The organism is Variovorax sp. YR634, from assembly GCF_900106655.1.
GTDB lineage: Bacteria > Pseudomonadota > Gammaproteobacteria > Burkholderiales > Burkholderiaceae_C > Variovorax.
On the sequence record NZ_FNOL01000005.1, the window covers coordinates 1 to 221127 of the forward strand.

The following is a 221127-nucleotide window of genomic DNA, read 5'->3' on the forward strand; positions in this document are numbered from 1 at the left end:
CCAGGAACGGCATTGAAGCCCGCTTCGAGCACCGCATCGGTCATCCCGCCGAAGAGATAGCTTCGTTCGCGCAGAAGGGGCAGTTCGACCTCGTGATGATGGGTTCGCGGGGCCATGGCACCTTGACCAACCTGGTACTGGGGTCGGTAGCCACCAAAGTGCTGGCTGCGTGCACGGTGCCGGTCTTGCTGGTGCGTTGAATGAGTGCCGCAACCCTGGCACGGGGCGCGATCGTGGCCGCCTTCGGTGCATTCGCACTAGCGGGCGGAACGAGCGTCTGGTCACGGCCGAGACCGCGCTCGCCCAGGCGATGCAGGCCGCCTCCCCCGCCGGCCCAGCGCGACCTTCCAGCCCACCTCCCGAGGAGCTGTGGCTCGTCGAAGGCATCTTCGATGCCATCGCCCTTGCGCACCACGGCATTGCGGCCGTAGCGCTGCTCAGCTGCAACAACTACCCCGAGAAGGCGCTGGCCGAACTGAAGGCCATCGTCGACGGGCAGAACGGCGCGGTAGAGACGCCTCGGCTCGTGTGGGCCTTCGATGCCGACAAGGCCGGGCAGGACTTCACGCTGAAGTACGTCAAGCGGGCACGCGAGGCCGGCTGGATCTGCTCGGCGGCGCAGATCCCGCAGCGCGGCAAGGCAAAGATCGACTGGAACGATCTGCACCAACGCGGCCGACTTGAGGAGAAGCACCTCGACGACTACCGCTACTACGGCGCGCTGCTGCTGGCCGCTACGCCGCAGGACAAGGCTCTGCTGATCTACAACCGCACCAGCAAAACGAGCTTCGACTTCGATCACGGCAGCGCAGCCTCATCACAGGCGAGATAGCAGGAGCGCGCAACCGCAAGTTTCGCCGACCAGTGGCGTCGAATCTCGTCCCTCTTTTGTCGCCGCTGCTGCAGCAGCGGAATGGCAATTGCCACGGCAATTGCCAAGACGGAGCCAACCGCTTGTACCCAAGCTGGGGCGTCAAGGCGAGCGAGCACTATTGCGCAGGTGACAAAAAACCACCGAATTGCAGGCACGCCAGGAAAGATCGCCAACGCGTACACCTACGATGGCGCCTCTACGGCGTGGACGCGCGCACGGGAACGGGCCAAGGTCAAGAACGCTCACTTCCATGACCTGCGAGCCAAAGCCCTCACTGATATCGATGGCGTGATCGACCGCGGCATAGGCCAGGCCCAGACCATGGGCGGGCACAGCACGCAGACGCAAACCGCCGACTACGTGCGCCACAAACGGGCAAAAAAGACCAGCGCAACACGCTAAAATCGTCTAACGGCGGTTTCGCCTCAGAGGGAGAAACAGCCCCGAAGGCCGACTTCTGCGTTAGAAAAAATGACGCTAAGTTATTGATTTTTATGGATTCTCTGTCTGTTTTGGGACCAGAGGGTCGAAGGTTCGAATCCTTTCGCCCCGACCATAAAAATGAAATGCACACAGTCACCAGCGGGCTGTGTGCATTTTTCGTTTTGGATCGTGGAGTGCAGCGAGCCAAGGTGTGGAACTCGGTAGAATCCGCCGCTGCTGCTTAAGAGAAAAAGCTCCTAAGTCATTGATTTTTTTGGCTTCTCTCCAGCCTGAAATCTGCCCGTAGCTCAGTTGGATAGAGCACCTGCCTTCTAAGCAGGTTGTCGGGGGTTCGATCCCCTCCGGGCAGGCCAATTTCCAGCCCTCATAGCCGCACAAGGACTTTGCCCCCGAAGTTTCGACGTCGTCCTGCGACCGCCGCGTCCAGGCTACCGAGACCGAAAATCCATTCCGCTCGCAGAGCAAGCCCGCCCGGCTGCTGCATAAATTTCCTCACGGCTCCATCAAACGGAAGACCCCCGCTGTCGATACCCGTTCGAGGCTTTCTCGGTGTTCGGCATGCCGAACACCGAGAGAAAGCTACGGACAGAGAGGTGAATTCGGCACGTAGCGAATTCGGGTGGGGACTATCGAATGGGCACCTGCGTCTCCTCGCTGCACGGCAGTGCCCCCAAGAACAGCCTACTCTCGCAGCGTGAATACCACCGACAGGTAAGAGACCGGCTGGGTCTGAATGGCCTCGATCCCATGCAGTGCAGTCGCATCGAACAGCATCGAGTCCCCCGCCCTCACCTCCACAGTCCTGCCGCCATAGCGGTAGCTGACCTCCCCGGACAGAAAATACAGAAACTTCAGGCCCGGATGCTGGAAGGTCACATAGGGATCGGCACCGGGCAGCAATGTGACCAGGTAGGGCTCCACGAACAGGTTGCCCGACAGCAGATGGCCCAACAGCTCATAGCGGTAGTCCGCCACCGCGCCGATGCGATCGACCAAGACACCATGCCCTGCACGCACATGGCAAAAGTCAGTGCGCCGCGCCTGATCACTGAAGAAACGTGAGGTCGGCACATGCAGGCCCTGCGCGAGGCGCTCCAAGGTCTCCACCGAAGGCGAGACCAATCCGCGCTCGATGCGCGAAAGCATTGAGGCAGAAATCCCCGAGGTCTTGGCCAACTCGCCGCCAGACACCTCTGCCGTCATGCGCAGCGCCCTGACCTGCGCACCGATGCGAGCCGCAGACAGGCTGCGCACGACAGGTGCAGATTGCCTCGGGCGGACACGCGTCACCGAGACCGGCAGCCGCAGAGGTCGGGCCGTTGGCAGAGGTGAGGCGACTTGTCGACGCGTCATTGGATTCGTTGGCAGCGGTAAGAGCTTTGAATCTCGGCAACAGAGGTAACCCGCAGCAGGAGCGATCCATTGCGGAATTAGAAACGCAGATGCGCAACCAATTATGTACCATACAAGCGGGTGCATAAAGAGGTCCATGCAGCGAGATTCGTTGCATGCGATCAACGCAGGATCCCGCACTACTGAAAGCCTTTGCGGCCGAGCTGAAGGCTCGGCGGGCAGTGCGCGGGTTCAATCAGGAAGAGCTCGGTTTTGCGTCGGGCCTCAATCGCACATTCATTGCCAAACTGGAGACGGCCACTACCAGCCCTTCATTGACCAGTCTCGTCTTCTTGTGCAATGGGCTCGAGGTGGAGCCGTCGGAACTCATGAGTTCCTTGATGAAGCGCTACAAGAAAGAGCTGCGGACTAAGTCGGCGGCCGAGTAGGAGATCTCGCCGATCATCCAGAGCAATCGCTCCTCTGATTGAGGCCATCTCTGTAGATGCCGCTGACCGGCTCCGAAGTCAGAGCGCGTCGGCGTTCTGCCCCAAGACGCGCTCAGCAGGCAAGGCGCAAAAGGGACAAGACTTTTCAGGCGCTGCAGATCACCCGACCACCCGCCGGAACGACGCTCGATAGTCGATGGGCTCCAGATGAATCTGGTCTTCCAGGCTGCCCTTGAGGATGCAGAGCCTCGGCCGTTCGCGGAACTGAAACACGATAGAGATGAAACGCCTCCTCCGCATCTGCGGCGAAGTCCAACTCGTTGCGACTGATGATGAAGGAGGAGGCATGGCCACCTTTCGTGGTCTTGACCTCGATGAAGCGAGGCTCGCCGGGCCGCTCATGCGAAAGGATGTCGTAGCCGATCCCGTCACCGAGGCGACCGGATTCAGCAGCCCGCGTTTGCCCGGGCGCATCGCCACGTGCCAGGTCGGGCCCACGGCCTCCGATCGTTTGCGCACGCCCTGATAGCCTGAGTCATCCGAAAGATCACCGAACGCTACAACGTGGCGTTCATCGGCATCGACACCACGGGCCTCGGCCAGGGCGTCTACCAGTTGGTGAGCAAGTTCTTCCCCGCCGCCAAGGCCATCAACTACTCGCTCGAGGTGAAGACGCGGCTCGTGCTGAAGGCCAAGAGCGTGATCAGCAAGGGACGACTCGAGTTCGACGCCGGCTGGGTCGATCTCGCACACGCGTTCCTTGCTATCCGCAAGACCCTCACGGCCAGCGGCCGAAACATCACGTTCGAGGCGGGGCGCACCGAGGACACCGGCCACGCCGACCTCGCGTGGGCCTGCATGCACGCCCTCGACAACGAACCGCTCGAAGGCATCACTTCCGCGAACAGCGGCTTCATGGAGATTTCGTAATGGAACAAGCAGCGCTTGCCGACAACTCGGCCCGCATGGAGGCATTCACCTTCGGCGACCCAACGCCGGTGATGGACCGGCGCGAGATCCTCGACTACATCGAATGCTGGATGAATGGCCGGTGGTACGAGCCGCCGGTGAGCTGGGACGGCCTGGCGAAGTCCTTCCGCGCGAGCACGCACCACAGCAGCTCGATTTTCTTCAAGCGCAACATCCTGCTGAGCACCTTCGTGCCGCACAAGCTGATGGACCGCGCGACCTTCAGCGCCTATGCGCTGGACTACCTCACCTTCGGCAACTCCTATGTCGAGCGACGGGACTCGCTCACGCGCCGGCCGGTGGGGTTGACGCACGCGCTCGCGAAATACGTGCGCCGCGGCGCCGACCTTGAAAGCTATTTCTTCGTGCGCGGCTGGAAGGACGAACACGAGTTCAAGGCCGGAAGCATCTTCCACATGCGCGAGGCCGACATCAATCAGGAGGTGTATGGCCTGCCCGAATACCTGAGCGCGCTGCAGTCGGCCTGGCTCAACGAGTCGGCCACGCTGTTCCGCCGGCGCTACTACAACAACGGCAGCCACGCGGGCTTCATCCTGTACATCAGCGACCCGGCCCAGCAGCAGGAAGACGTGGACGCGATGCGCACCGCGCTGAAGGAAAGCAAGGGCCCGGGCAACTTCCGCAACTTGTTCCTCTACTCGCCCAACGGCAAGAAGGATGGCGTGCAGCTGATCCCGGTGAGCGAAGTGGCCGCGAAAGACGACTTCTTCAACATCAAGAACGTCAGCCGCGATGACGTGCTCGCCGCGCATCGCATCCCGCCCCAGCTGCTGGGCATCGTGCCGAGTAACACCGGTGGCTTCGGCGCCGTGTTGCCGGCCGCCCAGGTCTTTGCGCGCAACGAGATCAAGCCGCTGCAGGACCGGTTCAAGGAGATCAACGCGTGGATCGGCGACGAGGTCGTGCGGTTCACCGACTACGAGGTGCCTACGGGCGAGGCGACGGCCGCGCCCTGAATCACAAAAAAGACGGGCGACCTGTTCAGGTGTTGGAGCACCTGTTCAAGCCCCGAAGTGCAGATCGAGCCTGCAAGCCGGCGAGGCCCGCCACCCTGTACAGAGTGGGCCAAGCCTATCAGTAATTTTTAGTGTCAAAGGCTTGCACAATGGAAATTTCAGCGAAACCTCTGGTGCCGTGGATCGGCGGTAAGCGCCGCCTCGCGAAGCACATCCTTCCCCTGTTCCCCGAGCACACCTGCTACGTCGAGCCCTTCGCGGGCGCGGCGGCTCTCTTCTTCATGAAGGAGCCGGCGAAGGTCGAGGTGCTCAACGACGTGAACAGCGACCTCGTGAACCTGTACCGCGTGGTGCAGCACCACCTCGACGAGTTCATGCGGCACTTCCGGTGGGCGCTCACGAGCCGCGAGATTTTCGGTTGGCTCAAGGAGACGCCGCCGGCGACGCTCACCGACATTCAGCGGGCGGCACGGTTCTTCTACCTGCAGAAGCACTCGTTCGGGGGCAAGGTCGAGGGGCGCACGTTCGGCACTGCGACCGCGTCGCCGGGGCGGATGAACCTATTACGCATGGAGGAGGATCTCAGCGCGGTGCATCTGCGTCTGCACCAGGTCACTATCGAGCGGCTAGATTGGGCCGCGTGCGTGGAGCGCTACGACCGTAGCCACACACTGTTTTACCTCGATCCGCCCTACTGGGGCACCGAAGGCTATGACGTGCCGTTCGCGCTCGAGCAGTACGGCCGCATGGCCGAGCTGCTGAAGACGATGAAGGGGAAGGCCGTCGTCAGCGTGAACGACATTCCCGAGATGCGCCAGGCCTTCGCCGGACTGAAGCAGCGCCCCCTGTCGATCACCTACTCGATCGGCTCGGCCGAGAACCGCTCGCAGTCGCGAGAGTTGCTCGTTGCGAACTTCTAATTGGAAAAAGGGGCTGACATAGCCCCCTGTCGTTGGAGCGCAAAGAGGGCAGCGTCAGCAGGTTTGCCAAAGTCAGCAAATGTCCTTATTGCGATTCATCGACATTCATTGCGTTCGGATTATGCGATGACGATGCTACTGTGCTTGCTTCGACTTGAATATGGGTATACGCCTCCTTCTTGCCCTTTCTGGTGTTGCATTGCTTGCAGAGAGGGGCGAGATTTACTACGGAATTTCGACAGGCGTTGACGAATTTGAATTTGAGATCGCCTTTGCTGTACATGAGACTCAGTAGCACGTTGCCAGAGTCTACCGTTGTGTGGCGAAGGTATTTGCCGGTGTATGGCGCAATTGGTGCTGGTGCGAGCTCATACGAGCGTAGATATCCGAGCTGCCCCTTTGGTTTGTGGAGCCGTAGATTGTCGGGAATTTCAGAGGACTCAAATCCTTCATTCTTCTGTCGAAGAATGGCCTGCCCCATTGGACCCTTGGGTCCATACACTGTCATTGCCATTGCTCGCAGCATTTTGAGCACAGGAGCATCATCAATGCCTGCTGTTGGATGGTCATGATCAATTTCAATTAATGAGATTGGTAGGCAGATGCCACAGATGGCGCAAGGCGCGCTTTCAAACGGATGTGTCGATTCGGTGAGACTCTTGGCGTCGCGTTGCAATAGCTGCCTTTGCTGGATGCCAAATAATTTTTTCCATAAAGGATTATTTAATATATTTCGGTGCGCTTGTGTATCTGAAGCAAATGTAGTTGTGTTTGCATCGATGAAGGACGCATGGTCAATCGCATCATCTTTAGAGAGAAGTTGATCTTTGCTGAAATAAGGGTAAATTCCGTCTTGCAATACCCTGTATTGTTTTTGGGTTTTTATTACGAACCCGCCCTTTGCGGTGTAAGCGTCTATATGTTTTGGGATGAGGGGCTGATTCGCAACTTCTTCAAAAATACTTCGTATCGCCATTGCTAGCATTTTTCGCTCCTTGAAGGCTGCGGCCTAGGTTTTCTTGTGGCAGAAAATTTGCGCCTGACTGGGGGGCACAAAAAAGCAGCATCACATAGCGAAAATGCGCTGGCAATCCCCAGAATTGGCTATGCCGGCAATTAAAAAGGCGAGTTGACGAGGCAATTAGTTCTCGTTAAATGGCGGCTCGTGTCGCCGTTCAGCACTTTGCCCACAGTCAATCACCAGCTGGGGTGGCACAGCAAACCGTCTCGTGGGCTGCCCACCAGTAATTTCTGACCGTGCGTGTGGCCCAGTCGATGAAGAGGAGGGCAGTAGTCAGCGTGAGCGACATGCCGGAGATGCGCGGGGCGTTCGCCGGCCTGGAGCAGCGGCCGCTGGCCGCAAGCGCCATTACCCGATGGCGCGCGGACTTGACCCCGCCACGCCTGCCCGCTAAATAGGTCTCTTTCGTCGGGCCGGTCGAAGCGGCTTGTGGGCCAGCGCTGTGCCGCGTGGCGGCCCGCCGCCGCCTCAGCGGCGGCGTGATGAGCGCTACCGCTTCAAATTCCTGCGATGTTCAGGCTGTCGTTCAAGGGAAAGTCTAGATTCCATCTGGTCTCGATTAATGAATGGGTAACGGTCAATGCTGTTCGGGCCTGATCCAAAGTGGCTTTGGTTCCCTGCACGTGGGCAAGATCGTTTCTGATCTTTCGCGTTGAGTCAATTAACGAGAAGGTCTTCCAGTCGATCAAGTCAGCCAGTTCAAGTTGCTGTGACACGATGCTTGCCGTGTAGTTGTTTCCCGTGAGTAATTTAAGGCGATCAGCGTTGATGCGTTTCTTGTTGGGAGGGATTTCTTTGTTTATTGAATTTAGATATTCTTTCCAGCGCATGTTCATGTGAGATTCAATCAAGAACCAAGACAGCACCAGCGAGGTTTCGAAATTTCCATCTTTGAATTCAGTTAGGCTTTTTGCAAATGAAGAAAGTATTTCGATTAAGCCGGGTTGAGCTACTGCTTTTTTAAATCGTGACACTGCGTGCTCGATAACATCGTTTTTTATTACGTTTCGATGTGCTAAATTGGGATTCACGCTCAGTGGCAGCTCAGGGTTATGATTCCCTAGATGCCTGTCATTTAAATGAAGCGCTGCATAACTTTGCTGAGGTATGCTCCAGCCATTTGCATCTCCATTGTTGTCGAGGGTTACCGTAAATGCATCGCGCAGAGTTATTTCGTGTAGATTGAAATGTAAAGCTTTTGAGCACATCATGGTCGCCGTGTCAAGCAACAAATAGAAGGCGTTAATGTGCTCCAAGTATTTCCTCCACTTTTCCATTGGAGTTTCAATGCTCAATATTGTTGCCGTGGGGAACGCTGAATTGATCGCCGGGACGCACAACATAATTGCGCTATCTCTGGCGATTTTCAATGAAAATTCAGCGCTAGTATATTCGTAGCGAATTTCCTTCATCATGTGAAACCATCGCTCCGGTTTGCTCTGACTCAAATCAATCGCTTCATCGGTCCAAAATGGTCGCGAAGCATAAAAGGCAATAAATTTTTGGTCAGGCATTGGGATCGCCTCTTGAAGAGGGCTAATGTGCGGACTAGACATTGTCCTCTTGCACCTCGAGGCCCGCGCACTGTGCGTTGAGTCCAGGTCTTCCTGAGGCCGGTGTGGCTGCCAAACGAAGCTCGCGTACTCCCGGGCTGCATTGATGCAAGGCCGCTAGGCGCACCGTCGCACCCGGTCATTGGCGTGTCCTTCCCCATTCTTGATCTTGTCTCCCCGGCCCCATTAAGGCGCTGCGTGACCCCTTCGTAGCCGCCGGGGCGAGGGGGCGGGGCTGCGGGCGACATTGCCTCGTGGCGCGCGGTCTTGACCCCGCCACGCCTGCCCGCTAAATGACTCTCTTTCGACGGGACCGCCGAAATGCCGCCGGCCCAAGCGTAGCGCGGCCCCATGGCGCACTCGACGACCCCTGCAGGGCGACGAGTTTTGACGCCTTTGGCGGCTGTTTCCGGGGCGTTTCGAGGCCGGGGGAGGACCAACCCTCCGGGGACCAAATCCGGTTTGGGTTCGGGGAAAACCTAATTTCCTAATCTGGAGTGAAAAACCGGCCGAAAACCCGCATGGCGCCTAGCGCTGAGCAGGTTAGGCCTCGCCCTAATTTGACCTAACCTGAAAGCTAATTTTCCCGTAAGTTGTTGATTCATATGGCTTTTGTTTTTCTCGAAGGTTAGGTCTAGGTTAGGAAAAAATTAGGTTTGTCTGGAACGTTGAAACCCGCATGGATAAAGGCTTTGCGGCATGTTTCTGATCGGCGATTAGGAGAGTTAGACTTTCCCCGAACCCTCCCCGGAATAACGGAGACGGCAGGCGGGCGGGGCACATCGACTGGATCTCACTCGCGAACTCTTTGGCGAAAAAAAACCCGCCGAGGCGGGTTGATGCGAAAAGGCAAGGGGTCGCATGTCTGTATGGCTGAAATGGACCGTTGCTGTCCTTTCCCGAGTCTTCCCGAACTTCCGCTTCGCAATGGAAAGAGACGACCGGCTTGTCAATCGAAATCTATCCATGGTCATGGGTTGCTCAGGGTTCGATCGTCGGGATACTCTTGCTGCTCGATGCAACAAACAAAACGTCATCACTTCGTTCCCAAGGCCTATCTCAATGCATTCTGCGACCAGGCGGGGCGGCTCCTTGTTTATCGCAAGGATGGCCCGCCTGGACCTCTTCACGTTACTCCCAACGCCACGCAATTCCGTCGCTACTACTACTCCCAGCCGACCCCGGGAGGCGGTCAAGACAACAACACGCTGGAGGAACTTTTCTCGACCATCGAAAGCAACTGGCCAGAGACGGTTGCGAAACTTCACCGGCGCGAGGACGTGAACGACAGATTGGAGAACATTTTTCAGTTCATCGCGCTGCAACGTGTGCGTGTTCCGGCAAGCCGAGACGTGGCAGAGGCCATGCTGGCGCAGACGGTCAAAGACACCCTGAAGGTCATGCTCGCGAACGGCGAGCTTCCACCGCCCCCGTTGGGGTTTGAAGACCTGCCGAATCAGGTCCAGATGACCATCGACCCGCACAGGAGCATCCATGCGATGGCGGCGATGATGCAAGGGATGGGGCGGCTGTACTCAATGCTCGGGATTGCGGCTGTTCACAACGCGACGATGCGACCATTTCTGACCAGCGACAATCCTGTGCTGTGGTTCGACCCATCGCTACCTTTCGATTCACAGCGGCCGTACACCATCAATCCAGATAGTGGCCCAGTGCTGCTCGTCTTTCCCGTGAGCCCGAAACTGGCGCTTGTCGGTTCGACTGAATACAAGGATGTCTTCGGCCGACACGGTCTACTGCACAGCGACGCGCCCGATGAGACCTGGGTTGACGTGATAAACGCACAAGTCTGTCGGTTTGCGTACGAGGCTGTGATCGCTCAGAGCGCCGGCCAAGAGGATGTGATCGCGAAATATGCTGGCATTTCACCGGTGCACGAAGCGGTCGCGCTGCCAGTCGGCAAAGGTATGGCAACTATTCACCGGCAGGTGTTCGGGCCGCGAGTGGCCAAGCCCAAGTGGCGAGATGAGTAAGTGATCATCCGCAATCCGGACGATTCTCCGCGTCTGCATCGAGGTTCGACCTAATAGCAAGCCACAGCTCTCACAGGCGCTTCGAGTTGCGGGATCGTTGAGAAGAATACGGCGCCGGACTTGGTGGCGTAGGCAAGTTGATTCCCGATTGGGCCACTGTTCGGACCTTCTCCTGAAATTCTTTTCGCTGTTCAGGCGACATCGGTCGTAACCAGCCCAAGTAAATCCACTGCGAGTCAGCAGTCCAGACGCTGCCGAATGGCCCCGTGGGCAACTTTGCGTACCAGAAGCAGATTTCCAGGAAGGAGAAATAAATTGACCAAGCGTACGACCGCTCATCTTGGACACTGGCATTAGCCGGCCAAAAGTTCATTTTGCCAATGCCCAAGGGGCATCTCTTAGCACCGCCCAAAACAAGCATGTCTTCATTGACCGCGAAAGTGATGCGGAGCCTAGTCTTGAACTGCTTCTTGTCGAGTAGATCTTTTAGATCTTGCGGGACAGGGAGGCCGTGACTGCTCAAGTCGCAGCCAAATACCTTTACGAAATACTTGTAGAGGTTCGTTTGATCTTCTGCAAAGGAGTTGCCGTAGACATCTGAAAAGTCGATGACCCGGCGCTCGACGATCTCAGATTCGTGATCGATGACAAACTTGAAGAACTTGTCGTACGCTAGATCAAACGGTTGAGACTTGTTGTTGTTGCACGCGCTACACAGGCATTTCTCATACTTGATAAGGTCTGATCCCGGACCTTGGAGCTTACGCTCCTTCCCCTCCTTCACATGCAACATCGCGTTGGCGCCCTTGTAGGAGCCGCTTCCATGCAGTTCCACTAAGAGCGATTTTTTAATTTTGTGTTCGCCGGTATCGGCATCGTCATTGCACATCCAGCATTTCATAACGTCGCCCTCGTGATCTGGTCGTTAAAAAATCTGTTGTGACTCATGTCGCGTGTGGCCGCGGTCAAACTGGCCGTACGTCGAAGTACGCCTCGTCTGTGTCGCTAAGGTCCCGAAATCCTGCAGTCCTGCCCGAACATGAGAACCAAAGCCGAAGCTGAATCCGAAGGTTTCACCGTGGATGCCGCCGGTGCTGGGCGGCCGTGGGCGACGAGAGGCAAGATCCCAACAATGCAGATTGTTCCAGTCATGACTGGCCCGGAAGAAGCGTTCGTCGAGGCGCTTCGCGCCGCGCTTATTGTCCTCCGGGGACCTACTACGCCGCAAATGGTCGAAAGCGTCACGACCACAATCGCCAACGTCCTCGCGGGCGTCGACGCAGGCAAGAAATGGGTGCCGTGAAATGACCACAAACTTGGTTTTGTGCCAGCAAAGTTGATCCTGACCTGGGCACACATCTAGCGCGCGGGAACGAGCCTTGCCCTGCTATTGAGGCCCTATCCGAGCGGGGTTCGCAGGACCAGAAGCTGGAGGAGGAGGATCAGCCCATAAATTGACGTGCCGAAGCCTAAGAAGCAGAGGAACTGCATCAATCCGATGACCGCTGGTGGCAAGGCGCGCACCCAACGTATATCCATTCGCTGTCCAACGCATTGATCGCAACGAACGGTCAGGAGTGCAGGGAGCGGCTTGTTGACATTCATAACCTCGATCCGCAGTTCTTCTTTCGGGGCGAACGAATCGAACTTGATGATGTATCGGCGGCTGTTGTCGATGCTCTCTTCAAAGGCTCTGATCGGCCACATGTTGAGCAGATCGGGCTTCCAGTTGAAGACCACTTCCACTTTTTTTGCCGGTTCGCGCCCGAGGTTCATTAGACGAACAGATGCGGTGAAAACGTTTGTCACTGGCTGTTGCGCAGGTTGAGCCTGAGCCTGCGGCGTCTGTGCCGGCGTGGGCACTGGCTGCGCAAGTGCTGGTTGAGCAGGCACTTGCTGAGGAGGCGCTGGCGGAGCAGATTGGGTCTGAACTGGTTGCGCAGGCGTCGGCTGTGGCTGCTGGAAGGCACTTGATTGCTGCCCCTGCTCTTGCGAGGGGTCCGCGACCAAGAAAGTAAATTCGTTCGGCACCGACCACACGAGTCTGACTTTCGCCTTCATGCCAACGTTGAGAAACCAGGTCAAGAGGGGCACGAACAGCGCAACAAGCTCTTTACCGTATGCAGCGATGAAATTCGACATCTAGATTTCCCAATGTGATTGGGGCAATTGTTACATTGAGATCCATGACCGAACAGCGCACTCGACCGGGAGAAATCAGCACGCAAAGCGCCGACTATCTGACGACCGACCTCTTCAATAGACTCCGTTTCCTCTTGGCCTGTGGGATGGCCCGTAGGGGAAAGACGAACTCGCGAAGTTTCCCGTTAGAAGAATCGCAAACGGTTAGAAGTCGGCGTGGAAAGAAAAATGCCTGCAATAACGTAAGTCATTGCAGGCATTCACTTTTTTGGTCGGGGCGAAAGGATTCGAACCTTCGACCCTCTGGTCCCAAACCAGATGCGCTACCAGGCTGCGCTACACCCCGACAAGCCTTCTATTCTAGCCCGGATATTGGCCGATCCCCGAAGTTTCTCAGTCAGCGTTTCTCGTACTGCGTCTTGCCGAAGAGAATCTCGCGTTCTTTATCGCCGGTGATCGGCTTGCGCAGGTCAGCCAGCACCTTCACGCCGCGCTGCACGGCTGGACGCGCTGCGATGCCATCGAACCATTCCTTCAGGTGCGGGAAGTCGGTGAGGGTGATGCCCTGGTTTTCCCAACTGCGCAGCCACGGGAAGATGGCAATGTCGGCAATCGAATAGCTCTTGCCCGCGATGAACTTGTTCTTCGACAACTGCTTGTCGATCACGCCGTAGAGGCGCTTGGCCTCGTTGCTGTAGCGGTCGATCGCATAGGCGACCTTCTCGGGCGCGTACAGGCGGAAGTGGTGCGCCTGGCCGAGCATCGGGCCGACGCCCCCCATCTGGAACATGAGCCACTGCAGCACGTCGTAGCGTTCACGGTCGCCGGTAGGCAGAAACTTGCCGGTCTTGCCCGCGAGGTAGACGAGGATGGCGCCCGATTCGAAGAGCGAGATCGGCTTGCCGTCCGGACCGTCGGGGTCGGTGATGGCGGGGATCTTGTTGTTCGGGCTGATCTGCAGGAAGTCGGGCGCAAACTGGTCACCCTTGCCGATGTTCACGGGGTGCGCATGGTAGGGCAGGCCGCACTCCTCAAGCATGATGTGAATCTTGTGGCCGTTCGGCGTGGGCCACGAATAGACCTCGATGGGCGATGCAGGCATGTTGTCTGGCACTCCGGTGGATTTGATGCGAGCCCGGCAGCTTATACGTGCGAGTTCAAACGCGTGCAGGCGCGGGAATTCATTCGCAATCTGCCAGACGGGATCTCAGCCGACCTGTTTCTCGTGCGCGTTGCACCACATCCAGTCTTCGCCGGGTTCGAGCGACTGGATGACGGGGTGGCCTTCAGCGTGCGAATGCCTTGTTGCGTGACGGTTCTTCGACGAATCGCAGCAGCCCACATGGCCGCAGTGCACGCACAGGCGAAGGTGGACCCAGGTGTCGCCGGTCTTCAGGCAGTCTTCGCAGCCGCGTTGGCCGTGCTGGATATGAGGCTGCGCGATCTCGGCGGGCATGTGGTCGCAGGGTTTGATGGGCAACGTCGGGCTCCTTTGTCTTGACGATGGATTGATTGGGGGCGCGCTTCAGGCGACGGCCGAGGCCTGCGACAGGTGCTGGTGAATCAGCGCGACCGCGGCCGCGCCCTCACCGATGGCGCCGCCCACACGCTTGACCGAGCCCGAGCGCACGTCGCCTACGGCGAACACGCCCGATACGCTCGATTCGAGCGCCGTGGACGGCCGCGCCGGAAAGCCGCTGCTGGCGGCGGCACCTGTCAGCACGAAGCCGTGCTTGTCGACCGCCACGCCGCAGCCGTCGAGCCACGAAGTCTCAGGCTCTGCGCCGACGAACAGGAAGATGTTGCGTGCCGCGCAGTCATGTTCGTTGCCCGAGGTGTGACAACGCCATGTCGCGCCAGTGAGGCCTTCGTCGGAGCCGCCATGCAGGCGTACGAGCTCGGTGTGCGGCTGCAGCGAGATGTTCGGCGTGGCCTCGATGCGGTCGATCAGGTAGCGCGACATGCTGGCCGCCAGCGACGGCCCGCGCACCAGCACGTTGACCTTGGCCGCGTGGCGCGACAGGAACACCGCAGCTTGGCCGGCCGAGTTGCCGCCGCCGACCAGCGCCACTTCTTGCTGAGAGCAGATCTTTGCCTCGATGGCCGAGGCCCAGTACCAGACGCCGCGGCCTTCGAATTCGGCGAGGCGAGGAACATCGGGGCGGCGGTAGCGTGCGCCGCTGGCGATGACCACCGTGCGCGCATGGATCGTGCGGCCGTCGGCCAGCGCAATGGCAAGGCTTTCAAGCGGGTTGTCGCGCGAGCAGTCGAGCGACACGACCTTGGCCGGAATCAGCATCTCGACACCGAACTTCTGCGCCTGCACGAACGCGCGCCCCGCCAGCGCCTGCCCCGAGATACCGGTGGGAAAGCCCAGGTAGTTCTCGATGCGCGCGCTGGCGCCGGCCTGGCCGCCGAAGGCGCGGCAGTCGAGCACGATCACGCGCAGGCCTTCCGAGGCCGCGTAAACAGCGGTCGCCAGGCCGGCCGGCCCGGCGCCGACAACGGCCACGTCGAACAACTCGTTGCGCTCGGCGGTGTCGACCATGCCGAGGCAGCGCGCCAGCGCCTCGTCGGCCGGGTTGACCAGCACCGAGCCGTCAGGGCACACGGCCAGCAGTTTGCTGGCGCCGTACTGCGCGAGCAGCGCGGCCGCGTCGGGGTCTTCGGCGGCGTCGACCAGGTGATATGGATAGCCGTTGCGGCGAAGGAAGTTTTCCAGCCGTGCCATGTCGGGCGACTGCGGCTGGCCGATCAGCACCGGGCCGCTGGCGCCGGACTCGATCAGCGCCACACGCCGCAGGATCAGCGCGCGGGTGATGCGCTCGCCCAAGTCGGCTTCGGCCACCAGCAGCGCACGCAGTTGCGCGGGCGATACGAGCAGCGCTTCGACGTCTTCGTCGGCATGGCCGTCGACCAGGGCAGGGCGGCCGCTCAGCTGGCCGACTTCGGCCAGGAATTCACCTGGCCCTTGCCGCACGATCGGCACTACATGACCAAGGCCGTCGCGTTGCGTGACGGCGACAACGCCTTTCAGCAGCACGAACATGCCGGGGCCGGTTTCGCCTGCTGTAAATAGTCTGGTGCCGCGTGCGAATTGCTGAACACTGCCAAAGCGTGCAATGCGCGCAATCTCAGTGTCACTGAGCACGGGGAAAGTCTGGTGAAGGCGGCTGCTGTCGGTGCCGGTTGCGTTGGTGGTGGCCATAGGTGGAGCTCCATTTCGCGAATCCACCGCATTAGACGACGAAGCGGCGCCAAGCGGTTTGCAGGCGTTTCACAGGCGGCTTTGGGCTGTAACAACGTCACGTGCCTGCAATGTTCCTGACATGCCCGCTTCATCGCAGGTGCGGAGACTCCCTCGGCAGAAAGGGTTCCCCATGAAAGAACTGCCCAACCCGACGTTTCCGCTTTCGCAGATCGGGCTGCGCGCGGCCTTGTGGCCCGCTCCTGCAACCGGTGTGTCTACCGTTGTTGCTGCTGCCCGCACATCGGTGCCCCAGGCGCCCGCTGTCATCCTGCCGCCGGCCGTCGAGTCCAAGCAAGGCATCACCGTGGGCTGGGCCCGCCACCTTGACGACGTGCGCGCTGCCCAACGCCTTCGCTACGACGTGTTCGTCGGCGAAATGGGCGCCCGGGTTTCGTCGCCGCTGGCCGGCCACGACATCGACCTGTTCGACGACTTCTGCGAACACCTGCTGGTGCGCGACGAACTGACCCGGCAGGTCATCGGCACCTATCGCGTGCTCACACCCGCCCAGGCCCGCCGCGTCGGTAGCACCTACAGCGATACTGAATTCGACCTCACCCGCCTGCGCGACCTGCGCGAGCGTATGGTCGAGCTGGGCCGCAGCTGCGTGCATCCCGACCACCGCCAGGGCGGCGTGATCCTCGCACTCTGGGGCGCGCTGGCTGGCTTCATGCACCGCAACAAACTGGACACGATGATTGGTTGCGCGAGCATTCCGATGTCACACAACGGTGTCACGAACGGTGACGCCGCGGCCAGCATCTGGCGCCAGGTGTCGGCCAAGCACATGGCACCGATCCAGTATCAGGTGCAGCCCCGCCTGCCGTTGCCGGTCGAGCGGCTCGACAGCACGCTCGACGTGGAGCCGCCGGCGCTCATCAAGGGCTACCTGCGCCTGGGTGCGAAGGTGCTCGGCGCGCCCGCCTGGGATCCGGATTTCAACGCCGCCGACCTGCCGATGCTGATGCGCATCGACGATCTGCCGGCGCGCTACCGCAAGCACTTCCTGGGCGCATGAAGCCAGCGGCCGACCGGCCCGAAACTGGGCCGCCCGCTTCTTCGCTTGGCGCTGCCAGCCAGCATGCAGTTGGTTCAGAGGCGTCACGGGATAGTCATGGAACTGTCACAAGAGGGGCTGACACTGTCATATTTCAGCCTACGTGTTCTCCTGTGCCGCTTGCTCCAGAATCAGTGCCCATGTCACCCGCCTCCGCAGATCCGTCGCTTGACGTTGCGGCACCCACGTTCACATTGCTGGACCGCGACCACAGCATTCTTTCGTTCAACGAGCGTGTGCTCGACTGGGCGCATCGCAAAGAGGTGCCGCTGATCGAGCGGCTGCGCTATCTGTGCATCGTTTCGTCGAACCTCGATGAATTCTTCGAGGTCCGCGCCGCGCCGCACCTGATCGCGGGCAGCGCTGGGGACCACAAGGGCACTTACACGGTCGAGTCGTTCGAACGGCTGGCCGAGGCGGCTCACAAGCTCGTGGCGCGCCAGTACGCGCTGTACAACGACGAGCTGATGCCGACGTTCGCGACGCACGGCATCCACATCATTTCGCATGGCGAGCGCAACCCGGCGCAGCGCAAGTGGGTCAGCGAGTATTTCGAGCGCGAAGTGCGCCCGTTGCTGATTCCGGTCGGCCTCGACCCGGCGCACCCGTTCCCGCAGGTGGCCAACAAGTCGCTCAACTTCATCGTGAGGCTGGGTGGCAAGGATGCTTTCGGGCGCGAAAACCCGATCCAGATCGTCAAGCTGCCGCGAGTTCTGCCACGCCTGATCAAGATGCCGGCCAAGGTGTCGGATGGCAAGACGCTGTTCGTGGCACTGTCTAGCGTGGTGCGCGCGCATCTCGCGAGCATGTTCCCCGGGCGCGAGGTGGGCGATTTCTCGCAGTTCCGCGTTACCCGGCATTCCGACCTTGCGGTGGACGAGGAAGACGTCAAGAATCTGCGCACCGCGTTGCGCCAGGGGCTGCAGCACAGGCACTATGGCCAGGCCGTGCGGCTGGAAGTGTCGGCGAGCTGCGCCGAGTCTCTCGCGAGTTTCCTGCTGGCGCAGTTCAACCTGCCGCCCGAGGCGCTGTATCGCGTGCATGGCCCGGTCAACCTGGCCCGGCTCACGCAACTGGCCGACCTGCTCGACGAGCCGCAACTGCGCTTTCCGCCGTATCCGGCTTCCTACCCCGTTGCGCTGTCGCCCGGGCAGTCGTTCTTCGAGCGGCTGCAGCGCGGCGATGTGCTGATTCACCAGCCCTTCGAAAGCTTCGAGGGCGTGCTGGCCTTCCTGCGCGAAGCGGTGCTCGACCCGCAGGTGCTGGCGATCAAGCAGACCATCTACCGCACGGGCGCCGATTCGGAAATGATGGATCTGCTGCGCGAAGCCGTTCGTCGCGGCAAGGAAGTCACGGTAGTGGTGGAGCTGAAGGCGCGCTTCGACGAAGAGGCCAACATCAACTGGGCTGAAATGCTCGAATCGATCGGCGCGCAGGTGGTGTACGGCGTGGTCGGCCTGAAGACCCACGCCAAGATGCTGCTGGTGACGCGGCGCGAGGGCAAGCAATTGCGCCGCTACGGCCATCTGTCCACGGGCAACTACAACCCGCGCACTGCCAGGCTCTACACCGACATCAGCCACCTCACGGCCGATCCGATGCTGACGGCCGACATGGAAGCCGTGTTCGTGCATCTGGCGAGCCAGAGCCGCTTGCCCAAGCTCAACCGCATGTGGCTGGCGCCGTTCGACCTGCACAAGAACATCGTGGCGCAGATCGATGCGCTGGGCCTGGCCGCAGCGGCCGGCCAGTCGACGCGCATCGTCGCCAAGATGAACGCGCTGACCGACGACGAGATCATCGCCTCGCTGGTCCGTGCGGGGCAGAAGGGCGTGAAGATCGATCTGATCGTGCGCGGCGCATGCACGCTGCCCGCGCAGGTGCCGGGGCTCACCGACAACATCCGCGTGCGCTCGGTGATCGGTCGCTTCCTGGAGCATTCGCGGGTCTTCTATTTCCGCAATGGCGAGGATGAATCGCTGTACCTGTCGAGCGCCGACTGGATGAACCGGAACATGATGCGGCGCATCGAGCTGGCGTGGCCCGTAACGGACCCGGGACTGCGCCAGCGGCTGATCGACGAGTGCCTGGTGGCCTACCTGCACGACGGGCGCGACGCCTGGGATCTGGGCGCGGACGGCATCTACACGCGCGTCGATCACGATACGCATTCGGGCGAAGCTGGCGCATCGCCCGTCGTCGAGGCCCACGGTGCGCAGGCCGCGCTCATGAACCGCTACGCATCCAGAGGGCATCTCAGAGATGCATCTAGCAACTGAAGATCGAAAGACGATGACCATGGACTTGATCTTCTGGCGTCACGCCGAAGCCGAGGACTGGACCGAGGGTTGCGACGACATGCAGCGCTCCCTCACCGCACGCGGCGAAAAGCAGGCCAAGCGGATGGCCACTTGGCTGGACCGTCAGTTGCCGGATGGCACGCGCATCATCTGCAGCCCCGCGCGGCGCTGCGAACAGACTGCGCTGGCGTTGGGTCGCAAATACAAGCTGCGTTCAGAACTCGCGCCCGACACAACGGCAGAGGCGCTGCTTGGTGCAGCTGGCTGGCCCAACGGCAAGTCGGTGGTGCTGATGATCGGCCACCAGCCATCGGTGGGGCAGGCTATCTCCCTGCTGCTGGGCCTCAAGCAGGACAGCTGCCCGGTGCGCAAGGGTGCGCTGTGGTGGATTCGCACGCGCGAGCGCGACGGCGACGTGCAGACCGTCGTTGTGACGGTGCAGTCGCCGGAACTGCTCTAACTAACTAATGGGGCGGCTGGCTCAGCAGCCGCTGAGCTCGACGCGCCAACTGCTGATCTTCTGCCAGGCCAGCACTTCTTCGCGCAGGAGGTGCGCCGATTGCGGAAACGCCTCGGCCCAGTCCGGGGCACAAACAATGGTGAAGGCCCGTGCGCCCAGCGCCGCGAGGTGCAGCGCCTGCGGATCAGGGTCGCGGCGCGCGTGGCACAGAATCACCGCGAGCCGAAGTGACAGCAACTGCATCACGAAGGTCTCATCGTCCAGCGATGCTTCGAGCTTGCGCAGCTTGCCGCGCTGGCCCAGCACCAACTGGCCGAGCGCGTGCATCTCGTTCACCGCAAAGCCGGGCGCGTCGGTGTTGTCGAGGATGTAGGCGCCGTGCTTGTGATAGTCGCTATGTGAGATCAGCGTGCCGATCTCGTGCAACTGCGCCGCCCAGCCCAGCTTGCGCAGGGCCCGGCCAGCCCGGCTTGATGTACTGCCGCCGCGCGCGGCGGGGGAGAGCTGCACGAACAGCGCAGCGGCCGTTTCGCCCACGCGCTTGGCCTGTGCCGTGTCGACGGTGAAGCGATTGGCCAGCCGCGCCACCGTGGCGGTGCGCATGTCGGCCACGCTTTCGTCGCGTTCCAGCAATTCATAGAGCACGCCGTGGCGCAGGGCGCCCTGGGCGACTTTCATTTCCTGGATGCCGAGCAGGTCGAACACCGCACGTAGCACGCTCACACCGCCGCCGATGACGGCCTTGCGGTCTTCCCGCATGCCGTCGATGCGCAGCTTGTCGGCGCTGCCGGCCTTGAGCAGGCGGTCGAGCAGCCAGTCGAGGCCTTCGCGCGTGACGAGGCCGGGCTCGCCACCCGCCGCGGCCAGCACGTCGCCGACGGCGCCGATGGTGCCGGACGCGCCGTAGGCCACGTCCCACTGGTCGCGGGTGTAAGTGGCGAGGGCGTCGTCGAGCACGGCCTTGGCAGCCACTTCGGCCGCGCGAAAGGCGCTGGCGGTAAACAGGCCTTCGCCAAAGTGCTTCATCGACCAGGCGACGCTGCCGACCCGGTACGACTCCATGCGGTCGGCCTCGAGGGCGTGGCCGATGATCATTTCGGTTGAGCGCCCACCGATGTCGACCACCAGCCGGCGCTCGCTGTCGGAGGCGTCGGTGTGCGGCAGCATGTGCGCCACGCCCTGATATATGAGGCGGGCCTCTTCCCGGCCCGGGATCACGTCGATGCCGAAGCCCAGAATGGTGCGTGCGCGCAACAGGAATTCTTCGCGGTTGCGCGCTTCGCGCAGCGTTTGCGTGGCCACGGCCCGAACCTGCGAACGCTTGAAGCCGGCCAGGCGTTCGCCGAAACGCGCGAGCGCGTCCCAGCCTCGCTGCATTGCCTCGGCCGTGAGGTTGCGCGCGCTGTCCAGGCCGTTGCCCTGGCGAACCGTCTCCTTGAGATATTCGGTGCGGTGGATCTGGCCGTGGTCGACCTGTCCGATTTCGAGCCTGAAGCTGTTCGAGCCCAGGTCGACTGCTGCGAGGCGGGTGCCGTTTTGCATGTGGTTCTGAAGAAGAAGGCGGTGTCTTTGTGTTTGATCGTAGCGCCGTGACAGGGCGCGCCACCTCTCGGATCGCGCAATGGCGAGGTTTGGAAGGCTAGGCGCGGTGCATGACGGTTATGTGACAGCGTCACACGAACCACCGGGGGAATAAAGGCATTTTCCCTCGACAGAGGGGTGTCACACCGATGTCACACAAGCTTTCTAGAGTCCGTCCAAGCCCGAAAAAGGGACTACTTCTTACTTCTAAAGGAAGCTTCATGAAAACGACGTTCAAATTTGCAACAGCCGGCCTGGTGGCTGCGGTGTTCTCCATTCCCGCCTTCGCACAAGACGTGACCGGCGCTGGCGCCAGCTTCCCGGCACCGCTGTACGCCAAGTGGGCCTCTGACTTCAACAAGGCCACCGGCGTCAAGATCAACTACCAGTCGGTCGGCTCGGGCGCCGGCATCAAGCAGATCGAAGCCAAGACCGTCGACTTCGGCGCTTCGGACGCTCCCCTGAAGGACGACGAACTGCAGGCCAAGGGCCTGATGCAGTTCCCCACCGTCATCGGTGGCGTGATCCCCGTGGTCAACATCCAGGGCATCAAGCCCGGCGAGCTGAAGCTCAACGGCCAGGTTCTGGGCGACATCTACCTCGGCAAGATCACCAAGTGGAACGACCCCGCCATCAAGGCGCTGAACGGTTCGCTGGCTCTGCCTGACGCCGCCATCGCCCCGGTTCGCCGTGCCGACGGTTCGGGCACCAGCTTCCTGTTCACCAACTACCTGAGCAAGGTCAACGCCGAGTGGAAGACCAAGGTCGGCGAAGGCACGGCCGTGAACTGGCCCACCGGCGCGGGTGGCAAGGGCAATGAAGGCGTCGCCGCTTTCGTGAACCGCCTGCCCAACTCGATCGGCTACGTCGAGTACGCCTACGTGAAGCAGAACAAGATGACGTACGCCCAGCTGCAGAACGCCGCCGGCACCTTCGTGTCGCCCGACGACTCGGCATTCAAGGCCGCCGCCGCTGGTGCTGAATGGAGCAAGAGCTTCTACCAGGTGCTGACCAACCAGGCCGGCAAGGACGCATGGCCCATCACCGGCGCCACCTTCATCCTGATGCACAAGGTGCAGGACAAGCCCGCCAACGCGACCACCGTGCTCAAGTTCTTCGACTGGGCCTACAAGAGCGGCGACAAGACGGCCGACGATCTCGACTACGTGCCGATGCCTGACGCCGTGAAGGCCACCATCGCCAAGGCATGGGGTGATGTGAAGGATGCGTCGGGCAAGGCCGTCGCGTTCAAGTAACTCTACCCATCAGTCCAGGACGGCGCGCCCATGAGCAATTCCTCGCTCCAGGACGCGCCGCTTTCGTCTTTGCCGGAGCGACCCGTGTCATCCACCTTTCCCGCCGCCACCACCTCTCTCGACCTCGCGGCCGAGCGCGGTCGTGCTACTGCACCCCCGCCGCCCGTGAAGGCTCCGCGCTCCGGCCCGATGGCTGACCGGCTGTTCGGCTGGGCCGCCAAGGGCGCCGCGCTGCTGACGCTCGCGATGCTCATCGGCATCCTGTTGTCGCTGGTCGTCGGCGCCTGGCCCGCCATTTCGAAGTACGGCCTCGGCTTTCTCACGAGCAGCGTGTGGGATCCGGTCAAGGAGGAGTACGGCGGCCTGGTCATGATCTACGGCACGCTGGCCACTTCGATCATCGCGCTGGTGATCGCGGTGCCGGTGAGCTTCGGTATTGCGCTCTTCCTGACGGAACTCTCGCCCAACTGGCTCAAGCGCCCGCTGGGCACGGCCATTGAATTGCTGGCAGCGGTGCCTTCCATCGTCTACGGCATGTGGGGCCTGCTGGTGTTCGGCCCGATCCTTTCCACCTGGGTGCAGCAGCCGCTGCAGAAGCTGCTCAGCGGCGTGCCGTACCTCGGTGCGCTGGTGTCCGGCCCACCAGTGGGTATCGGTATCCTGTCGGCCGGCATCATCCTCGCGATCATGATCATTCCGTTCATCGCTTCGGTGATGCGCGACGTGTTCGAAGTGACGCCGCCGCTGCTGAAAGAGTCGGCCTACGGCCTCGGCTCCACCACCTGGGAAGTCGTTTCCAAGGTCGTGCTGCCTTACACCAAGGCCGGCGTGATCGGCGGCATCATGCTCGGCCTCGGCCGGGCGCTGGGTGAAACGATGGCGGTCACGTTCGTGATCGGCAACATGAACCAGCTCAACTCCCTTTCCGTGTTCGAGGCTGCCAACAGCATCACCTCGGCACTCGCCAACGAATTCGCCGAAGCCGGCGCGGGCCTGCATCAGGCCGCGCTGATGTACCTCGGCCTCGTGCTGTTCTTCATCACCTTCGTCGTGCTGTCGCTCTCCAAGATGCTGCTGGCCAAGATGAAGAAGAGCGAAGGAACCAAATCGTGAGCACCGCCCAGAATCTTCTCGCGGCCAAGGCATTGGCCGAAACGCGCCAGGCCAAGTTTGCCTCGCGCAACCGCGTCAACAAGATCGCGCTCACGCTGTCGCTCGCCGCGATGGCCTTCGGCGTGTTCTGGCTGGTCTGGATCCTTTGGGAAACGTTGCGTCAGGGCGTGGGCGGCCTCGCCCTCGCCACCTTCACCGAAATGACGCCGCCGCCAAACGAGGCGGGCGGTATCGCGAATGCGATCTTCGGCTCGTTCGTGATGGTGATGCTGGCCACCTGCGTGGGTACGCCCATCGGCATCATGGCCGGCATCTATCTGGCCGAATACAACCCCAAGGGCTGGCTCGCCTCGGTCACGCGCTTCGTCAACGACATCCTGTTGTCGGCGCCGTCGATCGTGATCGGCCTGTTCGTGTATGCCGTGGTGGTGGCCTATTTCAAGACCTTCTCGGGTCTGGCCGGTGCGATTGCACTGGCGCTGATCGTGATTCCGGTCGTGATCCGCACCACCGAGAACATGCTGCAGCTGGTGCCGCCTGGCCTGCGCGAAGCGGCCTACGCGCTCGGCACGCCGAAGTGGAAGGTCATCCTCAGCATCACGCTGCGCGCTGCCCGCGCCGGCGTGGTCACCGGTGTGCTGCTGGCCGTGGCTCGCATCGCCGGCGAGACCGCGCCGCTGCTCTTCACCGCGCTGAACAATCAGTTCTGGACCGCTGACGTGAGCCAGCCAATGGCCAGCCTGCCGGTCACGATCTTCAAGTTCGCGATGAGCCCGTACGAGAACTGGCAACAGCTGGCATGGGCCGGCGTGTTCCTGATCACCATCGCCGTGCTCGCCCTCAACATCCTGGCGCGGGTCCTGACGCGCAACAAACACTGAACCCATCAGAAGAAGACAACATGCCAAATACCGTTGCACAACCGTCGCGCTCGAAGATCTCGGTCAAGGACCTGAATTTCTACTACGGCAAGTTCCACGCGCTCAAGGGCATCAACCTCGAGATTCCCGAGAACAAGGTCACGGCCTTCATCGGCCCGTCGGGCTGCGGCAAGTCGACCCTGCTGCGCACCTTCAACCGCATGTTCGAGCTTTATCCGGAGCAGCGCGCCGAAGGCACCATCGCCCTCGATGGCGAGAACCTGCTCACCTCGAAGCAAGACGTGGCACTGATTCGCGCCAAGGTCGGCATGGTGTTCCAGAAGCCCACGCCGTTCCCGATGTCGATCTACGACAACATCGCCTTTGGCGTGAAGCTGTTCGAGAACCTCTCGGCCAGTGAAATGGACGACCGCGTTGAATGGGCCCTGAAGAAGGCCGCGCTGTGGACCGAAGTGCGCGACAAGCTGCAGCAAAGCGGCTCGGGCCTCTCCGGCGGCCAGCAGCAGCGCCTGTGCATTGCGCGCGGCATCGCGATCAAGCCCGAAGTGCTGCTGCTCGACGAACCCTGCTCGGCGCTCGACCCGATCTCGACCGCGAAGATCGAGGAGCTGATCGCCGAACTCAAGAATGAGTACACGGTGGTCATCGTGACGCATAACATGCAGCAGGCCGCCCGCTGCAGCGACTACACCGCCTACATGTACCTCGGCGATCTGATCGAGTTCGGCGCCACCGAGCAGATGTTCTTCAAGCCGCAGCGCAAGGAGACCGAGGACTACATCACCGGCCGCTTCGGTTGAAGTCAAAGGAGACAACATGACCGAGAAACACCTTTCCAGCCAGTTCGACAGCGAACTCAACGGCGTCTCGTCGCGCGTGATGGAGCTCGGCGGTATGGTCGAGTCGCAGATTCACCAGGCCGTGTACGCGCTGCTGCAGTTCGACGTCGAAGCGGCCGACCGCGTGATGGAGACCGAGCAGCGCGTCAACGCGATGGAAATCGACATCGACCGCGAGCTGTCTTCGATCATTGCGCGCCGCCAGCCCACGGCACGCGACCTGCGCCTGCTGATCGCCATCAGCAAGACCACCGCCAACCTCGAGCGCGTGGGTGACGAGGCCAACAAGATTGCGCGCATGGTCAAGTCGATCATCGAGAGCGGTTCGGCCCGGCAATTGCCCACGACCGAGCTGCGTATCGCGGCCGACCTGGCCTCGGGCCTGCTGCGCAAGGCGCTCGACGCATTCGCGCGGCTCGACACCTCCGCAGCGTTGTCCATCCTCAAGGACGACGACCTGATCGACAAGGAGTTTGACGGTTTCGTGCGCAAGCTGGTCACCTACATGATGGAAGACCCGCGCACGATCTCCGCCAGCCTGGACCTGCTGTTCCTGGCGAAGGCCATCGAACGCATTGGCGACCACGCCAAGAACATCGCCGAATTCATCATCTACATCGTCAAGGGCGCCGATGTGCGGCACACTTCGATGCAGGAAATCGAGTCCGCGCTGCAGTAACAACAGCGGCAAGACTCCCAAGAAAGCATGAAGAAACCCCGTGTCCTTATCGTCGAAGACGAGTCCTCGATCGCCGAGCTGATCGCCGTCAACCTGCGCCACAACGGCTTCGAGCCGATCTGGTCGGAAGATGGTGCTGCGGCCCAGCGTGAGATCGACGCCTTCCTGCCGGATCTGATCCTGCTCGACTGGATGCTGCCCGGCCAAAGTGGCCTGCAGCTCGCGCGCCAGTGGCGCAAGGACCCGCGCACCAAGGCCATCCCGATCCTGATGCTGACCGCGCGCGGCGACGAACCCGACAAGGTCGCCGGCCTCGATGCTGGTGCCGACGACTACATCACCAAGCCGTTCTCGACCCAGGAAATGCTGGCCCGCATCCGTGCGGTGCTGCGCCGCCGGGCACCGGAAGTGGTCACGGAGCGCGTCGAGATCGGCGAGCTCGCACTCGACACCTCCACGCACCGCGTGACCTGGCAGGGCGGTGCCCTGAAGGTCGGGCCGACCGAGTTCAAGCTGCTGGCCTATCTGATGCAGCATGCCGAGCGTGTGCACAGCCGTGCTCAACTGCTCGACAAGGTCTGGGGCGACCACGTCTACATCGAAGAGCGCACGGTCGACGTGCACGTCAAGCGCCTGCGCGAATCGCTGGGTGCGGCTGCGCCGATGGTCGAAACCGTCCGCGGAGCGGGCTACCGCCTGACCGCCCAAGTCACGGTTTGACCGCCGTGGCACCCTTTGGCCGCGGGCGCGGATAATCGCCCGCCATGCCTTTCCGAATTGCTACATTTTTAATAGCGTCCCTCTTAATAGGAGCGGGCGCTATCGTCATTTTTGGATGGAAGTTCGGGTGGCTGGGCGCCTGGCTGGGTGCGGTACTCTGGCTGGGGCTCGATGCCTGGCGCGCCGAGCGGCTGATGCGGGTGTTGCGCAACGATGCCGCCGGCCTGCCGTCGCGCGGGTCCGGCGTGTGGGGTGAGTTGTCCGAGCGCATCCGCAAGCTGCTGCGCGACCGCGAGCAGCAGACCCGGCAGGCCGAAGACCGGCTGCAGGAATTCCTGGCCGCCATCCAGGCGTCGCCCAATGGCGTGGTGCTGCTCGACGAGCAGGGCCGCATCGAATGGTGCAACCAGACGGCGGCCAGCCAGTTCGGTATCGACGCGGAACGCGATCTGGCGCAGCACCTCGCCAACCTCGTGCGCGATCCCGCCTTCGTGGCCTACCTCGCGTCCTGGAACTACAGCCGCGACGTGGTCATCGACGCCTCCGGACTCGGCCATGGGCATCAGCGCGGTCATCCGGTGCGGTTGTCGGTGCAGGTGCATCCCTATGCCGGCAATCGCCGCATGCTGCTGACGCGTGACATCACGGCGCTGGAGCAGGCCGAGGCGATGCGGCGCGATTTCGTGGCCAACGTGTCGCATGAAATCCGCACGCCGCTGACGGTACTTGCGGGTTTCGTCGAGACACTGCAGAACCTGCCGCTCGATGCGGAGGAGCGCACGCGCTATCTGTCGCTGATGGGGCAGCAATCGCACCGCATGGAGACGCTGGTGAACGACCTGCTGACGCTGTCGCGGCTGGAGGGCAGCGCGGCACCTTCGGGCAACCAGTGGATCCGCACTCGTGCGTTGCTCGCACAGTGCGAAGACGAGGGGCGAGGGCTGTCGGGGCGTCTGACGCCACAGGGGCATCGACTGTCGTTCACGGTCGACGCGGAGTCTGAGCTGTCGGGCGCGCCAACCGAGCTGCAGAGCGCGATGTCGAACCTGCTGAGCAACGCCATCCGCTACACGCCCGGCGGCGGCGAGGTGGCCGTGAGCTGGCGGACACTGCCCGACGGGCGCGGCGAATACGCCGTGAAGGACACCGGCCCCGGCATCGCCGCCGAGCACATTCCGCGGCTGACCGAGCGCTTCTACCGCATCGACCGCAGCCGCTCGCGCGAGACTGGCGGCACGGGACTGGGACTGGCGATCGTCAAGCACATCGCCCAGCGGCACGGTGCCGAACTGCGTATCGAAAGCACGGTGGGCAAGGGCTCCCGCTTTGCTCTGTTGTTTCCGGCAGCGCGCGTGCGGGAAGCGCGCGTGCTGGCCAAGTAGACGCGGCTTATCTTGCGCGCTGGCGCATCGTCCAACGCAGCAGTGCGCCGAACAGAAGGGCCGTCAGGGCCAGCGCGGCGGCGCTCATGATCCAGAACGCCAGCGGCGACTGCATGGCTGCCCAGGGGCCCAGACCGTGGTACGCGAGCAGATAGCTTCCGCCAAGGCCCAGTCCCCACAGCATCGCGCAATAGATCACCAGCGGTGCCAGCGTGACCCGGTAGCACCGCAGCACGAACACGCAGAAGGTCTGCACAGCATCCGCGAGGTGATACACCGCCACGGCCAGCAGCAGTGCGCCGGCCATCGCGATCACGGCCGGGTTGTCGGAATACACGTTGGCGAGCTCGTAGCGCAGCACGGCCATGGCAGTGGCATAGAACAGTGCGCACAGCGCCGTCAGTTCGAAGCCCAGCCGGCAAGCATGGCGAGCCTTGGCTGAGTCCCCGGCGCCGAGCCAGAAGCTTACGCGCGCGCTGGTCGCGATGGCCAGCGACAGTGGGGTCATGTAGGCCACGGCCAGCAGGTTCGACGCGATCTGGTGCGCCGCCGCAGCTGCGGTGCCGAGGCGTGCGATGAACAAGGCCATCAGCGTGAACGAGGTCACTTCGACCAGTACCGCCAGGCCGCCTGGCACGCCGAGCCGCGCGAACTTGCGGATCTGCTGCCAGTCGGGCGCCTCGAGGCGCTTCCAGAGCCCATAGTCGCGGTAGAACGGACGGTTGCGCAGCAGCCAGATGGCGCAGCCGAGCATCGCCCAGTTCACGCACAGCGTGGCCCAGCCGCAGCCCACGAGGCCCATGGCCGGCAGGCCCGCGCCGCCGAAAGTGAACCAGATCGACAAGGGCAGCTTCACGACCAGCGAGCCCAACTGCAGCCACGTCACGAGCTGAGGCCTGCCCAGGCTCTGGTTGAGCGTGCTGAACAGGCGGAAGAGCAGAGCCGGCGCCAGCGCAAAGGCCAGCACCGCGAGATAGGCTTCGACTTCGCCGCGCATTTCCGGCGGCACCTGGGTCCATCGCAGGGCTGCGCCCGGTAGCAGCAGGATCGTCATGCCGACCACAACGGCAATCGCGGCGAGGTATAGCGATTGCCGCACCGAGCGGCCCACCTCACTGCCGCGGCCGCCGCCATGTAGTTCGGCCCAGACCGGCAGCAGAGCTTGCAGCACGCCCATCAGCGAGACATACACGCTGACGAAGATGGCGGCGCCGACCGAGAGGGCGGCCAGCGCGTGCTCGGAGTAGCGGCCCGCGATGATGGTGTCGGTCACGCCGAAGGCCATCACGGCCAGCTGGCCCACGAGCACCGTGCCCGCGTGCCGCGCGATCAGAGCCCGTTCGCTCCTCACTACGGCGTGATCTTCTGGTAGAGCAAGAGGTCGTCGGCCGCGCTGCTGGGGCGGCGCAGCGTGCCGGCAAAGCGCCACTGGTCGAAGGGAATGATGGTGTGCAGGCGCTCGATGGTTTCGGGGCTTGCGAGCAGCCACGGGCAGTCAGTGCCCAGCAGCAGCGGCTGCACGTTGAAGTTGCCGTGGTGGCGCAGCGCCGCAATGTGCGGACGGCTCAGCGCGAGCTCGGCGATGCAACGCGGCTGCCCGACGCGTTCAGCCACGGCGCGCACTTGCGGGGCGAAGCTGCGTGCGTAGTCGATGGGCGGAAGCCACAACGTCATCAGCAGCATCCAGCACAGCGCCGTGCCGCCGGCTGGCAGCACCAGAGTCTTCCAGAGCGCAGCGCGGTGCCGCCCCGTGCGCCAGCGCACCAGCCAGCACCAGGCGATGGTTGCAGCCACGGCGAGCGCCACGGCAATGGGAGAGAGCTCGGGCACGAAGCCGGGCACCAGTCGCGTGACGCTGGCAGCCGGCTTGGGTGGAACGCCAGTCTGCATGGCGATCCAGTAGATCCAGCCCAGCACGGCGAGGCCGCTGAAGAACAGCACGTTGAACCAGTCGATCAGCGCCGCGGCGCTGCGCCGGAAGGTGGGCAGGGCGAATGCGGCGAGCGTGGCGAAGGCGGGCAGCGCCAGCAGCAGCGAACGGTCGGAGTAGTCGGTGGTCCAGGTGGCGGCCAGCGGCACCAGCGCGAACCAGAAGGGCAGTGCGACGTGGCGCGACGTGAGCTGGCGTCGCCAGCGCCACAGCGTCCAGATGGCGAGCGGCCAGACCGGCCAGGTGAACCACAGCAGCAGCTTTGCCTGGCTGCGCACGTCGCCGATCAGCGAACCGCCGACCACGGTGATCTTCCATGTCGGCAGCTTCAGGCTGAACACGAGCACCGCCGCCAGCACCGTGATGCCGATCATCGTGAGGAGTGCACCTCGTGTGTAGCCGGGGCCGTTGTCTTCGTTGTTGTCGGCGTTTTCGCGTTCGGACTGCGCGGCAAGCCGGCGTTCGTACGCGATGTACAGCGCGCTGCCGATGGCCAGCGCGAGCCCGACGGTGGGCGCGCCGCTCAGCGTAATGCCGATGGAGCCCACGGTCAGCGCGATGACCGGGCCGGTGCGGCGGTAGGGCAGTGCGGCCACGCCATAGAACAGGTGCGAGGCGAAGAACAGCTGCGCCAGTGCGGGCGTGGTCTCGTGGCCGAGCTGGGCCAGGCCGAGGCAGGCGATCAGCGCCAGCAGGCCGCCGTCGGCGATGGCGCGTGCGTAGTCGGTCGGCCGGGCCTCGCCGCCGAAGGCAAAAGCCACGGGCTGGGCGCGCGCCGTGCGGGCCAGGTAGTACACGGCGTACCAGGTGGCGGTGAAGGCGCCCCAGAGCAGGAACGCGAACGCAACGCGCACGGCCAGGTCGGGGTTCAGCCACGACGGGGCGATCTTGATGGCCAGGGCGCCGATCCAGTACGGGATCAAGGCGGGGGTTTCGGGGCGCAGGCCCAGCAGCATGGGATCAAACCAGCGTGCGATGCCTTCGGTGCTGCGAGCCAGTTCGGACATGTAGCCGAAGGCCGTGATGTCGGCGCTCTTCCAGGGGCCCCGGCCAACCAGGCCCGGCAGCAGGTAGGCCGCGCACAGCAGAAGCAATGCGATGCGCGGCAGCCGGCGCACGGCGCTCTGGGCAACGATCGCGGGAGTGGGCAGGTTCAAGTGGCGGAAAAAGGCAGGATTCAGAAAGAAAAAGGGCAGCGCGGTAAACCGGGCTGCCCTCGACGCAAAAGCGCGTGCCTTACTTCGAAGCAGCGCCGGTGGTCTTGCCGAAGCGGTTGCGGAACTTCTCGACGCGGCCGCCCATGTTGTCGACCGACTTCTGCGTGCCGGTGTAGAACGGGTGCGATTCGCTCGTGGTGTCGAGCTTGAACAGCGGCAGTTCGCGACCGTCGTCGGTCTTGCCCATTTCCTTGGTGTTCGCGCACGAACGGGTCACGAACTTGAAGCCGTTCGACATGTCGACGAACAGAACTTCGCGGTAATTCGGGTGGATGCCTTCTTTTGCCATGGTCTTTCCTTTTGCGCTGTTGGAATCAATGCGCGGTCGATGCGAGAGCCACGTGCCGGACGAAGCTGCCCAGCCGCACTTTTCGCGGAGCCCATGATTATCGCATACTGCCCCATTTCCGAGCAAACCGGGCCTCCCCCCATGACCTCTGCGCTTCTTCGTGTCGGCCTCGTTGGCTATGGTTTTGCCGGCCAGACCTTCCACGCGCCAGTGCTTTCGGCCGTTCCGGGGCTCGAATTGGCGGCTGTGGCTAGTTCGCAGCCGCACAGGGTGCACGCCGACTGGCCCGGTGTTGCCGTGGTGCCGGACGTAGCGGCGCTCGTGGCCCGCTCCGACATCGACCTGGTTGTGGTGGCCACGCCCAACGCCCAGCACTATCCGGTCGCCAGAGCAGCGCTGGAGGTCGGCAAGCACGTGGTAGTGGACAAGCCTTTCACGCTCGATGTGGCCGAGGCGAGGGCGCTTGAATTGTTGTCTAAGCGCAACAATCGTGTCCTGGCGGTCTACCAGAACCGGCGTTTCGATGCCGATTTCCTGACCCTCAAGGATGTTCTGGCGTCCGGTGAGCTGGGCCGCCCGGTGTACCTGGAGTCGCATTTCGACCGCTTCCGGCCCGAGGTGAAGGAGCGCTGGCGCGAGCAGGCCGTGCCGGGTTCGGGCCTTTGGGTGGACCTTGGTGCTCATCTGGTCGACCAGGTGGTGCAACTGTTCGGCCGGCCTGACACGGTTCAGCTCGATACTGCGGTCCTGCGCGATGGCGCCGTGGTCGAGGACTACTTTCACGCCGTGCTGCGGTACGACGGTGGGCTGCACGCGCCGCTGCGCGTGGTGCTGCATTCGACGACGTTGGCAGCGCATGCGGCACCGCGCTACATCGTCCACGGCACGCGCGGCAGCTACGTCAAGCACGGCGTCGATACGCAGGAAGATGCGCTGCGCGCCGGGCAGCGGCCGCCGTCCGAAGGGTGGGGCGCAGATCCGCTCGATGGCGAACTTACGCTGGCGGGCCCTGCCGGGACTTTCACCAGGAGCAGCGTTCCCACGCGGCCCGGCAATTACGTGAACTACTACGCCGCTGTGCGCGACGCCATCCTGGGCCGTGGCCCTAACCCCGTGCCGCCCGAGCAGGCCGTCGCATTGATGGAGTTGCTCGACCTCGGCCGCCAGAGCGCCCTCGAAGGCCGCGCCCTGCATGCAGGGCGCCCATGAAAAAAGCGCGTTGACCCGTTAGGGCCAACGCGCTTTTGCGGGAGAGCGTGATGCTCAGCCGCCGCGACGCATCATGTCGAAGAACTCGACATTGGTCTTGGTCGCCTTCATGTTCTTGAGCATCAGCTCCATCGACTCGATCTCGTCCATGTTGTACATGAGCTGACGCAGGATGCGGGTCTTCTGCAGGATCTCGGGAGCCAGCAGCAGTTCTTCGCGGCGCGTGCCGCTGCGGTTGAGCTGGATCGAGGGGAACACGCGCTTTTCGTACAGGCGGCGGTCGAGGTGGATTTCGGAGTTGCCGGTGCCCTTGAACTCTTCGAAGATCACTTCGTCCATGCGGCTGCCGGTATCGATCAGCGCGGTGCCGATGATGGTCAGCGAGCCGCCTTCTTCCACGTTCCGCGCGGCGCCCAGGAAGCGCTTGGGGCGCTGCAGCGCGTTGGAATCGACACCGCCCGTCAGCACCTTGCCCGACGAGGGCACGACGTTGTTGTAGGCGCGGGCCAGGCGGGTGATCGAGTCGAGCAGGATCACCACGTCCTTCTTGAGTTCGACCAGGCGCTTGGCGCGCTCGATCACCATTTCGGCGACGTGCACGTGGCGCGCTGCGGGCTCGTCGAAGGTCGAAGCAATGACTTCACCCTTCACCGTGCGCTGCATTTCGGTCACTTCTTCAGGGCGCTCGTCGACGAGCAGCACCATCATGTGAACGTCGGGGTAGTTGGCGCTGATCGCGTGGGCGATGTGCTGCATCATCACCGTCTTGCCGCTCTTGGGCGGCGCCACGAGCAGGGCGCGCTGGCCTTTGCCGATGGGGGCGATGATGTCGATGATGCGGCCCGTGATGTTCTCTTCGCCCTTGACGCCGTCGCGTTCCAGCTTCATCTGCTCCTTGGGGAACAGCGGCGTCAGGTTTTCGAACATCACCTTGTGCTTGTTCTGCTCCGGCGGACCGTCGTTGACCTTGTCGAGCTTGGTCAGTGCGAAGTAGCGCTCGCCATCCTTGGGCGTGCGCACTTCGCCTTCGATCATGTCGCCGGTGTGCAGGTTGAAGCGACGCACCTGGCTGGGCGAGATGTAGATGTCGTCCGTGCTGGCCGTGAAGCTGGTGTCGGGGCTGCGCAGGAAGCCGAAGCCGTCGGGCAGTATTTCGAGCACACCGTCGGCGAAGACCTGCTCGCCGGCTTTTGCGCGCTTCTTGATGATCGCGAACATCAGCTCCTGCTTGCGCATGCGGCCGACGTTTTCGATCTCAAGCGCTTCAGCCTGCTTGAGGACTTCAGACACGTGGAGTGCCTTGAGTTCGTTTAAGTGCATGGAATGACCCCTCGCGGGGCAATCGAACGGAAAACGGGGGGAGGTTGGGTGTGAAGCGAGAACTGCCTCACCAACCGGGGAACTCGAACCGGTTGCCTGAATGAAAGGGCCGGTGATCTGTGGGAGATTATGACAGGAAAAACGCGCCGGCCAACGCATTGCGCGCTGGCCGGTTGAAATGTCGCTTAAGCGAGTTGCTGGTCGATGAAGGCCGTGAGTTGCGCCTTGCTCATGGCGCCGACCTTGGTGGCGGCCAGCTGGCCGTCCTTGAACAGCATCAGCGTGGGGATGCCGCGAATGCCGAACTTGGCGGGGATGTCGCGGTTCTCGTCCACGTTCAGCTTGGCGATCTGCAGCTTGCCTTCGTAGGTGGCCGACACTTCGTCCAGGATGGGGGCGATCATCTTGCAGGGGCCGCACCATTCGGCCCAGTAGTCGACCAGCACGGGCTGGCTGGACTTGAGCACGTCGGCCTCGAAGGAGGAATCGGAGATGTGTTTGATGAGTTCGCTGGCCATGTGATGGATCCTTGTGCGCAGAGAGTTTCGGTGCAGCTAAAGTGCTGGTCATTGTGACAGAAACCAAGGGGTGGCGTGCCTTGCAGGGCCGCTATGGCGGCGATAGCCAAAGCCCTTGCGTGTCACGTCCACGCGCTCTCCAACCCCTCGATAGAACATGAACGAAGGCCACCCCGTCCAGGCCCTGTGGTGCGATCCCGCCGACGGCGTCGTCGCGCGGATCGTCCGCGCGCTCGCCGAGCGCCAGCTGCATGCCGCCCGCACCGTGGTGCTGGTGCCCTATGCGCAGCTGATGGGCGTGGCGCGCGCCATGTGGGCGCGATGCGGCAGCCCCGGCTTCGTGCCGCGCTTCGAAACCACCTACAACTGGGCCCGCAGTGCGGGCGGTTTCGTGCCGACCGGCTACGACATCGCGCACGACATGGCGCGCGATCTCGTCACGGCGCAGGCACTGCTGTCGCAGGCCGGTTTCAACGCCGAGCGCTTCGCCTTGGCCGGCCGCGTCGTCGAGCTGGCGTATCAACTGGCGCCCCTCGCCGCTGCCGTGACGCCCGAGGAGCGGGGCGGCGAATGGGCGCAGCACGCGGCGAGCGTGGCCGAGGCGGGCAGCGAATCGGAGTGGTTCCGCATAGAAAGCGCGCTGATCCGCATCGCCGTCGCGTGGACCTCGACCTCGGGCTACGCAACCGACGTGCTCCGGCGCGACAGCACCCGCGCGCAGGTCGATGCGCTGATCGTGCTCGAGGGCTTCCAGACCGATCCGCTCACGCAATCTCTCTGCAAGCTGTGGGGCGACCATGCCCTTCATCTCTCGCTCGTGCCCTCCGGTGTGCTGGCGCAACCCTGTGCCTCGCATATCGCCCTCGACCCTGAAGACGAGGCCGAACTCGCCGCCGCCTGCGTGCTGCGCCACCTCGCCGAAGACCGCGCACCGGTCGCCCTGGTCGCGACCGACCGTGCCCTCACGCGCCGTATCAGCGCCCAGTTGAGCGCGCAAGGCGTCGTCACGCACGACGAAACCGGCTGGAAGCTCTCGACCACGCGCGCCGCCGCCACGCTGATGAGCGCGCTGCGCGCCTGCGCCCACGACGCCGCCAGCGACCAGGTGCTCGAATGGCTCAAGAGCGGCGTCGACGGTGACGCACCGACCGTACAGCTGCTCGAAGCACGTCTGCGCCGTGAAGGCCAGCGCGACTGGTCGGCGTGGTGTGCATTCATGGCACGCAGCGAGAAACCACAAGACGCCACGCTGCTGTCCTTCACCGAGGCCATTGAAGAGCGCCGAGCGCCCATGACCCGCTCGCGCCCCTTGGCCGAATGGCTGCACGCGCTGCGCGAACTGCTGGAGGCCAGCGGCCAATGGGCGTTGCTCGACGAAGACCTTGCCGGCGGCAAAGTGATCGGCGCCCTGTGGCTCGATGCCGGCGCGCACGGCGACGACGACGAATTCCCCGGTGGCCGTCACACGCTGGCCGAATTCACCGCCTGGGTCCGCGACGTGCTGGAAGACGCGAGCTTCGTGCCCCCCGCTGGCGACCAGGCGCCGAAGGTCGTGGTGCTGCCGCTATACCAACTGCTGGGCCGCGCGTTCGGCGCGGTGGTCATTCCCGGCTGCGACGACCGCCGCCTACCCGCATCGCCCGAGCCGCCCGGCAACTGGAGCGCGGCGCAGCGCCTCGAGCTGGGCCTGCCGTCGCGCGAAACGCTCGAAGCTGCACAGCGTGCGGCCTGGGCTGCGGCCTTGCACAACCCGTCGTGCGAGTTGATCTGGCGCCAATCTGATGCCAGCGGCGAGCCGGTGCGGCCCAGCCCGCTCGTACAGGCGCTGCAGCTCGACCACGCGCTGCAGCCCTCGGCCGACCCGCGCACACCGCGCGAGGTGGCAGTGCAGCCAACAAAGTATCCGACCCCCTCGGGCGCGCTCCTGCCGCTGGAGAACATCTCCACCAGCGTGTACGAAGACCTGCGGCGCTGCCCCTACCGTTTTTTCGCGCTGCGGCAACTGGGCCTGCGCAGCGCAGACGAACTCGACGCCGAGATCGACAAGCGCGACTTCGGCAACTGGTTGCATGCCGTGCTCGGCCACTTCCACGAGGCGCTGGCCGCAACCCCGACGCAGGATGCGCAGGAACGCACCGCCCTCATCGAAGAGGCGGCCCGGCGGTCGATGCACGAGCTCAGCCTCTCCGAGGCGGAGTTCCTGCCTTTCGCTGCGGCATGGCCCGCGGTGCGCGACGGCTATCTCGGCTGGCTCACCGGGCACGAGGCGGCCGGAGCCGTCTTCGCCGAAGCCGAGCCGTGGAAAGACCAGCCGCTGGGCAACCTGCGGTTGATCGGCCGGCTCGACCGCATCGACCGTATGCCCGGCGGCCAAGCCTTCGTGATCGACTACAAGACCGAGTCGGCAGCCGTCAGCAAGGAGCGCGTGAAAGACCCGACCGAAGACACGCAGCTGGCCTTCTACGCCGCGCTGGTGGCCGACGACACCTTGCGCGCGGCCTACGTCAACGTGGGCGAAAAATCCTCCGGCACGCAGACCGTCGAGCAGCCTGCCGTCGTGGAAGCCAGGGACGCACTGGTGGCCGGCATCATCCATGACTTCACGCGCATCGCGCAGGGTGCGGCGCTACCGCCACTGGGGGAGGGCGCTGTCTGCGACTACTGCGCGGCCCGCGGCCTCTGCCGCAAGGACTTCTGGGAGGCGTCGAAATGAACGGCGCAGCCTACGAGCACAACGGCCGGCACGTCACGCGCGAGGCCTTCTACACCGTCGCATGCGATCCGCGACGCTCGGTTGCCGTCGAGGCCTGCGCCGGTGCCGGAAAGACCTGGATGCTGGTGTCGCGCATCCTGCGTGCGTTGCTCGAAGAGGGCGAATCCGCCTGCGAGCCGCACGAGATCCTGGCCATCACCTTCACGAAGAAGGCGGCCGGCGAAATGCGCGAGCGGCTCGACCAGTGGCTCGAAGACTTCGCCGAACGAACACCGGAAGAGCTGGTCAGCCAGCTCGTGATGCGCGGCGTCGAGCCTGCAGCCGCGCTGGCGGCCGTGCCGCGTCTGAAGGGCCTCTACCGACGCCTGCTCGAAGGCGGCCGGCCGGTGCAGTTCCGCACCTTCCACGCTTGGTTCGCGGGCCTGCTGCGCAATGCGCCGCTCGCGGTGCTGCGTGAACTGGGCCTGCCCTCGAACTACGAACTGCTCGAAGACGACGCCGAGGCGCGCGGGCACACGTGGCGGCCATTCTTCGAGGCCGTGACCGCCGACAGGAACGCGCTGGCCGACTACTACGCCGTCGTCGCCACGCACGGCCGCTCGCAGACGGCCAAGGCCTTGAGCGAGGCGCTGTCGAAGCGTGTCGAGTTCTCTCTGGCCGACGCGGAGAACGCCGTGCTGCATTTCAGCGTGTTCTATCCGTCGCTCGAGGGGCTGGCTGACCCCACCGAGGCCTTGCGGGGCGAGCAGGTTCGCCAGCGTTGGCTCGACCGCGCCGCTGCGCTCGGCCGCGAGAGCAACAAGACGCCGCAGAAGGCGGCCGAAGCCATCATCGACGTGTTCGGCACGGGCGAACCCGCCGGCGATTCGCTGGCTGCCGCGCTCGCGCACCTGCGCAAGAACTTCTTCGTGGCGACCGAGGACCGCCTCAACAAGAACCTGCAGAAATTCCCTGCCGCACAAGAGGCCGAGGTCGAGCTGCAGGTGCTGTGCGGCGCACAGGCCCAGCACGCCGCATGGCTCTACCAGCAGCGCATGACGCGGCTCACGCGCATCCTGATCGCGGCCTTTGCCGATGTGAAGCGCGCCCACGGCTGGGTCGACATGAACGACGTCGAGCAGGCCGCGCAACTGCTGCTCGGCCAGTCGGCCCTGTCGGGATGGGTGCAGGAGCGGCTCGACGCGCGCATCGCGCACCTGCTGATCGACGAGTTCCAGGACACCAACCCGCTGCAATGGCAAGCGCTCTACGGCTGGCTCAGTGCGTACACGGGTGCGCAGGGCCGTGCGCCGCGCGTGTTCATCGTGGGCGACCCGAAGCAGAGCATCTACCGCTTCCGTCGGGCCGAGCCGCAGGTGTTTATCGCTGCCAAGAAGTTCGTGCGCGAAGGGCTTGACGGCGAACTGCTGAACTGTGACCACACCCACCGCAATGCGCGTTCCGTGGTCGGACTGGTCAACGCAGCGATGCTGGCCGCGCAGGAGGCCGGCGAGTTCGACGGCTACCGTGCCCACACCACCGAGCGCGGCGACAACGGCGAACTGCTCAAGCTGCCGGCTATCGACCGTGATGCGCTCGGCGATACGGCCGAAGCAGCGCCGGCCGACGACGGCATGCTGCACTGGCGTGACAGCCTCGTCACGCCGCGCGTGCTGCCCGAAGAGCAATTGCTGCAGAAAGAATGCGAACAGGCCGCGCAATGGGTGGCGCAGCGCATCGCCGACGGCACGCCACCGCGGCAGATCATGGTGCTGGCGCGCAGGCGCAGCCGGCTCTCGGCCATGCAGGACGCGCTGCGCCAGCGCCACATCCCCGTGCAGCAGCCCGAGAAAAACGACCTGCACGACGCGCCCGAAGTGCAGGACGTGGTTGCGCTGATCGACGCGCTGGTGTCGCCCGCGCACGATCTTTCGCTGGCGCGGGCGCTGAAGTCGCCGGTGTTCGTCATCGACGACGAGGCGCTGGTGCAGCTCGCGCTGCGCCAGCGCGAGCGCGGCGCAGTGAGCTGGTTCGCGTTGATCCAGAAGGACGAGAGCCTGCCGCCAGCGTTGATCGAGGCGGGCCCGAAGCTCAAGAAATGGCAGCGCTGGCTGATGACGCTGCCGCCCCACGATGCGCTCGACGCGATCTTTCACGACGGCGACCTGCTCGCGAAATTCGGCGCCGCGGTTCCGGCCGCGATGCGCCAGAGCGCGCTGGCCAATCTGCGCGGCGTGTTGTCCGCGTCGCTCGACATCGATGGCGCGCGTTTCGCCACGCCGTATGCACTGGTGCGCGCGCTGCGTGCGGGCGGCGTTCGCGCCCCGACAGTAGCAGCGCCCGATGCGGTGCAATTGCTGACCGTGCACGGCGCGAAGGGGCTGGAAGCCGACACCGTGCTCATGCTTGATTGCGACGCGCCGCCACCGCGCGCCCAGACCATGGGCGTGCTCGTCGAATGGAAGGGCAGCGACAGCGCACCAACGCGCTTCGTGTTCCTCGCAAGCGAGAAGACGCCGCCGGCCTGCGCCGCAACGCTGCTCGAAGAAGAGCAACGCGCGCGCCACCGCGAAGAACTCAATGGCCTTTATGTGGCCACCACGCGGGCGCGCGAGCGGCTGGTGCTGTCGTCGGTGCGTCCGGCGCGTGCCAACGAAGGCAGCTGGTGGACGCGCCTGGAGCCCCTGTGCGAGCCCACAGAGGCTGACGAGCCGCTGGTCGCGCTTCCAACCGAGACCGGCGCGGCCAGCTTCTCGATGAAGCACATGCCGGTAGCGCCTGCACCCACCGAACAACCGTCTGCAAAGAAGGCTGCCAACACCACGAGCGATGCGCGAGCCGCCGCTTTCGGCCAGGCCATGCACCGGCTGCTCGAATGGGCGGTGCCGGGCGAGCCGCTGCCAGCGGCCCACGTGCGCGCCGCAGCCCGCGAATTCATGCTCGATGCCCAGCAGGCACGCGGTGCCGCCGCGCTGGCCCAGCGCATCCGCGCGGGCGAAGGGGCGTGGGTGTGGGACGATCGCAGGGTCGACTGGCATGGCAACGAAGTCACGCTGGTGCATGAAGGCGAAACCTTGCGCATCGATCGTCTGGTGCGCGAGCGCGACGGCGGCGTCTGGTGGATCCTCGACTACAAATCCGCGGCGCGCCCCGAACGGGACGCCGCGCTGATCGCACAGATGCAGCGCTACCGCGCGGCAGTGCAACATGCCTATCCCGGTGCCACGGTGCGCGTCGCGTTCCTCACCGGGCAGGGCGAACTGGTAAATCTCGAATGACTGTTTCCCCTACCGTCGCCGTCATCGGCGGCGGACCTGCCGGCCTGATGGCGGCTGAAGTCTTGAGCGCCTCCGGTGCGCAAGTGCATGTCTATGACGCGATGCCTTCGGTGGGCCGCAAGTTTTTGCTGGCCGGCCGCGGCGGGCTGAATCTCACGCATTCGGAGCCCTTCGATGTGTTCATGAGCCGTTTTGGTGAGCGCCGCGCGCAGCTGGAGCCGATGCTTGCGCAGTTCGGGCCGCAGCAGGTGCGCGAATGGGCGACCGGCCTTGGAATCGAGACCTTTGTCGGCACGTCGGGGCGTGTGTTTCCGACCGACATGAAGGCCGCGCCGTTGCTGCGTGCGTGGCTGCATCGGCTGCGTGCGGCGGGTGTGCAGTTTCATATGCGGCATCGCTGGGTGGGCGACGGATCATTCGATGCGGCGGCATTGCGATTCTCGACACCCGCTGGCGACGTCACTGCAAAGGCCGATGCCGTGGTGCTGGCACTGGGCGGCGCAAGCTGGGCGCGCCTCGGCTCTGACGGCGCGTGGGTGCCATGGCTGCAGGCGCAGGGCGTGGAGGTGGCGCCGCTGGTGCCCGCCAACTCCGGCTTCGACGGTGCGGGCTGGAGCGAGCATTTCTCCAGCCGCTTTGCGGGGCAGCCCTTCAAGTCGGTCGCGATTTCCTTCACTGACAGCCAGGGACGGCACTTTGCACGCAAGGGCGAGTTCGTTGCGACGGCCACGGGTATCGAAGGCAGCCTGATCTATGCGGCATCGGCGCTGCTGCGCGACGAGATCGCTGCAAAAGGAAGTGCGACGCTGCTGCTGGACCTGCTGCCCGACCGCAGCGCCGAGCAGGTCCTGGCCGCGGTCACGCATCCGCGCGGCGCTCGCTCGCTCAGCAGCCACCTCAAGAGCCGGCTCGGGCTAGAAGGCATCAAGGCCGGCGTGTTGCACGAAGCATTGAGCCGCGAAGCGATGCAGGATGCGGCGCAACTGGCGGCGACGATCAAGGCCGTGCCTTTGAAGCTCGTCGCGACGCGGCCGATCGACGAGGCGATCAGCACGGCTGGCGGCGTGCGCTTCGACGCGCTGGATGCGCAGTTGATGGCGAACGCACTGCCCGGCGTGTTCGCGGCAGGGGAGATGCTCGATTGGGAAGCGCCGACTGGTGGCTACTTGCTGACGGCGTCGATGGCCAGTGGCGCTGCGGCAGCACGCGGCGCGATCCAGCGGCTGGGCCTGTGAAGGCCTCGCGCCGTTGGAATTTCTGTCGCTGAGAGTTTTTGCAAGCCTCGTTTCATTTCGCACGGAATGAAACGAAGCCGCTGAAGAGGTTGACGAGCCTTACCCCTGGCACTGACTACGCAGTTAGGGCTGCTTGGTTCCCCACCTGACCCGGTTGGCCACTTCACCATGCAGGGAGGCCCGTCAGCACGCATTGTAACCCCCCAGGATGCGCGCACTTCGTGTCGCTTCTCCTTCCCCCTGCCGGGGGCGACACCTGAGGCCCCGGCGAAGCCGGTTCCTCGGTGTCCCACGAAAAGGCAGGCTTTTTTGATTGCGGGGTAGGGCTGAGGGCCGGCGCCGTGCCTTTTAGAATGCCCGCAATGTCTTATCTCGTGCTCGCTCGCAAGTTCCGTCCGAAAACCTTCGGTGAGATGGTCGGTCAGGGGCATGTGGTTCAGGCGCTCGAGAACGCGTTGACCACGCAGCGCCTGCATCACGCCTATCTTTTCACCGGCACCCGGGGTGTCGGCAAGACCACGGTCTCGCGGATTCTGGCGAAGTCGCTCAACTGCCAGGGGCCGGACGGGCAGGGCGGCATCACGGCCACGCCGTGTGGCGTGTGCCAGGCCTGCCGCGACATCGACTCGGGTCGCTTCGTGGACTACACCGAGCTCGACGCGGCCTCGAACCGCGGCGTGGACGAGGTGCAGTCGTTGCTCGAACAGGCCGTCTACAAGCCGGTGCAGGGGCGCTTCAAGGTCTTCATGATCGACGAAGTGCACATGCTCACGAACACCGCGTTCAACGCGATGCTGAAGACGCTCGAGGAGCCGCCCGAGTACCTCAAGTTCGTGCTGGCCACGACCGATCCGCAGAAGGTGCCGGTCACGGTGCTGTCGCGCTGCCTGCAGTTCAACCTGCGGCCGATGGCGCCCGAGACGGTGCTCGAGCACCTCACCAGCGTGCTGCAGACCGAGAACGTCCCAGCCGAGCCGCAGGCGCTGCGCCTGCTGGCGCGCGCGGCGCGCGGCTCGATGCGCGACGCGCTGTCGCTCACCGACCAGGCCATCGCATTCGGCAACGGCGAGCTGGTCGAGGCCGGCGTGCGTCAGATGCTCGGCAGCGTCGATCGCGGCCATGTGTTCCGCCTGATCGAGGCGCTGGCGCAGGGCGATGGCAGGACGGTGGTCGAGACATCGGAGGCGCTGCGCGTCGACGGCATGTCCGCCGCCTCCACGCTCGAGGAAATGACGGCAGTGCTGCAGGCCATGGCCGTGCTGCAGGCCGTGCCCTCGCGGGCGGAGTCGGCCGATTCCGCCACCGACCCCGACGCCGCAGACACCGCGCGCCTTGCCGCGCTGATGCCGGCCGACGAAACGCAGCTGCTGTACAGCCTGTGCCTGCATGGCCGCGGCGAGCTGGGCCTGGCCCCCGACGAGTACGCCGCCCTGACCATGGTGCTGTTGCGGCTATTGGCCTTCAAACCTTCCAGCGCGGCTGCTTCGACGGCCTCCCCGGAAAAAAAAACTCTGAATGAAGCTGCGGCCGTGGCGCCGGTAGCTCCGGCGCGCACCGTGCCACCTGCTCCGGCGCGCACCGTGCCACCTGCTCCGGCCCCAGCCCCCGCGCCGGTGGCTCGCCCCCCGGTCGAATCGCCTGCTGCACCCGCGCCAGCGCCTGCCTACGCTGCCTCGGTTCCCGCCGGCCATCGCCTCGCCGTGGTCGACGAACCCCGGCAGGCCGAACCCCGCCCCGGCGCTGCCGCCGAAGCACCCGCCCGGGTTGTCGGCGTGCCCATCCGCGTGCAGCCTCCGCCCAGTGCCCGCGACACGCCACGCGCCGACGAGCCGCGCAGCACATTCACCCCCATTCCGACCAGCGAAGACGGCGATTTCTGGTACGCCACGGTCTCCCAACTGATCGCGGCCGAGGCCATCACCGCCTTGGCGCGCGAACTGGCGCTGCAATCGCAGCTGGTGGGCCGCGACACCGACCAGTGGCTGCTGCGCATCGAGCGCGAAACGCTCAACCAGCCGTCCAGCCGCGAAAAGCTGACGGCTGCGCTGGGCAGCCTGGGCCACGACGTCAAGCTCGCCATCGAGATCGGCAGCGTGGTCGACAGCCCCGCGCGCCGCAACAAACAGGCCGCGGACGAGCGACAGCGCGTGGCCGAAGAGGCCATCCTCAGCGACCCTGAAGTGCAGGCACTGATGCGCGACTTCGATGCGAAGATCGTCCCTGGCACGCTGAAACCAGCCTGAGCTTCCGTCTCTCTTATCCTTCACCCACTTTCCAACCAGACACAGGACCAACGATGTTCAACAAAGGACAACTGGCCGGCCTCATGAAGCAGGCGCAGGCAATGCAGGACAACCTCAAGAAGGCCCAGGAAGAGCTGGCCCACATCGAGGTCGAAGGCGAATCCGGCGCCGGCCTCGTCAAGGTCGTCATGACCTGCAAGCACGACGTCAAGCGCATCACCATCGACCCCAGCCTGCTGGCGGACGACAAGGACATGCTCGAAGACCTCGTGGCTGCCGCCTTCAACGCTGCCGTGCGCAAGGCCGAGGAAACCAGCGAGCAGAAGATGGGCAAGCTGACGGCCGGTATGCCAGGTCTCCCGCCCGGCATGAAGCTGCCGTTCTGAGCGAGCGGTCGCAATAAATGGCAGACGCCAGTTCGCTCGACGCCTTGGTCGATGCGCTGCGCCGCCTGCCCGGTGTCGGCGTCAAGTCGGCTTCGCGCATGGCATTCCACCTGCTGCAGCACGACCGCGAGGGCGCACAGCTGCTCGCACGCGCACTGCAGCAGGCCGCAGGCCACGTGCGGCATTGCGAGCGCTGCAACACCTTTACCGAGGCGCCGGTCTGCAACGTCTGCCTCGACACGCGGCGCGATGCGAGCAAGCTCTGCGTGGTCGAGACGCCGGCCGACCAGGCCGCGCTCGAACGCACCGGCGCGTTCCGCGGCTATTACTTCGTGCTGATGGGCAAGCTCAGTCCGCTCGACGGCATAGGGCCGAAGGACATCGGCCTGCAGAAGCTCTTCGACCGCGCGCGCGACGGCACGGTGAGCGAGGTCATCCTCGCCACGAACTTCACCGCTGAGGGCGAGGCCACCGCGCACGTGATCGGCGAGGCTCTGAAGCAGCATGGCCTGACCGTAACGCGCCTTGCACGCGGCGTGCCGGCCGGCAGCGAGCTCGAGTACGTCGATCTCGGCACCATCGCCCATGCCCTGGTAGACCGCAGGTAGCGCGCACGGCGCTGCCTGCGCACTCGCGTTTCCACTCGATATCGCAATACTTTTTCCGGCGCGATGATGCCTTGGCGAAGGCTTCTCGGAGAGGCCTTCGTGCTTACGTGAAAACCCGCACGGGATCACCCCGATGCAGCCGTGTGGTGCGGCCCCTAAGCTCGATTCAGTTCTTACGAGTCACAGAGCCAACGGGCAACGTTTCATGCTTCATCGCCGCACTCTCATTTCAGCTACTGCCGCCATCGCCGCTGCAACCATCGCGTTGCCGCGCGTCTTTGCGCAGCAGGCGAAGCTGGAGAAGACGAAGATCTCCATCGCGGTCGGCGGCAAGGCGGCGTTCTACTACCTGCCGCTCACCATCTCGGAGCAGCTCGGCTACTTCAAGGCCGAAGGGCTCGATGTGGAGATTTCCGATTTCGCCGGCGGCGCACGTGCGCTGCAGGCGGTGGTCGGCGGTTCGGCCGATGTCTGCTCGGGCGCCTACGAACACACCATCAACCTGCAGGCCAAGAACCAGTTCTTCCAGGCCTTCGTGTTGCAGGGCCGTGCACCGCAGATCGCGGTGGGCGTGTCGACCAAGAACATGGCCGGCTACACCGGCATCCAGGATCTCAAGGGGAAGAAGATCGGCGTCTCCGCGCCGGGCTCGTCGACCAACATGGTGGCCAACCTCGTGCTCTCGCGCGGCGGGCTCAAGGCCAGTGACGTGAGCTTCATCGGCGTGGGCGTGGCGGCCGGTGCGCTCACCGCGCTGCGCTCGGGCCAGATCGACGCCATCAGCAACACCGACCCGGTGATGACGATGCTGGAGCAGAAGGGTGACGTGAAGATCATCAGCGACACGCGCACGCTCAAGGGCACGCTGCAGGTGTTCGGCGGCACGATGCCGGCCGCCTGCCTGTATGCGTCGAGCGAGTTCATCCAGAAGAATCCCAACACCTGCCAGGCGCTGGCGAATGCCATCGTGCACGGCCTGAAGTGGCTGCAGACGGCGGGGCCCGGCGACATCATCAAGACGGTGCCCGAGACTTATCTGCTCGGCGACCGCGCGCTGTATCTCGCGTCGTTCGACAAGGTGCGCGAATCGATCGCCACCGACGGCCTCGTGCCGGTCGACGGCCCCAAGACGGCGCTCACTGCGATCGCAAGCTTCGATACCACCGTGAAGGCCGACAAGATCGACCTCGCGAAAACCTACACCAACGATTTTGCTAGGCGCGCGAAAGACAGGTTCAAAGCCTGATTCCGAACGTCCCCGCGACCCGGCCTCGGCCGGGTTTTTTACGCCATGTCCGACTACGCACTCGAACTTCTCTCCATCAGCTGCACCTTCCATTCGAAGGACGATCCGGGCCAGCGCTACACGGCGGTGGCCGACACCACGCTGCGCATCAGGGCAGGGGAGTTCGTCTCGGTGGTCGGACCCACAGGCTGCGGCAAGTCGACGCTGCTGAACGTGGGCGCGGGCCTGCTCGAGCCCTCTTCGGGCACCGTGAAGGTCTTCGGCCAGACGCTCGAGGGCATCAACACGCGCGCCGGCTACATGTTCCAGACCGAGGCACTGATGCCCTGGCGCAGTGCCGTCGACAACGTGATGGTGGGCCTGCAATACCGCGGTGTGCCCGATGCCGAGGCGCGCGAGCAGGCCGAGGCCTGGCTCTCGCGCGTGGGGCTCTCGGGCTTCGGCGACCGCTATCCGCACCAGCTTTCCGGTGGCATGCGAAAGCGCGTGGCGCTGGCGCAGACGCTGGTGCTCGACCCCGACATCATCCTCATGGACGAACCCTTCAGTGCGCTCGACGTCCAGACGCGCCAGTTGATGGAGAACGAGGTGCTCGACCTCTGGAGCGCGAAGAAGAAGGCGGTGCTGTTCATCACGCACGACCTCGACGAGGCCATTGCGATGAGCGACCGCGTGGTGGTGCTGTCGGCCGGCCCTGCGACGCACCCCATCGGCGAGTTCGCCATCGACCTTGCAAGGCCGCGCGACGTGGCCGAGGTGCGCACGCAGCCGCGCTTCGTCGAGCTGCACACCCAGATCTGGGAGGTGCTGCGCGACGAGGTGCTCAAGGGCTATGCGCAGCAGCTGAGGAAGGCCGCCTGATGCCTCGCCTCGGACTCAATGAACGCAACGCGCGCTTCTGGCAGCTGGCACTGCTGGTGGTGATCCTGGTGGCGTGGCACATCGCCTCGCGCAACCAGCAGTTCGCCTTCTTCCTCGGCGAGCCGATCCAGGTGGCGGGCCGCATCTGGAGCTGGTTCCTGCCTTTTGAACTGCCGGCTAATGCGCTCTTTCCCGAAGGGCTGAAGGGCAACGCCGACATCTACCAGCACCTGGGCACCACGCTGCTGGAGACAGTGCTGGCCTTCGTCATCGGCACAGTGCTGGGCCTGGCCTGCGGGCTGTGGCTGGCGCTCGCGCCCACGGCGAGCCTGATCCTCGACCCCTACATCAAGGCCGCCAATTCGATGCCGCGCGTGATCCTCGCGCCCATCTTCGCGCTGTGGTTCGGGCTGGGCATCTGGAGCAAGGTGGCGCTGGCGGTCACGCTGGTGTTTTTCATCGTGTTCTTCAACGTCTACCAGGGCGTGCGCGAGGTGAGCCCGGTGGTGCTGGCCAACGCGAAGATGCTGGGCGCCAACCAGCGGCAGCTGCTGCGCACGGTGTACCTGCCGAGCGCGACCAGCTGGGTGTTTTCCAGCCTGCACACTTCGGTCGGCCTGGCCTTTGTTGGTGCGGTGGTGGGCGAGTACCTGGGCTCGGCGCGGGGCGTGGGTTATCTGATCCTGCAGGCTGAGGGCACCTTCGACGTCAACACGGTGTTCGCCGGCATTGTGGTGCTCACGGCCTTTGCGCTGGCGCTCGACGGGATCGTAGGGCTCATCGAAAAGCGCCTGATGAAGTGGCAGCCGAAGACCGGCGAGACCGAAAAGCTCTAGAGCCCTCATGCGATGATCCTGCGCGGCGCTGAGGAGTGCCGCAACGATCCACGGGGGTAAACGAACAATGAGCCACGACCACAAGCGGGCCACGACCTTGCGCTCGCGCGACCAGGCCGCCAAGGTTTCGAACGAAGAGCTGTTCTTCGACCTGGTCTACGCGTTTTCAGTCACGCAGCTTTCCCACTACCTGCTGGACCACCTCACGCTATTGGGTGCGCTCCAGACAATGGTCATGTGGTTCGCTGTCTGGCTGGGCTGGCAGTACACGGCCTGGACCACCAACTGGTTCAACCCCAGCGCGCTGCGCATCCGCGGCGTACTGTTCGCAATCATGCTGCTGGCGATGGTGATGGCCTCGGCGCTGCCAGGGGCCTTTGCCGAGCGGGGACTGGCGTTCGCGCTGTGCTTTGTGGGCATCCAGGCGGGGCGCACGCTCTGCATGCTGATCGCCATCGGCCCGAACGATCCGCTCACACCCAACTTCCGGCGCTTGCTGGCGTGGAATTGCGTGGCCGGCGTGTTCTGGATCGCCGGCGGACTGGCCGATGGGCCGGCGCGCCTCGCGCTCTGGTTCGGCGGCGTTTTGTGCGAGTACATCGCACCGATGATCGGCTTGCGCTTTCCGGGCCTGGGCCGTTCGCTGACCAGCGACTGGACCATCGACGGCGGCCACCTCGCCGAGCGCTGCCAGCTGTTCGTGATTGTTGCGCTGGGCGAGTCGGTGCTGGCGACCGGCATCGCCTTCGGGCACCACCCCGAATGGCATGGGAGCGATCTGTTCGCGCTGCTCGTGGGCTTCGCGGGCAGCCTGGCGATGTGGTGGATGTACTTCGACACCAGCGCCAAGGAGGCGACCCATGTCATCGAGCATGCCGCGGACCCGGGCGGCGTCGGCGCCAAGTTCCACTACACGCACGTCATTCTGGTGGCGGGCATCATCGTCTGCGCTGTGGCGGACGAGCTGACGATCGGAGAGGGCTCGCACCATGCCGAGCTCAAGTACCTCGGTGCGCTGATCGGCGGACCGGCGCTCTATCTGTTCGGCAATGCGCTGTTCAAGCGCGTGGTGCGCGGTTTCCTGCCGCAATCGCATCTCTATGGGCTGGGCCTGCTGGCGGTGCTTGCGGTCTTCGCGTCGCACATGACGGTGATGGTGGTGGGCACGCTCACCACGGTCATCATGATCGCCGTGGCTGCGCTGGAGGCGGTGGTACGCCGCAGGGCGTGGGCCGCCAAGGCCCACTGAAGCGCGGCCAGCCTTAGCGCTTCTTCTTTGCCGGCGTGCCGCCGCGCTTCTCGCGCACGACCTGCTGCTTGCTGCTGGCAGGCACCTTGGCCACATTGGAGCCCCGCGGCGCGGCAGCCTTCGAGGACGCACCGCCACGGCGTGCGGGAGCGGCCGCGACGTGCGACGTCTGCACGGGCCGGATGCCGGTGCCCGCGCGGGTCGCAACCGTCGCGCGAACGGGCAGATACACCACCACGCTGTAGCCACGCTTGAACGCGTGATTGGGCTTCACGTCGTTCCACTCGGCCACATTGGCCGGCTTGAGGTTGTAGCGGCGCGCGATGCTGGCAACGCTGTCGGCGCGCCCGGCCTTGACGGTCGTGCGGCGCGTGACGATCTCGGGCTGGAAGCTCAGGTGGCCGCCGTCGGCCACCACGGCCGCCACGTCTTCCTTCACGCGGGCGCCGCGCGGCACGATCAGCGTCGAGCCGGCCTTGATGAGCATGCGCGGCGGCACGTTGTTCATGGCGCGCAGGTCGGCTTCGCTCATGCCCGAGCGCTGGGCCGCATCAGCCACCGTCATGGTGTTGGGCACGACCCAGGCGGTCCAGCTGGCGTACTGGCCCTGCGAATAGGCGTCGAAGTTGCGCTGGAACACGGCCGCGTTGTCCCACGGCAGCAGGATCTGCGGCGTGCCGGCGGCGATCAGCACCGGCTTGTGCGCTGCGGGGTTGAGCGCGCGGAAGTCGTCGAGCCGAACGTCGGCCAGCTTGGCGGCGAGCTCCACGTCGAGGTCGCGCGTGAGCGTGACGGTCTGGAAGTACGGGTGGTTGGCGATCAGCGGCAGTTCGGTGTTGAAGGCCTGCGGGTTCGCCACGATGTTCTTCACGGCCTGCAGCTTGGGCACGTACATGCGCGTTTCGGCGGGCATGGTGAGGTCGCTATAGGTGGTGGGCAGGCCCAGGCGCTGGTTCTTGGCGATGGCGCGGCTCACGCTGCCTTCACCCCAGTTGTAGGCGGCCAGGGCCAGTTGCCAGTCGCCGAACATGCCGTAGAGCTTCTGCAGGTAGTCGAGCGCGGCGCGGGTGGAGGCCACCACGTCGCGGCGGTCGTCACGGAAGATGTTCTGCTTCAGGTCGAAATCGGTACCGGTGGCCGGCATGAACTGCCACATGCCCGCGGCGCGCGCGCTGGAGATAGCCTGAGGGTTGAACGCGCTCTCGATGTAGGGCAGCAGCGCGAGTTCGGTCGGCATGTTGCGCCGCTCGAGTTCCTCGACGATGTGGAAGATGTACTTGTTCGAGCGCTCCGTCATGCGCTGGATGTAGTCGGGCCGGCTGGCGTACCACTGCTCGCGGTCGCGCACCAGGTCGCTGTCGAGGTTGGGCATCTTGAAGCCGCGGCGGATGCGGTCCCACATGTCGACCGGCGGCGCGAGCGTGACCACGCTCTGCGAATGGGCCTGGCCGCTGGGGAGGGGGGAGAGCGAGTCGCGCGGGTAGATGGGGGCCGCGCTGCCGGCGACCTTGGAGCCGGTGCCGCCGGCCTGGGGTGACGATGAAGAAGAGGGGGAAGAGCTGTTGTTGTTCGTGCCCGCGCAGCCCGCGAGCACCAGTGAACCTGCAAGGCAGGTGGCAGCGATAAATTTCATCGGAAGTCGTTTTTCCATTGGCGCAGTGCGGCAAACACGTCGGCTTCGGCTGCATCGGCAGCAAGCTCGGCGTGGGCACGCACCGCTCTAAGGACAGTGGCTTCGCGGCTGCGAAGAAAGGGGTTGACCTGGCGTTCGATCGCCAGTTGTGACGGCAGCGTGGGCTGCCCCTTCGCGCGCAGGCTTTCGCAGCGCGCGTTGTAGTGACTCAGTTCGGCGTTGGCCGGTTCCACCGCCTGGGCGAAACGCAGGTTAGAAAGTGTGTACTCGTGAGCGCAGCAGACGCGCGTGTCGCCGGGCAAAGCGGCGAGCGCATCGAGCGAGGCCAGCATTTGCGCAGGCGTGCCCTCGAACAGCCGTCCGCAGCCACCGGAGAACAGCGTGTCGCCACAGAACAGCAGCGGTGCGTCGTTGAGCGCGGTTTGCGCGGCGGGGAGGAAGTAGGCGATATGGCCGGCCGTATGGCCCGGCACGTCGATGACCTCGAAGCGCAGGCCGAGCACTTCCGCGATGTCGCCCTGCGCCAGCGGCGTGTACGGCTCGGGAATGCGCTCGCGTGCGGGCCCCCAGACCGGGGCGCCGGTGGCTGTATGCAGCGCGGCCACGCCCCCCGTGTGATCGGGGTGGTGGTGCGTGACTAGAATCGCGGCCAGCTGCAGCTTGTGGCGCGCCAGCGCGTCGAACACCGGTTGGGCATCGCCCGGATCCACCACGATGGCGTGGGACCCGTCGTGCAGCATCCAGATGTAGTTGTCAGCGAAGGCGGGCAGCGGAACAAGGGTCATGAGCGGTCAAATTATAGGTTTGCAGGATTGGTTCGCGACCCCCCCGGGGCGCTACCTTCTGGCTTGGGAGCAGGCCCAGTTCGATCAGGCGGTGGCCGATGTGTTCGGCTATCACGCGCTGCAGCTGGGCGCGGCAGAGGTCGACGGGCTGCGCGCCAACCGCATGCCGCACCGCTGGCTGGCGCTGGACGACCCCGCCCGCGCCAGCAAGGCAACGCTCCTGACCGACTTCGCGGCGCTGCCTTTTGCAGCCAACAGCCTCGACCTGGTGGTGATGCCGCACGCGCTCGAACTGAGCCCCGACCCGCACGCCACCCTGCGCGAGGTCGAGCGGGTGCTGGTGCCCGAAGGCCGCGTGGTGATCTGCGGACTCAACCCCGCCAGCCTCTGGGGCATGCGGCAGCGCCGCGCGCACATCTACCGCCGGCTGGGCATCGGCGATCTTTACCTGCCCGAAGGCGGAGAGTTCATCGGCTACTGGCGCATGCGCGACTGGCTGCGCCTGCTGAGCTTCGAGGTGGAGTCGGGCCGCTTCGGCATCTACCGGCCGGCGGTGCGCAGCGAGGCCTGGCTGGAGCGCTCGCGCTGGATGGACGCCGCCGGCGAGCGCTGGTGGCCGATCTTCGGTGCGGCCTACTTCCTGGTCGCGGTGAAGCGGGTGCGCGGCATGCGCCTGCTGAGCGCCGACTGGCGGCGCGCAGGCGCCCGCGCCACCGCGCCCGTGCCCATTGCCGGCAAGGTGCATCGCAGCGAGCCGAACAAGAATTGAAATGATCGAAATCGAATGAAGAGGATCGAATGAAAGAGAAGGAAAAGTCAGTTTGAACGAAGTCGTGATCTACACCGATGGTGCGTGCAAGGGCAATCCCGGCCCCGGTGGCTGGGGCGCGTGGCTCAAGTCGGGCGCCACCGAAAAAGACCTGTTCGGCGGTGAACTCAACACCACCAACAACCGCATGGAGCTGACCGCCGTCATCGAGGGCCTGGCCGCGCTCAAGCGGCCCTGCAAGGTGCTGCTGTATCTCGACAGCCAGTACGTGCGCAAGGGCATCACCGAATGGATCCGCGGCTGGAAGGCCAAGGGCTGGCTCACCGCGAGCAAGCAGCCGGTAAAGAACGTCGAGCTCTGGCAGCGGCTCGACAAGCTGGTGAGCGAAGGCGGCCACCAGATCGAATGGCGCTGGGTCAAGGGCCACTCGGGCGATCCGGGCAACGAGCGCGCCGACATGCTGGCCAACAAGGGCGTGGACAAGGCGCTGGGGCGCCTCTGAGCCGGGCGGCCGCGGGCCGCTCTTTCTTTTACTGGCGGCTAGATCACGCCGTCGAACATCATCACGTCGACTTCGTCGCCTGCTGCCACGCTGCCTTGATCGTGGTGCAGCACCACGAGCCCGTTGGCCTCGACCATCGAGCTGAGCACCCCGGAGCCCTGGTGGCTCGCAACGCACACTTCGGGCAACGCGCCCCGCACGTTCTTCACGAAGCCGCGCTGGTATTCGGTGCGGCCCGGCTTCTTGCGGATCGGGCTTGTGCTGCGCGCGCGCAGCAGCGGTGGCGGCGCGGCGGCTGCTTCATGGCAGCCCATCATGCGCAGCAGCGCCGGCCGCACGAAGGCCAGGAAGGTGACCATCACCGCCACCGGATTGCCCGGCAGGCCGAACAGCACGGCCGGCTGCGGTGACGCCTCGCGCGGAATCAACCCCACAGCGAGTGGACGGCCCGGGCGCATGGCCACGCGCCAGAACGCCATGTCGCCCAGCTGCTGCATCACGTCGCGCGTGTGGTCGGCTGCGCCCGCGCTGACGCCACCACTGGTGACGATGGCATCGGCCTCGCGCGCGGCGCGCTGCAGCGTGGCGGCGAGCGTGGCCGGGTCGTCGCGCACCAGGCCGAGGTCGATCACCTCGCAGCCCAGCCGCGTGAGCAGGCCGATCACGGTGTAGCGGTTGCTGTCGTACACGGCGCCTTCGCGCGGCGCGTCGCCGAGGCTCAGGATCTCGTCGCCGGTCGAAAAACAGGCCACCCGCAGCCGCCGCAGCGCGGGCACGCCCGGCAGGCCGAGGCTCGCGACCATGCCGAGCGCGGCCGGCGAGAGGCGTTCGCCCTTGTGCAGCGCGGGCTGGCCCTTCATCAGGTCTTCGCCCGCGAAGCGGCGGTTGTCCCCGCGGCGCAGCACTTTGGCCGGGAAGCACACGCGGTCGCCGTCGACTTTGCAGAACTCCTGCGGAATGACGGTGTCGAGGCCCGCCGGCATCATCGCGCCGGTCATGATGCGCACCGCATCTCCCGCGCCCAGCGCGCCGCGCCAGGCCGCGCCGGCCAGTGCCGTGCCCGCCACGCGCAGCGTGATGGAGGCGTCGATGGGGGCGTCCTTGGGCAGCACCGAGCCGTCGAAGGCGTAGCCGTCCATGGCGGAGTTGTCGTGCGGCGGCACGCTGATGGGCGAGACGATGTCTTCGGCCAGCACGCGGCCGAGGGCGTCGAGCAACGAAACGCTTTCGCGCTGCGTGACGGCGGCCGTGGCCGTCAGTTGCGAAAGGAAGGCGTGGACGGCCTCGACGCTCAGGTCGGCGGCGTCGTCATAGCCCGTGAGGGTGGAAGCGATGTCTGCGATGCGGCTCATCGGTTTTCGAGGGCGTGCAGTTCGGCCTGGGTGTTGGCGTTGAAAAAGGCGTCGGGCGCGTCGCCGGGGCGGTCGAAGGGCACGTGCACCGTGCGGTGCTGCGCGGTCCATGCGTGGACTTTGCGGCCGCCGGCTTCGGTGTAGCGCTGCAGGCTGCCGCGCAGGTCGGCGCGCAGCAGGCAGAAGACGGGTTGGGGGCGCAGCACCACGTCGCCCTCGGCGGCTTCGGGCGCGGTGGCGATGGCGATTTCCGCATTGCCGGCAACGACCGCTTCGGCGAGCCGGGCGGCCAGGTCGTTCGGGAACAGGGGGGTGTCGCAAGGCACGGTCAGCAGCCAGGGCGTGGTGCAGTGCTCCAGCCCGGCCAGAAAGCCCGCGAGCGGCCCCGCATAGTCCGCGAGGCTGTCGGGCCGCACCGGCACGCCGAAGGCTTCGTAGTCGGCGAGGTTGCGGTTGGCATTGACTATCAGCCGGCCGACCTGCGGCCCCAGCCGCCGTATTGCATGCAGCGCCAGCGGTTCGCCGTTGAAAGGCTGCAGCCCCTTGTCGACACCGCCCATGCGCGAGCCGCGTCCGCCGGCCAGCAGCAGCCCCGTGATGTCGGCGGTTGCGATGGTGGCGTGCGCGGGCATGGCGGCCGCCTGCGTCATCCGCCGATGTAGCTCATCTCGACGCGGCGCGGGGCCTTGTCGCCGGCATCGCCACTGTCGTCGTCCGGACCGTGCAGGGCCCGCAACTCGGAGTAGCGGTCGGCGCGGCCCTGCCAGATGTGGCCGATGGCCGAGGAGATGTCGTCGTCACTGGCGGTGCCGCGCAGCAGTGGGCGCAGGTCGTGGCCGGCGCTGGCGAAGAGGCAGAGGTAGAGCTTGCCTTCGGTCGACAGGCGCGCGCGGCTGCAGTCGTGGCAGAAGGCCTGGGTGACGCTGCTGATCACGCCGATTTCGCCGGTGCCGTCGGCATAGGCCCAGCGCTGGGCGGTTTCGCCGGGCGTGGCGGCTTCGAGCGGCACCAGCGGAAATTCGGCATGGATGCGCGCGATGACGTCGGCCGAGGGCAGCACTTCGTCCATGCGCCAGCCGTTGGTGGCGCCCACGTCCATGTACTCGATGAAGCGCAGCACCACTTTGCCGCCGTGGTGCGTACGGAAGTAGCGGGCCATCGGCAGGATCTCTTGCTCGTTGGCGCCGCGCTTGACCACCATGTTGACCTTGATGGGGCCGAGGCCAGCGGCGATTGCCGCATCGATGCCGGCGAGCACGTCGGCCACAGGAAAGTCGACGTCGTTCATGTGGCGGAACACGGCGTCGTCGAGGCTGTCGAGGCTCACCGTCACGCGCTGCAGGCCGGCAGCCTTGAGCGCGGCGGCCTTGCGCGCGAGCAGCGAGCCGTTGGTGGTGAGCGTCAGCGCCAGCGGCTCGCCGGCGGGTGTGCGGATTTCGGCGAGCTGTTCGATGAGCCCTTCGATGTTCTTGCGCAGCAGCGGCTCGCCGCCGGTCAGGCGGATCTTGCGCACGCCGTGGGCGGCGAACAGGCGGGCCAGCCGCGTCATTTCCTCGAAGCTCAGCAGCGCGCTGTGCGGCAGGTACTTGTAGTCCTTGTCGAACACGTCCTTCGGCATGCAGTAGCTGCAGCGGAAGTTACAGCGGTCAGTCACGCTGATGCGCAGGTCGGTCATGGGCCGGCCCAGGCGGTCGAGCAGCAACCCCGTGGCGGGCACGGCAATCTCCGGTACGGCCACGGCGGGGCGTGCGCGGCTGATCGTGGAGATCGGGATGACGGTGCTGCTGCTGTTCTTCATGGCTTCGTGGAAGGGGGTTCCGATTTTGCGCCAGGCCCCAAGGGCCTGTGAATCGGAGGCTACTTGATCACCGCCGCATAAATCATGTCCCGGGTCAATGTTCTGTAATGTGTTCTGTACTTTGGCGACTGCAGCATGAGCAAGACGAACATCTCGTTTTTCGGGTCGACCCACATGTAGGTGCCGCCCGCGCCGCCCCAGTTGTATTCACCGCCGGCCGACGGGTAGGGCGCCTCGCCGTCGTTGCGGCGCACGGCAAAGCCCAGGCCGAAGCCGTAGCCCGGGCCCGGCAGGTAGAGCGGGCCGGGCACGATGCCGGCGCCCGCGTTGGAGTGGTCGGCGGTCATCAGCGCGATGGTGCGCGGGCCGAGGTAGCGCTTGCCGTCGAGCGAGCCGCCATTGAGCAGCATCTGCAGGAAGCGCGCGTAGTCGTTCGCTGTCGACACCAGTCCGCCGCCGCCCGACTCGTACTTGCGCACGACGCGCGGGTCGTTGAACTCGGCGCCCACGCCGAAGCTGCGGTCGCTGGCCAGCGGCTCGGCAATGCGCGGCTGGCGCGCCGGCTCGGGCACGTAGTAGCTGGTGTCCTTCATGCCCAGCGGGTCGAGCAGCCGGGTTTTCTCGAACTGGTAGAGCGACTGGCCTGACACCACCTCGATCACGCGGCCGAGGATGTCGGTCGACTGGCTGTACTCCCAGGTCGTGCCGGGCTGGTAGGCCAGCGGCAGCTTGGCAAGGCGCTGGGAGAACTCGGCCAGCGTCGGGTCGCCGGCGCCCAGGTCGGCGGCGTTGTAGGCCTGCTTCACGAGGCCCGGGCCGAAGAAGCCGTAGGTCAGGCCCGATGTGTGGCGCATCAGGTCCTGCACGGTGATCGGGCGACGCGCGGGCACGGTGTCGAGCACCGGCTTGCCGTCGGCGCCGGGCTTCTCGACGCCCACCGTCATGGTGGCGAACTCGGGCAGGTAGGTCGAGATCGGGTCGTCGAGCTTCAGCCGGCCGTCTTCCACCAGCATCATCGCGGCCACCGTGGTGATGGGCTTGCTCATCGAGTAGATGCGGAAGATACCGTCGCGCGGCATTGGAGTGCCGGCCACAGGGTCGAGCTTGCCGACCGGTTCGAACCACGCGACCTTGCCCTGGCGCGCCACCAGCAGCACCGCGCCCGGAATCTTGCCGGCGGCCACGTCGGCCTTGAGCACGTCGGTGAGCATCTGCAGGCGCCCGGTCGAGAGGCCGACCTGTTCAGGCCTGGCTGTCGGCAGCGATTGCGCCGCCGCCAGCAGGGGAAGGGCCAGGCCGAGCACGGCCGCGCGCAGGCTGCGCTTCAGGAATCTCATGGTGTTGTCTCCGTCTTGCTGTGAATGGAAAACCTGTGCCGCCTCTCGTGGGCGGCTGCGGGCTATCCGCGGCAGAGCTTCAGGTTCGTGCGGGTGGCGCGGACCACGGGCAGGAAGATCTCGGCGTCGGCCGGCGGGTAGTTGTCCTTGATGCCGTCGTCGGTGCGGTCGGCGTCCTCGGCCAGCGGCTGCAGGGTCTTGAGGCAGGCGGCGCGGTCGTTGAGCTTGAACTGGGTGAGCGCGAGGTCGTTGCGCAGCCAGGCCTTGGTGATCCAGTCGAGGGTCTTGTCGCAGTCCGACAGCACGGGCGCGAGGGTGGTCTGCGCGGCAGCGTAGTCCTTTGCGTCGTACTGGCGCTTGAAGGTCTTGCGCGAGTTGGCCACGGCCTTGTCGGTGCAGGCGGGGATGGGGCGGGTGTAGGTGCCCTCGAAGCCGGCGCGCGCGCCGCAGTTGTCGCGGCATTGATCCGCGCCGTTGGTCGTAACCTGCACCTTGTCGGCGTTGACCGCGAAGTTCACCACGCACGCCGAGTCGTCGAGCTTGGCCTTGCCGCGCACGATGGTGCCGTCGAGTGCGCAGGTGTGTGCGTTGGCGCCGATTGTGGTGATGTCGAAGTGCCCGTCGGGCTTGACGCGCAGCGAGCCGCTGCCCCGTTCGTAGATGTAGTCGCCGGCCGGCGGCGTGGCGGTCTGCGCGGCGGCGAGGCCGGCGCAGGCGAGCAGGGCGAAGGGAAGGATGCTCTTGAGCTTCATCGTTGGAAATCTCCCAGGAAACGTGCCGCAGCGCAGTGTATCTATCGTTGCCGAAAGCTTCCTGAAATGGCCGGTTTGCGCCATCTCTGCCGCAGATGTCTTGACGTGGACAATGAGAATTCCTATCATTTAGGCGCCTGAGTACGCAACACGTCGACAACGCAAAGGGCTCTTCCAACCAAGGAGCTTTTCGACCGTGCCGTACACCCTGCCAGCCTTGCCCTATGCCTTCGATGCGCTCGAACCGCACATCGACGCGCAGACGATGGAAATCCACCACGGCAAGCACCACCAGACCTATGTGAACAACCTCAATGCGGCCCTGAAAGACACGCTGCACGAGGGAACGCCGGTCGAAGAACTGATCGCCAACGTCGAGCAGCTGCCCGAGGCGCTGCGCGCGCCGGTGCGCAACAACGGCGGCGGGCACGCCAACCACAGCCTGTTCTGGACCGTGATGGCGCCAGTCGGGCAGGGCGGTGGTGGCACGCCTACGGGGGCGCTCGCGGAAGCCATCGACACCGACCTGGGCGGTTTCGACGCCTTCAAGGAGGCCTTCACCAAGGCCGCCCTCACGCGCTTCGGCAGTGGCTGGGCGTGGCTGTCGGCAGGCCCCGGCGGCAAGCTCGCCGTGGAGAGCAGCGGCAACCAGGACAGCCCGCTGATGCGCGGTATCGGCTCTGGCAACACGCCGATCCTCGGACTCGACGTATGGGAGCACGCCTACTACCTCAAGTACCAGAACCGCCGTCCCGAATACATCGCGGCCTTCTACAACGTCGTGAACTGGGCCGAGGTGGCCCGGCGTCACGCCGCCGCGACCGGCGGCTGAGGAGCAGGCCCATGAACGAGCCGCAGCAGGGCACGATGGCAGGACGGCAACCCAGGCAGGCCCGCCCGATGCGCGAGTGGGTCGGCTTCGCCATCGTCGCGGCCGGCGTGCTGGTGGGCGTGTTGCAGTTCTGGCAGTTCGTGCGCGGCGATCCGCTGGTATGGAATGCCTTGCTAGGCGGCTCGGTCGCCGCGCTGGCGACCGCGCTCGGCACGCTGCCGGTGCTGTTCTCGCAGAGGCTCCCGGAGCGGCTGCAGGACACGCTGTTCGGCTTCGGCGCCGGCGTGATGCTAGCGGCCAGCGCCTTCTCGCTGATCATCCCGGGCCTGGAGGCCGCAAAGAATGTGGGCGTGTTCGGCGGCGGCAACTGGGCGGCGGGCGGGGTGATCGGCTCCGCCATCCTGCTCGGCGGCATCGTGCTGATGCTGATGGACCGCGTGCTGCCGCACGAACACTTCATCAAGGGCCGCGAAGGCCAGGCCGCCAGGCAGCTGCGCCGCACCTGGCTCTTCGTGTTTGCGATCGCGCTGCACAACGTGCCCGAAGGCCTGGCCATTGGCGTGGGCTATGCGGCCAACAACGGGCTGCGCGCCGACGCGCTGGCCACCGGCATCGCAATCCAGGACGTGCCCGAGGGCCTGGTGGTCGCGGTGGCGCTGCTGGCCGCCGGCTACAGCCGCATGTTCGCGGTGCTGATCGGCATGGCCTCGGGGCTGGTGGAGCCGCTGGGTGCGGTGCTGGGCGCGGCCGTGGTCGGCCATTCGGCGATGCTGCTGCCCTGGGGACTTGGCTTTGCAGCAGGCGCGATGCTGTTCGTGATCAGCCACGAGATCATTCCCGAGTCGCACCGCAAGGGGCACGAAGCCTTTGCCACGAGCGGGCTGATGATCGGCTTCGTGCTGATGATGCTGCTGGACACCGCGCTGGGTTGACCAGCCCCGCGCGGTCAGCCGTGCTTGACGGCGACGGTTTTCAGCGTGGTGAAACCGTACAGCGCCTCGAAGCCCTTCTCACGTCCGTAGCCTGAAGACTTCACGCCGCCGAAGGGCAGCTCGACACCGCCACCCGCGCCGTAGTTGTTGATGAACACCTGGCCGCTGCGCACGCGCTTGGCCATGCGGAACTGGCGCGAACCGTCGGCGGTCCACACGCCCGCCACCAAGCCGAACTGCGTGGCATTGGCGAGCGCGACCGCTTCGTCTTCGTCGGTGAAGGACATCGCGGCCAGCACCGGGCCGAACACTTCTTCCTGCGCCAGTCGATGCCCGACCGGCACGTCGCGCAGCAGGGTGGGCGCCTGGTAGAAGCCGGTCTCGGGCGCTTCCTCGACCACGATGCCCTGCGCCACCATCGGGATGCCGGCATGCTGCGCGTCGCTCAGGAAGTCCCACACGCGCTGCTGCTGCGTCTGGCGGATCAGCGGGCCCACGTCGAGGTCCATGGCCGCGGGGCCGACGCGCAGGGCTTCGAAGGCGTGGCCCAGGCGTTCGAGCAGCGGCTCGTAGATGCCGCGCTGGATCAGCACCCGCGAGCCGGCCGAGCAGGTCTGGCCGGCGTTCTGCACGATCGCGTTGATGACAACGGGAATGGCCGCGTCGAGGTCGGCGTCCGCAAAGATGATCTGCGGGCTCTTGCCGCCCAGCTCCAGCGTGACCGGGCAATGCCGCTCGGCTGCCACCTGCTGGATCAGCGTGCCGATCTTCGGGCTGCCGGTGAAGCTGATGTGGTCGATGCCTTCGTGCCGCGCGAGCGCGTCGCCCACTTCATGGCCGTAGCCCGTCACGATGTTGAGCGCGCCGGCCGGAAAGCCGACCTCGGCTGCCAGCTGCGCTACGCGGATCAGCGAGAGGCAGGCGTCTTCGGCCGGCTTCACCACGCACACGTTGCCCGCCGCCAGGGCGCCGCCCACGCTGCGCCCGAAGATCTGCATCGGGTAGTTCCACGGAATGATGTGGCCGGTAACGCCGTGCGGCTCGCGCCAGGTGAAGACGCTGTAGCCGTCCTGGTAGGGGATGGTCTCGCCGTGCAGCTTGTCGCAGGCGCCGGCATAGAACTCGAAGTAGCGCACCAGCGCCACCGCGTCGGCACGCGCCTGCTTGACGGGCTTGCCGCAGTCGCGCTGCTCGATGAGCGCCAGTTCGTCGATGTGCTCGGCGATTTTTTGCGAGAGCTTGTAGAGCAGGCGGCTGCGGTCGGCAGCGCTGACCTTGTGCCAGACACCCTCGAAGCAGTCGCGCGCGGCGCGCACGGCGGAGTCGATGTCGGCGGCATTGCTGCGCTGGATTTCGTCGAAAGCCTGGCCGTCGGAAGGATCGATGACCGGCAGGGTGCGGCCGGAGGAGGACGGGACGTCCGCGTTGGCGATGTAGTTGAGCTGCATGGGGCTGGATTTTGCGCGAAGCACGCGCAATCCGTGGCCGGGCGGCCCGGCGTCCCTCTGCTCGTGTCTACTTGGCGGCGGTGGCCTTCGGCAGCGCCTTCACGGCATTCAACATGCGCTCCACGTGCTTGTCCGGATTCAGGTTCTGGTAGTAGTAGGCGACCTTGCCGTCCGGCGAAATCACGTACGACAGGCGGTTGGCGAAGTCCGGCCGCGTCTGCATCAGCGCGTCGAAACCCTGGATCACGGTCTTGTTCTCGTCCGATGCCACCGGAAATCGGCTCTGGCAGGACTTGACCGAGAACTTCGACAGGGTACCTATGTCGTCCGCCGAGACGCCGATCACGGTGGCGCCCAGCGCGGCGAACTGGTCGACGGCTTCGGCGAAGGCGTGGGCCTCGATCGAGCAGTCGTTGGAATCTGCCGCAGGAAAGAAGTACAACACCACCGGTCCCTTGGCGAGCGCATCAGCCAGCGAGTAGCGGAAGGTCTTGCCGCCCAGGGCGGCGTTGGCGGTGAACTTGGGCACGGGGTCGCCGATGTCCAGGGCGGCCCAGGCAGGGTGGGCAAGGGCTGCAAAAATCGTCATCCATGCGATGCGATGGAGGTGCGAACGAGCCATGATGTAACTCCGAGCGATGTGGAGCGAATTCTAGGCTTGAGCATCCCCTGAATGGGCCTTTGAAACCGGCGCGGGCTGGCCGGCGTATTGAACACAACAACCGAAAAACGGCGGGAAGCACCAAGCAATGGGCGAACCATCATGAACACCTGGCTCTCGTTTCTGCGCATCGCGCTCGCGGGCGTCCTGATAGCGGCACTCGGCGCCTGCGGCTCGCTGCCGCCGGCGCGGGAGCGGCCCGCCGAGTTCGCCGCCTCGGCCGACCCATCGACCACGCTGGCGAAGATCGCCGCCGCCTCCACGCCGCCCGACGAGCACTCGGGCTTCCGGCTGATGCCACTGGGCGTGTACTCGCTCGATGCGCGCATCCAGCTGGCCCAGCGGGCCCAGCGCTCGCTGGTGGTGCAGTACTACCAGCTCGAGAACGATGCCGTCGGCCGCCTGCTGTTGCGCACGCTGCGCGAGGCCGCGGGCCGGGGCGTGAAGGTGAGGGTGCTGGTGGACGACCTGTACACAGTGAAGAGCCAGCAACTGCTGCTGGCGCTGTCCGAGACGCCCAATGTCGACGTGCGCCTGTTCAACCCGTTCTGCTGCGGGCGCAACGGTTTCCTCTCGCGCTTTGCGGCGTCGCCGTGGGAGATTCCGCGGCTCAACCACCGCATGCACAACAAGCTCTTCATTGCGGACGGCGTGATGGCTGTAGTGGGCGGGCGCAACATTGCCGACGAGTATTTCGTGCTGAGCGAGGCGCAGAACTTCATCGACATGGACGCGCTGGTGGTCGGCAAGGTGGTGCCGCAGCTCGAGTCGATCTTCGACGCCTACTGGAACAGCGAACAGGTCTGGCCCATTGCCGACATCGTGACGGGCGAGGGCGGCCGCAAGCCGACCGGCACCGACTTCGACGGCTGGGTGGGCATGGCCGCGCCGCCGCCGAAGATCGTGCTGCCGCCCTCCGACATCCTCGGCTACGGCCCCATTGCCGAAGAGCTCGACGGCGGCCGCATGGGCCTGCTGTGGGGCGAGGCCCGTGCCATCGCCGACCCGCCCACCAAGCCCGCGACCATGACAGCCGACGAGGCGATCTCCACCAGCGTGACGATGAAGGTCTGGGCGCTGCTGCTCGACGCCAAGACCGAGGTCGACATGACCTCGCCGTACCTGGTGCCGGGCGAGCGCGGCATGGAGGCCTTCGAGGACCTGACTCGGCGCAAAGTCAAGCTCACGTTGCTGACCAATTCGCTGGCCGCCAACGACGAGCCGCTGGTGCACACCGGCTACGCGCGCTATCGCGAGCGGCTGTTGCAAGGCGGGGCCGACCTGTACGAGCTGAGCCCGCAGCGCACCAGCGCAGGCGAGCGCTTCGGCATGTTCGGCAAGTCGCTCGGGCGGCTGCATGCCAAGACCGCGGCCATCGACAAGACACGCATCTTCATCGGCTCGATGAACCTCGACCCGCGCTCGGCCAGCCAGAACACCGAGATGGGGCTGGTGGTCGACAGCCCGCAGCTGGCGCGCGAGATGATGCGCGTCATCAACATCAGCAAGCTGCAGAACTCCTACCGGCTGCGGCTGGCCAAGGACACCGGCACGCTGCAATGGCTGACGAACGACGGCGAGAAAGAAGTGATCCTGACCTCGGAGCCGGAGTCGAGCTTCTTCCAGCGCTTCTACAACATGCTCATAGCGCCGATCGTTCCCGAGATGCTGTTGTAGCCTCGGGGGATGGCGCAGACTTTCACTTCGTTGTCCGCCCCGCAGGTCATGCTGTGGGGCGTGCTTTTTTTCGGCGGTATCTATCTCGGCTTCGGCGGCATCACGTGGCTGCTGACGAAGCGGGTGCTGCCGGCGCTGGGCATCGGGCGCGAACTCGATCCGCGGCCGCTGCAGCCGGGGCAACTGCGGCGCGAGCTGGGGCAGTCGGGCGTGTCGGTGCTGATCTTCGGGCTGGGCATGGTGTTTCCGTGGGGGCTGCTTCAGCTTGGCTGGGCGCGGCTCGACGGCGATGCGGGGTGGCGGCAGATCGCGGTCGAGATCCTCGGGCTCGCGTTCTGGAACGACGTGCATTTCTGGATCAACCACCGATTGCTGCACACACGCTGGCTGCGGCGCTTTCACGGGCCGCATCACCGTTCGTTCGTGACCACGCCGTGGGCGACCTACAGCTTCCATCCCGTCGAGGCGCTGATGCTCGGCAACGTGATCCTGCTGCCGATGGTGGTGCACGACTTCAGCTTCTGGTCGCTGGCGGCGGTGCCGGTGTTCAGCCTGTTCTTCAACTGCATCGGGCATTCGAACTACGACTTCTTCACGGGCGTGTCGTACAGCCACTGGTTTGCGGCAAGCCGCCGCCACCACCTGCACCATGCCGTGCACAACGGCAACTACGGTTTCCAGTTCACGTTCATGGACCGGCTCTTCAGGACGCGCATTGCGGCCGATGCAGCCGAGCCGGTGCTTCAGGCTTTCCGAAAGAAGCATGGCGCGACCGCGGCCTGACGCGAGCCGTCGCCTGCCGGGGCTGCGCCACTGGCGCGACTGGCAGAGCCTTGCCTACCTCGCCGCCTTGCCTGCGCTGGCGGCGTGGCAATGGCTCCACGGTTTCAACGCGCTGCTGTATGGGCTGATGCTGTTCCTGACGCTTGGCGTCGGCGTGATCCATCACAACCACGTGCACCTGCGCATGTGGCGCGGGCGGCGCATGAACCGGCTGACGGATTTCTGGATCACGCTGCTGCAGGGCCACCCGACCTTCGTGTTCTGGCCCGCGCACGTGGCCAACCATCATCGCCACCGGCACGGGCCGAAAGACGTTGCGCGCACCTACCGCTTCGGTGGCGACACCAATCATCTGCGAGGCTATCTGCTGCATCCGTTCCAGGCCGTGTGGGTGCTGATTCCGGTGTTCTTCGCGTGGCTGGCGCGGCTGCAGAAGCATCGGCGCGGCGCATGGCGCTACTGCATGGCGCAGTATGTGCTGTGGCTGGTCAGCTGGACGGTGCTGCTGGCGCTCGATTGGCGCAAGGCCCTGCTGTTTGTGATCGTGCCGCAGCTGCATGGCCTGCACTGGTTGCTGGCGACCAACTACCTGCAGCACGCGCATGCCGACGGCCGAAAACCCGTGCGCAAGGAGGCGCCGGGCGATACCTCGGGTAGCCAGCTGAACTACGCCCGCAATTTCGAGGGGCTGGTGAACCCCTTGCTGTTCAACATCGGCCTGCACACCGCACACCACGAGAACCCGCATGCCCATTGGTCCGAGCTCACGCATCTGCATCGCACGCGTTACCGCGCGCGGGTGGATCCTGTGCTCAACGAGGGCGGGCTGGTGCCGTACATGGTGCGCGTGTTCGTGCTGGGGACCGTGTGGCCGCGTTTTCGCAGCCGCCCGCTGATGCCTCCCGATTCATCCATCACCTGAACCATGCCTGTCTCATTCCAACGCGTCTATCTCGAAAGCGCCGGTTACTTCATGCCGGGCGAGCCCATTCCCAACGACCGCATGGACGCGTACATCGCGCCGCTGAACCGCATGTCGGAGCGCATCAAGCGGCGCATCCTGGCAGAGAACGGCATCCTCACGCGGCACTACGCCATCGATGCGGAAGGCGTGACGCAACACACCAATGCGCAGCTGGCGGCCGGCGCGATCCGCGATTGCCTGCGGCGGGGCGGTGCGGAGCTGTCGCGCGTGTCGCTGTTGGCCAGCGGCTCGTCGGGCGGAGACACGCTGATGCCGGGATTCGCCAACATGATCCAGGGCGAACTGGCGGCGCAGCCGATGGAAACGCATTCGGTGCACGGCATCTGCGCGGCAGGCGTGTCGGCGATCCAGACTGCCGCGCAGGGCATCGAGCTGGGCGCGCACCGCTCGGCGATGGCGGTGGCGAGCGAGATGCCGTCGCGCCTCTTCAAGCGTTCGCGCTTCGCGGCGCGCGGCTATGAAACCGACTTCGACTCGCACTTTCTACGCTGGATGCTGTCGGATGGCGCGGGCGCCTTGCTGCTGTCCGACGGCACGCCCGCACTGGCCGGCGCGCCTGGGTTGCGCCTGAAGCTGAAGTGGGTGCATCAACGTGCGTTCTCGGGCGACTACCCGGTCTGCATGCAGCTGGGCCTGACCGAAGACCGCGCGCGCGGCCACCTCGACTTCGGCTCCTGGGCCGAGGCCGAGGCGGCGGGCGCCTTGTCGCTGCGGCAGGACATACGCCTGCTGCCGCATCTGTTCGACATCGGCATCCACGAATACGCGGGGCTGGTGCGCGACGGCTGGGTCGATCCGAAGCGGGTCGATCACTTCCTGTGCCATTACTCGTCGGAGAAATTCATCCCGGTGGTCGAGGACCTGATGGCGAAGGCCGACCTGTCGATTCCGCGCGAGCGCTGGTGGAGCAACCTCGCATGGCGCGGCAACACCGGGGCGGCGTCGATCCTCGTGATGCTGGCTGAGTTCCTGCACACCAAGACGCTGAAGCCCGGCGAGCAGATCTTCTGCTACGTGCCGGAATCGGGGCGCTTCATGGCGGCGTACATGCTGCTCGAAGTCGAGGCAGCCGATGCGGCGCCCGTGGTGGTGGCGCCCCGAGCGGCAGCGGTGCCCGACGACGACCTCGTCATTGCGCCTCCGCATGACCCGGCCGCCGCACCCGAAGGACTCGGCGCCTTGCTCACCGAGCTGGCCGCCATCTGGCACGACTACCGCTCGCGCGTCTGGCGCACGCCGCTGGTCCGCCAGATCCGCGAGCGCCGTTTTGCCGTGCCCGACTACCTGAACTGGATGGAGCAATGGGTGCCGCAGGTGCGCGAGGGCAGCCTGTGGATGCGCGAAGGCGCCGCCTCGCTGAGCGAGCCGTACCAGGTGCTGGCCTCGCTGATCGGCGTGCACGCGGGCGAGGAGCAGAACGACTTCAACATCCTCTTCAGCGATTACCGCAAGGCGGGCGGCACGGTCGAGCGCATCGAGGACCTGCGCCGCAACCCGGGCGGCGAGGCGCTCAACGCCTATCTGCACGGCCTGGCCGCCACGCGCGACCCGATCGGCCTGCTGGGCGCGATCTACATCATCGAGGGCACGGGCCAGCGCATCGTGCCGGCGCTGTTGCCGCTGCTGAAGGCCAGCCTGAAGCTGCCGCCCGATGCCTTCCGTTTTCTCGAGTACCACGGCCACAACGACGAGCACCACCTGAGCCGCTGGCTCACGGCGGTCGAAATGGTGATGGCCGTGGAAGGGCAGGCGCGCGCCGCCCGCCAGATCACAGACACCGCGCGCCACACGGCCGCGCTGTACCTGATGCAGTTCCAGCACATCACGGAGCGTATGCCCCATGGATCGAACACCTGATTTCCTGACGCAGGCGCACGACGAGCGCGACCCCAGTCCCTGGCTGGCGCTCTACCTCGATCAGAGCACGCCGCTGCCCGACAACGTCAAGGCGGCGTGGTTGGCCGATTCGAGTTCGGGCTCGCGGCAGTATCTGCTGCCGTTCCTGCGGCCGATCGCGCGGCTGACGATCATCCTGATCCAGATCGTGAAGGTGTTCGTGCCGCGCAACTGGTCGCATTCGATGCTGCTGCACCGGTTTCTGGCCTGGGGGCTGAAGCGCTTCGTGTCGCCGGAGGCCAACTGGCTCATCCTGCGGCACTTTCACCTGGGCTCGCAGGTGCTGGCCTTCATCGGGCGGAATTCGCCGGCTCCGGTGGCCACCAATCCGCTGGAGCCGGCCGACATAGACGCGCTGAAGGACGAGATGTTCCTGAAGCACGACCTGAACCTCTTCAACTTCGTGATCCGGCTGAACAAGGCGCTGCGCGACAAGGGCGTGGCGCTGTGCAAGGCGGAGAAGGTCGATTTTTCGATGATCAGGGAGCCAGGGCTGCGGCTGGAGGACATGCCCCAGGGCAAGCTCAATTTTCTCGACCTGCAGAGCGCCATCGAGCTGTTCACGCCGCTCTACCAGCTGATGCTCACGGACAACGATTTCTGGCGCGCGGCCAATTCCTTGCAGTTGGACGAAACCATCGGCATCTACACGGCGACGCTCCTGAACGCGCCCGAACACCTGATCCTGGTCAACAACAAGCATCCGCTGGTGCCCCTGTCGACCCTGCGGGCGGGGCACCGGCTGGTGATCCACGGGCTCTCGACCGAGATGCTGCACAGCCTGCTCCAGCGGATGCAGGCGGCGCAAAAAGCGGGGGAGCCGGAGACATCCCTATACGAGCAGCCACTTGCATAGGCGTATGCTGCCCCCAGATGGAAACCATGAACACGACCGATAATCCGTCTCCCAAGACCGATCTGGCAGTGACCCACGTGCTGGCGCAACTGCTGGAAAAGCTTGAGCACAGCCCTGTGCCCGTAGGCGCAGAGCAGTACCGCTCCGTGGTCGAGCACCTCGTGCATGAGTTCGAGGACGTCGAGCAGGGCGCCGAACTAGGCCGCCTGCTCGATGCCTATCCGGCCGCGGCCGAGGTTTACGAGAACCTCAATTACAAGCACGCCGGGCTTTGCCGCTCGGCGTTGGACGCTTCCCTGGCCGCTGAAATCAGCGCACGGGAAGCCATTGCACGCGCAATGCGCAGTGCATAACTGAACAGCAAGGACAAGACGCATGGCGAAGGGTGAAGTGAAGACGGCAGTGGTGGCGGATGGGCTGCGTTACAAGTCCAAGACGCCGGGTTCGCCGTTCCGCGCCTCGGCGTCGTTCAGCGGCGCGACCATGTCGTGCTTCATGTGCGGCAAGCACCGCGTTCGCTCGCAGCTGCGTACGCGCCAGGTGCTGGGCAAGTCCCAGACCGTGTGCGCGCCTTCCTGCAAGGCGCTCGACGAATCCCTCGAATAGGGGATTGACCCCGGCTGCTGGCAGTGCGCCTGCTAGCACATCGGGGAGGCATTTTGGAGACATTTCCTCGTGCATAAGTCACGGAATGGCCTTCCGCATTGCCGGCAATCGTTATACAGTTGGACACAAATGATGCATGTAATTGCATGTAATCTAAAGTTCTACTAGTAGCCGATTTCCAATGAATTGCAGCCACACCGTCGACGCCCCTCGCGGGACATGGAATTCAACGCTTGCAAAGGGGCCCTGCCATGGCTAAGTCGCGCCACGTGGTCATGCAGGTGGTCAAACGCTCGTCCGGCAGCGCTACGCACCACGTCGAATTCCTGATGGACGACAACTTCGCCGAGCGCCTGCGGCAGCTGCGTTCGCTGGTACCTCCCCTGGGCAGCCTCAACAAGCAGCGCGACCTCGTGATCGACAAGGTGCGCGTGCGCCTGCCCAATGCCATCTGGCGCTCGGGCAACGAGATCGAGATGGACGGCGGGGTAGACGGCTCCTGCATCGTCATCGCCGCCGAAGGCTCGTTCAACTGCGGTGGCAAGGACCGCAAGACGCGCGAGAAGCTCGTGACGTACAACTTCTCGATCGCGCGCCTGATCGAGCTGCATGCCGAGCGCCCGGAGGGCGAGACCTTCTACATCCGCGACGGCGTGTTCGCCAATGACGAGCCGGCCGAATCCCCCGCCGGCCGTTGGGTCGCGTCGATGCACGAGCTCGAAGTGGTGATGCGCGTGCCGGATGCTCCGTCCGATTTCGACACCCTGCACGACCTGACGCTGCGCCCTGAGCAGCAACAGCAGGCCGGCAGCGGCGCGCCGCACCGCGCCAATTTCTACTGAGTTTTCTTGCCTGTCAGCCGGCAGCGGCCGCCTCAGGCGCCGCGCCCACTGGCGTGTACTGCGCGCGGTTGTCCGCCAGCCAGCGCTCCGACAGGCTGCTGTCCTGCTGCATCGGATGGAAGTCCGCGCGCAGGTAGCTGCGCCAGCCGGCCAGGTTGCCGCGCAGCAGGCCGTCGCGGCTCAGCAGGATGCGCGCGGCGCTCTTCCAGGTCGACCATTTCCACAGCTGCTTTTCGTGGCGCAGGTTGTCGATGGTCTGGTGCATCAGGTCGCCCAGGAACATCATCGTCACGCGGCGGAACCAGCGCGTGCGCCATTCGTCGGAGCCACCCGCGGCCTGGTAGACGTCGAAGGCCACGCTCTTGTGCTCCAGCTCTTCCGCGCTGTGCCACAGCCACATGGTGCGCAGCCGGGGCTCGGCGCCGTCGAGGACCTGCGGGTGCGCCAGCAGCCACTCCGCGAACATCGCCGTGAAATGCTCGGTGGCCGCCGTCACAGCCAGCGCGTGGCGTGGGTCGGCTTCTTCCATCAGGGCCATGCGCTTGCTGGCGCGCGCCGTCCAGCCGTCGACCAGGCCCTGGCTTTCCAGATGGTTGTTGAAGAGCGAATGAATGCGCCGGTGCGTGGCTTCCTGCCCGATGAAGCCGCGCACGTCGGCCTTGTGTTTTTCCTGTACCTCGGCCGGCAGCGTGGCGACGGCGTCGCGCACCGCGTCGATGAAGAACTGCTCGCCGAAAGGGAAACTCATCGACAGGGCGTTGAAGAAAGCGGTCGAGAATGCATCGCCGCCGCACCAGTTGCGGGCAAAGGGCGGTTGCAGGTCGATCAGAAGGCGGCGGACAACGAGATCGGTCATGAAGCAAGCCTCGGGAAAAGCAGAGCTGCGTGGATGGATGGTTGGTACAAATCAGTACCGCATGCCGCCATGTTGCAATTGTGAATTGGTACTGTCAAGTACCGAGACGTAGGAAAATGTGCCGTTCATGAGCGAAACCATCGAAAAAGCAGCCCCTTCCAAGTCCGCCGAGGGCCCAGGGAGCGAGCACTACAAGCGTCTGCTGCAGGGCATGGCGCACGCCGTGGCAGCCAAGGGCTACGCCGAGACAACCATTGCCGACATCGTGCGCGAGGCCGCCGTGTCGCGCCGCACTTTCTACGAACACTTCAGCACCAAGACCGAGTGCCTGATCGCGCTCTACGAAACCGCCAGCCGGCTCGCGCTGCAGGCGGTGAGCGAGGCCTTCGACCCCGTGCAGCCCTGGCATGCGCAGGTCGAGCAGGCCATGACCGCGTACTTCGATTACCTCGCGCAAGACCCGGTGCTGCTGCGTACGCTCTTCGTCGAGATCCTGGGGCTCGGCATGCCGGGCCTGGTGGTGCGGCGCCGGGTGAATGACGAGATCGCCAACTTCATCCAGGTGGCTATCAACAGCAGCGGCAGCGCGGAGGGCCCCGCCGTGCACCTGACGAGCGAGATGGCGATGACCGTGGTCGGCGGCATCAACGAACTGGTGCTGCAGGCCATCGAGCAGGACCGCGCGGGCGACCTGCGCGAACTGGTGGCGCCCGCCACGCGGCTGGTGCGCGCCGTGGCGGCCGAGAGCCAGCGCTAGACGCGCTTCGGCCCGGCGGTGCGCTGGGTGGCCGCGAGCCACAGCGCCAGCAGCCCCGCAAGAGTCAGCGACAGCAGCACACCAAGGTAGGGCAACACGTCATGCAGCGGCGCGCCCATCTGGTTGAGCCGCAGCGAGGCCTGTATGCCCGCCGTGCTCGGGAAGAGCCAGCGCAGCGCCTGCAGCGGCCCCGGCAAGGCCTCCACAGGCCACGAGAAGCCCGAGAGAAAGGCCATCGGCAGGGCGGTGAACAGCAGCACCTGCAAGGCCCGCTCGCGGTCTCGGAACCAGCAGCCCAGCAGCAGGCCCACCGTGCAGATCGCCGGCACGTAGAACGCGAGCAACACCAGCGCGCCGAGCGGATTGCCACCGCGCGGGTAGTCCTGCAAGAAGAACACCCAGCCGAAATAAAAAAGCCCGCTCAGAAAGCCGAACGCCGAGAGCGCCCCCAGCCGGCCCAGCCAGGCTCCCATCGACGCCCGCAGCCGCCCCGCCTCGGCCCAGGTGCCAGCCAGCATCGCCACGCCCATCAGCAGCGTCTGCTGCAGGATCAGCAGTGCCACCGCCGGCACCACGTAGCTGCCATAGCCTTCGGTCGGGTTGAACAGCGCGACCAGCTGCGTGTTGAGCGGACTGCGGCTGCGAGCGGCTTGAATCGCGCTCTGGCCGCCAGCCTGCAGCTTGCGGATCTCGACGCCGGCCGACACCGTGCCGACAGCCTCCGAGAAGCCATACAGCACCGCTTTGTTCAACAGCGCATAGGCGCCGTTGCCTTCGATGGTGACGACCGCCGAGGTGCCGCGCAGCACATCGCGCTTGAGGTCGGCCGGCAGCAGCGCATAGCCTTCGATGTCGCCGCGCCACAGCGCCTGCTGCGCCTCGTGCACATCTCCCGTGACCATGCGCACGTCGAGCCGCGGATTGGCCAGCGCGAAGCGCGCGATCTGCCGCGACAGCGCTGTGTGGTCCTGGTCGACCACTGCCACCGGCACGCGCGTCACGGCCTGCGTGCCATAGGGCCACGGGTAGAAGAAGCCGTAGATGATGGGCGCGAGCAGCATGATCAGCAGCACGCCCTTGTCGCGCAGCACGGCTAGCGCGGTGTCGCGCCATGCGGCGCCGAGGTGGAGCCGTTCGTCAGTCATCAGCGTCCACCCCAGCTCTCGGGCGCTCCGGCCGCGCGCACCAGCGCACCGGCGGACGCGGCAAGCAGCACGCCCGTGCCCAGCAGCATCCACAGCGGCGTGGCGACCGAATACACCACCGGCGCGCCCATCTGCAACTGCTCCATCTGCACGCGGATGTAGTGCGTGTAGGGCAGCAGGCTGGCCCATATCTGCGCGAAGAACGGCATCGCGACCAGCGGAAAACCCACGCCACCGAACGCGAAGGCCGGCGCCGTGATGAAGCCCGTAGCCGACAGCGCAGTGCGCAGCGAACGCGTGAATGCCGCCGCGAAAGCCCCGAGCGCAATCGACAGCGCCAGGAACACAACCAGCGCGAACAGCGTCCACCCGAGCGAACCGACCGGATGCCACCCGCGACCCGCGGTGATCCACAGCATCGCCGCGATGGCTACCGCCGAAAGGCTCGCGAACGGCAGCACCAGCTTGCCCGCCAGCGCTGCCAGCGCCTCGTGCCATCGTGGCGCGGCGCCCAGCCACTCGCCGATGCTGCGGTCGCGCAACTCGCGCCCCACGGCCCAGGCGCCGGCCGTCATCGCAAGAATGTGCAGCAGCGCCGGAATCAGCGCCGCGCCGAGAAACTGCTCGTAGTCGGTCGAGGTGTTGAACAGCGCCACCATGCTCGCCTTGATTGGCTCCATGCTCACGCGCGCCGCCGTCATCGACTCGCCGCGCTTGTTGCGCACCGTGAGCTCGACACCGCCCGAAACCGTGGCCACGGCGGTGCGCACGTCGCGCTGGATCAGGCTCGAATGCGTGCCGAGCTGCGCGTTGTGCAGCAGCACTACCTGCCCGACGCGGCCCTGCTTGACGTCTCGGCTCAGGTCGCGCGGCAACTGCACCGCCGCGTCGACCACGCCGCTGGTCAGGGCGCGCGCCATCTCGCCTTCGTCGCCGTACCGCTGCACCACGCGCAAGCCGGGCGTGGCGTCCAGAAAGCGCACCAACTGGCGCGAGAGCGACGAGTGGTCCTGGTCGAGCACGCCGATTGGCAATCGCTCGGGCAGGCCGGCAGAGAAGATCCACCAGATCAGGAACACCGCCAGCAACGGCACCCACGAGACCATCGCCAGGTCCCAGGGGCGCGTGCGCAGCAGCGCGAACTCGCGCCGTGCACTGGCTGCGGAAAAGCCGCGCAGGCTCATCGCGAACTCAGTCGACCAAGACGCTCATGCCGGGCCGAGCGCCGTCGATGGGCTTGAGCGGCCGCGCGCGGACCTCGAAGGTGCGCACGTCGAAGCCGGTGCCGCCGCGCGTGGCGCGCCACGTCGCGAAGTCGGGCAGCACGGCGCTGTAGTAGACCTTGAAGCGGGCCGTGCGCCTGTCTTCCGGCAGCGCGGGCAGGCGCGCATCGAATTCGTTGCCGAGCGCGAAGCGGGCGAGTCGGTCTTCGCGCACGTTGAGCACCACCCACTGGTCGCTCAGGTCGACCACCGTGACCACGGCCACGCCCTGCGGCGACAGCTCGCCGACCTTGGCCAGCACCTTGGCCACCTCGCCCCCGACGGGGCTGCGCAGCTCGGTCTCGGCCTTGGCGGCTTCGGCCTCGGCTACCACGCCGGCGACCTGGCGCGCTTGCGCGCTGGCGGCGGTCTTGTCCTCGGGGCGGGCGCCGATGCGTGCCATGTCGTACTGCGCCTTGGCGGCAATGGCGGCGTCGCGCGAGGCCTTCCAGTTGGCTTCGGCCTCGTCGCGTTTCTGGTCGGCCACCAGGCCCTCGCGCGCAAGTCCGTCGACACGGCGGTACGAGGTCTGCGCCAGCTGGGCCGCGGTTTCGGCGCGCTGCCACTGCATGCGCGCCATCTCGACCTCCTGCGGGCGGGCGCCGTTCTGGGCCTTGTCGGCGACGGCCTGCGCGGCCTGTTCGGCGGCAGTGGCCTGTGCGAGCTTGGCGCGCACTTCGGGGCTGTCCATGCGCACCAGCACCGCGCCGGCCCGTATGCGGTCGCCTTCCTTCACCGGCACTTCGGCGATGCGCGCCGTCACCTTGCCGGCAACATCGGTTTCGCGCGCTTCCATCTGGCCCTGGAATACCTCGGGGGCGGGCTGCGAGGCGCGCCAGAAACCCCAGACGAGCACCGCCAGCACGAGCAGGGCGGCGAATATCGCGATCAGTTTTCGGGTCTTGGCACTCATCATCAATTCACCTTCACGTCGGCACGCGCGATGTAGTCGGAAAACCTTTCGGAAAGGCCCGCGCTTTCGAGCAGTTGCGCAAGCGCTTGCACGTAGTCGTTGGCGGCTTGCGCGCGTTCGGTCAGCACCTTGGCCTGGTTGGTCTCGGCGTCGATCAGGTCGAGCGTGGTGCTCGTGCCTTCGCGCAGGCCCGAGGTGCGCAGCTTCACGACCTCTTGCGCCAGCTCTACCGAGGCCTTCATCTCGAGGTATTGACGGCGCGCGTTCTCCAATGCGCGCCAGTTGCGTTCGACCAGCAGCGAGATGTCGCTGCGCGCCTGCGCGTCGGTGCGTTCGGCCTGCTCGACCTGCTTGAGTGAAGCAGCCGACAGGGCGTCGCGGTCGACCGAGTCGTACAGCGTCCAGCGCACGCCGAGGCCGGCCACCCAGTCGGCGTTGCCGCCCTTGAGTTCGCGCGTGCCGAAGGCAATGACCTGCGGGCGGCGCAGCGCCTCTTCGCCTTCGTGCAATTGCTCGGCCTGCGACTTCTTGGCCGCGACCTTGCCCAGGCCCGGGTGTCGTGTGAGCGCCGAGTCGATGAAATAGCCGAGCGGTTCGATCGGTGTGCTGATGAGAAAGAGCGGCGTCTGCGGCGTCACGCTGCCGTCGGCGCGCACCGTGCGGGCCAGGGCCACGGCGGCGAGCGCCGCGTCGTTCTCGGCCTTGCGCGCATTGCGCCGTGCTTCCTCATACGCGGCGCTGGCCTGCAGCCGCTCGACGCGCGAGATCACACCGGCCGCGAGCATCTTCTGCGCCGCCGAATCATGCTGTGCGATCGTTCGCTCGGCCTGCAGGCGCAACGTGGCCGCGCGCTGCGCGAGCTGGGCGCCGAAGTAGCGCTGCACCAGCAGGGTGTCGACCTCGTGGCCGGCTTGTTCGGCATCGGCCTGCGCTTCGCGCGTCTGCGCCGAGACGAAGCCGCGCACCGCATCGGTCGCGCCGCCGACGTAGAGCGGCCACACGGCCGAGATCGATGTGTTGGCGCCGGTGTCGTGGCGGTTGAGCGTGTAGCTGTTGGGCAGCTGCGGAATCGGCACGCGCGCGATCACGCTCTGGATGGACGACGGCAGCGCCGAGCCGATCTGCCCGAATTTCTGGTTGAGCGGATCGAGGTCGAGATTCAGGTTCGCGTTGTAGGCATAGGCCAGCCCCGAGACGCTGATCGTCGGGCCGCCGAGCCCCTTCAGGCCCTGGCCCTGCAGTTCCTTCGACTCGACCGCCGCGCGGGCCGCGGCCAGCTTGTCGGAGCGATCGAGCATGCGGGCGCGGGCCGCTTCGAAGCTCAGCGACAGGGTGTCGTCGTTGCGGGCCTGGGCTTGCGCGAAGGCCGCGGTGCCCAGCACCAGCAGTGCCGGCAGCAGGCACAGAGAAGGAGAAAGAGCTTGGCGGCAGCGTGTCATCGTTTCAAGGGGCTGTTCAGATCTGCACCGTTGGCCGGTAGTCCGCCAGCAGCACTTCTTTCCACTTGCCGAACAGCGCCATCAGCCCGACGGCCACTGCGCCCGACAGCACCACCACCCAGCATGCATGCGCCCATCCGTCGTCGAAGGCACCGAACATCACCGCGCGAAAGGCCTGCACCACCCAGCTGAACGGCAGCCAGCTGTGCACCGTGCGGAAGAAGCCGGCCGAAAGCTCCACCGGCAACACCCCGCCACCGGCCGACAGCTGCAGCGTGAGCAGCAGCACCGTGAGGATGCGGCCGAAGTCGCCGAACACATGCAGGATCGCGAACAGCACCACCAGGAAAACCAGTGAAGCCAGCGCCATCGTGAGCGCCAGCGCCGCCACATGCGGCGCCTGCACTTGCAGCACGCCCAGCAGCGTGGCCAGCACCAGCGCCACCTGCAGCAGCACGATCAGCGCCGGCATGGTGATCTTGCCGAGCGTCTTGGCGAGCTTCGGGTAGTGGGTGTGGTCCGCCAGCACGATGCGGATATTGAACAGGTAGCCGGCCATCACCGCGCCGATCCACAGCGCCACCGACACCATGTTCGGCACGAAGGCGCTGCCGTTGTTGTCCACCGGTGCCACCACCTCGACCTTGGGCTCGACCGAATCGGCCAGCCCCGAGGCGCTGCCCTGGATGCGGGTGATCGAGGCGGGCAGGGCGGCTTCGATGGTGCGCACGCCGGTCAGCAGGCGCTGCGCGCCCTGCGCAAGCTGAGCGCCACCCTGCACGAACTCGTCGAGCTTCTTGTCCGCGGGCAGCTTGCCAGCCATGGTGCGGATGCCGCCAGACAGCGCCCCCATGCCGTCGGTGAGCTTGCCCACGCCGCCGTCGAGCGCAGTGGCGCCGGCCGCGAGCTTGTGATTGCCGTCCTGTGCCTTGGCCATGGCCCCCTGCGCCTGATCGATGCCGCCGCGCAGCTTGTCAGCGCCGGCCGCGAGTTCGCCCGCGCCCTTGGCGATGCGCTCGCCCACGAAGGGGATGTCGGCGGAATCCTTCTGCATCTTGCGCGCGCCGTCGCCGAGCTGGTCGGCACCGGCTTCGAGCTGGCCGAGTCCGTCGCCGATCTGCGCGAGCCCGCTGCCGAGTTCGCGCTGGCCTGCCGCGAGTTGCTGCGAGCCGGCCTTCAGTGCACGCAGGTCAGCGTCGACCGGCAGCTTCGATTCGATGGTGCGGATACCGCCGTTCACCTGCTTGAACCCGCTGCTCACCTGCTGCGCGGCGGCGCTGTATTGGGTCGCGCCGTTGGCCAGCGTCTGGCTACCGTCGCGCAGTTCCAGCAGCGCCTGCTTGAGCTTGTCGAGCCGCTGCTGCGAGCCGGAGGCCGCATTCAGCACCAGCCCCCAGCGCTGCTCGTTGAGCATCTCGTTGACCTGGTGCCCCAGCTCACCCGCGAAACGCCGCGCCAGGCCGGCCGAGCTGTAGTTGTTGCCTTCGGAGGTGTAGACCACCAGTTGCCCGGCACCGCGCTGCGCACCCGGTACCGCGTTGGCACTGAAGTCCGCTGGAATCAGCAGCGCGAAGGCCAGCGTGCCGCGCCGCACTTCGGCGCGCGCGGCTTCCGCGTCGGTCATCGCGCGGAAGCCGAAGGCGCGCTTGTCGAGCAGGGTGTGCGTGAGTTCGTCGCCGACGTTGACAGTGCGCGACATGTAGGTCACGCCCTGGTCCTGGTTGACGATGGCCGCGGGCAGGTCGGCCGTGTGGCCGGCCGGGTCCCACACGCTCGTGAGGTAGATCAGTGCATAGAGCGCCGGCACCACGCCGACCGCCACCACGGCCAGCAGGATGCGCGGAAAGCGCCGCACGATCGCCAGTTCGGCCCGGGCGATGGCCCAGGTGCCGGCGAACAGTGCGTGGAGGTATCGCATGGGGCTAGGAGGTCTGCAGCAGCGCCATGGCGGTGGGATTTGCGCGCAGAAGCGGTCAGCCCGGCTTTTTCTGGGCGGGGTCGTAGAAGAATTGTTCTTCCGCGATGCGCTCGCCTTCCCAGCGCTGCCAGGCGATTTCTTCCATTCGCATCTTGCTGCCGCCCTTGAATGTGAACTCGAAGATCCAGTGGATCGCCACGTGGTCGCCGTTCACCAGCACCGGCCGCACGCAGGTGGAAACCACCGACTCGGTGCGGTCGAGCACGGCGCTTTCCTGGGCCACCAGCGTGCTGCGGCCGCGCCGCGGCTCGGCCTGGTTCTCGCGCATGGTGGCATCTTCGGTGTAGTAGTCCTCGATGGCCTTGGCATGCGCGCCGCCTTCGACGGCGGCGATGAATGATTCGAGTCGTTCGGGCGTGGGCATTTCAGGACTTTACTTTGACTTCAACGCGGCGCGCCTCGGCGGGCGGCCCGTCGGCTTGCGATTGCTCGGGCTTGGCCAGCTCGATCTTGTCTTCTGGCGCACCAGCGGCCTTGAGCGCATCGCTCACGGCCATCGCGCGCTGCTTGGCGAGCTCGGCATTCTTGGCCGGGTCGCCGCTGGCATCGTGGTAGCCGCTCACGAGCACCGTGCTGCCGCTCTGCACGGCCTTGATGACGTCGGCCAGGGCTTCCTTGGCGTTGGGCGCTACTTCGGAGCTGGCGCTCGCGAAGTAGAACTTCACGACGCCGTTCTCGACCTTCACCGCTGCGGCTTCTGCGGCCGACACAGCGCCCGAAGCAACCGCCGCGGCAGGCGTCGACGGAGCCATCGCGGCGGGCGCGGTCGCGGCCGGCGGCATCTCGACCTTCGCCGGCACGGCCGCCGCCGCATCGCCGGCATGGAACTTCACCACCAGCGGCACGATGAGCAGCGCCACGATGTTGATGATCTTGATCAGCGGGTTCACGGCCGGGCCGGCCGTGTCCTTGTAGGGGTCGCCCACGGTGTCACCGGTGACGGCTGCCTTGTGCGTCTCGCTGCCCTTGCCGCCGAAGTGGCCGTCCTCGATGTACTTCTTGGCGTTGTCCCAGGCGCCACCGCCGGTGCACATGCTGATGGCGACGAACAGGCCCGTGACGATGGTGCCCATCAGCAGCCCGCCCAGCGCCTTCGGCCCCAACACCAGGCCGACGACGATCGGCACGAGCACCGGCAGCAGCGACGGGATCATCATTTCCTTGATGGCCGCGCCGGTCAGCATGCTCACGGCCTTGCCGTACTCGGGCTTGCCGGTGCCTTCCATGATGCCGGGGATGTCGCGGAACTGGCGCCGCACTTCTTCCACCACCGCGCCCGCCGCGCGGCCCACGGCCTCCATGGCCATCGCGCCGAACAGGTAGGGAATCAACCCGCCGATGAAGAGGCCGACGATCACCATCGGGTCACTCAGGTTGAAGCTGATGTTCAGCCCGAAGCTCTCCAGCTTGTGCGTGTAGTCGGCGAAGAGCACCAGCGAGGCGAGGCCCGCAGAGCCGATGGCGTAGCCCTTGGTCACGGCCTTGGTGGTGTTGCCGACCGCGTCGAGCGGGTCGGTCACGGCGCGCACGCTGGCGGGCAGGTCGCTCATCTCGGCGATGCCGCCGGCGTTGTCGGTGATGGGGCCGTAGGCGTCCAGCGCCACCACGATGCCGGCCATGCTCAGCATCGACGTGGCAGCCACCGCAATGCCGAAGAGGCCTGCCAGCGAGTACGAAGCCAGGATGGCGATGCACACGAAGATCACCGGCCACGCCGTGGAGCGCATCGACACGCCCAGGCCCGCGATGATGTTCGTGCCGTGGCCCGTGGTCGAGGCCTGCGCGATGTGCTGCACGGGCTTGTACTGCGTGCCGGTGTAGTACTCGGTGATCCATACCAGCGCGGCCGTCAGCGCCAGGCCGACGAAGCAGGCGCCGAACAGCTTCAGCTGGCTGCCGCTCGGGGCGATCGCGTTGTCGGGAATCAGCCAGCTGGTGACGAACCAGAATGCGATCAGCGACAGGATGCCCGCCACTGCCAGGCCCTTGTAGAGCGCCGGCATCACGTTGACCATGCCCGGCGAGGCCTTCACGAAGAAGCAGCCGATGATCGACGCGATGATCGACACGCCGCCCAGCGCCAGCGGGTACAGCACGGCGTTGGTGGGCGCCGCGGTAACCATCAGCGCGCCCAGCACCATGGTGGCGATCAGCGTCACGGCGTAGGTTTCGAACAGGTCGGCCGCCATGCCGGCGCAGTCGCCGACGTTGTCGCCCACGTTGTCGGCAATCACGGCCGGATTGCGCGGGTCGTCTTCAGGGATGCCGGCCTCGACCTTGCCCACCAGGTCGGCGCCGACGTCGGCGCCCTTGGTGAAGATGCCGCCGCCCAGCCGCGCGAAGATCGAGATCAGCGAGGAGCCGAAGGCAAAGCCGATCAGCGGATTGAGGGTGGCCGCGAGACTGTGACCTGCTGCCGGCGTGCTGCTGCCGATCAAGACCCAGTAGAAGGCCGACACGCCCAGCAGGCCCAGGCCCACCACCAGCATGCCGGTGATGGCGCCGCCGCGGAACGCGACGTCGAGTGCCGGGCCGATGCCTTGCGTGGCCGCCTGCGCCGTGCGCACGTTGGCGCGCACCGACACGTTCATGCCGATGAAGCCGCAGGCACCCGAGAGCACCGCGCCCACGATGAAGCCGACTGCCGTGGTCAGGTCCAGGAAGATGGCGATGAGGATGGCGAGCACCACGCCGACGATGGCGATGGTGCTGTACTGCTTGGCGAGGTAGGCAGAGGCGCCGGCCTGGATGGCCGCTGCAATTTCCTGCATGCGGGCATTGCCTGCGTCCTTCGCGAGAATCCAACTTCGAGCCCAGAAACCGTAGGCCACGGCCACGAGGCCGCAGACGATAGCCAGTATCAGGGGGGTGTTGCCGATCATGCTTTGCTTCTCCATTCGTTCGTTGCGACTTGTGGAGACGGACAGCATGGGCCCTGCGTGCAACGCGTACGGGACCATGTTTTCCGCCGCGTTGCTTCCTCGAAGCTCACTGCACCAAGGGTGAGGAGCCGATTGGCCAACGGTTGCAATTTACAGGCAAATACGAGTGCGCGTGCGACCGGTCGGTGACACGGAAAGTAAACTCCGGGTTTGTCCCCATCTCTCTCATACTTTTCCACTACTCGAAAAACGTCATGTCCTTCGACAAAGTTTCCCCCGGCAAGAACGTCCCCGATTCCTTCAACGTCGTGATCGAAATCCCGATGAACGCCGACCCGATCAAGTACGAAGTCGACAAGGAATCGGGCGCGATTTTTGTCGACCGCTTCATGACGACGGCCATGTACTACCCGGCCAACTACGGCTACGTGCCGCAGACCCTGTCGGGCGACGGCGACCCGGTCGACGTGCTGGTGATCGCTCCGTATCCGCTGCTGCCGGGCGTGGTGGTGCCGTGCCGCCCCCTGGGCATCCTGATGATGGAAGACGAAGCCGGCGTTGACGGCAAGGTGCTGGCCGTGCCCACCGACAAGGTGCTGCCCATCTACAGCCACTGGAAGTCGGTCGACGACGTGAACCCGATGCGCCTGAAGGCCATCAGCCACTTCTTCGAGCACTACAAGGACCTGGAAGAAGGCAAGTGGGTCAAGGTGCTGGGCTGGGAAGGCATTGACGCGGCCAAGAAGGAAATCCTGGACGGCATCGCCAGCTACAAGAAGTAATTTATTCGTTCTCGAAGGGCGAGCGGCGCGGGTCGCGCGTGAAGCTGCCGGCCAGCGATGGCGCGCAGCCCGGCGTGTCCGAGACGGTGACGCGGTCGGTGTCGAACTGGAGTGTGCGGGTGCAACGCCCGCCTTCCTGCACCACGAGGCGCCGCTGCCCGTCGAGCACGTTCTTGCCCTGCAGCAGCATGTTGCCGCGCGGGTCGGGGCAAACGTAGATCTGGATGTCCAGCGTGCCGCCCAGTTCGGGCGTCACGTCGAGGAAGCGCCCGTCCTTCGGGCATTGGCCTTCCACATAGCGTCCCATCCAATGCAGCAGCGGGTGACTCAGGTAGGTGATGCGCCGCTCGTAGTCCTGCTTGAGGCATTCGGTCTTGCCGCGGCATTCGCGGTTGCGTACAGCTATCCAGTCACGCTGGTCGCGTTTCAGGAACGTCGCCCACTGGCCCGTGCCGGGCATTTCGACTTGCCGCTTGTAGAGGGCGGCCATGGCTTCGTCCTGCCGTGACAGGCCGGGGTCGGCGCAGATGGCTTTCTCGGTGGCGTTGCCGGCCTTGGCGCAGTCGAAGCTGGCGGCCGTGGCCAACTGGCTGGCCGCCATGAAGCAGAGTGCCACGAGGGCAGGGCGTGTGAAGGGCGGCATGCGGTTCTCTCTCCTCGATGCGGATGCTAGGAGAGGCGCCGCGCGCCGTCGATGTGCCGAATGGTCAAGGGCACTATGCCCTTGGACAGAGGAGACGCTTCAGGCGCGGACCGCGTCGCTGGCCAGCCGCATCCATTCGCGATTGACCGAACGCGCATGCGAGTTCCAGTGGCGAGCGGCCTGCTGGAGTTCGTCCCACTGGCGCTGTGCACCGGTGGCATCGCCTTGCTGGGCAAGCCATGCGATGTAACGGGCGCGGGCCTCGACGGTGTTGTACTGGCTCAGCGCGGCCTCGAAGGCTTCGCGCGCTTCCGGCTGGCGTCCGTCGGCGGCGAGGGCGCGGGCGGTGAGCACGGCGACTTCGTCCTTGCGGTAGTCGTCGCGCGCGGCACGCAGGGCCTGGAGCGCCTGCAATGCCTCGCGGCCGGCAGGCGCTCCACCCGCAGCCAACAGGGCGCTGGCCAGGCCGAACTGCAGTTCGGGATCGGAGGCCAGCGGGCCCTTCAGTGCGTCGCGGTAATGGCCGACGGCATCGGCGGCCTGCCCCTTGTCGAGCGCTGCCTTGGCAAGGCGCAGCTTGTTCTGGGCCGTGGGGGCGAGGTCGTAGGCCTCGGTGGCCGCGCGGTATTCGCGCTCGGGGTCGATGAAGCCGATGGCCGCGCTGGCCACCTTGCCGGCGGTGCGCTGCATGCGCGAGGCGGGCAGGTACTCGACCACGAAGTACACGATGCTTCCCAGCAGCGGGAAGCTGAAAAGAATGAGGAGCCAGTACATCTGCTTGCCGTGGCGCATTGCGTGCACGGCGAAGAACAGCGCGATGAGGACGTGCAGCCCCAGTCCGACGAATGGCATCGAGTTCTCTCTGAGTTGTTGTGGATATCGGGCGCTTTTATAGCAGCCCCGCATGGCAAGAAAGGCTGGTCAAGCGGCCTTGAACGGGCTGCGCTCGCCCAGGTGGTCCATGTAGTTCTCGATGCCCGCGCCCTCGCGCTCCAGGAAGCGCTCGACCGCATCGGCAAACGCCGGGTGCGCCAGCCAGTGGGCGCTGGTGGTTTTCACCGGCATCAGCGCGCGCGCCATCTTGTGCTCGCCCTGGGCGCCGCCCTCGAAGCGCTGGGCGCCGTGTTCGATGCACCAGGCCAGCGGCTGGTAGTAGCAAGCCTCGAAGTGCAGGCAGTCGACGCGCTCCAGCGCGCCCCAGTAGCGGCCGTAGGCAACGAGCGGTGCATCGGGCTGCGTCGAAAGGGCGATCAGGCTGGTGGCCATCGGTTTGCCATTGCGCTCGGCGACGAACAGCAGCCAGGCCTCGGGCATCGTGTCGGCCATGCGCCGGAAGAAGTCGCGCGTGAGGTAGGGCGGGTTGCCGTGCTCGCGGTAGGTGCGCTCGTAGCAGCGGTAGAAGAAGTCCCAGTCGGCCTTCGAGATGTCGGCGCCGCGCGACCACCGGAAGCTCACGCCGGCGTCGGCCACCTTGCGGCGCTCCTGGCGGATCTTCTTGCGCTTGTCGTGCGAGAGGCTGGCGAGGAAGGAGTCGAAGTCGGGGTACTGGGCGTTGGTCCAGTGGAACTGCACCGTGTTGCGCAGCATCAGGCCTGCTTCGGTGCAGGCGGTGATGTCGGCATCGGCGCCGAACAGCAGGTGCAGCGACGACAGCTCCTCCTGCTTGCACAGCGCGACGAGTCCTTGCACCAGCAACGTGCGGCTTTGAGCGTCGCGTGCCAGCAGCCGCGTGCCGGGCACGGGCGTGAAGGGCACTGCGACCACGGCCTTCGGGTAGTACGCGAGCCCGTGCTGCTCGTAGGCATTGGCCCAGGCCCAGTCGAAGACGTACTCGCCGTAGGAATGGTCCTTGATGTAGAACGGGCACGCGGCCTGCAACTGCTCGCCTTGCCACAGCGTGACGAACTGCGGCATCCATCCGCTCTCCGGCGTGGCGCTGCGGCTGTCGTTCAGCGCCGCGAGGTATTCATGGCGCATGAAGGGCGATGGCTCGGCCTCGGCGGCCAGCAGCGCGTTCCATGCGTCCGGGCTTACGTCAGCCGGCGACGACAGAACCCGAATGACATAATCGTTCAAGCCTTTTTCTTCCTTCTGTATGACGCTCAAGCTCGCCATCGCGCAACTCAATTTTGTGGTGGGCGACCTCGCCGGCAACGCGAAAAAGATCGTCGACGCCGCGCGCGATGCCCATGCACAGGGCGCGCGCCTCTTGTTGACGCCCGAACTCTCGATTGCCGGCTATGCGGCGGAGGACCTGTTCCTCCGTCCCGCCTTCACCGAAGCCTGTGATGATGCCGTGAAAGGCATTGCCGCTGCTCTGGCCGATCTCAAAGACATGGTGGTGGTGGTGGGGCATCCGACCGGCGGCAGCCTGCGCAGCCGCTCGGTGGCCGTACAGATGCGCCACAACGCGGCAAGCGTCATCAAGGAAGGCCGCATCCTCGAAACGTATGCCAAGCGCGAACTGCCCAACTACCAGGTGTTCGACGAGCGCCGCTACTTCACGCCGGGGCAGGGCACCTGCGTGTTCGAGGCGGGCGGTGTCTCGGTCGGCCTGCTGATCTGCGAGGACGCCTGGTTCGACCAGCCGGCCGAACTGGCACGCGAAGGCGGTGCCGAGGTGCTGGCGGTGATCAATGCGTCGCCGTACCACGTGGGCAAGGAAGGCGAGCGCATCGCGCGCATGGCCGACCGGGCGCGCGCGGTCGGCCTGCCGCTGGTGTACGCGCACCTGGTCGGCGGGCAGGACGAGGTGGTGTTCGACGGCGCTTCGTTCGCGTTGCAGGCCGATGGCGCTGCGGCCATGCAGGCCGAGAGCTTCCGGGAAAAACTGGTCTTCGCGCAGTTGGAGCGCACGCCTCAAGGCGGCGTTGGCTTCGTAGCCGAGCCGGCGGCCATCGCACCGCCACGCGACGCTGAAGCCCAACTCTGGGACGCCCTGGTGCTCGGCGTGCGCGACTACGTCGGCAAGAACGGTTTTCCGGGCGCCATCCTGGGGCTTTCGGGTGGTATCGACTCCGCATTGGTGCTTGCCATCGCGGTCGATGCACTGGGCAAGGACAAGGTCCGTGCGGTGATGATGCCTTCGCCTTACACCGCCGACATCAGCTGGATCGATGCGCGCGACATGGCGGCCCGCCTGGGCGTGCGCTACGACGAGATTTCCATCAAGCACACCTTCGAGTCCTTCAAGGGCGCGCTGGCCGAAGAATTCAAGGGGCGGCCCGAGGACACGGCCGAGGAAAACATCCAGGCCCGCATCCGCGGCACGCTGCTGATGGGGCTTTCGAACAAGTTCGGCGCCATCGTGCTCACCACGGGCAACAAGAGCGAAATGGCCACCGGCTACTGCACGCTGTACGGCGACATGGCGGGCGGCTTCGCGGTCATCAAGGACCTGCTCAAGACAACCGTGTTCGCGCTGGCGCGCTGGCGAAATGCCCACGATCCGTACGGCACGGGCACCGAGCCGATTCCCGAGCGGATCATCACGCGGCCTCCCAGCGCCGAACTTCGGCCCGATCAGACCGATCAAGACAGCCTCCCGCCCTACGACATCCTCGACGGAATCCTGGCACGCTACATGCAGGACGACGAGGGCATCGACGAGATCATTGCCGCGGGTTACGACCGTGCGGTGGTCGAGCGGGTTGCGCGGCTCATCAGGATCAACGAATACAAGCGGCGCCAGGCGCCGGTAGGCATCCGGGTCACCCATCGAAGCTTCGGCAAGGATTGGCGTTACCCTATCACCAGCAAATTCAACGAAACCGCCGGAGCACGAAAACCATGAAGCAGATCACCGCCATCGTCAAACCCTTCAAGCTCGAGGACGTGCGCGAGGCCTTGGCCGAAGTGGGCGTCACCGGCCTGACCGTCACCGAAGTCAAGGGCTTCGGCCGCCAGAAGGGGCACACAGAGCTCTACCGCGGCGCCGAATACGTGGTCGACTTCCTGCCCAAGATGAAGGTCGAAGTGGTCGTCAACGAAGCCGATGTGGAGCGCTGCATCGAAGCCATCGTCAGTTCCGCGCGCACCGGGAAGATCGGCGACGGGAAGATTTTTGTCACCGGCGTGGAGCGCATCGTGCGTATCCGTACGGGTGAGGAAAACGAAAACGCTGTTTGAAGCAAGAAAGCCCCGGCGACGGGGCTTTCGACATGGTCGTCAGAGGTTTTCCGACAGCCTGTCTTCGCGTGGATGGAGCGGCACTTCGGCGCGCAATGCCGTGAGCAGTTCGGGCACATCGGTGCCGGTGCGGATCAGGCTCATCTGCCATTCGCCCATGAAGCCCTCGCGCACGCTGTGCGCCAGGAAGCCAAGCAGGCCGTCGTAGTAGCCGGCGGTGTTGAGGATGCCGGTGGGCTTGTCGTGGTAGCCGAGTTGGCGCCAGGTCCAGATCTCGAACAGTTCCTCGAAGGTGCCGATGCCGCCCGCCAGGGCGACGAAGGCATCGGCGCGCTCACCCATCATGGCCTTGCGTTCGTGCATGGTGTCGACCACGTGCAACTCATCGCACAGCGGGTTGGCCAGTTCCTTGTCGACCAATGCCTTGGGGATGATGCCGACCACTCGGCCGCCGGCAAGGCGGGTGGCCTCGGCCACCGTGCCCATCAGGCCGGTGCGACCTCCGCCGTAGACAAGCTGGCCGCCGTGCTGGCCGATCCATTGGCCGACGGCTTGCGCGGCCTGGGAAAACTCGGGGCGCTCGCCGGGGCGCGAGCCGCAATACACACAGATCGAAAATTCAGGATTCATCCTGCCATCATGCCGCAGCCCGTGGGCCTTCTCATGACACGAAGCGTTGCCACAACGCTGCCGCCCAGATGCCGCCGCACAGCGTGAGCGACAGCAGCACGGCGGCGCTACCCATGTCCTTGGCGCGCTTGGAGAGGTCGTGCCACTCGGGGCCGATGCGGTCGATGGCGGCTTCCACCGCGGTGTTGAGCAACTCGACGATCATCACCAGGATGGCGCTGCCCGCGAGCAGCGCCACCTCGACCCAGCTGCGCCCGAGCCAGAAGGAGGCCGGAATCATCACGATCGACATGATGGCTTCCTGGCGGAAGGCGGGCTCGCTCCAGCCGGCGTGCAGGCCGTGTAGCGAGATCAGCGTGGCGTGCCAGACGCGTTCGAAGCCCTTGCGGGCTTTTTGCGGATTGACGGCGGGATCGGGAAGCTTGGGCAAGGCACTCATTGGCGACTCATCGGTTTGGAGGTGATGAGCCGTGTACCGGCCCAGGCGTCGTGCCAGAACTGGCGTTCGGGGTGAAAACGCGCCAGCAGGGCCCAGACAGCGACCCAGCCGAAGATCAGGACGGTCGATTCGCCGCCCGACAGCTTGAAGGGCGCGATGGCGGCCAGCGGCGGCAGGAACCAGACCCAGCTCAGCAGGTAGCGCGCCAGCGCGCGGCGTTGGCTGATGGGCTGGCCGTGCACGTCGACGATGCGGATGTTCCAGGTTTTCATGGCGAGGGTCTGGCCTTTGGTCCAGAACCAGACGAAGTACACGCCGAACACCACGAAAAGAAAAGCCTGAAATAGATGGCGGCGCGAATCCATGGCGTCGCGCATCTGACCAAGCGTGCTGAAGAGCCAGCCCGAAACGAACACCACCGCAAACAGCAGCATGCCCTCGTAGAGCCAGCAGGCCATGCGGCGCCAGAGGCCGGGCACTATCGAAACAGGAGCGCTGGCTGCAGGAGAGATCGGCGAGGCGGGCTGATCGGAGCCCGAAGCCTCGGGAGAGCTGGAAACCATCGAAGCCTTGGGATCAGGGGGCGGGGGAGGATGGCTCGGCTGCCGACGACGGCGCGGGCACCTGGGCTTCGGCCGGAACCGGTGGAGAAGCGATGCTGGACGGGGCTGGCGCGACGGGGAGGATGGAAACCGCCGGCGTCGTCGCTGCGGGCACGCGCTCCGGCGGCGATGCCACCATGATCGTGGCCGGCGTGGCAGCGGGGGCGGGCGGCGGGGCCAGCAAAATCCTGGGCGTGTGCTGTACGCCGGGGGTGACGGCCGGCACCGGCACGAGCTTCTGGGACGAGACCGGCCGCACGGGAATGGCGGCACCGCGTGGCTTGGGTGGGGCGCGTTCCGCGAGCTTGCGTTTTTCTTCCTCGCTCAAGGCCTGGTACTGCTCCCATTTGACCTTGCGCTCGTCAGGCGGAATGCGCTTGACCTCGGCGAAGTTCAGGCGGGCCTGGGCGCGCTGCTGATTGCTCAGGGCGGTCCATTCGATCATGCGGCTGTGAAGGGTGGCCTGTTCGTCCGCCGACATGCTCGCGAAGTTGCGCGACAGCGCCAGCCACTTTTTCTTTTGCCCGACGTTCAGCGTGTTCCAGTGAGCGTTCAGCGGCTTCAGGGCTTGCTGCTGCTCGGCCGTGAGTTCGCTCCAGAGCGGCTTGGTTGTTGAGATGGCCTTGGGGCTGGTGGCTGACGCGGAGCTCGCCGAAGCCGGGCCCGCTGCAGCCTTGGCGGCTGCTTCGGAGGGCGGCTGGGCGCAGGCGAGCGTCAGGCTGAAGGCTGCAAGCGCACCTGCCCAAACGACTGCGCCCGCCGGGAGCGGGCGCAACGGGCGGGGGGTGTTTGCGCTGGGGGTGGAGCGGCGTCGCATTCGGTCGATGAAAAATCAGTCGGAGGCGCTGTCGGCCTTCAGGAATTGGGCAAAACCGGGGTCGGTGTAGGCAGCGGGCGGCAGGTCGCCCGTCAGCAGTGCTGAATCCACTTCGGCCAACTCGCTGGCGCGGTCGTCGTCCTGCATCACGCTGATGGTGATCAGGCCGGCCACGAGCGCAATCAACGGCACCACGGAGCCGATGCGGGTCCACCAGCTTCCACCCAGTGTGAGCGTGTGGCCCGACTGCACCACCACAGGCGCAGTCCGCAACTGCGGGGGCTGCTTGCGCGCGGAAACGGCCTGCGCTCGCGCCACGCGCAACCGCTCGCCGATGTCGTGCGGCAGCTCTCGATTGCCGGCCGAAAGGCGGGCAACCAGACGCTGGCCGAACTGGTCTTCGGCGGTGGTGGATGTTGAGGTTGGAACCTTAGTGTTCATAGCGATATTCCCTTGGCCTTGAGCGCCTTGCTCAGAGCGTGAACGGCTCGCGAGCAATGGGTTTTGACGCTGCCCTCGGAGCAGCCCATCGCAGCGGCCGTCTCTGCGACGTCCATTTCCTCCCAGTAACGCATCAGGAAAGCCTCGCGTTGACGGCCCGGCAGTGCTGCGATCTGTTCCTCGATCTCGTGGAAGACCTGGGCGCGGCGGGTCGTGTCTTCGGCGCTCTCCGATTCCCTAGAGTCGGTCGGTGAGACGAAGTTCTCCAGCAGGTCGAAATCTCCGTCGTCGTCGACCGAGTCGAAATCGCTGAGGTTGGAGAAAAGGGCGCGCCGGGTTTTCTGGCGGCGGAACCAGTCGAGCGTGCAGTTCGACAGGATGCGCTGGAACAGCATCGGCAGTTCGGCCGCGGGCTTGTCGCCGTAGTGCTGCGCCAGCTTCATCATGCTGTCCTGCACGATATCGAGGGCCGCTTCTTCATCCCGCACGTGGTAGACCGAGCGCTTGAAAGCGCGTCGTTCAACGCTTTTCAGGAAGTCGGAGAGTTCTTGTTCAGTGGCCAAGCGAGAGGGGGCGCGCAGAGCGCGCCGCGTGGGGAAGAGGGTCTAGCGATCGCGTATGTTTACCGCCGCGGATTATGCCTTTGTAGCTTTACAAGGCAGCTGAAGCGAATCTGAACGCCCGGAAATGTCATAATCCGCCCTGCAAGTCAAAAGGCAAACGGGTCACGGTCCGGCGGAACATCAGTCCGCTCATGGCTTTGGCCTCAAGTCCTGGCGCGACCTCACAAGGGTTGGCAAGGGGCACCCAAGGTATTTCGTTCCCGAAATAAACAAAGGTTGATCATGGAAATCTCCAAGGCGGAAATCGTTTCCGCAGCAGCCGCGTCCTCAGGCGCCGGCAACCCGACGCAAGAACTCATGGGCGCTGAAGTGCTGGTCAAGGCACTGCAGGCCGAAGGCGTCCAGTACGTCTGGGGCTACCCCGGCGGCGCGGTTCTCTACATCTACGACGCGTTCTACAAGCAGGACACCATCCAGCATGTGCTGGTGCGCCACGAGCAGGCCGCCGTTCACGCAGCTGACGGCTATGCGCGCGCCACCGGCGAAGTCGGTGTGGCGCTGGTCACTTCCGGTCCCGGCCTGACCAATGCGGTCACCGGCATCGCGACGGCGTACATGGACTCCATCCCGATGGTGATCATCTCGGGCCAGGTGCCAACGGCTGCCATCGGCCTTGACGCCTTCCAGGAATGCGACACGGTCGGCATCACCCGCCCCATCGTCAAGCACAACTTCCTCGTCAAGGATCCGAAGGATCTGGCCATGACGATGAAGAAGGCCTTCCACATCGCACGCAGCGGCCGTCCGGGCCCCGTGGTGGTGGACGTGCCCAAGGACGTTTCGTTCAAGAAGGTCCCGTATACCGGCTATCCCGACAAGGTCGAGATGCGCTCGTACAACCCGGTGCGCAAGGGCCACGGCGGCCAGATCCGCAAGGCGCTGCAGCTGCTGCTGGCTGCCAAGCGTCCGTACATCTACACCGGCGGCGGCGTGTTGCTGGGCAACGCCTGCAACGAACTGCGCACGCTGGTCGACATGCTCGGCTACCCGGTCACCAACACGCTGATGGGCCTGGGCGCCTATCCGGCGAGCGACCGCAAGTTCCTGGGCATGCTGGGCATGCACGGCACCATCGAAGCCAACAACGCGATGCAGAACTGCGACGTGCTGCTGGCCGTGGGGGCGCGCTTCGACGACCGCGTGATCGGCAATCCCAAGCACTTCGCGCAGAACGAACGCAAGATCATCCACATCGACATCGACCCGTCGAGCATCTCCAAGCGCGTGAAGGTCGACATCCCGATCGTCGGCGACGTGAAGGACGTGCTCACCGAGCTGATCTCGATGATCCGCGAGAGCACCACCAAGCCCGATGCAGGCGCTCTGTCCGACTGGTGGAAGACCATCGAGGCCTGGCGCTCGCGCGACTGCCTGAAGTACGACCGCGGCAACAAGGACGTGATCAAGCCGCAGTACGTGGTCGAGACCCTCTGGAACATGACCAAGGACGCCGACGCGTATATCACGTCGGACGTGGGTCAGCACCAGATGTGGGCTGCCCAGTACTACCGCTTCGACGAGCCACGCCGCTGGATCAACTCGGGCGGCCTGGGCACCATGGGCGTGGGCATTCCCTACGCCATGGGCATCAAGCTCGCGAAGCCCGATTCGGAAGTGTTCACCATCACCGGCGAAGGCTCGGTGCAGATGTGCATCCAGGAACTCTCCACCTGCCTGCAATACAACACGCCGATCAAGATCTGCTCGCTCAACAACCGCTACCTGGGCATGGTGCGCCAGTGGCAGGAGATCGAATACTCCGGCCGCTACAGCCACAGCTACATGGATGCACTGCCCAACTTCGTGAAGCTCGCCGAGGCCTATGGCCACGTCGGCATGCTGATCGAGCGTCCACAAGACGTGGAGCCCGCGCTGCGCGAAGCACGCAAGCTCAAGGACCGCACGGTGTTCATGGACTTCCGCACCGATCCCACCGAAAACGTGTTCCCGATGGTGAAGGCCGGCATGGGCATCACCGAAATGCTGTTGGGTTCCGAAGATCTCTGATCCGCGGAACATTCGCTCAACTCTTTACTGACGAATCTATTGCTCGCCGAGCCCGCGCATTACCGTGCGCGGGGGAGGGCGGCGAAAAGAGGAGTCACGCAAACATGAAACACATCATTGCAGTGCTGCTGGAAAACGAGCCGGGTGCTCTTTCCCGCGTGGTGGGCCTTTTCTCGGCCCGCGGCTACAACATCGAATCGCTCACGGTGGCGCCCACGGAGGACGCAAGCCTCTCGCGCATGACCATCGTCACCACCGGTTCCGACGACGTGATCGAGCAGATCACCAAGCACCTGAACCGCCTGATCGAAGTGGTGAAGGTCGTCGACCTGACCGAAGGCGCCTACACCGAACGCGAACTCATGATGGTGAAGGTGCGCGCGGTCGGCAAGGAGCGCGAGGAAATGATGCGCATGGCAGAAATCTTCCGCGGCCGCATCATCGACGTGACCGACAAGAGCTACACCATCGAACTCACCGGCGACCACGGCAAGAACGACGCTTTTCTTGAAGCGATCGAACGTAGCGCTATCCTCGAGACAGTCCGTACCGGTGCCAGCGGCATCGGGCGCGGCGAGCGCATCCTGCGCGTGTAGGAGGGTGAAAGCGCCCTCAGTTCATACGTTCATCCACACATGAGGCAAGAGTGATGCGAGGTCTGCTCGGTTTCGACAAGATGGTGACCCCGGCGATCGTCCGGGGGCTCTACTTTCTCGGCCTGCTGGGTGTGATCGTCCTGGCGGTGGCGGCGCTGTACCAGCGCCAGTACCTGCCGGCTTTCACGGTCCTGATCTTCGGCACCATCGGCGTTCGCATCTACAGTGAATTGCTCATCGTGCTGTTCCGCATCCACGACAGCCTCGTGTCCATCAACCAGCAAATGAAGGACCGGAATTCCTCCGGCCTCTGAGTGAAATGCATCCCGCTACGGATGCTCGAGATTTTTTAGGAGAGATACACATGAAGGTTTACTACGACAAAGACGCGGACCTGAGCCTCATCAAGGGCAAGACGGTGGCAATCATCGGTTATGGCTCGCAAGGCCATGCGCACGCGCAGAACCTGAACGACAGCGGCGTCAAGGTCGTGGTCGGCTTGCGCAAGGGTGGTGCTTCGTGGCCCAAGGTCGAGAAGGCCGGCCTGAAGGTTGCTGAAGTCGCCGACGCCGTGAAGGCCGCCGACGTCGTGATGATCCTGCTGCCCGACGAGCAGATCGCCAACGTCTACAAGAACGACGTCGCGCCGAACATCAAGGAAGGCGCTTCGCTGGTCTTCGCACACGGCTTCAACGTGCACTACGGCTTTGTCCAGCCCCGCGCCGACCTCGACGTGTGGATGGTCGCTCCCAAGGCCCCTGGCCACACCGTGCGCAGCACGTACACCCAAGGTGGCGGCGTGCCCCACCTCGTGGCCGTGCACCAGGACAAGACCGGCAAGGCGCGTGACCTCGCGCTGAGCTACGCCACCGCCAACGGCGGCGGCAAGGCCGGCATCATCGAGACCAACTTCCGCGAAGAAACCGAGACCGACCTGTTCGGCGAACAAGCGGTTCTGTGCGGCGGCACGGTCGAGCTGATCAAGGCTGGTTTCGAAACGCTGGTGGAAGCCGGCTACGCGCCCGAAATGGCGTACTTCGAATGCCTGCACGAACTGAAGCTGATCGTCGACCTGATCTATGAAGGCGGCATCGCCAACATGAATTACTCGATCTCGAACAACGCCGAATACGGCGAGTACGTCACCGGCCCGCGCGTCGTGACCGAAGAGACCAAGAAGGTCATGAAGCAAGTGCTGAAGGACATCCAGACCGGCGAATACGCCAAGAGCTTCGTGCTGGAAAACGCTGCCGGCGCTCCGACGCTGATCAGCCGCCGCCGCCTGAACTCCGAGCATCAGATCGAAGTCGTCGGCGAAAAGCTGCGCGCGATGATGCCCTGGATCAAGAAGAACAAGCTGGTCGACCAGACCCGCAACTGATCTGCGAGCCAGAAGGGTGCCTCGGCACCCGTTTCCCAAGGGCCACCCGTTGCGGTGGCCCTTTTGTTTGACGGGGGCGACGCAGCCCCTGAACTACACTGCGAGCCATGCGATTCAAAGATCAAGATGCTATCGAATGGATAGCTGCTCGCGCAGTGCCCATGAGGGACGGAGGCAAATTCAATGCATGACGACACGCTCCCCGACGATGTGCAGCCGCGCAAACGCCGCAAAGGCATCTACATCCTGCCGAACCTGTTCACGCTGGCGGCGTTGTTCGGCGGCTTCTATTCGGTTGTGATGGCCATGAATGCGCGCTTCGACCTCGCGGCGCTCGGTGTGTTCGCCGCGATGGTGCTCGACAGCCTGGATGGGCGCGTGGCCCGCATGACGAATACGCAGAGCGCGTTCGGCGAGCAGATGGATTCGCTGTCCGACATGGTGTCGTTCGGTGCGGCGCCCGCGCTCATCGCCTACGAATGGTCGCTCAAGGGCCTGGGCCGTTGGGGCTGGATTGCGGCCTTCGTGTACTGCGCCTGCGCGGCGCTGCGGCTCGCGCGCTTCAACGTCAACACCGGCGTGGTCGACAAGCGCTGGTTCCAGGGCCTGCCGTCGCCCGCGGCCGCTGCGCTCGTGGCGGGCTTCATCTGGCTTGTGAACGAGTGGGGCAAGCGCGGCGGCGAGGTGCTGTATCTCTCGTGGACGCAGATCACCTGGGTCACTTTCGGCTTCACGCTGTACGCGGGTCTCACGATGGTCACCAACGCGCCGTTCTACAGCTTCAAGGACATCCAGATGAAGAAGAGCGTGCCTTTCGCGGTGATCGTGCTGATCGCGCTGGGCATTGCCGTCATCAACATCCATCCGCCGACTGTGCTGTTCAGCCTGTTCGTCATCTACGGCCTGAGCGGCTACGTGGTCTATGCGTGGCGCAAGGCCAAGGGTCAGCCGGTCAGTGTGATCAGCACCTCGACGGAAGAACCCGACGAACGGGGTCTGCACAACTGACCCGGTGGCTTGTGCTACATTCGCAACCCTCATGACCAAGATTTCGCTGCTGGCTCTACTAGCCCTCCCTCACGGGCGGAGACGGTAGCGCACGCGCAAATCCCTCACCACGGCCCGTTCGCACCAGCAACGGGCCGTTTGTTTTTGGGGTTGCTGGTTGATCACCAACCATCTCAGAGAAATCGACATGCTCAAGCAACCTCAAAGCAAATACCGCGCATTCGCCCCGATCGGCCTCAAGGACCGCACCTGGCCCGATGCCGTGCTGACCAAGGCGCCGATCTGGCTGTCGACCGACCTGCGCGATGGCAACCAGGCGTTGGTCGAGCCCATGGACATCGCGCGCAAGATGCGCATGTTCGAGACCCTCGTGGCCATCGGCTTCAAGGAAATCGAAGTCGGCTTTCCCTCGGCTTCGCAGGTCGAATTCGACTTCGTGCGCAAGCTCATCGAGGAAGACCGCATCCCCGACGACGTGACGATCCAGGTGCTGACGCAGGCGCGCGACCACCTCATCGCCCGCACTTTTGAATCGCTGCAGGGTGCTCCGCGCGCCATCGTGCACCTCTACAACGCCGTCGCGCCCGTGATGCGCCGCGTGGTGCTCAACATGGACGAAGACCAGATCGTTGAACTTGCGAGCAGCCACGCGCGCATGTTCAATGAGTTCGCCGCCAAGCAGCCGAACACGCAGTGGACCTTCCAGTACTCGCCCGAAATGTTCTCGGGCACCGACGTCGTGTTCTCGAAGCGCGTGGTCGATGCGGTGACAGAAGTCTGGGCGCCTACGCCGCAGCGCAAGTGCATCGTCAACCTGCCAACCACGGTCGAGCATTCCACGCCGAACATCTTCGCGGACATGATCGAGTGGATGCACCGTAACCTCGCGCGCCGCGACTCCATCGTGCTTTGCGTGCATCCGCACAACGACCGCGGCACCGGCACCGCCGCCGGTGAACTGGCCTTGATGGCCGGCGCCGAGCGTATCGAAGGCTGCCTGTTCGGCAATGGCGAGCGCACCGGCAACCTCGATCTCGTGAATGTTGCGCTCAACCTCTACACGCAGGGCGTTTCGCCCGAGCTCGATTTTTCGAACATCGACGAGATCCGCGCCACGGTCGAGCATTGCAACCAGATCCCGGTACATCCGCGCCATCCGTATGTAGGTGACCTCGTCTACACCTCGTTCTCGGGCTCACACCAGGACGCGATCAAGAAGGCCTTCGCCGCGCGCAAGGAAGGCGACATCTGGGACATGCCCTACCTCCCCATCGACCCGAAGGACGTGGGCCGCAGCTATGAAGCCGTGATCCGCGTGAACAGCCAGTCCGGCAAGGGCGGCATGGCTTATCTGCTCGAGAGCGAATACGGCATCGAGATGCCGCGCCGCCTGCAGATGGAGTTCATGCAGACCGTGCAACGCGTGATGGACGTCGCCGGCAAGGAGCTTACGGCCGCTGACCTCTGGCAGCTGTTCGTGCGCGAGTACGGCATCGAAACCGCGCAGTCCTTGCAGAATCGCGTGATCGAGGAAGAAGGCGAGGGCGCCAACGCTTCCGTGGTTCTGCGCGGCGATCTGCCGTGGGATGCTGAAGTCCACGCCATCGAAGGCCGCGGCAATGGCCCCATCGACGCCTTCACGCAGGCACTGAGCAAGGCCACCGGCCACACGGTGCGCGTGATGGACTACCACCAGCACGCCATCGGCGCAGGTGCCGACGCCAAGGCGGTGGCATATCTGGAACTGCGCGTCGACGAAAGCCAGACGCTGTTCGGCGTGGGCATCGACGCAAACGTGATCACAGCGTCGCTGAAAGCGATTGTTTCGGGCGTGCAGCGTGCACGGACCCGGGGCGCGCACGGAGCACAATCGGCGGTTGAAGTCGCCTGACGCTGCCGCGCCGACCTTGGTCGGGTGCGCGTGGGGGGATGAACAACGGAGACCCACGATGACCGACCAACTTATTATTTTCGACACCACCCTGCGCGACGGCGAGCAATCGCCCGGCGCCTCGATGACGCGCGACGAGAAACTGCGCATTGCCAAGCTGCTGGAGCGGCTGAAGGTCGACGTCATCGAGGCTGGCTTTCCCGCCAGCTCGAACGGCGACTTCGAGGCCGTGAAGGCGATTGCCAACGCCATCAAGGACTCGACGGTGTGCGGCCTCTCGCGTGCCAACGACCGCGACATCGCACGTGCGGCCGAAGCCCTGAAGGGCGCGGCCCGAGGGCGCATCCACACCTTCATCGCAACGTCGCCGCTTCACATGGAAAAGAAGCTGCGCATGTCGCCCGACGAGGTGCATGAACAGGCCAAGCTGGCCGTGCGCTTCGCGCGCAACCAGATGGCCGACGTGGAGTTCAGCCCAGAAGACGGCTATCGCAGCGACCCGGACTTCCTGTGCCGCGTGCTCGAAACCGTGATCAACGAGGGTGCCACCACCATCAACGTGCCCGACACCGTCGGCTACGCCATTCCCGAGCTCTACGGCAACTTCATCAAGATGCTGCGCGAGCGCATTCCCAACAGCGACAAGGCGATCTGGTCGGTGCATTGCCACAACGACCTCGGCATGGCCGTGGCCAACTCGCTGGCCGGCGTGAAGATCGGCGGCGCGCGCCAGGTCGAATGCACCATCAACGGCCTGGGCGAGCGCGCGGGCAACTGCTCGCTCGAAGAAGTCGTCATGGCGGTGAAGACCCGCAAGGACTACTTCGGGCTCGACCTCAGGATCGACACGCAGCACATCGTGGCCGCGAGCCGCATGGTCAGCCAGACCACCGGCTTCGTGGTGCAGCCCAACAAGGCGGTGGTGGGCGCCAATGCCTTCGCGCACGCCTCGGGCATTCACCAGGACGGCGTGCTCAAGGCGCGCGACACCTACGAGATCATGCGCGCCGAGGATGTGGGCTGGACGGCCAACAAGATCGTGCTGGGCAAGCTCAGCGGCCGCAATGCCTTCAAGCAGCGCCTGCAGGAACTGGGCGTGACCATGGCCAGCGAAGGCGACATCAACGCCGCGTTCCTGCGCTTCAAGGAGTTGGCCGACCGCAAGTCCGAAATTTTCGACGAGGACATCCTCGCGCTCGTCAGCGCGGAAGAGGTGTCGAACGTTGGTGAGCAGTTTGCTTTCGTCTCTCTCTCCCAGCACAGCGAAACCGGCGAGCGCCCCCAGGCGAAGGTCGTGTTCACCGTCCAGGGCAAGGAAGTCACCGGCGAATCCGACGGGAATGGCCCGGTTGATGCTTCCCTGAAGGCCATCGAGTCGCATGTCAAGAGCGGCGCCGAGATGGTTCTTTACTCTGTAAATGCCATCAGTGGCTCGACGGAAAGCCAAGGAGAAGTTACAGTCCGGTTACAAAACGCAGGGCGGGTGGTCAACGGTGTGGGTGCAGACCCGGACATCGTGGTTGCTTCGGCAAAGGCTTATTTGAGTGCGCTCAATAAGTTACAGAGCCAAGCTGAGAGAGTTGCGGCACAAGGTTAGGTTTTCAGGCGATCCTTGGTATTCGATTGAAGAAGAGGATGCAAGTAACTGATATTGCGTGCTTTTTTTGATTTGGATACACTGCGGTCCTCGTTTGTCGCCGCTGGAGATTTATTAATGCCCGAAGCCCGTCTACGCCGAGTTTCCAGCCAGCGGTTTCTACCCGCGTTCAAATTCATCGCCGTCGCGCTGTGCGCTACGGCGTTTTTGCTGCCTGGCGCCCAGGCAGCCAAGAAAGAAAAGCCCGCTGCCGCCAAGACCACAGTCGCCAAGAAGGCGAAGGGTCCGGTGCCGGTCGAGGTAAAGCGCAACGCCGCTTCGTCCAAAACCGCGCGCGGTCCCGTGCCCGTTGTTGTCGCCAAGCGCGGCGGCCGTGCCGAGAAGAGTGAGCGCGCCGAGAAGGTCGTTCGCGGTGGCCGCAATGTCGTAGCCACCATCCACAAGAGAAATGGCAAGACCGTGGTGGCCGTGCAGCGCCGCTCGGTGGTTCGCGTCGTCGAGGCGCCCCCGCGCCAATCCTTCGGCCAGATGGCCGGCCTGCATGGCACCGAAGACGTACTCGACCTGAAGTCGAGCGTCGCGCTGGTCATCGACCAGGACACGCACGAAGTGCTGTTCAGCAAGAACGACCACGCCGTGCTGCCGATCGCGTCGCTCACCAAGCTCATGACCGGCCTGCTCATCAGCGAAGCCCATCTTCCGAACGACGAGCTCATCACCATCACGCAGGACGACGTCGACACCGAAAAGCGCAGCAGCTCGCGCCTGACGGTCGGCACTACGCTGTCGCGCGGCGAACTGCTGCACCTGGCGCTGATGTCGAGCGAAAACCGCGCCGCGCATGCGCTGGGCCGCACCTACCCGGGTGGCCTGACGACCTTCGTGAGCATCATGAACGCCAAGGCCAAGATGCTCGGCATGAAGGACACGCGCTACGTCGAGCCTACCGGCCTGTCGAGCAGCAACCAGTCGAGCGCGCAAGACCTGGCGCTGCTGGTCAATGCCGCCTATTCCGATGCCACGGTACGTTCGCTGTCCACCTCGCCGGAATACCAGGTCGAAGTCGGCAACCGCGTGCTGCAGTTCAACACCACCAATCGCCTCGTGAAGAGCCCCGATTGGGAAATCGGCGTGCAGAAGACGGGCTACATCTCTGAGGCCGGCCAATGCCTTGTGATGCAGGCGAAGGTCGCCGGGCGCAAGCTGATCATGGTGTTCCTGGATTCGGCCGGCAAGTTCAGCCGCATTGCAGATGCCGAGCGGGTTCGCCGCTGGGTTGAGGCTACGCATTCCGTCGGTTCGCCGGCAGCTTCGTCGCGCAATGCTGCGTATCAGGTCGCGGGCTGATCGGTCAACCGCAGGCTGTAACGAAAACAGGCCCTTCACAGGGCCTGTTTGCTTTTGGGGATAGGCCCGGGTCAGGCGCCTGCTGGCGGCGTGCTGCCCGAAGGCGACGGCGTCGCAGCCGTGCCGTCCTTGAATCCCAGCGCGCCCGAGATTTCATTGGCGGTGGCCTGCAGCTTGGGTAGCCAGCCTTCGTCCAGCCGGTCAGCCGGTGCGGAGATCGACAGGCCCGCCACCAGCTTGCCCTGGTCGTCGTAGATGCCGGCGGCCATGCAGCGCACGCCCAGCTCCAGCTCCTCGTTGTCGCGGGCAATGCCGTACTGGCGCGCCTTCGACAGTTCGCGCTCCAGTGCCGGCAACTGGGTGATGCTGTTGCGCGTATGGCCGGCCAGACCTGTGCGCGTGGCGTAGCTGCGCACGCGCTGCGGATCGTCCGCAGCCAGGAAGAGCTTGCCTGTAGAGGTGAGGTGCAGGGCGGCGCGGCCGCCGATGGCGCGCACCACCTGCATGCCCGAGCGCTCACTGTAGGAGCGCTCGATGTACACGATCTCGTCGCCCTGGCGCATGCTCAGGTTGACGGGCTGCTGCGTCAGCTTGTGCAGCTCGCGCATCGGGCCCAGGGCGGCGTCGCGCACGTTGAGTCGGCCCTTGACCAGGTTGCCCAGTTCCAGCAGGCGCATGCCCAGCCGGTAGCTGCCGGCTTCGGGCCGATCAACAAAACGACCAACCGCCAGGTCGTTCAGGATGCGGTGCGTGGTCGACGGGTGGAGCCCGGTTTTTTCGCTGATCTCCTTCAGCGAAATGGCCTCCTCGCGGGATGCCAGGACATCGATCAGCGCGAACATGCGCTCGATCACCTGGATCACGGGGACGGCGGGAATGTCGGATTGGTTTTTTCTCATGGCGCTTTGCGGTGATGACCGGGCGCCATTTTACCTTGTGAAATTGCCCGGCGCCTGCCAATGTCCGTCTACCAACACTTCGTGCGGGGAGAAGCGCGCCTTGTAGTTCATCTTCGGGCTGTGCTCGATCCAGTACCCGAGGTAGACGTGCGGCAGGCCCAGCTTGCGGGCCTGTTCGATCTGCCACAGCACGCTGTAGGTGCCGTAGCCCGCGCTGGTCTCGGGTTCGTAGAAGGTGTAGACGGCCGAGATGCCATCGTTCAGTACGTCGAGGATCGATACCATCTTGAGCGCGCCTGTGCTGCCGTCGGGCAGCGTTTCGCGGAACTCCACCAGCCGCGAGTTGACCCGGCTCTGCAGCAGGAACTGCGTGTACTGGTCGATGCTGTCGTGGTCCATACCACCTCCTGCGTGGCGGCCGTTCTGGTAGCGCAGGTAGAGCTGGTAGTGCTCGGGCATGAAGCACAGCTTGAGCACGCGCGCCTGCAGGTCGGCATGCTGCTTCACCGCCCGCCGCTGGCTTCGCGTGGGACGGAAGTCGTTGGCCAGCACGCGCAGCGGGATGCACGCGCGGCAGCCGTCGCAATAGGGCCGGTAGGTGAACATGCCGCTGCGCCGGAACCCACTGAGCACCAGGTCGGAATAAGCGTCGTTGTGGATCAGGTGGCTGGGCGTGGCCACTTGCGAGCGGGCCTGCCGGTCCGGCAGATAGCTGCAGGGGTAGGGCGCCGTCGCGTAGAACTGCAGCGTGTGAAGCGGGAGGTCCTTGAGGTGCGTCACGTCGGGGAAAGAGGTCGCGCGGAAAGGAGTTCGGACCAGTATACGGGGTCGAATCGCCACCGTGGGCCCTCTTGTTGTCGCGCCCTGGCCACGTGCGCGACGAAGCGTTTGCGCGCCATCTCGTGGGCGCCGAGGCTTGCGAGGTGGGCGGTGTTCTGCTGGCAGTCGATCATCTGCACGCCGGAATGCCGGCACAGCGACACCAGCGCGGCCAGCGCGATCTTCGAAGCGTCCGGCCGGCGGGTGAACATCGACTCGCCGAACACCGCGCGGCCCAGCGAAACGCAGTAAAGCCCGCCCGCGAGTTCGCCGTCGATCCAGGTTTCGACACTGTGGGCGTGGCCGGCGCGGTGCAAATTCGTATAGGCCCGCACCATGTCCGGCACGATCCACGTGCCTGACTGGCCCACGCGCGGAGAGCCCGAACAGGCCTTGATGACGGCCGCGAAATCGTGGTCGATGCGCACCTCGCAACCCGGCGTCTGCGCAAAGCGCGTCAGGGTCTTGCGAAGCGAGCGGTGCAGCTTGAACTGCGCCACCTGCAGCACCATGCGAGGGTCAGGGCTCCACCAGAGGATCGGCTGGTCCTCGCTGAACCAAGGAAAGACGCAGTTGCCATAAGCCTGCATCAAAGTATCGACATCGAGTGCGCCACCGGCCGCCAGCAGGCCGGGTACGGGGTCGGCCATACCCCAGGCCGATGCAGGATCGGGCAGGGCATCTCCGGGTTCGAGCCAGGGCAGTTGTCGCATGGGCGTAGGTATACACGGCTTCGCAAATTCCACTCCAGTTGGGCGAAAATCGCACACAGCCGACACCGCCACAAGGGTTCGGCTCACACGCCACGGCACCACAAAACCCGCCGGAAACCCTATAGTGCGCAGCTTGCATTCGCAGACCCACGCAAATCAGGCAGGCCCGCACATACGCCGGGGATGAGCACAAGAGGACCACGTACGTTGACCACTGAACCCAATCCCACGCGCTTCGGCAGCGGCCAGGCGGTGCGCCGCCTCGAAGACGAAAGCCTGCTGTCAGGCGCCGGCCGTTACACCGACGACGTCACGCTCCCCGATCAGGCGCATCTCGTTTTCCTCCGATCCTCCTACCCGCACGCACGCATTGTCTCGATCGACACCAGTGCTGCCGCCGCCATGCCCGGCGTGCTGCGCGTGATCACGGGCGCGGAAATGGCCCAGGCCGGCGTCAAGCCGATGCCGGGCGCTGCGGGCTTCAAGCGCGCAGACGGCAGCGACAGCGCCAGCCCGCCGCGCTACGCCATCGCGCATGAGCGCACGCGCTTCGTCGGCGAGGCAGTGGCCGCCGTGGTGGCCGACACGGTGCAGCAGGCCCGCGATGCGGCCGAAGCCATCGTGGTCGACTACGAAGACCTGCCCATGGTGGTCGATCTCGCAAGCGCCACCGCCGATGGCGCGCCGCAGTTGTGTGAAGAAGCCTCCGGCAACGTAGCCGCCGAAATGCGCCACGGCAGCAGCGAGGCCGCGATCGCCGCCTTCGCCAAGGCCAGCCATGTGGTTGCGCTCGACGTGAACAACCAGCGCGTGGTCGCCCTCACGATCGAGCCGCGCTCCGTGCTCGCGGTGCGCGACGGCGAAACCGGCCGCCTCATGATCCGCATGAGCACGCAGATGCCCTCCGGCGTTCGCGATTCCGTCTGCGCCGCCATCGGCCTTGCCAAGGAAAAGGTGCGCGTGGTGGTGGGCGACGTCGGCGGTGGCTTCGGCATGAAGACCGGCGCCTACCCCGAAGACATCGCCGTCGCTTTCGCCGCGCTGCAAGTCAGCCGGCCGGTGAAGTGGGTGGCCGACCGCAGCGAGGAATTTCTCTCGAGCGCACACGGCCGCGACATCGAGGCGCGTGCCGAAATGGCACTCGACGCCAGCGGCAAGATCCTGGCCCTGCGCATCAAGACCCTTGCCAACGTGGGCGCGTACGCCACCGGCACCGGCGTCGCGATCCAGCTGCTGATCGGCCCCTGGGTACAGACCAGCGTCTACGACATCCAGACCATCGACTTCCATTTCAAGGCGGTGCTCACCAACACCGCGCCCACCGGCGCCTACCGCGGCGCTGGCCGCCCTGAGGCCATCTTCACCATCGAGCGGCTGATGGACGAGGCCGCGCGCCAGACCGGCATCGACCGCATCGTGCTGCGCCGCCGCAACTTCATCCGCCCCGAGCAGATGCCGTACAAGAACCCGATGGCGCAGACCTACGACACCGGCAACTTCGAGTCGGTGATGGACCAGGCGCTGACGCTCGCCGACTGGCAGGGCTTCGAGACCCGCGCGGCCGAGTCGGCCAGCAAGGGCAAGCACCGCGGCCTGGGCATTGCCACGTTTCTCGAATGGACCGGCGGCAACGTGTTCGAAGAGCGCGTCACGGTCTCGGTGCAGGCAGATGGCGTGATCGAGGTGTTTTCCGCCGTCAATGCCATGGGGCAGGGCATTGCCACCTCGCTGGCTCAGTTGGCCGTCGATGCCTTCGGCGTGCCCATCGAGAAGGTGCGCGTGGTGCTTGGCGACACCGATCGCGGCGACGGCTTCGGCAGCGCCGGCTCGCGCTCGCTGTTCACCGGCGGCTCGGCCGTGCGCATCGGCGCCGAGCGCACCATCGACAAGGCGCGCGAGCTGGCCGCGCAGGAGTTCGAGGCTTCCATCGACGACATCGTCTACAGCCGTGGCGTCTTCAACGTGGCCGGCACTGACCTCGAGCTCGACCTCTTCGCGCTCGCCGCCAAGCAGCCCGAGCGCGAAATCTTCGTCGACTCCACCAGCACCGTGGCCGGCCCGACCTGGCCCAATGGCTGCCACATCTGCGAGATCGAGATCGATCCGCCCACCGGCGAAATCAGCGTGGTGGCCTACAGCTCGGTCAACGACGTGGGCCGCGTCATCAACCCGATGATCGTGCGCGGCCAGCTCGAAGGCGGTGCGGTGCAGGGCATCGGGCAGGCGCTGTACGAGCAGGTGGTGTACGACCACGAAACCGGCCAGCCCGTCACCGGCAGCCTGATGGACTACGCGGCCCCGCGCGCCGACATCGTCGACACCATGTTCAACATGGAGATGGACGAATCGACGCCATGCAAGAACAACCCGCTGGGCGTGAAGGGCGTGGGCGAGCTCGGCACCATCGGCGCCACACCGGCCATCGTGAATGCGGTGGCCGACGCCTTCGCGCGCAACGGCCTGGCCACGCGCGCACCGCGCCTGCACATGCCGCTGAGCCCTGCACGCGTGTGGCAGGCCATGCAAACGGTCGATTGAGCAATCGTTTCCGTGGGACAGAAAGGCGCCGGCCATGCTCGTCACCACCGAACTGCAGACCGACCCGATCCGCGTCTCCAGCTACCGCTGCGACGCGGGCCCCGACGCGCAGCCCTTCACCGAGCTGCACGAGGGCTATTCGGTCTCGTATGTGCGCAAGGGCAGCTTCGGCTACCGCACGCGCGGCCATGCCTACGAGCTGGTCGCCGGCTCCGTGTTGGTCGGCTGCCCGGGCGACGAATATGTCTGCACGCACGATCACCACGTCTGCGGCGACGAGTGCCTGGCCTTTCACCTGTCGCCGGGTTTCGTTGACCTGATCGGCGGCGACCAGAAAACCTGGCGCACCGGCGGCCTGCCGCCCCTGGCCGAGCTCGTGGTCATCGGCGAGCTCGCGCAGGCTGCGGCCGATGGGCAGAGCGACGTGGGCCTGGATGAGCTGGGCATGTGGTTCGCGAGCCGTTTCGTCGAAGTCGTGTCCGATCAGACCAAGCCCAAGACCGCGCCCGTCGCTGTGGCACGTGATCGCCGCCGCGCGGTCGATGCCGCGATGTGGATCGACGCCCACTCGCAGCACGACATAGGCCTCGACAGCGCGGCTGCCGAGGCTGGCCTGAGCTCCTTCCATTTCCTGCGGCTGTTCTCGCAGGTGCTGGGCGTCACGCCGCACCAGTACCTCGTGCGCTCGCGCCTCCGGCACGCCGCGCGCCTGCTGGCCGACGACGACAGCCGCCCCGTGACCGAGGTCGCGCTCGACGTGGGCTTTGCCGACCTCAGCAATTTCGTGCGCACCTTTCACCGCGCCGCTGGTGTATCGCCGGGCAGCTTCCGCAAGGCGGCACAGGGCGACCGCAAGATTTTCCAAGACCGCATTGCCGCGCTCTTCCATGATGACCGCCTGATCCATCCATCGAGCAGGAAGCCATCATGTACGACCACATCGGACTGAAAGTCAAAGACCTCGCCGCGAGCCGCCGCTTCTACGAAGCCGCGCTCGCGCCGCTCGGCCATGTGCCGGGCCCGCATGACGACAGCTATGCGGGCATCGGCCCGGCTGACGAGCCCGCGCTGTGGCTCTACGCGGCCAAGGGCGCGAAAGGGCCCGGCACCCACATCGCCTTCCGCGCGCCGAACCATGAGGCCGTGGCGGCCTTTCACAAGGCCGGCCTGAAAGCAGGCGGCACCGACAACGGCGGCGCGGGCCCGCGGCCGGACTACAGCCCGACCTACTACGCGGCCTTTCTCATCGACCCCGACGGCAACAACGTCGAAGCTGTCTGCCCCTGAAGCGAGGTTTGCCATGGCTACGGTCTACAAGGAATTCATCGTCGAGGCGGATGCAGCCCATGTGTGGGACGCGCTGCGCGACTTCGGCGCGGTGCATACGCGGCTCGCGCCGGGCTTTCTCACCGGCTGCACGATCGACGCCGAGGGTGCCCGCATCCTCACCTTCGCCAACGGGCTTGTCGCGCGCGAGGTGCTGGTAGGCATCGACGACGCTCATCGCCGGTTGGCCTACACCGTCACCGGTGGACAGGCCGCGCATCACCACGCAACGGCGCAGGTGTTCGAGGAAGGTGCGGGTCGTTCGCGCTTCGTCTGGATCACCGACGTGCTGCCCGACGCCATGGCGGCCTACATCGGGCCGATGATGGAGCAGGGCGGTGCGGCCATGAAGGCCACGCTCGAAGGGCGTACCGTTTCGGCGGCCGCCTAGAAATCTTCCAGCGGCAGGCCGACGTAGTTCTCCGCCAGCGCGGTGGAGGCAGCGGTCGAATGCACCAGGTAGTCGAGCTCGGCCTCCTGGATCTTCTGGCCGAAGGCGCCCGTTTCCGGAAATTGGTGCATCAGAGAGGTGAACCACCACGAGAAGCGCTCGGCCTTCCAGACGCGGCGCAGGCAGAGGTCGGAGTAGCGGTCCAGCGCCGAGGCCGACTTCTCGCTGTAGAAGATCTCGAAAGCGCGCGAGAGATAGCCCACGTCGGCAGTTGCCAGGTTCAGCCCCTTGGCGCCCGTCGGCGGCACGATGTGCGCTGCGTCACCCGCCAGGAACAGCGAACCGAAGCGCATCGGCTCGGCGACGAAGCTGCGCAGCGGTGCAATGCTTTTCTCGAGTGAAGGTCCCGTCACCAGCCGTTCGCGCGCTTCGGGGTCGAGGCGCGCGCGCAGTTCGTTCCAGAAGGCCTCGTCGCTCCAGTTCTCCACGCGCTCTTCGGTGGGCACCTGCACGTAGTAGCGGCTGCGCGTGGCGCTGCGCATGCTGCACAGCGCGAAGCCGCGTTCGGTGTTGGCGTAGATCAGCTCGTGCGACACCGGCGGCACGTCGGCCAGCACGCCGAGCCAGCCGAAGGGGTAGACCTTCTCGTAGGTGTGGATTGCATCGGCCGGCACGCTCGCGCGGCTCACGCCGTGGTAGCCGTCGCAGCCGGCGATGAAGTCGCATTCGATCTCGTGCGTCTGGCCGTCTTTCTCGTAGCGCACGCGCGGCTTGCCCGAATCGAAGTCATGCAGGCTGACATTCGCCGCGCTGTAGATGGTGGTGAGCCCCTCGGCCGTGCGCGCTTCCATCAGGTCGCGCGTCACTTCGGTCTGGCCGTACACCGTGACCTGCTTGCCGCCCGTGAGGCCGTGCATGTCGATGCGATGGCGCGCACCCTTGAACAGCAGCTCGATGCCTTCGTGCGGCAGCCCTTCGGCCTTGGCACGGGCGTCGACGCCGGCACGCGCCAGCAGGTCCATCGTGACCTGTTCCAGCACGCCGGCGCGAATGCGGCCCAGCACGTAGTCGCCGCTCTGGCGTTCGACGATGACGTTGTTGATGCCAGCCTTGTGCAGAAGCTGCCCGAGCAGTAGGCCGGCGGGGCCGGCGCCGATGATCGCGACCTGGGTGCGCATGTTCGTGTCTCCGAGAGGGTTTCGTGGAGCGTAGGCCGCATGCGGGCGTCTGTGGCGGTGGCTCGCGAGGCTCTGTGCGATCATGCGAACGCGTGCGCGATGATCGCGCAACACTTCGACCGGACGACTAACCACCGACGCATGACCATCGCCAAAGCCGACTTCATCGAGGGCATCGCCAAGGGGATGGCGGTGCTCGAAAGCTTCGATACCGAGCGCCAGCGCCTCAATGCCACGCTGGCCGCCGAGCGTGCGGGCCTCACGCGCGCAGCGGCCCGCCGGCATCTGCTGACGCTGGCTCACCTGGGCTATCTGGAAACCGACGGCAGCTATTTCTGGATGGCGCCTAAGGTGCTGCGCTTCTCGGGCAGCTATCTCGCATCGTCGCGCCTGCCACGCGCGCTGCAGCCTACGCTGAACCGGCTTGCGGCGCAGACCGGCGAGTCGTTCTCGGCGGTGGTGCTCGACGGGGAAGAGGTGGTCATCGTCGCGCGCAGCGGCAGCTATGGCACGCCAACGCGCGTGCTGGCCTATGGCCTGCACCTCGGTGCGCGGCTGCCTGCGCATGCCACCTCCACCGGCCGTGTCCTGCTGGCGGCGCTGGCGCCGACCCAGTTCACGCAATGGCTCAAGGGCCGTCACCTTGCGCGGCTCACGCCCAACACAGTGACGCAGGCGCGCGGCCTGCGGCAGCTGATTGCCCGCGCGCGCAAGGACGACTATTGTTTTGCCAGCGAGGAGCACGAGCTCGGCGTGCAGGCGCTGGCGGTGCCGCTGCGCGACATGCAGGGCCACACGGTGGCCGCGCTCAATGTGGTGCTGTCGGGCACGCGCTATCAGGAAGAGACCCTGCAGCGGGACATGCTGCCGCTGCTCTTCGAGGCCGCACGCGAAGTCCGCTCGTTGCTCTGATCTGAACTTTGGCCGTGGCCCGCGCCTCGAACCCCCGAAACGGACACAACCATGCGACTCCTCCTTCTAGAAGACGACGTGATGATCGGCGAGGCTGTACTCGACCTGCTGCGCGCCGAACAGTACGCGGTGGACTGGGTAAAAGACGGCGAAGCCGCCGAATCCGCCCTGCGCACCCAGCAATACGACCTCGTGATGCTCGACCTCGGCGTGCCGCGGCGCGACGGGCTCGAGGTGCTGCGCAACCTGCGCGCGCGCAAGCAACGCATGCCGGTGCTGATCGCCACCGCGCGCGACTCGGTGCAGCAGCGCATCGAAGGCCTCGACGCAGGCGCCGACGACTACGTACTCAAGCCCTACGACCTCGACGAACTGCTGGCCCGCATCCGCGCCTTGTTGCGCCGCGCGGCCGGGCGCGCCGAGCCGGTGTACGAGCACATGGGCGTGAGCATCAACCCGGCCACGCGCGAGGTCACCGTGGCCGGCCAGCCGGTGGTGCTGTCGGCGCGTGAATGGGCTGTGCTGGAGCCCCTGCTCGCGCGGCCCGGCATGGTGCTGTCGCGTGCCCAGCTCGAGGAAAAGCTCTACAGCTGGAAGGACGAGATCAGCAGCAACGCGGTCGAGGTCTATGTGCACGGCCTGCGCAAGAAGCTCGGCGCCGAATTGATCCGCAACGTGCGAGGCGTCGGCTACATGGTGCCGAAGGTATGAGGAGGGCGCTGACCGGATCGCTGCGCGCACGGCTGCTTTGGTTCCTGCTGGCGGCCATCGTGCTCGCCGCGGGGGCGCAGGCGCTGGTGGCCTACCGCACGGTGCTCGCCGAGGCCGACGACATCTTCGACTACCACATGCAGCAGATGGCGCTTTCGTTGCGCGCAGGCCTGCCGCCGAGTGCGGCGGTAGGCGGCATCGGCACCGGCGAGCAGAATTTCGATTTCGTCGTGCAGGTGTGGACCGCCGAAGGCGTGCGTATCTTCGAATCCGCCGAAGAGGCCGCGCTGCCGCAGCTAGCGGTGCTGGGCTTTGCAGACGTGCACGCGCGCGGCACCACCTACCGCGTGTTCTCGATGCAGACGCGCGGGCTGGTGATCCAGGTGGCGCAGGACATGGCGGCGCGGCGCCACATGGCCGGCACGCTGGCCTTGCGCACCATCGCGCCGGTGGCGCTGATGGCGCCGCTGCTGATGCTGGTCGTGTGGTGGGTCGTGAGCCGGTCGCTTGCCCCCGTGGCGCGCGTGCGCAAGCAGGTGGCATCGCGCCAGGCAGACGACCTGTCGCCGGTGAGCGAAGAGAACCTGCCCGAGGAGGTGCGCCCGCTGGTGCAGGAGCTGAATCTGCTGTTCGACCGCGTGCGCCATGCCTTCGATGCGCAGAAGCACTTCGTCGCCGATGCGGCGCACGAACTGCGCTCACCGCTGGCCGCGTTGAAGCTGCAGGTGCAGGGCCTGCAGCGCGCGCCCGATGATGCGTCGCGCGACCTCGCCGTGAGCCGCTTGGTGGCGGGCATCGACCGCGCCACGCGGCTCGTCGAGCAGATGCTCGCGCTGGCCCGGCACGAGGCCAGCATGGCGGCCGGTGCGAAGCCCGAGCCGGTCGATCTGTCCGAGGTTGCGCGGCTCGCGGTGTCCGATGCCGTGGCGGCAGCGCAGGCGCGTGGCATCGACATCGGCATCGCGCATGCCGATGCGGCCGTGGTCAACGGCCAGTCAGAGGCCTTGCGCATGCTGCTGCGCAACCTGCTCGAGAACGCGATCAAGTACACGCCCATCGAGGGCCGGGTCGACATCGGCATCACCCGCCAGGGCGACGCGGCCGAGCTCACCGTGGACGACAGCGGGCCGGGCCTGCCGCCCGATGAACGCGAGCGCGTGCTCGACCGCTTCTATCGCTCGGGCGAAACGCAGGCGCCCGGCAGCGGCCTGGGCCTGGCCATCGTCAAGTCGATTGCCGACCTGCATGGGGCAACGGTGGCGCTCGACCAGTCGCCCAGCCTCGGCGGGCTGCGCGTGCTGGTGCGCTTTCCCGCGGACCGGGGCGTTTAAGCGGCGCTTAAGTCAGACCGACGACATTCCTTTCATCGTTTTGGCGCCCAAGCGCCCTGAAAGGAACCGACAAATGAACTCCCGTCTGACTTCGCCCCGCGCCCTGGTGATTGCCCTGGCGAGCGCGGGCGTGATCGGTGCCGTTGGTGCCGGTGCCTACACCAGCGCCCGTGCCGTGGGCACGCCGACCACCAATGCCGCCGCCGTGGCGCCCGCGGCCATGGTCACGCTGCCCGACTTCTCGACCATCACCTCGCGCGACGGCCCGGCCGTGGTCAACATCAGCGTGACCGGCACCATGAAGGCCTCCGACGACGAGGCTGCCGCCGAGATCCAGGGCATCGACCCCGATGACCCGATGTTCCAGTTCTTCCGCCGCTTCCAGGGCCAGATCAACCCGCGCGGCCAGCAACAGCAGCAGCGCGAAGTGCCGGTGCGCGCGCAGGGCTCGGGCTTCATCGTCGACCCCAGCGGCATCATCATCACCAATGCCCACGTCGTGAAGGACGCGAAGGAAGTCACCGTCAAGCTGACCGACCGCCGCGAATTCCGAGCGAAGGTGCTCGGCGCCGACGCCAAGACCGACATTGCGGTGCTCAAGATCGACGCCAAGAACCTGCCCGTGCTCGCGCTCGGCAACACCAAGGACCTGAAGGTCGGCGAATGGGTGCTGGCCATCGGCTCGCCCTTCGGCTTCGAGAACACCGTGACGGCCGGCGTGGTGAGCGCCAAGGGCCGCTCGCTGCCCGACGACAGCTACGTGCCCTTCATCCAGACCGACGTGGCCGTGAACCCTGGCAACTCCGGCGGGCCGCTGCTCAACACGCGTGGCGAAGTGGTCGGCATCAACTCGCAGATCTACAGCCGCAGCGGCGGCTACCAGGGCGTGTCGTTCGCCATTCCGATCGACGTGGCGATCCAGGTGAAGGACCAGATCGTCGCGACCGGCAAGGCCACGCACGGCCGGCTCGGCGTGGCGGTGCAGGAAGTGAACCAGGCCTTTGCCGACTCGTTCAAGCTCGACAAGCCCGAAGGCGCGCTGGTCTCGAACATCGAGAAGGGCGGCCCTGGCGACAAGGCGGGCCTGAAGGCGGGCGACGTGATCCGCAAGGTCGACGGCCAGGCCATCGTGTCCTCGGGCGACCTGCCCGCAGTGATCGGCCAGCAGGCGCCGGGCAAGAGGGTCACGCTCGAAGTGTGGCGCCAGGGCGAACGCCAGGAATTGCAGGCCAAGCTCGGCGACGCGAGCGAGAAGCCCGCCAAGGTCGCGAAGGCCGATGCCGACGTGGGGCAGGGCAAGCTGGGCCTGGCGCTGCGTCCGCTGCAGCCGCAGGAAAAGCGCGAGGCCGCTGTCGAGAACGGGCTGCTGATCGAAGACGCGGCCGGTCCCTCGGCGCAGGCCGGGGTGCAGGCGGGCGACGTGCTGCTGGCCATCAACGGCACGCCGGCACAGAGCGTGGAGCAGGTGCGCGAGGTGGTGGCCAAGGCCAGCAACAAGTCGGTGGCGCTCTTGATCCAGCGCGGCGAAGACAAGATCTTCGTGCCGGTTCGCATCGGCTGATCGAAGGGACGACGGCCCGATGAAGCCGCCAGGCAAGCTGCAGCTGGAAGTGATCCACGAACGCTCGCCGGCCGGCGGCCTCTCGGCGCACATCCTGCCCACGTCGGCCACCATGATCGGCGTGTGCATGACCGTGATGTCGATCGGGCACCTCGGGCCGCGCGACGACATGCGGCTGCTGATCGATCGCCTGCTGGCCGTCGACGCGCTGGTCTTCCTGGCCAGCGCGTTGCTGTCTTTCATCTCGATGCGCGCCCGCAGATCGGGTGCGCGGCTCGAAGCCTGGGGCGAGATGGTCTTCATCGCCGGCCTCGGCCTGCTGGCGCTGGGGGCGGTGACGCTGGCGTTCGCGCTGCGCTGAAAGAAGCTCCTCAGGCCCGTGCGCAGGGCCAGTCGAGCTGCATGCGCGCTCCCCCGGTTGCGGGGTCCACCGTTTCGATCTGCAGCCGCGCGCCGATGGACTGGGCTCGCGCATGCATGTTCGCGATGCCGTGTCCCCTGTGCCCACCACCGGGGGGCGCCGTCGGCAGGCCGCGTCCGTTGTCCGTGAGCACGATGCGCACCAGCGACGGAGTCTCGTCGCCATGCCAGCTCGCATGCATCACGATGCGCGTGGCCGCCGCGTGCTTCAGCACGTTGGTGAAGGCTTCGAGCAGGATGCGCTGCAGCTGCAGGGCCGCCCGCGCGGCGAAGGGCTCCAGCGGCGGAATGACCTCCACGTCCCACACCAGCTCGATGCCGGCTGCGTCGAGCCGCGGCTGCAGGCGGTAGCGCAGGGTGGCCAGCACGGTCGGCAGGTCGTCGTGCGTGGGCTGCAGCGAATCGACGGCCATGCGCATTTCGTCGAGCGCGAGTTTCACGTGCTCCTCGATCACGGCGCGGTCCGGCTTGGCCTGCGTCACCACGTTGAGCAGGCCCACGAGCTGCGAGCCCACGCCGTCGTGGATCTCCCGCATGATGCGCTGGCGCTCCAGCAGCACGGCCTGTTCCTGATTCTGCTGGCGCACGGTTTCGAAGGCGCTGCGCAACTGATCTTCGCGCTCCGCCACGCGGGCCGCGAGGTTGGTGTTGAGCGCGCGGTAGTCGGCCACGGTGCGGCTGTAGCGCTCGACCACGAGGCCGGCCAGGATCATCACGAAGAAGAACATCGCGTGCGCCGTCAGAGTGAAGTCGGCGCCGCCGAAAAGGCCCATGCGCACCAGCAGCAGATCGTGCGCGCCGGCCAGGATGGCCAGCGTGCCCGCCGCCATCAGCACGCCCGCAATGCGCCGCCGATCCACCAGCGCGCCGTACACCACGTAGGGCAGGCAGACGATGCTGGTCAGCTGCAGGACGACCAGGCCGGCGGTCCACAACGAAGGCCGCGCAAAGGCGAAAGAGGCGCAGGCCAGCGTGACCGACAGCGCGAGTGCGGCGTGGATCGAGCGCACCAGCCACGGCGGATTGCGCTCGAGCACCAACAGCACGAAGCGCGCGATCAGCCCGATGTGGCAGGCATAGCAGACCGCCACCACCGCGCCCCACAGCGGCCAGGGGATCGGCACGTCGGGCCATACGCGGTCGAGGTTGCGCGCCACGCCCGAGAGCGCGGCCAGCGCGAAGCAGCCGTAGAGCGCATCGCGCTGGCGCAGCCACAGGCCGCCGGCAATGCCGCCCATCAGCAGCAGGCTGACGGCATACACGATGGCCGAGGTGTTGCGCCAGCTTTGCCGGTCGCGATAGAGCGCCGCGAGCGAGGCCTCGGTGCCGTACTGGACGCTGGCCAGCCCCGCGCCGCGCTGGCGCTGGATGGTCGTGCGCACGACCAGCGACTGCGGCTGGCCCGTACGGTGCAGCACGGCCGGAACCGGGACCAGCAGGTTGCTCTTGGTCGCGTCGTGCTTCGGCACGCCCAGCGTGCCGAAGCTGGCCACCAGCGCGTCGTTGAACGAGATCGCCACCTGGTTGCCCGCGCCCGACATCAGCAGGGCCGCGGGTTCATCGCCCGGCACTGCGGCGGCAGGCAGGTCGATGCGGTAGGTCGCCTTGCCCCCGAGGCCGGGAAACTCGTGGTCCCAGCGAAAGGGCAGCTGCACCCAGCGCCTCTGCGCAGGCAGGCCATCAGGTTCGAGCGTGGCCTCGGCCGAGCTTATGTCGATGGTGGAGCCGGGCGTCCCGGCGGCATGGGCGTGGACGCCCGCCAGCGCAAGCCACAGGCACAGCAGCGCCGCAAAGAGCTGGCGATGAATGCCGCCGGCCACACTAGGGAAGCCAACCGAGGTTGCGCGCCTCGAACACCGCTTCCGATTTGTTGTGCACATCCAGCTTGCCGTAGATATTGCGGATATGGGTTTGGACCGTCGACGCCGAGACTCCCATCTGCGTTCCGACTTCGACATAGGTGAAACCACGAGAGACCAGGTCGAGCACCTCGAACTCGCGTGGCGACAGGCGTTCGGGAGCGATCGTCGAAGCGCTCGGTGCGGTGCTGGCGGGCTTGGCGGCAGCGGGTTGCTGTTGCCGTGGCGCTCCGCCCGAATGAGCCTGCCAGCGCCGCAGCAGCTTGCGCGCGATCACCGGCGACATCGGCGAGCCGCCGGCGCGCAGGTGGCGGATGTGGGTGGCGAGGTCGGCCTCGGTGCCGTCCTTCAGCAGGTAGCCGCTGGCGCCGGCCTCGAAGGCCTGGACCATGTTGGCCTCGTCGCCGAAGATCGACAGCACCATCACCGCGCAGGCCGGCTGCATGTTGCGGCACTGGCTGATCACCTGCAGCCCGGGGCGGTCGGGCAGGCCGAGGTCGACCAGCAGCACGTCGATGGGGTTGTCGACCAGCCAGCCGAGGATGTCGGCGGCGTTGGAGGCGCTGTAGGCCAGGCTCAGCGACGGGTCGGCATCGACCACGCGCGAGATGCGCTCGCGCATGCCGGTGTCGTCTTCGACGAGGGCAACCTGTGTTTCTGCGGTCATGCTTGCGCCGGCCCGGGGAGGCTGTATGCGCTCATGCAGGACGTGGGGGCGAGGCGCATGGAGAAGGCTCTGGGTTGCTGCTGGATGGCGCAAAGAGTAGAGGGCGGCCCACGTGCCGCCCATCCTATATACGGGGGAGGCGGCCCACCGCTTTCCGTGGCTTGCGCGCAGCCTTGCCGAGCCGCTCGGCCACGAGCGCCAGGTGCTCGACCAGTTCCTTCGGCGATTCGACCTCGAAGTCATGCGGCAGGCAGCCAAGCCAGACGGCCAGCGCGTCGAGCGAATTGGCGCCGGTGGCGATGCGCGTAGAGCCTTCGTCGATGGCCTGCGGCGTGCCACTGACCCAGCCGAGGTACGGCTCGAGCGCCTTGGCAGATGCATGCACCACGACCTGCGCATGGTGCAGATAGGGCGACACCTGCAGCGCGTGTTCCATGTAGGCCGCGACGTCGCCGTGGGGCAGTCGGCGCGGCGTGAATTGGGCACCGGTGGGCGCGAGTTCGACGATGCGGTCGAGGCGGAAGGTGCGCCAGTCCTGCCGCGTCGTGTCCCAGGCCAGCAGGTACCAGCGCTGCCCCGTCTGCACCACGCGATGCGGCTCCACCGTACGTTCGGTGACGGCGTCGTGGTGATCGCGGTAGCCGAAGCGCAGCTCGAACCGGTCGGTGCAGGCTTCGGCAAGCAAGGACACGGCCTTCAGCCGCACGGACGACTTGCCGCGGATAACCGGCACCACCGACGCGCGCACGCTGTCGAGCCGACGGCGCAGGCGCGGCGGCATCAGCTGTTCGAGCTTGGCCAGCGCGCGCATCGAGGCGTTCTCGATGTCGCCCGCGGCGCCGACCGGGTTGCCCAGGCCGAGCGCGACGGCGATGGCTTCTTCGTCCTCCAGCAGCAGTGGGGGAAGGGCAGTGCCCGCGCCCAGCCGGTAGCCGCCTGCCACGCCGGAGGTGGAATCGACCGTGTAGCCGAGGCTGCGCAGGCGGTCCACGTCGCGGCGCAAGGTGCGCTCGGTGATTTCGAGCCGGGCGGCGAGTTCGGCGCCCGTCCAGGAGCGTTGTGCCTGGAACAACGAAAGAAGCCGGATCAGGCGTGCAGAGGCAGACAGCATGTGCGCATGATGCCCGCGATCGAGGACAGAATCTGTCCGCAATGGGTCGTAGCCTTGGCTTTCATCTCAACCCCGGGACACAGACCCATGAAGAAGACATACAACGGCAGCTGCCATTGCGGCAAGGTTCGCTTCCAGGCCCTGATCGATCTCGCCGAGGGCACGGGCAAATGCAATTGCTCGATCTGCACCAAGGCCCGCGCATGGGGCGCGATCGTGAAGCCGGAGGCCTTCACGCTGCTGTCGGGAGAAGAAGACTTGTCGCTGTACCAGTTCAACACGCACAGCACCGAGCACCTGTTCTGCAGGCACTGTGGCATCCGGTCGTTCGGGCGTGGCAATGTGCCCGAGATCGGTGGTGCCTACGTCAGCGTGAACGTGAGCTGCCTGGACGACGTCACGCCGCAAGAGCTGTCGGCGGCACCCGTCCGGTACATGGACGGGCGCAACAACAACTGGTTCGAGCCGCCGGCCGAAACGCGCTACCTCTGAACGAGGCAGGCCGGCCGGCGATCTGCGCTACTGCGCCTGCTTGCTGCTGCGGCGCTGCTGCTTTGCTGCTCCCGGCGCCGAGGTTTGCGAGGGCGCCGCACCGCCGTCCACACCCAGGCGGCCGCCACCGCCGAGGCCCTGGCCGCGCACCGTCTGCGCCTTGTAGTTGCGCAGCGAACGGACCATCTGGTTGAACGCGTCCATGAAGGCCGCGGCAATCACCTTGCCCTGCGGCGTGCGCGTGTAGCCACCAATGCCGCCCGCGGCGGAAAGGCCGCCCAGGCCCGCAAAGCCCGCGAAGTCGGTCTTGGAGGCGCTGCCTTCGGCGGCCGCAACCTGCACGCCAGAGCGGTTGTCGATGAGGGTCAGCAGCGCGCTGGCTTCCTTGGTCTGCATGCTCGCGCCGAGCTGGGCAATGGCGCGGCCGCGGCCGCCACCTACCAGGCCGCCAAGAGCGCCACCCAGGCCGCCGGCGTCGCTGTTGCTGAAGACGATCTCGGGCGACAGGCCGTAGTCCGAAGCCACCATCTGGCCGCGACCGAAGTTGCTGCCGCCGCGCATCTCGCCCGACTGCATCAGCGCGCGCTCGCGCGTCATGGCGTTCATGCCGGCTGCACCGCGCTCGACCACCACGAAGCAGTTCGATTGCTGCACCAGCAGGCGCAGCAGGTTGGCAGTGGGAGGCAGCTTGTATTCGCCGGTGAGGATGGTGTACCAGCCCGCATTCACGTTCTCGATCAGCGAGACCGTGCCGAGCGGCGAATCGCAGCGCTCGAGCTGGCTGCTTTCGCCGGAGGTTGCGCTGCCTGCGGCGCTGCCGGTGGCCACGGTCTTGGCCGATTGGCTGCCCATTTGCATGTCCATGGTCTGGCAGCCTGAAAGGGCCAGCAGGCCCGCGAGTGCACTTGCGAGAGAGAGTTTGGAAAAAGCCATGTCCGATCTGTCAGGTGAAAAGAATGAGATGCGCCCGGTGCGGACGTCGCTTGATCAAGACCGAAGATGGAATTGCCATGGCCTGTACGACCTCCCGATTCGACGCACCGCCGGCGACCGCGCGAACATACATTCCGCGTGTCCGGTGCACCAGTGCCGAAAGTCATGGGCATGCGGGCGTGGCCCACCCGACAGCTACAGTCGGGCCTTCACTCCGAGGAGCTTTCAGATGGCAACCAAGAAGAACGTCGTTGGAGAAGCGGCAGCTGAACTGACCCGCCAGCAGGTGCAGCAAGCCCTGGCCATCGCAGGGGCCTCGAACTTCGCCGGAGCCGCCGACCCGGCTTTCGTCGGCTCCATCCTGGTGGCCTTGGCCGTCAACACGAGCGCTGTGAGCGCGACCATCGACAGCGCAAAGGACCGCACCAGCGTCGTCATGAAGCACTGATCGACCGACCTGGAGGCACGGGCATCGTCAACGCGTGTATTCGCCGTTGGCCTCCGGCTGGAACAGCACAGCGACCACGCGCGCCGCGCCTTCCGCGCCGTTGGGCATCTGCCAGCGTGCGAGCGTGCCCGTTCTCACGCCCAGCAGGCCGATGCCTACGGGCGACAGCACCGAGACGAAGCCCTCACCCGGCTGCGCGTCGCCGGGGTAGCAGAGGGTGATCTTCTGCCGCTGGTGCGTGGCAGGGTCTTCCACCTCCACCTGGGAATTCATCGTCACGATGTCCGGAGGTACCTCGCGCGAGGGCAGCACGTCCGCCGCATCGAGAAGCTCGGTGAGCGCGGGAGGAAGCTGCTGGCCCGGCAGTTTGCCGAGACGGACGAAGTCGAGTTCGGTGAGCGTGCGCTCCCCGTGAATGGTTGCAAGCATGAAGCACTCCAGTTGAATGCGACCTCGCCCTGTGCAGGAGAGCGGGCGAAGTCGCTGCCGCGCGGCGGGTGCCCGGCGGTCAATGGTTCGCGCATCAGGAAGGAAGGTAGCGGACCGCCGGGCTCAGGAAAGTGCGGAGGTGTGTCGCAAGACCGCCGTGGTCGCCGCAGCGGCAACACCCGCACGACGGCTGGCCACTACCTGGGGCAGGGCTGCGCGTGCAGGGTGTTTGCGGTACACGGACGAGGGGGCCATCCGGACGAGTGTAGGGACGTGCTGCGAGACCATCAAGCAATGGCCTCACGTGCCTTGCCGGTAAGCGCGATGTGGGCCAAGGTGTTGTCTGAGAAAAGCCGGCACCTGCGACAAGGTCACGAAGCGCTCGCGCGGCGGATGGGAATCAGCAGATCGGTGCGCAGTTCGGACGGCGAGACCTTGCGGGACGAGTTCAGGTAGTGCTCCAGCGTGGGCCGGTCGTCCGGCTCGTAGCCGCTGGCCGGCAGCCACCGGACATAGAGGGCGCGCACGGCCGCGTTGATCTGGGAGTAGGGGCCGGCCAGGCGGTGCACGGCGTAGCAGCCACCGGGAATGTCGAGCATCTGGACCTCGGCGTCTTCCGGCCAAGGGTCGGGCGAGGCGACGGCGGCGTAGTACCTGAAGCTGGCCGAGTCTTCGGGTTCGTTGAACGAGGCGCCCCACCGGTCCGAGATGACTCGCCCACCGGCCTGCAGGCGCAGCCGCCGATGGGTATGGGGAATGGTCGCGAATGACCCCTGGTGCCGCAGCGCGTGCAGCCGCTGCGCCGGGCACTCGACGATCCGCACGGCCGGTGCAGCGCCTTCGTTGTTCTCACCGGAACGCGGCAGCGCATCGACGTCGAGGATCGCCCGCGCCATCTGCTGCTGGAATGCGCGTGGCGACTGTCCGGTGAACTGGCCGAAGGCGCGCGTGAAGGCTTGCGGGCTCTCGTAGCCCACGGCCAGCGCGACCTGCGTGACGCTCTGGGTACCGCCTTCCAGCAGGCGGGTGGCGAGCGCCAGCCGCACGCGGCGGACCGTGGCGGCCACCGTTTCGCCGGCCACGCTTGCGTAGACACGGTGAAAGTGAAAGGGCGAGAAGTGCGCGAGCCGCGCGAGGTCTTCGAGCCGGTGATCGGCCATCGGGTCCGCGACGATGGCCGCGACCGCGCGCGCCACGCGGGCCCGGTAGTCCTGCTCGGTTCGACGGCTTTCCATGCGCGGGAGTTTGCGCGCTTCGTCGGGCTTGCGCTTAGCCGATTTTGCGCACATCGCATGCCGGCCAAAGAAAAAGCCCGCTGTCAAAAAGACAGCGGGCTTTCCAGAGGCCTTGCGGCTTGTATTGGCTCCTCGACCTGGGCTCGAACCAGGGACCTACGGATTAACAGTCCGGCGCTCTACCGACTGAGCTATCGAGGAACAGCCTCAAATTATATGCAATGGATTTGTCGATCCTGGCCGGCTGGCTGCATTTTTTGCGTCGGTGCGATGACTGCCCGCAACACCTTCGCCACACCGCAATTGAAAATGCCCCGCTACCTTTTGAGTAGCGGGGCATTCAGAGGCCTTGCGGCTTTGTAGTGGCTCCTCGACCTGGGCTCGAACCAGGGACCTACGGATTAACAGTCCGGCGCTCTACCAACTGAGCTATCGAGGAACAAGCCTTAGATTATAGCGTGCTTTTTTACGGCTTCTCAAGAGTGCGTTCAAAGCGCAACGCTCAGGCCCAGACGCAGCGTGCGCGGCGCACCCGGGAACAGATACACGTGGCTGAACTGGTAGGGCGATTCCTTCCAGTAGCGGCGGTCGAACAAGTTGTCGACGGCCAGCGTCCAGCTCGTGTTCACGCCGCGCAGCTTGGTGTCGTAGCGCAGCACCGCATCGACGCGTGTCCACGAAGGCAGCGTGATCGAACCATCGGGCAGCACGTTGCGCCGGCCTTCATACGAAAGCTGCCCCGCGATTTCAAGGCCCGGCACCGATGCGACGCGGTACGCAGCCTGCGCGCGGAGCACTTCCTTGGGCACGTTGGTCGGCGATTGCCCATTGAGCGCCGGATTCGCAGTGCTGCCGCGCCGCTTGGCATCGATCACCGCGACGCTGCCGCCGATGCGCCACGGCCCCTGGCTCCATTGCGCACCGGCCTCCAGGCCGCGATGCACCGCGCGCCCGTCGTTGTGCACTTCGCAATAAGCGCCGCACAGGTCGATGTTGGTCATCGGCCGCGAGATGTCGAACCATGCCACTTGCCAGTTGAATGCCTCGCTGCCGCCCTTCAGGCCCAGTTCCCATTGGCGTGAGGTCAGAGCGGGCAGTGCCTGCCCCGCGTTGCTGTACTGCGAGACCCTGTTTGGCACGACCTGCGACTCGACACCCTTGCCCCAGCTTGCATAGGCCAGCAGCCCCGGCTGGATGGTGTAGCTCGCCGCGATCCACGGCGTGGTCACGTCCTGCTTGTACCCGGTTGGGCTCGAGCCGTCGTTGCCGATGCTGCTGCGGTCGAGCCGCGTGTGGCGCACGCCGAGCCAGGTGGTGAAGCGATCGTTCCAGCGGATCGCGTCCTGCACCGACAGTTCGGCCGAGCGCTCGTCTCGGTTGGTCTGCGGCGTGGTGGCGTCCGGGCTCGCCGGCACCACGGCTGTGCCCCAGATGTTGCCGGTGCCCGCGTAGTTGTAGGCCTGGTTGTCGAAGCGGTTGCGCACACGGCTTTGCAGCAGCCCGAAGCCGAGCTCGTGCCGCACGCTGCCCGTCATCACGTTGCCCTTGAGGTTGAGGCTGCCCGCCGTCTGCGTGCGGCGCTCGTTATCGCTGCGGAAGTCGTAGACGTCGAAGGTGCCGTCCGAGCAATACCGGTCGTAGTTGCCTTCGGCGCTGCAGCCGAAGGCGTAGGCCAGCCGGTCGTCGCTCTTCAGCCGCTGCTGGCCGATCTGCGCGCTCCAGCGCCAGTCGGCATTCAGAGCCTGGCTGAAGCGCACCGTGCCCGTCAGCGCCTTGAACACCGAGGGCTGCGACCACGGCTGGTTGTTGAGGTTGATGCGCGGGTCGACCGGCGCCGGCAGCACGTTGCCCAGCAGGCTGTAGCCATTCTGGCTCGGCTGCGTCTTGCGGCTTTGCTCGATCTCGAACTCCAGCACCGAGTCGCGCGTGATGCGCCAGTCGGCCGCGAGCGAGAACAGGTTGCGGTTGCCGTCGAGGTTGTGCGTCAGCGGCTTGAGGTTTTCGCTCGCCACGTTAAGTCGGTAGCCGAACTGGCGGTCTTCACCGAAGCGCCCGCCGAGGTCGAGCGCGCCGAGCACGCTGCCACGGCTCGTGGTCTCGATGCGCACCGTGCGCAGGTCCTGCTCGGTGGGCCGCTTCACGACGTAGTTGACCAGCCCGCCCGGCGCGCTGGTGCCGGCCTGGATGCCGCTGGTGCCGCGCAAGATTTCGACGCGCTCCTTGTTGTCGAGCGGAATCGATGTCTCGGCGCTGATCGGCAGGCCTTCGCGCCGGTAGTTGAAGCGGTTGTCCAGCACGAAGCCGCGCACCGTGAGGTAGTCCCAGTAGCCCGCGGAGTTGTAGGCGTCTGTGACCGAGGCGTCGAACTGCGTGAGGTCGGCGAGCCGGCGTGCGCCGCTGTCGCGCAGCTGCTTGCTGTCGATCACCGTGGCCGAGATCGGCAGCTCGCGCAGCGGCACGTCGCCGAAGCCGCTCACGTCGGCTTGAGGCGCCGCGGCCGCGTCGTTGACGGTGACTTCAGGCAGCGCGGCCTGTTGCGCGTTGGCGCTCCAGGCCGTGGCAAGAAGGGCGGCGGCGATGGCGCACGAGAGAGGCGAGAGGGTGTGTTGCTTCATTCTGTTCAGTTGCTGACCGTGGCGGTGCTCATGGCTGCCATCCATTGCGCGGCCGTGGCCTCGGGGTCTTCGGCCGCGACCAGCGCGCGCACCACGGCGACGGAGCCGACGCCGGTGACCAGCACCTCGGGCAGCCGCACGGCATCGATGCCGCCGATGCCGACCTGCGGATAGCCGCGCAGCAGGCGTGCATAGGCGCCGAGCCGGGCCGCGCCCTGCGGCGCGGTGGCCATCTTCTTGAGCGTGGTCGGGTACACCGCGCCCATCGCGATGTAGCTCGGACTCACCTTGTCGGCGCGCACCATCTCGGCATAGCCGTGCGTGCTGACGCCCAGCCGCAGGCCGGAAGCGCGCAGTTGCGCCAGTTCGTCGGGCGAGAGCGCGTCCAGGTCTTCCTGGCCGAGGTGAATGCCGTAGGCGCCGGCCGCGATGGCGACCTGCCAGTGGTCGTTGATGAAGAGCAGCGCACCGGTGCCTTGCACCGCTTCAACGGCCGCCTGCACTTCGCGCTCGATGGCTGCGACATCGTCGGACTTGAAGCGCAGCTGCACCGTCGGTACTCCTGCACGCGCCATGCGGCCGACCCATTGCGCGTCGGGCAGCACGGCGTACAGGCCGAGCCGTTCGGGGCAGGGCGGAAATGCGTCGTCGCGCGCAGTGGGTGGAAACGGCCGCATGCCGAAGTCTTCGGGCGCGTCGGGCCACAGCGTGGCGTCGAAGCTGCTCAGGCGTTGTGTCTGCGCGCGCCAGGCATGGGCCAGGCATTCGGCATCGATCTCGATGAAGCCGAGGGCCGTGCAGGCCTGCTTGGCGCCGCGGTAGACCGGATCGTCCGAAGAGAAGTTCGGTGCACTGATGGGCGCGGATGTGATGGCACCAAAGCGCAGCCCGTGGGCCGCGACGATGGCGTGCGCGATGGCGCGGGCGTCGCTCGCGGTGCTCATGGTGCGTGATGCCAGAAGGGCGTGCCGAGTACGGGCGTGCTTGGCTGGGCGGCGTCTTGCGCTGCCATGGCGCCGGCGCGATATGCGTTGCGGCCAGCCTGCACCGCGTCGGCGAAAGCGCCCGCCATCGCGACCGGGTCTTGCGCCAGCGCAACGGCTGTGTTGAGCAGCACGCCGTCGTAGCCCCATTCCATCACCTGGCAGGCATGCGACGGCAGCCCCAGGCCCGCGTCGACCAGCATCGGCACCTTCAGCCGATCGCGCAGCACCTGCAGCGCATAGGGGTTGACCGGCCCGCGGCCGGTGCCGATGGGTGCGGCCCAGGGCATCACCGCCTGGCAGCCGACATCGACCAGCCGTTGGCACAGCACCAGGTCTTCGGTGCAATAGGGCAGCACCTTGAAGCCGTCGCGGATCAGCTGCGAGGCCGCATCGACGAGGTTCAGCGTGTCGGGCTGCAGCGTGTAGTCGTCGCCGATCAGCTCGAGCTTGATCCAAGGCGTGTCGAACAGCTCGCGCGCCATCTGCGCGGTGGCGATCACTTCCTGCACGCTGTGGCAGCCGGCGGTGTTGGGCAGCACCGGCACGTCGAGCTTGAGCAGCAACTCCCAGAAGCCGTTGCCGAGGTCGCTGTTGCCCGAGCCCTGGCTGGCAGTCTGGCGGCGCAGCGATGCGGTCAGCATCGCTGGCCTTGCGCGTTTCACGGCGGCTTCGAGCAAATCGGGCGAGGGGTAGCGCGCAGTGCCGAGCAGCAGGCGGCTCTGGAAGGTTTCGCCGTAGAGCACCAGTGGGTCGTTCGTGGTCGTCATGTTCTTTGTCTCCATCATTCAGCCGCCCGTCACGGGGCGGATCACTTCGATGCGGTCGTCGGACTGCAGTGCGCGCGCGGCATACGCCGAACGCGGCACGAACTCGCGGTTCACGGCCACCGCGAAAGGCGGCGGGGCGTTCAGTGCGGCCAGCGCATCGGTGAGCGTGGCGTGGTCGGGCAGCACGAAAGGCTTGTCGTTGATCAGGATGTTCATGTGTCGAAGGTCTCCATGCCGAAGCTCCTTGCGAGGGCCGAGTGGCCGTGCGCGAGCAGCTCCATCGCGGCGTCGAGCAGCGCGGGCGCGATCATGAAACCGTGGCGGTACAGGCCGTTGATCTGCAGCACGCGCGGCTGCGGCTGGCGGATGGCGGGCAGGTTGTCGGGCAGCGTGGGGCGGCACTGCGTGGCGATCTCGACGATGCGCGCTTCGGCGAAGCCGCTGTGCACGGCATAGGCGGCGCTCAGCAGTTCGAGCGTTGAGCGCACGCTGGCGGGCGACATGTCTTCGGACTCGATCTCGGTCGCGCCGATCACGAACAGGTTGCCGGGCTTGGGCGCGATGTAGAGCGGGTAGCGCGGATGCACGAGGCGGGTGGGGCGCTGCAGGCTCACTTCGGGCGCATGCACGCGGATTACTTCGCCGCGCACGCCGCGCAGTGCGCTCCACTGGGGCTTGGCGCCGAGGCCACGGCAGTCGAGCACCCAGTCGGGCTGGCCTGTCGTGCCGGGTGAAAAATCAGACGGTGCGCGTGGTGATTGCCAGTGCAGCGTGACACGAGGGCTGGCCTGCAGCGTCGCGAGCAGTGAGGCCAGCAGCGCACGGTTGTCGAGCTGGCCTTCGCCCGGCAGGAACAGGCCCTGCGCGAAGCGCTGGCCCAGCGAAGGCTCCAGCGCTGTGATGGCCGGGCCGTCGAGCGTCTGCATTGGCGCGAGTTCGGGCACCTGCGCGCCGGTGCGGGCGAGCACGCGTGCAAGCCGCGCGGCTTCGGCGCTGTCCTGCCGGTGCCAGAGCACCAGTGTGCCTTCGCGCTGGAAGAAAACGGGCTGCGCCAGCGAGGCCAGCAGCTCGGGCCAGCGCGAGAGCGCGTGCTGCCCCATGTGCACGACCGACACCGGCGCCACGGCCGATTCGGCAAGCGGCGCAAGCATTGCCGCTGCCACGCGCGCGGCAGCGCCTTCGGCATCGGGACTGCCGGCTTCGAACAGATCGACCTTGCAGCCAGCCTGCGCGAGCGTCACTGCCAGCAGGCGGCCCATGAGGCCTGCGCCGAGGATGGCGGCCGATTGAAAAGGAAGGCTCACAGCCGTGCTCCTTCGCATTGCCGATACCGCCGATAATTTTCGGCATGACCCAAGGACCCACCCAGCGCTACGCACGCGTGCTTTCCATCGCCGGCTCCGACAGCGGCGGCGGCGCCGGCATCCAGGCCGATCTCAAGACTTTCGCGGCCCTCGGCTGCTACGGCATGACGGCCATCACCGCGCTCACTGCGCAGAACACGCTCGGCGTATCGGGCATCCACGGTGTGCCGCCCGATTTCCTCAAGGCGCAGATCCAGGCCGTGGTGGAAGACATCGGCGTCGATGCCGTCAAGCTCGGCATGCTGCATGCGCCCGAGGTGGTCGAGGTGGTGGCCTGGGCCATCGACCGCTACCAGTTGAAGAACGTGGTGCTCGACCCCGTGATGGTCGCCACCAGCGGCGACCGCCTGATCGCCGCCGAGACGGTGCAGGTGCTGGTGCGCGAACTGTTCCCGCGCGCCGTGGTCGTCACGCCCAATCTCGACGAGGCGGCCTTGCTGATCGGCCATGCCATCGATGGCGTCGATGCGCTCGATGACGCGGCAAACGAGTTGCTCGCGCTCGGCGCGAAGGCAGTGCTGCTCAAGGGCGGCCATCTGCCGGGCGATGAGGTGGTCGACGTGCTGCTGCAATCCGGCGGTGAGCGCAGGCGCCTGGCTTCCAGGCGCATTGCCAGCCGCAACCTGCACGGCACGGGATGCACGCTGTCGTCCGCCATTGCCGCGCACCTTGCGTTGGGTGCGGCGCTGCCCGAGGCGGTCGAACGGGCACGCACCTACATCCTCGGCGCGATGGCTGCCGGTGCGGATGTGAAGATCGGCGCGGGTCATGGCCCCCTCAACCACGGCTTTGCGCCAGTGCCGACGCACCGCCTGCCGTTGTCAGCTTCGGCCGGCTGAGCCAGGCCAGCACGAAGGTCGCCGCCAGCGTCGGCAGGGCAGAGCCGAACTGCGGCGCCCACTTGGCCAGCGCGTGGTACGCCGCGATGCCCGCGATCCAGATCAGCGCCGCGCCGAAGTCGATCTGGCGCGTACCGGCCAGTGATACCGACTGGCCGCTGCCCAGCCGCCCGATGATCACGCCGTACAGCGGCACGAACACCGAGCTCAGAAGCAGCAGGAAGGGCTCCAGCGTGTGCATCGGCAGCACCAGCGCCAGTGCGATGCACAGCGCGGCCAGCAGCAGGCCCCAGCGTTTCACGCTCCATCGCGGCAGCAGGCTGTGCGTGGAGACCGAGCCTGAATAGACATCGCCGTACGCGTTGTCGAGTTCGTCGATCAGGATCAGGCCCAGCGCCACCAGTCCACCTTGCGCCAGCAGCAGCGCGGTGACGAGGCTCACGCCGGGCTCGGCCACGCTCACCACCATCACGCCCAAGGCGTAGCACCAGATGTTCGCCAGCGCATAGCCGATCCAGGTGCCGCTGAACGCGCTGCCCAGGCCGCCTTTGCCGAGCGCACTACGTTTGCCGTGCCGCGCGTAGTCGGCCACCAGCGGCAGCCACGACACCGGCATCGCAATCACGAGGTCGAGCGCGCTGAACATGCCCATCGTGCCGTCGCCCGGACGTGCCCAGAAGGCGTCCAGGCCCTTGGCCTGCAGCCGTGTCGCGAATTGCCATGTGAGCCAGAGCAGCGACAGCACCACCAGCGGCAAGCCGAAGCGGCTCACGAAGCGCCTCACCAGCTTGACCATCGAGCCCGCGAGCAGCGCCAGCAGCACCGCGCCCCACAGCAGCGTGGTCAGCACACCGCCCCAGGCAGTGCCCAGCGAGGGGCCGACCACCGACTGGCCGATGGCCTGCGTGCCTTCCCGCATGATGACCAGCTCGAAGGTGGTCCAGCCCACCAGCTGCACGATGTTGAGCAGCACCGGCAGCCGCGCGAAGGCACTGCCGTAGGTGGCGTGCATCAGGCCGGCGCTCGCCAGGCCGCTCTCGCAGCCAAGTCGCGCGGTCCAGGCCAGCAGGCCGGCGCCGACGCAGGAGCCGAGCACGATGGCAATGACCGCATCGCGCGTGCCCACGGCCGGCACCAGGTAGGCGCCGATCTGCATCACCAGCAGGCCCACGCCGAGGCTGAACCAGAGCGAAGCATGGTCGTGCCAGCCGAACACGCGCTGGGACGCGGGCAGCGGCGTCAGCGCCTCGTTCGAGACGGTCGCGTCGTTGTTGTTGTCGTTTGCCATCCATTTGCTCCAGTGCAAAAGGTTTGGCAGGTGGGCGGGGCCCCAGTGGCGCGGCCATCACGCGAGAGAACGTGAGAGGCCACCGGACCAGCTTCCCTGCGCGAGGATTACCTCAATCAGGTTCAAAGGGACTTTCTCAGCCGGACGGCAAGCCGCCCAACACCCCTAGCAAGTACGCCGCGAGGAACCCACGGCGCGGGGCGGAGTTTATCCCCTGCGGGGAAGCCGCAACAGCATGCGTGCCTTTGCGAGGCAGGGAAAACCCGCAGAGCGTGCACAGGCCACGAGAGAATCGGCGTCCAAAGAAGAACTGCCAATCAAAGAAACGGGAGCGCGCGCCGATAAGCGAGCAGGAACAAGAAATGAAGAAGGACTTGCATGGCAGATAGGGATTTCGCTGGCACCGGCCTACGGCGCTTCAGGGTCGACGTAGGCACCATCATCTGCGCCGTCGCGCTGTTGCAGTCGCTGCTGCTGGTGGCATTCGGCTACTGGGCCGCTGAGAAGCTGGTGTCCAGGGTGGGCACGGCCTCGCACAAGATCAACCATGACCGGGTCGAGGACAACGTGCTCGCCTTCCTCGCCAAGACCGAGGGAGTTATCCGATCGATTGCCGACTCTCCCAGCGTGCACGCCACCGGCGAGGATGGCGAACAGACCGCCGAGATGCTCTGGACCATGCTCGAGCAGACCCCCGAGCTCGACAGCATCAACGTGGCCACCGACGACGGCCACGTCTTGATGGCTGTGCGCTACCCGACCCCGGCCATCCGGCAGGTGTTGCGCGGCCCCGACTTCAGCACCGAAACCTGGCAGTACAAGCGCTCGCCCGACGCCGAGGGCGGCGACGCGAAGCAGCGCTTTGCTACGACGGCCATCACGGCCTATCGCAGCGACTTCGACCCCGAGAAGCGCACCTGGTACCGGGAGGCCATGAAGGCGCATGGACCCGTGTGGACCCAGCCTTTCCTGATGAGCGACTCACAGGAGCTTGCAATCGGCCATTCATTGCCCAGCGCACGTGTCGACGACGAGGGGCACACACGCCAGCTCGTGATCGACGGCAACGTGTCGCTGGGGCATCTGTCGAAGCTCGTGCGCATCTTCGGCGCGCTGGGGACCGGCGAGAGCGCCTTGCTGAGCGCCGACCATCACGTGATTGCGCGCAGCGACCACCCCGACCCGGTGCGCGAACTAGAGTCGCCAGACACCGGTGTGCTAGGCGCCTTGCATGCGCACATGCTTGCCGCGGGCAAGGCGGGTGGCGCCGACGACATGGCTTTTTCCATCGAGCATGAAGGGCGCAAATACCTCGTGCAGACCTCGCACATTCCGCACACCCGGTGGCAACTCGTCAGCTGGGAGCCCGAAGATCTGCTGCTCGGCGGCCTGCATCGCTCGGTGCTCTGGGCGCTGCTGCTGACGCTGAGTTTTCTCGGCATCGCGCTGTTCATCTCACTGCGGCTGTCGAAGCTCGTGACCCAGCCGATCGAAAACCTCGCGCTGGTCGCGCGCCGCATCGGGCGACTGGAACTCGACAACCTGCCGCTCGAGTCGAGCCGGGTTCTGGAGATCCAGCATCTGAACCAGGCGCTGGACGAATCGGCGCGCAGCCTGCAGGCCTTTCGCAAGTTCGTGCCGGTGGACATCATCCGCCAGCTCGTCGCCGAGGGCCACGCGCTCGCACCCAGCGGCTCGCCGCGCCGCATCACCGCGATGTTCACCGACGTGGAGGGCTTCACCACCATCTCCGAATCGATGGAAGCCGACGTGCTCGTGAGGCAGCTGACCGAGTACTTCAACCTGGCGGCCGGTATCTTTGCGCGGCATGGCGGCGTGGTCGACAAGTTCATGGGCGACGGCATCATGGTGCTGTGGGGCGCGCCGTCCGACCTGGAAGATGCGGAATACCGGGCCTGCGTCGCGGCGCTCGAACTGCATGCCGAAATGGACGTGCTCAACGGCAAGTGGCGGGGCGAAGGCCTGCACGAGTTCCGCACGCGCGTAGGCATCCACACCGGCCACGTGATCGCGGGCGTGCTCGGGTCGAGCAACCGGCTGTCTTACACCGCCATCGGCGACGCGATCAATGCGGCAAGCCGCATCGAGGGCGCCAACAAGGAACTGGGCACGCGTACGCTGATCTCGCAGACGACATTCGAGGGACTGGGTGGGCGGCTCGCCACCCGCCGCATCGAGGAAACGACCGAGCTGCGCGGCAGGCAGGCGCGCATGGTGCTGTACGAGCTGTTTGGGCCTACGCAGCCCTGACCTTGCGCGCGAACGCCTCCAGCCCGTCGATGGTGATCTGGATGTGCCGCTCGAAGCTGCTGTCGAGCGGCACCGTCGTGCCGTTGTCCCAGCGCAGGATGAAGGCCTTGTTGGCCAACTGCGCCAGGTTGCGCGTAAGCACCGGGTGGTCAAGTGGGCGAATCGTGTGCACGCGCTCGCGCAGCTCCTCGGCCCAGGCCTGGGTGTTGTCCACGGGTAGGGGCGAGAACTCCATCGTCAGGAAGCCCAGCATCGCCGCGATCACGCAGTTGTAGGCCTCCAGCAGCGGCTCGCCCTCGAAGCCGGCCTCGGTCAGCGCCGCCAGCACGCCTTCGACCAGCTCGATCGGCAGGCTGCCGTTCGACACCAGCTGCGCGCCCAGCAGCTGCGCCACGTTCGGGTGGCGCCGCACCGCGGTGCGGCAGCGGCGGAACAGTTCGGCGATCCATGCCTGCCATTCGAGCTTGCCGGGCGGCGGCGTGACTTCGGCCATGACGGCGGCGGCCACTTCGGCCAGCAGTGCCTCGCGGGTGCTCACGTGCCAGTGCACCGTGGCCGGATAGACATCGAGCCGCGCCGCGACCTCGCGCATGCTGAAGGCGCCCAGGCCGAATTCGTCGATCTGCGCCAGTGCGACTTCGGCGATGCGTTGTTTCGTCAGACCGCCACCGCCGGCGGGGCGGCCGGCCGTACGAGGCTTGGGAGGCGATTTCTTCGTCATGGTTGCGGCCATTGTGCGGCAGCCCGGTTGACTGTATAAACAATATTAATTGAGCACTGACCAATAAACTGCGCCGCAAGCGACGATCGCATCACCACCCGAAGGACATCCGCCATGACCCATGCCGCCATCGACCAGGCTCTTGCCGGCGCATACCAGCGCTTCACCGAGAGCAACCCCGCCAGCCGCCATCAGTTCGAGGAGCAGGCGCGCTACATGCCCGGCGCCAACAGCCGTTCGGTGCTGTTCTACGCGCCGTTTCCGCTGACCATTGCCAAGGGAGAGGGGGCTGCGCTGTGGGATGCCGACGGCCACCGCTATGCCGACTTCATCGCCGAGTACACGGCCGGCGTCTACGGCCACTCCGCACCCGAGATCCGTGAAGCCGTCATCGAGGCGATGCAAAGCGGCATCAACCTCACGGGCCACAACCTGCTCGAAGGCCGGCTGGCAAGGCTTATCTGCGAGCGTTTTCCGCAGATCGAGCAGTTGCGCTTCACCAACTCGGGCACCGAGGCGAACCTGATGGCGCTGACTGCCGCGCTGCACTTCACGGGGCGTCGCAAGATCGTGGTGTTTGCGGGCGGCTACCACGGCGGCGTGCTGGGTTTCGGCGCAAAGCCGCTGCCGACGACTGTGCCGTTCGATTTCCTGGTGCTGCCCTACAACGATGCGCAGACGGCGCGCGAGCAGATCGAAAGGCACGGCGCCGAGATCGCCGCCGTTCTGGTCGAGCCGATGCAGGGGGCGAGCGGCTGCATTCCGGGGAGCCTCGACTTCCTGGAGGCGCTGCGCGAATCGGCCACGCGCGTCGGTGCGTTGCTGGTTTTCGACGAGGTGATGACCTCCCGCCTGGCGCCGCACGGGCTGGCGAACAAGCTGGGCATTCGCTCGGACCTCACCACGCTGGGCAAGTACATCGGCGGTGGTATGTCTTTCGGCGCTTTCGGAGGGCGTGCCGACGTGATGGCGCTGTTCGACCCGCGCACCGGGTCGCTGGCCCACTCGGGTACCTTCAACAACAACGTGCTGACGATGGCCGCCGGTTACGCAGGCCTCACAAAGCTGTTCACGCCCGAGGCGGCCGGCGCGCTGGCAGAGCGGGGCGATGCAATGAGGGCGAGGCTCAATGCGCTGTGCGTGAAAGAGGGCGTTTCGATGCAGTTCACCGGGCTGGGCTCGCTGATGAACGCGCATTTCGTGGGCGGCGAGGTGCGCAGCGTCGACGATCTGGCACCAGTCGATGGGCACCTGCGCCAGCTGCTTTTTTTCCACCTGCTGAGCGAGGGCATCTACACCTCGCCGCGCGGCTTCGTCGTGCTGTCGCTGCCATTGGCGGATGCGGATATCGACCGCTACGTCGCCGCCATCGGCAGTTTCATCGGCGAATACCGGGCGCTGCTGCCTGGCGCGCGTTAACGGGAGCCGGAAACGCCCAGCAGCTCGTGCAGACGCGTGCTGGTGGTCGTGTACTGCAGCGGCACGGCCTTGCCTGGGAACACGATGGCCGTGGCGCCCCAGGCGGCCAGCGTGGCCTCGTGGAAGCCGCAGACGATGAGCTTCTTCTTGCCCGGGTAGGTGTTGATGTCGCCCACCGCGAACACACCGCGCTCGCGGGTTTCGTATTTCTCGGTGTCGACAGGCACCTGTTTGCGCTCCAACTCCAAGCCCCAGTCGGCGATGGGGCCGAGGCGCGGCGAGATGCCGAGACAGGCGATCAGCGCGTCGAGCGGCAGATCGACAGTCGTTGCGTCAGGCGTGGTGATCTGCAGTCGCTTGCCATCGAAAGCGGTGGGCTGGCCGACCTTAAAGGTCAGATCGCCCGAGTCTGCGATGGCGCGCATTGTTGAGACGTTGCCCTCGTCAGCCTGGAAGCCGTCGCGCCGGTGCACCAGCGTGACCTGCTTCGCGATCGCCGTGAGCGCGATGGCCGTTTCGAGCGCGATGTCGTCGCCGCCATTGACCACCACCGTCTGCCCGGCAAAGCGGTCCAGCGAATCGGGGTGATAAAAGAGCGAGCTGCCTTCGAACTGCGCGATGCCTTCGATGGTGATGCGCTTGGGTACGAAGGCCCCGACGCCGGCTGCGATGAACACCGTCTTCGCCAGGAAGGCGGTGCCGACCGAAGTCGTCAGCAGCAACCGGTCGTCAGCCTGGCGGGCCAGCGTAGCAACCTGCTCGCCGAAATGAAACTGCGGCTTGAACGGCGCCACCTGCTGCAACAGCGACTGCGCCAGACCGCGCCCGCTGGTCATCGGCGTGCCGGGAATGTCGTAGATCGGCTTGTCGCCATACAGCGCCACGCACTGGCCGCCCGCGGCGGGCAGTGCATCGACGATATGACAGGAGATTTCGAGCAGGCCCAGCTGGAAGGCCTGGAACAGCCCCACGGGGCCGGCACCGACGATCAGGGCGTCGGTTTCGATGGGGGTAGCCAAGGTGCTCAGCGCACCAGCTCCCCGATCTTGTCCGTCTTGTCTTTCCACTCTTCGGCGTCAGGCAGGGCGGGCTTGCGCTTGGTGATGCTCTTCCAGCCGTCAGCCAGGGCCAGCTCGGCGTTGATCTTGATGAAGGCGATCTGGTTGGCCGGCAGGTCTTCCTCGGCGTAGATCGCGTTGACCGGGCATTCGGGGATGCAGACTGCGCAGTCGATGCATTCGTCCGGGTCGATCACCAACATGTTGGGACCTTCGCGGAAGCAGTCGACGGGGCAAACGTCCACGCAGTCGGTGTATTTGCAACGGATGCAGGCTTCGGAGACGACGTGAGTCATTTGTCTTTTAACGTCAGTGTGAGATCGGGGGAAACCCGAGATTTTAGGCCTTTGCGGCGGCGGGCTGCACAAGCACGGCAGCGGCGGTCTTGTGGGAGGCCGTATCGACCAGCACCAGGGAGCCCAATGCACGCGATTGCGCGAAGGGAAGCACGGCCAGCGGCTGCTGCAATGCCAGGACCACGTCGCCGATGGCATTGGCTTCCAGCTGCGTTGCCGGCTCCGATTCGAGCGTCGTGATGTTCACGCGATCGACGATGCGCGCCACCTTGGCCTTGACCCAGCGGTGACCCTGCAGCGCCCAGTACACGCGGCCCGCGACCAGCGGCTCGTCGTCGAGCCAGGCCACGGTGGCGGTGATCTCGCGCACCGGCTCGAAGGCGCCGGGCGCCAGCAGCCAGTCGCCGCGCGACACATCGACCTCGCGGTCGAGCACGATGCCGGCGCTGTGGCCCGCATGCACCGCCTTCGGCTGGCGCGTATGGCTCAGCACCTGCGCGACCGTGGCGGTCTGGTTGCTCGGCAGCACGGTCACGCGTTGGCCGGGTTCCACGTGGCCCGAGGCGACGCGGCCCCAGAACACGCGGCGGCCCTGCGAGGTGTCGGCGGAAGAAGAGAACTTCTCGACCCACTGCACCGGAAAGGCGAAGGGCACGTCCTCGTCCTGCGCCGTGACGGGCAGCTCTTCGAGCAGCTCGAGCAGGCTCGGGCCTTCGTAGCCGACCCAGTCGGCATGGCGCGTGGCCACATTCCAGCCCTTGAGCGCCGAGATCGGCACGATGCCCGCCACCTGCACGCCGGCCGCTTCTGCAAACGCGTTCAGCGCGGTCGAGATGCGTTCGAAGGCGAGGCCGGCGTCGTCGATGGCGTCGAGCTTGTTCACCGCGAACACGATCGACTGCACGCGCAGCAGATGGCACAGCAGCGTGTGGCGGCGCGTCTGCGGGAGCAGCTCGCGCTTGACCACGGTGCCGTCTTCGACCTCGGCGGCCCAGGCCAGCTTGGTTGCGTCGACCAGCACCACGGCAGCGTCGGCGGCCGAGGCGGCCGTGACCATGTTGCGCGTGTACTGCTCGTGGCCCGGTGCGTCGCCGATGATGAACTTGCGCTTGGCGGTCGAGAAGTAGCGGTAGGCCACGTCGATCGTGATGCCTTGCTCGCGCTCGGCCGAGAGGCCGTCGGTCAGCAGGGCGAGGTCGGTTTCGCCGCCGCGCTGCACGCCGGCGAGCTGGTCTTGCAGCACGGTCTTGCTGTCGACCAGCAGGCGGCCGATGAGCGTGCTCTTGCCGTCGTCGACCGAGCCGCAGGTGATGAAGCGCAGCGCGGTGCCGGTGTCGCCGTGGACGTCGGTGTTCACAGGGGTAGCAGTCGTCGTCGCGCTCATCAGAAGTAACCGTCTTTCTTGCGTTTTTCCATGGATGCTTCGGACGTCATGTCGTCCATGCGCGTGGCGCCGCGCTCGCTGACGTCGACCGACAGCGTCTCCAGCACCACGTCGCCCGCGTCGGCCGCGAGGCTCTCGACCGGGCAGGTGGTCGTGATGTCGCCCACGGTGCGAAAGCGCACGTCGCGCACCTGTACCGTTTCGCCGTCGCGCGGCGGGGTGAGCTCGGTCACCGGTACCAGCAGGCCGCGGCGCTCCACCACTTCGCGCTTGTGCGTGTAGTAGATGGACGGCAGGCCGACATGCTCGCGCTCGATGTATTGCCACACGTCGAGTTCGGTCCAGTTCGAGATCGGGAACACGCGGAAGTGCTCGCCCGGAGCCAGGCGGGTGTTGAACAGCGTCCACAGCTCGGGGCGCTGGTCCTTGGGCTGCCATTGGCCGAAGCTGTCGCGGTGCGAAAAGATGCGTTCCTTGGCGCGGGCCTTTTCCTCGTCGCGGCGGGCGCCGCCGATCAGCGCGTCGAAGCGGAATTCTTCGATCGCTTCGAGCAGCGTCACCGACTGGTGCGCGTTGCGCGACTCGCCCGGATGGGCCAGGCGCACGGTGCCGCGCTTCATCGAATCTTCGACGCTGCGCACGATCAGCTCGGCGCCCAGTTCCTTCGCGCGCTGGTCACGATAGGCCGTCACTTCAGGGAAGTTGTGGCCGGTGTCGATCATCAGCAGCGGGTAGGGAATGCGGCCCACGCCGAAGGCCTTTTCCGCGCACTTCAGCAGCACCAGCGAATCTTTCCCGCCCGAGAACAGCAGGGTGGGGCGCTCGAAGGCGGCTGCGACCTCGCGCAGGATGAAGATGGTTTCTTCTTCCAGCGCATCGAGGTGCGTGTTGGAGAGGTGCGCTGGTGACAGCAGCAGTTCGGTTTCGGTACGGGCGTTCATCGGATGGGGTGCTGGATGCAGAGGATCGGTGAGCCGTTGGCTCTCAGTGCGCGAGATGCAATCCGCACTCGCGGTTGTCTTCGCCCTTGGTCGGGTCCACGTAGTCGAAGTTGTTCGGCAGGCCGTGTTTCACACAGTACTCGTGAAGATCCTTGGACGACCAGTGCAGCAGCGGCGCGACCTTGATCAGGCCGTCCGGATTGACGCTGACCGGGTCCATCTGCGCGCGCACGGCCGTGTCGGTGGCCCGAAGTGCGGTGAACCAGACCTTCGGTGCCGTCTCGCGCAGCGCGCGGGCAAAGGGCTCCAGCTTCACTTCTTCCGTGAAGGCGGCATGGCGCGGATCGTCGAGCGCCGGGGTCGGGCCCTCGACCGCTTCGCGATGCGCACGCGAGCGGCGCGGCAGGTAGATGTGCAGGTCCAGGCCCAGTTGCTTGGTCACCTCGTCGGCAAAGCGGTAGGTGGCCTCGGTGTTGTAGCCGTTGTCCATCCAGACCACGGGAACATCGCGCTTTGCGCGCGTGACCATGTGCAGGATCACGGCCTCGAAAGGGCGGAAGTTGGTGGTGATGATCGCGGGCTGGCCCAGGCCGATCGCCCAGTCCACCAGGCCCTCGGCGTTGCGGCCGAGTTCGGTGTTGATGCGTGCGAAGTCGATGTCCGTGGCGATGCTCATGTCGAAGGTTCCCATTCGCTCTCAGTTGCCGGCCGCGAAGTGCGGCGCGGTCTGCACCGCGTCGCCCTGGTAGAAGGCGGCGAAGCGGTCGAACTGGCGCTGCGCGTCGGAGGCGTCCACGCCTTCCTTGAGCACGGCGCTGGAGAAGCCGGTGCGTTCCATCTGCACCAGCTGGTCGATCAGCACGTCGCCCGTGGCGCGGATGTCGCCCTGGAAGCCCAGGCGGCGGCGCAGCAGGAAGGCCTGGCTGTAGGCGCGGCCGTCGGTGAACTTCGGAAAGTTCAGGTCGATGCGCTCGATGTCGGCCAGGCACACCTCGATGGCGAGCGGGTCGGCATCGTTGGCCAGTTGCAGAACCTTCGGATCGCCGTCGTCGATGTGTTCTTCTGCCGAGAGGATGTTGAGTTTCTTGTTCATGCTGCTTCCTCCACCTTGAAGCGTGCACCGTTGGCAGCGGCCTTGAACGGGTCCGGGCCCACGCGGCGCAGCGTGTCGATGAAGTTCTCGCCGCTTTCGCGGGTGTCGCGGTAGGTGGTGAGCACGGCCTCGATCACGCCCGGCACTTCGGCTGCCGAGAACGAGGGACCGACAGCCTTGCCGGCCTGCGGCGCGCCGCTGAGCTCGGAGCCGTCGGAGCCGCCGAGGGTGACCTGGTACCACTCCTTGCCGTCCTTGTCGACGCCCAGGATGCCGATGTGGCCGCTGTGGTGGTGGCCGCACGAGTTGATGCAGCCGCTGATGTGCAGGTCGATCTCGCCCAGGTCGTCGAGCTCGTCGAGGTCTTGATAACGCTCGGTGATGGCTTCGGCGATGGGAATGGAGCGCGCATTGGCCAGCGCGCAGAAGTCGCCGCCGGGGCAGGCGATCATGTCCGTCAGCAGGTGCACGTTGGCGCTGGCGAGGCCGGCGGCGCGAGCGGCGAGCCACAGCGCGTGCAGGTCTTCGGCATGCACCCAGGGCAGCACCACGTTCTGGTCGTGCGTCACGCGGGCCTCGCCGGCGGAGAAGCGGTCGGCCAGTTGGGCGAGCGTGTCGAGCTGGTCGGCCGATGCGTCGCCGGGCGCCTGCTTCAGGCGCTTGAACGACAGCGTGACGGCGCGCAGCGCGGGGTTCTTGTGCGGCGCCACGTTGCGGGCGAGCCAGCGGGCGAACTGCACGTCGTCGGCGGCGTGGGCGCGCAGTTCGGCGTCGGTCTTCTCGGCGCTTTGCAGCACGCGGGTGGCGAGCGTCGGCGGCACGAAGGAGGCGGCCACGCGGTCGTACTCCTCCTGCGTGATGGTGTGCGGCGCACCGTCATGCTCGAGGATCTGCTTGTACTCGGCGTCGACGTCGTCGATGTAGCGCTGGCCTTCGGCCTTCACCAAGATTTTGATTCGCGCCTTGTAGATGTTGTCGCGGCGGCCATAGCGGTTGTAGACCCGGATCACCGCTTCGAGGTAATTCATGATCTGCTGCCACGGCAGGAACTCGCGCAGCACGGTGCCGATGATGGGGGTGCGGCCCATGCCGCCGCCCACCTGCACGCGAAAGCCGATTTCGCCGGCTTCGTTCTTCACCACGTGCAGGCCCACGTCGTGCCAGCCGGTGGCGGCCCGGTCTTCAGTGGCGCCGGTAATGGCAATCTTGAACTTGCGCGGCAAGAACGCGAACTCGGGGTGCAGCGTGCTCCACTGGCGCATGATTTCCGCGAACGGGCGCGGATCGGCGATTTCGTCGACGGCAATGCCGGCGCGCTCATCGCTCGTGATGTTGCGGATGCAATTGCCGCTGGTCTGAATGCCGTGCATGTCGACCGAAGCCAGCAGGTCCATCACGTCGGCCGACTTGGCGAGTGGAATCCAGTTGTACTGGACGTTCTGGCGCGTCGAGAAATGGGCGTAGTGGGTCGGGAGCTTGTGGCTGCCGAGCAGGCCTTGCGTCTCGATGGCCTTCTTGTAGACCTCGGCTTCGGGTTCGTCATATTCGCGGGCGATGCGGGCCAGCACGCGGATCTGGCGGCTCGAGAGCTCGCCGTAAGGCACGGCCACGCGCAGCATCGGCGCGTAGCGCTGCACGTACCAGCCGTTTTGCAGCCGCAGGGGGCGGAACTCGTCTTCGGCGAGCTTGCCCTTTTGCCAGCGTTCCAGCTGGTCGCGGAATTGGGCAGCCCGCTGGTGGACGAACTGGCGATCGAATTCTGTGTATTGGTACATCGTGCGTGCGTGTGTCTTGAAGTGCGGTGCGTCCAGCGCCCCAGCAAGAAGCCGAGATTCTGAAAGCCGGCCTTATGGAAACAAACTATTTTTTGGTTCGCGCTTTATGCGGATAAGCTTATTCGCCAGCATCCATGCGGGTTGCGGGACGGTTTGATGCTTATTCCGGATAAGGCGAGATGGCCGGAAAAGAGTTGCCGGACCCGGGAATTCTAGGAACCGGACAAGGCCCGGATGGGCGAGCGGGTTCCTGGCCGCGCGGCCATCCGCTTCGCCATGCAGGCCTGAAGAGGGGCTGGCGCCTCAGCGCAGCATCGAAGACATTGCTGAGCAGCAGTTCAGCATGCGCACCGCCGCTTCCACCGTATCGGCGGTGAAGCGCAGCGTGACGCCGTCGACGCGCTCGAAGGCCGGCCACTGGCAGAACAGGTCGGCCAGCGCGGTTGACTGGGTGCGCAGCGTCACGGTCTGCGGGCCCTTGAAAACGAGCGGTTTCGCGTTCGAACGCGCGGCCAGCGCTTCTTCCACCCCCGCACGAATCGCCCGGCGCGACTGCTCGGGCGACAGCGAAATGCCGCTGGTGCAGCCCGTCGCCTTCTTGGTCTCGACGAATGTCGCGTGCGGAAAGAGCGGGCGGTTCTCGGCGATGAACACGTCGTCGCCGCTGCCCATCACCACGGGCGCACCGTATTCGCCGGCCAGCGCGCCATAGAGCCCGGCCTCGCCCAGTTCCTGCCCGCCGAGCGTGATGCCGGCAAACGCAAAGCTGTTGATCGTGTGCGCCAGGATGCCGCGCCCCTGCGCGCGCGAGTGGTAGCCGACCATGCAGACGGCGTCCACGCCTTCTTCCACGCCCGCCACCATGCTCAGGTAGCGCGGCTTGCCCTGCACGACGCGGGCGCGCGCATCGAGCACGTCGGGCGGCATGTTGCGAAAGCCGCCGTGCGAGTCGTTCACCAGCACTTCGGTGGCGCCTGCGTCGAAGGCGCCGGCAATCGCTGCGTTGGCTTCCTGCGTCATCAGCAGGCGCGCGCGCTCGAACTCGGGGTTGCCCGGGCGCACCTGCTCGGAGTGATAGACGCCGGCGACGCCTTCGATGTCTGTGGAGATCAGGACTTTCATGGAGCGGCTCGCAGTCAGGCGTGGGTTGAAAGAAGGACGGAGGCGGGCAGCACGTCGCCCAGTGCGGCGCGGTGGTTGCCGTCGCGCCCGGTGACAGGCGTTGCGCGCCACAGGGCATGGATGATCGCCTGCTCGGTGCTGTCTGCCGCGGCCTGGAACAGCCCGTCGAGCAGCCCGTCGTGCAGCATCGCCACGGCTGGCATCGGCCGCTCGATGCGGTCGGGCACGGTGTAGGCGGTGGAAAAGGCCAGCACGATGTCGCCGCTGCCATGCCCGAAGACCGAGCCCGTGCGGGCCAGTCCGGCACCTGCGCGCAGCGCCAGGCGGCGCAACTGGCGCGCATCGAGCGGCGCGTCGGTGGCGACGATGATGATGATCGAACCCTTCTCGGCTTCGTCCACCGCCGGCAGGCTGCGCGCGGCCTGCAGCTTCGCCAGCCGGTCGCCTACCGAATGTCCGGCCAGCACCAGTTGCGGCTGGCGTCCGTAGTTCGCCAGCACCAGCGCGCCTACGGTGTGGCAGCCGCCTTCGCGCGCCGACACCCGCCGTGATGCGCTACCGATGCCGCCCTTGAGCTGGAAGCTCGACATGCCGCGCCCCGCGCCGACCGAGCCCTGCGCAAAGTCGACGCCGGCATCAGCCAGCGCCTGCAGGTAGTCGGCCTCGGTCACGGCCATGCGCTGGATGTCGTTCAGAAAGCCGTCGTTGCACTCGAACACCAGCGGGTTGACCGTGGGCAGCGTGCGTCCGCTCTCGGGGTTGTCGGCCACGCAGTGGCGAATCTGCGCCGTGGCCACGGTGCCGACCGAAAACGTGTTGGTCAGCGCAATCGGCGTTTCGAGCACGCCGAGCTCAGCCACCTGCACCAGGCCCACGCTCTTGCCGAAGCCGTTGAGCACTACTGCGGCGGCCGGCACCTTGTCGCGGAATGGGTCGCCGGCGTGAGGCCGGATCACCGTCACGCCCGTCTGCACGGGGCCATCGCTGAGCGTCTGGTGGCCTACGGTGACGCCCGCGACGTCGGTGATGGCGTTGCGTTCGCCCTGGAGCAGGTTGCCGATGAAGGGGAGAGGGGCTTGCTGCTTGCTGGAAGACATGAAGAAGAACGGAAATTACTGGCGGTCGATCTTCGGATCGAGCGCGTCGCGCAGTGCATCGCCCAGCAGGTTGAAGGCGAGCACGGTGAAGAAGATGGCCAGGCTGGGGAACAGCGCCACGTGCGGCGAGGTCACCATGTCGGCGCGGGCTTCGCTGAGCATCGCGCCCCATTCGGGCGTAGGCGGCTGCGCGCCCATGCCCAGGAACGACAGGCTGGCGGCCGTGATGATCGAGGTGCCCACGCGCATCGAGAAATACACCACGATCGACGAAATGGTGCCCGGCAGGATGTGCCGCACGATGATGGTCCAGTCTGAAGCGCCGATGCTGCGCTCCGCTTCGATGTAGGTCTGCTGCTTCAGGACCAGCGTGTTGCCGCGCACGAGGCGCGCGAACGCCGGCACGCTGAACACCGACACTGCCACCACCACGTTGGTCATGCTGCTGCCCAGGATGGCCACCACGCCCAGCGCCAGCAGGATGCCGGGAAAGGCGAACAGCACGTCCGAGACGCGCATCACGATGCGGTCCCACCAGCCTTCGTAGTAGCCCGCCAGCAGGCCGAAGGCCGTGCCCACGAAGCCGCCCACCAGCACCGAGAGAAAGCCCGCCATCAGCGAGATGCGCGCACCCATCAGGATGCGGCTGAAGATGTCGCGGCCCAGCGGATCGACGCCGAACCAGTGCGTGGCCGAAGGCCCCGTGTTCAGCATGTCGTAGTCGAAGAAGTTCTCCGCGTCGAAGGGCACGATCCACGGCGCGAACACCGCGACGAACACCAGCAGCAGCACGAAGAGCGCGGCGACGATGCCCACCGGCTGCTTCTTGAAGCGGCGCCAGCATTCGCCCCAGGGCGTGCGGACCTTGCCCGCGATCTGGACGGCCGCGACAGGTGTCGTTGGAATGAGGGTTTCGGCAGGCACGCCGGAAGCTTGCGTCATGGCTGCTTGCTCACTTGTAGCGAATGGTCGGGTTGATGTAGCCGTACAGCACATCCACCACCAGGTTGATCAGAATGAATTCGAGCGAGAACAGCAGCACCAGCGTCTGGATGACGGGGTAGTCGCGCATCTGCACGGCATCGACCAGCAGGCGGCCGAGGCCGGGCCAGTTGAACACCGCCTCCACGAGGATGGAGCCGCCCAGCAGGAAGCCGAACTGCAGGCCCATCATGGTGACCACCGGAATCAGCGCATTGCGTAGCGTGTGCTTGAACACCACGCTGGATTCGCGCACGCCCTTGGCGCGCGCGGTACGCACGAAGTCTTCCTGGATCACCTCGACGAACGAGGCCCGCGTGAAGCGCGCCATCACAGCCGCCACGGCCGCGCCCAGCGTGATCGAGGGCAGGATGTAGTGTTTCCAGCTGCTGGCCCCCACCGTGGGCAGCCAGCCGAGCTGGACCGAGAAGATCTGCATCAGCAGCATGCCGAGTGCAAATGCGGGAAAAGAGATGCCCGACACGGCGAGCGTCATGCCCAGCCGGTCCGGCCATTTGTTGCGGTACACCGCCGAGACGATGCCGATGCCCATGCCGAAGATCACCGCCCACACCATGCTGGTGATGGTCAGCATCACCGTCGGGAAGAAGCGCTCGCCGATTTCCACCGACACCGGCCGCCGTGTGCGAATGGAAGTGCCGAAGTCGCCCTGCAGCATGTGGGTGAAGAAGCTCACGAACTGCTGCGGCAGCGGCTTGTCGAGCCCGAGCTCCGCGCGCACCATGGCCACGGTCTGCTCGTCGGCCTCCTGGCCGGCGGCAAGGCGCGCCGGGTCGCCGGGCAGCATGTGGACGAACAGGAACACCAGCACCGCCACGATGAGCAGCGTGGGGATCAGGCCCAACAGTCGTTTGAGAAAGTAATTCAGCATAGGGTGCAGGCGGTCAACCCCTCACCCTGATGGGTGAGGGGGCGAGGCTTAGTTCGCTACGGAGATTGCGTCGATGTTGATGTTGCCGTCGGGCATCACGAACACGCCGGAGAGGCGCTTGGCATGCGCCGACAGGTTCTGCTCCGTGACCATCGGCACGCGCGGCAGGTCCTTGCGGATCTCGTCCTGTGCGGTCTTGTAGAGCGCGGTACGTTCCTTTTCGTCGACCGTCACCAGCGCCTTGGCCAGCGCGTTGTCCACCACCTCGCTCTTGTAGAACGACATGTTGTTCAGCTTGGGCGCCCAGGCTTCCGAGGCGAACAGCGGGCGCAGGCCCCAGTCGGCTTCACCGGTCGACGACGACCAGCCCGTGTAGTACATGCGAACCTTCGCCGTCTTCGGATCGGGCCATGCATCCACCTGCTCGGTGCGCTGGCCCACTTCGAGCGCCTGCACCTGCAGCTTGATGCCGATCTGCGCGAGCTGCTGCTGCACGAACTGGATCGTCTTCTGGCTGGTCGTGTTGTTGTAGGCGCTCCACAGCACCGACTCGAATCCGTCGGGGTAGCCGGCTTCCTTCATCAGCTCCTTGGCCTTCTTCAGGTCGTAGGGAATGGGAGCCATCTTCTCGGCGTACTTCACGCCCTGCGGCACGATGCCCTGCGCGGGGAAGGCATAGCCGCCGAACGCGACCTTGGCCAGCGCTTCCTTGTTGATGGCGTAGCCGATGGCTTCGCGCACCTTGGCGTTGTCGTAGGGCTTCTGCAGCATGTTGAATGCCAGGAAGCGCGTGATGATCGACGGCGTGGCCACAACTTCGAGCTTGTCGCTCTTTTTCAGCAGGTCGGCCTGCTCATAGGGAATGGGATACGCGAAGTCGGCTTCGCCGGTCTGCAGCATCGCGGCGCGCGTGTTGTTCTCGAGCACCGGCTTCCACGAGACCGTGTCGATCTTCGGGTAGCCCTTTTTCCAGTAGCCGTCGAACTTCTTGGCCTTGACGGCTTCGGTCTGCTTCCACTCGACGAATTCGAAGGGGCCCGTGCCCACGGGGTGGAAGGCGATGTCCTTGTTGCCCCACTTCTTCAGCGCGGTGGGCGAAATCATGGCGGCCGAGGCGTGGGCCAGCGAGTTGATGAAGGGGCCGAAGGGCTCCTTCAGCGTGATGCGCACGGTCGTCGGGTTCAGCGCCTCGACCTTGCCGACGCGGTTGAACTGGTTGTAGCGCAGCAGCTTGTTGTCCTGGTTCAGCACGCGGTCGAGCGTGAACTTCACGGCCTCGGCGTTGAAGTCGGTACCGTCGTGGAACTTCACGCCGGTGCGCAGCTTGATGGTGTAGACCAGGCCGTCCTTCGACACGTCGTAGCTCTCGGCGAGCACGTTCTGCACCTTCAGGTCCTTGTCGAACTGGAACAGGCCTTCATAGAAGGTCTTGGTCACTGCCGTGGTGATGGTGGTGTTGGTGTTGTACGGGTCCAGCGTTTCCGGCTGGTAGCCGATCGAGAGCACCACGTCTTTCGCGGCCAGTGCCGTGCCCGAAGCGGCCAGCGCGGCCAGGCCCAGCAGTGCGGAAGCCCATCGCAGGGAGGAAGAAGATTGCGTCATGGAAGAACTCCAGTCGGTTCGTGGAAAAAAGCAGGAGGGCCTGCGGGTTGAAAAAATAGGTTGATCGATCGGAAAGGATCAGAAAGCGCCGCCGATGGCGTGCCGTGCAACGAAGTGGCCGGGCGCAACCTGCACCAGCGGCGGCACGTCGGGCTCGTCGCCCACCGCGCGGATGGGGCTGGGAATCTCGCCTTCGAGCAGCGCGCGCGGCTTGTGGCGGCGCGACGGGTCGGCCACCGGCACAGCTGCCATCAGCTTGCGGGTGTAGGCGTGCTGCGGGGCTTCGAACACCGCGCGGCGTGGGCCGATCTCTACGATCTGGCCCAGGTACATCACGGCCACGCGGTGGCTGATGCGCTCGACCACTGCCATGTCGTGCGAGATGAACAAGAAGGCCACGCCCAGCTCGCGTTGCAGGTCGAGCATCAGGTTGACGATCTGCGCCTGAATGGACACGTCGAGCGCCGACACCGATTCATCGGCCACCACAACCTTCGGGTTGAGCGCCAGTGCACGCGCAATGGCAATGCGCTGCCGCTGGCCGCCCGAGAACTCGTGCGGATAGCGCTGCGCCACCTCGGGCGGCAGGCCGACCTTCTGCAGCAGCCAGTCAACGCGCTGCTGCGCCTCGGCGCCTTTGGCGATGTTGTGGATGAGCAGCGGTTCCATGATCGAGAAGCCCACCGTCACGCGCGGATCGAGCGAGGCGAACGGATCCTGAAAAATGAACTGAATGTTCCGGCGCAGCGCCTGCAGCTCGCGCGTGGGCAGCTCGCGGATGTTCTTGCCGCCGAACTCGATGGCGCCGCTCTGGCTTTCGACCAGGCGCAGCAGCGAGCGGCCGGTGGTCGACTTGCCGCAGCCCGATTCGCCGACCAGCGCCAGCGTTTCGCCGGGGTACAGGTCGAAGCTGATTTTTTCCACCGCATGCACGCGGCGCTTCACGCGGCCGAAGAGGCCGCTGCGCACGTCGAAGCGCGTGACGAGGTCGCGCACGCGAAGAATGGGGCCGGTGTCCTGGCGCACCGTGTCTTGCTGCGTGGGCGCTTCGACGGGCTGGGCGTCGGCGTTGGCCTCGGTGCGCAGCAATTCGAACTTGGCCGGCAGGTCGGTGCCCTGCATCGCGCCGAGCTTGGGCACGGCCGACAGCAGTGCGCGGGTGTAGGGGTGCTGCGGCGCCGCGAACACGGTGTCGGAGCTGCCTGCTTCGACCTTGTCGCCGCGGTACATCACGAGCACGCGGTCGGCGATTTCGGCGACCACGCCCATGTCGTGCGTGATGAAGAGCACGCCCATGCGCATCTCCTTCTGCAGCTCGCGGATGAGCTGGAGGATCTGCGCCTGGATGGTCACGTCGAGCGCGGTGGTCGGCTCGTCGGCAATCAGCAGCTGAGGCTTGCACGACAGCGCCATAGCGATCATCACCCGCTGGCGCATGCCGCCCGAGAGTTGATGCGGAAAGCGGTCGAGCACGTTGCGCGCTTCAGGAATGCGCACCAGCTCCAGCATGCGCAGCGCTTCGGCGCGCGCGGCCGAGTCGCTCTTGCCCTGGTGGATGCGGATGGCCTCGGAGATCTGCTCGCCGGCCGTGAACACCGGGTTCAGCGATGTCATCGGCTCCTGGAAGATCATCGCGATGTCCGCGCCGCGGATGTTGCGCATTGCGCTGTCGCGTGCCTGCGCGAGGTCGAGCACTTCGCCGTTGCGGCGGCGGAACGCCATGCTCCCGCCGAGGATGCGGCCACCGCCGTGCTCCACGAGCCGCATCAGCGCGAGCGAGGTCACCGACTTGCCCGAACCCGATTCGCCCACCACCGCAAGCGTTTCGCCATGGTCGACGTGGAAGGACAGCTTCTTCACGGCATCGACCGTGCGCTCGGAAGTCGAGAAGCGAACGGTGAGGTCGTCGACGGCGAGAACGCGGCCGTCCGGCAGGGCGAGGGCAGGGGTGGACATGGGAGTGCGAAGAAAAATGGGGCGTGCGGCGATGCGTTGTCAGGCGAAGATGGCCGTATGGGGCGCTTCGTCGCCGCGCGCGTGGCCGCGGTACATGCCTTCGGTGTTGAAGGCGAGGCTCAGATTGCCGTGGCGGTCGACGGCGATCAGCCCACCGGTGCCGCCGATGGCCGGCAGCGACTGCTGCACCACCGCGTGCGTGGCGGCTTCGAGCGTAGCGCCGCCGTAGGCCATGCGGGCGCACACGTCGTACGCAGCCGCCACGCGGATGAACATCTCACCGCTGCCGGTGCACGACACGGCGGCCGTGCGGTCGTCGGCATAGGTGCCGGCGCCGATCAGCGGCGAATCGCCGACGCGGCCGACGCGCTTGTTGGTCATGCCGCCGGTGGAGGTGGCGGCGGCCAGGTGGCCGTGCATGTCGAGCGCCACCGCGCCGACGGTGCCGAACTTCTTGTCTTCGTCGAGCGGCGGCGTTGCTGCCGCCATCGACGCGCCTTCGTGGTCGACCACCACGCGGCCGGTGTCGCGCACGCGGTAGAGCTGCTGGCGGCGCGCCTCGGTGGAGAAGAACGAGGGCTCGACCATCTCCAGGCCGCGTTCGCGTGCAAAGGACTCGGCGCCCGCGCCGGCCAACAGTACATGCGAGCCGTCTTCGAGCACGGCGCGCGCGGCGCGCACCGGGCGGCGGACGTGGCACACGCCGGCAATTGCGCCAGCGGCGAGCGTGGCGCCGTCCATCACGGCGGCGTCGAGCTCATGGGTTTCGTCGTGCGTGAACACTGCGCCGTGGCCGGCGTTGAAGAGCGGGCAGTCTTCAAGCATCTCGACTGCGAGGCAGGCGGCGTCGAGCGCGGATGCGCCCTTGAGCAGCGCGGCCTGCGCGGCAGCCACGATGTTTTTCAGCGCGTCGTGGTAGGCCTGCGCCTGTTCGGCGCTGGTCGTGGCGGCGCTGATGGTGCCGGCGCCGCCGTGGATGGCGATCACGGGCACATGGGGCGCTTGGGATGGAGTCATCGGGAAGCTTTCTTCTTTTTCTTGCCGGCGCCATTGAGGGCGGCGGCATCTGGTGTGTCTTGCAGGCGAGCGTTGGTATCGAGGCCGTTGATCCGCGGCAACCCATTGGCGCCATGCAGCCATGGCCGCACCGCCTGCAGGATGCGGCCGGCGGATTGCACCGGGTCGGGCGCGCGCAGGGCGACTGCACTGGTCAGCGCCTCGATCAGCGCGAGCACGCTGGTCTCGCAGTTCGGGCGGTAGCTGGTTTCGGTCTGGCAATAGAGCGCCACGTCGGCCAGCGGTGCCAGCGGCGAGCTGGGGCGGTCGGTCAGCGCGATCACCGAGCAGCCCTGGCTGCGCGCGATCTGCGCGAGCGAAATGGTGTCCGTCAGGTAGCGCGGAAAGGTCAGGCCGATGAACACGTCCTGCGGACCCGCGTGCATCAGCGTGCGCGCGGCATGGGTGACACCGCTCACGCCCGAGAGCAGGCGCACGTCGTTGCAGCTGCCGTCCAGCCCGTGCTGCAGCAGGCCGGCGAGCCATGCGCTGGCGCCGAAGCCGCCGATGTAGATCGAACGCGCCTTGCCGATGCGCTCCACCGCGGCTTCGCAGGCGGCGTAGTCCAGCGTCTGGCGCGTGGCTTCGATGTTGCGGCGACTCTCGTCGAGCGCGGTGGCGAACACCTCGGACACGGTGCTCGGGCGCTCTAGGTTGCCTCGCATGCGTTCCACCGGCGCCACCAGCGGCTCGAAGCCGCGCACCAGTTCCGCACGGAAGGTGGCGTAGCCGTCGAAGTCCAGCGCGCGCGCAAAACGGTTGGCCGTGGCGACCGACACCCCCACCGCGGCGGCGAGCTCGTCGATGGGCAGCGTGGCGACCTGCAGCGGGTGCTCCAGCACGTAGTCGGCCACCTGCCGGTGTGAACGCGACAGCCGCGGCAAAGCCTGCGCGATGCGCTGGGCCACGGTGGTGCCTGGGGGGTCGAAAGTGGTGCTCATTGGGGAGGCGATGCGCCCGAAAGTGTGCGTTTTTTGAAAACCAGTTTACAAATATAAGTCAGATAAGAAAATTTTCTGTCATTTTTGATCGAGATCGCAAGTAACGGGCCAGGGGTGAAGGGGCATGGAGGTGCCTTTGCAAGGGCTTATTCCCTCTGGAAACGGCGCGGGCAGGCCCTCGTGGCCCGTTAACTAGGGATTTCCCTAGGGCGATTTGCTCGTCGGGAGTCAATCCGCTGGCTTCCGACGGAAGCTGGTCGATAAGTGACGACCCATGAGCAATTTCCAGAGGCCGTTGACGTGACCAGCCCGGAGTGCAAGTACGCCAACAGCCGTGTTCGGTCTCAGTCGGCTATATGGCGCCCTTCGGTGAAGAGCGCTGCGATGGATGCCTTTAGAGGCGACGTGATCAATCGGTAGTGGTTTAGCCGCAGTGTTTGAAACAAAATTGCGCAGCAAGGGAGATAGCGCGCGCTGCACGTTTTGCTTGAAGCCGTGTGTACAACTGTCGGAAGAAACCTCTGGAGCAGCATGAGCCCCCCTTCTATCAAGACTGGACTTTCTGGGCGTTTTTCTCCTCGCTACTTGCGATTGGTCTTTCGCAGGCGCCACCTGTTGTGCGCTGGTTTAGCAAGCCGCGTCTCGTGCTTGAACTGCCCAACAAACTCCGCATTACACACGTCGCGGGCTATGCGTCTGCTGGTGTCGTCTTGAGCATGCGGAATCCCGATCAGGCTGGCGAGGGTGTCGGGCTGAAGGTGGCGGTCGAGAAATCGGCAGCAGTGCAGGCGTATGTCCGCGTTTCGGTGCTTTAACCCGTCTCGAATCGAGGGCAGGGCGCGTGGCCCGAGCTCCAGCAGGGCCTTGTAGGCAGCACCGGCCCGATGTGGCACTGCCAGTGCTTCCAAGAGTGGGGTGCAGTCGTCCGGTTGATGCGAGGCATTCATCGTCAAGCTCCTGCTTGCAGCCGGCAGGATCGCCGTGCCGGCTAGGGATTTTCGGGACGGTCCGCACCCTTCTGCATGAACACGCTGAACGGATCGTCCGGATAGCCCCCGAACGGTCCGCGCCGCTCGTAGCCCGAGCGCGAATAGAACGACAGCGCCTCCGGCTGGCTGATGCCCGTCTCCAGCCTGAAGACCGCGCAGCCGCGAGTCGCAGCTTCGCCTTCGAGAAAACCGAGCACCTTCGCCGCGACGCCTTGCCCGCGGTTCTCCGGCCGCACGTACATGCGTTTTAGTTCGCCGAAGCCGGGCTCCATCACGATGGCGCCGCAGCCCACGGCCGTGCCTTCGCCGTCGCGGGCGACCGCGAACAGCACGTTCGGTGCAGACAGTGCCGCGATGTCGATGCCGTAGTGGCACTCGGGCGGATATAGAGGCTTCTGGTAGGCGTCGAGGTCGTCGATGAGCTGGACGACGTCGGGCTGGGTGGGGCTTTCGAGGGAGATTCGCATCGGGCGATGGTATCGAGCCGGCAGGGCTGTGCATCGAGGGGCCGGGCGAAGAAAACCCGCCGAAGCGGGTTGGGTGAGGGCAGTCAGCGGCTGACGCGCAGGGCTTTCAGCCGGCGCTCGGCTTCGCCGGGAGGAATCTTTCCCTCCGCCTCGAGCTTCCTGAGCCGTCGCTCATCTGCTCGATTCAGCGCATCTTTCAGCAGCGCCATCTTGCGGTTCCGGCAAGGGCTGCATTCGTAGAAGCTCGTCGGACTGCTCATGCGGTTCATCCTTGCGTCGTACTCGAGAGCAAGAGTTCGTCCGTTGGGCTCGATACCCATGATGAGGATTTTTCCGTTCTTGAACGTGACGTTGGCACCTCCTTCGCAGCCCGTGGTATCAGTTTTTTCAGGGTTGTAGGCACTACGCGAAATCCGGCGCATATGCCGCAGGGCAAAAAGAACGTCCTCTTCCGTCAAAACGACATCATCGCAATCGAGAAAATCCTTGTTCTCCCATACCGTTCTGCCCGAAGGTTCTGTGATCTCAACCTTCTGTACATGGCTGATGGGATACCGCCTGTCCGACGCTTGTGCCGGAAACATCGCAGCCGCAATCAAAAATGCCACTGGAATCAAGAGAGCGATGTTTCTTTTCATGGCGTTGGCACCTGCATTTTCCAATTTGCCCCCTGGGCCTCTGTCGGGTTCTTGCGGCTGACCAGAGGATGACGAAAAACTTCCTCGCTATCGATTCGGATCGACTCCCGAAGCACGCTGACAAGCCACGAGAGCGACTGATTCTGTGCTGCAGTTGGCTCGTCATAGATTCCACGCCTGCCGCGCAACTCATCAAGAGTCAGCTCTGCTTCCTTTCCGGCAGCTCTAAATCCCGCAGGCAATCTGGCCCTTCCGACGATCTCGATCCCGATTGCCTCCATGTTCCCTGGATAACGTTCGCCCGGTGGTTTTCGCATTTCGATCTGGTGCATTCCCTCTACTCCCACCTTCGCAAAATCGCGTGGTTCGCATCTTGCCGTCGCCAGACACCTCGCCTTCAACGGCCCCACATGATTCGTCCTCTGATAGATCGCCGCCGTCTGATAGATCGTCCCATCCTTGTCGATGAGAAAGTGCGCTCCGTTCGCCTTGGGGTTCTTGTAGCTGTTCAATGAGGATGCCAGCGTATCGGCATCGGTCTGATGCACGACGATGCCGGTGATTGCCCCGGTCCTTTTTCCACGTTCGATCTGCGGGCTGCGAGCATGCCTGACCCTTGCGTGACTGATCATTCCGTGTTTGTCGACTTCGACAAGCATGTGGTTTCTCCCTGAAGCTTTTTGATTGGTTGCTGACTCTTCGCGAGGCGTGTCCGCGCATCTGTGCACGACATGGATCACAACCTCGCGGCGCATGCTACTGACCGATAAAGAGAGTTTTGTGGCGGCTTTGTCAACCACTTGTGGCCGGCTTCAACAAAGCCCGCTCGCCCACATGGTTCAACGCTCCGTCCAACAATGGCCGCGCGGCAGGCTGTTCGGCTTGCCGGTTTTCTTTTTCCCGAATCCGCAAACACCAAGGAGTACCACTTTGGAATACCGTCATCTAGGCAAATCAGGCCTCAAGGTCCCCGTGTTGAGTTTTGGCACCGGCACCTTCGGCGGCAAGGGCGAGTTCTTCAGCGCGTGGGGTAGCACCGACGTGGCCGAGGCGCGCAAGCTCATCGACATCTGCCTCGAGGCAGGCGTCAACATGTTCGACAGCGCCGACATCTATTCGGCTGGTGCAGCCGAGTCGGTGCTCGGCGAGGCGATCAAGGGCCGCCCGCGCGACGGGCTGCTGATCTCGACCAAGGCCACCTTCCGCAGCGGCGAGGGGCCGAACGACGTGGGCTCGTCGCGCCATCACCTCGTGCAGGCCGTCAATGGCGCGCTCAAGCGACTGGGCACCGACTACATCGACCTGTTCCAGCTGCACGGCTTCGATGCGAGCACGCCGGTGGAAGAGACGCTTGGCACGCTCGACGACCTCGTGCGCGCGGGCAAGCTGCGCTACATCGGTGTGTCGAATTTCTCGGGCTGGCACCTGATGAAGTCGCTGGCCGTTTCAGAGCGCTACGGCTTGGCGCGCTACGTCGCCAATCAGGCCTACTACTCGCTGGTCGGCCGCGACTACGAATGGGAGCTGATGCCGCTGGCGCAAGATCAAGGCGTGGGCGCGGTGGTGTGGAGCCCGCTGGGCTGGGGCCGGCTCACGGGCAAGATCCGCCGTGGCCAGCCGCTGCCTGCCAATAGCCGCCTGCACGTCACTGCCGACATGGGCCCGCCGGTGTCCGACGAACTGCTGTTCCGCGTGGTCGATGCGCTGGAAAAGGTTGGCGCCGAAGTCGGCAAGACGGTGCCGCAGGTCGCGTTGAACTGGCTGCTGCAGCGACCGACAGTGTCGAGCGTGGTGGTCGGTGCGCGCGACGAGGCACAGCTGCGGCAGAACCTCGGCGCGGTGGGCTGGAACCTCACGCCCGCGCAGGTTGCCGAGCTCGATGCGGCCAGCGCGACGACGCGGGCCTATCCCTACTGGCATCAGCAGGGCTTTCTCGAACGCAATCCCAACCCTGTCTAGGCGGGCGTCAGCCCGAGCACCCACCGCTTGAAGTGCTCCAGCGCCCCGGAGGCCGGCCGGCCTTCGGGGTACGCGAAGTAGTAGCCCTGGCGCACGTCGAGGTGCCGGTCCACCGGAATCACGAGTTCGCCGGCGCGCAACTCGTGTTCGATCAGGATGCGCGGCGCCAGGCCCACGCCCATGCCTGCCGCAGTGGCCGCGACGACCATGGTGAACAGTTCATAGCGCGGCCCGCGCGATGCGTGCACCGTGTACTCCCAGCCCTGTTGCGCATACCAATCGCGCCACGCATGGGCGCGTGTGCTCAGGTGCACGTGGCGGCATTGCTCGAAGCCGGCTTCGTCCCATGGCCCGTGCGCATCGCGGAACGCGGGGCTGCAGATAGGCACCATCTCGCCCTCGGCAAAGATCAGCCCGCCGCGCGTGTTCGGCCAGAACTGGTCGCCGAAGTAGATGGCCGCGTCGTACGCGTTCTCCTGAAAAGAGAAGGGCTGCGAGCGCGCCGACAGGTTCACCGTGATGTTCGGATGCAGCAGGCTGAACTCCGGCAGCCGCGGTATCAGCCACTGCGTGGCAAAGGTGGGCACGACCGCCAGTTCCAGCACGAAGCCCATCTCGTGGCCGGCGCTGATCTCCAGCGTGTCGCGGCGGATCTGGTCGAGGTGGCGCCTGATGCGCGCCGCGTATTCGCGGCCCACGTCGGTCAGCGTGAGCCGGCGCCGCACGCGCGAGAACAGCGGCACGCCGAGCCGCTGTTCGAGCATGGCCACCTGCCGGCCGACGGCGCTTTGCGTCAGCGCCAGCTCGGTCGCCGCGCGGGTGAAGCTGCCCAGCCGCGCCGAGGCCTCGAAGGCCTGCAGCGCGCCAAGGTTGGGAATGTCTTTTCTCATCGATTGCCAGCGGTTGTCTCAGTCGTTCAGCCAAAGCACCGGTCGTGCCCGGGAGACGGTGTCCTTCCCGGCGTGCACAACGTTGTGCGTTTTTAGCGTTTGTTCGGCTTGCGCCCACGACTCTATTCTGCGTGCCGACCCCATGCCAACGATACGAGGAGACTTCCGATGATTGTTTTGCGCACCCGTTGCACTGCCCTGGGCATTGCACTGGTTTCCGTTCTGGGCCTGCCCGTCGCCGCGTTCGCGCAGGCCGAGCAGACCGTCACCATCGGCCACGCCGGCCCGCTCACCGGGGGCGCCGCCCACTGGGGCAAGGACAACGACAACGGCGCGCGGCTCGCGGTCGAAGACCTGAACAGGCAGGGCCTTGTCATTGGCGGCAAGAAGATCAAGTTCGTGCTGCAGTCCGAAGACGACCAGGCCGATCCCAAGCAGGCCATGGTGGTCGCCAACAAGCTGGCCGACATGGGCGTGAAGGGCATGCTGGGCCACTTCAACTCGGGCGCAGCCATTCCGGCCTCGGCCGTCTACAGCCGCGCGGGCCTGCCCGACGTGTCCACCGCCACCAACCCGACCTTCACGAAGCAGGGCTACAGCAACGTCTTCCGCATCCTGGCCAGCGACGACGACGTGGGCATGGCCATCGCCAACTACACGGTGAAAGACCTGAAGGCGAAGAACATCGCCGTGATCGACGACCGCACTGCCTACGGCCAGGGCGCCGCCGAGGTGTTCACGCGCGGCGTGAAGGCGCTGGGCGGCAACGTGGTGGCGCAGGAGTACGGCAGCGACAAGGCCACCGACTTCATGGCCATCCTCACCACCATCAAGAGCAAGCAGCCTGACGTGGTGTTCTACGGCGGCATGGACGCGCAGGGCGGGCTCATCGCACGGCAGATGAAGCAGCTCGGCATCACGGCCAAGCTGCTCGGCACCGACGGACTGTGCACCGACGAGGTCGCCAAGATCAGCAGCGGCGCGGTCGACGGGCTGCTCTACTGCACGCGCGGCGGCAAGGAACTCGAAAAGACATCGAAGGGCGCCGATTTCGAGCAGCGCTACAAGGCCCGCTATGGCGTCGACGTGCTGACCTACGCGCCGTACCTCTACGACGCCATGATGGCGCTGGCCGCCGGCATGCGCGCGGCCAACTCGGTCGAGCCCGAGGCTTACCTGCCGGCAATGCGCAAGGTGAAGTTCGACGGCGTCACCGGCACCATCAGCTTCGATGCCAAGGGCAACCTGCAGAAGCCGGATTTCACCGTCTTCACCTACAAGGACGGCAAGCGCGTGCGCGTGGCCGGCTCCTGAGGCCGCATGCGGACACTGAACGCCGAGAAAACCGCCGCAGCCTTGCCCTGGGGCGCTCTGGTCGAGGCGCTGCTGCAGATGTTCGAGCGCGAACGTCTCGGTGAGGCGCATGCGTCGCCACGCACCTCGGTGCCGCTCGCGGCCGGCGGTGTCATGCTGTTGATGCCGGCGGCCGACCAGCACTTTGCCGCGCTGAAGACGGTGACCGTGCACGCCGGCAACGCGGAACAGGGCCTGCCGGTGGTGCAGGGCGACGTGACGCTGATGGATGCCGCCACCGGCACGCGGCTGCTCGCGATGGATGGCAATGTGCTCACGGCGCGACGCACGGCGGCGTTGTCGCTGGCGGGCGCCATGAGGGCAGGGCGCGGCGGCGCCGAGCGCATGCTGCTGATTGGCGCGGGCGTGCAGGCTCGCGCGCACGCCGAGGCCTTTGCCGAGGTGTGGGGCGTGCGGCATCTGAAGATCCATGCGCGAACGCAGGCCCATGCGGAAGCACTGGCGCAGCACATGCGTTCGCGCGGCGTCGACGCCAGTGCAATCGCTGACCCGACCGCCGCCGCGGAAGAAGCCGACGTGATCATCGCCGCGACCAACTCGCAAGACCCCGTCGTCCCGTCGCGGGTGCGGCCGGATGCCACCGTGATCGCCGTCGGCGCCTACCGCGCCGACATGGCCGAGGTGCCGCCCGAACTGGTGCGGCGCTGCGCCGTGTTTGTGGATACGCTGGAGGGGGCGCGCAGCGAGGCGGGCGACCTGATCCGGGCGGGCGTCGATTGGTCCGCCGTTCAGGCTTTCAGCAGCGCACAGCCGGTACAACAAGGTCGCCTGGTACTCGTCAAGACCGTAGGCCACGCGCTGTGGGATCTGGCGGCGGCGCGGCTGGCGTATGTGAATCAACAACAGCAGTGATGACGAGCAGCAAGAAGAAGGGCATTTCATGCGTCGTGTGGTGATCATCGGCGGCGGAGCCATCGGCTCCGCCATCGCCTACTTCCTGACCCGCAGCCCCGAAGAGGAGCCCTTCGAGGTCACGGTGGTCGAGCGCGATTTCTCGTACAAGCAGGCCTCGTCGGCATTGTCGGCCAGCTCGATCCGCCAGCAGTTCTCCACCGCCATCAACATCGAGATGTCGCTGTACGGCATCGACTTTTTCCGCAATCTCGGCGAGACGCTGCGCGTGGGCGACGACGTGCCCGACATCGGCCTGGTCGAGCCCGGCTACCTGTACCTCGCTTCGCCGGCCGGTGTCGATGTGCTGCGCGAGAACCACGCGATGCAGAAGGCGCACGCGGTGGACGTTGCGCTGATGACGCCCGATGAGCTGAAGGCGCGCTTTCCGTGGATCTCGACCGAAGGGGTTGCGCTTGCCTCGCTGGGCCTCTCGGGCGAGGGCTGGTACGACGGTTACAGCCTGCTGCAGGCCTTTCGCAAGAAGGCCGCCTCGCAGGGTGTGCGCTATGTGCAGGCGCATGTGACGGGCTTGCGCCGCAACGGGCGCACCGTGACCGGTGTGCAGCTCGACAGCGGCCAGACGTTGGAGGCAGATGTGGTCGTCAACGCCGCGGGCGCATGGGCTGCGAAGGTGGCGCAGTGGGCCGGCATCGATCTGCCCGTGCGCGGCCGCCGCCGCAGCGTGTTCAGCTTCTCGTGCCCCGACACGCTGCCCGGATGCCCGCTGGTGATCGACACCTCCGGCATCTGGCTGCGCCCCGAGGGCCGCCAGTTCATCTGCGGCTTCGCGCCGCCCGAAGACCAGGACCACGACGATGCGCCGCTCGAGGTCGAGTACGAAGCCTTCGACAGCTTCATCTGGCCATCACTGGCCGAACGCGTGCCGGCCTTCGAAGCCATCCGCATGACAGGCGCATGGGCGGGCTACTACGAGATGAACGTGTTCGACCACAACGCCATCCTCGGCCTGCACCCGGACTGCGACAACCTCTACTTCGCCAATGGCTTCTCGGGCCACGGCCTGCAGCAGTGCCCGGCGGCTGGGCGCGGGGTGGCGGAGCTGATCCGCTTCGGGGAATACCGCAGCCTCGATCTTTCGCCGGTGTCTTTCGCGCGCATTCTGGAGAACAGGCCGCTGCTGGAGAAGAACGTGATCTAGGCGGGGCCAAGGGGAGGGCGTACGATCTTCGCCAGAGAGGTGCACCTACCCATGACCGCACAGACACTGATCGATACCGCCCGCGCACTCGTCGCAGGCGACAAGGGCTTGCTCGCGATGGACGAGAGCAACGCCACCTGCAACAAGCGCTTCGCCACGCTGGGCATTCCGCAGACCGAGGCGGCGCGGCGCGACTGGCGTGAGCTGATCGTCACCGCGCCGGGGCTGGGCGACAGCATCAGCGGCGCCATCTTGTTCGACGAGACCATCCGCCAGAAGACCAACGCGGGTCAGTCCTTTGCCAAGGCGCTTGAGGGCGTGGGCATCATTCCCGGCATCAAGGTCGACACGGGCGCTAAGCCGCTGGCCGGACATCCCGGCGAGACCGTCACCGAAGGGCTTGACGGTCTGCGCGAGCGCCTTGCCGAATATGCCGGCATGGGCGCGCGCTTTGCCAAGTGGCGCGGCGTGATCGCCATCGGCGACGGCCTGCCGACGCGCGCCTGCATTCGCGTCAATGCCCACGCGTTGGCTCGCTACGCCGCGCTGTGCCAGGAAGCAGGCCTGGTGCCCATCGTCGAACCCGAGGTGCTGATGGACGGCGGCCATTCGCTCGCGCGGTGCGCCGAAGTTACCGAAGAAGTGCTGCACAAGACTTTCGCCGAACTGCGCGCACAGGGCGTGCTGCTCGAAGGCATGCTGCTGAAGCCGAACATGGTGTTGCCGGGGCAGAAGGCCGCTGTGCAGGATTCTGTCGAGGCGGTCGCGGAGGCCACGGTCAACTGCCTGCTGCGCACCGTGCCTGCAGCAGTGCCCGGTGTGGCGTTTCTCTCGGGCGGCCAGTCGGCGCAGCTGGCTTCCGCACGGCTGAACGAAATGAACATCCGGTTCAAGTCGCGCATGCCGTGGGCGCTGGCCTTCTCGTTCTCCCGCGCGGTGCAGCAGCCCGCGCTCGATGCATGGAAGGGCGATGCCGCCAACGTGTCTGTTGCCCAACAAGCGCTGGTGCTCCGCACCCGGGCCAATCAGGCCGCGCGTCGCGGCGACTACAAAGAGGCATAGAGCCACGCATGACGACCCCTCAGGACCTGTACCGCCAGAAGCTGGCATCTCCCGCCGACGCCGTGCGCCAGGTGCGCAATGGCGACATGATCATCGTGCCGACGGGAGTCGGCGAGCCGCCCACGCTGCTCACGGCGCTGTCGGAGCATCGCCGCGATTTCCACGACGTGAAGGTCGCGCAGATTCTTGCGATGCGCAAGTACGCTTACATCGACCCCGAGACAGTCGATCACGTGCGCCACGTCGCGTTGTTCTTCGGTGGAGCCTCCCGCGCGGGCGGGCAGGAGGGCTGGATCGACTTTCTGCCGAACTACTTCTCGGAGATTCCCGCGCAGATCGAGCGCGGGCAGATGCCGGCCGACGTGGTCTTCAGCATGGCCTCGCCGATGGACGCGCATGGCTACTTTGCCCTGAGCCTGGGCGCCGACTACACGATGGCCGCGGTTGCCAGGGCGCGTGCCGTGGTGCTCGAGGTGAACCCGAACGTGCCCTTTGCCTGTGGAGCCTGCCATGTGCACATTTCGCAGGTGGCCGCGCTCGTGGAAAACGAGGCGCCGGTCATGGAAGTCGGCCTGCCGAAGATCGGGGTGGTGCAGGAAGCCATCGGCAAATACGTGGCCGACCTGATCGACGACGGCTCGACGCTGCAGATCGGCTACGGCGGCATTCCCGACGCGGTGGTGATGCAGCTAACGCACAAGCACGACCTGGGCATCCACACCGAGATGATCGGCGACGGCATTCTCACGCTGGTGGAGAGCGGGGCCGTGACCAATCGGCGCAAGAACTACCTGCCGGGCAAGTCGATCGCCACCTTCGCGCTGGGGTCGAGCAAGCTCTACCGCTTCATGGACCGCAACCCGGCGCTGGAGATGCACCCGGTGAACTTGACCAACGACCCGGCGCTGGCAGGGCTCAACGACAACCTCATCGCAATCAACGCGACGATGCAGATCGACCTGCTGGGTCAGTGCGGCTCTGAGAGCCTGGGCCACGCGCCGTACTCGGGCACGGGCGGGCAGTCGGACTTCGTGCGCGCGGCCAACCGTTCGCGCGGCGGCAAGGCTTTCATCGTGCTGCCCTCGACAGCCAAGGGCGACACGATCTCGCGCATCGTGCCCTCGCTGTCGCCGGGCACGCATGTGAGCACGAGCAAGAACGACATCAACTACGTGGTCACCGAATACGGAGTGGCCCAGTTGCGAGGCAAGTCGGCGAAGCAGCGGGCGCGCGAACTCATCGGTATCGCGCATCCGGCCTTCCGGGCGGAGCTGACCGAGCAGGCCAGGCGGCTGAAGCTGCTGTAGGCCTGCGGGTTGGCTATCAGCCGGCCTTGGCCGCCTTCACCAGCGAAGGCGTTGCCTTGTAGCTCTCCGGGAACAGCTTCTTCAGGTCGTCGATCTTCGGCATGTCGTTGATCGCGATGTAGGGCTGGCTCGGGTGCAGCGTCAGGTAGTCCTGGTGATAGTCCTCGGCCGCATAGAAGGGCTTGGACATCTCGACCGTGGTGGCCAGCTGCTTGCCGAAGGTCTTGGCCTGGTTCAGCTGTGCGATGTAGGCGGTGGCGATGCGCGCCTGCTCGGCGTTCTCGGCGAACACGGTGGAGCGGTATTGCGTGCCGGTGTCGGGGCCCTGGCGGTTGAGTTCGGTCGGGTCGTGCGCCACCGAGAAGTAGATCTGCAGCAGCTTGCCGTAGCTGACCTGCTGCGGGTCGTAGGTGATGCGCACCGATTCGGCATGGCCCGTGCGGCCCGAGCCGACTTCGTCGTAGCGCGCCGTCTTGGCGTCGCCGCCGGCGTAGCCCGATACGGCATTGCTCACGCCCTTGACGCGCTGGAACACGCCTTGAACGCCCCAGAAGCAGCCGCCGGCGAACACGGCGGTTTCGGTCTTTGCGGCCGGCGGTGCCACGAGGTCTGCCGTGGGCGCGGGCACGCGGCGGGCGGTTTCGGCGAACGAAGGCACTGCGTGCCAGACCAGCGCGGCGGCAGCCAGCGTGCCGGCGGTGAGTGCGAGGGATTTCATGGGGGCTCCTTGAGGGCGAGTTTCGGTGGCTGGATAGCCGGTTGGCGCGACATTGACGCCGAATCTGCCGGGCGTCAATGGCGTTTGCGGGGTGCTCTGCTTACTTCTTCATCTCGTCCTTGCTCATGCTGTCCTTCTTCATGGCGTCCTTGGACATCGAGTCTTTGGCCATCGAGTCCTTCTTCATGGCGTCTTTCGACATGGAGTCCTTCGCCATCGAGTCTTTCTTCATGCCGTCCTTGGACATCGAGTCCTTGGCCATGCCGTCTTTCGCCATTTCGTCCGCGGCGAAAGCCGAGGCGCCGGCGAAGGTCATGCAGGTTGCGAGCAGGGTTGCGGTGAGCTTGTTCATTGGAGTCTTCCTGGGTTGAGTTTGGATTTCGTTTCAAAGATCGGCCTGGTTACAGTGAACTGGGCCTTGCGCTTTCTTCGGCAGTCGAGCGGCTGTGTCGGCCCCTCAGCTCCCTCCGAACCAGTTGTAGCCCTGGTCTTCCCAGTAGCCACCTGTGTAGGTGTTGGTGACGAACATCGCCTTGATGTGCTTCGGGTTCTTGTAGCCAAGCTTGGTCGGCATGCGCAGCTTCATCGGAAAGCCGTACTTGGGCGGCAGCGGCTGGCCGTCGTAGGTCAGCGTCAGCAGCGTCTGCGGATGCAGCGCGGTGGGCATGTCGATGCTGGTGTAGTAGTCGTCCGCGCACTTGAAGCCGACGTACCTGGCAGTCAGGTCGGCGCCGATGTGGCGCAGGAAGTCGGCAAAACGCACGCCGCCCCATTTGCCGATGGCGCTCCAGCCTTCCACGCAGATGTGGCGCGTGATCTGGTCGTGCTGCGGCATGGCACGCAACTCGGCCAGCGTCCAGGCATGTTTGTCGGCGACCATGCCGGTCACTTCGAGCTTGTAGCTGGCTTCGTCTACTTCGCGCACCTCGTCTTCTCCGTAGTAGGCGTTGAACGGGAAGGGGCGCGTGATCTCGGCTTCGGTGTAGGTTGGGGCAAGCTGCGTCGGGCTGAAGATCAGGCCCTGCACCTTGTCGTTGAAGCGCGAGATCTTCGTGAGCGCCGCTTCCACCTGCGCGTTGTCGCTGATGCTGCAGCCCGTGAGAAGCGAGAGGCCGCCGAGCGTGAGCGAGCGTTGCAGGAAGGCGCGACGCGAAGGCTGGTCGAGCTTCTTCGCAATCAGCGTGCGGGCTTCATGCAGCACGGCGTCGCCGTCAATGCCGCTCAGGGTTGGGGCTTTGAAGATTTTCATCAGGCTTTTGGCGCACGGCCGCGGATCATGGTGAGGAGGGTGCGGGGCACCAGGGCCACCATCACCAGATGCACGACGATGAAGGCGACGATGGCCGCCATCGCAAAGAAGTGGATGCGGCGCGCAAACTCGTAGCCGCCCAGCAGGTCGCGAAGCACGGCGAACTGCACCGACTTCCACAGCACCAGGCCCGACAGCACGATCACGATCAGGTCGAGCATCACGAACAGGTAGGCCAGCTTCTGCACGCTGTTGTAGTGGCGCGGGTCGGCGTGCGAGAGCTTGCCCTTCAGCGCGGCCAGCGCGTCGTGCCAGATGCCGGCCGGCGTTACTGGAAAGAACTTGCGGGCAAGCCGGCCGCTGGCGATGTTCATGGCCAGGTACACGAAGCCGTTGAACACCAGCAGCCACATGGCCGCAAAGTGCCACTGCAGTGCGCCGCCGAGCCAGCCGCCGAGCGTGATGACGGTTGGAATGGTGAAAGGGAAGAACGGCGCCGCGTCATAGATGCGCCAGCCGCTCGTCACCAGGATCACCACGGCCAACGCGTTGAGCCAGTGCGTGATGCGCATCCACAGCGGGTGAATGGGGCGACGATCGACCTCGGGGGCCGGCTCGGCGAGTGGGGCGATGGCTGTGCTGTTCATGGGGTGGATTGTTGGGCGCACCCCATGGCCGATTCATCACGCAAAGTTCAATTAATCGTGATAACTCCGCAAGCCGTATCGCAGGACAATGGCACCCTATGGACACCTCCAAGCGCGTGCTGATCGTCGAAGACGACGCCCACATTGCCGAACTCCTGCGCATGCATCTGCGCGACGAAGGCTATGCGGTCGAGCACGCCGCCGACGGCCACGCCGGCCTGCGCGAGCTGGAGCGCGGCAACTGGGACGCGCTGGTGCTCGACCTGATGCTGCCCGGCATCGACGGCCTCGAAATCTGCCGCCGCGCCCGCGCCATGACGCGCTACACGCCGATCATCATCATCAGTGCCCGCTCGAGCGAGGTGCACCGCATCCTCGGGCTGGAGCTGGGTGCCGACGACTACCTGGCCAAGCCCTTCTCGGTGCTGGAACTGGTGGCGCGCGTGAAGGCGCTGCTGCGGCGCACCGATGCGCTGGCGCGCAATGCGCGCATGGAGTCGGGCAGCCTCACGCTCGGCAATCTCGACATCGAGCCGCTGGCGCGCGAGGTGCGCGTGGACGGCAAGCTCATCGAGCTCACGCCGCGCGAGTTCGACCTGCTTTACTTCTTTGCTCGGAACCCCGGCAAGGTGTTCTCGCGGCTCGACCTGCTCAACCAGGTCTGGGGCTACCAGCACGACGGCTACGAGCACACCGTCAACACGCACATCAACCGGCTGCGCACCAAGGTCGAGGCCGATCCGGCGGAGCCGCGGCGCATCCTCACGGTGTGGGGGCGGGGCTACAAGCTGTCGGCCGCCGCGACCGGGGAGGACTCTGCGTGATGGCGTGGGCCACGCTGTCGCGGCGGCTGTCGGCCGTGTTCGCGGTGCTGCTGCTGGTGTGCTGCGGGGCCTCGGCGTGGCTGCAAATGCGCTCCAGCGGCATGCACGAACAGGAGGTCATCCAGCGCCTGTCGCTCGGGCTCGCGGCGCACATCGCCGAGAACTCCGAGCTCATGAAGCCTGGCGGACTCAACCAGGAGGCGGTGAAGGATCTTTTCGACAAGCTCATGGCCGTCAACCCGAGCGTGGAGGTCTACCTGCTGGGGCTGGACGGCCGCATCAAGGCGCAGGCCGCACCGCTCAGGCACCTGAAGCGCGACAAGGTCGAGCTGGGGCCGATCCGCAAGCTGCTGTCGGGTGCGCCGCTGCCCATCGGCGGCGACGATCCGCGAAGTCTTGCCGCGTCCAAGGTGTTCAGCGCCGCGCCGCTGCGCATGGACGGGCGCGACGTGGGATACGTCTACGTGGTGCTGCAGGGCGAAGACCACGACGCGCTGGTCGCCAATGCGGCGACCGACAACGTGCTGCGCACCACGCTGTGGTCGATGGGGCTGGTGGCGCTGCTCGGGCTGCTTGCGGGCCTTGCGGCTTTCCGCCTCATCACGCGGCCGCTGCGCGAGCTGACCTCGGCCGTCAAGCGCTTCGAGACAGAAGGCATCGCTTCGCTCGAAAGCGAGGCTCCCACGCTGGAGCGCCTCTCGCACGGCAGCGACGAAATCGCGCAGCTGGGCCAGGCCTTCACGCAGATGACGCGCCGCATCGCCGAGCAATGGCGCGAGCTGACCCTGCAGGATCAGCAGCGCCGCGAGCTGTTCGCCAACATCTCGCACGACCTGCGCACGCCGCTCACCTCGCTGCACGGGTATCTCGAAACGCTGCTGCTCAAGGCTGGCTCGCTCAGCGAGGAAGAGCGCCGGCGCTATCTGGAGATTGCGCTTGGCCAGAGCCGCAAGGTCGGCCGCCTCGCGCAGGAAGTGTTCGAACTGGCACGCCTCGAATACGGCGTGGTCAAGCCCGAGAAGGAAAACTTCGCACTCGCCGATCTCGTGCAGGACGTGTTCCAGAAGTTCGAGCTGGCTGCCGAGGCGAGGCATCAACGCCTCAAGCCCGACATCGCGCCGAGCCTGCCGGTGGTGTCGGCCGACCTCGGCATGATCGAGCGCGTGCTGACCAACCTGCTCGACAACGCCATCCGCCACACGCCCGAGGGCGGTGAAATCGTGGTGCAGCTGCGTGCCGAGAACGCAGGCGTGACGGTTCAGGTGAGCGACACGGGCCCCGGCATTCCGGGCGAACTGCAGCCGGCCCTGTTCATGCGCCCCGTGTTCATGAGCGGATCGCGCACCGACAGCGCGAGCAGCGGCGGGCTGGGCCTGGTAATCGTGAAGCGCATTCTTCAGCTGCACGGCAGCGACATACGGCTGGTGCAGCAGCCGGACAAGGGCGCGGTGTTCCGCTTTCAGCTGGGTGGTGCGGCAAGCGCCTGAAAGGCTTGCAGGTTTGCCTGCGCGTGGGTGACGATGCTGCAAGAACAGCACAACCCTCACGCAAGGAGACAAGCCAGATGCCAGCCTTCGAAACCGTCCTGATCGACAAGGACCCGCAGCACCCGCGCATCGCGCGCCTCGTACTCAACCGGCCCGACAAGCTCAACGCCATCGGCGAGACCACGCCTTCGGAGATTCGACGCGCGGTCGAATGGGCCGAAGCCGATGACGAAGTGCATGTGATCGTGGTCGAAGGCGCAGGCCGCGCCTTCTGCGCCGGCTACGACCTCGGCGACTATGCCGAAGGCCACGGGCGTGAAGGGCAGGGCGACCACCCCTGCCGGCAGGAGAAAACGCCGTGGGACCCGATGCTCGACTACGCCGCCATGAAGCGCAACACCGACGACTTCATGGCCCTGTGGCGCAGCCGCAAGCCCACCATCGCCAAGGTGCACGGCTATGCGGTTGCGGGCGGCAGCGACATCGCGCTGTGCTGCGACCTGCTGACCATGGCCGACGATGCGCGCATCGGCTACATGCCCACGCGCGTGTGGGGCTGCCCGACCACCGCGATGTGGACCTATCGCCTCGGTGCCATGCGCGCCAAGCAGCTCATGTTCACGGGCGACACCATTACCGGCACGCAGGCGGCCGATTGGGGTCTCGCCAATTTCTCGGTGCCCGCCGATCAGCTCGACGACGCCACGCTGAAGCTCGCGCTGCGCATCGCGGGCGTGCCGCGTTCGCATCTGATGATGCACAAGCTGGTCGTCAACCAGGTCTGGCATTCGATGGGGCTGGAGCAGAGCCAGATGTTCGCGACCGTGTTCGACGGCATCACGCGTCACAACCCCGAGGGGATGTGGTTCAGGCGTCAGGCCGAGGCCGAAGGCTTCAAGAGCGCGGTGCAGTGGCGCGACAGCGGCCGGCCGATTCCCGAGGGCGACGAAGCCCGCGCACGCATTGCCGAGCTCGACGCGAAGCTGGCAGCGCGCGGCTGATCCGGCACGGGCAGGCGCCGGTGCGCGCCGATGGCCCTTTGTCGCGTGGTGCATGTCACGCGACCGACACCTCCCCCTTCGATGATCCGGCGCGCCTGCCGTCAACCTGCTTGGCAGCCAAAGGCAGGCGTATTTACATCGATAGAAACAAATAGGGGGAATTTCAATGCAGTTGTTAACTTTTTCCAGGACCGCCCTGGCGGCTTGTGCCTGCGCGTTCATGGCGGCATGCGGTGGTGGCAGTGGCGGCGGCATGCCCGCGCTACCCGATGCGCCGGCGTCACCGTCGGCGGCGCCTCCTGCGCCGGCCCCGGCTCCAGCGCCAGTGGAGGCGGCACCCGTGCTCGTCATCGGTCATCGCGGCGCTTCGGCGCAGCGGCCTGAACACACGCTGGCCTCGTACCAGCAGGCCATCGACGACGGAGCTGACTTCATCGAACCCGACCTGGTGCCCACCAAGGACGGCGAACTGGTCGCCCGCCACGAGAACGCCATTGCCATCGTCGACGCAGCCGGCACCGTGATCGAGGCCACCACCAACGTGGCCGACGTGCCGAAGTTCGCCGGCCGCAAGGCGACCAAGGTCATCGATGGCATCTCGATCACAGGCTGGTTCACCGAGGACTTCACGCTGGCCGAACTCAAGGAGCTGAAGGCCCGCGAGCGCATTCCGAAGCTGCGCCCGGCCAACGTGTCGTACAACGACCAGTTCCAGGTGCCCACGCTCGACGAAGTGATCCAGCTCGCCAAGGCGCAGTCGGTGGCCAAGGGGCGCGTGATCGGCATCTACCCCGAGACCAAGCACCCGACCTACTTCCGCTCGATCGGCCTGCCGCTGGAGAAGAAGCTGCTCGACACGCTGCAGAAGCACGACCTGAACAAGGCTGATGCGCCGGTGTTCGTGCAGTCTTTCGAGACCGGCAACCTGAAGGACATCCGCCTGAAGAGCACGGTGAAGATAGTCCAGCTCATCGACGGGCAGGGGGCGCCTTACGACCTCGTGGCCCTGAGCGACAAGCGCACGTATGCCGATCTTGTGAAGCCCGAGGGCCTGGCCGAGATCGCAGCTTATGCGCAGGGCGTCGGCACGGCCAAGGCACGCGTGATCCCGGTGGTCGACGGCAAGCTCGGCACGCCGACTACGCTCGTGAAGGACGCGCACGACAAGAAGCTGCTGGTCCACGTCTGGACGATCCGCCCCGAGAACAACTTCCTGCCGGACAGCCTCAAGAGAGCGCCGAAGGCCGACCCGATCATGCAAGGCGACACCGCCGGGGAAATCAAGGCGTTCCTCGACGCCGGCATCGACGGCCTCTTCGCCGACAGCCCCGTCACGGCGGTGCCGGTAGTCAAGGCGTATCGGACGGCGCGGTCGAGGTAGCAGCGCGCAAGAGGCGGTGGTTGGCGCTCAGTCCTTGCGGCGGGTGACGACCACCGTCGCTTCGAGTCCCTCGTAGGCCTCGGCGTCGCCGTACCAACTGCCCGAGATGGGCGCTGCCTGCGCCGGGTCGCGCGTGACGCCGACACGAATCAGCTGGCCGCTGCCCATCAGGTTGTTGGTCGGATCGAAGGCCAGCCAGCCGATGCCTGGCAGATAGGCCTGCAGCCAGGCGTGCGTGGTGCCGGCGCCGGTCATCGATTCGCCCTTGGTCTGGGCGGCGTTGTCGAGCGCGGCGTCGTAGAGATAGCCGGAGACGAAGCGGGTGGCAATGCCCAGGCGCCGCGCGGCTTCCATCATCAGCAGGGCGTAGTCGCGGCAGCTGCCGCTGCCGAGCGCCAGCGTGACGAGCGGCGTTTGCGTGCCTTCCTCGTCGCGCGCCTTGTATTCGAGGCTCTGGCCGATGTGCGCGTTCATGCGCGTGAGCACCTCGCGCGTGCTGTTGGGCTTGTCGGTGTGCAGGAACTGGTGGGCCCAGCGGATCAGCGTGCCCTGGTTGTCGTCGTCGTGGTGCGGGCGCAGGTAGTGCTCGAGGTCGAGGCGCTCCTGCACCGAATAGGCGAAGGGCAAGAATTCGGCAGCGGGGTCGAGCGCCAGTTGGTCCTGCTGCGCCGGCACGTGCTCGATGGTGAAAGAGCACACGATGCGCAGCTCTGTCGCCTCGCCCATGGGCTGCACCAGCGCCACGGAGTTGGAGTGCGGGTCTTGAATGAGCCGGGTGAAGGCCTGCGGGCTCACCTGCAGGTCGGTGGCCAGCACGCGCAGGTCGTGGCTGTCGCGCGGGCGGAACATCACGCGGTGCAAGCCGAAGGTGACCGGCTTGTTGTAGCGATAGACGGTGGTGTGCTTGATGTCGTACTGGATGGCCATGCGGTGCATTCTCAGCGTTCGCGTGGCAAAACGGTGGATTGGCGTGAGCACATGCCGCAGAATCGGCGCCCGTCCGGGCTCTGCCCGGGTCCATTCGGGTTCATTCACCCAGGAGATTCCGGCCCGCCATGTACTCCGCCACCTTCATCTTCGCCAAGAAGCAGTTCGACGATGAGTTCCACCGTCTCGACCAGACCATCGCCGCGGCCGCGAAGTCGCTGCCCGGCTACCTGGGCGAGGAAACATGGGAGAACACGGGCAACGGGCTGGTGTCGAACGTCTACTACTGGGACTCGCTCGACAGCCTGCAGGCGTTGATCCGCCACCCCGTGCACCAGCAGGCCAAGGCGGCGCAGGCGAACTGGCTCGACGGGTACAAGGTGGTGATCTCCGAGGTGCTGCGCACCTATGGGGACAGCCGTATCGATCACCTGCTGGCGCCTTCGGGGCAGGGCGCCGCTTAGCCCATGCCCGAATCGTTCGGTCTCGTTCAAGTGCTGGGCGGGCTGGCGATCGGCATCTTTTCGGGTGCGATGGCCGGGCTGCTCGGTGTGAGCCCCGGCGGGGCGCTGGTGCCCGCGCTGGCGTTGATGCCCGGGCTGGGGCAGCATGATGCGCAGGCCATTTCGCTCGCAGCGCAGCTGGTGCCGACCAGCCTGGCGGGGTTTCTGCGCTACCGGGTGTCGGGGCATGGGGCCTCGTGGCGTACGGTGGTCTGGATCTCGTTCGGGTTTCTGGCTGGGGCTTATGCGGGCGCGCGTGGAGCGAGCCATGTCGCCGATGCGGCGCTGCGTTGGATGTTCGTGGGGTATCTGCTGGTGCTGGCGACGCTGGTCGTGCTGAAGTCGCCTGCGAAGACCGCGGGTGTCGAGGCGGCGCAGGTCGAAGAGCCACGCGGAGCAGTCGTCGCGCTGGTGGTTGTGGGCATGGTCGCGGGCGCATCGTCGGGGTTGCTGGGCATCGGCGGCGGGCTGGCCATCACGGCGTTGCTGACGGTGGCGCTGCATTACTCGCAGCATCGGGCGCAGGCGGTGAGCCTGGCGATCAATGCGCTGCCGCTGGCGTTGCCGGCAGTGCTTGTCTACGCCAGCGCCGCCAGCGGGCTGCCTTGGGTGCTGCTGGGCTTTGTCGTGCTGGGGCTGTGGATCGGCACGGCGGCCGGGGCGCGGCTGGCGACCCGGCTGGAAGAGCGGGCGCTGCGCAAGTACTTCTTCGTGCTGGTGATCTGCATGGCGCTGCTGATGGCCTGGCGGGCATCGGGCGCGGGCTGATATTCAGAGCCGCTGCGTGCTGAGTGCCTTGGCCAGCGTGGCGGGCAGGGGCAGCGGCTCGGCGTGCCACTGCGCGGCCAGCAGTTCTGCGCACAGCGCGGCAAAGCTCAGGCCGCGCGAGCCCAGCGCGGTGCAGGCCCAGAGGCCGCCAGCATCGGCGTCGAGCGGGCCGACCAGCGGTCGCCGGTCGCCCGAGGCGCAGCGGATGCCGACCCAGGCATTGACCTGGCCGTGCGCGAACGAAGCGGCCAGCGCGGAGGCCGCGGTAGGGTGCAGCCGCGCAAGGCGCTCGCGGTTGGCGTCGCTGTCCGCGTCGGTGGGGGCGAGGTTCGTGCTGTCGCGGTCGAAGGTCGCGCCGGCCAGCCAGATCAGGGTGCCCTCGGCGTCGGGCACGTGAGCGACCAGATGGCCGTCGCCGTTGATCGGCGTCGCGGGGAGGGCGGCACCGTCGGGCATCGGGCCCCAGGCGACTTGGCCGCGCACCGGCTGAAGAGGGAGCCTGGGGGCGAATCGGCCTGATTCGAAGCCTGCGGCGATCACCACGCGGTCGACGTCTATCAGCAATTGACCGGCCGGGTCGAACAGTTGCCAGCCGCTCGCGTGCCGCTCCAGGCGCTCCACCTTGCACCCACCACGAAACTCGACACCCGGCTGCCGCAGCCACGCGGCGATCAGCCGGTGCGGCCGCACCCAGGCGGCGCGTGCGTGCCAAAGGGCGGGCGCATCGCTCGGCAGTCCAAGAGCCGCCAGTTGCCCGGCGCTCGCGGGCCACGATTCGTTGGGGCCGCCATCGCTCCAGCCAGCCGGCACGCGCGTGTCGCCATCGGGCCGGCGCTCCAGCACGCCGCTGGCGCGCCAGTCGCGGCCTTCTTCCAGCAATCGTGTCAGTTCGGCCCACGTGGCGCGGATGCCGGCTCGCGTGAGCCGCGACAGCAGCGCATCATCGGGCGACACATGTGGCGCGAGCATGCCCACCGGCAGCCCTGACGCACCAGAGGCGGGCCAGTCGGCAGCATCCAGCACGGTGACCTGCCATCCGCGCCGCGCAAGGCTCGCTGCCACGGCCGCGCCCGCAAGCCCGGCGCCGATGACGGCGCAGCGGCCCGGCGTGTCGATGCGCTCGGGTACGGGGCCGCGGCGGCGCACCGTCCAGGCGGGCGCGAACACGCCGCGCAGGCAATCGCGCTTGGGTGGCAGTCCCTGGTCTTTTTCGACCGAGAACCCGAACTGCTTGAGCGCGTCGCGCACCGTCCGCGCGATCGTCCAGGTCGCGATGCGCGTGCCTTGCCGCGCAAAGCGCGACACGGCCTTGAGCGTGTCTTCCGACCACATGGCAGGGTTCTGCTGCGGGCTGAAGCCATCGAGAAAGATGCTGTCGGCATCGAAGCGCTGGGCGCGCAGCATCGGCTGCACGTCGCCGATGCAGAGGGTGAGCAGCACGCGGCCTTCGTCGAAGGCCAGCCGGTGAAAGCCCGGCAGCAGCCCGTGCCACTGCGCGGCCAGTTCGCGGGCGAGGGAGGCCAGTTCGGGATACGCCCCGGCCGCGCGCAGCAGGTCTTCAGCCGAAACCGGGTGCGCCTCGATAGAGACGAAGTGCAGCATCCGTGGCCGCCCGGCGTCCGCGCGCCAGGCTTGCCAGGTTGTCAGGAAATTGAGGCCAAGCCCGAATCCGGTTTCGAGAATCAGCCATTGCGGCTGTCCGATCCAGGCCTCGGGCAGCCCGCAGCCACCCAGAAATACATGGCGCGACTGCGCCAGTGCTCCGGTTTCGGTGTGATAGATGTCGTCGAAGCGCTCGCTGCGGGGGACGCCGTCGGCGCGCCAGGCGACGGGCTCGGCGGCCAAGACGGGCTCAGTTCGAGGGGGGTACGTAGCCCTGGGCCACGTCGGCGCCTTCGCCGAAGAAGTGCTTTTCCATCTGCCGCGCCAGGTACTGGCGGGCGCGCAGATCGGCCAGATTCAGCCGGTTTTCATTGACCAGCATGGTCTGCTGCTTGAGCCAGGCGGCCCAGGCTTCCTTGCTGACGTTTTCCCAGAGGCGCTTGCCCAGCTCGCCTGGGTAGGGCGGGAAGTCGAGCCCTTCGGCCTCTTTGCCGAGCTTGATGCACTGAACCATGCGTGCCATTTCGATTGCCTTTGAACGGGAAAAGTGGGGAAAGCGGTTGCTTAGTTGATTTGGCTATTTAGAACTGAAAACTTGGTCGTTCCAGTTTCTATATGTCGTATTGAGAATACGCAGCTTCATTGATATGCCTTTTCAGAGCAAGACACCATGAGCCTCCGCCGCGACTTTATCAAGCTTTCCCTGGGTGCCGGCGTGGCCGGTGCCATGGCCCTGTCGGCGTTGCCGACGTTTGCCCAGGGCAGCGCAGCCCCGGTGACGCTGCTGAACGTGTCCTATGACCCGACGCGCGAGCTGTACGTGGACTACAACCAGGCCTTCGCCAAGTACTGGAAGGCCAAGACTGGGCAGGACGTGACGGTCAAGCAGTCGCATGGCGGCTCGGGCAAGCAGGCCCGCTCGATCATCGACGGCATCGACGCCGACGTAGCCACGCTGGCGCTGGGCGGCGACGTCGACGCGCTCGTCACGCATGGCGGCCTCGTCAAGGCCGACTGGCAGAAGCGCCTGCCGCACAACTCCGCTCCCTACACCTCGACCATCGTGTTCCTGGTGAAGAAGGGCAACCCCAAGGGCCTGAAGGACTGGGACGACCTGATCAAGCCCGGCGTGCAGGTGATCACCCCCAACCCCAAGACCTCGGGCGGCGCCCGCTGGAACTACCTGGCCGCGTGGGAATTCGCCAAGCGCAAGTACGGCGGCGATGCCAAGGCCAAGGAATACATCGCCAACCTGTTCAAGAACGTGCCCGTGCTTGACACCGGCGCGCGCGGCTCGACCATCACCTTCGTGCAACGCGGCGTGGGCGACGTGCTGCTCGCCTGGGAGAACGAAGCTTTCCTGGCGCTGAAGGAATTCGGCCCCGAGAAGTTCGAGATCGTCGTGCCTTCGATCTCCATCCTGGCCGAGCCCAGCGTGGCGGTGGTCGACAAGGTCGTCGACAAGAAGGGCACGCGCGCCGTGGCCGAGGAATACCTGAAGTACCTGTACTCGGACGAAGGCCAGGACATCGCGGGCCGCAACTTCTACCGCCCGACGTCTGACAAGGCGAAGGCCAAGTACGACAAGCAGTTCCCCAAGCTGACGCTGGTGACCATCGACCAGGCCTTCGGCGGCTGGGCGAAGGCCGACAAGGAGCATTTCGCAGACGGCGGCTCCTTCGACCAGATCTACACGACAAAGCAGAAGTAACTCGACCCGCGACCGAGCCGGTCCCGCATGGCGCCCGTTCCGCGAGCGTCATGACCCGGCTCGCCTCGACATCTCCGAAGAAAACAGAAAGTCTCCCGTGTCCGTTCTCCTGATTGCCGGCAGCCCCACGGCCCCGTCCCGCTCCACCGCCTTGCTCGACTCGGTGGGCGAGCGGCTGGCCCAGCGCCATGCGCGGATCGAGCGGCTTGCCATCCGCGAGCTGCCGGCGCAGGCGCTGCTGCTGGCCGAGTGGAACAACCCGGCCATCGAGCGTGCCATTGCCCAGGTGGCGGCGGCTCGCGTGATCGTGGTGGCCACGCCGGTCTACAAGGCGGCCTACAGCGGCCTGCTCAAGGTCTTTCTGGACCTGCTCTCGCAGAACGCGCTCAAGGGCAAGACGGTGCTGCCGCTGGCCACCGGCGGCAGCCCGCACCACATGCTCGCGCTCGACTACGCATTGCGCCCCGTGCTGCAGTCGCTGTCGGCGCGCCACATCCTGCCGGGCGTGTACGCCAGCGAATCGCAGATTGCGCTGACGCCCGAGAACGCCTACCAGGTGCACAACGACCTGGCCGAGCGACTCAACGAGGCCGTCGAGGTGCTGGCCACCGAAGGCCTGAAGCTGCCGGCAACCCACGGCTTCGAGCCGGTGCCGTTTTCCCGCGTGCGATGTAGCGTCTGAAAGCACGGGCTCGTCGCGAGCCCGGCTTGCCCAGACCTCATCCCTCATTCCCGTTCTTGAAAGCCGCCTGCGCGCGGTGCGGGACAGCTTTTGCCTGAAGTTTTGCAGACCAAGGAATCCACGCATGACCCCCGTTGCCACCGAAGACTCCGTGCTCGTCACCTCGCCGCGCTCCCTCTGGCACGCGCTGGGCGATCTTGCCGTGAGCGTCATCGTCGTCAGCGCCATTGCGCTGATCGTGAGTTTCATTGCCGCCGCCTGACCGCGCGGCACATCCATACCCAAGCATTGCCATGACATTGATTTCCGCACCCCGACGTCGCCTGATCCAGGGCGTTGCTGCCGCCATTGCGCTGCCTTCTTTTGCTGCGCTGGCACAGGCGCCCGCACGCCAGCTTCGCATCGGCAACCAGAAGGGGCCGCTGAGCGTCCTCAAGGGCCGCGGCACGCTCGAGAAGCGACTCGCACCACTCGGCGTGACCGTGAAGTGGACCGAGTTCACCGCCGGCCCCGTGCAGCTCGAAGCACTGAACGTCGGCTCCATCGACTTCGGCGACGTGGGCGAGGCGCCGCCCATCTTCGCGCAGGCAGCCGGTGCGCCGCTGGCCTATGTGGCCGCGACGGTGCCGCGTCCGCGGGCGGAAGCGGTGATCGTGCCCAAGGGTTCGGCCATCAAGACCGTGGCCGATCTGAAAGGCAAGAAGATCGCGCTCAACAAGGGCTCGAACGTTCATTACCTCATCGTCAAGCTGGCCGAAAAGCACGGCCTGCCGTACACCGACCTGAACCTGGTCTACCTGCCGCCGGCCGACGCGCGCGCCGCCTTCGAGAAGGGCTCGGTCGACGCCTGGGTCATCTGGGACCCGTTCCTCGCCGCAGCCGAGAAGTCGCTCGAAGCGCGCGTGCTGGCCGACGCCACCGGCGTGGTCGGCAACCGTGGCTACTACTTCTCGTCGCTCGACTACGTGGCGAAGAACGCCGACGTGCTGGCCATCGCGGTCGAGGAGATCAACAAGATCGACGTCTGGGGCGCAGCCAACAAGGGCGACTACGCGGCCGAACTGGCCACGCTCTGGGGCCTGCCGAAGCCGGTGGCCAATTTGTCGGTGGGCCGGGTGGACTACGGCACTACACCCATCACCAAGGCCATCCTGGCCGAGCAGCAACAGATTGCTGACACCTTCTTCGCGCTGAAGCTGATCCCGAAAAAGATCAACCTGCTAGAAGCCGCCGGCGCGGGGATTGCGTGATGCAGATCTTCTGGTTCCTCCCCACGCACGGCGACAGCCGCTACCTCGGCACGAGCGAGGGCGCACGCCCCATCGACCTGGCTTACCTGCAGCAGATTGCCGGCGCGGCCGACAACCTCGGCTACGAAGGCGTGCTCATTCCGACGGGCCGCTCGTGCGAAGACCCGTGGGTCATCGCCTCCAGCCTGATCGGCGCGACGAAGAAGCTCAAGTTCCTGGTGGCGGTGCGCCCCGGCCTGCACCAGCCCAGCCTGGCCGCGCGCATGGCAGCGACCTTCGACCGGCTCTCCGGCGGGCGCCTGCTCGTGAATCTCGTGACCGGCGGCGACCAGGCCGAGCTCGAAGGCGACGGCGTGTATCTCGACCATGCGGCGCGCTACGAACAGTCGGCCGAGTTCATCCGCATCTGGCGCGAGATCATTGCGCGCAGCCACGACGGGCAGGCTTTCGACTTCGAGGGAAAGCACCTGAGCGTGAAGGGCGCCAAGCTGCTTTATCCGCCGGTGCAGAGGCCGTATCCGCCCGTGTGGTTCGGCGGCTCGTCGGCTGCTGCGCACGACCTCGCCGCGGAGCAGGTCGATGCGTACCTCACCTGGGGCGAGCCGCCCGCGGAAGTCGCGAAGAAGATCGCCGACGTGCGCGCCCGCGCCGAGCGGCAGGGCCGCAAGGTCGAGTTCGGCATCCGCCTGCATGTGATCGTGCGCGAGACCGAAGACGCCGCGTGGAAGGCCGCCGAAGAACTGATCAGCCGCGTGAATGACGAGACCGTCATCCGCGCGCAGGCTGCGTTTGCGCGCATGGATTCCGAAGGCCAGCGCCGCATGGCCGCGCTGCATGCTGGCGGCGCCAAGCGCTCGCGCGCCGAGCTTGAGATTGCGCCGAACCTCTGGGCTGGTGTGGGCCTGGTGCGTGGCGGTGCTGGCACCGCATTGGTCGGTGACCCGAAGACCGTTGCTGCGCGCATCGAGGAATACGCAGCGCTCGGGCTCGACAAATTCATTCTCTCGGGCTACCCGCATCTCGAAGAGGCCTACCGCTTCGCCGAGCTGGTGTTCCCGCTGCTCTCGCGCAAGGCGCAGACGCGTCTGGCAGGTGGTTCGCTCAGCGGCCCGTTCGGCGAGGTCGTCGCCAATCTCGATGCGCCTTCGCGCCTCGTCTCCCAAAGCTGAAGGACTGTCATGACCGAACAAGTTCAGGAGCTGCCGGCCGTGGCACCCACCGAGAACACCGGCAACGCATTCAGGAGCTTCGCTGCCAACGTCGCCGGGCGACTGGTGCCGTGGCTCGTGCCGGTCGGGCTCATCGTCTTCTGGCAGATCGCGTCGTCGCTGGGCTGGCTCAGCACGCGCGTGCTGCCGGCGCCGGTCGACGTGGTCAAGGCTGCGTGGAACCTCACGGTGTCAGGCGAGCTGTGGACGCACGTGAAGGTCAGCGCGGGCCGCGCGCTCGCGGGGCTGGCCATCGGCGGCGGGGCGGGGCTTGCGCTCGGCTTGCTGACGGGCTCGGTGAAGTTCGCCGAGACGCTGCTCGACTCCACCATCCAGATGGTGCGCAACATCCCTGCGCTGGCGCTGATTCCGCTGGTGATCCTGTGGTTCGGCATCGACGAATCGGCCAAGCTGTTCTTGATTTCGGTGTCGGTGTTCTTTCCGATCTACCTGAACACCTTCCACGGCATCCGCAACGTCGATCCGCAGCTGATCGAGATGGGGCGCACCTACGGCCTGTCGCGCTGGCAGCTGTACCGCGAGGTGATCCTGCCGGGCGCGCTGTCGTCGATCCTCGTGGGCCTGCGCTTCTCGCTGGGCCTGATGTGGGTGATCCTGATCGTGGCGGAAACCATCTCGGCGCAGGCCGGCATTGGCTACCTCACGATGAACGCCCGCGAGTTCCTGCAGACCGATATCGTGCTCGTGGGCATCCTGCTGTACGCGCTGCTCGGCAAGCTGGCCGACCTGTTTGCGCGCGGGCTGGAGCAATGGTGGCTGCGGTGGCATCCGGGCTACCAGAAGAAGGCGAAGTGAGGGCAGGGGCATGACGCAATTCCATGTTTCCCGTCGCACCGTCATCGCCACACTGGGCGCGTTCGGCGCCGGTGCGGTGCTTGCACAGGGCGTGGCCGCGCGGCCCGCGACCGTGCGGCTCGGTTACCAGAAGTCGTCGACGCTGATCGCTGTGCTCAAGGCACAGGGCGCGCTCGAAAAGCAGCTCGCGCCGCTCAACGTCACGCTGAGCTGGCACGAGTTCACCAGCGGCCTGCCGCTGCTGGAGGCGCTGAACCTCGACAACCTGGACATCAGCGCCGACGTGGCCGACACCGTGCCGGTGTTCGCGCAAGCCGCCGGAGCAGACCTGACCTTCATTGCGCAGGAAGCACCGTCGCCGGCCGCACAGGCCATCGTGGTGCGCGAAGACTCGCCGATCAAGACCGTGGCCGACCTGAAGGGCAAGAAGATCGGCTTCGCGAAAGCCGCTGGCGCGCACTACCTGCTGATCGCCGCGCTCGACAAGGCCGGCCTGTCGTTCAAGGACATCGAGCCCGCCTACCTCACGCCCGCCGATGGCCGCGCCGCCTTCGAGAAGGGCGCGATCGACGCATGGGTGGTGTGGGACCCGTTCCTCGCCGCCGCGCAGCGCCAGTCGAAGGTGCGCGTGCTGGCGGATGGCGCGGGCATCGCCTCGTACCAGCGCTACTACCTTGCGAGCACCAAGTTCGCGAAGGCGCGGCCCGACGTGCTGCGCGTGGTCTACGCCGAGCTCGAGAAGACCGGCAAGTGGGTCAAGCAGAACCCGAAGGACGCGGCCGCGCTGCTGTCGCCCGTGTGGGGCCTGGACGCCGCAACCATCGAGCAGGCCAACAGCCGCCGCAGCTATGCCGTGCGTCCGGTGGTGGCCGAGGCACTGACCGAGCAGCAGCGCATCGCCGATGCCTTCTTCACGGAAAAGCTGCTCCCCCGAAAAATCGATGCGCTGAACGTGGCGCTGTTCAAACCCGGAGCCTGAAGCCCATGAGTGCCGTCCTGAAAGACATCCAACCCCAGGCCATCGCCGGCGGCGTGCGCCTCGAAGCGCGCGGCCTGCACAAGCGCTACGGTGCGCGCGAAGTGCTGCGCAACACGCGCCTGACCATCGAGCCGGGCCAGTTCATCGCCATCGTCGGGCGCAGCGGCTGCGGCAAGAGCACGCTGCTGCGGCTCATCGCGGGGCTGGAGGAGCCGAGCGCCGGTGGCCTCTACACCGACGGCAAGGCCGTGCATGGCCTGCACGACGACACCCGCATCATGTTCCAGGAGGCGCGCCTGCTGCCGTGGCGCCGCGTGCTCGACAACGTGACGCTGGGCCTGCCCAACGATGCCAAGGCGCGCGGCAAGGAAGTGCTGGCGCAAGTCGGCCTGGCCGACCGCGAGAACGAATGGCCGGCGCGCCTGTCGGGCGGCCAGCGGCAGCGCGTGGCGCTGGCCCGCGCGCTGGTGCATCACCCGCGCCTGCTGCTGCTCGACGAGCCGCTGGGGGCGCTGGATGCGCTGACGCGCATCGAGATGCACCGCCTCATCGAGAACCTGTGGCAGCGCCACCGCTTCACCGCTTTGCTGGTGACGCATGACGTGCAGGAGGCCGTGGCGCTGGCCGACCGCGTGATCCTCATCGAAGACGGCCGCATCGCGCTCGACGAGAACATCGCGCTGACCCGCCCGCGCTCGCAGGGCGACCCGGCCTTCGCGGCCATTGAAAAACGAATCCTCGACAGGGTGCTGCAGAAGCCGGAAGACACCGCGCCAGAGAGCACCGACGCAAGCTGGCTCAGCACCCCCGCGCATGCATTGCGCTGGGCGATCTGAGCTTCTTTCATCCATCCGCCCCTTTGAAAGGCAGTCGCATGTCGCAGAACTGGAAATTCGAAACCCTGTCGGTGCACGCCGGCTACTCGCCCGAACCGACCACCCGCGCAGTGGCGCCGCCGATCTACCAGACGGTGGCCTATGCCTTCGACAGCGCGCAGCACGGCGCGGACCTGTTCGACCTGAAGGTGCCGGGCAACATCTACACCCGCATCAACAACCCCACGCAGGACGTGCTGGAGCAGCGCGTGGCCGCGCTCGAAGGCGGCATTGCGGCGCTGGCGCTGGCCTCGGGCCAGGCGGCCGTGACCTACGCGATCCAGACCATCGCCGAGGCCGGCGACAACATCATCAGCAGCACCGCGCTGTATGGCGGCACCTACAACCTGTTCGCCCACACGCTGCCGCAGTTCGGCATCACCACGCGCTTCGCGGACCACCGCGATCCGACGAGCTTCGAGAAGCTGTTCGACGAGAAGACCAAGGCGGTGTTCGTCGAATCGCTGGGCAACCCGGCGGGCAACGTGACCGACATCGCGGCCATTGCCGAGATCGCGCATCGCCATGGCGTGCCGCTGATCGTCGACAACACAGTGCCTTCGCCGTACCTGAGCCGGCCTATCGAACACGGCGCCGACATCGTGGTGCACTCGCTCACCAAATACCTGGGCGGCCACGGCACCAGCATCGGCGGTGCCATCGTCGATTCGGGCAAGTTCCCGTGGGCCGAGCACAAGCAGCGCTTCAGGCGCCTGAACGAGCCTGACGTGAGCTACCACGGCGTGGTCTACACAGAGGCGCTGGGCCCGGCCGCCTACATCGGCCGTGCGCGCGTGGTGCCGCTGCGCAATACCGGTGCGGCCATCTCGCCGTTCAACGCTTTTCTGATCCTGCAGGGCATCGAGACGCTGGCGCTGCGCATGGACCGCATCAGCAGCAACGCACTCGCAGTGGCGCAGCACCTGAAGCAGAGCAAGGCCGTGAACTGGGTGAACTACGCGGCGCTCGAAGACCACCCCGACTACCCGCTGGCAAAGAAGTACTTCGGCGGCCGCTCCAGCGGCGTGCTGACCTTCGGAATCGGTGCGGGTCGCGAGGGTGGGGCGAAGTTCCTCGATGCGCTCAAGCTCTTCACGCGCCTCGTGAACATCGGCGACGTGCGCTCGCTGGCCACGCACCCCGCCTCGACCACGCACCGGCAGCTGTCACCCGAGGAGCTGGCCAAGGCCGGCGTGACTGAAGACACCGTGCGCCTGTCGGTCGGCATCGAACACATCGACGACCTGATCGCCGACCTCGACCAAGCGCTCGCAGCAGCGTCGAACTGAAACACCTTTTTGAAGACATGACCACACTGCAATCCATTCCCGAAGCCGCGCTGGACCAGCTGTTCCGCAAGGCCCGCACCGTGCACGCCTTCAAGCCCGTGCCCGTGACCGACGAACTGATCCACAAGCTCTACGACCTGCTGAAGTGGGGCCCGACCGCCTACAACGCCCAGCCGGCGCGCTACGTGTTCGTGCGCAGCGAAGAAGCCAAGGCGAAGCTCAAGCCAGCCGTGTCCGCAGGCAACACTGCGCAGACGCTGGCGGCCGGCGTCACGGTGATCGTGGCGCACGACACGCGCTTCTACGAGCACCTGCCCACGCAGTTCCCGGCCTACGACGCCAAGCCCTTCTTCGAGAAGAGCGCCGAAGCCGCACAGGCCACGGCCTTCCGCAACAGCAGCCTGCAGGGCGCCTACCTGATCCTGGCGGCGCGCTCGCTCGGGCTCGACGCAGGGCCGCAGTCGGGCTTCAACGCCGACCTGGTCGACAAGGCGTTCTTCCCAGACGGGCGCTACCGCGCCAACTTCCTCGTCAACCTCGGCGTGGCCGACCACGCCGGCACTTTCGAGCGCGGCCCCCGGCTGGCGTTCGACGACGTGGCCGAGATCGTCTGACGCTCCGGCCCATTCATCCATCCATCCCTGCTTCAACCTGAAAGAGAAACCATCATGTCCATCCAAGCCATCAACGTGCGCAACCAGTTCAAGGGCAAGGTCCGTGAAATCATCCGCGGCGACGTCGTCTCCGAAGTCGATGTCGAAACCGCCTGGGGCATCGTCACCTCCGTCATCACCACGCGCTCGGTCGACGAGCTGCAATTGAAGGTGGGCTCCGACGTGGTCGCGCTCGTGAAGTCGACCGAGGTTTCGATCGCGAAGCTCTGACGGACCCTCGGGCATCTGCGACAACCCGGCGCTGTCATGGCGCCGGGTTTTTTCGTTTCTGGGCCGTGTGTTTGCAGTGATTTACAGGCCATCCATTCGTCGACTGTGCTGAATTTCGGGAATCGATCGAATCTTTTAAAGCTCCTCCTCCCTTTTGAATACCTCGCCATAGCATGCGCCGCGAGGTCGTGATCCGTGTTGTTCATCGATGCGCGGACACACCTCGCGAAGAGTCGGTAATCAAGCAAACACATCAGGGAGGAACCTCATGCTCGTTGAAATTGACGAACACGGAATGATCAGTCACGCGCGAGTCAGGCATGCTCCCAGCCCACAGATTGAACGAGGGAAACGGGTCGGAGCAATCACCGGCATCGTCGTGCACCAGACCGACGCCGATACTTCGGCGTCTTCATTGAACAGCTACAAGCGGCCTAAGGCGAATGGAGCACACTTTCTCATCGACAAGGATGGGACCATCTATCAGACGGCGGCGATTTATCAGCGTACGAATCATGTGGGGCCGTTGCGGGCGCGATGTCTGGCGACGATGAAATGCAAGCCACGCGATTTTGCGAATGTGGGGGTAGAAGGAATGCACCAGATCGAAATGCGGAAACCACCCGGTGAGCGCTATCCAGGAAATATGGAGGCAATCGGGATCGAGCTTGTCGGCAGGGCCAGGTTGCCCACGGGGTTTAAACCTGTAGAAAAAGAAGAAAAACTGACTCTCGATAAATTGCGCGGCAGGCACGGCATATATGACGAACCGACTGCGGCGCAGAATCAGTCGCTCTCGTGGCTTGCCCGCGTGCTTCAGGAATCGATCCAAATAGGTCACGAGGAAGTATTTCGTCACCCTGTGGTCAGCCGCAAGAACCCGACGGAGGCCCAGGGCGCGAATTGGAATCTGCAGGTACCAACGCCATGAGTAAAGCCACAACTCTCCTGACTTCGGCAGCATTGCTGGTTGTGGCTGCGGCATTTCCGGCACAGGCGTCCGACAAGCGATATCCCGTCAGCTATGTTCAGAAGGTGGATGTCACGGAGCCCACAGGCCGAACGGCATGGGAGAACAAGGACTCTCTGAATTGCGACGACGTCGTTTTGACAGAAGAGGACGTCCTCTATGCCTTGCGGCACATGCGTCGGGTTTCATGGAGAGCCTACGACCCGGAAAGAACCGATACCACAGGGTGCAAAGGGAGTGCCCTCGTCACGTTCAAGAACGGAAAAATCCTCGCCATGGGTATTGAACCCAATGGGCGAACTCTTGCACTTGAGTACGACGCAAAGATGAAGCTCACGGGGAGTCCGACGAGTTTCTACGAATGCAGCCCTTGCCGGGAGCGCAAGATGGCCCTCCTGAAAGATGCATTGAACCGCGCGGATGAGCGAAGGCTCAAGAGGATGGTGGCGGAAGGACTGGTCTCCGCCAGTGAAGCGGAGCTTCGGTTGAAGAGGGTACGTGCCGAACGCGACAAGCCCTGAGGCCTCCGCAATTCGCATCTCTCACGGACAGTCCGTTGCGGCACGCTGATCCAGATCAACATCATGAACAGAACCAGCATTCTCATCACCGCGGGGGCGTTGCTCGTTGCGGCGGCAGCGTTTCCAGCACAGTCCGCCGACCGGCGATATCCCATCACTTATGTACAAAAGATAGAGGTCACGGAGCCTTCACGCCGAAACGCTGCTTGGGAGAACAAAGACTTCCTGAATTGCGACGACGTCGTTATGACGGAGGAGGATGTCCGCTATGCCTTGCGGCATATGCGGAGAGTTTCGTGGAAAGGCTACGACCCAGAAAAGGTGGACGCCACGGGATGTGAGGGGGAGGCGCTTGTTGCGTTCAAGAATGGACGAATCCTCGCCATGGGAATCGAGCCCACGGGGCGAATCGGTACAGCGGAGTTCGACGCAAGGATGAAGGTTGTCGCGGGCTCCACGAGTTTCTACGAATGCAGCCCTTGCCGGGAGCGCAAGATGGCTCTCCTGAAAGATGCACTGAACCGCGCGGATGAGCGAAGGCTCAAGAGGCTGGTGGCGGAAGGGCAGCTCTCTGCCAGCGAAGCGGAGCTTCGGCTGAAGTGGGTGCGAGCTGAACGCGACAAGCCCTGACATACCAACCAAGGCGTTCTCCCCTGGTTTCCCGCTACGGCGGGTTTTCTTTTGGCTGTATCCAAACGGCAATCACCCTTAGTCGCGGGGCGCATTAGAAAGCGCGAACAGCTTCCTTCCGCCTCGCGCACCCGCCTCGCAGAATCTTCTGGATTCATCGAAGCCAAGGTTGCCGCTCATGCTCAAACGTTCGTTTCTTCGTCACGCTGCTGCGTGGCCTTTGATCGCCGCCGCACCACGCCTGCTGGCGGCCAACACCGAAGCGCTGGCCACCATCCGCATCGGTGTCGCCACCGGCGGCGTGGGCAACCCGGTGCGCTTCGGCGGGTCGTCTGCGGCGCTGCTGCATGCGTTCGGTGGGCTCGAGGAAGAGTTCAAGGCTGACGGTACGAAGATCGAATGGGTGTTCTTCAAGGGCGCGGGCCCGGCGGTGAACGAGGCACTGGTCAACAAGCAGCTCGACCTGGCCTGGCAGGGCGACCTGCCTTCCATCGTGCACCGCGCGGGCGGAGTCAAGACTCGGATCATCGCGGGCTCGGGGGTGCGCAATGGCCTTTACCTTGCGGTGCCGCCGGATTCACCGGTCAAGCGCATCGAGGACCTGCGCGGCAAGCGCATCGCGCTCTACAAGGGCACAAACCTGCACCTCGCGGCCGTGCGTGCGCTGGCCGCGCACGGGCTGAAGGAAAGCGATGTCCGCCTCATCAACCTCGACCTGCCGGGCGCACAGGCCGCGCTGGCCACCAGGGACATCGACGGCGCGTTCGGCTATGTCGAACTGTTCGTGCTGCGCGACAAGGGCGCGGCGAAGGTGATCTATTCGGCTTCCGAGGATTCGTTCAAGTACACGCGGCAAACCGTGCTGCTGGCCTCGGACGATTTCGCTCGGAGCTATCCCAAGGCCACGCAGCGCATCGTCAAGTCGCTGGTGACGGTGGCGCGGCGCTACTCCGACGAATCGCAGCGCGACGAAGTATTCAGGCAATGGGGCAAGGCCGAGGTGGCCGAGAAATACTGGCGCGAGGACTTCATCGGCCAGCCGCTGCGCGTGCGCCTGTCGCCGCTGCTCGATCCGTTCCTGGTGCAGCGCTACAAGGATTCGGCCGAACAGGCGCTGGCGCTCAAGCTGGTGCGCGGCAAGGCCGAGATCGACAACTGGTTCGATCGCAGCTTTCTCGATGCGGCGCTGCGCGAGCTGAAGCTGGAGAACTACTGGCCGGTGTACGAGGCCAATGGCGAAGTCAGCGGCAAGCAAGTGGCGGTGGCGCGATGAGCAGCAGCAAGCGGCAGATCAAGCTCAATGCCTTCCTGATGGCGACCGGCCACCATGTGGCGGCATGGCGCCACCCCGATGTGCCGCTGCAGGCCGGGCTCGGTTTCGCGCACTACAAGGCGCTGGCGCAGACGGCGGAGCGCGCGAAGTTCGATGCGGTGTTCCTGGCCGACAGCGTGGGCATTCGAGATGCCTCGGCGTCGCGCACCCTGCATCGCAGCGCACGGGTCTCTGGCTTCGAGCCGCTGACGTTGCTGTCGGCGCTCGCGGCCGTGACCGAGCGGCTGGGCCTGATCGCCACGGTGTCGACCACCTACAACGAGCCGTATCACGTGGCGCGCAAGTTTGCTTCGCTTGATCACCTGAGCGGCGGACGTTCGGGCTGGAACGTCGTCACCTCGTCCAACGAGGCCGAGGCGCTGAACTTCAATCTCGACCGGCATCCCGAGCACGCGCTGCGCTACGAGCGCGCGCGGGAGTTCGTCGATGTGGTGACAGGGCTGTGGGATTCATGGGACGACGATGCCTTCACGCACGACAAGGCGGCCGGCGAATACTTCGACCCCAGTCGGCTGCATGTGCTGGCGCACCAGGGAAAGCACTTTCGCGTGCGCGGCCCGCTCAACGTCGCGCGGCCGCCGCAGGGGCACCCGGTGGTGGTGCAGGCCGGCGCTTCGGAAGCGGGGCAGGCGCTGGCCGCAGCGACAGCGGAGGTGATCTTCACCGCGCAGCAGTCGCTGGCGGGCGCGCAGGCTTTCTATCGCGGCCTCAAGGCGCAGCTGGCGCACCATGGCCGCGACCCCGAGGGGCTCAAGATTTTGCCGGGCGTGTTCCCCGTGGTGGGGCAGAGCGAGCAGCATGCGAAGGAGAAGCTCGAGGAGCTGCAATCACTGATTCCGCCCGACGTGGGCGTGGCGCTGCTGTCGACGGTGATCGGTGGGATCGACCTGACGGGCTACCCGGTCGATGGCCCGCTGCCCGGCAACTTGCCAGAGCCGAACGGGCCCAAGAGCCGCTTCCGGCTCGTGACCGAACTGGCGCGCACCGAGGGCCTGAGCATCCGCCAGCTCTACCAGCGCGTGGGCACGGCGCGCGGGCACTGGTCGATCCACGGCACGGCTTCGCAGATTGCCGATCAGCTGCAGCAGTGGTTCGAAGAAGAGGCGGCCGACGGCTTCAACGTCATGCCGCCGACCTTGCCCGGCGGGCTGGATGACTTCGTGACGCAGGTGGTGCCAGAGCTTCGGCGCCGCGGCCTGTTCCGCCATGAGTACGAAGGCCGCACGCTGCGCGAGAACCTGGGGCTGGCGCGGCCAGTGAACCGGCATCTGCTGGCGCGTGATCTCAAGGCGGCCGCATGAGTGCGGTGCTGCCTCCGGAGCTGTCGCTCCCGGTCGTCGGGCGAACGTCGCCCCTTGCGGCATGGCGCCGATGGCTGCCAGGCTCGGCACGCCTGTTGCTGGCCTGGCCGGTGCCGCTGGCCGTGCTGCTGCTGTGGCACATCGCGGCGCGCAACGAATGGATCGCGCCGCAGGTGCTGCCGTCGCCCGAGGCGGTGGCGGCGACTTTCGCCGATGCGCTGCGCAGCGGCGAGCTGCTCGACAACCTGCGCATCAGCCTCTGGCGCGTGTTCGCGGGCTTCGGCGTAGGGCTGGTGGGCGGGCTGCTGATCGGCACTGCGATGGGGCTGTCGCCGACCTTCAAGGACTACGTCTATCCGCTGTTCAAGGCCTTCGCGCAGGTGCCGGTGCTCGGCTGGCTGCCGTTGCTGATGCTGCTGGTGGGCATCGACGAGGCGCTCAAGATCATCCTGATCGCCAAGGCCTCGCTGGTGCCCATTGCGCTCAACACCTACAAGGGCATCCAGAACGTGCCCACGCGCTGCATCGAGGTGGCGCGCGTGTTCCGGTTCAGCCGCTGGCAGTTGCTGTCGCGCGTGGTGTTCCCGGCCGCGGCAGCGCCCATCTGGAACGGCGTGCGCTACGGCTTCACGCACGCCTGGCTCGCGCTGGTGGTGGTCGAGCTGCTGGCGTCGAGCGAAGGGCTGGGCTACATGATCGTGTTCGGGCGGCAGCTGTTCCAGCTCGACGTGGTGCTGGCGGCGGTGGTGATGGTGGGGCTGGTCGGCTTCGTGCTCGACAAGCTGCTCGCGCTGATCGAGACGCGACTGCTGCGCTGGCGGCGGGCGGGGTTCTGATGAGTGCCGGGAACCTCTTTCGCCGCGTGCCGAAACCCCTGCGCGGCTGGGTGCTGCCTGCATTGCTGGTGGCGCTCTGGTGGGCTGCCTTCCGCTTCGGCTGGTCGAGCTCGCCGCTGCTGGTGTCTATCGACAGCGTCTGGCAACAGGCGGTGGAGCAGGCCACGAGCGGGGAGCTGTGGGTAGGGCTCTCCGCCAGCCTGTGGCGCGACCTGGCTGGCTTCGCCATCGGCGCGAGCGCGGGGCTGCTGTTCGGCGCGGCGCTGGGCCTGTCGCGGTTGTTCGAGAACCTGGTGGGGCCGGGTTTCCACACGCTCAAGCAGATTTCGCTGTTCGCGTGGATTCCGCTGCTGTCCGTGTGGTTCGGGCTGGGTGACGCGGCCAAGGTGGCCTTTCTGTCGCTCGCGGCTTTCTTTCCGGTGGTGCTCAACACCTTCGAGGGCATCCGCAGCGTGCCGGGCGACCTGGTCGAGGTGGCGCGGGTGCTGCGCTTCAACCGCTGGCAGCTGTTCATGCGCGTGGTGCTGCCGAGCGCGTCGCCGTCGATCTTCGCGGGCATTCACCTGGCGTTGATCTACGCATGGCTTGCCACGCTCGGGGCGGAGTACCTGCTGGTCTCGGGCAAGGGCATCGGCAACACCATGATCGATGGGCGCGACCACTTCCGCATGGACTTGGTGATCTTCGGCGTGATCGTGGTCGGGCTCGTGGGCTTCACGCTCAACTGGATCGCCACGCGCATCGAGAACCGCCTGCTGGCCTGGCGCGGACGTTCCGTGGCCGGCTTCTGAACAAGAGAAGAAAGAACAACGCAATGGCACACGCCGCCACGCTGGAAATACGCCAGCTCAGCAAGCAATACGAGGTCGAGGGCGCACCGCTGAAGGTGCTCGACGACATCAGCCTGACCATCACGCCGGGTGGGTTCGTCAGCATCGTGGGCTCCAGCGGATGCGGCAAGTCGACGCTGCTGCGGTTGATCGTCGGCCTCGAAGCGGACTACCGCGGCGAGGTACTCATCGACGGGAATCGCATCGTCGGCACCAGCCTCGACCGCGGCATCGTGTTCCAGGAGCACCGGCTGTTCCCGTGGCTCACGGTGCGGGACAACATCGCGCTGGGCCTGCTCAATGCCGGGCTCGGTGCACAGCAGAAGCGCAAGGAGGTGCAGGCGCACATCGAGCTGGTCGGGCTCAAGGGCTTCGAGAGTGCCTATCCGCATCAGCTCTCGGGTGGCATGTCTCAGCGCGTGGCGATTGCGCGGGCGCTGGTGAACCGGCCCGAGATATTGCTGCTCGACGAGCCTTTCGGCGCGCTCGACGCGATGACGCGCGCGCATTTGCAGCAGGAGCTGCACCGCATCTGGCAGGCCGAGGGCATCACCATGATCCTCGTCACGCACGACGTGGAGGAGGCCGTCTACCTTGGCGACAAGGTGGTGGTGATGGAGCCGCGCCCCGGGCGCATCCGCCGCATCGTGCCGGTGGAGCTTGCACATCCGCGCAATCGCGTGGACCTAGCCTTCACCCACGTCAAGGAAGAGGTGCTGCGCGAGTTCGCAGGCGCGCCGCCGCCGGCCGAAGCGCCGCTGTATCCGGTGGGTGGTTTGCCTGCCGGCCTGCGCTTTGCCTATTGAGCCTTTGCTTCTTTCCTTTCTTCCATCAACCAAAGAGGACCTTCGATGAGCGCCATTCTTTCTTCCCCGGTCGTTGCGCAGGACAACGAACTCGACATCGTCCGGCAGGCCGGCCACATCGGCGCGGAGGTGCGCGGCGTGCGGCTCTCCGGCGCATTGCAGCCGGAGGTTTTCCAGTCGATCAAGGCCGCGCTGCTCAAGCACAAGGTGCTGTTCTTCCGCGGCCAGCAGCACCTGGACGATGCGCAGCAGGAAGCCTTCGGGCGCCTGTGGGGCGAACTGGTGCCGCACCCGACCGTGCCCTCGAAGGACGGCACGCGGCTGCTGGAGCTCGACTCGCGCCACGGCGGCCGCGCCAATTCGTGGCACACCGACGTGACCTTCGAGGTCGCCTATCCGCAGGTGTCGATTCTGCGCGCGGTGGTGATCCCGGCCTATGGCGGCGACACCGTCTGGGCCAACACAGTGGCGGCCTACGAGAGCCTGCCCGATGACCTCAAGGCGCTGGCCGACCGCCTGCGCGCCATCCACGGCAACGACTACGACTACGCCGCCGCGCGCCTGCCGGTCGACCTGAACGACGAGGGCGCCCGTCGCTACAAAGAAGTGTTCACGCGCCGCCTGCTCGAAGCCGAGCACCCGGTGGTGCGCGTGCACCCCGAAACCGGCGAGCGGAGCCTGGTACTGGGCCATTTCGTGAAGAGGCTGGCCGGCCATTCGACGCACGACTCGGGCCATCTGCTGAGCGTGCTGCAGAGCCATGTGCACCGCCTGGAGAACACGGTGCGCTGGCGCTGGACGCAGGGCGACGTGGCGATCTGGGACAACCGCGCCACGCAGCACTACGCAATCAATGACTACGGCGACCAGCACCGCGTGGTGCGGCGGGTGACTATCGCGGGCGACGTGCCCTATGGCGTGGATGGCGTGACGAGCGTGGACCGGACGGCTCCGGCCGTGCGCGCTGCCGAAGCTGCGGAAGCGGCTGCCTGAGCCTGTTTCTATAGATCGGATGGTTGTTAGGAATCGACTTTTCAGTTGTTTGAGCTTCGGCGTGCGGCTCCTACAGTGGTGGTTATCGCCATCAAGGCGTATCCAACGCACAACAGGAGCCGCACAGCATGTCAGTGGAAGTTGAAGAAGAACTCGTCTTGCCCGAAGCACTGGAACAGGCGCGCGCCAAGGCCGCCGAAAGCAATTGGCCCTATGCCGGCGGCGTGACGCCACCGGTGGCCTGGGAACTGGTGCAGAACGGCCATGCCGTTCTGGTCGACGTGCGCTCGGGCGAGGAGCGCAAGTTTGTCGGGCACGTGCCCGACAGCCTGCATGTGGCCTGGGCCACGGGCACGGCGCTCACGCGCAACCCGCGCTTCGTGCGCGAACTCGAGGCCAAGCTGGCGAAAGACGGCGGCAAAGACGCCGTGGTGCTGCTGCTGTGCCGCAGCGGCAAGCGCTCCGCACTGGCCGCCGAGGCGGCTGCCAAGGCCGGTTTCACGAACGTCTTCAACGTGCTCGAAGGTTTCGAGGGCGAGATCGACGCGCACCAGCACCGTGGCGGTGCAGACGGCTGGCGTTTCCACAAGCTGCCGTGGGTGCAGGACTGAGATCCCCAACACAAGACGTTCCCCGGGAGAAAACACATGGCCCATTTCGAGGTAAGCGACATCGTGCGTGCGCTGCATGGCGTGCGCGACGAGTGGCGCGATTCGCAGCGTCGATCGCGGGAGCCCGGTGCGCGCGAGTTTCCGTCGCGCGACGCGCTCGCGCAGATCGTCGAGTCGCTGAAAGGTGCGCTCTTTCCGATGCGGCTCGGCCCGCCGGACCTGCGCCACGAGAGCGAAGACTTCTATGTCGGCCACACGCTCGATGCCGCCCTGCAGGCGCTGCTCGTGCAGGCCCGCCTGGAACTGAACTTCAACGCGCGCCATGAGCCGCGCCCCGCGAGCGAGATCGACGACACGGCCACCGAGGCCGTGCGCCGGTTCGCGAACGCGCTGCCCGGCCTGCGCCGCCTGCTCGACAGCGACGTGCTCGCGGCCTACCAGGGCGACCCCGCCGCGCGCAGCGTCGACGAGGTGCTGCTGTGCTACCCCGGCGTGCTCGCGATGATTCATCACCGCTTGGCGCATGAGCTCTACAAGCTCGGCCTGCCGCTGCTGGCGCGCATCGTGGCCGAGCTCTCGCATGGGCAGACGGGCATCGACATCCACCCGGGCGCGCAGATTGATGCGGGCTTCTTCATCGACCACGGCACGGGCGTCGTCATCGGCGAGACGGCCGTCATCGGCAAGCGCGTGCGGCTCTACCAGGCCGTCACGCTCGGCGCCAAGCGCTTTCCGACCGACACCGAAGGCAACCTGCAGAAGGGCCTGCCGCGGCATCCGGTGGTGGAAGACGACGTGGTCATCTACGCGGGCGCGACGATTCTCGGGCGCGTCACCCTCGGCAAGGGTGCCGTCATCGGCGGCAATGTCTGGATTACCGACGACGTGCCGCCAGGCGCGAGCGTCACGCAGGCCAGCCTGCAGAACGCACCGAAAGCGGGTGGGGCAGCATGAAAGCATTTGTAGAAGACTTCGGCGTGACCATTCGCCAGCTGCGCGAGGGCAAGGGCTGGTCGCAGGAGGAGCTGGCAGAGCGCTCCGATCTGAATCGCTCCTACGTAGGCGAGATCGAACGCGGCCGTGTCATTCCATCGATCGTCACCGCGCAAAAACTCGCGACCGCGCTGGGCATCAACATGGTCGGCCTGCTCATGCGCTGCGAGCAACTGGAGCAATCGCGCCTCGCAAGAAGGATCAACTTGGCGGCTATAGCCTGTTGAGGGAAAACCCGTGGCCGCCGGACACTGGCGGCCACTTTTCCTTAACACCCGGAGCCCTGATCCATGAGCGCAACAGTTGGTGGTACGACCGCCCTTGGCGACAACGCCGCAAGACAGCTAGCCAATGCCACCAAGACAGTCCCCCAGCTCGAGACCATCAGCCCGCGCTGGCTGACGCACCTGCTGCAATGGGTGCCGGTGGAGGCGGGCATCTACCGCGTCAACAAGGTCAAGAACCCCGAGTCGATCAAGGTCACCTGCACCTCGCGCGAAGAAGAAAACCAGCTGCCGCGCACCTTCGTGGACTACGAAGAGAACCCGCGCGAGCACTACCTCAATGCCGTGAGCACCGTGCTCGACGTGCACACCCGCATCTCCGATCTCTACAGCAGCCCGCACGACCAGATCAAGGAGCAGCTGCGCCTGACGATCGAGACGATCAAGGAGAACCAGGAGAGCGAGCTCATCAACAACCCTGACTACGGCCTGCTGGCCCAGGTGACGGAAGAGCAGCGCATCTTTCCGCTGACCGGCGCACCCACGCCCGACGATTTGGACGAGTTGCTGACCAAGGTGTGGAAGGAGCCCGCGTTCTTCCTCACGCACCCGCTGGCCATTGCCGCCTTCGGCCGCGAAGCGACGCGCCGTGGCACGCCGCCGCCGACCGTGAGCCTGTTCGGTTCGCAGTTCATCACCTGGCGCGGCATTCCGCTGATTCCGTCGAACAAGGTGCCGGTGGCCGACGGCAAGAGCAAGATCCTGCTACTGCGCGTGGGCGACAAGCGCCAGGGCGTGGTGGGGCTGTTCCAGCCTGGCCTGTCGGGCGAACAGGGCCCGGGGCTGTCGGTGCGCTTCATGGGCATCAACAACCATGCGATCGCGTCGTACCTGATCTCGCTGTACTGCTCGCTCGCGGTGTTGACCACCGACGCGCTGGCGGTGCTCGACGACGTCGAGATCGGCAAGTACCACGACTACACCGACACCTACAAGTAAGCCGCGGTGAGCAGCACTCCATCGATTCCGGGCGAGGCGCCGTTCGATCCGGCCATCCTCGCGCGCATGGCGAGCGCCATGTTCGCCGCACTGCCGGGCACGCCACCCAGCTCGCTGCCCGCTGTGGCGAGCGGGCTGGTGCCGGGCGCGCAGTTTCCCGCCAACATTGCACCGCCGGGTTCACCGCTGGCGAGCCCTGCCGGCTTCGGGCCGAGCGTGCCGGGCACGCCGATTCCGCAAGGGCAGATTCCCGGCGCCAACGTGCTGCCGGCATCGCCCACGCAACTGCCTTCGCTTGCGAACCGCGCGCCGGCCTTGCTGCCGCATGCGGTGGCGGGCAATGGCGTGCCGGACACGGTGCTGTCTGTGGCGCCGGCTTTCGAGCCGCGCTCGGGTGGCACGGTGCAAGGCGTGCCACAGGTGAATGCGCCCGCGACGCCGCAGGCCGCGGCCTCGCCGTTCTACTTCGTGGGCAACAGCTACGGCCATCCGTCGGCGGGTGCGACCGATGGCATTGCGATCCACGATCCGTTCGCGGGTCTTGCGTTGCCGCCAACGGCCGCGCCCGTCTCGCCACCGAGCCCGCCATCGGCGCCGGCCGGCCGCGATGCGCAGTTCTACTTCGTCGATGCAGTGCGTCTGCCCAACGGCTTCGTCACGCCGGCGAAGTCCGATCCGCGCGGGCCCGATGCCGTGCCGTTGGTCGGCAGCGGCCAGCATCCGCCGTTCGACGTCAACGCCGTGCGGCGCGACTTCCCGATCCTGCAGGAGCGGGTGAACGGCAGGCAGCTGGTGTGGTTCGACAACGCGGCCACTACGCACAAGCCGCAGTCGGTCATCGACCGCATCGCGTATTTCTACGAGCACGAGAACTCGAACATCCACCGCGCCGCACATGAGCTGGCAGCGCGCGCGACCGACGCCTACGAAGGCGCGCGCGAACGCGTTCGCAAGTTCATCAACGCGCCGGAAGTCGAAGAGGTGATCTTCGTGCGCGGCACCACCGAGGCCATCAACCTCGTGGCCAAGAGCTGGGGCGGACAGCACGTGGGCGAGGGCGACGAGATCATCGTGTCGAACCTCGAGCACCACGCCAACATCGTGCCGTGGCAGCAGCTCGCCGCCGCCAAGGGCGCGAAGCTGCGCGTGATTCCGGTGGACGATTCGGGCCAGGTGCTGCTGGACGACTACCGCAAGCTGCTCAATGACCGCACGAAGATCGTCGCAGTCACGCAGGTCTCGAACGCGCTGGGCACCGTGGTGCCGGTGAAGGAGATCGTCGAGCTGGCGCACCGTGCGGGCGCGAAGGCGCTGGTCGACGGCGCGCAGTCGGTCTCGCACATGCGGGTGGACGTGCAGGACATCGGCGCCGATTTCTTCGTGTTCTCCGGCCACAAGGTGTTCGGCCCCACCGGCATCGGCGTGGTGTGGGGCAAGCGCGAAGTGCTCGAAGACATGCCCCCGTGGCAGGGCGGCGGCAACATGATTGCCGACGTGACCTTCGAGAAGACGGTGTTCCAGCCGATCCCGAACAAGTTCGAGGCCGGCACCGGCAACATCGCCGACGCCGTGGGGTTGGGCGCCGCCATCGACTACGTCAACAAGATCGGCATCGAGAACATCGCGCGCTACGAGCATGACTTGCTGGTGTACGGCATGCGGCAGCTCGGCGCGATTCCGGGTGTGCGGCTGATCGGCACGGCGGCCGACAAGGCGAGCGTGATGTCCTTCGTGCTCGACGGCTACACCACCGAGGAGGTGGGGCATGCGCTGAACGACGAGGGCATTGCGGTGCGCACGGGGCACCACTGCGCGCAGCCGATCCTGCGGCGCTTCGGTGTCGAGACGACGGTGCGGCCCTCGCTGGCGTTCTACAACACCTTCGACGAGGTCGATCGGCTTGTGGCTGTGGTGCGGCGGCTGTCGTCGCAGCGGCGCGCGGGCTAGGGCTTTGGCGCGAGGTGCTGCCTGAAGAAGGCAAGCACCTCGGCGTTGAGCCCGGCATGAAACGCCACGCGGTCGAAGCCGGGGCCATCGCGGCAGATCTCGGGCAGTGCGCTGGCCATGGCAGGTGAGCACGGCGCGAGGAAAGCGAAGTGCGCGGCGCCGGTTGCCACATGCCATTCGGGCGGCGCAGGCAGGTTGCGGCGAACCGCGGCCACGTTCTCGGGCGTGACGCCATCGCCGCCGTACTCGGAAGCCCAGAGCTGGATCGGTATCGTCACGTTCTTCAGGCTGTCGGCATCGAAGACCATGCTGAGCGGGTCGGCGATCACGGCGGCCTTGATGCGGGTGTCACGGGTCAGCGGCGAGGCGAGCAGTTCCTGGAATCTCTGCCGCATCAGCGCGCACGCCGGGCCTTCCGGCGTCGATGCGCAGGGGGACGACGGCAAGGGCGGGAGCCGCTCGAAGTTCGGACGTGCACCGCTGAGCACAAGGCCCGTATAGCCGCCCCTTGAAAACCCATAGAAGCCGATCTGCCCGGCGGCGAGCCTGTCATGCGCGGGCCACTGCTGGAGCATGTGGTCGATCAGCCGGGCGATGTCCGTCGTGCGCGTTGCGAGTGCCGAAATCTTGTCGCCCGGGCCGCCCCGGATCTGGGAGTTGTCGTCCGAATGGCTGATGGCGGCGACCACGAAGCCCGCGTCGGCCAGCGCCTGTGCCGTGTCGTAGTGGCCGAGGAACGAGCCTCCATACCCATGCGACAGCACGATCAACGGCAGCCGGCTGCCGTCGATCGGGCAATCACGTACGCCAGAGATGGTGGAGCGGCCGAGCCTGATTTCGCCAGCTGGCGCGGCGCACGGCGTCCACACGCCGCCGTGCAGCGCCGGGCCTTTCTGGTCGGCAGGTATCTCGATGGTGCTGAAGCCCGCGGCCTGGGCAAGCGTTGCCGAAAGGCAGAAGACGGCGAGGAAGAGGAAGCGAAGAATGGGCATGGCGAGTCGGTCCTGCATGAGGATGGGAGTCGGTCTGCAGTGTGCTGCTGCCTGGCGGGCGCCGCTTAGCCGACTTTGCTATCTTTCTTCGAGCGGCCGGCGCGCTATGCTTGACCTTTGTTAACAATGTCGCTTGTCCACGCATGTCCTTGCCCCAAGCTTCTTCCTCCGCCCCCCAGATGGCCGATGAATCCTGCGACGTGATGGTTGTGGGCGGTGGTCCCGCCGGCTCGACCATCGCCGCGCTGCTGGCCCAGCAGGGCCGCAAGGTGGTGCTGCTCGAAAAGGCGCATCACCCGCGCTTTCACATCGGCGAATCGCTGTTGCCCGGGAACGTCGAATTGTTCGAGAAGCTCGGCGTGCGCGACCAGGTCGACAAGATCGGCATGCCGAAGTTCGGCATCGAGTTCGTCTCGCCCGAACACGAGCACCGCAGCTATGTGGAATTTGCCGAGGGCATGGACAAGTCGCTCGACTCCGCCTGGCAGGTGCGCCGCTCCGAACTTGACGAGCTGCTGTTCCGCAACGCGGCCACGCGCGGCGCGCAGACCATCGAAGGCTGCAAGGTGCGCGACGTGGCCTTCGATGCCGACGGCGCCACGGTGCAGGCCGAAATGGACGACGGCGCGCGCCGCAGCTGGCGCGCCCGCTTCGTGGTCGACGCCACCGGCCGCGACACGCTGCTGGCCAACAAATTCCGTTGCAAGGAAAAGAACCCCGACCACAACAGCACCGCGCTGTTCGGCCACTTCACGAATGCCGAACGCCTCGAAGGCAAGAAGGAAGGAAACATCAGCATCTGCTGGTTTCCGCATGGCTGGTTCTGGTTCATTCCGCTGGCCGACGGCACCACCAGCGTGGGCGCGGTCTGCTGGCCGTACTACCTGAAGACGCGCGACAAGCCGCTGAAGGAGTTCTTCTACGACACCATCGCCACCTGCCCGGTGCTGGTGGAACGCCTGAAGAACGCCACGCTGGTCGACGACGCGGTGCACGCCACCGGCAACTTCTCGTACTCGAGCACGCATGCCACGGGCGACCGCTACCTGCTGCTGGGCGACGCCTTCACCTTCATCGACCCGATGTTTTCCTCGGGCGTGTACCTCGCGATGCACAGCGCCTTCGACGGCGCCGAACTGGTGGCGAAGGCGCTCGACCGGCCCACCGAGCTGGCGGCCGCGCGCAAGGACTTCGAGGCCATGATGCGCAAGGGCCCGCGCGAGTACTCGTGGTTCATCTACCGCGTGACCAACCCGACCATCCGCGACATGTTCATGCACCCGGGCAATCCGTTCCGCGTGAAGGAAGGGCTGATGTCGCTGCTGGCCGGCGACATCTACCGCGGCACGCCGACGCGCGGGCCACTCGGCATGTTCAAGTTTCTGTACTACTTCATCTCCGTCACGCACATGCGGCGTACCTGGGAGGGGTGGAAGCGGCACCGCTTCAACATCCGGGACATGGGGATGCTGAAGGGGGAGACGATCCTCAAGTCAGACTAGCGCCAGCGCCACGGCGTGCCGGGCACCCAGCGCGGGGCTGCTGAGCACGTCGATACCGAGGTCCGCGAGCAGGGCGGCCGCGGGGGCCATCGAGGCCTGGGCCAGCACTACGACGTCGGCCCCACCTGCCGCAGCGCGGATGGCGCGGGCCAGGGTTTCGATGTAGCGCGCGTCGTCGCCTGCTTCGAAATGGGGCCACGCTTCTTCGACCAGCAGCGTGCTCGGCTGCACCGCGATGCCTGCGTTTGCCGCGGCGGAACGCACCAGTTCCATCGTTGGCCCGAGCGTGCTTTCGACCGCTGCCACAACCAGCACGCGCGGCCCGGTGCGCACTGCGCGGTCTGCCATGGCGCGATCGATGCGCAGGGCCTTGAAGGTATTGCCTGTGGGCATTTGTTCGGCGATGGCACCGATGGTCGAGCAAGTGCACACCACGATTTTCGCGCCGCTGGAGGCGGCTTCGTGCATGGCGTGGTGAACGCGGGCGATCAGGCCTGTGTCGTCGGTGCCCACGACACGCGCGTCGGCCAGCAGGTCTGCTTGCACGAGATGCCGCACACGCAGGCCGGGCGCCATCTCGGCCACCAGCTGCTCGAAGGTCGGCACATGCACCTGTGCCGTGTGCAGGAACGCCAGCGCGTCGCGCATGACGCTCAGGCTGCCGTACGGGCGCGCTGCGCTTCGTAGGCTTTCAGGTGGACGTACGCCGTGCGCAGCACCGACGGCACTGGCAGGTTGCTCGGCGCCGCGCGGCCCAGCAGATCGCCGACGATGTGGTCGGCCTCGACCGCCGCGCCGCGCACCATGTCCTTGTACATCGACGCGGTCATCGGCGAGCCGGCGGTCGTCATGATGGCGCGACCACGCTGCACGGCTGCGGCCCGCGGCGCGAAGCCGTTGTGCGTGGCGATGGCGCAGCATTCGTCGAAGATCGACAGCGCCACGTCTTGCCCGCCGGCGGCCACGATGTCGCCGATGGACGCGCGCATCAAGCTGGTGAGGCCCGCCGCCGAGGCGATGAAGACCCACTTTTCCCACATGTCCTGCATGATGTTTTCGCTGGCCGTGGCGTCGAACTTCGCGCCCGCGAACTGGGCTGCGATTGCATCGACGCGCGCCGAGCGGCCGCCGGCGCGTTCGCCATAGCTCAGGCCGTGCATGTCGTTCAGATGCAGCACGCGGCCCTCGTCGTCGAGCGTGGCGGAGATCATGCACAAGCCACCCAGCACTCGCTCGCTGCCGAAGCGTTCAGCCAGCCGGTCGATGTGCTTCATGCCGTTGAGCAGCGGGAGGATCACGGTGTCGGGGCCGACTGCCGGCGCGAACGAGTCCATCGTCGAGTCGAGGTCGTAGGCCTTGCTGCCGACCACGACCACGTCATACGGGCCATCGATGCCGTCGGCCAGCACGTGCTTCGGGGCAGGCAGCTGCAGGTTGCCGAAGGGGCTCTGCACCACCAGCCCGGTCTTCGCGAGTTGCGCCGCGCGGCGAGGGCGCAGCAGGAAGGTGACGTCGCGCCCCGCCTCCAGCAGACGGCCGCCAAAGTAACCACCGAGTGCGCCGGCACCCACCACCAGAAATCTCATCGCGCTTACTCCTGAGTCAGTCAGACAGACAAAAAAGATCGAGGGCGATGATGCCCGGGATCGCCCGGGCCTGCTTCAGGCTGGCGCTTTCTCCAGCAGGCGTTGGCGGGCAAAGGGCCGCAGGTCGAGCTCGCTCGGGCGGTTCAGCACGTGGTCGGCGATGGCTTCGCCAAGCCCGGCCGAGTGCTTGAAGCCGTGGCCCGAGCAGGCCGAGGCGATGAGCACGCGGGGCAGGCCGTCGAGCGCGTCGATCACGAAGCGGCGATCGGGCGTCACGGTGTACATGCAGGCGCGCGCCTTGAGGGCACGGCCGCCGATCTGCGGAAAGCGGCCGGCCACGCGGTCGCGATACATGGCGGCGGTTTCTTCCGCGCTCACGGTGCGGTCGATGGTGTCCGGCGTCGTGGCGGCCACGTACTGCTCGGTCGCCACCTTGAGCGCGGGCTGCGACGGGTCGGAAGACGGAAAGCCGTACATGTAGTCTTCCGGCCCGTCGCCGAACATCCAGATGAAGATGGGGAAGCGGCCGGGCGCGAAGTCGGCCGTGGCGCTGCCGGTGTCGAACCAGTGCATCACCTGGCGGTGTACGGAGAAGTCGGCTTGCCAGTCGGCTCGCGCCTGCGCGCCCAGGAAGGCGGGTAGCCACGCGCCGGCCGCGACGACCACGCGGTCGGCCGTGAAGCTTGCGGAGCCTGCGCGTACGCGCACGGTGTCGCCGTTGCCCACGGACTCGACGGCCAGCACACGTTCGCCGGTGAGCGTTCGAGCGCCCGAGGCGCGGGCCACGGCCAGCTGGGCGCCGATGGCGTCTTCGGGGCGGACGAAGCCGGCGTCGTGCTCGTAATAGCCGATCTCGTCGCCCTGCAGGTGGAACTGCGGAAAGCGCGCGTGGATGCCGGCTGCGTCGAGCACTTCGTGCGCGATGCCGAAGCGCTCGGCGCAGGCGATGGTGCGGCGCACGAAATCGGATTTGCCGTGGTGCTCCGCCACGCGATCGCGCGGCGCGAGGATCAGGCCGCCGGTAGTGGTCATCAGCGGCTTGCCGGTGCGGGCCTCGAGTTCGCGCCAGATGGCATGCGAGCGCTGCACGAAGGGCACGTACTCGTCGCCTTCGCCGACGGCCAGCCGCGTGATGCGCGAATCGCCGTGCGAGGAGCCCTGGTCGTGCGGCGGCGAGAACTGGTCGATGCCCAGCACGCGTGCGCCGCGCTGCGAGAGTTGGTAGAGCGTCGCGGCGCCGAGGGCGCCAAGGCCGACGACGATGACGTCGTAATGGGAAGAAGGGGATGAAGAGGAAGACTGAGACTGGGTCACGGGAGCGTCCTGCGCTTCGATGGGGTTGGGGGATGCGGTTTATCTTGCCGCCGTTCGTCCGGCTCTGCATGAACTTTTCCCGAAAAGGTCTTGGGCGCTTCGCATAATCGCGTTCGTCATTCCGACCCCTCTCACTCAAGGAGTTTCACCCATGGCCCAGACCCGGATCGCTGTCATTGTCGGCAGCCTGCGCAAGGATTCGTTCAACCACAAGCTGGCCCTCGCGCTGGCGCACCTCGCGCCCTCGGACTTCACCTTCGAAACCCTGCGCATCGACGACCTGCCGCTGTACAACCAGGACGACGACGGCAATCAGTCCGCGCCGGTGAAGCGCCTGAAGACCGAGATCGCGGCGGCCGACGGCCTGCTGTTCGTTACGCCCGAATACAACCGCTCGATTCCCGGCGTGCTGAAGAACGCGATCGACCAGGCCTCGCGCCCCTACGGCCAGAGTGCCTGGGCGGGCAAGCCGGCCGGCGTGGTCGGCATCTCGGTGGGGGCCATCGGCACCGCGCTGGCGCAGCAGCACCTGCGCAACATCCTGGCCTACCTTGACGTGCCCACGATGGGCGCGCCCGAAGTGTTCCTGCAGGCCAAGGATGACCTGTTCGACGACAAGGGCCACGTCGGCAACGAAGGCTCGAAGAAGTTTCTGCAGGGCTGGATGGACAAGTACGTGGCCTGGGTGAAGAGCCACTCGGCCTGATCGATCCGCTGCGTCCGCGGACGAAAAAAAGCCGCCCGATGGGCGGCTTTTTTACGGTGCCGGAGCAGAACTCAGGCAGCGATAGCAGCGTCGCGCTGGTTCGCGGCTTCCGCCGTCGCCACCAGGATGTCGGCGCGGGCCGTTGCCAGGGCATTGTTCCGGGCTTCGTCGCCCATCGCCACACCTTCGGCGCGCACGACGCGCACGTCGGTGATGCCGAAGAAGCCGAAGACTGCCTTGAGGTAGCTTTCCTGGTGTTCCATGGCCTGCCCACCTTCGCTGGTTGAATAGATGCCGCCGCGGGACAAGGCCACGATGACGGTCTTGCCGCCGGCCAGGCCGACGGGACCCTTCTCGGTGTACTTGAAGGTGCGGCCGACTTGTCCCAGGCGGTCGATCCAGGCCTTGAGTTGCGTCGGGATCGAGAAGTTGTAGAAAGGCGTGCCGATGACGACCACGTCCGAGGCCAGGAACTGGCTCACGAGCTTTTCGGACACGGCGTTTTCACGCTGCTGGGCTTCGGTCGGCTGTTCTTGCAAGCCGGTCTTGATGCCCAGCGCGTCGGCGCTGAAGTGCGAGGGGGTGTCGACGGCCAGATCGAGGTATTCGACGGTGGTGTCGGGGTGGGCGGCGCGCCATGCGGTCACGACTTCGGCCGAGAGCAGGCGCGAGGTCGAGTGGGCGCCGAGGATGCTGGAGTCAATGTGGAGCAGCTTCATTTCAATCAATCACTTTCTGTGTTGGCTGTCGGCGCTCAAAGTGGCCGGCGGATGGAAGAATTCTATTTTTGGATCTAGTGATCGATAAGTACCAAAAATTTGCCTAGATCGTTCTACCTGCAGGACAATCACCACCATGCAAGACCTCAACGACATGGTTTTCTTCGCCGAAGTGGCCGAACGTGGCGGCTTCGCAGCCGCCAGCCGGGCGCTCGGCATCCCCAAGTCGCGCCTCTCGCGCCGCGTCGCCGACCTGGAAGAGCGTCTCGGCGTGCAACTGATGCAGCGCAGCACCCGGCGCCTGTCGCTCACGCCGGCGGGCGAGATCTACCTGCGGCATTCGTCCGCCATGCGCGACGCGGCGCAGGCGGCAGCCGAGGCGGTGGCGCAGGTGCAGAACGAGCCCAGCGGGCTGGTGCGGCTGAGCTGCCCCGTCACCATCGCGCACAGCGGCCTGGCGCAGCTGATGCCGGTGTTCATGGCGCGCTACCCGGCGGTGCGCATCGACATGCGGGTGATCAACCGGCCGGTCGACCTGATCGAGGAGGGCATCGACATCGCGCTGCGTGTGCGGCTCGTCATCGAGGACAGCGCTGTGCTGGTGGCAAAGACCTTCGGCCACAGCCGCGGCGTGCTGGTGGCGAGCCCGGCGCTGCTGGCGCGCTACGGGCCGGTGGAAACGCTGGCCGACCTCGGCAAGCTGCCGACGGCGGCCATGTCGGTCAACGGGGAAGGGCGCAGCGACTGGCGGCTGGAGGGCCCCAAGGGAGAGAGCTACGTGCACTCCCACACCCCGCATTACGTGGCGGACGACCTCGCGACGCTGCAGTTCGGCACGCTGGGCGGCATAGGCGCGACCATGCTGCCTGACTACATGTGTCGCGCCGACATCGATGCCGGCCGGCTGGTGCGGCTGCTACCCGGTTGGGGGCCGCCACCGGTGATTGCGCACATGGTGTTTCCGGCACGGCGGGCGTTGGTGCCGGCTGTGCGGAAGCTCATCGACTTCCTGATGGAGCATCTCCAGAGCGAAGATATGCGGATGTTCTAGGCTCGTTATGCGAAAAACGTCATATCCAAACAAGCAGATATTCGTTTGGCATTGAAGCAAGGGTTCGCACAATCCGAGGCTCCCATCCATCCAGGAGCGTCCATGGCTACTCTGCGACTCGGCGACACAGCCCCCAATTTCACCCAGGATTCCAGCGAAGGCACCATCGACTTCCATCAGTGGGCCGGCGATTCGTGGGTCGTGTTCTTCTCGCATCCCGCCGATTTCACACCCGTGTGCACCACCGAACTGGGCAAGACCGCGGCGCTGTCGGGCGAATTCGCCAAGCGCGGCGTGAAGCCCATCGCGCTGAGCGTCGATCCGGCCACCAAGCACAAGGAATGGATCAGCGACATCAACGACACGCAGAACACCACGGTCAACTTCCCCATCATTGCGGATGCCGACCGCAAGGTGGCCGACCTGTACGACCTGATCCACCCGAACGCCTCGGCCACGGCCACCGTTCGCAGCGTGTTCATCATCGACCCGAAGAAGGTCATCCGCACCACCATCACCTACCCAGCGTCGACCGGCCGCAACTTCGACGAGATCCTGCGCGTGATCGACTCGCTGCAGCTCACCGACAGCCACAAGGTGGCCACGCCCGTGAACTGGAAGGACGGCGACGACGTGGTCATCATCCCGGCCATCCAGGATCCGGCCGAACTGGCGGAGCGCTTCCCCAAGGGCTTCAAGGCCGTGCGCCCCTACCTGCGCATCACGCCGCAGCCCAACAAGTAAGCGGGCAGGGCAAGCGTCGTCATGCAGACCCGAGTGATCATCGTGCCGGGGTGGCGCGACTCCGGGCCCGGCCACTGGCAGAGCCTGTGGGAAGAGCGCATTCCGGGTGCGGCGCGGGTGGTGCAGGACGACTGGGCCTCGCCCAAGCGCGAGGCGTGGGTGTCCACGCTGGCGAAGCTGGTGCTGGAGAGCGACGGGCCGGTGGTGATCGCAGCGCACAGCCTGGGCTGCATCGCCACGGCGCACCTGCCGCCCGATGCCGCGGCCCACATCCAGGGCGCGCTGCTGGTGGCTCCTGCCGACCCTGAGCGCCGCGCCGTGCTCTCCGACTTCGCGCCTGTGCCCTACGCTGCGCTGCCGTACCGCAGCATCGTGGTGGCCAGCAGCAACGACCCCTTTTGCCCGATCCGCCTGGCTGGTGCATATTCGCGCGCCTGGGGCAGCGAGTTCGTGCGCATGCAGAATGCGGGCCACATCAACGTCGACTCGGGGCATGGGGATTGGCCGCTGGGCCTTGCCTTGCTCCAGTCCTTGACCGACGAGCCCGCCGCCTGGCCGGTGGGCCGTGAATTTTCAGAAACCTTGGCAACCACATGACTTCCAGAATAAAGACCTTCGTCGCCGTGCTCGCGCTGGCGTCCTCCGCACTCGCCGGCAGCAGCGCCTTTGCCCAAGGCACTGGGCTGCTGAACGCCTCGTACGACGTGGCCCGCGAGTTCTACAAGGACTACAACGCGGCCTTCGTGGCGCACTACAAGAAGGCCACAGGCAAGGACGTCAAGATCGACCAGTCGCACGGCGGCTCCAGCGCGCAGGCCCGCGCGGTGGCCGACGGCCTCGACGCCGACGTGGTGACCATGAACACCTCCACCGACATCGACTTCCTCGCCAATGCCGGCGTGGTTGCCAAGGACTGGAACAAGAAATTCCCCGAGAACGCATCGCCGACCACGTCGACCATGCTTTTTCTCGTGCGCAACGGCAACCCCAAGGGCATCAAGGACTGGGACGACCTGGTCAAGCCGGGCGTGCAGGTCGTTATCGTCAACCCCAAGACCGGCGGCAACGGGCGCTATGCCTACCTGGCCGCCTGGGGCTACATCAAGAAGAAGGGCGGCACCGACGCCCAGGCTGCCGAGTTCGTCGGCAAGCTGTTCAAGAACGTGCCTGTTCTGGCGCGCGGCGGCCGCGACGCGACCACCGCCTTCCTGCAACGCAACATCGGCGATGCGCTGATCACCTTCGAATCGGAAGTGGTGTCGATCGACCGCGAATTCGGCACCGGCAAGGTCGACTCGGTGTACCCGTCGATCAGCATCGTGGCCGAGAACCCGGTGGCCGTGGTCGAGCGCACCGTCGCCAAGAAGGGCACGGGCGAGCTCGCCAAGGCGTATCTCGACTGGCTGTACTCTGAAGAAGCGCAGGAAATTGCGGCCAAGCACGCGCTGCGTCCGCGTTCGCCGGCCGTGCTCAAGAAGTACGCCTCGACCTTCAAGCCGCTGCAGCTCTTCACGGTGCAAGAACTGTTCGGCAGCCTGGGTGAAGCGCAGAAGGTGCACTTCAACGACGGCGGCCAGTTCGACAAGCTCTACACGCCCGGCGGCAAGTAAATGAGCGGCGCTGTTTCTTCGGCGCTCCCGTCCGCGGGAGCGCCTTTTTCGCGTGCCAACCGGGCAGGGGGCGCCAAGCGCGTGCTGCCGGGTTTCCACATCACGCTCGGCTTCTCGATTCTTTACCTCAGCCTGATCGTGCTGATCCCGCTGTCGGCGCTGGTCTTCAGGACCTTCACGCTGACCTGGGACCAGTTCTGGGTGGCCGTGACTGCCCCGCGCGTGATGGCTTCGTACCGGCTGACCTTCGGCGCCTCGCTGATCGCGGCCGTAGTGAATGCGGTGTTCGGCCTGCTGGTGGCCTGGGTGCTGGTGCGCTACAAGTTTCCGGGCAAGCGCATCGTCGATGCGCTGGTCGACCTGCCGTTCGCGCTGCCGACGGCGGTGGCGGGCATTTCGCTGACCGCGCTGCTCGCGGGCAACGGCTGGGTCGGGCAACTGCTCGAGCCGCATGGCATCAAGCTGGCCTTTACGCCAGCGGGCATCGTGATTGCGCTGATCTTCATCGGGCTGCCCTTCGTGGTGCGCACGGTGCAGCCGGTGCTCGAAGACGCCGAGAAAGAGCTGGAAGAAGCAGCCACCTCGCTCGGCGCGACGCGGCTTCAGACCTTCACCAAGGTGATCTTTCCGTCGATTGCGCCTGCGCTGCTCACCGGCTTTGCCATGGCCTTCGCACGCGCCATCGGCGAGTACGGCTCGGTGATCTTCATCGCTGGCAACATGCCGATGATCTCGGAGATCACGCCGCTCATCATCATCGGCAAGCTGGAGCAGTACGACTACGCGGGCGCCACGGCGGTCGCGCTGGTGATGCTCGTCATTTCCTTCGTCCTGCTGCTGGTCATCAACGGCCTGCAGGCCTGGCAGCGTCGCCGAGCAGGAGCCTGACATGAGCGCACCTTCCAAAGTCATCCGCCGCGCGCAAGCCGGCACTACTGAATCCGCCTGGGTGCGCTGGACGCTGATCGGCATTGCGCTCGCGTTCATGTTCCTGTTCCTCGTGCTGCCGCTGGCCGCTGTTGCGACGGAGGCGCTACGCAAGGGCGTTGGCGCGTATCTCGACGCGCTGAAGGAGCCCGACGCCTGGAGCGCGATTCGCCTCACGCTGATCACGGCCGCCATCGCTGTGCCGATGAACCTCGTGTTCGGCGTGGCGGCGGCCTGGGCCATTGCCAAGTTCGAGTTCCGCGGCAAGGCATTTCTCACCACGCTGGTCGATCTGCCGTTCGCGGTGTCGCCGGTGGTGGCGGGCCTGATCTACGTGCTGGTGTTCGGCGCGCAGGGCTGGCTCGGTCCGTGGCTGGCTGAGCACGACATCAAGATCATCTTTGCCGTACCCGGCATCGTGCTGGCGACCGTGTTCGTGACCTTCCCGTTCATCGCGCGCGAACTCGTGCCGCTGATGCAGGCGCAGGGCACCGACGAGGAGCAGGCCGCCATCGTGCTCGGCGCGACCGGCTGGCAGACCTTCTGGCGCGTGACGCTGCCCAACATCAAGTGGGGCCTGCTGTACGGCGTGATCCTGTGCAACGCGCGCGCCATGGGCGAATTCGGCGCGGTGTCGGTGGTGTCGGGCCATATCCGCGGCCAGACCAACACCATGCCGCTGCACGTGGAAGTGCTCTACAACGAATACCAGTCGGTTGCCGCGTTCGCCGTGGCTTCGCTGCTGGCCATCCTGGCGCTGGTCACGCTGGTGATCAAGTCGGTGATCGAATGGCGCCACGAGCGCGAGATGAAGGCCATTGCCGAACTGCCCCCCGAGCGTCCCCCGGAAGCCGCGGCGGCCTGAGAGAGAAAGAACAAGATCATGAGCATCGAAATCCGCAACATCAGCAAGCAGTTCGGCGACTTCCGCGCGCTGCGCGACGTGAACCTCGACGTGGAGTCGGGCGAACTGGTCGCGCTGCTCGGCCCCTCGGGCTGCGGCAAGACCACGCTGCTGCGCATCATCGCGGGGCTGGAAACGGCCGACGCCGGCAGCATTTTGTTCTCGGGCGAGGACACCACCGACGTGCACGTGCGCGAGCGGCAGGTGGGCTTCGTGTTCCAGCACTACGCACTGTTCCGCCACATGACCGTGTTCGAGAACGTGGCCTTCGGCCTGCGCGTGAAGCCGCGCAAGGAGCGCCCGAGCGACGCGCATATCAGGCAGAAGGTGACCGACCTGCTCAAGCTGGTGCAGCTCGACTGGCTGGCCGACCGCTACCCGTCGCAGCTTTCCGGCGGCCAGCGGCAGCGCATTGCGCTGGCTCGCGCACTGGCGGTGGAGCCCAAGGTGCTGCTGCTCGACGAGCCCTTCGGCGCGCTCGACGCCAAGGTGCGCAAGGAACTGCGCCGCTGGCTGCGCCGGCTGCACGACGAACTGCACGTGACCTCGATCTTCGTCACGCACGACCAGGAAGAAGCGCTCGAAGTGGCCGACCGCGTGGTGGTCATCAACAAGGGGCAGATCGAACAGGTCGGCTCGCCGCAGGAGGTGTGGGACCAGCCGGCCAGCCCGTTCGTCTACGGCTTCCTGGGCGACGTGAACCTGTTCCATGGCCGGGCCGACAACGGCGCGGTGCAGCTCGACGGCATGCGCCTCGATTCACCCGAGCACAGCGGCGCGCGAGACGCCAAGGCGCGCGCCTATGTGCGCCCGCATGACATCGATGTGACACGCTACGTGGCCGGCGCTTCGGGCATCGTCGCCACGCTGTCGCGGGCAATCGTCGTCGGACCCATCGCGCGGCTGGAACTTGAGCCCACCGAATCGAATCCAGATAATCCGGGCTCCGGAACCATCATCGAGGCGCAACTCCCTGCGCAACAGTTCCGTGACCTGGGCTTGAAGGAAGGCGACACCGTCGTCGCCAACCCGCGCAAGGCCAGGGTGTTCGTAGAAGAAGATTGGGTATCTCCTTGATCGATTGGTACTTCGGCGCGCCGCGCCGCGCGTTCGGGCTGATCTGCCTGGCCTGTGTTCTCATGCTGGCCTTCGGGCTCTACCTGCAGCACGTGGTCGGGCTCGAACCCTGTCCCATGTGCATCGTGCAGCGGTATGCGCTGGTGCTGGTGGCACTCTTCACCGGCCTGGCCGGCGTGTTCCGCAACGTGGGCCTCCGGGTCGTGGGTGGATTGCTGGCGCTGGTGGCCGCGGTGGGCGGCGCCTACACGGCGGCCTCGCAGAGCTGGCTGCAGTGGTATCCGCCCGAAGTCGTTTCCTGCGGGCGCGACCTCTACGGGATGATCGAAACCTTTCCACTGAAGCGTGCGCTGCCGATGATCTTCCGTGGCGGCGGCGACTGCTCGAAGATCGACTGGTCGCTGTTCGGCCTGACGCTGGCGAACTGGTCGTTTATCGCGTTCGTGGTTCTCTCGCTGCTGCTCATCACGCTGCTCGTGCGCTCGCGTCGGGCACGCTGAGAGGCGAAAGAGGCGACGCTGCCCCACCGCGGGCAGCGTGCCCAAGAGGGCGGGTTCGCGTCAGTTGAACCAGCCTTGGCCCGAAAAGCCGCATCCCATTTCTTCGAGCAGGCTGCGCCAGTACCAGCGTTCGGCGCAGCTGCTGACCATCGCCATGTTCACCGGCTGAGCTGCCGTCGGCTTGATGTCGCTGCTGATGCTCGCAAGGCCCAGCGGGACGTTGGCTTCGGGGCTGCGCACCGGCGTGGTGAACGTCAGTGGCGACTGCGCCTCGGGTGTGTCTGCCTTCGTGTTGGCGGCACCGGCCGCGCAGCTGAAGGCCATCGCGGCGGTGATCGCACCGGCCAGTGCCACATGGCGCAGAGTGTTCGACTGTTGGAATTTCATGGTCGTTTTCCCTTCCTAGAACTATCGGTTTATGCGTGGCAACGCGCCACGCATCCGAAAAAATGTAGGACGCCCAAAGCTGTCGTGCCAGTGCCGAAAGTCACGCGCTCGTAACGCTGCGAATCGGTTTGTCGATCGCCCGTGGGCCTTTAAAGAATCTTCAGTAAACGCGGCTAGGATGACACCGGACCTCGTGGTTCCGTGCCCCTTCCGCGCAGTCGACTCGCCGCGCAGCGTCTTCCTGATTTCCCCCGCATGCCCACTACACAACCCAGGCGATCACGCAAACTAGTCATCGGCATTGCCGTTCTCGTCGTGCTGGCGGTCGTCGCCTCTTTCTGGCTCAGCCCGGGCAAGAAGGCCGAATACCTCACTGCCGCGGTGCAACGCACCGACCTCGAAAACGCGGTACTCGCCACCGGCGTGCTGCAGGCGCTCAAGCAGGTCGAGGTGGGTGCACAGGTCAGCGGCCAGCTCAAGTCGCTGAAGGTGGTGCTGGGGCAGACCGTGAAAAAGGGCGACTGGCTCGCCGAGATCGATCCCGTCATCTCGCAGAACACCTTCGCGCAGGAGCAGGCCAAGCTCGACAACCTGCAGGCGCAGAAGCTCGCGAAGGAAGTGCGCATCAGGCAGGCCCAGCTCACCTGGACGCGGCAGCAGGAAATGCTCGCGCAGGACGCCGCCGCCAAGCAGGACATGGAAAGCGCCGACGCCGAACTGCGCGCGCTGCGTGCCGACCTGGTGTCGCTCGAAGCGCAGATCCGCCAGCAGAAGCTGGCCGTGGCCTCGGCGCAGACGAATCTCTCGTACACGCGAATCATCGCGCCCATCGACGGCGACGTGGTTTCCATCAGCACGCTCGAAGGCCAGACCGTGGTCGCCGCCTTCCAGGTGCCCACGCTGATGAAGCTGGCCGACCTGTCGACCATGACCGTGAAGGCGCAGGTGTCCGAAGCCGACGTGGTGCGCGTGAAGCCGGGGCAGCCGGTGTACTTCACCATCCTCGGCGACCCCGACAAGCGCTACCACGGCACGCTGCGCGCGGTGCAGCCTTCGCCTGAGAAGATCAACAACGCCGTGTTCTTCAACGCGCTGTTCGACGTGCCCAACCCCGATCGCACGCTGCGCGTGGACATGACGGCGCAGGTCGCCATCCTGCTGGGCGAGGCAAAGCAGGCGCTGACCGTGCCGCTGACCGCGCTGGGTCCGCGCGACAAGGATGGCCGCCAGGAAGTGCGCGTGCTCAAGGCCGACCAGACCGTGGAAAAACGGCAGGTGCGCGTGGGCATCTCCAACAACTTCCAGGCCCAGGTGCTCGAAGGTTTGAAAGAGGGCGACAACGTCATCACGGGCGATGCCTCGGCTGTTCTGGAGCGGGGCGAAAGCGGAGACGGCGGCGGCGGGCGGGGCAAGCGCCCATGACGCAGGAAAAGCAGCCGCTGCTGACCCTGCGCGGCATCGGCCGCAGCTTTCCTTCGGGCGAGCAGGAAGTGCAGGTACTGAAAGACGTCAACCTCGACATCGGCAACGGCGAAATGCTGGCCATCGTCGGCGCCTCGGGCTCGGGCAAGTCGACGCTGATGAACATCCTCGGTTGCCTCGACCGGCCGAGCACCGGTACCTACATCGTCTCGGGCCAGGACGTGGGCACGCTCGACAGCGATGCGCTGGCCCAACTGCGGCGCGAGCATTTCGGCTTCATCTTCCAGCGCTACCACCTGATGCCACACCTGACGGCGACCGGCAACGTCGAAGTGCCCGCCGTGTATGCCGGCACCGACGGCGAGGCGCGCGACACGCGTGCGCGCCAGTTGCTAGTGCGCCTGGGTCTTGGCGACCGCACCGAGCACCGGCCAAGCCAGCTCTCCGGTGGCCAGCAGCAGCGGGTGAGCATTGCGCGCGCGTTGATGAACGGCGGGCAGGTGATCCTGGCCGACGAGCCGACCGGTGCACTCGACAGCAGGAGCGGCCAGGAGGTGATCGGCATCCTACGCGAGCTGCATGCGCAAGGGCACACCATCATCATCGTGACACACGACATGCAGGTGGCGAGCTGCACCGAACGCATCATCGAGATTGCCGACGGCGTGATCGTGGGTGACCGGCCCAACGTGCCCACGGTGGTGGCGCCTGCGCAGGCCGTGCAGCCCGACGCACCAATTCCCGAGGCGATGATGAAGCCCAAGCTGGGCATTGCCCGCTTCAGCACCAGCTGGGCCCGCTTTGCAGAAGCCTTCCGCATGGCCTGGCGTTCGATGATGGCGCACCGCATGCGCACCGCGCTCACCATGCTGGGCATTGTCATTGGCATAACCTCGGTGGTGTCGATCGTGGCCATCGGGGAGGGTGCCAAGCGCTTTGTGCTGTCGGACATCCGTGCCATCGGCACCAACACGCTCGACGTGTACCCGGGCCGCGACTTCGGCGACGACAAGGCCTCGAGCATCCGCACGCTGATACCGTCCGACCTCGACGCACTCGCCGCGCAGCCCTATGTGCACAGCGTGACGCCCTCGACCTCGCGCAGCCTGCGGCTGCGCTACCGCAGCGTCGACATCAACGGCACGGTGAACGGCGTGAGCGACAGTTTCTTTCGTGTGCGCGACATCCAGATGGCCAGCGGCGCAGCCTTTACGGCGAGCGACGTGCGCCACCAGTCGCAGGTGGTGGTGATCGACCAGAACACGCGGCGCAAGCTGTTCCCTGACGGCGCCGAGGCGGTGGGCAAGATCATCCTGGTGGGCAACCTGCCGTGCACGGTGATCGGCGTATCGCAGGAAAAGAAGAGCATGTTCGGCGAGAACAAGTCGCTCAACATCTGGCTGCCCTACAGCACGGGCGCGAGCCGGCTCTTCGGGCAGCAGCACTTCGACAACATCACGGTGCGCATCCGCGACGACCAGCCGACCAAGGCCGCTGAAGACAGCGTGGTCAAGCTGCTCACGCTGCGCCACGGCAGCAAGGATTTCTTCACCTTCAACATGGACAGCATCGTGAAGACGGCCGAGCGCACCAGCCAGTCGCTCACGCTGCTGCTGTCGCTCATTGCCGTGATCTCGCTGGTGGTGGGCGGCATCGGTGTGATGAACATCATGCTGGTGTCCGTGACCGAGCGCACCCGCGAGATCGGTATTCGCATGGCGGTGGGCGCGCGCCAGAGCGACGTGCTGCAACAGTTCCTGACCGAGGCGGTGCTGGTGTGCCTGGTGGGCGGGTTGATCGGCGTGACGCTGTCGTATGGCATCAGCTTTCTGTTTTCGCTTTTCGTCAAGCAATGGCAAATGATCTTTTCGATGGGCGCCGTGGTGTCGGCGTTCTTGTGCGCGTCGCTGATCGGCGTGCTGTTCGGCTATCTGCCGGCGCGCAACGCGGCGCGGCTGGACCCGATCGAGGCGCTGGCTCGTGAGTAGGGCACGCGTTCCTTCCGCGGTGGCTGTTGCCGTGCTGGTGCTCGGCGGGTGCACCCTGTTCCAGCCTGAGCAGCGGGCGCAGCGGCCGCTGGAGGTGCCGCAGGGCTGGCAGCAGTCGCCGGGAGCGGGGAGTGCGGCGGCGATGCTGTCCGCCAACTGGTGGACGGCGTTCAACGATCCGCAGCTCGACCGGCTGATCGACAGCGCGCTGCATACCAACAACGACCTGGCGGCGGCGGGCATTCGCGTGCAGCGTGCGCAATTGCAGGCTGGTTTGGCGAACACGAACCTCACGCCCAGCGTGGTGGGGCAGGCCAGCACCAGCCGCAGCTATGACCTGAAGCGCGGCGGCGTGGCCGGTTCCGCATCGAGCTCGCTGGTGACGCTGAGCTACGAGCTCGACCTGTGGGGCCGACTCTCGGCGCAGCGCAGCGCCGCCGAGTGGGAGCTGAAGGCCACCGAATCCGACCGCCAGGCCACCGCGCTGGCGCTCGTCGGCACTACGGCGGGGCTCTATTGGCAGACCGGCTACCTGAACCAGCGCATCGTGCTGAGCGAAGCGGGCATGGAAGACGGCCGACGCATCCTCGCGCTGGTGCGGGTGAAGTACGCGGCGGGCGCCGTGTCGGGGCTGGATGTGGCGCAGGCGGGTCAGAACCTCGCGACACAGGAGGCGGCGCATACGCAGTTGCTTCAGCAGCGTGTCGAGGCGCGCAACGCGCTGGCGATTCTGTTCGACCAGCCGCCGGAGTCGATGACCGTCGAGCCCGCGCGGTTGCCAGACATAGCCTTGCCGGTTATCGATGCCGGCGTACCCGCGAGCCTGCTGGGTCGCCGCCCGGACCTGCGCGCTGCCGAGCAACGGCTGCGCGGTGCACTGGCGAATGTCGACGCCACGCGCACCGGGTTCTATCCGGCGCTGAGCCTGACGGGGTCGCTGGGCACGTCGAGCACTGCGTTGGGAGAGCTGTTGAAGAACCCTGTGGCTACGCTTGGCGCAGGGTTGGCGTTGCCGTTCTTGCAATGGAACACCGCGCGGCTGACCGTGGCCGTGTCGCAGACGCAGTACGAAGAGGCGGTGGTGGGTTTCCGGCAGTCGCTCTACACGGCGTTGTCGGAGGTCGAGAACGCCTTGTCGTCACGCACGCAACTGCGCGACGAGAGCGAAAAACTGGCGCTGGCCTTGCACGAGGCGCAGCGTGCGGAGCGGTTGTCGGAGGTGCGCTACCGTGCTGGGGCGACCGCGTTGCAGCCGGTACTTGATGCCAAGGACCGGCGCCGTACGGCCGAGGTTTCGCTGGCCCAGAACCGGTTGAACCAGCTCAATGCGACGATGACCTTGTACAAGGCGCTGGGCGGGGCAGCTATCGCGCTGTAGCGTATGCCGGGCTCACCCCCAATCCGAGAGCAGAGTCAATCCTGAAACGGCGCCTTCTTCGCCAGCTTGCGAAACACCAGCCCAGGCAGCCGCAACACGAACTCCACCATCAGCCGCACGTGCATCCAGGTGAGCAGCACGTTGTCGCGCCCATAGCGGAAGTGCGAAACCCCGCCTTCCTCCGCCGTCAGGTACTTCACCGGCGCATCGATGTTCACGGGCTTGACGCCGCGCCATGCCAGCCGCACGACAGCCTCAGTGTCGAAGTCGAAGCGCCGCATCCATGGCTGCCGTTCCATGACGGCGATCAGGTCCGTCACCGGATACACGCGAAAGCCGTAGAGCGAATCGCCCACGCCGGCGAACAGCGTTTCGAGCTGCGTCCATCCGTTCGACACACGCCGACCGCGCACGCGCAGCAGCGGTGCGCTTGCGTCGAACACCGGTCGCCCGAGCACCATCGTCTCGGGGCGGGCCAGTGAGGCCTTCATGAACTCGGGGATCAGGTCCGCCGGATGCTGCCCGTCGGAATCCATCGTCAGCGCATGAGTGAAACCGGCCTCCTTCGCGGCGCGCAGGCCGTGCAGCACGGCCGAACCCTTGCCCTGGTTCTGCGGCAGCACCCACACGCGCAGGCCCGGGTCGCCGGCCGCCATCTGTTGCAGCCGCTCGCCCGTGCCGTCGTCGCTGCCGTCGACCACCACCCACACCGGGTTCCACTGCCCGCGCGCCGCGGCGACGGTCGAGAACAGGCGCTCGCCGGTGTTGTAGCTGGGGATCAGGACAAGGTGGGTGCGCGAGGCGTCTGGCATTCGGGGGACGCGTCGGTGGCGCGCTGCTCCAGGTTTTGTCGGAAGTATTGTTCGAGCTCGGCCTGCAGCACGTCGCTGTCCTGCGTGGGCGAGAAGCGCTTGCCGATCCGCAGGGTGAAGACGATGGGAAGCGGTGGCACGCGCCATAGCGGCCAGCCCTTGGCGAGGTAGGGCGAGTCGGTGTCGATGAACACCGTTTGTATGGGCGCCTGCGCCAGCTTGGCGATCAGCGTGGTGCCGGGGCGGAACGCATTGAGCGGCGGCGTCACCGTGCGCGTGCCCTCGGGAAAGATCACCAGCTGCCCGCCGTTGCGCAGGTCGTTCACGGCAAGGCGCACCATCGTGCGGGCCGACTTGTTGCTGATGTAGCGCGCCAGCCGGGCGCCCGCGCCCAGGAAGATGTTGCCCATCAGGTCGGCCTTCATGATGCAGGCACTGCGGGGCAGCCGCGCCACCAGCAGCAGCGCGTCGAGCATGGTCGGGTGGTTGGCCACGAAGATCACGCCGGGCTCCTTGCGCATCGGGTCGAGGCAGGCGGCGTCGATGCGCATCATGCCGGTCACCGACGCCAGCCACCAGAACATGCGGTAGGCGAAGGCGATGGTCGTGCGTCCCAGCACGCGCGCGGGCGCCGCCGGCATGATCGGGTGGATCAGCATGGCGACGACGTTCCAGACCAGCGAGATCAGGCCCAGGAACAGCAGCAGCGCGTAGAGCATCAACGCGAGCGGAATCGACGTGAGAATTCGCAGCACGCGAGTCATTGAATCAGTCAATCGGGCAATGCGCGGTCGGACAACGACCGGTCATGCCCGTAGCAGGCCGGCTGCGACCGTGTGGGCCTCGATCTCGACCAGCAGGTCGCTGCGGCAGATGTCGGCTTCGAGGTACACCGCGTGGCGCGCCATCGGCGCGTCGGCGCCGAGCGTGCCTTCGATGATGCTGCGTACAGCTTCGGTGTCCGACGGGTGACGCACGTAGACCACGCAATCGAGCTCGGCCAGCGAGAACTTCGCGGTGCCGCGTTCGTTGGCGGCGGCAATCACCGCCTGCAGGTTGCGCAGGGTTTCGCGCGTCTGCTCGAGCACGTCGCCGTGGTGCACGGTTTCGTGGCCGACGATGCTCGCAGTGCCGGAGATGAAGAGGGCGATGTTGCCGTCGCCGATGTCCGCCAGCGCGGCGCGCGAGAAGGTCGGCGAGCGCGGGCCATAGGTTTCGGGATAGCGGTAGGCCGAAACCTGACGCGGGTTTTCGACCGGCAGCGGCGCCTGCTGGCCGGCCAGGAAGCGGATCGACAGGGCGCCCTGGTGGATGCCCAGTGCACAGGCCGCAGGCGCGCCCTCGAAGGCGGCGCGGCCGGCTTCGAGAAACGCTTCCTGCCGGCCGAGATTGAACTGGCGGTAGCGCTCCAGCCCGCCGCCGTCGGCGTTGATCTGCGGCAGGTAGTTCCAGATGCGCTGCAGGTGCGGCGTGCCGGCCTGGTCGAGCGTCTTGAAGAGGTCGCGGTAGGCGCGGTGCGCGAGTTCGGCGAGGCCCTGTTTTTCGGTGGCTTCGTCCAGGTCGATGGCGCCGAGCAGCCAGTGCCCGTCGGTGCGCCAGCGCGCGATGCCGGTGGTGCCCGACTTGACGTGTTGCGGACGGCTCACGTGCCACACATCGGCCATGGCGCCGTTTGCCGACAGCACGCGCGCGTTGACGGTCGGCATCCAGGCCACGCCGTGCGGCGTGCCGTAGCCGAGCGCCGCGAAGGGCGCCTTGCCGTCAACAGCCAGCGCAAGGCTGGCCGGCAGCGACAGGCGCTCGACGCGCAGATGGGAAGAAGGGGTTTCGTCCTGAGCTCGCACTATCAGCTGGCCTCGACGGTGTGTTCGGGTTTGACGGCGGTGTAGGCAGAGAAGACGCCGAGGCTCGCATGCCGGCGCACGTCGCGAAAACCCGCGTCGGCCAGCGCCTGCATCACCCGCTCGGGCGGAATGCAGGCCTCGATCGTGTCCCAGTAGTAGCGCCACAGTTCCGAGGTGTTGCGTTGGCGACCGACCACGCGGGCGATCAGCGGCACCACGGCACGCATGTAGCCCTTGAGCAGCGCGGTTGCGATGCGCCCCTCGGGCTTGGTGATTTCGAGTACCGCCACCCGCCCGCCGGGGCGCAGCACGCGATGGAATTCGCTGAAGGCCGCCGCCACGTCGCTGATGTGGCGCATGGCGTAACCCATGCTCACGAAGTCGCTGCTGGCATCGGGCCGGGGCAGGGCTTCGGCCACGCCGCGCACCAGTTCGATGCCGGGCAGCTTGACCTGGCCCAACATGCCGGGGCTGGGGTCGATGCCTACGAGCTGGCCGGTGGAGCCGATGAGTTTCAGCGCCTCGCGGGCCACGAGCCCGGTGCCGATGCCCACGTCGAGCACCTGCATGCCCGCCGAGAGGCCGGCTTCCCGCAGCGCAGCACGGCGGTACGAGGGGCCGGTGCCGAAGGCCAGCACGCTCTCGATGCGGTCGTAGTCCGCGGCCGTGCTGTCGAAGATGCGCAGCAGGAACGCCTGATGCTCGGCCTCGGTCTTGTAGTACAGCGGCAAAGGGGCGTGCGGCGGCAGGATGTCAGGATTCCCGGGCCCGACGGAAGGCGATGGCGTCATCGAACGATTATCACCAAAAGCCCCGGCCCGAATTCCGGGCCCCAGGGCGGGCGTTGTGTGCGCCGGACAGTAAACTCGGAGCCTGCTCAGAAAACACAGGACAGCGAGATAGAAAGCCATGGCCGGACATAGCAAGTGGGCGAATATTCAGCACCGGAAGGGCCGCCAGGACGAGAAGCGGGGCAAGCTCTGGACCCGCGCCATCCGCGAAATCACAGTGGCCGCCCGCGCCGGTGGCGCCGACCTGGGCTCCAACCCCCGGCTGCGGCTGGCCGTTGAAAAGGCCAAGGCGGTGAACCTGCCCATCGACACCATCAAGCGCAACATCGACAAGGCCACGGGCAACCTCGAAGGCGTCAATTACGAAGAAATTCGTTACGAAGGGTACGGCATCGGCGGCGCGGCGATCATCGTCGACACCATGACCGACAACCGCGTGCGCACCGTGGCCGAAGTGCGCCACGCCTTCTCCAAACACGGCGGCAACATGGGCACCGAGGGCTCGGTGGCCTTCCAGTTCAAGCACTGCGGCCAGTTCATCTTTGCGCCGGGCACCAATGAAGACAAGGTGATGGAAGTGGCGCTCGAGGCGGGCGCCGAAGACGTCGTTACCGACGACGACGGCGCCATCGAGGTGATCACCGCCGTCGCCGACTTCGAAGCCGTGAAGAACGCGCTCGAAGCCGCGGGCCTGAAGCCCGACGTCGCCGAAGTCACCATGCGCGCCGAAAACACGGTGGACGTGACCGGCGAAGACGCCGCAAGAATGCAGAAGTTGCTCGATGTGCTCGAGGACCTGGACGACGTGCAGGACGTTTATCACAACGCCTCGCTGTCCGAATGAATGTTGTTTGTTGAATCACAGCGAGAAATGAAGGCCCGCGAATGAAGGTACTGGTAATTGGGGGAGGGGGCCGTGAACACGCTCTGGCATGGCGGCTGGCACAGGCTGCCCGGGTGAGCCGTGTATACGTGGCGCCAGGTAACGGCGGCACCGCAGCCGACGAGCGCTACGACTGCGTCGACATCACCGAGCCCGCCGCGCTGCGCGAATGGGCGATGAAAGAAAAGATCGCGCTGACCGTGGTCGGCCCCGAGGCGCCGCTGGCTGCCGGCGTGGTGGACGAGTTCCGCGCGCACGGCCTGCGCATCTTCGGCCCCACGCAGGCGGCCGCCCAGCTCGAAAGCTCGAAGGCCTTCTCCAAGGCCTTCATGAAGCGCCACAAGATCCCGACCGCCGAGTACGAGGCTTTCACCGACGCCGCCGCGGCGCATGCGTACATCGACGCCAAGGGCGCGCCCATCGTCGTCAAGGCCGACGGCCTGGCGGCTGGCAAGGGCGTGGTGGTTGCCATGACCGCAGAGGAAGCGCACGAGGCCGTCGACTTCATGCTGGTCGACAACAAGTTCGGCGTGTCGCACAACGAAGGCGGCGCGCGCGTCGTCATCGAAGAATTCCTGCAGGGCGAGGAAGCCAGCTTCATCGTGCTGTGCGACGGCAAGAACGTCACTGCACTGGCCACCAGCCAGGACCACAAGCGCCTGCTCGACAACGACGAAGGTCCCAACACCGGTGGCATGGGCGCGTATTCGCCCGCGCCGGTGGTCACGGCCGAGGTGCATGCGCGCGCCATGCGCGAGATCATCCTGCCGACCATCCGCGGCATGGAGAAAGACGGTATTCCGTTCACCGGCTTCCTCTATGCCGGTCTGATGATCGACGCCACGGGCCACCCCAAGACGCTCGAGTTCAACTGCCGCATGGGCGACCCCGAGACGCAGCCGATCATGATGCGTCTGAAGTCTGACCTGTTCGAGGTGTTCTGGCACGCCACCGACGGCACGCTCGACCAGGTCGAGCTGCAATGGGACCGCCGCGTGGCGCTGGGCGTGGTGATGGCCGCGCACGGCTACCCGCTGTCGCCGCGCAAGGGCGACCGCATCACCGGCATTCCGGCCGAGGCGCCCGATGCCGTGGTGTTCCACGCCGGCACGACGCTGGAAAACGGCGAGCTCAAGACCAGCGGCGGCCGCGTGCTTTGCGTGACTGTGCTGGCCGACAGCGTGAAGCAGGCGCAGCAGCGGGCCTATGAGGTTGCTGCGCGCGTCAACTTCGACGGCGCTCAATACCGCAAGGACATCGGATTCCGCGCGGTGCACGCGCGCAACACCCACGGCGCTTGATGCAGCAAACCAATCCGGCAGCGGTCGGCGAGTACCTGCGCGGACTGCAGCAGTCGATCATCGCGGCGGTCGAGAAGGCCGACGGCGGCACCTGCGTGCGCGATGCCTGGAAGAAAGCGCCCGGCGAACCGCTGCAGGGCCACGGGCTGACCTGCATCCTCGAAGGCGGTGAACTGTTCGAGCGCGCGGGCTGCGGCTTCTCGCAGGTGCGCGGACCGAAGCTGCCACCCTCGGCCACGCAGAATCGGCCCGAGTTGGCAGGTGCGCCTTTCGAGGCGATGGGCGTGTCGCTGGTGTTCCATCCGCGCAACCCCTACGTGCCGATCGTTCACATGAACGTGCGCATGCTGGCTGCGCGGCCCAAAGACGGTGCAGGCGGCGAGCCGGTCTGCTGGTTCGGCGGCGGCATGGACCTCACGCCGTGCTACGGCTTCGAGGAAGACGCGGTGCACTTTCACACTGTGTGCCGAGACGCGCTCGCACCTTTCGGCGACGACAAGTACCCGCGCTTCAAGACCTGGTGCGACGAGTATTTCTTCCTCAAGCATCGCGGCGAGCAGCGCGGCATCGGCGGCATCTTCTTCGACGATTTTTCCGAGGGCGGTCTCGAGAACGGCTTCGCGCTGATCCGCTCGGTGGGCGATGGCTTTTTGCCGGCGTATCTGCCGATCGTCGAGCGCCGCCGCGCCACGCCTTACACGGAGCGCGAGCGCAACTTCCAGCTTTACCGGCGCGGCCGTTACGTCGAGTTCAACCTCGTGTGGGACCGCGGCACGCACTTTGGCCTTCAGTCGGGTGGGCGTACCGAATCGATCCTGCTGTCGATGCCGCCGCTGGCCAGCTGGGCCTACCAGCAGCAGCCCGAGCCGGGCAGCCCCGAAGCCGCGCTGTACAGCGGCTTCATCGTGCGGCGCGACTGGTTGTGAACCGCTCCGGCACTGCGGTGCGTCGCATCGGCGTTTTCGGCGGCGCGTTCGATCCGCCGCACAACGCCCACGTCGCGCTAGCCGAAGCCGCGCTGGCGCAACTCGACCTTGCCGAACTGCACGTCATTCCCACGGGGCAGGCCTGGCACAAGAGCAGGGCACTCACGCCGAAGGAAGACCGCCTTGCGATGACGCGGCTGGCCTTCGCTGGCCTGAAAGGCACCGTCGTCATCGACAGCCGTGAAGTGCTGCGCGACGGGCCCACCTACACACTCGACACCCTGCACGAATTGCAGCGCGAGCAGCCCGGCGCACAGCTGGTCCTGATCATGGGCGCCGACCAGGCAAGCGCGTTGCCGACCTGGCACGGCTGGCAGGATATACTCGGCATTGCTATCGTTTCTGTAGCGTATCGCGCACTATCGACGAGCAACACTGCTCGTTTTGATCCGAAAATGCTTCCCGGCCTCCCGGCTGGCGCGCGTTTCGAGGCGCTCGAACTGCCACCTATGAACAACAGCGCCACCGAGATTCGGCGGCGCGCGGAGCTTGGCGTGGACATTTCCTCGCTGGTTCCGCCCACGGTTGCACGCTATATTGACCAACACCACCTCTACCGCTCTGCCTGATGACCACTGAAGCCGCCGCCAAGAAAGACACCCAGAAACTCCAGCGAGCCATCATCGATGGTCTCGAAGACGTCAAGGCGCAGGACATTCAGGTATTCGACACAGAACATCTTTCACCGCTGTTCGAGCGCGTGATCGTGGCGTCGGGCACCTCCAACCGCCAGACGAAGGCGCTGGCCGCCAGCGTGCGCGACGCGGTGCGCGAAGCCGGTTTCGGCAAGCCGCGCATCGAGGGCGAGGACAACGGCGAGTGGATCATCGTGGACTGCGGCGCGGCCGTGGCGCACATCATGCAGCCCGCCATCCGCCAGTACTACCACCTCGAAGAGATCTGGGGCGACAAGCCGGTGCGTGCAAAGCTCGGCGGCGCGAAGCCCGCGGTCGCCACCGCATCGAAGGTCGGCACCGAAGAGAAGAAGCCGGCCGCCAAGACGCCGACGCTGCGCCGCTCCAGCGCTGCCAAGACCGCGATCCGCGCGGCAGAACAAGAAGCCAAGGCTGCGAAGGCCCCGGCCAAGAAAACCGCTGCCAAGAAGGCGCCCGCCCGGAAGACCACCACCGCGCGCGTGCCGGTCAAGGTCGTCGGCAAGCCAGCTGCCAAGAAGCCCGCTGCAAAGAAGACGACGACGGCTGCCAGGAAGGCGCCAGCCCGCCGCGCATGAAGCTGCTGGTGGTCGCCGTCGGGCAGCGCATGCCCGATTGGGCACAGACTGCCTGGGACGACTACGCCAAGCGCTTCCCGCCCGAGCTCAAGCTCGAGCTGCGAGCAGTCAAGACCGAGCCGCGCGGCTCCAAGTCGCTTGAAACGCTGTACGCCGCGGAGCGCGAGCGCATCGAAGGCGCAATTGCGCGTGGCATGCGCATCGTCGCGCTCGACGAGCGCGGCACGGCGCTGACCACCAAGGCGCTTGCCGCGCGCCTGCAGGCCTGGCAAGGCGAGGGTGATGACGTCGCCCTGGTCATCGGCGGGCCCGACGGGCTCGACCCGGCCTTCAAGGCCGCGGCCCACGAACGCATCCGCCTGTCCGACCTGACGCTGCCGCACGCGATGGCGCGGGTGCTGCTGGTCGAGCAGCTGTACCGGGCGTGGTCGGTCAATGCGGGTCATCCTTACCACCGCGAATGACAAGCGCCGACGGGCAGGTCGCGTTGCTCGAGGAGAAGGGCCATGCGCTGCTGCCGGCGCAGTTGCCGTTTGATCTGCTGGACGCAACCGCGCAGTCGCTCGACCATTGTCTGGGGCAGGCGGCAGGCAGCCGCAACCTTCTGGCCCAGCCGCGGTGCAGTGAGATTGCTGTTCAGCTGAAAACACGGCTGGTCGGCATGGGCCTGCTCGATGCTTCATCGGTGGCCGTGCAATGCACGCTCTTCGACAAGACGGCCGACAGGAACTGGCTGGTCGCGCTGCATCAGGACACCTCGATTCCCGCCTCGGGCGCCGGCATGCCTGCCGTCCTCAAGGAGGGCGAGCCGTATGTGCAGCCGCCGGTCGACGTGTTGCGATCGCTGCTCGCCGTGCGGGTGCATCTGGATGATTGCGGCGTGGATGCGGGGCCGTTGCGCGTCGTATCGGGCAGCCACCGCGCCGGACGGCTGAGCGATGCCGAAGCGCAGGACTTGCGCGTCGAACATGGCGAGACGGCCTGCACGGCGGCACGGGGCGACGCCCTGCTGATGCGCCCCTTGCTGCTGCATGCGTCCTCCCGCACCCGGTCACCGGCTCGTCGCCGAGTCCTTCACTTTCTTTTCGGACCCGCGCGCCTGCCGCACGGACTGGTCTGGAACCGTACTGTGGCCGGCGGGCAGCCGGCCCTTCAGGAGAACTGAACCTTGCCGGACTTCATCTACCTCGCTTCGCAGAGCCCGCGTCGTGCCCAACTGCTCGGCCAACTCGGCGTGCGCCACGAACTGCTGCTGGCCGATGCCGACGAAGACGCCGAATCGCTCGAAGCCGTGCTGCACAACGAGGCCCCTGCAACGTATGTGCAGCGCGTTACGGCCCTGAAGCTCGATGCTGCCGTGGCCCGGCTTCAACGTCGAGACCTTGCCGACGCGCCGGTGCTCTGCGCCGACACCACGGTCGCACTCGGCCGCACCATCCTCGGCAAGCCCGAAGACGCGGCCGATGCGGCGCGCATGCTTCGTATGCTCTCGGGCGCTACGCACCGCGTGCTGACCGCCGTTGCGCTGCAGCATGGCGCACAACGCCACGCCGCGCTCAGCGTGTCGCGCGTGCGCTTCGC

At 65.9% G+C, this 221127-nt stretch carries 220 protein-coding genes, 4 tRNA genes, 1 other RNA gene, 1 pseudogene and 1 riboswitch (1 of these 227 only partly in view); of the genes and pseudogenes, 127 read left to right on the top strand and 99 right to left on the bottom strand.

Annotated elements, in window-relative coordinates; genetic code table 11:
* The 4 genes from BLV60_RS10940 to BLV60_RS10955 all read left to right on the top strand — a co-directional run.
* On the top strand, positions 1 to 200 hold a 200-nt coding region (locus tag BLV60_RS10940), incomplete at its 5' end, for a universal stress protein (RefSeq protein WP_143042576.1).
* A gap of 110 nt (positions 201 to 310) precedes the next feature.
* Positions 311 to 832, top strand: coding sequence for a toprim domain-containing protein (locus tag BLV60_RS10945; RefSeq protein ID WP_093054285.1), 522 nt, complete (start codon positions 311 to 313; stop codon positions 830 to 832).
* An 81-nt stretch (positions 833 to 913) separates the two neighbouring features.
* Positions 914 to 1276, top strand: a complete 363-nt coding sequence (locus BLV60_RS34360) for a site-specific integrase (RefSeq protein ID WP_176928774.1) — start codon at positions 914 to 916, stop codon at positions 1274 to 1276.
* Between the two features lie 318 nt (positions 1277 to 1594).
* Positions 1595 to 1671 (top strand) — tRNA-Arg (locus BLV60_RS10955).
* Positions 1672 to 1999: 328 nt separating this feature from the next.
* Here the strand turns inward: BLV60_RS10955 and BLV60_RS10960 are convergent.
* On the bottom strand, positions 2000 to 2572 hold the full coding sequence (locus BLV60_RS10960; protein ID WP_093054287.1) for a helix-turn-helix domain-containing protein: 573 nt from the start codon (positions 2570 to 2572) through the stop codon (positions 2000 to 2002).
* A gap of 254 nt (positions 2573 to 2826) precedes the next feature.
* Between BLV60_RS10960 and BLV60_RS10965 the strand changes: the two genes are divergently transcribed.
* Entirely contained in the window at positions 2827 to 3099 is a 273-nt protein-coding gene (locus tag BLV60_RS10965) for a helix-turn-helix domain-containing protein (RefSeq protein ID WP_093054289.1), read from the top strand.
* 145 nt (positions 3100 to 3244) lie between these two features.
* Here BLV60_RS10965 and BLV60_RS10970 read toward each other — a convergent pair whose 3' ends face one another.
* On the bottom strand, positions 3245 to 3586 hold the full coding sequence (locus BLV60_RS10970) for a protein NO VEIN domain-containing protein (RefSeq protein WP_371127366.1): 342 nt from the start codon (positions 3584 to 3586) through the stop codon (positions 3245 to 3247).
* Positions 3587 to 3636: 50 nt separating this feature from the next.
* On the opposite strand from BLV60_RS10970, the pseudogene BLV60_RS10975 reads away from it, so the two are divergent.
* From BLV60_RS10975 to BLV60_RS10985, 3 genes and pseudogenes are all read left to right on the top strand, one after another.
* A pseudogene (locus BLV60_RS10975) lies at positions 3637 to 4029 on the top strand (terminase); the annotation flags it as partial.
* Entirely contained in the window at positions 3954 to 5045 is a 1092-nt protein-coding gene (locus tag BLV60_RS10980; RefSeq protein WP_371127367.1) for a phage portal protein, read from the top strand. The pseudogene BLV60_RS10975 and the gene BLV60_RS10980, both read left to right, overlap by 76 nt.
* Before the next feature lie 149 nt (positions 5046 to 5194).
* Positions 5195 to 5965 (top strand): DNA adenine methylase, encoded by a 771-nt coding sequence (locus BLV60_RS10985; RefSeq protein WP_093054293.1) that lies wholly within the window; start codon positions 5195 to 5197, stop codon positions 5963 to 5965.
* Positions 5966 to 6050: 85 nt separating this feature from the next.
* Here BLV60_RS10985 and BLV60_RS34045 read toward each other — a convergent pair whose 3' ends face one another.
* Entirely contained in the window at positions 6051 to 6950 is a 900-nt protein-coding gene (locus BLV60_RS34045; protein WP_143042577.1) for a hypothetical protein, read from the bottom strand.
* Positions 6951 to 7483: 533 nt separating this feature from the next.
* Positions 7484 to 8500, bottom strand: a complete 1017-nt coding sequence (locus BLV60_RS34050) for a hypothetical protein (RefSeq protein WP_143042578.1) — start codon at positions 8498 to 8500, stop codon at positions 7484 to 7486.
* A 1055-nt stretch (positions 8501 to 9555) separates the two neighbouring features.
* Between BLV60_RS34050 and BLV60_RS10995 the strand changes: the two genes are divergently transcribed.
* Positions 9556 to 10533 carry a DUF4238 domain-containing protein gene (locus BLV60_RS10995; RefSeq protein ID WP_093054297.1) on the top strand — a complete coding sequence of 326 codons (978 nt, stop codon included), beginning with the start codon at positions 9556 to 9558 and terminating at the stop codon, positions 10531 to 10533.
* A gap of 70 nt (positions 10534 to 10603) precedes the next feature.
* Here the strand turns inward: BLV60_RS10995 and BLV60_RS11000 are convergent, their stop codons facing one another.
* Complete coding sequence (locus tag BLV60_RS11000; RefSeq protein WP_143696808.1) at positions 10604 to 11422, bottom strand: hypothetical protein; 819 nt, start codon at positions 11420 to 11422, stop codon at positions 10604 to 10606.
* Between the two features lie 150 nt (positions 11423 to 11572).
* Here BLV60_RS11000 and BLV60_RS11005 point away from each other — a divergent pair, with 150 nt between their 5' ends.
* Positions 11573 to 11836: a hypothetical protein gene (locus tag BLV60_RS11005; RefSeq protein ID WP_093054301.1), complete on the top strand. Its 264-nt coding sequence runs from the start codon at positions 11573 to 11575 to the stop codon at positions 11834 to 11836.
* A gap of 95 nt (positions 11837 to 11931) precedes the next feature.
* Here the strand turns inward: BLV60_RS11005 and BLV60_RS34055 are convergent, their stop codons facing one another.
* From BLV60_RS34055 to BLV60_RS11030, 5 genes are all read right to left on the bottom strand, one after another.
* Positions 11932 to 12675: a hypothetical protein gene (locus tag BLV60_RS34055; RefSeq protein WP_143042579.1), complete on the bottom strand. Its 744-nt coding sequence runs from the start codon at positions 12673 to 12675 to the stop codon at positions 11932 to 11934.
* Positions 12676 to 12944: 269 nt separating this feature from the next.
* Positions 12945 to 13021 (bottom strand) — tRNA-Pro (locus BLV60_RS11015).
* 51 nt (positions 13022 to 13072) lie between these two features.
* On the bottom strand, positions 13073 to 13777 hold the full coding sequence (locus BLV60_RS11020) for a glutathione binding-like protein (protein ID WP_093054305.1): 705 nt from the start codon (positions 13775 to 13777) through the stop codon (positions 13073 to 13075).
* A gap of 105 nt (positions 13778 to 13882) precedes the next feature.
* Complete coding sequence (locus tag BLV60_RS11025; RefSeq protein ID WP_371127363.1) at positions 13883 to 14155, bottom strand: UBP-type zinc finger domain-containing protein; 273 nt, start codon at positions 14153 to 14155, stop codon at positions 13883 to 13885.
* Positions 14156 to 14200: 45 nt separating this feature from the next.
* Positions 14201 to 15883: an FAD-dependent oxidoreductase gene (locus BLV60_RS11030; protein WP_093054306.1), complete on the bottom strand. Its 1683-nt coding sequence runs from the start codon at positions 15881 to 15883 to the stop codon at positions 14201 to 14203.
* A gap of 172 nt (positions 15884 to 16055) precedes the next feature.
* On the opposite strand from BLV60_RS11030, the gene BLV60_RS11035 reads away from it, so the two are divergent.
* From BLV60_RS11035 to BLV60_RS11045, 3 genes are read left to right on the top strand one after another with little or no spacing between them, the layout of a single operon-like run.
* A complete protein-coding gene (locus BLV60_RS11035) occupies positions 16056 to 16943 on the top strand; it encodes a GNAT family N-acetyltransferase (protein ID WP_093054307.1) in 888 nt (295 codons plus the stop codon).
* Complete coding sequence (gene ppk1, locus BLV60_RS11040; RefSeq protein ID WP_093054309.1) at positions 16940 to 19261, top strand: polyphosphate kinase 1; 2322 nt, start codon at positions 16940 to 16942, stop codon at positions 19259 to 19261. Before BLV60_RS11035 ends, ppk1 begins: the two co-directional genes overlap by 4 nt.
* Before the next feature lie 19 nt (positions 19262 to 19280).
* A complete protein-coding gene (locus BLV60_RS11045; protein WP_176928784.1) occupies positions 19281 to 19742 on the top strand; it encodes a SixA phosphatase family protein in 462 nt (153 codons plus the stop codon).
* Positions 19743 to 19763: 21 nt separating this feature from the next.
* Here the strand turns inward: BLV60_RS11045 and BLV60_RS11050 are convergent, their stop codons facing one another.
* Complete coding sequence (locus tag BLV60_RS11050) at positions 19764 to 21284, bottom strand: Ppx/GppA phosphatase family protein (RefSeq protein ID WP_093054313.1); 1521 nt, start codon at positions 21282 to 21284, stop codon at positions 19764 to 19766.
* A 260-nt stretch (positions 21285 to 21544) separates the two neighbouring features.
* Between BLV60_RS11050 and pstS the strand changes: the two genes are divergently transcribed.
* The 7 genes from pstS to phoR are packed head-to-tail and all read left to right on the top strand — an operon-like array spanning position 21545 to position 28193.
* Entirely contained in the window at positions 21545 to 22579 is a 1035-nt protein-coding gene (pstS, locus tag BLV60_RS11055) for a phosphate ABC transporter substrate-binding protein PstS (protein ID WP_093054315.1), read from the top strand.
* A 30-nt stretch (positions 22580 to 22609) separates the two neighbouring features.
* A complete protein-coding gene (pstC, locus tag BLV60_RS11060) occupies positions 22610 to 23692 on the top strand; it encodes a phosphate ABC transporter permease subunit PstC (RefSeq protein WP_093054317.1) in 1083 nt (360 codons plus the stop codon).
* A complete protein-coding gene (gene pstA, locus BLV60_RS11065) occupies positions 23689 to 24573 on the top strand; it encodes a phosphate ABC transporter permease PstA (protein ID WP_093054319.1) in 885 nt (294 codons plus the stop codon). The genes pstC and pstA overlap by 4 nt, the downstream gene beginning before the upstream one ends.
* A 20-nt stretch (positions 24574 to 24593) precedes the next feature.
* Positions 24594 to 25373: a phosphate ABC transporter ATP-binding protein PstB gene (gene pstB, locus BLV60_RS11070; RefSeq protein WP_021007056.1), complete on the top strand. Its 780-nt coding sequence runs from the start codon at positions 24594 to 24596 to the stop codon at positions 25371 to 25373.
* Positions 25374 to 25389: 16 nt separating this feature from the next.
* Positions 25390 to 26091 (top strand): phosphate signaling complex protein PhoU, encoded by a 702-nt coding sequence (phoU, locus tag BLV60_RS11075; protein WP_093054321.1) that lies wholly within the window; start codon positions 25390 to 25392, stop codon positions 26089 to 26091.
* A 27-nt stretch (positions 26092 to 26118) separates the two neighbouring features.
* On the top strand, positions 26119 to 26811 hold the full coding sequence (gene phoB / locus BLV60_RS11080; RefSeq protein ID WP_007836652.1) for a phosphate regulon transcriptional regulator PhoB: 693 nt from the start codon (positions 26119 to 26121) through the stop codon (positions 26809 to 26811).
* Between the two features lie 44 nt (positions 26812 to 26855).
* Positions 26856 to 28193, top strand: coding sequence for a phosphate regulon sensor histidine kinase PhoR (gene phoR, locus BLV60_RS11085; protein ID WP_176928775.1), 1338 nt, complete (start codon positions 26856 to 26858; stop codon positions 28191 to 28193).
* 7 nt (positions 28194 to 28200) lie between these two features.
* Here the strand turns inward: phoR and BLV60_RS11090 are convergent, their stop codons facing one another.
* The 3 genes from BLV60_RS11090 to BLV60_RS11100 form a co-directional block, all read right to left on the bottom strand.
* Positions 28201 to 29544, bottom strand: a complete 1344-nt coding sequence (locus BLV60_RS11090) for an MATE family efflux transporter (protein ID WP_093054323.1) — start codon at positions 29542 to 29544, stop codon at positions 28201 to 28203.
* Positions 29544 to 31280: a hypothetical protein gene (locus BLV60_RS11095; protein ID WP_093054325.1), complete on the bottom strand. Its 1737-nt coding sequence runs from the start codon at positions 31278 to 31280 to the stop codon at positions 29544 to 29546. The genes BLV60_RS11090 and BLV60_RS11095 overlap by 1 nt, the downstream gene beginning before the upstream one ends.
* A gap of 79 nt (positions 31281 to 31359) precedes the next feature.
* Complete coding sequence (locus BLV60_RS11100) at positions 31360 to 31629, bottom strand: type B 50S ribosomal protein L31 (protein ID WP_019653042.1); 270 nt, start codon at positions 31627 to 31629, stop codon at positions 31360 to 31362.
* A 141-nt stretch (positions 31630 to 31770) separates the two neighbouring features.
* On the opposite strand from BLV60_RS11100, the gene BLV60_RS11105 reads away from it, so the two are divergent.
* Positions 31771 to 32838: an oxidoreductase gene (locus BLV60_RS11105; RefSeq protein ID WP_093054327.1), complete on the top strand. Its 1068-nt coding sequence runs from the start codon at positions 31771 to 31773 to the stop codon at positions 32836 to 32838.
* Between the two features lie 54 nt (positions 32839 to 32892).
* Here BLV60_RS11105 and rho read toward each other — a convergent pair whose 3' ends face one another.
* Both rho and trxA read right to left on the bottom strand, forming a co-directional pair.
* A complete protein-coding gene (gene rho / locus BLV60_RS11110) occupies positions 32893 to 34158 on the bottom strand; it encodes a transcription termination factor Rho (protein WP_013540932.1) in 1266 nt (421 codons plus the stop codon).
* 185 nt (positions 34159 to 34343) lie between these two features.
* Positions 34344 to 34676, bottom strand: a complete 333-nt coding sequence (gene trxA, locus BLV60_RS11115) for a thioredoxin TrxA (protein ID WP_042578306.1) — start codon at positions 34674 to 34676, stop codon at positions 34344 to 34346.
* 157 nt (positions 34677 to 34833) lie between these two features.
* On the opposite strand from trxA, the gene BLV60_RS11120 reads away from it, so the two are divergent.
* Genes BLV60_RS11120 through BLV60_RS11130 form a run of 3 tightly spaced genes read left to right on the top strand, consistent with a single transcriptional unit; the run spans position 34834 to position 41881 of the window.
* Positions 34834 to 37389 (top strand): PD-(D/E)XK nuclease family protein, encoded by a 2556-nt coding sequence (locus BLV60_RS11120; protein ID WP_093054329.1) that lies wholly within the window; start codon positions 34834 to 34836, stop codon positions 37387 to 37389.
* Entirely contained in the window at positions 37386 to 40646 is a 3261-nt protein-coding gene (locus BLV60_RS11125) for a UvrD-helicase domain-containing protein (RefSeq protein ID WP_093054331.1), read from the top strand. The genes BLV60_RS11120 and BLV60_RS11125 overlap by 4 nt, the downstream gene beginning before the upstream one ends.
* Positions 40643 to 41881 carry a TIGR03862 family flavoprotein gene (locus BLV60_RS11130; protein WP_093054333.1) on the top strand — a complete coding sequence of 413 codons (1239 nt, stop codon included), beginning with the start codon at positions 40643 to 40645 and terminating at the stop codon, positions 41879 to 41881. The genes BLV60_RS11125 and BLV60_RS11130 overlap by 4 nt, the downstream gene beginning before the upstream one ends.
* Before the next feature lie 88 nt (positions 41882 to 41969).
* On the opposite strand, the gene ffs is transcribed toward BLV60_RS11130, so the two are convergent.
* Positions 41970 to 42066: signal recognition particle sRNA small type (gene ffs / locus BLV60_RS11135), an RNA gene on the bottom strand.
* Positions 42067 to 42243: 177 nt separating this feature from the next.
* On the opposite strand from ffs, the gene dnaX reads away from it, so the two are divergent.
* The 7 genes from dnaX to BLV60_RS11170 all read left to right on the top strand — a co-directional run bounded on the left by dnaX (position 42244) and on the right by BLV60_RS11170 (position 49310).
* Positions 42244 to 44124 (top strand): DNA polymerase III subunit gamma/tau, encoded by a 1881-nt coding sequence (gene dnaX / locus BLV60_RS11140; protein WP_093054335.1) that lies wholly within the window; start codon positions 42244 to 42246, stop codon positions 44122 to 44124.
* A gap of 53 nt (positions 44125 to 44177) precedes the next feature.
* Positions 44178 to 44510 (top strand): YbaB/EbfC family nucleoid-associated protein, encoded by a 333-nt coding sequence (locus BLV60_RS11145; protein ID WP_007836669.1) that lies wholly within the window; start codon positions 44178 to 44180, stop codon positions 44508 to 44510.
* 17 nt (positions 44511 to 44527) lie between these two features.
* On the top strand, positions 44528 to 45118 hold the full coding sequence (gene recR / locus BLV60_RS11150) for a recombination mediator RecR (protein WP_093054337.1): 591 nt from the start codon (positions 44528 to 44530) through the stop codon (positions 45116 to 45118).
* A gap of 205 nt (positions 45119 to 45323) precedes the next feature.
* Positions 45324 to 46364 (top strand): ABC transporter substrate-binding protein, encoded by a 1041-nt coding sequence (locus BLV60_RS11155; RefSeq protein ID WP_093054339.1) that lies wholly within the window; start codon positions 45324 to 45326, stop codon positions 46362 to 46364.
* A 45-nt stretch (positions 46365 to 46409) separates the two neighbouring features.
* On the top strand, positions 46410 to 47225 hold the full coding sequence (locus BLV60_RS11160) for an ABC transporter ATP-binding protein (RefSeq protein ID WP_093054341.1): 816 nt from the start codon (positions 46410 to 46412) through the stop codon (positions 47223 to 47225).
* A complete protein-coding gene (locus BLV60_RS11165; RefSeq protein WP_093054343.1) occupies positions 47225 to 48061 on the top strand; it encodes an ABC transporter permease in 837 nt (278 codons plus the stop codon). Before BLV60_RS11160 ends, BLV60_RS11165 begins: the two co-directional genes overlap by 1 nt.
* Positions 48062 to 48128: 67 nt before the next feature.
* Positions 48129 to 49310, top strand: a complete 1182-nt coding sequence (locus tag BLV60_RS11170) for a low temperature requirement protein A (protein WP_093054345.1) — start codon at positions 48129 to 48131, stop codon at positions 49308 to 49310.
* Between the two features lie 13 nt (positions 49311 to 49323).
* On the opposite strand, the gene BLV60_RS11175 is transcribed toward BLV60_RS11170, so the two are convergent.
* Both BLV60_RS11175 and gloB read right to left on the bottom strand, forming a co-directional pair.
* Positions 49324 to 50943 carry a transglycosylase SLT domain-containing protein gene (locus BLV60_RS11175; RefSeq protein ID WP_093054347.1) on the bottom strand — a complete coding sequence of 540 codons (1620 nt, stop codon included), beginning with the start codon at positions 50941 to 50943 and terminating at the stop codon, positions 49324 to 49326.
* Positions 50940 to 51728 carry a hydroxyacylglutathione hydrolase gene (gene gloB / locus BLV60_RS11180; protein ID WP_093054349.1) on the bottom strand — a complete coding sequence of 263 codons (789 nt, stop codon included), beginning with the start codon at positions 51726 to 51728 and terminating at the stop codon, positions 50940 to 50942. The genes BLV60_RS11175 and gloB overlap by 4 nt, the downstream gene beginning before the upstream one ends.
* Here gloB and BLV60_RS11185 point away from each other — a divergent pair.
* Together BLV60_RS11185 and rnhA are read left to right on the top strand one after the other, a co-directional pair.
* Positions 51727 to 52497: a class I SAM-dependent methyltransferase gene (locus BLV60_RS11185; RefSeq protein WP_256216672.1), complete on the top strand. Its 771-nt coding sequence runs from the start codon at positions 51727 to 51729 to the stop codon at positions 52495 to 52497. The genes gloB and BLV60_RS11185 overlap by 2 nt on opposite strands.
* 52 nt (positions 52498 to 52549) lie before the next feature.
* On the top strand, positions 52550 to 52999 hold the full coding sequence (gene rnhA, locus BLV60_RS11190) for a ribonuclease HI (RefSeq protein ID WP_093054353.1): 450 nt from the start codon (positions 52550 to 52552) through the stop codon (positions 52997 to 52999).
* Positions 53000 to 53037: 38 nt separating this feature from the next.
* Here rnhA and glp read toward each other — a convergent pair whose 3' ends face one another.
* The 5 genes from glp to BLV60_RS11215 all read right to left on the bottom strand — a co-directional run bounded on the left by glp (position 53038) and on the right by BLV60_RS11215 (position 58238).
* Positions 53038 to 54351 (bottom strand): molybdopterin molybdotransferase MoeA, encoded by a 1314-nt coding sequence (glp, locus tag BLV60_RS11195; RefSeq protein WP_093054355.1) that lies wholly within the window; start codon positions 54349 to 54351, stop codon positions 53038 to 53040.
* Positions 54348 to 54983: a molybdenum cofactor guanylyltransferase MobA gene (gene mobA, locus BLV60_RS11200; RefSeq protein ID WP_256328976.1), complete on the bottom strand. Its 636-nt coding sequence runs from the start codon at positions 54981 to 54983 to the stop codon at positions 54348 to 54350. The genes glp and mobA overlap by 4 nt, the downstream gene beginning before the upstream one ends.
* A gap of 14 nt (positions 54984 to 54997) precedes the next feature.
* Positions 54998 to 56149 (bottom strand): GTP 3',8-cyclase MoaA, encoded by a 1152-nt coding sequence (moaA, locus tag BLV60_RS11205; RefSeq protein WP_093054359.1) that lies wholly within the window; start codon positions 56147 to 56149, stop codon positions 54998 to 55000.
* A 59-nt stretch (positions 56150 to 56208) separates the two neighbouring features.
* Positions 56209 to 57486, bottom strand: a complete 1278-nt coding sequence (locus BLV60_RS11210) for a serine hydrolase domain-containing protein (RefSeq protein WP_093054361.1) — start codon at positions 57484 to 57486, stop codon at positions 56209 to 56211.
* Positions 57487 to 57548: 62 nt separating this feature from the next.
* On the bottom strand, positions 57549 to 58238 hold the full coding sequence (locus BLV60_RS11215; RefSeq protein ID WP_093054363.1) for a hypothetical protein: 690 nt from the start codon (positions 58236 to 58238) through the stop codon (positions 57549 to 57551).
* A 196-nt stretch (positions 58239 to 58434) separates the two neighbouring features.
* On the opposite strand from BLV60_RS11215, the gene BLV60_RS11220 reads away from it, so the two are divergent.
* Positions 58435 to 59070, top strand: a complete 636-nt coding sequence (locus tag BLV60_RS11220; RefSeq protein ID WP_093054365.1) for a superoxide dismutase — start codon at positions 58435 to 58437, stop codon at positions 59068 to 59070.
* A gap of 11 nt (positions 59071 to 59081) precedes the next feature.
* On the top strand, positions 59082 to 60002 hold the full coding sequence (locus tag BLV60_RS11225; RefSeq protein WP_176928776.1) for a ZIP family metal transporter: 921 nt from the start codon (positions 59082 to 59084) through the stop codon (positions 60000 to 60002).
* A gap of 14 nt (positions 60003 to 60016) precedes the next feature.
* Here BLV60_RS11225 and BLV60_RS11230 read toward each other — a convergent pair whose 3' ends face one another.
* Together BLV60_RS11230 and BLV60_RS11235 are read right to left on the bottom strand one after the other, a co-directional pair.
* Positions 60017 to 61450: an aldehyde dehydrogenase family protein gene (locus BLV60_RS11230; RefSeq protein WP_093054367.1), complete on the bottom strand. Its 1434-nt coding sequence runs from the start codon at positions 61448 to 61450 to the stop codon at positions 60017 to 60019.
* A gap of 67 nt (positions 61451 to 61517) precedes the next feature.
* The gene (locus BLV60_RS11235; protein ID WP_093054369.1) at positions 61518 to 62072 is read right to left on the bottom strand and encodes a peroxiredoxin; all 555 of its coding nucleotides are present in this window, start codon (positions 62070 to 62072) and stop codon (positions 61518 to 61520) included.
* Positions 62073 to 62213: 141 nt separating this feature from the next.
* On the opposite strand from BLV60_RS11235, the gene BLV60_RS11240 reads away from it, so the two are divergent.
* The 8 genes from BLV60_RS11240 (at position 62214) to BLV60_RS11275 (ending at position 69756) form a co-directional block, all read left to right on the top strand.
* Positions 62214 to 63788 carry a phospholipase D family protein gene (locus BLV60_RS11240; RefSeq protein WP_093054371.1) on the top strand — a complete coding sequence of 525 codons (1575 nt, stop codon included), beginning with the start codon at positions 62214 to 62216 and terminating at the stop codon, positions 63786 to 63788.
* A gap of 9 nt (positions 63789 to 63797) precedes the next feature.
* Positions 63798 to 64571: a sterol desaturase family protein gene (locus tag BLV60_RS11245; RefSeq protein ID WP_093054373.1), complete on the top strand. Its 774-nt coding sequence runs from the start codon at positions 63798 to 63800 to the stop codon at positions 64569 to 64571.
* Positions 64552 to 65493 (top strand): fatty acid desaturase, encoded by a 942-nt coding sequence (locus BLV60_RS11250; RefSeq protein ID WP_093054375.1) that lies wholly within the window; start codon positions 64552 to 64554, stop codon positions 65491 to 65493. The genes BLV60_RS11245 and BLV60_RS11250 overlap by 20 nt, the downstream gene beginning before the upstream one ends.
* A gap of 3 nt (positions 65494 to 65496) precedes the next feature.
* Positions 65497 to 67413 carry a StlD/DarB family beta-ketosynthase gene (locus tag BLV60_RS11255; protein ID WP_093054377.1) on the top strand — a complete coding sequence of 639 codons (1917 nt, stop codon included), beginning with the start codon at positions 65497 to 65499 and terminating at the stop codon, positions 67411 to 67413.
* The gene (locus tag BLV60_RS11260) at positions 67397 to 68308 is read left to right on the top strand and encodes a DUF6999 family protein (protein ID WP_093054379.1); all 912 of its coding nucleotides are present in this window, start codon (positions 67397 to 67399) and stop codon (positions 68306 to 68308) included. Before BLV60_RS11255 ends, BLV60_RS11260 begins: the two co-directional genes overlap by 17 nt.
* A gap of 17 nt (positions 68309 to 68325) precedes the next feature.
* On the top strand, positions 68326 to 68661 hold the full coding sequence (locus BLV60_RS11265; protein ID WP_093054381.1) for a hypothetical protein: 336 nt from the start codon (positions 68326 to 68328) through the stop codon (positions 68659 to 68661).
* A gap of 22 nt (positions 68662 to 68683) precedes the next feature.
* The gene (locus tag BLV60_RS11270; RefSeq protein WP_007836713.1) at positions 68684 to 68914 is read left to right on the top strand and encodes a hypothetical protein; all 231 of its coding nucleotides are present in this window, start codon (positions 68684 to 68686) and stop codon (positions 68912 to 68914) included.
* A 251-nt stretch (positions 68915 to 69165) separates the two neighbouring features.
* A complete protein-coding gene (locus tag BLV60_RS11275) occupies positions 69166 to 69756 on the top strand; it encodes a hypothetical protein (RefSeq protein WP_093054383.1) in 591 nt (196 codons plus the stop codon).
* A gap of 13 nt (positions 69757 to 69769) precedes the next feature.
* Here the strand turns inward: BLV60_RS11275 and BLV60_RS11280 are convergent, their stop codons facing one another.
* On the bottom strand, positions 69770 to 70612 hold the full coding sequence (locus tag BLV60_RS11280; protein WP_093054385.1) for a metal-dependent hydrolase: 843 nt from the start codon (positions 70610 to 70612) through the stop codon (positions 69770 to 69772).
* Positions 70613 to 70739: 127 nt separating this feature from the next.
* On the opposite strand from BLV60_RS11280, the gene BLV60_RS11285 reads away from it, so the two are divergent.
* Positions 70740 to 71369, top strand: a complete 630-nt coding sequence (locus BLV60_RS11285) for a TetR/AcrR family transcriptional regulator (RefSeq protein WP_093054920.1) — start codon at positions 70740 to 70742, stop codon at positions 71367 to 71369.
* Here BLV60_RS11285 and BLV60_RS11290 read toward each other — a convergent pair.
* The 7 genes from BLV60_RS11290 to BLV60_RS11320 are packed head-to-tail and all read right to left on the bottom strand — an operon-like array spanning position 71366 to position 80988.
* The gene (locus BLV60_RS11290) at positions 71366 to 72514 is read right to left on the bottom strand and encodes an ABC transporter permease (RefSeq protein ID WP_093054387.1); all 1149 of its coding nucleotides are present in this window, start codon (positions 72512 to 72514) and stop codon (positions 71366 to 71368) included. The two genes, BLV60_RS11285 and BLV60_RS11290, sit on opposite strands and share 4 nt — an antisense overlap.
* Entirely contained in the window at positions 72514 to 73698 is a 1185-nt protein-coding gene (locus BLV60_RS11295) for an ABC transporter permease (RefSeq protein ID WP_093054389.1), read from the bottom strand. Before BLV60_RS11295 ends, BLV60_RS11290 begins: the two co-directional genes overlap by 1 nt.
* Positions 73699 to 73705: 7 nt before the next feature.
* Positions 73706 to 74692 carry an HlyD family secretion protein gene (locus BLV60_RS11300; RefSeq protein ID WP_093054391.1) on the bottom strand — a complete coding sequence of 329 codons (987 nt, stop codon included), beginning with the start codon at positions 74690 to 74692 and terminating at the stop codon, positions 73706 to 73708.
* Positions 74692 to 76128, bottom strand: coding sequence for a TolC family protein (locus BLV60_RS11305; RefSeq protein WP_093054393.1), 1437 nt, complete (start codon positions 76126 to 76128; stop codon positions 74692 to 74694). Before BLV60_RS11305 ends, BLV60_RS11300 begins: the two co-directional genes overlap by 1 nt.
* Positions 76129 to 76144: 16 nt before the next feature.
* Entirely contained in the window at positions 76145 to 78046 is a 1902-nt protein-coding gene (locus tag BLV60_RS11310) for a YhgE/Pip domain-containing protein (RefSeq protein WP_093054395.1), read from the bottom strand.
* Between the two features lie 55 nt (positions 78047 to 78101).
* Entirely contained in the window at positions 78102 to 78470 is a 369-nt protein-coding gene (locus tag BLV60_RS11315) for a nuclear transport factor 2 family protein (RefSeq protein ID WP_093054397.1), read from the bottom strand.
* A gap of 1 nt (position 78471) precedes the next feature.
* On the bottom strand, positions 78472 to 80988 hold the full coding sequence (locus tag BLV60_RS11320; RefSeq protein WP_093054922.1) for a sodium-translocating pyrophosphatase: 2517 nt from the start codon (positions 80986 to 80988) through the stop codon (positions 78472 to 78474).
* A gap of 254 nt (positions 80989 to 81242) precedes the next feature.
* On the opposite strand from BLV60_RS11320, the gene ppa reads away from it, so the two are divergent.
* Positions 81243 to 81770, top strand: coding sequence for an inorganic diphosphatase (ppa, locus tag BLV60_RS11325; protein ID WP_093054399.1), 528 nt, complete (start codon positions 81243 to 81245; stop codon positions 81768 to 81770).
* A gap of 1 nt (position 81771) precedes the next feature.
* Here the strand turns inward: ppa and BLV60_RS11330 are convergent, their stop codons facing one another.
* The 3 genes from BLV60_RS11330 to BLV60_RS11340 form a co-directional block, all read right to left on the bottom strand.
* On the bottom strand, positions 81772 to 82413 hold the full coding sequence (locus BLV60_RS11330; RefSeq protein WP_093054401.1) for a lysozyme inhibitor LprI family protein: 642 nt from the start codon (positions 82411 to 82413) through the stop codon (positions 81772 to 81774).
* Between the two features lie 99 nt (positions 82414 to 82512).
* On the bottom strand, positions 82513 to 83265 hold the full coding sequence (locus BLV60_RS11335; RefSeq protein WP_093054403.1) for a hypothetical protein: 753 nt from the start codon (positions 83263 to 83265) through the stop codon (positions 82513 to 82515).
* Positions 83266 to 83334: 69 nt separating this feature from the next.
* Positions 83335 to 84489, bottom strand: coding sequence for a GNAT family N-acetyltransferase (locus BLV60_RS11340; protein WP_093054405.1), 1155 nt, complete (start codon positions 84487 to 84489; stop codon positions 83335 to 83337).
* Between the two features lie 19 nt (positions 84490 to 84508).
* On the opposite strand from BLV60_RS11340, the gene BLV60_RS11345 reads away from it, so the two are divergent.
* Complete coding sequence (locus BLV60_RS11345) at positions 84509 to 86206, top strand: NAD+ synthase (protein ID WP_093054407.1); 1698 nt, start codon at positions 84509 to 84511, stop codon at positions 86204 to 86206.
* Complete coding sequence (locus BLV60_RS11350; protein ID WP_093054409.1) at positions 86203 to 86541, top strand: P-II family nitrogen regulator; 339 nt, start codon at positions 86203 to 86205, stop codon at positions 86539 to 86541. Before BLV60_RS11345 ends, BLV60_RS11350 begins: the two co-directional genes overlap by 4 nt.
* A gap of 39 nt (positions 86542 to 86580) precedes the next feature.
* Here BLV60_RS11350 and BLV60_RS11355 read toward each other — a convergent pair whose 3' ends face one another.
* From BLV60_RS11355 to BLV60_RS11380, 6 genes are read right to left on the bottom strand one after another with little or no spacing between them, the layout of a single operon-like run.
* Complete coding sequence (locus tag BLV60_RS11355) at positions 86581 to 87171, bottom strand: LOG family protein (protein ID WP_093054411.1); 591 nt, start codon at positions 87169 to 87171, stop codon at positions 86581 to 86583.
* A 31-nt stretch (positions 87172 to 87202) separates the two neighbouring features.
* Positions 87203 to 87610, bottom strand: coding sequence for a diacylglycerol kinase (locus BLV60_RS11360; protein WP_093054413.1), 408 nt, complete (start codon positions 87608 to 87610; stop codon positions 87203 to 87205).
* A complete protein-coding gene (locus BLV60_RS11365) occupies positions 87607 to 88173 on the bottom strand; it encodes an RDD family protein (protein WP_093054415.1) in 567 nt (188 codons plus the stop codon). The genes BLV60_RS11360 and BLV60_RS11365 overlap by 4 nt, the downstream gene beginning before the upstream one ends.
* A gap of 13 nt (positions 88174 to 88186) precedes the next feature.
* On the bottom strand, positions 88187 to 88987 hold the full coding sequence (locus BLV60_RS11370) for a DUF3106 domain-containing protein (RefSeq protein WP_256328977.1): 801 nt from the start codon (positions 88985 to 88987) through the stop codon (positions 88187 to 88189).
* A 57-nt stretch (positions 88988 to 89044) separates the two neighbouring features.
* Positions 89045 to 89470, bottom strand: coding sequence for a DUF3619 family protein (locus BLV60_RS11375; RefSeq protein ID WP_093054419.1), 426 nt, complete (start codon positions 89468 to 89470; stop codon positions 89045 to 89047).
* Complete coding sequence (locus BLV60_RS11380) at positions 89467 to 90033, bottom strand: RNA polymerase sigma factor (RefSeq protein ID WP_093054421.1); 567 nt, start codon at positions 90031 to 90033, stop codon at positions 89467 to 89469. Before BLV60_RS11380 ends, BLV60_RS11375 begins: the two co-directional genes overlap by 4 nt.
* Positions 90034 to 90315: 282 nt before the next feature.
* Between BLV60_RS11380 and BLV60_RS11385 the strand changes: the two genes are divergently transcribed.
* From BLV60_RS11385 to BLV60_RS11420, 8 genes are all read left to right on the top strand, one after another.
* The gene (locus BLV60_RS11385) at positions 90316 to 92100 is read left to right on the top strand and encodes an acetolactate synthase 3 catalytic subunit (RefSeq protein WP_093054423.1); all 1785 of its coding nucleotides are present in this window, start codon (positions 90316 to 90318) and stop codon (positions 92098 to 92100) included.
* Between the two features lie 104 nt (positions 92101 to 92204).
* A complete protein-coding gene (ilvN, locus tag BLV60_RS11390; protein ID WP_007834236.1) occupies positions 92205 to 92696 on the top strand; it encodes an acetolactate synthase small subunit in 492 nt (163 codons plus the stop codon).
* A 53-nt stretch (positions 92697 to 92749) separates the two neighbouring features.
* Positions 92750 to 93010 (top strand): DUF4282 domain-containing protein, encoded by a 261-nt coding sequence (locus BLV60_RS11395; RefSeq protein WP_093054426.1) that lies wholly within the window; start codon positions 92750 to 92752, stop codon positions 93008 to 93010.
* A 50-nt stretch (positions 93011 to 93060) separates the two neighbouring features.
* The gene (gene ilvC / locus BLV60_RS11400) at positions 93061 to 94077 is read left to right on the top strand and encodes a ketol-acid reductoisomerase (protein WP_093054428.1); all 1017 of its coding nucleotides are present in this window, start codon (positions 93061 to 93063) and stop codon (positions 94075 to 94077) included.
* 183 nt (positions 94078 to 94260) lie between these two features.
* A complete protein-coding gene (gene pssA, locus BLV60_RS11405; protein ID WP_093054430.1) occupies positions 94261 to 95085 on the top strand; it encodes a CDP-diacylglycerol--serine O-phosphatidyltransferase in 825 nt (274 codons plus the stop codon).
* 187 nt (positions 95086 to 95272) lie between these two features.
* Complete coding sequence (leuA, locus tag BLV60_RS11410) at positions 95273 to 96976, top strand: 2-isopropylmalate synthase (protein WP_093054924.1); 1704 nt, start codon at positions 95273 to 95275, stop codon at positions 96974 to 96976.
* Positions 96977 to 97034: 58 nt separating this feature from the next.
* Positions 97035 to 98573, top strand: a complete 1539-nt coding sequence (locus tag BLV60_RS11415; RefSeq protein WP_093054432.1) for a 2-isopropylmalate synthase — start codon at positions 97035 to 97037, stop codon at positions 98571 to 98573.
* Positions 98574 to 98690: 117 nt separating this feature from the next.
* Complete coding sequence (locus BLV60_RS11420) at positions 98691 to 99920, top strand: serine hydrolase (protein ID WP_093054434.1); 1230 nt, start codon at positions 98691 to 98693, stop codon at positions 99918 to 99920.
* Between the two features lie 71 nt (positions 99921 to 99991).
* Here BLV60_RS11420 and BLV60_RS11425 read toward each other — a convergent pair whose 3' ends face one another.
* From BLV60_RS11425 to aat, 3 genes are read right to left on the bottom strand one after another with little or no spacing between them, the layout of a single operon-like run.
* On the bottom strand, positions 99992 to 100819 hold the full coding sequence (locus tag BLV60_RS11425) for an IclR family transcriptional regulator (protein ID WP_093054436.1): 828 nt from the start codon (positions 100817 to 100819) through the stop codon (positions 99992 to 99994).
* Between the two features lie 30 nt (positions 100820 to 100849).
* Complete coding sequence (locus BLV60_RS11430) at positions 100850 to 101599, bottom strand: arginyltransferase (RefSeq protein WP_093054438.1); 750 nt, start codon at positions 101597 to 101599, stop codon at positions 100850 to 100852.
* Entirely contained in the window at positions 101596 to 102351 is a 756-nt protein-coding gene (aat, locus tag BLV60_RS11435; RefSeq protein WP_093054440.1) for a leucyl/phenylalanyl-tRNA--protein transferase, read from the bottom strand. The genes BLV60_RS11430 and aat overlap by 4 nt, the downstream gene beginning before the upstream one ends.
* Positions 102352 to 102558: 207 nt before the next feature.
* On the opposite strand from aat, the gene BLV60_RS11440 reads away from it, so the two are divergent.
* From BLV60_RS11440 to BLV60_RS11455, 4 genes are read left to right on the top strand one after another with little or no spacing between them, the layout of a single operon-like run.
* On the top strand, positions 102559 to 104889 hold the full coding sequence (locus BLV60_RS11440) for a xanthine dehydrogenase family protein molybdopterin-binding subunit (RefSeq protein ID WP_093054442.1): 2331 nt from the start codon (positions 102559 to 102561) through the stop codon (positions 104887 to 104889).
* 34 nt (positions 104890 to 104923) lie between these two features.
* Entirely contained in the window at positions 104924 to 105838 is a 915-nt protein-coding gene (locus BLV60_RS11445) for a helix-turn-helix domain-containing protein (RefSeq protein ID WP_093054444.1), read from the top strand.
* Entirely contained in the window at positions 105817 to 106176 is a 360-nt protein-coding gene (locus BLV60_RS11450) for a VOC family protein (RefSeq protein WP_093054451.1), read from the top strand. The genes BLV60_RS11445 and BLV60_RS11450 overlap by 22 nt, the downstream gene beginning before the upstream one ends.
* Before the next feature lie 13 nt (positions 106177 to 106189).
* Positions 106190 to 106606: an SRPBCC family protein gene (locus BLV60_RS11455; RefSeq protein WP_093054453.1), complete on the top strand. Its 417-nt coding sequence runs from the start codon at positions 106190 to 106192 to the stop codon at positions 106604 to 106606.
* Here BLV60_RS11455 and pobA read toward each other — a convergent pair.
* Entirely contained in the window at positions 106603 to 107784 is a 1182-nt protein-coding gene (gene pobA / locus BLV60_RS11460; protein ID WP_093054455.1) for a 4-hydroxybenzoate 3-monooxygenase, read from the bottom strand. The two genes, BLV60_RS11455 and pobA, sit on opposite strands and share 4 nt — an antisense overlap.
* A 141-nt stretch (positions 107785 to 107925) precedes the next feature.
* On the opposite strand from pobA, the gene BLV60_RS11465 reads away from it, so the two are divergent.
* The 5 genes from BLV60_RS11465 to BLV60_RS11485 all read left to right on the top strand — a co-directional run bounded on the left by BLV60_RS11465 (position 107926) and on the right by BLV60_RS11485 (position 112660).
* Complete coding sequence (locus BLV60_RS11465; protein ID WP_093054457.1) at positions 107926 to 108696, top strand: IclR family transcriptional regulator domain-containing protein; 771 nt, start codon at positions 107926 to 107928, stop codon at positions 108694 to 108696.
* A gap of 51 nt (positions 108697 to 108747) precedes the next feature.
* A complete protein-coding gene (locus BLV60_RS11470; protein WP_093054459.1) occupies positions 108748 to 109407 on the top strand; it encodes a response regulator in 660 nt (219 codons plus the stop codon).
* Positions 109404 to 110738, top strand: coding sequence for an ATP-binding protein (locus BLV60_RS11475; RefSeq protein WP_093054461.1), 1335 nt, complete (start codon positions 109404 to 109406; stop codon positions 110736 to 110738). Before BLV60_RS11470 ends, BLV60_RS11475 begins: the two co-directional genes overlap by 4 nt.
* 73 nt (positions 110739 to 110811) lie before the next feature.
* The gene (locus tag BLV60_RS11480) at positions 110812 to 112299 is read left to right on the top strand and encodes a DegQ family serine endoprotease (RefSeq protein ID WP_093054463.1); all 1488 of its coding nucleotides are present in this window, start codon (positions 110812 to 110814) and stop codon (positions 112297 to 112299) included.
* 19 nt (positions 112300 to 112318) lie between these two features.
* A complete protein-coding gene (locus BLV60_RS11485; RefSeq protein WP_093054465.1) occupies positions 112319 to 112660 on the top strand; it encodes a hypothetical protein in 342 nt (113 codons plus the stop codon).
* Between the two features lie 10 nt (positions 112661 to 112670).
* Here BLV60_RS11485 and BLV60_RS11490 read toward each other — a convergent pair whose 3' ends face one another.
* The 3 genes from BLV60_RS11490 to BLV60_RS11500 all read right to left on the bottom strand — a co-directional run bounded on the left by BLV60_RS11490 (position 112671) and on the right by BLV60_RS11500 (position 116356).
* Positions 112671 to 114539 (bottom strand): sensor histidine kinase, encoded by a 1869-nt coding sequence (locus tag BLV60_RS11490; protein ID WP_256328981.1) that lies wholly within the window; start codon positions 114537 to 114539, stop codon positions 112671 to 112673.
* Between the two features lies 1 nt (position 114540).
* A complete protein-coding gene (locus tag BLV60_RS11495; RefSeq protein ID WP_093054469.1) occupies positions 114541 to 115245 on the bottom strand; it encodes a response regulator transcription factor in 705 nt (234 codons plus the stop codon).
* A 124-nt stretch (positions 115246 to 115369) separates the two neighbouring features.
* Positions 115370 to 116356, bottom strand: coding sequence for a helix-turn-helix transcriptional regulator (locus tag BLV60_RS11500; RefSeq protein WP_093054471.1), 987 nt, complete (start codon positions 116354 to 116356; stop codon positions 115370 to 115372).
* A gap of 87 nt (positions 116357 to 116443) precedes the next feature.
* Between BLV60_RS11500 and BLV60_RS11505 the strand changes: the two genes are divergently transcribed.
* Positions 116444 to 116848, top strand: a complete 405-nt coding sequence (locus BLV60_RS11505) for a GFA family protein (protein ID WP_093054473.1) — start codon at positions 116444 to 116446, stop codon at positions 116846 to 116848.
* A 27-nt stretch (positions 116849 to 116875) separates the two neighbouring features.
* Here BLV60_RS11505 and BLV60_RS11510 read toward each other — a convergent pair whose 3' ends face one another.
* On the bottom strand, positions 116876 to 117781 hold the full coding sequence (locus BLV60_RS11510) for a CsgG/HfaB family protein (RefSeq protein WP_093054475.1): 906 nt from the start codon (positions 117779 to 117781) through the stop codon (positions 116876 to 116878).
* A gap of 229 nt (positions 117782 to 118010) precedes the next feature.
* On the opposite strand from BLV60_RS11510, the gene BLV60_RS11515 reads away from it, so the two are divergent.
* Entirely contained in the window at positions 118011 to 118229 is a 219-nt protein-coding gene (locus BLV60_RS11515) for a hypothetical protein (RefSeq protein WP_093054477.1), read from the top strand.
* Positions 118230 to 118256: 27 nt separating this feature from the next.
* Here BLV60_RS11515 and BLV60_RS11520 read toward each other — a convergent pair whose 3' ends face one another.
* The 9 genes from BLV60_RS11520 to BLV60_RS11560 all read right to left on the bottom strand — a co-directional run bounded on the left by BLV60_RS11520 (position 118257) and on the right by BLV60_RS11560 (position 125565).
* Positions 118257 to 118658, bottom strand: coding sequence for a GreA/GreB family elongation factor (locus BLV60_RS11520; RefSeq protein WP_093054479.1), 402 nt, complete (start codon positions 118656 to 118658; stop codon positions 118257 to 118259).
* Between the two features lie 371 nt (positions 118659 to 119029).
* Positions 119030 to 119893 (bottom strand): AraC family transcriptional regulator, encoded by an 864-nt coding sequence (locus BLV60_RS11525; RefSeq protein WP_093054926.1) that lies wholly within the window; start codon positions 119891 to 119893, stop codon positions 119030 to 119032.
* Positions 119894 to 120018: 125 nt separating this feature from the next.
* A tRNA-Asn gene (locus BLV60_RS11530) sits at positions 120019 to 120094 on the bottom strand.
* Between the two features lie 162 nt (positions 120095 to 120256).
* Positions 120257 to 120332, bottom strand: a tRNA-Asn gene (locus BLV60_RS11535).
* Positions 120333 to 120381: 49 nt separating this feature from the next.
* The gene (locus BLV60_RS11540) at positions 120382 to 122508 is read right to left on the bottom strand and encodes a TonB-dependent siderophore receptor (RefSeq protein WP_093054481.1); all 2127 of its coding nucleotides are present in this window, start codon (positions 122506 to 122508) and stop codon (positions 120382 to 120384) included.
* Positions 122509 to 122513: 5 nt separating this feature from the next.
* Positions 122514 to 123452: a thiamine phosphate synthase gene (locus tag BLV60_RS11545; protein ID WP_093054483.1), complete on the bottom strand. Its 939-nt coding sequence runs from the start codon at positions 123450 to 123452 to the stop codon at positions 122514 to 122516.
* Positions 123449 to 124261 carry a thiazole synthase gene (locus BLV60_RS11550; RefSeq protein WP_093054928.1) on the bottom strand — a complete coding sequence of 271 codons (813 nt, stop codon included), beginning with the start codon at positions 124259 to 124261 and terminating at the stop codon, positions 123449 to 123451. The genes BLV60_RS11545 and BLV60_RS11550 overlap by 4 nt, the downstream gene beginning before the upstream one ends.
* An 18-nt stretch (positions 124262 to 124279) precedes the next feature.
* On the bottom strand, positions 124280 to 124477 hold the full coding sequence (gene thiS / locus BLV60_RS11555) for a sulfur carrier protein ThiS (RefSeq protein WP_093054485.1): 198 nt from the start codon (positions 124475 to 124477) through the stop codon (positions 124280 to 124282).
* A complete protein-coding gene (locus BLV60_RS11560) occupies positions 124474 to 125565 on the bottom strand; it encodes an FAD-dependent oxidoreductase (protein ID WP_176928777.1) in 1092 nt (363 codons plus the stop codon). Before BLV60_RS11560 ends, thiS begins: the two co-directional genes overlap by 4 nt.
* 44 nt (positions 125566 to 125609) lie before the next feature.
* Between BLV60_RS11560 and thiD the strand changes: the two genes are divergently transcribed.
* The gene (thiD, locus tag BLV60_RS11565) at positions 125610 to 126464 is read left to right on the top strand and encodes a bifunctional hydroxymethylpyrimidine kinase/phosphomethylpyrimidine kinase (protein ID WP_093054489.1); all 855 of its coding nucleotides are present in this window, start codon (positions 125610 to 125612) and stop codon (positions 126462 to 126464) included.
* Here thiD and BLV60_RS11570 read toward each other — a convergent pair.
* Positions 126403 to 127752: a purine-cytosine permease family protein gene (locus BLV60_RS11570; RefSeq protein ID WP_093054491.1), complete on the bottom strand. Its 1350-nt coding sequence runs from the start codon at positions 127750 to 127752 to the stop codon at positions 126403 to 126405. The two genes, thiD and BLV60_RS11570, sit on opposite strands and share 62 nt — an antisense overlap.
* A 76-nt stretch (positions 127753 to 127828) precedes the next feature.
* A riboswitch (TPP riboswitch) is annotated at positions 127829 to 127929 on the bottom strand.
* A gap of 201 nt (positions 127930 to 128130) precedes the next feature.
* Here BLV60_RS11570 and BLV60_RS11575 point away from each other — a divergent pair.
* Positions 128131 to 130023, top strand: coding sequence for an adenylate/guanylate cyclase domain-containing protein (locus BLV60_RS11575; RefSeq protein WP_093054493.1), 1893 nt, complete (start codon positions 128131 to 128133; stop codon positions 130021 to 130023).
* On the opposite strand, the gene BLV60_RS11580 is transcribed toward BLV60_RS11575, so the two are convergent.
* On the bottom strand, positions 130010 to 130744 hold the full coding sequence (locus BLV60_RS11580; RefSeq protein ID WP_093054930.1) for a TetR/AcrR family transcriptional regulator C-terminal domain-containing protein: 735 nt from the start codon (positions 130742 to 130744) through the stop codon (positions 130010 to 130012). The two genes, BLV60_RS11575 and BLV60_RS11580, sit on opposite strands and share 14 nt — an antisense overlap.
* Positions 130745 to 130858: 114 nt before the next feature.
* Between BLV60_RS11580 and BLV60_RS11585 the strand changes: the two genes are divergently transcribed.
* On the top strand, positions 130859 to 132163 hold the full coding sequence (locus tag BLV60_RS11585; RefSeq protein ID WP_093054495.1) for an aspartate aminotransferase family protein: 1305 nt from the start codon (positions 130859 to 130861) through the stop codon (positions 132161 to 132163).
* On the opposite strand, the gene BLV60_RS11590 is transcribed toward BLV60_RS11585, so the two are convergent.
* The 19 genes from BLV60_RS11590 to BLV60_RS11680 form a co-directional block, all read right to left on the bottom strand.
* Positions 132160 to 133230, bottom strand: coding sequence for an NAD(P)/FAD-dependent oxidoreductase (locus BLV60_RS11590; protein ID WP_093054497.1), 1071 nt, complete (start codon positions 133228 to 133230; stop codon positions 132160 to 132162). The genes BLV60_RS11585 and BLV60_RS11590 overlap by 4 nt on opposite strands.
* The gene (fdxA, locus tag BLV60_RS11595) at positions 133188 to 133517 is read right to left on the bottom strand and encodes a ferredoxin FdxA (protein ID WP_056599092.1); all 330 of its coding nucleotides are present in this window, start codon (positions 133515 to 133517) and stop codon (positions 133188 to 133190) included. The genes BLV60_RS11590 and fdxA overlap by 43 nt, the downstream gene beginning before the upstream one ends.
* Before the next feature lie 43 nt (positions 133518 to 133560).
* Positions 133561 to 134901, bottom strand: a complete 1341-nt coding sequence (locus BLV60_RS11600) for a sulfate adenylyltransferase subunit 1 (RefSeq protein ID WP_093054499.1) — start codon at positions 134899 to 134901, stop codon at positions 133561 to 133563.
* Entirely contained in the window at positions 134901 to 135842 is a 942-nt protein-coding gene (cysD, locus tag BLV60_RS11605) for a sulfate adenylyltransferase subunit CysD (protein ID WP_093054501.1), read from the bottom strand. The genes BLV60_RS11600 and cysD overlap by 1 nt, the downstream gene beginning before the upstream one ends.
* 43 nt (positions 135843 to 135885) lie before the next feature.
* A complete protein-coding gene (locus BLV60_RS11610) occupies positions 135886 to 136518 on the bottom strand; it encodes a phosphoadenosine phosphosulfate reductase domain-containing protein (RefSeq protein ID WP_093054932.1) in 633 nt (210 codons plus the stop codon).
* A 21-nt stretch (positions 136519 to 136539) separates the two neighbouring features.
* A complete protein-coding gene (locus BLV60_RS11615) occupies positions 136540 to 136935 on the bottom strand; it encodes a DUF934 domain-containing protein (RefSeq protein ID WP_093054503.1) in 396 nt (131 codons plus the stop codon).
* Positions 136932 to 138710, bottom strand: a complete 1779-nt coding sequence (locus tag BLV60_RS11620) for a nitrite/sulfite reductase (RefSeq protein WP_093054505.1) — start codon at positions 138708 to 138710, stop codon at positions 136932 to 136934. Before BLV60_RS11620 ends, BLV60_RS11615 begins: the two co-directional genes overlap by 4 nt.
* A gap of 303 nt (positions 138711 to 139013) precedes the next feature.
* Entirely contained in the window at positions 139014 to 139832 is an 819-nt protein-coding gene (locus tag BLV60_RS11625) for a M55 family metallopeptidase (protein ID WP_093054507.1), read from the bottom strand.
* A gap of 14 nt (positions 139833 to 139846) precedes the next feature.
* Complete coding sequence (locus tag BLV60_RS11630; RefSeq protein WP_093054509.1) at positions 139847 to 140929, bottom strand: P1 family peptidase; 1083 nt, start codon at positions 140927 to 140929, stop codon at positions 139847 to 139849.
* A 15-nt stretch (positions 140930 to 140944) separates the two neighbouring features.
* The gene (gsiD, locus tag BLV60_RS11635; protein ID WP_093054511.1) at positions 140945 to 141871 is read right to left on the bottom strand and encodes a glutathione ABC transporter permease GsiD; all 927 of its coding nucleotides are present in this window, start codon (positions 141869 to 141871) and stop codon (positions 140945 to 140947) included.
* A gap of 10 nt (positions 141872 to 141881) precedes the next feature.
* On the bottom strand, positions 141882 to 142802 hold the full coding sequence (gsiC, locus tag BLV60_RS11640) for a glutathione ABC transporter permease GsiC (RefSeq protein WP_093054513.1): 921 nt from the start codon (positions 142800 to 142802) through the stop codon (positions 141882 to 141884).
* Between the two features lie 48 nt (positions 142803 to 142850).
* On the bottom strand, positions 142851 to 144404 hold the full coding sequence (gsiB, locus tag BLV60_RS11645) for a glutathione ABC transporter substrate-binding protein GsiB (protein ID WP_093054515.1): 1554 nt from the start codon (positions 144402 to 144404) through the stop codon (positions 142851 to 142853).
* A gap of 78 nt (positions 144405 to 144482) precedes the next feature.
* Entirely contained in the window at positions 144483 to 146360 is a 1878-nt protein-coding gene (locus tag BLV60_RS11650; RefSeq protein ID WP_093054517.1) for a dipeptide ABC transporter ATP-binding protein, read from the bottom strand.
* Positions 146361 to 146399: 39 nt separating this feature from the next.
* Positions 146400 to 147377: an isoaspartyl peptidase/L-asparaginase family protein gene (locus BLV60_RS11655; RefSeq protein WP_093054519.1), complete on the bottom strand. Its 978-nt coding sequence runs from the start codon at positions 147375 to 147377 to the stop codon at positions 146400 to 146402.
* A complete protein-coding gene (locus BLV60_RS11660) occupies positions 147374 to 148357 on the bottom strand; it encodes a MurR/RpiR family transcriptional regulator (protein ID WP_093054521.1) in 984 nt (327 codons plus the stop codon). The genes BLV60_RS11655 and BLV60_RS11660 overlap by 4 nt, the downstream gene beginning before the upstream one ends.
* A gap of 581 nt (positions 148358 to 148938) precedes the next feature.
* A complete protein-coding gene (locus BLV60_RS34060; protein ID WP_143042580.1) occupies positions 148939 to 149304 on the bottom strand; it encodes a hypothetical protein in 366 nt (121 codons plus the stop codon).
* 41 nt (positions 149305 to 149345) lie between these two features.
* Positions 149346 to 149813 carry a GNAT family N-acetyltransferase gene (locus tag BLV60_RS11670; protein WP_093054525.1) on the bottom strand — a complete coding sequence of 156 codons (468 nt, stop codon included), beginning with the start codon at positions 149811 to 149813 and terminating at the stop codon, positions 149346 to 149348.
* Between the two features lie 83 nt (positions 149814 to 149896).
* Positions 149897 to 150451, bottom strand: coding sequence for a hypothetical protein (locus tag BLV60_RS11675; RefSeq protein ID WP_093054527.1), 555 nt, complete (start codon positions 150449 to 150451; stop codon positions 149897 to 149899).
* Positions 150448 to 151110, bottom strand: a complete 663-nt coding sequence (locus BLV60_RS11680) for a peptidoglycan recognition protein family protein (RefSeq protein ID WP_093054529.1) — start codon at positions 151108 to 151110, stop codon at positions 150448 to 150450. Before BLV60_RS11680 ends, BLV60_RS11675 begins: the two co-directional genes overlap by 4 nt.
* A 271-nt stretch (positions 151111 to 151381) precedes the next feature.
* On the opposite strand from BLV60_RS11680, the gene BLV60_RS11685 reads away from it, so the two are divergent.
* On the top strand, positions 151382 to 152410 hold the full coding sequence (locus BLV60_RS11685) for an aldo/keto reductase (protein WP_093054531.1): 1029 nt from the start codon (positions 151382 to 151384) through the stop codon (positions 152408 to 152410).
* On the opposite strand, the gene BLV60_RS11690 is transcribed toward BLV60_RS11685, so the two are convergent.
* Positions 152407 to 153300, bottom strand: coding sequence for a LysR substrate-binding domain-containing protein (locus BLV60_RS11690; protein WP_093054533.1), 894 nt, complete (start codon positions 153298 to 153300; stop codon positions 152407 to 152409). The two genes, BLV60_RS11685 and BLV60_RS11690, sit on opposite strands and share 4 nt — an antisense overlap.
* Before the next feature lie 168 nt (positions 153301 to 153468).
* Here BLV60_RS11690 and BLV60_RS11695 point away from each other — a divergent pair, with 168 nt between their 5' ends.
* Genes BLV60_RS11695 through BLV60_RS11715 form a run of 5 tightly spaced genes read left to right on the top strand, consistent with a single transcriptional unit; the run spans position 153469 to position 159096 of the window.
* A complete protein-coding gene (locus BLV60_RS11695) occupies positions 153469 to 154614 on the top strand; it encodes a branched-chain amino acid ABC transporter substrate-binding protein (RefSeq protein WP_093054535.1) in 1146 nt (381 codons plus the stop codon).
* A gap of 6 nt (positions 154615 to 154620) precedes the next feature.
* A complete protein-coding gene (locus tag BLV60_RS11700; RefSeq protein WP_093054537.1) occupies positions 154621 to 155526 on the top strand; it encodes a delta(1)-pyrroline-2-carboxylate reductase family protein in 906 nt (301 codons plus the stop codon).
* A 28-nt stretch (positions 155527 to 155554) separates the two neighbouring features.
* Positions 155555 to 156727 carry an NAD(P)/FAD-dependent oxidoreductase gene (locus tag BLV60_RS11705; RefSeq protein WP_093054539.1) on the top strand — a complete coding sequence of 391 codons (1173 nt, stop codon included), beginning with the start codon at positions 155555 to 155557 and terminating at the stop codon, positions 156725 to 156727.
* Positions 156728 to 156778: 51 nt separating this feature from the next.
* A complete protein-coding gene (locus BLV60_RS11710) occupies positions 156779 to 157789 on the top strand; it encodes a class I fructose-bisphosphate aldolase (protein WP_093054541.1) in 1011 nt (336 codons plus the stop codon).
* A gap of 8 nt (positions 157790 to 157797) precedes the next feature.
* Positions 157798 to 159096, top strand: a complete 1299-nt coding sequence (locus BLV60_RS11715; RefSeq protein ID WP_093054543.1) for an acetyl-CoA hydrolase/transferase family protein — start codon at positions 157798 to 157800, stop codon at positions 159094 to 159096.
* Positions 159097 to 159112: 16 nt separating this feature from the next.
* Here the strand turns inward: BLV60_RS11715 and msrA are convergent, their stop codons facing one another.
* The 4 genes from msrA to BLV60_RS11735 form a co-directional block, all read right to left on the bottom strand.
* Positions 159113 to 159814 (bottom strand): peptide-methionine (S)-S-oxide reductase MsrA, encoded by a 702-nt coding sequence (msrA, locus tag BLV60_RS11720; RefSeq protein ID WP_093054545.1) that lies wholly within the window; start codon positions 159812 to 159814, stop codon positions 159113 to 159115.
* Positions 159815 to 159914: 100 nt separating this feature from the next.
* Positions 159915 to 160166 carry a pentapeptide MXKDX repeat protein gene (locus BLV60_RS11725; protein ID WP_093054547.1) on the bottom strand — a complete coding sequence of 84 codons (252 nt, stop codon included), beginning with the start codon at positions 160164 to 160166 and terminating at the stop codon, positions 159915 to 159917.
* A 105-nt stretch (positions 160167 to 160271) separates the two neighbouring features.
* Complete coding sequence (locus BLV60_RS11730) at positions 160272 to 161063, bottom strand: molybdopterin-binding protein (RefSeq protein ID WP_093054549.1); 792 nt, start codon at positions 161061 to 161063, stop codon at positions 160272 to 160274.
* Positions 161063 to 161710, bottom strand: coding sequence for a cytochrome b/b6 domain-containing protein (locus tag BLV60_RS11735; RefSeq protein ID WP_093054551.1), 648 nt, complete (start codon positions 161708 to 161710; stop codon positions 161063 to 161065). Before BLV60_RS11735 ends, BLV60_RS11730 begins: the two co-directional genes overlap by 1 nt.
* Before the next feature lie 98 nt (positions 161711 to 161808).
* On the opposite strand from BLV60_RS11735, the gene BLV60_RS11740 reads away from it, so the two are divergent.
* From BLV60_RS11740 to BLV60_RS11755, 4 genes are all read left to right on the top strand, one after another.
* Complete coding sequence (locus BLV60_RS11740) at positions 161809 to 162534, top strand: response regulator transcription factor (RefSeq protein ID WP_093054553.1); 726 nt, start codon at positions 161809 to 161811, stop codon at positions 162532 to 162534.
* Positions 162534 to 164021 carry a sensor histidine kinase gene (locus BLV60_RS11745; protein WP_093054555.1) on the top strand — a complete coding sequence of 496 codons (1488 nt, stop codon included), beginning with the start codon at positions 162534 to 162536 and terminating at the stop codon, positions 164019 to 164021. Before BLV60_RS11740 ends, BLV60_RS11745 begins: the two co-directional genes overlap by 1 nt.
* Positions 164022 to 164098: 77 nt before the next feature.
* On the top strand, positions 164099 to 165022 hold the full coding sequence (locus BLV60_RS11750; RefSeq protein ID WP_093054557.1) for a crotonase/enoyl-CoA hydratase family protein: 924 nt from the start codon (positions 164099 to 164101) through the stop codon (positions 165020 to 165022).
* Positions 165023 to 165188: 166 nt separating this feature from the next.
* Positions 165189 to 166403: a glycerophosphodiester phosphodiesterase gene (locus BLV60_RS11755; protein WP_093054560.1), complete on the top strand. Its 1215-nt coding sequence runs from the start codon at positions 165189 to 165191 to the stop codon at positions 166401 to 166403.
* A 27-nt stretch (positions 166404 to 166430) separates the two neighbouring features.
* Here the strand turns inward: BLV60_RS11755 and BLV60_RS11760 are convergent, their stop codons facing one another.
* The gene (locus BLV60_RS11760; protein ID WP_256216665.1) at positions 166431 to 167330 is read right to left on the bottom strand and encodes a transglutaminase family protein; all 900 of its coding nucleotides are present in this window, start codon (positions 167328 to 167330) and stop codon (positions 166431 to 166433) included.
* Positions 167331 to 167458: 128 nt separating this feature from the next.
* Between BLV60_RS11760 and BLV60_RS11765 the strand changes: the two genes are divergently transcribed.
* Positions 167459 to 167794 (top strand): antibiotic biosynthesis monooxygenase family protein, encoded by a 336-nt coding sequence (locus BLV60_RS11765; RefSeq protein WP_093054564.1) that lies wholly within the window; start codon positions 167459 to 167461, stop codon positions 167792 to 167794.
* 3 nt (positions 167795 to 167797) lie between these two features.
* On the top strand, positions 167798 to 168601 hold the full coding sequence (locus BLV60_RS11770; protein ID WP_093054566.1) for a sulfite exporter TauE/SafE family protein: 804 nt from the start codon (positions 167798 to 167800) through the stop codon (positions 168599 to 168601).
* 3 nt (positions 168602 to 168604) lie between these two features.
* Here the strand turns inward: BLV60_RS11770 and mnmC are convergent, their stop codons facing one another.
* A complete protein-coding gene (gene mnmC, locus BLV60_RS11775) occupies positions 168605 to 170446 on the bottom strand; it encodes a bifunctional tRNA (5-methylaminomethyl-2-thiouridine)(34)-methyltransferase MnmC2/FAD-dependent 5-carboxymethylaminomethyl-2-thiouridine(34) oxidoreductase MnmC1 (protein ID WP_093054568.1) in 1842 nt (613 codons plus the stop codon).
* 7 nt (positions 170447 to 170453) lie between these two features.
* Positions 170454 to 170726 carry an oxidative damage protection protein gene (locus tag BLV60_RS11780; RefSeq protein ID WP_012748083.1) on the bottom strand — a complete coding sequence of 91 codons (273 nt, stop codon included), beginning with the start codon at positions 170724 to 170726 and terminating at the stop codon, positions 170454 to 170456.
* Positions 170727 to 170873: 147 nt separating this feature from the next.
* Here BLV60_RS11780 and BLV60_RS11785 point away from each other — a divergent pair, with 147 nt between their 5' ends.
* The 25 genes from BLV60_RS11785 to BLV60_RS11900 all read left to right on the top strand — a co-directional run bounded on the left by BLV60_RS11785 (position 170874) and on the right by BLV60_RS11900 (position 192891).
* A complete protein-coding gene (locus BLV60_RS11785) occupies positions 170874 to 171914 on the top strand; it encodes a sulfate ABC transporter substrate-binding protein (RefSeq protein WP_093054570.1) in 1041 nt (346 codons plus the stop codon).
* 97 nt (positions 171915 to 172011) lie between these two features.
* Positions 172012 to 172596: an NADPH-dependent FMN reductase gene (gene ssuE / locus BLV60_RS11790; protein ID WP_093054572.1), complete on the top strand. Its 585-nt coding sequence runs from the start codon at positions 172012 to 172014 to the stop codon at positions 172594 to 172596.
* Between the two features lie 124 nt (positions 172597 to 172720).
* The gene (locus BLV60_RS34365) at positions 172721 to 172858 is read left to right on the top strand and encodes a hypothetical protein (protein ID WP_176928778.1); all 138 of its coding nucleotides are present in this window, start codon (positions 172721 to 172723) and stop codon (positions 172856 to 172858) included.
* Between the two features lie 31 nt (positions 172859 to 172889).
* Positions 172890 to 173846, top strand: coding sequence for a sulfonate ABC transporter substrate-binding protein (locus BLV60_RS11795; RefSeq protein WP_093054574.1), 957 nt, complete (start codon positions 172890 to 172892; stop codon positions 173844 to 173846).
* Positions 173846 to 175015, top strand: coding sequence for an FMNH2-dependent alkanesulfonate monooxygenase (gene ssuD, locus BLV60_RS11800; protein ID WP_093054576.1), 1170 nt, complete (start codon positions 173846 to 173848; stop codon positions 175013 to 175015). Before BLV60_RS11795 ends, ssuD begins: the two co-directional genes overlap by 1 nt.
* Positions 175016 to 175024: 9 nt before the next feature.
* Complete coding sequence (gene ssuC / locus BLV60_RS11805; RefSeq protein ID WP_093054578.1) at positions 175025 to 175870, top strand: aliphatic sulfonate ABC transporter permease SsuC; 846 nt, start codon at positions 175025 to 175027, stop codon at positions 175868 to 175870.
* A gap of 10 nt (positions 175871 to 175880) precedes the next feature.
* Positions 175881 to 176849 (top strand): aliphatic sulfonate ABC transporter substrate-binding protein, encoded by a 969-nt coding sequence (locus BLV60_RS11810; protein ID WP_093054580.1) that lies wholly within the window; start codon positions 175881 to 175883, stop codon positions 176847 to 176849.
* A 5-nt stretch (positions 176850 to 176854) separates the two neighbouring features.
* Positions 176855 to 177685, top strand: coding sequence for an ATP-binding cassette domain-containing protein (locus tag BLV60_RS11815; protein WP_093054582.1), 831 nt, complete (start codon positions 176855 to 176857; stop codon positions 177683 to 177685).
* A 38-nt stretch (positions 177686 to 177723) separates the two neighbouring features.
* Positions 177724 to 179013, top strand: a complete 1290-nt coding sequence (locus BLV60_RS11820; protein WP_093054584.1) for an O-acetylhomoserine aminocarboxypropyltransferase/cysteine synthase family protein — start codon at positions 177724 to 177726, stop codon at positions 179011 to 179013.
* Between the two features lie 17 nt (positions 179014 to 179030).
* Entirely contained in the window at positions 179031 to 179627 is a 597-nt protein-coding gene (locus BLV60_RS11825; protein WP_093054585.1) for a malonic semialdehyde reductase, read from the top strand.
* 54 nt (positions 179628 to 179681) lie between these two features.
* A complete protein-coding gene (locus BLV60_RS11830; RefSeq protein ID WP_007829250.1) occupies positions 179682 to 179897 on the top strand; it encodes a TOBE domain-containing protein in 216 nt (71 codons plus the stop codon).
* 268 nt (positions 179898 to 180165) lie between these two features.
* Complete coding sequence (locus tag BLV60_RS11835; RefSeq protein ID WP_093054587.1) at positions 180166 to 180828, top strand: peptidoglycan recognition protein family protein; 663 nt, start codon at positions 180166 to 180168, stop codon at positions 180826 to 180828.
* Entirely contained in the window at positions 180825 to 181388 is a 564-nt protein-coding gene (locus BLV60_RS11840; RefSeq protein ID WP_093054589.1) for a hypothetical protein, read from the top strand. Before BLV60_RS11835 ends, BLV60_RS11840 begins: the two co-directional genes overlap by 4 nt.
* Before the next feature lie 63 nt (positions 181389 to 181451).
* Positions 181452 to 182018: a hypothetical protein gene (locus tag BLV60_RS11845; protein ID WP_093054591.1), complete on the top strand. Its 567-nt coding sequence runs from the start codon at positions 181452 to 181454 to the stop codon at positions 182016 to 182018.
* 178 nt (positions 182019 to 182196) lie between these two features.
* A complete protein-coding gene (locus BLV60_RS11850; protein WP_093054593.1) occupies positions 182197 to 183291 on the top strand; it encodes an ABC transporter substrate-binding protein in 1095 nt (364 codons plus the stop codon).
* A complete protein-coding gene (locus BLV60_RS11855; RefSeq protein ID WP_093054595.1) occupies positions 183288 to 184652 on the top strand; it encodes an LLM class flavin-dependent oxidoreductase in 1365 nt (454 codons plus the stop codon). The genes BLV60_RS11850 and BLV60_RS11855 overlap by 4 nt, the downstream gene beginning before the upstream one ends.
* Positions 184649 to 185488, top strand: a complete 840-nt coding sequence (locus BLV60_RS11860; protein WP_093054597.1) for an ABC transporter permease — start codon at positions 184649 to 184651, stop codon at positions 185486 to 185488. Before BLV60_RS11855 ends, BLV60_RS11860 begins: the two co-directional genes overlap by 4 nt.
* Positions 185488 to 186279, top strand: coding sequence for an ABC transporter permease (locus tag BLV60_RS11865; RefSeq protein ID WP_093054599.1), 792 nt, complete (start codon positions 185488 to 185490; stop codon positions 186277 to 186279). Before BLV60_RS11860 ends, BLV60_RS11865 begins: the two co-directional genes overlap by 1 nt.
* Positions 186280 to 186302: 23 nt before the next feature.
* Positions 186303 to 187124, top strand: a complete 822-nt coding sequence (locus tag BLV60_RS11870; RefSeq protein WP_093054601.1) for an ABC transporter ATP-binding protein — start codon at positions 186303 to 186305, stop codon at positions 187122 to 187124.
* Positions 187125 to 187169: 45 nt separating this feature from the next.
* Complete coding sequence (locus tag BLV60_RS11875) at positions 187170 to 188117, top strand: TauD/TfdA dioxygenase family protein (protein WP_093054603.1); 948 nt, start codon at positions 187170 to 187172, stop codon at positions 188115 to 188117.
* 128 nt (positions 188118 to 188245) lie between these two features.
* On the top strand, positions 188246 to 188728 hold the full coding sequence (locus BLV60_RS11880; RefSeq protein ID WP_093054605.1) for a rhodanese-like domain-containing protein: 483 nt from the start codon (positions 188246 to 188248) through the stop codon (positions 188726 to 188728).
* A gap of 36 nt (positions 188729 to 188764) precedes the next feature.
* Entirely contained in the window at positions 188765 to 189682 is a 918-nt protein-coding gene (gene epsC / locus BLV60_RS11885) for a serine O-acetyltransferase EpsC (protein ID WP_093054607.1), read from the top strand.
* The gene (locus tag BLV60_RS11890) at positions 189679 to 189948 is read left to right on the top strand and encodes a helix-turn-helix domain-containing protein (protein ID WP_081269389.1); all 270 of its coding nucleotides are present in this window, start codon (positions 189679 to 189681) and stop codon (positions 189946 to 189948) included. The genes epsC and BLV60_RS11890 overlap by 4 nt, the downstream gene beginning before the upstream one ends.
* Before the next feature lie 63 nt (positions 189949 to 190011).
* A complete protein-coding gene (locus BLV60_RS11895) occupies positions 190012 to 190944 on the top strand; it encodes a family 2A encapsulin nanocompartment shell protein (RefSeq protein WP_093054609.1) in 933 nt (310 codons plus the stop codon).
* A gap of 66 nt (positions 190945 to 191010) precedes the next feature.
* Complete coding sequence (locus BLV60_RS11900; RefSeq protein WP_256329021.1) at positions 191011 to 192891, top strand: family 2A encapsulin nanocompartment cargo protein cysteine desulfurase; 1881 nt, start codon at positions 191011 to 191013, stop codon at positions 192889 to 192891.
* Here BLV60_RS11900 and BLV60_RS11905 read toward each other — a convergent pair.
* Positions 192888 to 193883: an alpha/beta hydrolase family protein gene (locus BLV60_RS11905; protein ID WP_093054936.1), complete on the bottom strand. Its 996-nt coding sequence runs from the start codon at positions 193881 to 193883 to the stop codon at positions 192888 to 192890. The two genes, BLV60_RS11900 and BLV60_RS11905, sit on opposite strands and share 4 nt — an antisense overlap.
* A gap of 143 nt (positions 193884 to 194026) precedes the next feature.
* On the opposite strand from BLV60_RS11905, the gene BLV60_RS11910 reads away from it, so the two are divergent.
* Positions 194027 to 195385, top strand: coding sequence for an NAD(P)/FAD-dependent oxidoreductase (locus BLV60_RS11910; RefSeq protein WP_093054611.1), 1359 nt, complete (start codon positions 194027 to 194029; stop codon positions 195383 to 195385).
* Here the strand turns inward: BLV60_RS11910 and BLV60_RS11915 are convergent.
* The 3 genes from BLV60_RS11915 to solA form a co-directional block, all read right to left on the bottom strand.
* Complete coding sequence (locus tag BLV60_RS11915) at positions 195377 to 196033, bottom strand: aspartate/glutamate racemase family protein (protein ID WP_093054613.1); 657 nt, start codon at positions 196031 to 196033, stop codon at positions 195377 to 195379. The genes BLV60_RS11910 and BLV60_RS11915 overlap by 9 nt on opposite strands.
* 5 nt (positions 196034 to 196038) lie before the next feature.
* Complete coding sequence (panE, locus tag BLV60_RS11920; RefSeq protein WP_093054615.1) at positions 196039 to 196971, bottom strand: 2-dehydropantoate 2-reductase; 933 nt, start codon at positions 196969 to 196971, stop codon at positions 196039 to 196041.
* A 75-nt stretch (positions 196972 to 197046) separates the two neighbouring features.
* Positions 197047 to 198285, bottom strand: coding sequence for an N-methyl-L-tryptophan oxidase (solA, locus tag BLV60_RS11925; RefSeq protein WP_093054617.1), 1239 nt, complete (start codon positions 198283 to 198285; stop codon positions 197047 to 197049).
* Positions 198286 to 198436: 151 nt separating this feature from the next.
* On the opposite strand from solA, the gene BLV60_RS11930 reads away from it, so the two are divergent.
* On the top strand, positions 198437 to 198991 hold the full coding sequence (locus BLV60_RS11930) for an NADPH-dependent FMN reductase (RefSeq protein ID WP_093054619.1): 555 nt from the start codon (positions 198437 to 198439) through the stop codon (positions 198989 to 198991).
* Between the two features lie 71 nt (positions 198992 to 199062).
* Here the strand turns inward: BLV60_RS11930 and BLV60_RS11935 are convergent, their stop codons facing one another.
* Positions 199063 to 199710: an FMN-dependent NADH-azoreductase gene (locus BLV60_RS11935; RefSeq protein WP_093054621.1), complete on the bottom strand. Its 648-nt coding sequence runs from the start codon at positions 199708 to 199710 to the stop codon at positions 199063 to 199065.
* A 136-nt stretch (positions 199711 to 199846) separates the two neighbouring features.
* Between BLV60_RS11935 and BLV60_RS11940 the strand changes: the two genes are divergently transcribed.
* The 8 genes from BLV60_RS11940 (at position 199847) to BLV60_RS11975 (ending at position 206523) form a co-directional block, all read left to right on the top strand.
* Positions 199847 to 200761 carry a LysR family transcriptional regulator gene (locus BLV60_RS11940; protein ID WP_093054623.1) on the top strand — a complete coding sequence of 305 codons (915 nt, stop codon included), beginning with the start codon at positions 199847 to 199849 and terminating at the stop codon, positions 200759 to 200761.
* 102 nt (positions 200762 to 200863) lie between these two features.
* Positions 200864 to 201505: a peroxiredoxin gene (locus BLV60_RS11945; RefSeq protein WP_093054625.1), complete on the top strand. Its 642-nt coding sequence runs from the start codon at positions 200864 to 200866 to the stop codon at positions 201503 to 201505.
* Between the two features lie 21 nt (positions 201506 to 201526).
* Positions 201527 to 202102, top strand: coding sequence for an RBBP9/YdeN family alpha/beta hydrolase (locus BLV60_RS11950; protein WP_093054627.1), 576 nt, complete (start codon positions 201527 to 201529; stop codon positions 202100 to 202102).
* Positions 202099 to 203115 carry a sulfate ABC transporter substrate-binding protein gene (locus tag BLV60_RS11955; protein ID WP_093054629.1) on the top strand — a complete coding sequence of 339 codons (1017 nt, stop codon included), beginning with the start codon at positions 202099 to 202101 and terminating at the stop codon, positions 203113 to 203115. The genes BLV60_RS11950 and BLV60_RS11955 overlap by 4 nt, the downstream gene beginning before the upstream one ends.
* Positions 203116 to 204003: a sulfate ABC transporter permease subunit CysT gene (gene cysT, locus BLV60_RS11960; protein WP_093054631.1), complete on the top strand. Its 888-nt coding sequence runs from the start codon at positions 203116 to 203118 to the stop codon at positions 204001 to 204003.
* A 1-nt stretch (position 204004) separates the two neighbouring features.
* Positions 204005 to 204907 (top strand): sulfate ABC transporter permease subunit CysW, encoded by a 903-nt coding sequence (cysW, locus tag BLV60_RS11965; protein WP_093054633.1) that lies wholly within the window; start codon positions 204005 to 204007, stop codon positions 204905 to 204907.
* Positions 204908 to 204925: 18 nt separating this feature from the next.
* Positions 204926 to 206023, top strand: coding sequence for a sulfate/molybdate ABC transporter ATP-binding protein (locus BLV60_RS11970; RefSeq protein ID WP_093054635.1), 1098 nt, complete (start codon positions 204926 to 204928; stop codon positions 206021 to 206023).
* Positions 206020 to 206523 (top strand): disulfide bond formation protein B, encoded by a 504-nt coding sequence (locus tag BLV60_RS11975; RefSeq protein WP_093054637.1) that lies wholly within the window; start codon positions 206020 to 206022, stop codon positions 206521 to 206523. Before BLV60_RS11970 ends, BLV60_RS11975 begins: the two co-directional genes overlap by 4 nt.
* A gap of 60 nt (positions 206524 to 206583) precedes the next feature.
* On the opposite strand, the gene BLV60_RS11980 is transcribed toward BLV60_RS11975, so the two are convergent.
* On the bottom strand, positions 206584 to 206910 hold the full coding sequence (locus tag BLV60_RS11980; protein WP_093054639.1) for a hypothetical protein: 327 nt from the start codon (positions 206908 to 206910) through the stop codon (positions 206584 to 206586).
* A gap of 255 nt (positions 206911 to 207165) precedes the next feature.
* Here BLV60_RS11980 and macA point away from each other — a divergent pair, with 255 nt between their 5' ends.
* The 3 genes from macA to BLV60_RS11995 are packed head-to-tail and all read left to right on the top strand — an operon-like array spanning position 207166 to position 211698.
* Complete coding sequence (gene macA, locus BLV60_RS11985; RefSeq protein WP_093054641.1) at positions 207166 to 208332, top strand: macrolide transporter subunit MacA; 1167 nt, start codon at positions 207166 to 207168, stop codon at positions 208330 to 208332.
* On the top strand, positions 208329 to 210320 hold the full coding sequence (gene macB / locus BLV60_RS11990; RefSeq protein ID WP_093054643.1) for a macrolide ABC transporter ATP-binding protein/permease MacB: 1992 nt from the start codon (positions 208329 to 208331) through the stop codon (positions 210318 to 210320). The genes macA and macB overlap by 4 nt, the downstream gene beginning before the upstream one ends.
* Positions 210313 to 211698 (top strand): efflux transporter outer membrane subunit, encoded by a 1386-nt coding sequence (locus BLV60_RS11995; RefSeq protein ID WP_093054645.1) that lies wholly within the window; start codon positions 210313 to 210315, stop codon positions 211696 to 211698. Before macB ends, BLV60_RS11995 begins: the two co-directional genes overlap by 8 nt.
* 35 nt (positions 211699 to 211733) lie before the next feature.
* On the opposite strand, the gene BLV60_RS12000 is transcribed toward BLV60_RS11995, so the two are convergent.
* From BLV60_RS12000 to BLV60_RS12015, 4 genes are read right to left on the bottom strand one after another with little or no spacing between them, the layout of a single operon-like run.
* Complete coding sequence (locus tag BLV60_RS12000) at positions 211734 to 212510, bottom strand: glycosyltransferase family 2 protein (protein WP_093054647.1); 777 nt, start codon at positions 212508 to 212510, stop codon at positions 211734 to 211736.
* Positions 212477 to 213274, bottom strand: coding sequence for a lysophospholipid acyltransferase family protein (locus BLV60_RS12005; RefSeq protein WP_093054649.1), 798 nt, complete (start codon positions 213272 to 213274; stop codon positions 212477 to 212479). The genes BLV60_RS12000 and BLV60_RS12005 overlap by 34 nt, the downstream gene beginning before the upstream one ends.
* A 42-nt stretch (positions 213275 to 213316) precedes the next feature.
* Complete coding sequence (locus BLV60_RS12010) at positions 213317 to 214354, bottom strand: chorismate transformation FkbO/Hyg5 family protein (RefSeq protein ID WP_093054651.1); 1038 nt, start codon at positions 214352 to 214354, stop codon at positions 213317 to 213319.
* Positions 214355 to 214356: 2 nt separating this feature from the next.
* Entirely contained in the window at positions 214357 to 215145 is a 789-nt protein-coding gene (locus BLV60_RS12015) for a class I SAM-dependent methyltransferase (protein WP_093054653.1), read from the bottom strand.
* Positions 215146 to 215263: 118 nt separating this feature from the next.
* Here BLV60_RS12015 and BLV60_RS12020 point away from each other — a divergent pair, with 118 nt between their 5' ends.
* The 8 genes in view from BLV60_RS12020 to BLV60_RS12055 are tightly spaced (at most 41 nt apart) and all read left to right on the top strand, a layout consistent with a single transcriptional unit that may run on beyond the window.
* Positions 215264 to 215989, top strand: coding sequence for a YebC/PmpR family DNA-binding transcriptional regulator (locus BLV60_RS12020; RefSeq protein ID WP_093054655.1), 726 nt, complete (start codon positions 215264 to 215266; stop codon positions 215987 to 215989).
* Between the two features lie 41 nt (positions 215990 to 216030).
* Entirely contained in the window at positions 216031 to 217329 is a 1299-nt protein-coding gene (purD, locus tag BLV60_RS12025) for a phosphoribosylamine--glycine ligase (protein ID WP_093054657.1), read from the top strand.
* Positions 217329 to 218255 (top strand): oxygen-dependent coproporphyrinogen oxidase, encoded by a 927-nt coding sequence (gene hemF, locus BLV60_RS12030; RefSeq protein ID WP_093054938.1) that lies wholly within the window; start codon positions 217329 to 217331, stop codon positions 218253 to 218255. Before purD ends, hemF begins: the two co-directional genes overlap by 1 nt.
* Positions 218252 to 218884 carry a nicotinate (nicotinamide) nucleotide adenylyltransferase gene (gene nadD / locus BLV60_RS12035; RefSeq protein ID WP_093054659.1) on the top strand — a complete coding sequence of 211 codons (633 nt, stop codon included), beginning with the start codon at positions 218252 to 218254 and terminating at the stop codon, positions 218882 to 218884. The genes hemF and nadD overlap by 4 nt, the downstream gene beginning before the upstream one ends.
* The gene (rsfS, locus tag BLV60_RS12040) at positions 218884 to 219546 is read left to right on the top strand and encodes a ribosome silencing factor (RefSeq protein ID WP_093054661.1); all 663 of its coding nucleotides are present in this window, start codon (positions 218884 to 218886) and stop codon (positions 219544 to 219546) included. The genes nadD and rsfS overlap by 1 nt, the downstream gene beginning before the upstream one ends.
* Positions 219543 to 220010 (top strand): 23S rRNA (pseudouridine(1915)-N(3))-methyltransferase RlmH, encoded by a 468-nt coding sequence (rlmH, locus tag BLV60_RS12045; protein ID WP_042579728.1) that lies wholly within the window; start codon positions 219543 to 219545, stop codon positions 220008 to 220010. Before rsfS ends, rlmH begins: the two co-directional genes overlap by 4 nt.
* The gene (locus BLV60_RS12050; RefSeq protein WP_093054663.1) at positions 220007 to 220711 is read left to right on the top strand and encodes a phytanoyl-CoA dioxygenase family protein; all 705 of its coding nucleotides are present in this window, start codon (positions 220007 to 220009) and stop codon (positions 220709 to 220711) included. The genes rlmH and BLV60_RS12050 overlap by 4 nt, the downstream gene beginning before the upstream one ends.
* Before the next feature lie 3 nt (positions 220712 to 220714).
* Positions 220715 to 221127 carry the 5' portion of a Maf family protein gene (locus BLV60_RS12055; RefSeq protein ID WP_093054665.1) on the top strand. 190 nt of this gene lie beyond the right edge of the window, so only the first 413 of its 603 coding nucleotides appear in the window; it begins with the start codon at positions 220715 to 220717; its stop codon lies beyond the right edge, outside the window.

What these genes read in the sequence shown, in the direction of transcription:
- BLV60_RS10945 (WP_093054285.1), top strand. Translation starts at nt 311, where the DNA reads ATGCAGGCCGCCTCCCCCGCCGGCCCAGCGCGACCTTCCAGCCCACCT.
- BLV60_RS34360 (WP_176928774.1), top strand. Translation starts at nt 914, where the DNA reads ATGGCAATTGCCACGGCAATTGCCAAGACGGAGCCAACCGCTTGTACC.
- BLV60_RS10965 (WP_093054289.1), top strand. Translation starts at nt 2,827, where the DNA reads ATGCGATCAACGCAGGATCCCGCACTACTGAAAGCCTTTGCGGCCGAG.
- BLV60_RS10985 (WP_093054293.1), top strand. Translation starts at nt 5,195, where the DNA reads ATGGAAATTTCAGCGAAACCTCTGGTGCCGTGGATCGGCGGTAAGCGC.
- BLV60_RS34045 (WP_143042577.1), bottom strand. Translation starts at nt 6,950, where the DNA reads ATGCTAGCAATGGCGATACGAAGTATTTTTGAAGAAGTTGCGAATCAG.
- BLV60_RS34050 (WP_143042578.1), bottom strand. Translation starts at nt 8,500, where the DNA reads ATGCCTGACCAAAAATTTATTGCCTTTTATGCTTCGCGACCATTTTGG.
- BLV60_RS10995 (WP_093054297.1), top strand. Translation starts at nt 9,556, where the DNA reads ATGCAACAAACAAAACGTCATCACTTCGTTCCCAAGGCCTATCTCAAT.
- BLV60_RS11000 (WP_143696808.1), bottom strand. Translation starts at nt 11,422, where the DNA reads ATGTGCAATGACGATGCCGATACCGGCGAACACAAAATTAAAAAATCG.
- BLV60_RS11005 (WP_093054301.1), top strand. Translation starts at nt 11,573, where the DNA reads ATGAGAACCAAAGCCGAAGCTGAATCCGAAGGTTTCACCGTGGATGCC.
- BLV60_RS34055 (WP_143042579.1), bottom strand. Translation starts at nt 12,675, where the DNA reads ATGTCGAATTTCATCGCTGCATACGGTAAAGAGCTTGTTGCGCTGTTC.
- BLV60_RS11020 (WP_093054305.1), bottom strand. Translation starts at nt 13,777, where the DNA reads ATGCCTGCATCGCCCATCGAGGTCTATTCGTGGCCCACGCCGAACGGC.
- BLV60_RS11030 (WP_093054306.1), bottom strand. Translation starts at nt 15,883, where the DNA reads ATGGCCACCACCAACGCAACCGGCACCGACAGCAGCCGCCTTCACCAG.
- BLV60_RS11035 (WP_093054307.1), top strand. Translation starts at nt 16,056, where the DNA reads ATGAAAGAACTGCCCAACCCGACGTTTCCGCTTTCGCAGATCGGGCTG.
- ppk1 (WP_093054309.1), top strand. Translation starts at nt 16,940, where the DNA reads ATGAAGCCAGCGGCCGACCGGCCCGAAACTGGGCCGCCCGCTTCTTCG.
- BLV60_RS11045 (WP_176928784.1), top strand. Translation starts at nt 19,281, where the DNA reads ATGGACTTGATCTTCTGGCGTCACGCCGAAGCCGAGGACTGGACCGAG.
- BLV60_RS11050 (WP_093054313.1), bottom strand. Translation starts at nt 21,284, where the DNA reads ATGCAAAACGGCACCCGCCTCGCAGCAGTCGACCTGGGCTCGAACAGC.
- pstS (WP_093054315.1), top strand. Translation starts at nt 21,545, where the DNA reads ATGAAAACGACGTTCAAATTTGCAACAGCCGGCCTGGTGGCTGCGGTG.
- pstC (WP_093054317.1), top strand. Translation starts at nt 22,610, where the DNA reads ATGAGCAATTCCTCGCTCCAGGACGCGCCGCTTTCGTCTTTGCCGGAG.
- pstB (WP_021007056.1), top strand. Translation starts at nt 24,594, where the DNA reads ATGCCAAATACCGTTGCACAACCGTCGCGCTCGAAGATCTCGGTCAAG.
- phoU (WP_093054321.1), top strand. Translation starts at nt 25,390, where the DNA reads ATGACCGAGAAACACCTTTCCAGCCAGTTCGACAGCGAACTCAACGGC.
- phoB (WP_007836652.1), top strand. Translation starts at nt 26,119, where the DNA reads ATGAAGAAACCCCGTGTCCTTATCGTCGAAGACGAGTCCTCGATCGCC.
- phoR (WP_176928775.1), top strand. Translation starts at nt 26,856, where the DNA reads ATGCCTTTCCGAATTGCTACATTTTTAATAGCGTCCCTCTTAATAGGA.
- BLV60_RS11100 (WP_019653042.1), bottom strand. Translation starts at nt 31,629, where the DNA reads ATGGCAAAAGAAGGCATCCACCCGAATTACCGCGAAGTTCTGTTCGTC.
- BLV60_RS11105 (WP_093054327.1), top strand. Translation starts at nt 31,771, where the DNA reads ATGACCTCTGCGCTTCTTCGTGTCGGCCTCGTTGGCTATGGTTTTGCC.
- rho (WP_013540932.1), bottom strand. Translation starts at nt 34,158, where the DNA reads ATGCACTTAAACGAACTCAAGGCACTCCACGTGTCTGAAGTCCTCAAG.
- trxA (WP_042578306.1), bottom strand. Translation starts at nt 34,676, where the DNA reads ATGGCCAGCGAACTCATCAAACACATCTCCGATTCCTCCTTCGAGGCC.
- BLV60_RS11120 (WP_093054329.1), top strand. Translation starts at nt 34,834, where the DNA reads ATGAACGAAGGCCACCCCGTCCAGGCCCTGTGGTGCGATCCCGCCGAC.
- BLV60_RS11125 (WP_093054331.1), top strand. Translation starts at nt 37,386, where the DNA reads ATGAACGGCGCAGCCTACGAGCACAACGGCCGGCACGTCACGCGCGAG.
- BLV60_RS11130 (WP_093054333.1), top strand. Translation starts at nt 40,643, where the DNA reads ATGACTGTTTCCCCTACCGTCGCCGTCATCGGCGGCGGACCTGCCGGC.
- dnaX (WP_093054335.1), top strand. Translation starts at nt 42,244, where the DNA reads ATGTCTTATCTCGTGCTCGCTCGCAAGTTCCGTCCGAAAACCTTCGGT.
- BLV60_RS11145 (WP_007836669.1), top strand. Translation starts at nt 44,178, where the DNA reads ATGTTCAACAAAGGACAACTGGCCGGCCTCATGAAGCAGGCGCAGGCA.
- recR (WP_093054337.1), top strand. Translation starts at nt 44,528, where the DNA reads ATGGCAGACGCCAGTTCGCTCGACGCCTTGGTCGATGCGCTGCGCCGC.
- BLV60_RS11155 (WP_093054339.1), top strand. Translation starts at nt 45,324, where the DNA reads ATGCTTCATCGCCGCACTCTCATTTCAGCTACTGCCGCCATCGCCGCT.
- BLV60_RS11160 (WP_093054341.1), top strand. Translation starts at nt 46,410, where the DNA reads ATGTCCGACTACGCACTCGAACTTCTCTCCATCAGCTGCACCTTCCAT.
- BLV60_RS11165 (WP_093054343.1), top strand. Translation starts at nt 47,225, where the DNA reads ATGCCTCGCCTCGGACTCAATGAACGCAACGCGCGCTTCTGGCAGCTG.
- BLV60_RS11170 (WP_093054345.1), top strand. Translation starts at nt 48,129, where the DNA reads ATGAGCCACGACCACAAGCGGGCCACGACCTTGCGCTCGCGCGACCAG.
- BLV60_RS11175 (WP_093054347.1), bottom strand. Translation starts at nt 50,943, where the DNA reads ATGAAATTTATCGCTGCCACCTGCCTTGCAGGTTCACTGGTGCTCGCG.
- BLV60_RS11185 (WP_256216672.1), top strand. Translation starts at nt 51,727, where the DNA reads ATGAGCGGTCAAATTATAGGTTTGCAGGATTGGTTCGCGACCCCCCCG.
- gloB (WP_093054349.1), bottom strand. Translation starts at nt 51,728, where the DNA reads ATGACCCTTGTTCCGCTGCCCGCCTTCGCTGACAACTACATCTGGATG.
- glp (WP_093054355.1), bottom strand. Translation starts at nt 54,351, where the DNA reads ATGAGCCGCATCGCAGACATCGCTTCCACCCTCACGGGCTATGACGAC.
- mobA (WP_256328976.1), bottom strand. Translation starts at nt 54,983, where the DNA reads ATGCCCGCGCACGCCACCATCGCAACCGCCGACATCACGGGGCTGCTG.
- moaA (WP_093054359.1), bottom strand. Translation starts at nt 56,149, where the DNA reads ATGAAGAACAGCAGCAGCACCGTCATCCCGATCTCCACGATCAGCCGC.
- BLV60_RS11210 (WP_093054361.1), bottom strand. Translation starts at nt 57,486, where the DNA reads ATGAGATTCCTGAAGCGCAGCCTGCGCGCGGCCGTGCTCGGCCTGGCC.
- BLV60_RS11215 (WP_093054363.1), bottom strand. Translation starts at nt 58,238, where the DNA reads ATGAAGCTCAAGAGCATCCTTCCCTTCGCCCTGCTCGCCTGCGCCGGC.
- BLV60_RS11225 (WP_176928776.1), top strand. Translation starts at nt 59,082, where the DNA reads ATGAACGAGCCGCAGCAGGGCACGATGGCAGGACGGCAACCCAGGCAG.
- BLV60_RS11230 (WP_093054367.1), bottom strand. Translation starts at nt 61,450, where the DNA reads ATGCAGCTCAACTACATCGCCAACGCGGACGTCCCGTCCTCCTCCGGC.
- BLV60_RS11235 (WP_093054369.1), bottom strand. Translation starts at nt 62,072, where the DNA reads ATGGCTCGTTCGCACCTCCATCGCATCGCATGGATGACGATTTTTGCA.
- BLV60_RS11240 (WP_093054371.1), top strand. Translation starts at nt 62,214, where the DNA reads ATGAACACCTGGCTCTCGTTTCTGCGCATCGCGCTCGCGGGCGTCCTG.
- BLV60_RS11245 (WP_093054373.1), top strand. Translation starts at nt 63,798, where the DNA reads ATGGCGCAGACTTTCACTTCGTTGTCCGCCCCGCAGGTCATGCTGTGG.
- BLV60_RS11250 (WP_093054375.1), top strand. Translation starts at nt 64,552, where the DNA reads ATGGCGCGACCGCGGCCTGACGCGAGCCGTCGCCTGCCGGGGCTGCGC.
- BLV60_RS11255 (WP_093054377.1), top strand. Translation starts at nt 65,497, where the DNA reads ATGCCTGTCTCATTCCAACGCGTCTATCTCGAAAGCGCCGGTTACTTC.
- BLV60_RS11260 (WP_093054379.1), top strand. Translation starts at nt 67,397, where the DNA reads ATGGATCGAACACCTGATTTCCTGACGCAGGCGCACGACGAGCGCGAC.
- BLV60_RS11265 (WP_093054381.1), top strand. Translation starts at nt 68,326, where the DNA reads ATGGAAACCATGAACACGACCGATAATCCGTCTCCCAAGACCGATCTG.
- BLV60_RS11270 (WP_007836713.1), top strand. Translation starts at nt 68,684, where the DNA reads ATGGCGAAGGGTGAAGTGAAGACGGCAGTGGTGGCGGATGGGCTGCGT.
- BLV60_RS11275 (WP_093054383.1), top strand. Translation starts at nt 69,166, where the DNA reads ATGGCTAAGTCGCGCCACGTGGTCATGCAGGTGGTCAAACGCTCGTCC.
- BLV60_RS11280 (WP_093054385.1), bottom strand. Translation starts at nt 70,612, where the DNA reads ATGACCGATCTCGTTGTCCGCCGCCTTCTGATCGACCTGCAACCGCCC.
- BLV60_RS11285 (WP_093054920.1), top strand. Translation starts at nt 70,740, where the DNA reads ATGAGCGAAACCATCGAAAAAGCAGCCCCTTCCAAGTCCGCCGAGGGC.
- BLV60_RS11290 (WP_093054387.1), bottom strand. Translation starts at nt 72,514, where the DNA reads ATGACTGACGAACGGCTCCACCTCGGCGCCGCATGGCGCGACACCGCG.
- BLV60_RS11295 (WP_093054389.1), bottom strand. Translation starts at nt 73,698, where the DNA reads ATGAGCCTGCGCGGCTTTTCCGCAGCCAGTGCACGGCGCGAGTTCGCG.
- BLV60_RS11300 (WP_093054391.1), bottom strand. Translation starts at nt 74,692, where the DNA reads ATGATGAGTGCCAAGACCCGAAAACTGATCGCGATATTCGCCGCCCTG.
- BLV60_RS11305 (WP_093054393.1), bottom strand. Translation starts at nt 76,128, where the DNA reads ATGACACGCTGCCGCCAAGCTCTTTCTCCTTCTCTGTGCCTGCTGCCG.
- BLV60_RS11310 (WP_093054395.1), bottom strand. Translation starts at nt 78,046, where the DNA reads ATGCGATACCTCCACGCACTGTTCGCCGGCACCTGGGCCATCGCCCGG.
- BLV60_RS11315 (WP_093054397.1), bottom strand. Translation starts at nt 78,470, where the DNA reads ATGCCCACGCCCGAACGACTCGAATCATTCATCGCCGCCGTCGAAGGC.
- BLV60_RS11320 (WP_093054922.1), bottom strand. Translation starts at nt 80,988, where the DNA reads ATGATCGGCAACACCCCCCTGATACTGGCTATCGTCTGCGGCCTCGTG.
- ppa (WP_093054399.1), top strand. Translation starts at nt 81,243, where the DNA reads ATGTCCTTCGACAAAGTTTCCCCCGGCAAGAACGTCCCCGATTCCTTC.
- BLV60_RS11330 (WP_093054401.1), bottom strand. Translation starts at nt 82,413, where the DNA reads ATGCCGCCCTTCACACGCCCTGCCCTCGTGGCACTCTGCTTCATGGCG.
- BLV60_RS11335 (WP_093054403.1), bottom strand. Translation starts at nt 83,265, where the DNA reads ATGCCATTCGTCGGACTGGGGCTGCACGTCCTCATCGCGCTGTTCTTC.
- BLV60_RS11345 (WP_093054407.1), top strand. Translation starts at nt 84,509, where the DNA reads ATGACGCTCAAGCTCGCCATCGCGCAACTCAATTTTGTGGTGGGCGAC.
- BLV60_RS11350 (WP_093054409.1), top strand. Translation starts at nt 86,203, where the DNA reads ATGAAGCAGATCACCGCCATCGTCAAACCCTTCAAGCTCGAGGACGTG.
- BLV60_RS11355 (WP_093054411.1), bottom strand. Translation starts at nt 87,171, where the DNA reads ATGAATCCTGAATTTTCGATCTGTGTGTATTGCGGCTCGCGCCCCGGC.
- BLV60_RS11360 (WP_093054413.1), bottom strand. Translation starts at nt 87,610, where the DNA reads ATGAGTGCCTTGCCCAAGCTTCCCGATCCCGCCGTCAATCCGCAAAAA.
- BLV60_RS11365 (WP_093054415.1), bottom strand. Translation starts at nt 88,173, where the DNA reads ATGGTTTCCAGCTCTCCCGAGGCTTCGGGCTCCGATCAGCCCGCCTCG.
- BLV60_RS11375 (WP_093054419.1), bottom strand. Translation starts at nt 89,470, where the DNA reads ATGAACACTAAGGTTCCAACCTCAACATCCACCACCGCCGAAGACCAG.
- BLV60_RS11385 (WP_093054423.1), top strand. Translation starts at nt 90,316, where the DNA reads ATGGAAATCTCCAAGGCGGAAATCGTTTCCGCAGCAGCCGCGTCCTCA.
- ilvN (WP_007834236.1), top strand. Translation starts at nt 92,205, where the DNA reads ATGAAACACATCATTGCAGTGCTGCTGGAAAACGAGCCGGGTGCTCTT.
- BLV60_RS11395 (WP_093054426.1), top strand. Translation starts at nt 92,750, where the DNA reads ATGCGAGGTCTGCTCGGTTTCGACAAGATGGTGACCCCGGCGATCGTC.
- ilvC (WP_093054428.1), top strand. Translation starts at nt 93,061, where the DNA reads ATGAAGGTTTACTACGACAAAGACGCGGACCTGAGCCTCATCAAGGGC.
- pssA (WP_093054430.1), top strand. Translation starts at nt 94,261, where the DNA reads ATGCATGACGACACGCTCCCCGACGATGTGCAGCCGCGCAAACGCCGC.
- leuA (WP_093054924.1), top strand. Translation starts at nt 95,273, where the DNA reads ATGCTCAAGCAACCTCAAAGCAAATACCGCGCATTCGCCCCGATCGGC.
- BLV60_RS11415 (WP_093054432.1), top strand. Translation starts at nt 97,035, where the DNA reads ATGACCGACCAACTTATTATTTTCGACACCACCCTGCGCGACGGCGAG.
- BLV60_RS11420 (WP_093054434.1), top strand. Translation starts at nt 98,691, where the DNA reads ATGCCCGAAGCCCGTCTACGCCGAGTTTCCAGCCAGCGGTTTCTACCC.
- BLV60_RS11425 (WP_093054436.1), bottom strand. Translation starts at nt 100,819, where the DNA reads ATGAGAAAAAACCAATCCGACATTCCCGCCGTCCCCGTGATCCAGGTG.
- aat (WP_093054440.1), bottom strand. Translation starts at nt 102,351, where the DNA reads ATGCGACAACTGCCCTGGCTCGAACCCGGAGATGCCCTGCCCGATCCT.
- BLV60_RS11445 (WP_093054444.1), top strand. Translation starts at nt 104,924, where the DNA reads ATGCTCGTCACCACCGAACTGCAGACCGACCCGATCCGCGTCTCCAGC.
- BLV60_RS11450 (WP_093054451.1), top strand. Translation starts at nt 105,817, where the DNA reads ATGTACGACCACATCGGACTGAAAGTCAAAGACCTCGCCGCGAGCCGC.
- BLV60_RS11455 (WP_093054453.1), top strand. Translation starts at nt 106,190, where the DNA reads ATGGCTACGGTCTACAAGGAATTCATCGTCGAGGCGGATGCAGCCCAT.
- pobA (WP_093054455.1), bottom strand. Translation starts at nt 107,784, where the DNA reads ATGCGCACCCAGGTCGCGATCATCGGCGCCGGCCCCGCCGGCCTACTG.
- BLV60_RS11465 (WP_093054457.1), top strand. Translation starts at nt 107,926, where the DNA reads ATGACCATCGCCAAAGCCGACTTCATCGAGGGCATCGCCAAGGGGATG.
- BLV60_RS11470 (WP_093054459.1), top strand. Translation starts at nt 108,748, where the DNA reads ATGCGACTCCTCCTTCTAGAAGACGACGTGATGATCGGCGAGGCTGTA.
- BLV60_RS11475 (WP_093054461.1), top strand. Translation starts at nt 109,404, where the DNA reads ATGAGGAGGGCGCTGACCGGATCGCTGCGCGCACGGCTGCTTTGGTTC.
- BLV60_RS11480 (WP_093054463.1), top strand. Translation starts at nt 110,812, where the DNA reads ATGAACTCCCGTCTGACTTCGCCCCGCGCCCTGGTGATTGCCCTGGCG.
- BLV60_RS11485 (WP_093054465.1), top strand. Translation starts at nt 112,319, where the DNA reads ATGAAGCCGCCAGGCAAGCTGCAGCTGGAAGTGATCCACGAACGCTCG.
- BLV60_RS11495 (WP_093054469.1), bottom strand. Translation starts at nt 115,245, where the DNA reads ATGACCGCAGAAACACAGGTTGCCCTCGTCGAAGACGACACCGGCATG.
- BLV60_RS11500 (WP_093054471.1), bottom strand. Translation starts at nt 116,356, where the DNA reads ATGCTGTCTGCCTCTGCACGCCTGATCCGGCTTCTTTCGTTGTTCCAG.
- BLV60_RS11505 (WP_093054473.1), top strand. Translation starts at nt 116,444, where the DNA reads ATGAAGAAGACATACAACGGCAGCTGCCATTGCGGCAAGGTTCGCTTC.
- BLV60_RS11510 (WP_093054475.1), bottom strand. Translation starts at nt 117,781, where the DNA reads ATGGCTTTTTCCAAACTCTCTCTCGCAAGTGCACTCGCGGGCCTGCTG.
- BLV60_RS11515 (WP_093054477.1), top strand. Translation starts at nt 118,011, where the DNA reads ATGGCAACCAAGAAGAACGTCGTTGGAGAAGCGGCAGCTGAACTGACC.
- BLV60_RS11520 (WP_093054479.1), bottom strand. Translation starts at nt 118,658, where the DNA reads ATGCTTGCAACCATTCACGGGGAGCGCACGCTCACCGAACTCGACTTC.
- BLV60_RS11525 (WP_093054926.1), bottom strand. Translation starts at nt 119,893, where the DNA reads ATGGAAAGCCGTCGAACCGAGCAGGACTACCGGGCCCGCGTGGCGCGC.
- BLV60_RS11540 (WP_093054481.1), bottom strand. Translation starts at nt 122,508, where the DNA reads ATGAAGCAACACACCCTCTCGCCTCTCTCGTGCGCCATCGCCGCCGCC.
- BLV60_RS11545 (WP_093054483.1), bottom strand. Translation starts at nt 123,452, where the DNA reads ATGAGCACCGCGAGCGACGCCCGCGCCATCGCGCACGCCATCGTCGCG.
- BLV60_RS11550 (WP_093054928.1), bottom strand. Translation starts at nt 124,261, where the DNA reads ATGACGACCACGAACGACCCACTGGTGCTCTACGGCGAAACCTTCCAG.
- thiS (WP_093054485.1), bottom strand. Translation starts at nt 124,477, where the DNA reads ATGAACATCCTGATCAACGACAAGCCTTTCGTGCTGCCCGACCACGCC.
- thiD (WP_093054489.1), top strand. Translation starts at nt 125,610, where the DNA reads ATGACCCAAGGACCCACCCAGCGCTACGCACGCGTGCTTTCCATCGCC.
- BLV60_RS11570 (WP_093054491.1), bottom strand. Translation starts at nt 127,752, where the DNA reads ATGGCAAACGACAACAACAACGACGCGACCGTCTCGAACGAGGCGCTG.
- BLV60_RS11575 (WP_093054493.1), top strand. Translation starts at nt 128,131, where the DNA reads ATGGCAGATAGGGATTTCGCTGGCACCGGCCTACGGCGCTTCAGGGTC.
- BLV60_RS11580 (WP_093054930.1), bottom strand. Translation starts at nt 130,744, where the DNA reads ATGACGAAGAAATCGCCTCCCAAGCCTCGTACGGCCGGCCGCCCCGCC.
- BLV60_RS11585 (WP_093054495.1), top strand. Translation starts at nt 130,859, where the DNA reads ATGACCCATGCCGCCATCGACCAGGCTCTTGCCGGCGCATACCAGCGC.
- fdxA (WP_056599092.1), bottom strand. Translation starts at nt 133,517, where the DNA reads ATGACTCACGTCGTCTCCGAAGCCTGCATCCGTTGCAAATACACCGAC.
- BLV60_RS11600 (WP_093054499.1), bottom strand. Translation starts at nt 134,901, where the DNA reads ATGAGCGCGACGACGACTGCTACCCCTGTGAACACCGACGTCCACGGC.
- cysD (WP_093054501.1), bottom strand. Translation starts at nt 135,842, where the DNA reads ATGAACGCCCGTACCGAAACCGAACTGCTGCTGTCACCAGCGCACCTC.
- BLV60_RS11610 (WP_093054932.1), bottom strand. Translation starts at nt 136,518, where the DNA reads ATGAGCATCGCCACGGACATCGACTTCGCACGCATCAACACCGAACTC.
- BLV60_RS11615 (WP_093054503.1), bottom strand. Translation starts at nt 136,935, where the DNA reads ATGAACAAGAAACTCAACATCCTCTCGGCAGAAGAACACATCGACGAC.
- BLV60_RS11620 (WP_093054505.1), bottom strand. Translation starts at nt 138,710, where the DNA reads ATGTACCAATACACAGAATTCGATCGCCAGTTCGTCCACCAGCGGGCT.
- BLV60_RS11625 (WP_093054507.1), bottom strand. Translation starts at nt 139,832, where the DNA reads ATGAAAGTCCTGATCTCCACAGACATCGAAGGCGTCGCCGGCGTCTAT.
- BLV60_RS11630 (WP_093054509.1), bottom strand. Translation starts at nt 140,929, where the DNA reads ATGTCTTCCAGCAAGCAGCAAGCCCCTCTCCCCTTCATCGGCAACCTG.
- gsiD (WP_093054511.1), bottom strand. Translation starts at nt 141,871, where the DNA reads ATGACGCAAGCTTCCGGCGTGCCTGCCGAAACCCTCATTCCAACGACA.
- gsiC (WP_093054513.1), bottom strand. Translation starts at nt 142,802, where the DNA reads ATGCTGAATTACTTTCTCAAACGACTGTTGGGCCTGATCCCCACGCTG.
- gsiB (WP_093054515.1), bottom strand. Translation starts at nt 144,404, where the DNA reads ATGACGCAATCTTCTTCCTCCCTGCGATGGGCTTCCGCACTGCTGGGC.
- BLV60_RS11650 (WP_093054517.1), bottom strand. Translation starts at nt 146,360, where the DNA reads ATGTCCACCCCTGCCCTCGCCCTGCCGGACGGCCGCGTTCTCGCCGTC.
- BLV60_RS11655 (WP_093054519.1), bottom strand. Translation starts at nt 147,377, where the DNA reads ATGACTCCATCCCAAGCGCCCCATGTGCCCGTGATCGCCATCCACGGC.
- BLV60_RS11660 (WP_093054521.1), bottom strand. Translation starts at nt 148,357, where the DNA reads ATGAGCACCACTTTCGACCCCCCAGGCACCACCGTGGCCCAGCGCATC.
- BLV60_RS34060 (WP_143042580.1), bottom strand. Translation starts at nt 149,304, where the DNA reads ATGAATGCCTCGCATCAACCGGACGACTGCACCCCACTCTTGGAAGCA.
- BLV60_RS11670 (WP_093054525.1), bottom strand. Translation starts at nt 149,813, where the DNA reads ATGCGAATCTCCCTCGAAAGCCCCACCCAGCCCGACGTCGTCCAGCTC.
- BLV60_RS11675 (WP_093054527.1), bottom strand. Translation starts at nt 150,451, where the DNA reads ATGAAAAGAAACATCGCTCTCTTGATTCCAGTGGCATTTTTGATTGCG.
- BLV60_RS11680 (WP_093054529.1), bottom strand. Translation starts at nt 151,110, where the DNA reads ATGCTTGTCGAAGTCGACAAACACGGAATGATCAGTCACGCAAGGGTC.
- BLV60_RS11690 (WP_093054533.1), bottom strand. Translation starts at nt 153,300, where the DNA reads ATGAGAAAAGACATTCCCAACCTTGGCGCGCTGCAGGCCTTCGAGGCC.
- BLV60_RS11695 (WP_093054535.1), top strand. Translation starts at nt 153,469, where the DNA reads ATGATTGTTTTGCGCACCCGTTGCACTGCCCTGGGCATTGCACTGGTT.
- BLV60_RS11700 (WP_093054537.1), top strand. Translation starts at nt 154,621, where the DNA reads ATGCGGACACTGAACGCCGAGAAAACCGCCGCAGCCTTGCCCTGGGGC.
- BLV60_RS11705 (WP_093054539.1), top strand. Translation starts at nt 155,555, where the DNA reads ATGCGTCGTGTGGTGATCATCGGCGGCGGAGCCATCGGCTCCGCCATC.
- BLV60_RS11710 (WP_093054541.1), top strand. Translation starts at nt 156,779, where the DNA reads ATGACCGCACAGACACTGATCGATACCGCCCGCGCACTCGTCGCAGGC.
- BLV60_RS11715 (WP_093054543.1), top strand. Translation starts at nt 157,798, where the DNA reads ATGACGACCCCTCAGGACCTGTACCGCCAGAAGCTGGCATCTCCCGCC.
- msrA (WP_093054545.1), bottom strand. Translation starts at nt 159,814, where the DNA reads ATGAAATCCCTCGCACTCACCGCCGGCACGCTGGCTGCCGCCGCGCTG.
- BLV60_RS11725 (WP_093054547.1), bottom strand. Translation starts at nt 160,166, where the DNA reads ATGAACAAGCTCACCGCAACCCTGCTCGCAACCTGCATGACCTTCGCC.
- BLV60_RS11730 (WP_093054549.1), bottom strand. Translation starts at nt 161,063, where the DNA reads ATGAAAATCTTCAAAGCCCCAACCCTGAGCGGCATTGACGGCGACGCC.
- BLV60_RS11735 (WP_093054551.1), bottom strand. Translation starts at nt 161,710, where the DNA reads ATGAACAGCACAGCCATCGCCCCACTCGCCGAGCCGGCCCCCGAGGTC.
- BLV60_RS11740 (WP_093054553.1), top strand. Translation starts at nt 161,809, where the DNA reads ATGGACACCTCCAAGCGCGTGCTGATCGTCGAAGACGACGCCCACATT.
- BLV60_RS11745 (WP_093054555.1), top strand. Translation starts at nt 162,534, where the DNA reads ATGGCGTGGGCCACGCTGTCGCGGCGGCTGTCGGCCGTGTTCGCGGTG.
- BLV60_RS11750 (WP_093054557.1), top strand. Translation starts at nt 164,099, where the DNA reads ATGCCAGCCTTCGAAACCGTCCTGATCGACAAGGACCCGCAGCACCCG.
- BLV60_RS11755 (WP_093054560.1), top strand. Translation starts at nt 165,189, where the DNA reads ATGCAGTTGTTAACTTTTTCCAGGACCGCCCTGGCGGCTTGTGCCTGC.
- BLV60_RS11760 (WP_256216665.1), bottom strand. Translation starts at nt 167,330, where the DNA reads ATGGCCATCCAGTACGACATCAAGCACACCACCGTCTATCGCTACAAC.
- BLV60_RS11765 (WP_093054564.1), top strand. Translation starts at nt 167,459, where the DNA reads ATGTACTCCGCCACCTTCATCTTCGCCAAGAAGCAGTTCGACGATGAG.
- BLV60_RS11770 (WP_093054566.1), top strand. Translation starts at nt 167,798, where the DNA reads ATGCCCGAATCGTTCGGTCTCGTTCAAGTGCTGGGCGGGCTGGCGATC.
- BLV60_RS11780 (WP_012748083.1), bottom strand. Translation starts at nt 170,726, where the DNA reads ATGGCACGCATGGTTCAGTGCATCAAGCTCGGCAAAGAGGCCGAAGGG.
- BLV60_RS11785 (WP_093054570.1), top strand. Translation starts at nt 170,874, where the DNA reads ATGAGCCTCCGCCGCGACTTTATCAAGCTTTCCCTGGGTGCCGGCGTG.
- BLV60_RS34365 (WP_176928778.1), top strand. Translation starts at nt 172,721, where the DNA reads ATGACCCCCGTTGCCACCGAAGACTCCGTGCTCGTCACCTCGCCGCGC.
- BLV60_RS11795 (WP_093054574.1), top strand. Translation starts at nt 172,890, where the DNA reads ATGACATTGATTTCCGCACCCCGACGTCGCCTGATCCAGGGCGTTGCT.
- ssuD (WP_093054576.1), top strand. Translation starts at nt 173,846, where the DNA reads ATGCAGATCTTCTGGTTCCTCCCCACGCACGGCGACAGCCGCTACCTC.
- ssuC (WP_093054578.1), top strand. Translation starts at nt 175,025, where the DNA reads ATGACCGAACAAGTTCAGGAGCTGCCGGCCGTGGCACCCACCGAGAAC.
- BLV60_RS11810 (WP_093054580.1), top strand. Translation starts at nt 175,881, where the DNA reads ATGACGCAATTCCATGTTTCCCGTCGCACCGTCATCGCCACACTGGGC.
- BLV60_RS11815 (WP_093054582.1), top strand. Translation starts at nt 176,855, where the DNA reads ATGAGTGCCGTCCTGAAAGACATCCAACCCCAGGCCATCGCCGGCGGC.
- BLV60_RS11820 (WP_093054584.1), top strand. Translation starts at nt 177,724, where the DNA reads ATGTCGCAGAACTGGAAATTCGAAACCCTGTCGGTGCACGCCGGCTAC.
- BLV60_RS11825 (WP_093054585.1), top strand. Translation starts at nt 179,031, where the DNA reads ATGACCACACTGCAATCCATTCCCGAAGCCGCGCTGGACCAGCTGTTC.
- BLV60_RS11830 (WP_007829250.1), top strand. Translation starts at nt 179,682, where the DNA reads ATGTCCATCCAAGCCATCAACGTGCGCAACCAGTTCAAGGGCAAGGTC.
- BLV60_RS11835 (WP_093054587.1), top strand. Translation starts at nt 180,166, where the DNA reads ATGCTCGTTGAAATTGACGAACACGGAATGATCAGTCACGCGCGAGTC.
- BLV60_RS11840 (WP_093054589.1), top strand. Translation starts at nt 180,825, where the DNA reads ATGAGTAAAGCCACAACTCTCCTGACTTCGGCAGCATTGCTGGTTGTG.
- BLV60_RS11845 (WP_093054591.1), top strand. Translation starts at nt 181,452, where the DNA reads ATGAACAGAACCAGCATTCTCATCACCGCGGGGGCGTTGCTCGTTGCG.
- BLV60_RS11850 (WP_093054593.1), top strand. Translation starts at nt 182,197, where the DNA reads ATGCTCAAACGTTCGTTTCTTCGTCACGCTGCTGCGTGGCCTTTGATC.
- BLV60_RS11855 (WP_093054595.1), top strand. Translation starts at nt 183,288, where the DNA reads ATGAGCAGCAGCAAGCGGCAGATCAAGCTCAATGCCTTCCTGATGGCG.
- BLV60_RS11860 (WP_093054597.1), top strand. Translation starts at nt 184,649, where the DNA reads ATGAGTGCGGTGCTGCCTCCGGAGCTGTCGCTCCCGGTCGTCGGGCGA.
- BLV60_RS11865 (WP_093054599.1), top strand. Translation starts at nt 185,488, where the DNA reads ATGAGTGCCGGGAACCTCTTTCGCCGCGTGCCGAAACCCCTGCGCGGC.
- BLV60_RS11870 (WP_093054601.1), top strand. Translation starts at nt 186,303, where the DNA reads ATGGCACACGCCGCCACGCTGGAAATACGCCAGCTCAGCAAGCAATAC.
- BLV60_RS11875 (WP_093054603.1), top strand. Translation starts at nt 187,170, where the DNA reads ATGAGCGCCATTCTTTCTTCCCCGGTCGTTGCGCAGGACAACGAACTC.
- BLV60_RS11880 (WP_093054605.1), top strand. Translation starts at nt 188,246, where the DNA reads ATGTCAGTGGAAGTTGAAGAAGAACTCGTCTTGCCCGAAGCACTGGAA.
- epsC (WP_093054607.1), top strand. Translation starts at nt 188,765, where the DNA reads ATGGCCCATTTCGAGGTAAGCGACATCGTGCGTGCGCTGCATGGCGTG.
- BLV60_RS11890 (WP_081269389.1), top strand. Translation starts at nt 189,679, where the DNA reads ATGAAAGCATTTGTAGAAGACTTCGGCGTGACCATTCGCCAGCTGCGC.
- BLV60_RS11895 (WP_093054609.1), top strand. Translation starts at nt 190,012, where the DNA reads ATGAGCGCAACAGTTGGTGGTACGACCGCCCTTGGCGACAACGCCGCA.
- BLV60_RS11900 (WP_256329021.1), top strand. Translation starts at nt 191,011, where the DNA reads ATGGCGAGCGCCATGTTCGCCGCACTGCCGGGCACGCCACCCAGCTCG.
- BLV60_RS11905 (WP_093054936.1), bottom strand. Translation starts at nt 193,883, where the DNA reads ATGCCCATTCTTCGCTTCCTCTTCCTCGCCGTCTTCTGCCTTTCGGCA.
- BLV60_RS11910 (WP_093054611.1), top strand. Translation starts at nt 194,027, where the DNA reads ATGTCCTTGCCCCAAGCTTCTTCCTCCGCCCCCCAGATGGCCGATGAA.
- BLV60_RS11915 (WP_093054613.1), bottom strand. Translation starts at nt 196,033, where the DNA reads ATGCGCGACGCGCTGGCGTTCCTGCACACGGCACAGGTGCATGTGCCG.
- panE (WP_093054615.1), bottom strand. Translation starts at nt 196,971, where the DNA reads ATGAGATTTCTGGTGGTGGGTGCCGGCGCACTCGGTGGTTACTTTGGC.
- BLV60_RS11930 (WP_093054619.1), top strand. Translation starts at nt 198,437, where the DNA reads ATGGCCCAGACCCGGATCGCTGTCATTGTCGGCAGCCTGCGCAAGGAT.
- BLV60_RS11935 (WP_093054621.1), bottom strand. Translation starts at nt 199,710, where the DNA reads ATGAAGCTGCTCCACATTGACTCCAGCATCCTCGGCGCCCACTCGACC.
- BLV60_RS11940 (WP_093054623.1), top strand. Translation starts at nt 199,847, where the DNA reads ATGCAAGACCTCAACGACATGGTTTTCTTCGCCGAAGTGGCCGAACGT.
- BLV60_RS11945 (WP_093054625.1), top strand. Translation starts at nt 200,864, where the DNA reads ATGGCTACTCTGCGACTCGGCGACACAGCCCCCAATTTCACCCAGGAT.
- BLV60_RS11950 (WP_093054627.1), top strand. Translation starts at nt 201,527, where the DNA reads ATGCAGACCCGAGTGATCATCGTGCCGGGGTGGCGCGACTCCGGGCCC.
- BLV60_RS11955 (WP_093054629.1), top strand. Translation starts at nt 202,099, where the DNA reads ATGACTTCCAGAATAAAGACCTTCGTCGCCGTGCTCGCGCTGGCGTCC.
- cysT (WP_093054631.1), top strand. Translation starts at nt 203,116, where the DNA reads ATGAGCGGCGCTGTTTCTTCGGCGCTCCCGTCCGCGGGAGCGCCTTTT.
- cysW (WP_093054633.1), top strand. Translation starts at nt 204,005, where the DNA reads ATGAGCGCACCTTCCAAAGTCATCCGCCGCGCGCAAGCCGGCACTACT.
- BLV60_RS11970 (WP_093054635.1), top strand. Translation starts at nt 204,926, where the DNA reads ATGAGCATCGAAATCCGCAACATCAGCAAGCAGTTCGGCGACTTCCGC.
- BLV60_RS11980 (WP_093054639.1), bottom strand. Translation starts at nt 206,910, where the DNA reads ATGAAATTCCAACAGTCGAACACTCTGCGCCATGTGGCACTGGCCGGT.
- macA (WP_093054641.1), top strand. Translation starts at nt 207,166, where the DNA reads ATGCCCACTACACAACCCAGGCGATCACGCAAACTAGTCATCGGCATT.
- macB (WP_093054643.1), top strand. Translation starts at nt 208,329, where the DNA reads ATGACGCAGGAAAAGCAGCCGCTGCTGACCCTGCGCGGCATCGGCCGC.
- BLV60_RS12000 (WP_093054647.1), bottom strand. Translation starts at nt 212,510, where the DNA reads ATGCCAGACGCCTCGCGCACCCACCTTGTCCTGATCCCCAGCTACAAC.
- BLV60_RS12005 (WP_093054649.1), bottom strand. Translation starts at nt 213,274, where the DNA reads ATGACTCGCGTGCTGCGAATTCTCACGTCGATTCCGCTCGCGTTGATG.
- BLV60_RS12015 (WP_093054653.1), bottom strand. Translation starts at nt 215,145, where the DNA reads ATGACGCCATCGCCTTCCGTCGGGCCCGGGAATCCTGACATCCTGCCG.
- BLV60_RS12020 (WP_093054655.1), top strand. Translation starts at nt 215,264, where the DNA reads ATGGCCGGACATAGCAAGTGGGCGAATATTCAGCACCGGAAGGGCCGC.
- purD (WP_093054657.1), top strand. Translation starts at nt 216,031, where the DNA reads ATGAAGGTACTGGTAATTGGGGGAGGGGGCCGTGAACACGCTCTGGCA.
- hemF (WP_093054938.1), top strand. Translation starts at nt 217,329, where the DNA reads ATGCAGCAAACCAATCCGGCAGCGGTCGGCGAGTACCTGCGCGGACTG.
- rsfS (WP_093054661.1), top strand. Translation starts at nt 218,884, where the DNA reads ATGACCACTGAAGCCGCCGCCAAGAAAGACACCCAGAAACTCCAGCGA.
- rlmH (WP_042579728.1), top strand. Translation starts at nt 219,543, where the DNA reads ATGAAGCTGCTGGTGGTCGCCGTCGGGCAGCGCATGCCCGATTGGGCA.
- BLV60_RS12050 (WP_093054663.1), top strand. Translation starts at nt 220,007, where the DNA reads ATGACAAGCGCCGACGGGCAGGTCGCGTTGCTCGAGGAGAAGGGCCAT.